199 protein-coding genes, 8 tRNA genes and 5 pseudogenes (1 of these 212 only partly in view) are annotated in these 230,686 nt (G+C 50.7%); 84 read left to right on the forward strand and 128 right to left on the reverse strand.

The annotated features are described in order from the left end of the window. The 5 genes from HV346_RS15190 to HV346_RS15210 form a co-directional block, all read left to right on the forward strand. Positions 1 to 305 carry the 3' portion of a CidA/LrgA family protein gene (locus HV346_RS15190; RefSeq protein WP_181620130.1) on the forward strand. It extends 94 nt beyond the left edge of the window, so the window shows 305 of its 399 coding nt (coding positions 95–399); its start codon lies beyond the left edge, outside the window; its stop codon occupies positions 303 to 305. Continuing rightward, positions 302 to 997 (forward strand): CidB/LrgB family autolysis modulator, encoded by a 696-nt coding sequence (locus HV346_RS15195; RefSeq protein ID WP_181620131.1) that lies wholly within the window; start codon positions 302 to 304, stop codon positions 995 to 997. The genes HV346_RS15190 and HV346_RS15195 overlap by 4 nt, the downstream gene beginning before the upstream one ends. A gap of 128 nt (positions 998 to 1,125) precedes the next feature. Then, entirely contained in the window at positions 1,126 to 2,010 is an 885-nt protein-coding gene (gene cdd, locus HV346_RS15200) for a cytidine deaminase (protein WP_181620132.1), read from the forward strand. A 128-nt stretch (positions 2,011 to 2,138) separates the two neighbouring features. Then, a complete protein-coding gene (gene sanA / locus HV346_RS15205; protein ID WP_181620133.1) occupies positions 2,139 to 2,858 on the forward strand; it encodes an outer membrane permeability protein SanA in 720 nt (239 codons plus the stop codon). Positions 2,859 to 2,979: 121 nt separating this feature from the next. Next, positions 2,980 to 4,386, forward strand: coding sequence for a glutamine synthetase family protein (locus HV346_RS15210; RefSeq protein WP_181620134.1), 1,407 nt, complete (start codon positions 2,980 to 2,982; stop codon positions 4,384 to 4,386). A gap of 48 nt (positions 4,387 to 4,434) precedes the next feature. Here HV346_RS15210 and mglC read toward each other — a convergent pair whose 3' ends face one another. The 7 genes from mglC to HV346_RS15245 form a co-directional block, all read right to left on the reverse strand. Continuing rightward, a complete protein-coding gene (gene mglC, locus HV346_RS15215; RefSeq protein WP_181620135.1) occupies positions 4,435 to 5,445 on the reverse strand; it encodes a galactose/methyl galactoside ABC transporter permease MglC in 1,011 nt (336 codons plus the stop codon). Between the two features lie 15 nt (positions 5,446 to 5,460). Beyond that, positions 5,461 to 6,981, reverse strand: coding sequence for a galactose/methyl galactoside ABC transporter ATP-binding protein MglA (gene mglA / locus HV346_RS15220; protein WP_181620136.1), 1,521 nt, complete (start codon positions 6,979 to 6,981; stop codon positions 5,461 to 5,463). A gap of 79 nt (positions 6,982 to 7,060) precedes the next feature. Then, the gene (gene mglB, locus HV346_RS15225) at positions 7,061 to 8,059 is read right to left on the reverse strand and encodes a galactose/glucose ABC transporter substrate-binding protein MglB (RefSeq protein ID WP_181620137.1); all 999 of its coding nucleotides are present in this window, start codon (positions 8,057 to 8,059) and stop codon (positions 7,061 to 7,063) included. A gap of 294 nt (positions 8,060 to 8,353) precedes the next feature. Continuing rightward, positions 8,354 to 9,376: an HTH-type transcriptional regulator GalS gene (gene galS / locus HV346_RS15230; protein WP_181620138.1), complete on the reverse strand. Its 1,023-nt coding sequence runs from the start codon at positions 9,374 to 9,376 to the stop codon at positions 8,354 to 8,356. 155 nt (positions 9,377 to 9,531) lie between these two features. Further along, positions 9,532 to 10,689: a DUF418 domain-containing protein YeiB gene (yeiB, locus tag HV346_RS15235; protein ID WP_181620139.1), complete on the reverse strand. Its 1,158-nt coding sequence runs from the start codon at positions 10,687 to 10,689 to the stop codon at positions 9,532 to 9,534. Positions 10,690 to 10,706: 17 nt separating this feature from the next. Continuing rightward, entirely contained in the window at positions 10,707 to 11,375 is a 669-nt protein-coding gene (folE, locus tag HV346_RS15240; RefSeq protein WP_181620140.1) for a GTP cyclohydrolase I FolE, read from the reverse strand. Positions 11,376 to 11,493: 118 nt separating this feature from the next. After that, positions 11,494 to 12,627: a YbfB/YjiJ family MFS transporter gene (locus HV346_RS15245; RefSeq protein ID WP_181620141.1), complete on the reverse strand. Its 1,134-nt coding sequence runs from the start codon at positions 12,625 to 12,627 to the stop codon at positions 11,494 to 11,496. A 137-nt stretch (positions 12,628 to 12,764) separates the two neighbouring features. Between HV346_RS15245 and fghA the strand changes: the two genes are divergently transcribed. Next, complete coding sequence (fghA, locus tag HV346_RS15250) at positions 12,765 to 13,601, forward strand: S-formylglutathione hydrolase (protein WP_181620142.1); 837 nt, start codon at positions 12,765 to 12,767, stop codon at positions 13,599 to 13,601. A gap of 49 nt (positions 13,602 to 13,650) precedes the next feature. Here fghA and cirA read toward each other — a convergent pair whose 3' ends face one another. The 3 genes from cirA to yieE form a co-directional block, all read right to left on the reverse strand. Next, positions 13,651 to 15,621, reverse strand: a complete 1,971-nt coding sequence (gene cirA, locus HV346_RS15255) for a catecholate siderophore receptor CirA (protein WP_181620143.1) — start codon at positions 15,619 to 15,621, stop codon at positions 13,651 to 13,653. Positions 15,622 to 15,914: 293 nt separating this feature from the next. Beyond that, on the reverse strand, positions 15,915 to 17,384 hold the full coding sequence (locus HV346_RS15260; protein ID WP_181620144.1) for an amino acid permease: 1,470 nt from the start codon (positions 17,382 to 17,384) through the stop codon (positions 15,915 to 15,917). A 171-nt stretch (positions 17,385 to 17,555) separates the two neighbouring features. Then, complete coding sequence (gene yieE, locus HV346_RS15265) at positions 17,556 to 18,422, reverse strand: DNA-binding transcriptional regulator YeiE (RefSeq protein WP_181620145.1); 867 nt, start codon at positions 18,420 to 18,422, stop codon at positions 17,556 to 17,558. A 98-nt stretch (positions 18,423 to 18,520) separates the two neighbouring features. On the opposite strand from yieE, the gene HV346_RS15270 reads away from it, so the two are divergent. The 3 genes from HV346_RS15270 (at position 18,521) to HV346_RS15280 (ending at position 21,586) form a co-directional block, all read left to right on the forward strand. Beyond that, positions 18,521 to 19,567 carry a YeiH family protein gene (locus HV346_RS15270; protein ID WP_181620146.1) on the forward strand — a complete coding sequence of 349 codons (1,047 nt, stop codon included), beginning with the start codon at positions 18,521 to 18,523 and terminating at the stop codon, positions 19,565 to 19,567. 64 nt (positions 19,568 to 19,631) lie between these two features. After that, a complete protein-coding gene (nfo, locus tag HV346_RS15275) occupies positions 19,632 to 20,489 on the forward strand; it encodes a deoxyribonuclease IV (RefSeq protein ID WP_181620147.1) in 858 nt (285 codons plus the stop codon). Between the two features lie 2 nt (positions 20,490 to 20,491). After that, positions 20,492 to 21,586, forward strand: a complete 1,095-nt coding sequence (locus tag HV346_RS15280) for a sugar kinase (protein WP_181620148.1) — start codon at positions 20,492 to 20,494, stop codon at positions 21,584 to 21,586. Positions 21,587 to 21,629: 43 nt separating this feature from the next. Here HV346_RS15280 and HV346_RS15285 read toward each other — a convergent pair whose 3' ends face one another. The 6 genes from HV346_RS15285 to fruB all read right to left on the reverse strand — a co-directional run bounded on the left by HV346_RS15285 (position 21,630) and on the right by fruB (position 28,901). Beyond that, positions 21,630 to 22,883 carry a NupC/NupG family nucleoside CNT transporter gene (locus HV346_RS15285; protein ID WP_181620149.1) on the reverse strand — a complete coding sequence of 418 codons (1,254 nt, stop codon included), beginning with the start codon at positions 22,881 to 22,883 and terminating at the stop codon, positions 21,630 to 21,632. Between the two features lie 96 nt (positions 22,884 to 22,979). Next, complete coding sequence (locus tag HV346_RS15290) at positions 22,980 to 23,915, reverse strand: pseudouridine-5'-phosphate glycosidase (RefSeq protein WP_181620150.1); 936 nt, start codon at positions 23,913 to 23,915, stop codon at positions 22,980 to 22,982. Further along, the gene (locus HV346_RS15295; protein ID WP_181620151.1) at positions 23,903 to 24,844 is read right to left on the reverse strand and encodes a pseudouridine kinase; all 942 of its coding nucleotides are present in this window, start codon (positions 24,842 to 24,844) and stop codon (positions 23,903 to 23,905) included. The genes HV346_RS15290 and HV346_RS15295 overlap by 13 nt, the downstream gene beginning before the upstream one ends. Before the next feature lie 286 nt (positions 24,845 to 25,130). Further along, positions 25,131 to 26,816 carry a PTS fructose transporter subunit IIBC gene (fruA, locus tag HV346_RS15300; protein ID WP_181620152.1) on the reverse strand — a complete coding sequence of 562 codons (1,686 nt, stop codon included), beginning with the start codon at positions 26,814 to 26,816 and terminating at the stop codon, positions 25,131 to 25,133. Between the two features lie 16 nt (positions 26,817 to 26,832). Further along, a complete protein-coding gene (fruK, locus tag HV346_RS15305; protein WP_119937029.1) occupies positions 26,833 to 27,771 on the reverse strand; it encodes a 1-phosphofructokinase in 939 nt (312 codons plus the stop codon). After that, positions 27,771 to 28,901 (reverse strand): fused PTS fructose transporter subunit IIA/HPr protein, encoded by a 1,131-nt coding sequence (gene fruB / locus HV346_RS15310; protein WP_181620153.1) that lies wholly within the window; start codon positions 28,899 to 28,901, stop codon positions 27,771 to 27,773. Before fruB ends, fruK begins: the two co-directional genes overlap by 1 nt. Before the next feature lie 359 nt (positions 28,902 to 29,260). Between fruB and setB the strand changes: the two genes are divergently transcribed. Then, on the forward strand, positions 29,261 to 30,442 hold the full coding sequence (gene setB, locus HV346_RS15315; RefSeq protein WP_181620154.1) for a sugar efflux transporter SetB: 1,182 nt from the start codon (positions 29,261 to 29,263) through the stop codon (positions 30,440 to 30,442). Here setB and HV346_RS15320 read toward each other — a convergent pair. Beyond that, entirely contained in the window at positions 30,439 to 30,693 is a 255-nt protein-coding gene (locus HV346_RS15320) for a YkgJ family cysteine cluster protein (protein ID WP_181620155.1), read from the reverse strand. The two genes, setB and HV346_RS15320, sit on opposite strands and share 4 nt — an antisense overlap. Positions 30,694 to 30,858: 165 nt before the next feature. On the opposite strand from HV346_RS15320, the gene yeiP reads away from it, so the two are divergent. Further along, entirely contained in the window at positions 30,859 to 31,431 is a 573-nt protein-coding gene (yeiP, locus tag HV346_RS15325) for an elongation factor P-like protein YeiP (RefSeq protein WP_006176435.1), read from the forward strand. Between the two features lie 48 nt (positions 31,432 to 31,479). Here the strand turns inward: yeiP and uxuA are convergent, their stop codons facing one another. Next, the gene (gene uxuA, locus HV346_RS15330) at positions 31,480 to 32,670 is read right to left on the reverse strand and encodes a mannonate dehydratase (protein WP_181620156.1); all 1,191 of its coding nucleotides are present in this window, start codon (positions 32,668 to 32,670) and stop codon (positions 31,480 to 31,482) included. A 204-nt stretch (positions 32,671 to 32,874) separates the two neighbouring features. Between uxuA and HV346_RS15335 the strand changes: the two genes are divergently transcribed. The 9 genes from HV346_RS15335 to yejF all read left to right on the forward strand — a co-directional run bounded on the left by HV346_RS15335 (position 32,875) and on the right by yejF (position 44,559). Beyond that, a complete protein-coding gene (locus tag HV346_RS15335) occupies positions 32,875 to 34,341 on the forward strand; it encodes a fructuronate reductase (RefSeq protein WP_181620157.1) in 1,467 nt (488 codons plus the stop codon). Positions 34,342 to 34,464: 123 nt separating this feature from the next. Beyond that, positions 34,465 to 35,451 (forward strand): GTP-binding protein, encoded by a 987-nt coding sequence (locus HV346_RS15340; RefSeq protein ID WP_181620158.1) that lies wholly within the window; start codon positions 34,465 to 34,467, stop codon positions 35,449 to 35,451. A 34-nt stretch (positions 35,452 to 35,485) separates the two neighbouring features. Beyond that, complete coding sequence (locus tag HV346_RS15345) at positions 35,486 to 36,199, forward strand: phosphatase PAP2 family protein (protein WP_181623806.1); 714 nt, start codon at positions 35,486 to 35,488, stop codon at positions 36,197 to 36,199. Between the two features lie 413 nt (positions 36,200 to 36,612). After that, the gene (mepS, locus tag HV346_RS15350; RefSeq protein WP_181620159.1) at positions 36,613 to 37,182 is read left to right on the forward strand and encodes a bifunctional murein DD-endopeptidase/murein LD-carboxypeptidase; all 570 of its coding nucleotides are present in this window, start codon (positions 36,613 to 36,615) and stop codon (positions 37,180 to 37,182) included. Between the two features lie 205 nt (positions 37,183 to 37,387). Next, a complete protein-coding gene (locus tag HV346_RS15355; protein WP_181620160.1) occupies positions 37,388 to 38,944 on the forward strand; it encodes a cyclic di-GMP phosphodiesterase in 1,557 nt (518 codons plus the stop codon). Between the two features lie 89 nt (positions 38,945 to 39,033). Beyond that, the gene (locus HV346_RS15360) at positions 39,034 to 40,839 is read left to right on the forward strand and encodes an extracellular solute-binding protein (RefSeq protein ID WP_181620161.1); all 1,806 of its coding nucleotides are present in this window, start codon (positions 39,034 to 39,036) and stop codon (positions 40,837 to 40,839) included. 9 nt (positions 40,840 to 40,848) lie between these two features. Next, positions 40,849 to 41,943, forward strand: coding sequence for a microcin C ABC transporter permease YejB (locus tag HV346_RS15365; protein WP_181620162.1), 1,095 nt, complete (start codon positions 40,849 to 40,851; stop codon positions 41,941 to 41,943). Beyond that, a complete protein-coding gene (locus HV346_RS15370) occupies positions 41,943 to 42,968 on the forward strand; it encodes an ABC transporter permease (protein WP_181620163.1) in 1,026 nt (341 codons plus the stop codon). The genes HV346_RS15365 and HV346_RS15370 overlap by 1 nt, the downstream gene beginning before the upstream one ends. Before the next feature lies 1 nt (position 42,969). Continuing rightward, on the forward strand, positions 42,970 to 44,559 hold the full coding sequence (gene yejF, locus HV346_RS15375) for a microcin C ABC transporter ATP-binding protein YejF (RefSeq protein WP_181620164.1): 1,590 nt from the start codon (positions 42,970 to 42,972) through the stop codon (positions 44,557 to 44,559). 3 nt (positions 44,560 to 44,562) lie between these two features. On the opposite strand, the gene HV346_RS15380 is transcribed toward yejF, so the two are convergent. From HV346_RS15380 to rsuA, 3 genes are all read right to left on the reverse strand, one after another. Further along, the gene (locus tag HV346_RS15380; RefSeq protein ID WP_181620165.1) at positions 44,563 to 44,907 is read right to left on the reverse strand and encodes a YejG family protein; all 345 of its coding nucleotides are present in this window, start codon (positions 44,905 to 44,907) and stop codon (positions 44,563 to 44,565) included. 335 nt (positions 44,908 to 45,242) lie between these two features. Next, the gene (locus tag HV346_RS15385) at positions 45,243 to 46,439 is read right to left on the reverse strand and encodes a Bcr/CflA family multidrug efflux MFS transporter (protein WP_181620166.1); all 1,197 of its coding nucleotides are present in this window, start codon (positions 46,437 to 46,439) and stop codon (positions 45,243 to 45,245) included. 15 nt (positions 46,440 to 46,454) lie between these two features. After that, the gene (gene rsuA / locus HV346_RS15390) at positions 46,455 to 47,162 is read right to left on the reverse strand and encodes a 16S rRNA pseudouridine(516) synthase RsuA (protein WP_181620167.1); all 708 of its coding nucleotides are present in this window, start codon (positions 47,160 to 47,162) and stop codon (positions 46,455 to 46,457) included. Between the two features lie 265 nt (positions 47,163 to 47,427). On the opposite strand from rsuA, the gene HV346_RS15395 reads away from it, so the two are divergent. After that, on the forward strand, positions 47,428 to 49,188 hold the full coding sequence (locus HV346_RS15395; protein ID WP_181620168.1) for a DEAD/DEAH box helicase: 1,761 nt from the start codon (positions 47,428 to 47,430) through the stop codon (positions 49,186 to 49,188). 124 nt (positions 49,189 to 49,312) lie between these two features. Continuing rightward, on the forward strand, positions 49,313 to 49,597 hold the full coding sequence (gene rplY, locus HV346_RS15400; RefSeq protein ID WP_181620169.1) for a 50S ribosomal protein L25: 285 nt from the start codon (positions 49,313 to 49,315) through the stop codon (positions 49,595 to 49,597). Between the two features lie 50 nt (positions 49,598 to 49,647). Here the strand turns inward: rplY and yejK are convergent, their stop codons facing one another. Further along, entirely contained in the window at positions 49,648 to 50,655 is a 1,008-nt protein-coding gene (gene yejK / locus HV346_RS15405) for a nucleoid-associated protein YejK (protein WP_181620170.1), read from the reverse strand. Positions 50,656 to 50,790: 135 nt separating this feature from the next. Here yejK and HV346_RS15410 point away from each other — a divergent pair, with 135 nt between their 5' ends. The 4 genes from HV346_RS15410 (at position 50,791) to HV346_RS15425 (ending at position 53,735) form a co-directional block, all read left to right on the forward strand. Continuing rightward, positions 50,791 to 51,018, forward strand: coding sequence for a YejL family protein (locus HV346_RS15410; protein WP_001135586.1), 228 nt, complete (start codon positions 50,791 to 50,793; stop codon positions 51,016 to 51,018). A 19-nt stretch (positions 51,019 to 51,037) separates the two neighbouring features. Further along, on the forward strand, positions 51,038 to 52,798 hold the full coding sequence (yejM, locus tag HV346_RS15415; RefSeq protein ID WP_181620171.1) for an LPS biosynthesis-modulating metalloenzyme YejM: 1,761 nt from the start codon (positions 51,038 to 51,040) through the stop codon (positions 52,796 to 52,798). Between the two features lie 72 nt (positions 52,799 to 52,870). Beyond that, a tRNA-Pro gene (locus tag HV346_RS15420) sits at positions 52,871 to 52,947 on the forward strand. Positions 52,948 to 53,153: 206 nt separating this feature from the next. After that, the gene (locus HV346_RS15425; RefSeq protein WP_181620172.1) at positions 53,154 to 53,735 is read left to right on the forward strand and encodes an integrase arm-type DNA-binding domain-containing protein; all 582 of its coding nucleotides are present in this window, start codon (positions 53,154 to 53,156) and stop codon (positions 53,733 to 53,735) included. Positions 53,736 to 53,746: 11 nt separating this feature from the next. Here HV346_RS15425 and HV346_RS15430 read toward each other — a convergent pair. After that, positions 53,747 to 54,858, reverse strand: a protein-coding gene (locus HV346_RS15430) for an IS3 family transposase (RefSeq protein ID WP_181619794.1) whose coding sequence is annotated in 2 segments (ribosomal slippage) — positions 53,747 to 54,597 and positions 54,597 to 54,858 — 1,113 coding nt in all. Because the reading frame shifts where the segments join, the coding sequence is not laid out codon by codon here. Positions 54,859 to 54,935: 77 nt separating this feature from the next. On the opposite strand from HV346_RS15430, the pseudogene HV346_RS15435 reads away from it, so the two are divergent. Then, positions 54,936 to 55,361: pseudogene (locus HV346_RS15435) on the forward strand (tyrosine-type recombinase/integrase); the annotation flags it as partial. A 167-nt stretch (positions 55,362 to 55,528) separates the two neighbouring features. Here the strand turns inward: HV346_RS15435 and HV346_RS15440 are convergent. Genes HV346_RS15440 through hxsD form a run of 5 tightly spaced genes read right to left on the reverse strand, consistent with a single transcriptional unit; the run spans position 55,529 to position 62,228 of the window. Next, a complete protein-coding gene (locus tag HV346_RS15440; RefSeq protein WP_080346909.1) occupies positions 55,529 to 58,786 on the reverse strand; it encodes an ATP-binding protein in 3,258 nt (1,085 codons plus the stop codon). A gap of 44 nt (positions 58,787 to 58,830) precedes the next feature. Further along, complete coding sequence (gene hxsA / locus HV346_RS15445) at positions 58,831 to 59,466, reverse strand: His-Xaa-Ser repeat protein HxsA (RefSeq protein ID WP_071845382.1); 636 nt, start codon at positions 59,464 to 59,466, stop codon at positions 58,831 to 58,833. Further along, a complete protein-coding gene (gene hxsC / locus HV346_RS15450; RefSeq protein ID WP_181620173.1) occupies positions 59,463 to 60,575 on the reverse strand; it encodes a His-Xaa-Ser system radical SAM maturase HxsC in 1,113 nt (370 codons plus the stop codon). The genes hxsA and hxsC overlap by 4 nt, the downstream gene beginning before the upstream one ends. After that, positions 60,568 to 61,956: a His-Xaa-Ser system radical SAM maturase HxsB gene (gene hxsB, locus HV346_RS15455; RefSeq protein ID WP_181620174.1), complete on the reverse strand. Its 1,389-nt coding sequence runs from the start codon at positions 61,954 to 61,956 to the stop codon at positions 60,568 to 60,570. Before hxsB ends, hxsC begins: the two co-directional genes overlap by 8 nt. Next, positions 61,956 to 62,228 carry a His-Xaa-Ser system protein HxsD gene (hxsD, locus tag HV346_RS15460; RefSeq protein WP_001610846.1) on the reverse strand — a complete coding sequence of 91 codons (273 nt, stop codon included), beginning with the start codon at positions 62,226 to 62,228 and terminating at the stop codon, positions 61,956 to 61,958. The genes hxsB and hxsD overlap by 1 nt, the downstream gene beginning before the upstream one ends. A 264-nt stretch (positions 62,229 to 62,492) precedes the next feature. On the opposite strand from hxsD, the gene HV346_RS15465 reads away from it, so the two are divergent. From HV346_RS15465 to HV346_RS15485, 5 genes and pseudogenes are all read left to right on the forward strand, one after another. Next, positions 62,493 to 63,230 (forward strand): hypothetical protein, encoded by a 738-nt coding sequence (locus tag HV346_RS15465; RefSeq protein ID WP_064181995.1) that lies wholly within the window; start codon positions 62,493 to 62,495, stop codon positions 63,228 to 63,230. 478 nt (positions 63,231 to 63,708) lie between these two features. Then, positions 63,709 to 64,146, forward strand: a complete 438-nt coding sequence (locus HV346_RS15470) for a hypothetical protein (protein ID WP_181620175.1) — start codon at positions 63,709 to 63,711, stop codon at positions 64,144 to 64,146. After that, positions 64,115 to 65,386: a relaxase/mobilization nuclease domain-containing protein gene (locus tag HV346_RS15475; RefSeq protein WP_181620176.1), complete on the forward strand. Its 1,272-nt coding sequence runs from the start codon at positions 64,115 to 64,117 to the stop codon at positions 65,384 to 65,386. Before HV346_RS15470 ends, HV346_RS15475 begins: the two co-directional genes overlap by 32 nt. Positions 65,387 to 65,695: 309 nt before the next feature. Beyond that, a pseudogene (locus HV346_RS15480) lies at positions 65,696 to 66,088 on the forward strand (hypothetical protein); the annotation flags it as partial. A gap of 80 nt (positions 66,089 to 66,168) precedes the next feature. Then, a protein-coding gene (locus HV346_RS15485; protein ID WP_181619794.1) for an IS3 family transposase occupies positions 66,169 to 67,280 on the forward strand; the annotation gives its coding sequence in 2 pieces (ribosomal slippage) (positions 66,169 to 66,430 and positions 66,430 to 67,280; 1,113 coding nt in all). Positions 67,281 to 67,291: 11 nt separating this feature from the next. Here HV346_RS15485 and HV346_RS15490 read toward each other — a convergent pair. The 6 genes and pseudogenes from HV346_RS15490 to HV346_RS15525 all read right to left on the reverse strand — a co-directional run bounded on the left by HV346_RS15490 (position 67,292) and on the right by HV346_RS15525 (position 73,716). Continuing rightward, positions 67,292 to 68,278 (reverse strand): site-specific integrase, encoded by a 987-nt coding sequence (locus HV346_RS15490; protein WP_249415104.1) that lies wholly within the window; start codon positions 68,276 to 68,278, stop codon positions 67,292 to 67,294. A gap of 1 nt (position 68,279) precedes the next feature. Beyond that, a pseudogene (locus HV346_RS15495) lies at positions 68,280 to 69,484 on the reverse strand (site-specific integrase). Positions 69,485 to 69,810: 326 nt separating this feature from the next. Next, on the reverse strand, positions 69,811 to 70,017 hold the full coding sequence (locus tag HV346_RS15500; protein WP_181620177.1) for an AlpA family transcriptional regulator: 207 nt from the start codon (positions 70,015 to 70,017) through the stop codon (positions 69,811 to 69,813). Positions 70,018 to 70,117: 100 nt separating this feature from the next. Continuing rightward, positions 70,118 to 70,969, reverse strand: a complete 852-nt coding sequence (locus HV346_RS15505; RefSeq protein WP_181620178.1) for a DUF6387 family protein — start codon at positions 70,967 to 70,969, stop codon at positions 70,118 to 70,120. Positions 70,970 to 71,175: 206 nt separating this feature from the next. Then, a complete protein-coding gene (locus HV346_RS15510) occupies positions 71,176 to 72,084 on the reverse strand; it encodes a DUF4760 domain-containing protein (protein WP_071845378.1) in 909 nt (302 codons plus the stop codon). 1,371 nt (positions 72,085 to 73,455) lie between these two features. Next, positions 73,456 to 73,716, reverse strand: coding sequence for a DUF2534 family protein (locus tag HV346_RS15525; protein ID WP_181620180.1), 261 nt, complete (start codon positions 73,714 to 73,716; stop codon positions 73,456 to 73,458). Between the two features lie 202 nt (positions 73,717 to 73,918). Here HV346_RS15525 and eco point away from each other — a divergent pair, with 202 nt between their 5' ends. After that, a complete protein-coding gene (gene eco, locus HV346_RS15530) occupies positions 73,919 to 74,428 on the forward strand; it encodes a serine protease inhibitor ecotin (protein WP_181620181.1) in 510 nt (169 codons plus the stop codon). Between the two features lie 41 nt (positions 74,429 to 74,469). Here the strand turns inward: eco and mqo are convergent, their stop codons facing one another. Further along, on the reverse strand, positions 74,470 to 76,119 hold the full coding sequence (gene mqo / locus HV346_RS15535) for a malate dehydrogenase (quinone) (protein WP_181620182.1): 1,650 nt from the start codon (positions 76,117 to 76,119) through the stop codon (positions 74,470 to 74,472). A gap of 187 nt (positions 76,120 to 76,306) precedes the next feature. Between mqo and HV346_RS15540 the strand changes: the two genes are divergently transcribed. Further along, on the forward strand, positions 76,307 to 77,608 hold the full coding sequence (locus HV346_RS15540) for a SulP family inorganic anion transporter (RefSeq protein WP_181623808.1): 1,302 nt from the start codon (positions 76,307 to 76,309) through the stop codon (positions 77,606 to 77,608). Here the strand turns inward: HV346_RS15540 and mgtE are convergent. From mgtE to HV346_RS15570, 6 genes are all read right to left on the reverse strand, one after another. Next, on the reverse strand, positions 77,571 to 79,007 hold the full coding sequence (gene mgtE / locus HV346_RS15545) for a magnesium transporter (protein ID WP_181620183.1): 1,437 nt from the start codon (positions 79,005 to 79,007) through the stop codon (positions 77,571 to 77,573). The genes HV346_RS15540 and mgtE overlap by 38 nt on opposite strands. A gap of 146 nt (positions 79,008 to 79,153) precedes the next feature. Then, entirely contained in the window at positions 79,154 to 80,797 is a 1,644-nt protein-coding gene (locus HV346_RS15550) for a multidrug ABC transporter permease/ATP-binding protein (protein ID WP_181620184.1), read from the reverse strand. Between the two features lie 75 nt (positions 80,798 to 80,872). Then, complete coding sequence (gene alkB, locus HV346_RS15555) at positions 80,873 to 81,523, reverse strand: DNA oxidative demethylase AlkB (RefSeq protein WP_181620185.1); 651 nt, start codon at positions 81,521 to 81,523, stop codon at positions 80,873 to 80,875. After that, a complete protein-coding gene (ada, locus tag HV346_RS15560) occupies positions 81,523 to 82,587 on the reverse strand; it encodes a bifunctional DNA-binding transcriptional regulator/O6-methylguanine-DNA methyltransferase Ada (protein WP_181623809.1) in 1,065 nt (354 codons plus the stop codon). The genes alkB and ada overlap by 1 nt, the downstream gene beginning before the upstream one ends. Positions 82,588 to 82,665: 78 nt before the next feature. Next, entirely contained in the window at positions 82,666 to 83,715 is a 1,050-nt protein-coding gene (gene apbE / locus HV346_RS15565) for an FAD:protein FMN transferase ApbE (protein WP_181620186.1), read from the reverse strand. Between the two features lie 116 nt (positions 83,716 to 83,831). Then, on the reverse strand, positions 83,832 to 84,953 hold the full coding sequence (locus tag HV346_RS15570) for a porin OmpC (protein WP_181620187.1): 1,122 nt from the start codon (positions 84,951 to 84,953) through the stop codon (positions 83,832 to 83,834). Positions 84,954 to 85,697: 744 nt separating this feature from the next. Here HV346_RS15570 and rcsD point away from each other — a divergent pair. Next, a complete protein-coding gene (gene rcsD / locus HV346_RS15575; RefSeq protein WP_181620188.1) occupies positions 85,698 to 88,367 on the forward strand; it encodes a phosphotransferase RcsD in 2,670 nt (889 codons plus the stop codon). 16 nt (positions 88,368 to 88,383) lie between these two features. Next, entirely contained in the window at positions 88,384 to 89,034 is a 651-nt protein-coding gene (gene rcsB / locus HV346_RS15580; protein ID WP_003859405.1) for a response regulator transcription factor RcsB, read from the forward strand. A gap of 47 nt (positions 89,035 to 89,081) precedes the next feature. On the opposite strand, the gene rcsC is transcribed toward rcsB, so the two are convergent. Then, entirely contained in the window at positions 89,082 to 91,928 is a 2,847-nt protein-coding gene (gene rcsC, locus HV346_RS15585) for a two-component system sensor histidine kinase RcsC (protein ID WP_181620189.1), read from the reverse strand. Positions 91,929 to 92,095: 167 nt separating this feature from the next. On the opposite strand from rcsC, the gene atoS reads away from it, so the two are divergent. The 6 genes from atoS to HV346_RS15615 all read left to right on the forward strand — a co-directional run bounded on the left by atoS (position 92,096) and on the right by HV346_RS15615 (position 99,350). Further along, positions 92,096 to 93,922: a two-component system sensor histidine kinase AtoS gene (atoS, locus tag HV346_RS15590; RefSeq protein WP_181620190.1), complete on the forward strand. Its 1,827-nt coding sequence runs from the start codon at positions 92,096 to 92,098 to the stop codon at positions 93,920 to 93,922. Next, positions 93,919 to 95,304, forward strand: coding sequence for an acetoacetate metabolism transcriptional regulator AtoC (atoC, locus tag HV346_RS15595; protein WP_181620191.1), 1,386 nt, complete (start codon positions 93,919 to 93,921; stop codon positions 95,302 to 95,304). The genes atoS and atoC overlap by 4 nt, the downstream gene beginning before the upstream one ends. A gap of 198 nt (positions 95,305 to 95,502) precedes the next feature. After that, the gene (gene atoD, locus HV346_RS15600) at positions 95,503 to 96,162 is read left to right on the forward strand and encodes an acetate CoA-transferase subunit alpha (protein WP_181620192.1); all 660 of its coding nucleotides are present in this window, start codon (positions 95,503 to 95,505) and stop codon (positions 96,160 to 96,162) included. Between the two features lie 2 nt (positions 96,163 to 96,164). Further along, positions 96,165 to 96,815 carry a 3-oxoacid CoA-transferase subunit B gene (locus tag HV346_RS15605; RefSeq protein WP_181620193.1) on the forward strand — a complete coding sequence of 217 codons (651 nt, stop codon included), beginning with the start codon at positions 96,165 to 96,167 and terminating at the stop codon, positions 96,813 to 96,815. Beyond that, the gene (locus tag HV346_RS15610; protein ID WP_181620194.1) at positions 96,812 to 98,134 is read left to right on the forward strand and encodes a TIGR00366 family protein; all 1,323 of its coding nucleotides are present in this window, start codon (positions 96,812 to 96,814) and stop codon (positions 98,132 to 98,134) included. Before HV346_RS15605 ends, HV346_RS15610 begins: the two co-directional genes overlap by 4 nt. Positions 98,135 to 98,165: 31 nt before the next feature. Further along, complete coding sequence (locus HV346_RS15615) at positions 98,166 to 99,350, forward strand: acetyl-CoA C-acetyltransferase (protein ID WP_181620195.1); 1,185 nt, start codon at positions 98,166 to 98,168, stop codon at positions 99,348 to 99,350. A 42-nt stretch (positions 99,351 to 99,392) separates the two neighbouring features. On the opposite strand, the gene gyrA is transcribed toward HV346_RS15615, so the two are convergent. Further along, positions 99,393 to 102,029, reverse strand: coding sequence for a DNA topoisomerase (ATP-hydrolyzing) subunit A (gene gyrA, locus HV346_RS15620; RefSeq protein ID WP_181620196.1), 2,637 nt, complete (start codon positions 102,027 to 102,029; stop codon positions 99,393 to 99,395). A gap of 146 nt (positions 102,030 to 102,175) precedes the next feature. On the opposite strand from gyrA, the gene ubiG reads away from it, so the two are divergent. The 4 genes from ubiG (at position 102,176) to yfaE (ending at position 106,977) form a co-directional block, all read left to right on the forward strand. Further along, a complete protein-coding gene (gene ubiG / locus HV346_RS15625; RefSeq protein WP_181620197.1) occupies positions 102,176 to 102,904 on the forward strand; it encodes a bifunctional 2-polyprenyl-6-hydroxyphenol methylase/3-demethylubiquinol 3-O-methyltransferase UbiG in 729 nt (242 codons plus the stop codon). A 350-nt stretch (positions 102,905 to 103,254) separates the two neighbouring features. Next, positions 103,255 to 105,540, forward strand: a complete 2,286-nt coding sequence (nrdA, locus tag HV346_RS15630; protein WP_181620198.1) for a class 1a ribonucleoside-diphosphate reductase subunit alpha — start codon at positions 103,255 to 103,257, stop codon at positions 105,538 to 105,540. A gap of 52 nt (positions 105,541 to 105,592) precedes the next feature. Beyond that, positions 105,593 to 106,723, forward strand: coding sequence for a class Ia ribonucleoside-diphosphate reductase subunit beta (gene nrdB, locus HV346_RS15635; RefSeq protein WP_181620199.1), 1,131 nt, complete (start codon positions 105,593 to 105,595; stop codon positions 106,721 to 106,723). Continuing rightward, positions 106,723 to 106,977 (forward strand): class I ribonucleotide reductase maintenance protein YfaE, encoded by a 255-nt coding sequence (gene yfaE, locus HV346_RS15640; protein WP_014071081.1) that lies wholly within the window; start codon positions 106,723 to 106,725, stop codon positions 106,975 to 106,977. The genes nrdB and yfaE overlap by 1 nt, the downstream gene beginning before the upstream one ends. A 78-nt stretch (positions 106,978 to 107,055) precedes the next feature. Here yfaE and glpQ read toward each other — a convergent pair whose 3' ends face one another. After that, on the reverse strand, positions 107,056 to 108,117 hold the full coding sequence (gene glpQ / locus HV346_RS15645; protein WP_181620200.1) for a glycerophosphodiester phosphodiesterase: 1,062 nt from the start codon (positions 108,115 to 108,117) through the stop codon (positions 107,056 to 107,058). A 10-nt stretch (positions 108,118 to 108,127) separates the two neighbouring features. Next, a complete protein-coding gene (glpT, locus tag HV346_RS15650) occupies positions 108,128 to 109,480 on the reverse strand; it encodes a glycerol-3-phosphate transporter (RefSeq protein WP_181620201.1) in 1,353 nt (450 codons plus the stop codon). A 256-nt stretch (positions 109,481 to 109,736) separates the two neighbouring features. Between glpT and glpA the strand changes: the two genes are divergently transcribed. Genes glpA through glpC form a run of 3 tightly spaced genes read left to right on the forward strand, consistent with a single transcriptional unit; the run spans position 109,737 to position 113,801 of the window. Next, positions 109,737 to 111,365 carry an anaerobic glycerol-3-phosphate dehydrogenase subunit A gene (gene glpA / locus HV346_RS15655; RefSeq protein ID WP_181620202.1) on the forward strand — a complete coding sequence of 543 codons (1,629 nt, stop codon included), beginning with the start codon at positions 109,737 to 109,739 and terminating at the stop codon, positions 111,363 to 111,365. Next, positions 111,355 to 112,614 (forward strand): glycerol-3-phosphate dehydrogenase subunit GlpB, encoded by a 1,260-nt coding sequence (gene glpB, locus HV346_RS15660; RefSeq protein WP_181620203.1) that lies wholly within the window; start codon positions 111,355 to 111,357, stop codon positions 112,612 to 112,614. Before glpA ends, glpB begins: the two co-directional genes overlap by 11 nt. Next, entirely contained in the window at positions 112,611 to 113,801 is a 1,191-nt protein-coding gene (glpC, locus tag HV346_RS15665; RefSeq protein ID WP_181620204.1) for an anaerobic glycerol-3-phosphate dehydrogenase subunit GlpC, read from the forward strand. The genes glpB and glpC overlap by 4 nt, the downstream gene beginning before the upstream one ends. A 37-nt stretch (positions 113,802 to 113,838) precedes the next feature. Here the strand turns inward: glpC and HV346_RS15670 are convergent, their stop codons facing one another. The 10 genes from HV346_RS15670 to HV346_RS15715 form a co-directional block, all read right to left on the reverse strand. Beyond that, positions 113,839 to 115,038 (reverse strand): nicotinamide mononucleotide deamidase-related protein YfaY, encoded by a 1,200-nt coding sequence (locus HV346_RS15670; protein ID WP_181620205.1) that lies wholly within the window; start codon positions 115,036 to 115,038, stop codon positions 113,839 to 113,841. A 94-nt stretch (positions 115,039 to 115,132) separates the two neighbouring features. Next, positions 115,133 to 115,675: a YfaZ family outer membrane protein gene (locus HV346_RS15675; RefSeq protein ID WP_181620206.1), complete on the reverse strand. Its 543-nt coding sequence runs from the start codon at positions 115,673 to 115,675 to the stop codon at positions 115,133 to 115,135. A 133-nt stretch (positions 115,676 to 115,808) separates the two neighbouring features. Further along, a complete protein-coding gene (gene menE / locus HV346_RS15680; RefSeq protein WP_181620207.1) occupies positions 115,809 to 117,170 on the reverse strand; it encodes an o-succinylbenzoate--CoA ligase in 1,362 nt (453 codons plus the stop codon). Next, entirely contained in the window at positions 117,167 to 118,132 is a 966-nt protein-coding gene (gene menC, locus HV346_RS15685; RefSeq protein ID WP_181620208.1) for an o-succinylbenzoate synthase, read from the reverse strand. Before menC ends, menE begins: the two co-directional genes overlap by 4 nt. Then, positions 118,132 to 118,989 (reverse strand): 1,4-dihydroxy-2-naphthoyl-CoA synthase, encoded by an 858-nt coding sequence (gene menB / locus HV346_RS15690; protein WP_181620209.1) that lies wholly within the window; start codon positions 118,987 to 118,989, stop codon positions 118,132 to 118,134. Before menB ends, menC begins: the two co-directional genes overlap by 1 nt. After that, the gene (menH, locus tag HV346_RS15695; protein ID WP_181620210.1) at positions 118,986 to 119,762 is read right to left on the reverse strand and encodes a 2-succinyl-6-hydroxy-2,4-cyclohexadiene-1-carboxylate synthase; all 777 of its coding nucleotides are present in this window, start codon (positions 119,760 to 119,762) and stop codon (positions 118,986 to 118,988) included. Before menH ends, menB begins: the two co-directional genes overlap by 4 nt. Next, complete coding sequence (gene menD, locus HV346_RS15700; RefSeq protein ID WP_181620211.1) at positions 119,759 to 121,429, reverse strand: 2-succinyl-5-enolpyruvyl-6-hydroxy-3-cyclohexene-1-carboxylic-acid synthase; 1,671 nt, start codon at positions 121,427 to 121,429, stop codon at positions 119,759 to 119,761. Before menD ends, menH begins: the two co-directional genes overlap by 4 nt. Positions 121,430 to 121,517: 88 nt before the next feature. Beyond that, positions 121,518 to 122,813, reverse strand: a complete 1,296-nt coding sequence (menF, locus tag HV346_RS15705; protein ID WP_181620212.1) for an isochorismate synthase MenF — start codon at positions 122,811 to 122,813, stop codon at positions 121,518 to 121,520. A gap of 96 nt (positions 122,814 to 122,909) precedes the next feature. Continuing rightward, positions 122,910 to 123,215 carry a stress response protein ElaB gene (gene elaB, locus HV346_RS15710; protein WP_181620213.1) on the reverse strand — a complete coding sequence of 102 codons (306 nt, stop codon included), beginning with the start codon at positions 123,213 to 123,215 and terminating at the stop codon, positions 122,910 to 122,912. 53 nt (positions 123,216 to 123,268) lie between these two features. Continuing rightward, positions 123,269 to 123,730 (reverse strand): GNAT family N-acetyltransferase, encoded by a 462-nt coding sequence (locus HV346_RS15715; RefSeq protein WP_181620214.1) that lies wholly within the window; start codon positions 123,728 to 123,730, stop codon positions 123,269 to 123,271. Positions 123,731 to 123,802: 72 nt separating this feature from the next. On the opposite strand from HV346_RS15715, the gene rnz reads away from it, so the two are divergent. Together rnz and HV346_RS15725 are read left to right on the forward strand one after the other, a co-directional pair. Next, positions 123,803 to 124,720, forward strand: a complete 918-nt coding sequence (gene rnz, locus HV346_RS15720) for a ribonuclease Z (protein WP_181620215.1) — start codon at positions 123,803 to 123,805, stop codon at positions 124,718 to 124,720. Positions 124,721 to 124,784: 64 nt separating this feature from the next. Continuing rightward, a complete protein-coding gene (locus HV346_RS15725) occupies positions 124,785 to 125,789 on the forward strand; it encodes a chemotaxis protein (protein ID WP_181620216.1) in 1,005 nt (334 codons plus the stop codon). A 99-nt stretch (positions 125,790 to 125,888) separates the two neighbouring features. On the opposite strand, the gene nuoN is transcribed toward HV346_RS15725, so the two are convergent. The 14 genes from nuoN to lrhA all read right to left on the reverse strand — a co-directional run bounded on the left by nuoN (position 125,889) and on the right by lrhA (position 142,404). After that, a complete protein-coding gene (gene nuoN, locus HV346_RS15730) occupies positions 125,889 to 127,346 on the reverse strand; it encodes an NADH-quinone oxidoreductase subunit NuoN (protein WP_181620217.1) in 1,458 nt (485 codons plus the stop codon). A gap of 6 nt (positions 127,347 to 127,352) precedes the next feature. Then, positions 127,353 to 128,882, reverse strand: a complete 1,530-nt coding sequence (nuoM, locus tag HV346_RS15735) for an NADH-quinone oxidoreductase subunit M (protein ID WP_181620218.1) — start codon at positions 128,880 to 128,882, stop codon at positions 127,353 to 127,355. A gap of 76 nt (positions 128,883 to 128,958) precedes the next feature. Beyond that, positions 128,959 to 130,800, reverse strand: a complete 1,842-nt coding sequence (nuoL, locus tag HV346_RS15740) for an NADH-quinone oxidoreductase subunit L (RefSeq protein ID WP_181620219.1) — start codon at positions 130,798 to 130,800, stop codon at positions 128,959 to 128,961. After that, positions 130,797 to 131,099 (reverse strand): NADH-quinone oxidoreductase subunit NuoK, encoded by a 303-nt coding sequence (nuoK, locus tag HV346_RS15745; RefSeq protein WP_003861496.1) that lies wholly within the window; start codon positions 131,097 to 131,099, stop codon positions 130,797 to 130,799. Before nuoK ends, nuoL begins: the two co-directional genes overlap by 4 nt. Next, positions 131,096 to 131,650, reverse strand: coding sequence for an NADH-quinone oxidoreductase subunit J (nuoJ, locus tag HV346_RS15750; protein ID WP_181620220.1), 555 nt, complete (start codon positions 131,648 to 131,650; stop codon positions 131,096 to 131,098). Before nuoJ ends, nuoK begins: the two co-directional genes overlap by 4 nt. A gap of 10 nt (positions 131,651 to 131,660) precedes the next feature. After that, complete coding sequence (nuoI, locus tag HV346_RS15755) at positions 131,661 to 132,203, reverse strand: NADH-quinone oxidoreductase subunit NuoI (RefSeq protein ID WP_181620221.1); 543 nt, start codon at positions 132,201 to 132,203, stop codon at positions 131,661 to 131,663. Between the two features lie 13 nt (positions 132,204 to 132,216). Beyond that, the gene (nuoH, locus tag HV346_RS15760; RefSeq protein ID WP_181620222.1) at positions 132,217 to 133,194 is read right to left on the reverse strand and encodes an NADH-quinone oxidoreductase subunit NuoH; all 978 of its coding nucleotides are present in this window, start codon (positions 133,192 to 133,194) and stop codon (positions 132,217 to 132,219) included. Continuing rightward, on the reverse strand, positions 133,191 to 135,917 hold the full coding sequence (gene nuoG / locus HV346_RS15765; protein WP_181620223.1) for an NADH-quinone oxidoreductase subunit NuoG: 2,727 nt from the start codon (positions 135,915 to 135,917) through the stop codon (positions 133,191 to 133,193). Before nuoG ends, nuoH begins: the two co-directional genes overlap by 4 nt. A gap of 55 nt (positions 135,918 to 135,972) precedes the next feature. Next, complete coding sequence (gene nuoF / locus HV346_RS15770; protein WP_181620224.1) at positions 135,973 to 137,310, reverse strand: NADH-quinone oxidoreductase subunit NuoF; 1,338 nt, start codon at positions 137,308 to 137,310, stop codon at positions 135,973 to 135,975. Then, the gene (gene nuoE / locus HV346_RS15775) at positions 137,307 to 137,807 is read right to left on the reverse strand and encodes an NADH-quinone oxidoreductase subunit NuoE (RefSeq protein WP_181620225.1); all 501 of its coding nucleotides are present in this window, start codon (positions 137,805 to 137,807) and stop codon (positions 137,307 to 137,309) included. Before nuoE ends, nuoF begins: the two co-directional genes overlap by 4 nt. Positions 137,808 to 137,809: 2 nt before the next feature. Continuing rightward, a complete protein-coding gene (gene nuoC, locus HV346_RS15780; RefSeq protein ID WP_181620226.1) occupies positions 137,810 to 139,612 on the reverse strand; it encodes an NADH-quinone oxidoreductase subunit C/D in 1,803 nt (600 codons plus the stop codon). Between the two features lie 90 nt (positions 139,613 to 139,702). After that, positions 139,703 to 140,377 (reverse strand): NADH-quinone oxidoreductase subunit NuoB, encoded by a 675-nt coding sequence (nuoB, locus tag HV346_RS15785; RefSeq protein ID WP_003861482.1) that lies wholly within the window; start codon positions 140,375 to 140,377, stop codon positions 139,703 to 139,705. Between the two features lie 15 nt (positions 140,378 to 140,392). Beyond that, positions 140,393 to 140,833 (reverse strand): NADH-quinone oxidoreductase subunit NuoA, encoded by a 441-nt coding sequence (nuoA, locus tag HV346_RS15790; RefSeq protein ID WP_014071109.1) that lies wholly within the window; start codon positions 140,831 to 140,833, stop codon positions 140,393 to 140,395. Between the two features lie 632 nt (positions 140,834 to 141,465). Next, positions 141,466 to 142,404: a transcriptional regulator LrhA gene (lrhA, locus tag HV346_RS15795; protein ID WP_181620227.1), complete on the reverse strand. Its 939-nt coding sequence runs from the start codon at positions 142,402 to 142,404 to the stop codon at positions 141,466 to 141,468. A gap of 949 nt (positions 142,405 to 143,353) precedes the next feature. On the opposite strand from lrhA, the gene alaA reads away from it, so the two are divergent. Together alaA and yfbR are read left to right on the forward strand one after the other, a co-directional pair. Next, positions 143,354 to 144,568, forward strand: a complete 1,215-nt coding sequence (alaA, locus tag HV346_RS15800; protein ID WP_181620228.1) for an alanine transaminase AlaA — start codon at positions 143,354 to 143,356, stop codon at positions 144,566 to 144,568. A 93-nt stretch (positions 144,569 to 144,661) separates the two neighbouring features. Further along, the gene (yfbR, locus tag HV346_RS15805; RefSeq protein WP_181620229.1) at positions 144,662 to 145,261 is read left to right on the forward strand and encodes a 5'-deoxynucleotidase; all 600 of its coding nucleotides are present in this window, start codon (positions 144,662 to 144,664) and stop codon (positions 145,259 to 145,261) included. Between the two features lie 83 nt (positions 145,262 to 145,344). On the opposite strand, the gene HV346_RS15810 is transcribed toward yfbR, so the two are convergent. The 4 genes from HV346_RS15810 to yfbV all read right to left on the reverse strand — a co-directional run bounded on the left by HV346_RS15810 (position 145,345) and on the right by yfbV (position 148,967). After that, positions 145,345 to 147,177 carry an SLC13 family permease gene (locus HV346_RS15810; protein WP_181620230.1) on the reverse strand — a complete coding sequence of 611 codons (1,833 nt, stop codon included), beginning with the start codon at positions 147,175 to 147,177 and terminating at the stop codon, positions 145,345 to 145,347. A gap of 76 nt (positions 147,178 to 147,253) precedes the next feature. After that, positions 147,254 to 147,913, reverse strand: coding sequence for a sugar phosphatase (locus tag HV346_RS15815; protein ID WP_181620231.1), 660 nt, complete (start codon positions 147,911 to 147,913; stop codon positions 147,254 to 147,256). An 11-nt stretch (positions 147,914 to 147,924) separates the two neighbouring features. Next, positions 147,925 to 148,419 carry a YfbU family protein gene (locus HV346_RS15820; RefSeq protein WP_181620232.1) on the reverse strand — a complete coding sequence of 165 codons (495 nt, stop codon included), beginning with the start codon at positions 148,417 to 148,419 and terminating at the stop codon, positions 147,925 to 147,927. Positions 148,420 to 148,511: 92 nt separating this feature from the next. Next, positions 148,512 to 148,967: a terminus macrodomain insulation protein YfbV gene (yfbV, locus tag HV346_RS15825; protein ID WP_181620233.1), complete on the reverse strand. Its 456-nt coding sequence runs from the start codon at positions 148,965 to 148,967 to the stop codon at positions 148,512 to 148,514. A 336-nt stretch (positions 148,968 to 149,303) separates the two neighbouring features. Here yfbV and ackA point away from each other — a divergent pair, with 336 nt between their 5' ends. The 3 genes from ackA to HV346_RS15840 all read left to right on the forward strand — a co-directional run bounded on the left by ackA (position 149,304) and on the right by HV346_RS15840 (position 154,004). After that, positions 149,304 to 150,506, forward strand: a complete 1,203-nt coding sequence (gene ackA / locus HV346_RS15830) for an acetate kinase (protein ID WP_181620234.1) — start codon at positions 149,304 to 149,306, stop codon at positions 150,504 to 150,506. A 78-nt stretch (positions 150,507 to 150,584) separates the two neighbouring features. Further along, positions 150,585 to 152,726, forward strand: coding sequence for a phosphate acetyltransferase (gene pta, locus HV346_RS15835; RefSeq protein ID WP_181620235.1), 2,142 nt, complete (start codon positions 150,585 to 150,587; stop codon positions 152,724 to 152,726). Positions 152,727 to 152,843: 117 nt separating this feature from the next. Beyond that, positions 152,844 to 154,004: an IS4 family transposase gene (locus HV346_RS15840; protein ID WP_181620236.1), complete on the forward strand. Its 1,161-nt coding sequence runs from the start codon at positions 152,844 to 152,846 to the stop codon at positions 154,002 to 154,004. A gap of 31 nt (positions 154,005 to 154,035) precedes the next feature. Here the strand turns inward: HV346_RS15840 and HV346_RS15845 are convergent, their stop codons facing one another. From HV346_RS15845 to HV346_RS15865, 5 genes are all read right to left on the reverse strand, one after another. Continuing rightward, positions 154,036 to 154,989, reverse strand: a complete 954-nt coding sequence (locus HV346_RS15845; protein WP_181620237.1) for a transketolase family protein — start codon at positions 154,987 to 154,989, stop codon at positions 154,036 to 154,038. After that, on the reverse strand, positions 154,982 to 155,812 hold the full coding sequence (locus tag HV346_RS15850; protein ID WP_181620238.1) for a transketolase: 831 nt from the start codon (positions 155,810 to 155,812) through the stop codon (positions 154,982 to 154,984). The genes HV346_RS15845 and HV346_RS15850 overlap by 8 nt, the downstream gene beginning before the upstream one ends. Beyond that, a complete protein-coding gene (locus tag HV346_RS15855; protein WP_181620239.1) occupies positions 155,809 to 157,200 on the reverse strand; it encodes a PTS ascorbate transporter subunit IIC in 1,392 nt (463 codons plus the stop codon). The genes HV346_RS15850 and HV346_RS15855 overlap by 4 nt, the downstream gene beginning before the upstream one ends. Positions 157,201 to 157,222: 22 nt before the next feature. Next, positions 157,223 to 157,495: a PTS sugar transporter subunit IIB gene (locus HV346_RS15860; protein ID WP_181620240.1), complete on the reverse strand. Its 273-nt coding sequence runs from the start codon at positions 157,493 to 157,495 to the stop codon at positions 157,223 to 157,225. Positions 157,496 to 157,575: 80 nt separating this feature from the next. Beyond that, positions 157,576 to 158,019 (reverse strand): PTS sugar transporter subunit IIA, encoded by a 444-nt coding sequence (locus tag HV346_RS15865; protein WP_181623810.1) that lies wholly within the window; start codon positions 158,017 to 158,019, stop codon positions 157,576 to 157,578. Positions 158,020 to 158,257: 238 nt separating this feature from the next. On the opposite strand from HV346_RS15865, the gene HV346_RS15870 reads away from it, so the two are divergent. Further along, on the forward strand, positions 158,258 to 159,277 hold the full coding sequence (locus HV346_RS15870) for a LacI family DNA-binding transcriptional regulator (RefSeq protein WP_181620241.1): 1,020 nt from the start codon (positions 158,258 to 158,260) through the stop codon (positions 159,275 to 159,277). Positions 159,278 to 159,280: 3 nt separating this feature from the next. Here HV346_RS15870 and yfcD read toward each other — a convergent pair whose 3' ends face one another. From yfcD to yfcF, 3 genes are read right to left on the reverse strand one after another with little or no spacing between them, the layout of a single operon-like run. Continuing rightward, entirely contained in the window at positions 159,281 to 159,835 is a 555-nt protein-coding gene (yfcD, locus tag HV346_RS15875; RefSeq protein WP_181620242.1) for an NUDIX hydrolase YfcD, read from the reverse strand. Positions 159,836 to 159,891: 56 nt separating this feature from the next. Next, entirely contained in the window at positions 159,892 to 160,443 is a 552-nt protein-coding gene (gene yfcE / locus HV346_RS15880; protein ID WP_181620243.1) for a phosphodiesterase, read from the reverse strand. Positions 160,444 to 160,498: 55 nt separating this feature from the next. Further along, positions 160,499 to 161,143, reverse strand: a complete 645-nt coding sequence (gene yfcF, locus HV346_RS15885) for a glutathione transferase (RefSeq protein ID WP_181620244.1) — start codon at positions 161,141 to 161,143, stop codon at positions 160,499 to 160,501. Between the two features lie 138 nt (positions 161,144 to 161,281). Between yfcF and yfcG the strand changes: the two genes are divergently transcribed. From yfcG to HV346_RS15905, 4 genes are all read left to right on the forward strand, one after another. Next, positions 161,282 to 161,911 carry a GSH-dependent disulfide bond oxidoreductase gene (yfcG, locus tag HV346_RS15890; protein ID WP_181620245.1) on the forward strand — a complete coding sequence of 210 codons (630 nt, stop codon included), beginning with the start codon at positions 161,282 to 161,284 and terminating at the stop codon, positions 161,909 to 161,911. A 73-nt stretch (positions 161,912 to 161,984) separates the two neighbouring features. Next, positions 161,985 to 162,353, forward strand: coding sequence for a dihydroneopterin triphosphate 2'-epimerase (gene folX / locus HV346_RS15895; protein WP_181620246.1), 369 nt, complete (start codon positions 161,985 to 161,987; stop codon positions 162,351 to 162,353). A 13-nt stretch (positions 162,354 to 162,366) separates the two neighbouring features. Next, entirely contained in the window at positions 162,367 to 163,266 is a 900-nt protein-coding gene (locus HV346_RS15900; RefSeq protein WP_181620247.1) for a TIGR01777 family oxidoreductase, read from the forward strand. Between the two features lie 52 nt (positions 163,267 to 163,318). Further along, positions 163,319 to 163,828 carry a GNAT family N-acetyltransferase gene (locus HV346_RS15905; RefSeq protein WP_181620248.1) on the forward strand — a complete coding sequence of 170 codons (510 nt, stop codon included), beginning with the start codon at positions 163,319 to 163,321 and terminating at the stop codon, positions 163,826 to 163,828. A gap of 47 nt (positions 163,829 to 163,875) precedes the next feature. On the opposite strand, the gene hisP is transcribed toward HV346_RS15905, so the two are convergent. From hisP to pdxB, 15 genes are all read right to left on the reverse strand, one after another. Continuing rightward, positions 163,876 to 164,649 carry a histidine ABC transporter ATP-binding protein HisP gene (hisP, locus tag HV346_RS15910; RefSeq protein ID WP_181620249.1) on the reverse strand — a complete coding sequence of 258 codons (774 nt, stop codon included), beginning with the start codon at positions 164,647 to 164,649 and terminating at the stop codon, positions 163,876 to 163,878. An 8-nt stretch (positions 164,650 to 164,657) separates the two neighbouring features. Next, entirely contained in the window at positions 164,658 to 165,374 is a 717-nt protein-coding gene (locus HV346_RS15915) for an ABC transporter permease (protein ID WP_181620250.1), read from the reverse strand. After that, positions 165,371 to 166,057 (reverse strand): histidine ABC transporter permease HisQ, encoded by a 687-nt coding sequence (locus HV346_RS15920; RefSeq protein WP_181620251.1) that lies wholly within the window; start codon positions 166,055 to 166,057, stop codon positions 165,371 to 165,373. The genes HV346_RS15915 and HV346_RS15920 overlap by 4 nt, the downstream gene beginning before the upstream one ends. A gap of 88 nt (positions 166,058 to 166,145) precedes the next feature. Continuing rightward, positions 166,146 to 166,928 carry a histidine ABC transporter substrate-binding protein HisJ gene (gene hisJ / locus HV346_RS15925; protein ID WP_181620252.1) on the reverse strand — a complete coding sequence of 261 codons (783 nt, stop codon included), beginning with the start codon at positions 166,926 to 166,928 and terminating at the stop codon, positions 166,146 to 166,148. Positions 166,929 to 167,170: 242 nt separating this feature from the next. Beyond that, positions 167,171 to 167,953 carry a lysine/arginine/ornithine ABC transporter substrate-binding protein ArgT gene (argT, locus tag HV346_RS15930; RefSeq protein ID WP_181620253.1) on the reverse strand — a complete coding sequence of 261 codons (783 nt, stop codon included), beginning with the start codon at positions 167,951 to 167,953 and terminating at the stop codon, positions 167,171 to 167,173. 285 nt (positions 167,954 to 168,238) lie between these two features. Next, on the reverse strand, positions 168,239 to 168,808 hold the full coding sequence (locus HV346_RS15935) for a UbiX family flavin prenyltransferase (protein ID WP_181620254.1): 570 nt from the start codon (positions 168,806 to 168,808) through the stop codon (positions 168,239 to 168,241). Between the two features lie 89 nt (positions 168,809 to 168,897). Further along, a complete protein-coding gene (gene purF / locus HV346_RS15940) occupies positions 168,898 to 170,415 on the reverse strand; it encodes an amidophosphoribosyltransferase (RefSeq protein WP_181620255.1) in 1,518 nt (505 codons plus the stop codon). A 33-nt stretch (positions 170,416 to 170,448) separates the two neighbouring features. After that, the gene (gene cvpA, locus HV346_RS15945) at positions 170,449 to 170,937 is read right to left on the reverse strand and encodes a colicin V production protein (RefSeq protein ID WP_032612840.1); all 489 of its coding nucleotides are present in this window, start codon (positions 170,935 to 170,937) and stop codon (positions 170,449 to 170,451) included. Between the two features lie 220 nt (positions 170,938 to 171,157). After that, entirely contained in the window at positions 171,158 to 171,862 is a 705-nt protein-coding gene (dedD, locus tag HV346_RS15950; RefSeq protein WP_181620256.1) for a cell division protein DedD, read from the reverse strand. Beyond that, complete coding sequence (gene folC, locus HV346_RS15955; protein ID WP_181620257.1) at positions 171,852 to 173,120, reverse strand: bifunctional tetrahydrofolate synthase/dihydrofolate synthase; 1,269 nt, start codon at positions 173,118 to 173,120, stop codon at positions 171,852 to 171,854. Before folC ends, dedD begins: the two co-directional genes overlap by 11 nt. A 69-nt stretch (positions 173,121 to 173,189) precedes the next feature. Continuing rightward, positions 173,190 to 174,095 (reverse strand): acetyl-CoA carboxylase, carboxyltransferase subunit beta, encoded by a 906-nt coding sequence (gene accD, locus HV346_RS15960; protein WP_181620258.1) that lies wholly within the window; start codon positions 174,093 to 174,095, stop codon positions 173,190 to 173,192. A gap of 154 nt (positions 174,096 to 174,249) precedes the next feature. After that, entirely contained in the window at positions 174,250 to 174,909 is a 660-nt protein-coding gene (locus HV346_RS15965) for a DedA family protein (RefSeq protein WP_181620259.1), read from the reverse strand. Positions 174,910 to 174,937: 28 nt separating this feature from the next. Next, positions 174,938 to 175,750 (reverse strand): tRNA pseudouridine(38-40) synthase TruA, encoded by an 813-nt coding sequence (gene truA / locus HV346_RS15970; protein WP_181620260.1) that lies wholly within the window; start codon positions 175,748 to 175,750, stop codon positions 174,938 to 174,940. Beyond that, positions 175,750 to 176,763: an aspartate-semialdehyde dehydrogenase gene (locus HV346_RS15975; RefSeq protein ID WP_181620261.1), complete on the reverse strand. Its 1,014-nt coding sequence runs from the start codon at positions 176,761 to 176,763 to the stop codon at positions 175,750 to 175,752. The genes truA and HV346_RS15975 overlap by 1 nt, the downstream gene beginning before the upstream one ends. A 67-nt stretch (positions 176,764 to 176,830) precedes the next feature. After that, on the reverse strand, positions 176,831 to 177,967 hold the full coding sequence (gene pdxB, locus HV346_RS15980; RefSeq protein WP_181620262.1) for a 4-phosphoerythronate dehydrogenase PdxB: 1,137 nt from the start codon (positions 177,965 to 177,967) through the stop codon (positions 176,831 to 176,833). 113 nt (positions 177,968 to 178,080) lie between these two features. On the opposite strand from pdxB, the gene flk reads away from it, so the two are divergent. Beyond that, positions 178,081 to 179,085 carry a flagella biosynthesis regulator Flk gene (gene flk / locus HV346_RS15985; RefSeq protein ID WP_181620263.1) on the forward strand — a complete coding sequence of 335 codons (1,005 nt, stop codon included), beginning with the start codon at positions 178,081 to 178,083 and terminating at the stop codon, positions 179,083 to 179,085. 38 nt (positions 179,086 to 179,123) lie between these two features. On the opposite strand, the gene HV346_RS15990 is transcribed toward flk, so the two are convergent. After that, positions 179,124 to 180,302, reverse strand: a complete 1,179-nt coding sequence (locus tag HV346_RS15990; RefSeq protein WP_181620264.1) for an MFS transporter — start codon at positions 180,300 to 180,302, stop codon at positions 179,124 to 179,126. Positions 180,303 to 180,509: 207 nt separating this feature from the next. Beyond that, a complete protein-coding gene (gene fabB / locus HV346_RS15995) occupies positions 180,510 to 181,727 on the reverse strand; it encodes a beta-ketoacyl-ACP synthase I (RefSeq protein ID WP_181620265.1) in 1,218 nt (405 codons plus the stop codon). A gap of 157 nt (positions 181,728 to 181,884) precedes the next feature. Between fabB and mnmC the strand changes: the two genes are divergently transcribed. Further along, positions 181,885 to 183,885, forward strand: a complete 2,001-nt coding sequence (gene mnmC / locus HV346_RS16000) for a bifunctional tRNA (5-methylaminomethyl-2-thiouridine)(34)-methyltransferase MnmD/FAD-dependent 5-carboxymethylaminomethyl-2-thiouridine(34) oxidoreductase MnmC (protein WP_181620266.1) — start codon at positions 181,885 to 181,887, stop codon at positions 183,883 to 183,885. A gap of 55 nt (positions 183,886 to 183,940) precedes the next feature. Here the strand turns inward: mnmC and HV346_RS16005 are convergent, their stop codons facing one another. The 6 genes from HV346_RS16005 to prmB form a co-directional block, all read right to left on the reverse strand. Continuing rightward, positions 183,941 to 184,219: a YfcL family protein gene (locus tag HV346_RS16005; RefSeq protein WP_181620267.1), complete on the reverse strand. Its 279-nt coding sequence runs from the start codon at positions 184,217 to 184,219 to the stop codon at positions 183,941 to 183,943. Between the two features lie 13 nt (positions 184,220 to 184,232). Further along, positions 184,233 to 184,778 carry an elongation factor P hydroxylase gene (locus tag HV346_RS16010; protein WP_181620268.1) on the reverse strand — a complete coding sequence of 182 codons (546 nt, stop codon included), beginning with the start codon at positions 184,776 to 184,778 and terminating at the stop codon, positions 184,233 to 184,235. Next, a complete protein-coding gene (locus HV346_RS16015) occupies positions 184,778 to 185,587 on the reverse strand; it encodes a sulfite exporter TauE/SafE family protein (protein WP_181620269.1) in 810 nt (269 codons plus the stop codon). The genes HV346_RS16010 and HV346_RS16015 overlap by 1 nt, the downstream gene beginning before the upstream one ends. Continuing rightward, positions 185,587 to 186,411 (reverse strand): penicillin-insensitive murein endopeptidase, encoded by an 825-nt coding sequence (gene mepA / locus HV346_RS16020; protein WP_181620270.1) that lies wholly within the window; start codon positions 186,409 to 186,411, stop codon positions 185,587 to 185,589. The genes HV346_RS16015 and mepA overlap by 1 nt, the downstream gene beginning before the upstream one ends. A 2-nt stretch (positions 186,412 to 186,413) precedes the next feature. Continuing rightward, positions 186,414 to 187,499, reverse strand: coding sequence for a chorismate synthase (gene aroC / locus HV346_RS16025; protein ID WP_181620271.1), 1,086 nt, complete (start codon positions 187,497 to 187,499; stop codon positions 186,414 to 186,416). A 61-nt stretch (positions 187,500 to 187,560) separates the two neighbouring features. Then, a complete protein-coding gene (gene prmB, locus HV346_RS16030) occupies positions 187,561 to 188,493 on the reverse strand; it encodes a 50S ribosomal protein L3 N(5)-glutamine methyltransferase (RefSeq protein ID WP_181620272.1) in 933 nt (310 codons plus the stop codon). Positions 188,494 to 188,638: 145 nt separating this feature from the next. On the opposite strand from prmB, the gene smrB reads away from it, so the two are divergent. Beyond that, positions 188,639 to 189,190 (forward strand): endonuclease SmrB, encoded by a 552-nt coding sequence (gene smrB / locus HV346_RS16035; RefSeq protein WP_181620273.1) that lies wholly within the window; start codon positions 188,639 to 188,641, stop codon positions 189,188 to 189,190. 45 nt (positions 189,191 to 189,235) lie between these two features. On the opposite strand, the gene sixA is transcribed toward smrB, so the two are convergent. The 4 genes from sixA to HV346_RS16055 all read right to left on the reverse strand — a co-directional run bounded on the left by sixA (position 189,236) and on the right by HV346_RS16055 (position 193,836). After that, on the reverse strand, positions 189,236 to 189,721 hold the full coding sequence (gene sixA, locus HV346_RS16040) for a phosphohistidine phosphatase SixA (protein WP_181620274.1): 486 nt from the start codon (positions 189,719 to 189,721) through the stop codon (positions 189,236 to 189,238). A 209-nt stretch (positions 189,722 to 189,930) separates the two neighbouring features. Next, complete coding sequence (fadJ, locus tag HV346_RS16045; RefSeq protein WP_181620275.1) at positions 189,931 to 192,078, reverse strand: fatty acid oxidation complex subunit alpha FadJ; 2,148 nt, start codon at positions 192,076 to 192,078, stop codon at positions 189,931 to 189,933. Next, positions 192,078 to 193,388 carry an acetyl-CoA C-acyltransferase FadI gene (gene fadI, locus HV346_RS16050; protein WP_181620276.1) on the reverse strand — a complete coding sequence of 437 codons (1,311 nt, stop codon included), beginning with the start codon at positions 193,386 to 193,388 and terminating at the stop codon, positions 192,078 to 192,080. The genes fadJ and fadI overlap by 1 nt, the downstream gene beginning before the upstream one ends. A 163-nt stretch (positions 193,389 to 193,551) precedes the next feature. Further along, positions 193,552 to 193,836, reverse strand: a complete 285-nt coding sequence (locus HV346_RS16055) for a YfcZ/YiiS family protein (protein ID WP_181620277.1) — start codon at positions 193,834 to 193,836, stop codon at positions 193,552 to 193,554. Between the two features lie 372 nt (positions 193,837 to 194,208). On the opposite strand from HV346_RS16055, the gene fadL reads away from it, so the two are divergent. Together fadL and HV346_RS16065 are read left to right on the forward strand one after the other, a co-directional pair. Then, positions 194,209 to 195,555, forward strand: a complete 1,347-nt coding sequence (gene fadL, locus HV346_RS16060) for a long-chain fatty acid transporter FadL (RefSeq protein ID WP_181620278.1) — start codon at positions 194,209 to 194,211, stop codon at positions 195,553 to 195,555. Positions 195,556 to 195,674: 119 nt separating this feature from the next. Then, a pseudogene (locus HV346_RS16065) lies at positions 195,675 to 196,599 on the forward strand (transposase domain-containing protein). A 49-nt stretch (positions 196,600 to 196,648) separates the two neighbouring features. On the opposite strand, the gene mlaA reads toward HV346_RS16065, so the two are convergent. Then, positions 196,649 to 197,401, reverse strand: coding sequence for a phospholipid-binding lipoprotein MlaA (mlaA, locus tag HV346_RS16070; RefSeq protein WP_181620279.1), 753 nt, complete (start codon positions 197,399 to 197,401; stop codon positions 196,649 to 196,651). 315 nt (positions 197,402 to 197,716) lie between these two features. Between mlaA and HV346_RS16075 the strand changes: the two genes are divergently transcribed. Beyond that, entirely contained in the window at positions 197,717 to 198,646 is a 930-nt protein-coding gene (locus HV346_RS16075) for a formate/nitrite transporter family protein (protein WP_181620280.1), read from the forward strand. A 75-nt stretch (positions 198,647 to 198,721) separates the two neighbouring features. Then, a tRNA-Arg gene (locus tag HV346_RS16080) sits at positions 198,722 to 198,793 on the forward strand. 205 nt (positions 198,794 to 198,998) lie between these two features. Here the strand turns inward: HV346_RS16080 and HV346_RS16085 are convergent. The 8 genes from HV346_RS16085 to HV346_RS16120 form a co-directional block, all read right to left on the reverse strand. Then, entirely contained in the window at positions 198,999 to 199,811 is an 813-nt protein-coding gene (locus HV346_RS16085; RefSeq protein ID WP_181620281.1) for a shikimate 5-dehydrogenase, read from the reverse strand. Between the two features lies 1 nt (position 199,812). Further along, positions 199,813 to 201,033, reverse strand: coding sequence for an L-sorbose 1-phosphate reductase (gene sorE, locus HV346_RS16090; RefSeq protein WP_181620282.1), 1,221 nt, complete (start codon positions 201,031 to 201,033; stop codon positions 199,813 to 199,815). 50 nt (positions 201,034 to 201,083) lie between these two features. Next, entirely contained in the window at positions 201,084 to 201,908 is an 825-nt protein-coding gene (locus HV346_RS16095) for a PTS system mannose/fructose/sorbose family transporter subunit IID (protein WP_181620283.1), read from the reverse strand. A gap of 11 nt (positions 201,909 to 201,919) precedes the next feature. Next, entirely contained in the window at positions 201,920 to 202,717 is a 798-nt protein-coding gene (locus HV346_RS16100) for a PTS mannose/fructose/sorbose transporter subunit IIC (protein ID WP_181620284.1), read from the reverse strand. A 181-nt stretch (positions 202,718 to 202,898) separates the two neighbouring features. Beyond that, positions 202,899 to 203,393 (reverse strand): mannose/fructose/sorbose PTS transporter subunit IIB, encoded by a 495-nt coding sequence (locus tag HV346_RS16105; RefSeq protein WP_181620285.1) that lies wholly within the window; start codon positions 203,391 to 203,393, stop codon positions 202,899 to 202,901. After that, a complete protein-coding gene (locus HV346_RS16110) occupies positions 203,393 to 203,800 on the reverse strand; it encodes a mannose/fructose/sorbose PTS transporter subunit IIA (protein ID WP_181620286.1) in 408 nt (135 codons plus the stop codon). The genes HV346_RS16105 and HV346_RS16110 overlap by 1 nt, the downstream gene beginning before the upstream one ends. A 9-nt stretch (positions 203,801 to 203,809) precedes the next feature. Continuing rightward, entirely contained in the window at positions 203,810 to 204,616 is an 807-nt protein-coding gene (locus HV346_RS16115) for an SDR family oxidoreductase (RefSeq protein WP_181620287.1), read from the reverse strand. A gap of 72 nt (positions 204,617 to 204,688) precedes the next feature. Further along, positions 204,689 to 205,639 carry a sugar-binding transcriptional regulator gene (locus HV346_RS16120; RefSeq protein ID WP_181620288.1) on the reverse strand — a complete coding sequence of 317 codons (951 nt, stop codon included), beginning with the start codon at positions 205,637 to 205,639 and terminating at the stop codon, positions 204,689 to 204,691. Between the two features lie 396 nt (positions 205,640 to 206,035). Between HV346_RS16120 and HV346_RS16125 the strand changes: the two genes are divergently transcribed. The 4 genes from HV346_RS16125 to ypdK all read left to right on the forward strand — a co-directional run bounded on the left by HV346_RS16125 (position 206,036) and on the right by ypdK (position 208,840). Beyond that, positions 206,036 to 206,575 carry a DUF2058 domain-containing protein gene (locus HV346_RS16125; RefSeq protein WP_181620289.1) on the forward strand — a complete coding sequence of 180 codons (540 nt, stop codon included), beginning with the start codon at positions 206,036 to 206,038 and terminating at the stop codon, positions 206,573 to 206,575. Between the two features lie 85 nt (positions 206,576 to 206,660). Next, a complete protein-coding gene (locus HV346_RS16130) occupies positions 206,661 to 207,137 on the forward strand; it encodes a WbuC family cupin fold metalloprotein (protein ID WP_181620290.1) in 477 nt (158 codons plus the stop codon). Between the two features lie 377 nt (positions 207,138 to 207,514). Then, positions 207,515 to 208,432 (forward strand): kdo(2)-lipid IV(A) palmitoleoyltransferase, encoded by a 918-nt coding sequence (lpxP, locus tag HV346_RS16135; RefSeq protein ID WP_181620291.1) that lies wholly within the window; start codon positions 207,515 to 207,517, stop codon positions 208,430 to 208,432. A 336-nt stretch (positions 208,433 to 208,768) separates the two neighbouring features. Next, positions 208,769 to 208,840: a membrane protein YpdK gene (gene ypdK, locus HV346_RS16140; protein ID WP_099458937.1), complete on the forward strand. Its 72-nt coding sequence runs from the start codon at positions 208,769 to 208,771 to the stop codon at positions 208,838 to 208,840. 68 nt (positions 208,841 to 208,908) lie between these two features. Here the strand turns inward: ypdK and alaC are convergent, their stop codons facing one another. After that, entirely contained in the window at positions 208,909 to 210,141 is a 1,233-nt protein-coding gene (gene alaC, locus HV346_RS16145; protein ID WP_181620292.1) for an alanine transaminase, read from the reverse strand. Positions 210,142 to 210,526: 385 nt separating this feature from the next. Between alaC and HV346_RS16150 the strand changes: the two genes are divergently transcribed. Both HV346_RS16150 and HV346_RS16155 read left to right on the forward strand, forming a co-directional pair. Then, positions 210,527 to 212,224 carry a sensor histidine kinase gene (locus HV346_RS16150; RefSeq protein ID WP_181620293.1) on the forward strand — a complete coding sequence of 566 codons (1,698 nt, stop codon included), beginning with the start codon at positions 210,527 to 210,529 and terminating at the stop codon, positions 212,222 to 212,224. A 13-nt stretch (positions 212,225 to 212,237) separates the two neighbouring features. Further along, positions 212,238 to 212,975: a LytTR family DNA-binding domain-containing protein gene (locus tag HV346_RS16155; RefSeq protein ID WP_181620294.1), complete on the forward strand. Its 738-nt coding sequence runs from the start codon at positions 212,238 to 212,240 to the stop codon at positions 212,973 to 212,975. A 37-nt stretch (positions 212,976 to 213,012) separates the two neighbouring features. Here HV346_RS16155 and glk read toward each other — a convergent pair whose 3' ends face one another. After that, positions 213,013 to 213,978, reverse strand: a complete 966-nt coding sequence (gene glk / locus HV346_RS16160; RefSeq protein ID WP_181620295.1) for a glucokinase — start codon at positions 213,976 to 213,978, stop codon at positions 213,013 to 213,015. Positions 213,979 to 214,183: 205 nt separating this feature from the next. Here glk and HV346_RS16165 point away from each other — a divergent pair, with 205 nt between their 5' ends. Continuing rightward, complete coding sequence (locus tag HV346_RS16165) at positions 214,184 to 215,422, forward strand: ion channel protein (RefSeq protein ID WP_181620296.1); 1,239 nt, start codon at positions 214,184 to 214,186, stop codon at positions 215,420 to 215,422. On the opposite strand, the gene ipdC is transcribed toward HV346_RS16165, so the two are convergent. Then, positions 215,423 to 217,081, reverse strand: a complete 1,659-nt coding sequence (ipdC, locus tag HV346_RS16170) for an indolepyruvate decarboxylase (RefSeq protein ID WP_181620297.1) — start codon at positions 217,079 to 217,081, stop codon at positions 215,423 to 215,425. It abuts the gene before it with no gap. A gap of 184 nt (positions 217,082 to 217,265) precedes the next feature. On the opposite strand from ipdC, the gene mgrA reads away from it, so the two are divergent. Then, positions 217,266 to 218,264, forward strand: a complete 999-nt coding sequence (gene mgrA, locus HV346_RS16175; RefSeq protein WP_181620298.1) for an L-glyceraldehyde 3-phosphate reductase — start codon at positions 217,266 to 217,268, stop codon at positions 218,262 to 218,264. A gap of 126 nt (positions 218,265 to 218,390) precedes the next feature. Then, entirely contained in the window at positions 218,391 to 218,729 is a 339-nt protein-coding gene (gene ypeC, locus HV346_RS16180; protein ID WP_181620299.1) for a DUF2502 domain-containing protein YpeC, read from the forward strand. A gap of 47 nt (positions 218,730 to 218,776) precedes the next feature. On the opposite strand, the gene HV346_RS16185 is transcribed toward ypeC, so the two are convergent. After that, positions 218,777 to 219,952, reverse strand: coding sequence for an IS4 family transposase (locus tag HV346_RS16185; protein WP_181620300.1), 1,176 nt, complete (start codon positions 219,950 to 219,952; stop codon positions 218,777 to 218,779). Between the two features lie 99 nt (positions 219,953 to 220,051). Further along, positions 220,052 to 221,290 carry an Nramp family divalent metal transporter gene (locus HV346_RS16190; protein ID WP_181620301.1) on the reverse strand — a complete coding sequence of 413 codons (1,239 nt, stop codon included), beginning with the start codon at positions 221,288 to 221,290 and terminating at the stop codon, positions 220,052 to 220,054. 349 nt (positions 221,291 to 221,639) lie between these two features. Here HV346_RS16190 and nupC point away from each other — a divergent pair, with 349 nt between their 5' ends. After that, the gene (nupC, locus tag HV346_RS16195; protein WP_181620302.1) at positions 221,640 to 222,827 is read left to right on the forward strand and encodes a nucleoside permease NupC; all 1,188 of its coding nucleotides are present in this window, start codon (positions 221,640 to 221,642) and stop codon (positions 222,825 to 222,827) included. A 45-nt stretch (positions 222,828 to 222,872) separates the two neighbouring features. Here nupC and HV346_RS16200 read toward each other — a convergent pair. The 4 genes and pseudogenes from HV346_RS16200 to HV346_RS16215 all read right to left on the reverse strand — a co-directional run bounded on the left by HV346_RS16200 (position 222,873) and on the right by HV346_RS16215 (position 226,656). Further along, positions 222,873 to 223,961 (reverse strand): annotated as a pseudogene (locus HV346_RS16200) (IS4 family transposase). A gap of 102 nt (positions 223,962 to 224,063) precedes the next feature. After that, positions 224,064 to 226,253 carry an EAL domain-containing protein gene (locus HV346_RS16205; protein WP_181623811.1) on the reverse strand — a complete coding sequence of 730 codons (2,190 nt, stop codon included), beginning with the start codon at positions 226,251 to 226,253 and terminating at the stop codon, positions 224,064 to 224,066. 211 nt (positions 226,254 to 226,464) lie between these two features. Further along, positions 226,465 to 226,540: transfer RNA gene (locus HV346_RS16210), tRNA-Ala, on the reverse strand. A gap of 40 nt (positions 226,541 to 226,580) precedes the next feature. Further along, positions 226,581 to 226,656: transfer RNA gene (locus HV346_RS16215), tRNA-Ala, on the reverse strand. Between the two features lie 217 nt (positions 226,657 to 226,873). On the opposite strand from HV346_RS16215, the gene HV346_RS16220 reads away from it, so the two are divergent. Both HV346_RS16220 and HV346_RS16225 read left to right on the forward strand, forming a co-directional pair. Then, positions 226,874 to 227,236, forward strand: coding sequence for a YfeC-like transcriptional regulator (locus HV346_RS16220; RefSeq protein WP_181620303.1), 363 nt, complete (start codon positions 226,874 to 226,876; stop codon positions 227,234 to 227,236). A gap of 1 nt (position 227,237) precedes the next feature. After that, a complete protein-coding gene (locus HV346_RS16225; protein WP_203451515.1) occupies positions 227,238 to 227,636 on the forward strand; it encodes a YfeC-like transcriptional regulator in 399 nt (132 codons plus the stop codon). Positions 227,637 to 227,671: 35 nt separating this feature from the next. Here HV346_RS16225 and gltX read toward each other — a convergent pair whose 3' ends face one another. After that, the gene (gltX, locus tag HV346_RS16230) at positions 227,672 to 229,090 is read right to left on the reverse strand and encodes a glutamate--tRNA ligase (RefSeq protein ID WP_181620304.1); all 1,419 of its coding nucleotides are present in this window, start codon (positions 229,088 to 229,090) and stop codon (positions 227,672 to 227,674) included. A 258-nt stretch (positions 229,091 to 229,348) separates the two neighbouring features. Here gltX and HV346_RS16235 point away from each other — a divergent pair. The 4 genes from HV346_RS16235 (at position 229,349) to HV346_RS16250 (ending at position 229,726) form a co-directional block, all read left to right on the forward strand. Beyond that, a tRNA-Val gene (locus HV346_RS16235) sits at positions 229,349 to 229,424 on the forward strand. A gap of 41 nt (positions 229,425 to 229,465) precedes the next feature. Continuing rightward, positions 229,466 to 229,541: transfer RNA gene (locus HV346_RS16240), tRNA-Val, on the forward strand. Between the two features lie 29 nt (positions 229,542 to 229,570). Continuing rightward, a tRNA-Val gene (locus HV346_RS16245) sits at positions 229,571 to 229,646 on the forward strand. Positions 229,647 to 229,650: 4 nt separating this feature from the next. Continuing rightward, positions 229,651 to 229,726 (forward strand) — tRNA-Lys (locus tag HV346_RS16250). 50 nt (positions 229,727 to 229,776) lie between these two features. On the opposite strand, the gene HV346_RS16255 is transcribed toward HV346_RS16250, so the two are convergent. After that, positions 229,777 to 230,664: a LysR family transcriptional regulator gene (locus HV346_RS16255; protein ID WP_181623813.1), complete on the reverse strand. Its 888-nt coding sequence runs from the start codon at positions 230,662 to 230,664 to the stop codon at positions 229,777 to 229,779. Between the last annotated feature and the right edge of the window lie 22 nt (positions 230,665 to 230,686).

Raw genomic sequence — 230,686 nt, forward strand, 5'->3', positions numbered from 1 at the left:
TGCCCATCACCATCCCGGGTAGCATTATCGGGATGTTGATTCTGTTTGTTCTGCTGGCACTGCAAATTCTGCCGGCAAAATGGGTCAACCCTGGTTGCTTCGTGCTCATTCGCTATATGGCGCTACTGTTCGTCCCCATCGGCGTTGGAGTGATGCAATATTATGATTTGCTCAAAGCGCAGTTCGGACCCATTGTGGTCTCCTGTACCGTGAGTACGCTGGTCGTCCTCCTGGTGGTGAGCTGGAGTTCGCATCTGGTGCATGGCGAACGTAAAGTGGTCGGGCAGAAAGGGGCAAAACAATGATGGCTAATATCTGGTGGTCGCTACCGTTAACTCTGGTGGTATTCTTCGCCGCGCGTAAACTTGCCGCACGCTTTAAAATGCCATTACTGAATCCCCTGCTGGTGGCAATGGTAGTGATTATTCCTTTTTTGCTGCTCACCGGGATCCCTTATGAACGCTACTTTGCTGGCAGTAAAATTTTAAACGACCTGCTGCAACCCGCCGTCGTTGCGCTCGCTTTTCCTTTATATGAGCAGCTACACCAGATCCGCGCCCGCTGGAAATCAATCATTACCATCTGCTTCTTCGGCAGCCTGGTCGCGATGATCACCGGGACATCGGTAGCTTTGCTGATGGGGGCCTCGCCACAGATTGCCGCCTCAATCTTACCGAAATCCGTAACGACCCCTATCGCCATGGCAGTTGGCGGCAGCATCGGCGGCATTCCGGCTATTAGCGCCGTGTGCGTAATATTCGTCGGTATTCTTGGCGCTGTTTTCGGACATACATTATTGAATGCGATGCGGATTCACACCAAAGCTGCCCGTGGTCTGGCGATGGGAACCGCATCACATGCCCTGGGCACTGCACGATGCGCTGAGATGGATTACCAGGAAGGCGCATTTAGCTCCCTGGCTCTGGTCATTTGTGGGATCATGACCTCACTGATTGCCCCATTCCTGTTCCCGGTTATTCTGGCGGTTGTGGGCTAAAATTTGCGATGCGTCGCGCAAATTTCATTTTGTTTTCATAAGTTGCATACATAATGAGAAGTGGATCACATATAAAGCCCCACCGGCTCCGTACACTACCGATCCATTAACCTTTATGAGGCAACGCCATGCACCCACGTTTTCAAGCTGCTTTCGCCCAGCTGGCAGAGAATTTGCAATCAGCCCTGGCCCCGGTTCTGGCGGATGAGCATTTCCCCGCCCTGCTAACGGCTGAGCAGGTCACGACGCTTAAACAAGCAACGGGACTGGACGAAGACGCGCTGGCTTTTGCACTGCTGCCGCTGGCTGCTGCCTGCGCACGCGCCGATCTCTCCCACTTCAACGTTGGCGCTATTGCGCGTGGTGTGAGTGGGACGTGGTACTTCGGTGGGAACATGGAGTTCCTTGGTGCAACCATGCAACAGACCGTTCATGCAGAGCAGAGCGCTATCAGCCACGCCTGGCTTCGCGGCGAAAAAGCCCTGAGCGCCATCACCGTAAACTACACCCCTTGTGGTCACTGCCGTCAGTTTATGAACGAGCTGAACAGTGGTCTGCAGTTGCGGATTAATCTGCCAGGCCGTGCGCCGCATACGCTGGGCGATTACCTGCCCGACGCCTTTGGTCCGAAAGATCTCGACATTAAAACACTGCTGATGGACGAGCAGGATCATGGCTACGCCCTCTCCGGTGATGCGCTGAGCAAAGCGGCTATTACAGCCGCCAATAAAAGCCATACCCCGTACAGCAAATCACCGAGCGGCGTTGCGCTGCAGTGCCGTGATGGTCGAATCTTCAGTGGCAGTTACGCGGAAAATGCCGCGTTTAACCCAACGTTACCCCCACTTCAGGGCGCGCTGAACCTGCTGAGCCTGAACGGTTACGACTACCCTGATATTCAGCGTGCCATTCTGGCCGAAAAAGCGGACGCACCACTGATTCAGTGGGATGCCACCGCCGCTACGCTGAAAGCGCTGGGCTGCTCAACAACCGACCGCATCCTGCTTGCATAATCCTCCTGTGCGGGCAGCAATGCCCGCGCATCTGGCGAAAATCCCCCCAATTAAACCGCTGTTTCTTGCGCTAACCAGGCGGGTAAAGTAGCCTGAGTGAAATTTCAGCCACGGAAAGAGTCATTTTCATGTTAAAGCGTGTGTTTTACAGCCTGTCTGTCCTGGTCGGCATACTGCTGTTGACTGCGCTTGGCCTTGACCGCTGGATGAGCTGGAAAACCGCCCCTTATATCTTCGATGATCTGCAAGATTTACCGTATCGCCAGGTGGGCGTCGTCCTCGGCACAGCCAAATACTACCGCACTGGCGTTATCAATCAGTATTACCGCTACCGAATTCAGGGTGCACTCAATGCGTACAACAGTGGCAAAGTGAATTACCTGCTGTTGAGCGGCGATAACGCACTGCAAAGCTATAACGAACCGGTGACGATGCGTAAAGATCTGATTGCGGGGGGCGTTGACCCGGCGGACATCGTGCTCGATTACGCGGGCTTCCGTACGCTGGATTCCATCGTACGTACCCGTAAAGTGTTTGATACCAACGACTTCATCATCATTACCCAGCGCTTTCATTGCGAACGTGCATTGTTTATTGCGTTGCATATGGGTATTCAGGCGCAGTGTTACGCCGTACCGTCACCAAAAGATATGCTCAGCGTTCGTGTGCGGGAATTTGGTGCGCGCTTTGGCGCACTGGCCGACCTCTATCTTTTTAAACGCGAGCCGCGCTTTTTAGGGCCACTGGTCCCTATCCCGGCGATGCACGAAGTCCCTGAAGATGCACAAGGTTATCCGGCTGTAACACCAGAGCAACTGCTGGATGTGCAAAAGAAAATGAAAAAATAATCCCGCATTTAGACTTTCTTTACGCTTGCGGGTTCTCTTTTTACCTCCTCTTTATCCCCCCCCTTTTAAGCTGAGTTCATCGCCATAACGGCCTCATTGAAAAAAGAATATGAACTCCATTATGAATGCTTTTTTCCTGAAAAATATCCGCCCATACTTTAACTTTCCGGGGCCATCTGTGCCCACTGCGCTAAATTCAGGCCTCTACCTTGATGAAAAAATCGACGTATTAACTCCCCCTCTTCAATCAGATGTAAAGGACTATCTCAGTCGCTATCCGCAGACGAAACATGTGGACGTTTATCTCAACGATATCAATGGCACAATGCGCGGGAAACGCCTGGCCGTTGAAAACCTGCTCACTCTTGAAAAGGGTTGCTACTTTCCGCTCTCCGTCTATTCCATGGATCAAAAAGGGAAAATTGCCCCACAGTCGGCCTGTCTCACGCTTCAGGATGAACCCGACAGACTCTGTTTACCCGTTGCGGGTACGCTTCACCCCTCACCTCTTGACCCTCACCATACCGCGCAAATCATGTTGACCATGCAAGAGAACGAAAATCAGCCCTGTCAGCTTGAGCCACGGGTTATTTTGCAGAATGTACTGGCTCGCTTTCATCAACATGGACTGTATCCGGTTGTCGCCCCTGAAATCGAATTCTACCTGACCAGTCAACATCCTGAAGATGAACGTGGTCAGGGTTGTTTTCATATGGACGCCTCGACAAGCCATGCGGCACTTTTCGACGAACTGGAGCAACTTGCTCAAATACAACGTATTCCGCTCACCGGGATTGTAGCCGAAGCCGAACCGTGCCAGTTTGAACTCAACCTGAAACACAGCCACCGTGTCGTTGAGATTTGCGATAACATACTCGCCCTGCGCCGCCTGACCCGCTTCGTCGCGGAGAAACAGGGTCTCCAGGCAACCTTTATGGCAAAACCTTACAGCCATCAATCCGGCAGCGGCCTGCATTTCCATTTCAGCCTGAACGATCTTCACAGGGAGAACGTCTTTGCCTCGCCAGCGGATGACCTGAACAGCATGGTGCGTCTGTGTCTTGCTGGTCAGTTGGCGCTCATGCCTGCTTCTGTCGCCATTCTTGCCCCCGGTGTTAACGCCTTTCGCCGTCTGCGCAAAAATCTGAATGAGCCGCTATTCAACTCCTGGGGATACAACAACCGCTCAGCGGCACTCCGTATCCCATGTTCTGATGAAGGTAACCGACGCATTGAATATCGCCTCGCGGGTGCGGATGCAAATCCTTATCTGGTGGTAGCGACGGCGCTTACCGGCATGCTGTATGGACTGGAGAACGTTGACGAGCGCGACTTATCTGAACCTCAACAGGCCGAACCCGTTCTGCCTTTGTTTCAGCATCAGGCCATTGAGCAGTTTGCGCAGAGTGAGTATCTCACTGCGAGCCTGGGAGAGGCATTCTCGCAGCAATGGATTGCCTGTAAGTTATCTGAGCTGGCGTGGTTTGAAAGCATTGTCACCGAGCAGGAATCTGCTCTGGTACGTTAAAAATAAAACAGCCCGCTCAATGAGCGGGCCTGATAAGGCAAGCAGAGATTATTTCTTGCGCGCGTATTTCAGAGAATCCAGCGCTACGGCGAAGATGATGATCGCCCCTTTAATGATGTACTGCCAGTAAGGGTTCACACCGATGTAGGTCAGACCGTAGTTGATAACGGTAAAGATGATGACACCTGTTACCACACCGATAACCGTTCCTACGCCACCGCTAAAGGAAACCCCGCCGACCACACACGCTGCAATCGCATCCAGTTCGTACATGAACCCAAGGTTGTTGGTTGCAGAGCCTATACGGCCCGCCTCCAGCATCCCACCGAATGCGTAAAACACGCCAGACAAGGCATAAATCATCAACAGGTTCAGCGCAACGTTAACACCAGAGACTTTCGCCGCTTCCGGGTTGCCACCGATAGCAAAGATGTTTTTACCGAAGCGGGTTTTGTTCCACAGGATCCAGACAAAGCCTACCGCAATCAACGCGTAGAAGGTGATGTAAGACAAGCGGAAGCTGCCCAGCGCGACAAAGCCCTGCGTAAAGGTCGAGAAGCCACTGTCGAAACCTGAAATCGGAGATGCACCCACGAAGTCATAGTAAAGGGAGTTGATACCGTAAACGATAATCATCGTGCCCAGTGTGGTAATAAACGGCGTAACATTCAGGTAAGCGATGATAATACCGTTAATAAGACCAATTACTGCGCCAACAGCACACACGATCAAGACCACCAGGATAATCGGCATGGTAGCCATTTCTGGGAAGACCTTGTTGGCGTTTTCCATCGACTGTAGCAGGGTTGCCGCCACAACAGCCGCCAATCCCACCTGACGTCCTGCTGACAGGTCAGTACCCTGTGTGACGATAAGTCCCGCAACACCTAATGCGATGATAATACGCACGGAGGACTGCGTCAGAATGTTACTTAAGTTCAGTAAACTTAAGAACGTGGGGTCCTGGATAATAATAATGGCCAGCAACACTAAAAGAACAACGTAAATACCGCCGTCTTTCAGATAAGTGAGAAAACTTTTTTTATTTAACGCACTCATAAGGAGCCCCTGATCTTAAAGGTGCAAAGACGCAAGACGCAAAATTTCATTTTGCGTTGTCGTTTTGGTGTCAACAATACCGGCAACGAGACCATTGCTCATAACCAGAATACGGTCTGTGATCCCTAACAATTCCGGCATTTCGGAAGAAATAATAATAATCCCTTTATTCTTTTTAGCCAGTTCAGCGATCAACTGATAAATTTCAAATTTTGCACCAACATCGATACCACGGGTAGGCTCGTCCAGCATGAGAATTTCTGGCTGGGTTAATAACCAACGACCGATAATAACTTTCTGCTGGTTACCACCAGAAAGTGAACCGATTTGAGTACGGTGACCCGGTGTTTTAACCCGCATCGAGTCAATAACCCACTGGGTATCACTCTTCATACGCGAATTATCCAACAGGCCAATTTTACTTTTGTAGTTGCGAATATTAGAAATTAACGAGTTAAAGTTAATATCCAGATAAGCATAAATACCCGTTGAGCGACGCTCTTCGGTCACCAGCGCAAAACCATGATTAATGGCCTCGTTGGCATTATGGTTGTTAATCTGTTTACCGTGCAGCGTGATCGTCCCACCGGATTTCTCACGGATACCAAACAATGTTTCCACGATATCCGTACGTTTTGCCCCAACCAGTCCGGCGATCCCCAGAATTTCGCCTTTATGCAGGTCGAAAGAGATATCGCGAATCGAGGGCTGGCGCAGGGATGTCAGGTTGCGCACCTCAAGGATCACTTCACCGGGTTTGTTTTCTCTGTCCGGGAAACGCTGGTTCAGTGAACGGCCAACCATCATGGCGATGATCTTATCCATATCCAGCCCTTCCAGAGGCTGAGTGGCAATCCACTGACCGTCACGCAAAATCGTGATTTCATCACACAACTGGAAGATCTCTTCCATTTTATGCGAGATATAAACAATACCGCAGCCGCGATCTTTCAATTTACGGATAATAGTGAAAAGGTGGTTAACCTCTTTTTCCGTCAATGATGATGTCGGCTCATCCATGATGACGATTTTGGCATCATAGGAGAAGGCTTTCGCAATTTCGATCATCTGCATTTGGGAAACAGATAATGTTCCTACGCGTGCACGCGGATCAATATCAATATCCAGCTCATCGAAAATGGCTTTGGTGTCGCGATACATTTTATCCTGATCGACAAATACACCTTTGGTTGGATATCGCCCCAACCACATATTGTCCATTACCGAACGTTGCAGTACCAGGTTCAATTCCTGATGAACCATTGAGATACCATTTTCCAGTGCTTCTTTAGCTGAATGGAAATCGATCTCTTTCCCCTGAAAAAGAATACTGCCAGAATCTTTTTGATAGATCCCAAAAAGACATTTTAATAATGTTGATTTACCTGCGCCGTTCTCACCCATTAATGCATGAATGGAATGCGGGCGGACGTTTAAATTCACATTATCGAGTGCCTTAACGCCGGGAAAAGACTTGTTGACACCACTCATTTCTAACAAGAATTCACCGGACGACTGAGTATTTGTGCTGACCATAATTATACCTTGTTGGCCTCGCATATCGCGTTATAAAAGGGCGCAACGAATTGCGCCCAGTGGAGACATTTCAAATCACTTATTTACCGATAAACTCAGCCAGGTTTGACTGGTCTACGCCCACATAAGGTACGCGAACGATTTTATTTTCGATTTTCCAGTTAGTGCCATCAGCCGCACCTTTACCTTCAGCCAGGTTTTTAGCCAGATCGAAGCTTGCTTTTGCCTGGTTGTTGGCATCGTTCAGCACCGTACCGGCCATCGCGCCAGATTTAACCAGTGCCAGTGCTTCTGGTAATGCATCCACACCAAATACCGGAATGGAGGATTTGTTGTGCGCTTTCAGCGCTTCAACCGCACCCATTGCCATCGCATCGTTGTTGGCGATAACCACTTCGATTTTGTTCGCATTCGGGCCAGACAACCATGCATCCATCTTATCTTTTGCCTGAGCGGTATCCCACATTGCGGTATCTAACGCCAGTTGCTGCGTTTTCAAACCTTTATCATTCAGCTCTTTGATCACGTAGGTGGTACGTGCTTCAGCATCCGGATGGCCTGGTTCACCTTTCAGCAGAACAAACTGAATCTGACCATCTTTATTCAGATCCCAGTTCGGGTTAGCGGCCCAGTGTTTGGCAATCAGATCGCCCTGGATAATACCGGATTCTTTGGAATCAGTACCCACATAGAAGGCTTTGTCGTAGCTGTCCAGCGCTTTGCGAGAAGGTTCTTTGTTGAAGAACACAATTGGCACATTCTGCCCACGCGCTTTCTCGATTACCGTACCTGCCGCAGCCGGGTCAACCAGGTTGATAGCCAGTGCTTTCACACCTTTCGCCAGCAAAACGTCGATCTGATCGTTTTGTTTGGACTGGTCGTTCTGGGAGTCGTTCATCAGCAGCTGAACGTCTGGCGCTGCCTTAGCATCTTTCTCGATAGCTTTACGCACAACAGACATGAAGTTGTCGTCGTATTTATAGATAGTCACACCAATACGGGTTTCCGCAGCGTGCGCTGCTGCACCAAAAAGCATGCTTGCCATAACAGCAGACAGAGTCAACACCTTCTTATTCATGGTATCTCCGGTTTTTTTATGCAGGGTAGTTCTTGTGAATAACGGTCGGCGGGCAGATGTTAATAAAACGTTTCTGTCAGCCGAAGTTCACTTATAAAATTTCTATCTTCCGTGTTCGGTAACGCTCCAGAAATGCGTTTTATTGGTTGTTTGTGGCTGCCTGGCTATAGTGAAAGTGATTAATCACCGTTACATAGCGTTTCAGCTCCTAAAACGCTGACATCATAGTCAGCGCATTGTTAAGATACTGTGAATTTACTCACAGATTGAAAACGGTTACATCACCCTATGTAATCAGTTAGTGATCGGAGCCACAATTTGCCGAATAGAAACTGAGTGACGTCGTACTAAAGTCGGCATGAAACAGTGTGTTGCGTTAGGATCCTGCAGCCCTGCTGCGCCCTGTAACGCCAGCTCTGTTGCCAGTTTCGCCATCGAGGCAATGGGGTATCTCACTGTAGTCAGTTGCGGATCGGTGTAACGGGCAATCGGGATATCGTCAAAACCAATCAACGACAGATGCTGTGGCACAGCAATCCCATTGTCTTTCAACGCCGTTAGCGCGCCTGCGGCCATGTTATCGTTATAGGTAAAGACCGCCGAAAGCTGGAGATTTCGACCAAGCAACTCGACCATTGCCGCTTCTCCCCCTTGCATATCCGGCGTCCCCGTGCCAACCCAGCTCTCAAGGGGCACAATGCCGTGCTCTTTCAACGCATTTTGCCACCCTTCACGACGCATATCTTCGTCTTCAATAGAGTGGCTGGAAGCCAGATAACCGATACGCTGATGACCATTATTAATGAGCATGCGTGTTGCCATCATCGCACCACTCACGTTGTCCAACCCAACACAACGATGGGCATAGCCAGGGACGATTCGGTTGATCAATACCATACCTGGGATCTGTTCCATAAACCCGGCCAGCTCTTCATCACTTAACGCTTTTGAGTGAACAATCAGAGCGTTACAGCGTTGACGAATCAGTACTTCAATGGCATGACGCTCTTTTTCAGCCTCATGATAGCTGTTACCGATCAAGACATATTTTTGATGCTGCTGGGCAACAACATCGACAGCCTTCACCAGCGCACCAAAAAAGGCATCCGATACGTCCATTACCACCACGCCAATGGTGTCGCTCACCTGAGTAGCTAATGCCTGCGCATTGGCGTTAGGTCGGTATCCCAGTTGCGTGACGGCTTTCATCACTGTTTCACGGGTTTCAGGGCTAACCAGCGCGCTGTTGTTCAGCACGCGGGAGACAGTAGCAACAGAAACGCCCGCCTGGCGGGCGACGTCACGAATGGTGATCATGTTCACCATCCTTCAAAGGATTGCAGCAACTCACAGACACCCCCTGTGTTTAGCAAGGTGGCTATTTTGGCAGCGAGAGAGAGGGGACTACGTGAAGAAGGTCACACTGATGAAAACGGTTACATCCGTTTTGTTAATGATTGTGATCCAGATCGTTATCTGGATGTATTACTCAATGATACACCTGAAGCATGTATGGTTAATTGTCGCCATACCCACTCCAGTGGCCCCTGGCGGAAATAGCGCAGCCAGATAACGGAAAACGCCACATTGACTGCCCAGACCGGAATAACAAACGCCAGTAGCCCAAGACGGTCGAACTTCATAAACAGGCCAAAACGATAAAACAGTGTCGTGCAAATGAGCGTTTGCAGAATGTAATTGCTTAGCGCCATCCGTCCCACGCACGCCACTGCACTCACGAGTCTGGAGCGACACAGTTGCGGCCAGAAGCCATAAATCAACGCCGCGTAGCCGATAGTCTGAAACGGTGCACCCAGCTCACGCGGAACCTGAAGCAGAAATGCACACCACCGATAGTCCCAGTGAATGTACCATTGCGTCACGATCGCAGGCAGATTGATCAGGACACCGAGTAAAACCAGTCCTGCACCTGTCCAACGGTAATGCCGGAGACTGAATTCGCCCTTCAGCCAACCCGTGCGCATCAACGCAGCCCCCATCAACATCATTCCCGCCAATTGCCAGCCATACTGCGCACCCAACGCGAGGAGGTTATCACCCAGCATATCCGCGCGATTACCGATCGCTTCTGCACCCCCTTTGAACTTCCAGAATTGCTCGTACTGGAGATTAGCCGCATCCGGGATCCACGAACGATTGGTTGCTCCACCTGAAATCATCCCCAGCAGAAGCAAAACGGCAATGCCCATCAAATACAACATCACGCCAGTGTTAAACAGGCTTTTCACATTGTGGGCGTCGCGGATCATTCGCCAGCAGATCAATCCCACCAGCCCATAGGCCAGCAAAATGTCGCCATCCCAGAAAAACAACCCGTGGATAAAACCGAGAATAACCAACAGCGTCAGACGCGACTGGATCCAGCGTTTGCCACGTTTAAGCAGCATTTGCAGACCCGCGCCAAACAAGAGGGCGAAGAGAGTGAGGAATTTAACCTGCGCGAAGAGATCGAGCACAGCCCAGGTCCAGGCATCACGACGGGTAATGTCGCCATACCACGCAGGATTAAGATAGGCAGCCTTCGGCAGGCCAAAGGCGCTGATATTTAGCAGCAGGATACCGAGAATGGCGACGCCGCGAACAAAATCGAGCGTGACGTTTCGCTCCATGTACCCTGCCCTGTGTATTAGTTGTGGTGACGCACGGCGCGCAGGAACTCCTGGCGGGTGTTCTGGCTTGATTTAAACAGACCGCCCAGTGAGGTCGTGGTGGTCGCACTGGTGGCATCACGAACGCCGCGCGCTTTCACACAATAATGAACCGCGTCGATGGACACTGCCACGTTGTTCGTTCCTAACAATGTTTGCAGCGCTGTCAGGATCTGCTGCGTCAGACGCTCCTGCACCTGCGGACGCTGGGCAAAGAACTGGACGATACGGTTAATCTTGGACAAACCAATCACCGTCTCTTTCGGGATGTAGGCGACGGTCGCTTTGCCATCGATGGTGACAAAGTGATGCTCGCAAGTGCTGGTCAGCGTGATATCGCGTACCGTCACCATTTCATCGACCTTCATCTTATTTTCGATAACGGTAATTTTCGGGAAGTTAGCGTAATCAAGACCAGAGAAGATCTCGTCAACATACATTTTGGCGATGCGGTGCGGAGTCTCCATCAAGCTGTCATCGCTCAGATCGAGATTCAGCAGTTGCATGATCTCGGTCATATGCCCGGAAATCAGACGCTTGCGTGTTTCATTGTCAATTTCATTGACTGGCGGACGCAGTGGTGTTTCGAGACCGCGCGCCACCAGGGCTTCATGGACCAGGGCAGCTTCTTTACTGAGTGATGGCATTCTTGTCTCCTGCAGGTGTGACTGTCTTTTGCCCTCGTTGTGGCAAAAGTGTGCGCTCATTGTGCGTGAGGTAGCACACATAATCCAGTATTCACGACGATAATTATTGCAATTGTTGTTACCTTTCGGTTTGTCGGTTCCAGACTAATGCCCCTCCAACAAACAACGCAACGCCCGCAAGCCCCAACGCAGGCTCAAGCCGGTGCGTAAACCAGGTGGATAGGGCTGACGTGACGGGGCCAATGAGCTGCCCGATTGCGTAGCCTGTAGTGAGCAATCCCGCCATATAGCGTGTGTACTCTGGAGCCAGTTCACGGCCATAGAGTAAGGAGAGCTGAACGGCACATAAAAATCCGCCGCCCACCAGCAACCCACCCGCTAACAGACCGCTGAGACCCGGCAACAGCCAGGCAGCCAGTACACCGACACCCTGCAACCACAAGACAATAGCCAGCCGGCGATTGGATGATGAGGTATGCCGAAGCGCAATACTGAGCGCAATCCCCACCACCGCGGCTGCACCAAAAAGCGGCCAGACAAATTGTGCGAACAGACTGCCCGGAAAACGCGCTGCGGCCATTTGTGATAAAAACGTCGCCGGAAGGATATAACCGAACCCGGCCAGACTATAACTCCAGACCAGACGCCGTAAATCGACCGTGAGGATGAGGGGTTCAGGTGCGGTTTCCGGTCGGTGTAGCTGCCCCGTACGCGGAAGGTAACGCGCCACCAGGACAATTAAAACCAGCGCCAGCACCCCATAAATTTGCCAGGCTGCGCCGGCAGAGAGCGCTCGCGACTGGATATAAACCGCCAGAAACCCGCTCAGGGCGATGCCCGCTCCAGGGCCTGCAAATACCGCCGCACTGAGACCAGGTTTGCCCAGTTGTCCAAGCCGTTCATTTGTCCAGGCCGCAATCAGCACCATGGACCAGCCGCTCATGCAGCCAATCACAAAGCGAATCAGACCATGAATAATGGCGTTATCCGCAAGAGCAGAGAGCAGCGTGAGCGCTACCGCGCCGAAAATCCCGACGTACAGCCGGGTTTCAACGAAACGGTGCGCACGCATCGCGTCCCATGCGCCCACCAGATACCCCAAATAGTTCATCGCGGCCACCAACCCGGCGCTGGTTAAAGTGAGTTGTCCGGCCGCAATCATCAGTGGAACCTGAGGTGTAAAGGCAAAACGACCGATCCCCATCACCACGACCAGAACGACAAACCCGCTGAGCGCAATACGCAGCGCCATGGCCACTCCAATTGTTAAAAATAAGTAAATTTATGATGCCGTATAGTGCCACAGAGCGAAAGTGAAAGTTGCTCACAGGTAAATGAAAACGCTGTATTATGGCTTTAATGAAGATCAATTCGTACAAGGAGCCTTGCATGGAACTGCTCGAAGAGCACCGTTGTTTTGAAGGTCGACAGCAGCGCTGGCGGCACGACTCCACCGTGCTGAACTGCGCCATGACGTTCAGCATTTTTCTGCCACCAACAGATGAAGGCGTGAAACCTCCCGTTCTGTTCTGGCTTTCCGGTTTAACCTGTAATGACGAAAATTTCACGACCAAAGCAGGCGCGCAGCGAGTTGCCACAGAGTTGGGAATTGCCCTGGTCATGCCGGATACCAGCCCGCGCGGCGACGGGGTGGCAGACGATGCCGGATACGACCTGGGTAAAGGTGCTGGTTTCTATGTGAATGCCACCGAGCAACCCTGGGCAAGCCACTACCGGATGTACGATTACATCCGCGATGAATTACCTGCGCTGATTCAGCGTGAGTTTGACGTGAGCGAACGTTGTGCGATAAGCGGTCACTCAATGGGGGGACATGGGGCGTTGATCCTGGCGCTGAAAAACCCTGGAAAATTCACCAGCGTGTCAGCGTTTGCGCCAATAGTGAACCCGGCTCACGTGCCGTGGGGGCAAAAAGCGTTCACGAATTATCTGGGTGATGATGCGGAAAAATGGCAGGAATGGGACAGTTGTGCATTAATGCTGGCAAGCCCGTCGGAAAATGCCCTTCCTGTGCTTATCGATCAAGGCGATGCCGATCAGTTCCTCGCGGGACAGTTACAACCTGCCGTGCTTGCAGAAGCAGCACGCCAGAAAGACTGGCCGCTCACGTTACGCATTCAGCCAGGCTACGATCACAGCTATTATTTCATCGCATCGTTTATTGAAGATCATCTCCGCTTCCATGCGGAGCATCTGTTGAAGTAAATAAGCGCACCGCTGCCCGGTCGCACAGTGCTGACCGGGCATCTTTACATCAGAACTGGTAATCCACCGCCATAAAGTAACGACGGCCATCTTCCGTATAGCTGTAGTCGTCACGGCTGAGATCTTTATCCAGCAGGTTCTGGACACCCGCGCGAAGCTTAACGTTTTTCGTTGCCTGCCACGCGCCACCAGTATTCCACACAACATACCCTCCCGGTGTCGCCGCGCCATCAGTGATGGCACGTTTTTCACCGGTGTAGTTACCCTGCACGTAGAATGACCAGTCTTGCGTCGCCTGCCAGTCAACCGTGCCATTCGCGGTATGGAACGGAAGCTCAGACAGTGGCTTGTTATCACCATTACTGATATCACGCCCATCGTTGTAGGTGTAATTCAGCGTCATTTTCCAGTCTTCAGCCAGCGGGAATTTCAGTTCCGTCTCGACACCACGAATACGGGCCTTGTTGACGTTGTAATAACGGAAAATAGGCTCCCCGTCGGCGTTAAGCCCCACATAGTTCGGGTAGCTTTTTGCCTGCTTCACATTTGCCGTGCGGCTGATGCTAATACGGTCATCCACATCATTCTGGAAGGTGGTGATACTGGCCTGAACGCCTTCTAACCAGCCCTCTTCCCCGGCATAGTAAAGACCCAGTTCGAAGCTTTCACTGGTTTCAGGTTTCAGATCCGGGCTACCGACAATTTCACATGCACCACGGCAGGAACCGGTTGTCCAGTCAGGGCTTAACTGCAACAGCGATGGCGCTTTAAAGGCCGTCGCCCAGCCGCCCTTCACCGTCACGGTGTCGGTGGCGTTATAGACCAGATACGCACGCGGACTCCAGTGGTCGCCATACGTTTCGTGATCGTCCATTCGCACGCCAGTGGTCAACGCCAGCGGCTCAAAAATACGCCATTCATCTTCAATGAAGAGAGCGTACTGGCTTGCAGAGGTTTTGCTGCTGGAGCCACCCGTCAGGTTAACCGGATCGCTGAGCTTGTCGTGACGCCATTCACCACCGAAGGTAAACATCTGGTTAATCGGGCTCAGCGGCAGCACGAATTTTCCGTCTATGGCATTGCTTTCAGAGGTGATCGCACTGCTGTTGCCCGGGTTCTTATTATCCACTTTCTCGCCGTAGAATTTCAGCTCGCTGTTACCCACATCCCAACGGCCATTATGGCTCAGGGAGTAGTTCTGGCGCTCCAGGCGATTTTGGTCGAGAGAGTCTGAATCGCGATCCTGGCGGTCAAAGCCGTAACCTGCTGTGAAATCATGGTTTTCACTCGGCGTCCAGGCGAACTCAACGTTGGCATCACGGCTGGTAAAGCCTTCGATACGTGGCGTTTCGCCGGTTGCGGAAGTTGCAGATTTCTGTTGTTCGTCTTTTTCACGTTTAGACAGGCTACCAAAAGCTTTCAGCCCCAGTACGCCATCGACCAGCGGACCGCTGGTATAAAACTGGCCGTTGTAGGTATCACCGCGATCGCGATGTTCCTGAATAGTCGTGTCTGCCGTCAGCGTACCGGTCCATTTTTGACCAATTTTCTTGGTAATAATGTTAACCACGCCGCCCAGTGCATCTGAGCCATACAGTGAGGACATTGGCCCGCGAACCACTTCGATGCGTTCAATTGCATCCACCGGGACCCAGTTAAGATCGAAGTCGTTATGACGGAAAACAGCATTGCGGGAGTTAACGCGTTTGCCATCCACCAGGATCAGCGTATAGCTGCTGTCGAGGCCACGGATGCTAACGCCTTTACGGTTGTCACCTTCGTTCGTGAGCTGCACGCCTGGAACGTCCTGTAACACATCTTTGAGATTCTGAACGGGTTTGCGTTGCAAATCTTCCTGGGTGATCACGCTGATACTGGCCGGTGCGTCTTTCAGGTTTTGCTCGGTCGCCGATGCCGTCACGACCATCGTGTCGCCGGATTCTGCTGCGATGACAGGCAGTGCCAGGGACATTGCGGACGCACAAAGTCCTCCCCTGACGAAGGGATTCAACCTAAACATTCCATATCTCCATGAGGTAAAAACAACTAAATCAAATAATTATTGCTCACAGTGCCGTATATACCGCCTGCATCTTTGGCAGGTCGATCATCTCTTTATTTGCAGGTGTGGCAGCAATATCACTGCCCTGATAAAGGGGGTGATACCGAGTCCTTCATCCTTTTTGATTACGGCGTAACGATAAAGCAAACGATAACCATTATCAATTTAATTGTTAGGAATCATGTCAAATTTACATAATATGGAGATAAAAAAACCCGCTCAAATGAGCGGGTTAAGAGAGAGGAAGTGCATTATTTTTTAAATCGTTCCGGAAATTCCATTTCACTGTAGCGAACGAATTGGGTTCCTTTTGTCAGTTTGTAGCCAAACCAGATAATCAGGAACAGCGGAATACCAATGTAGGTTGCCGTGACAGCGCCCCAGTCAATAGTGTCCGCAAGGAAAGCTTCATAGTTCTGTCCCAGGGTAATAATCAGGCACAGCACGAAGGCGAAAATCGGCCCCAGCGGGAAGAACCCGGAGCGGTACGGCAGATTGTTCAGATCATGGCCCTGCATAACGTAGCCACGACGGAAGCGATAATGGCTAATGGCAATACCCAGCCAGGCAATAAAGCCCGTCATACCCGAGGTATTAAGCAGCCACAGATAAACCGTCTGGTTACCGAACATTGACGTCAGGAAGCACAGACCGGCAATCACCGTCGTGGCATACAGTGCATTACGCGGTACACCGCCACGAGACAGTTTGGCGAAAATACGCGGGGCTTTCCCATCGCACGCCAGGGTGTAGAGCATACGGGTCGACGCGTACATACCGGAGTTACCCGCAGACAGTACGGCCGTCAGGATCACCGCATTCATCACCGCAGCGGCGGAAAGCAGGCCTGCGTGCTGGAACACCAGCGTGAACGGGCTAACGCTGATGTCTTTCACATCGTTACGCAGCAGGCTAGGATCCGTGTAGGGAATGATCAGGCTGATAATCAGAATGGCAAACACATAGAACAGCAAAATTCGCCAAAACACCTGGCGTACTGCGCGGGGGATATTCTTCTCAGGATCTTCAGATTCACCCGCCGCGATACCAATCAGTTCCGTCCCCTGGAAGGAGAAACCGACAATCATCGCCACACCAATCATGGCCGAGAAGCCACCGGCAAACGGCGCATCGCCAATACCCCAGTTGCTCCAGCCAGCAGGTTCCGCACCTTTGAAGATGCCAACGATCATCGCCACGCCCACCACAATAAAGATGATGACGGTAGCCACTTTGATCAGTGAGAACCAGTATTCTGCCTCACCAAAGCCGCGCACAGAGATGTAGTTGAGCAAGAAGATCACACAGAGGAAGATTGCACTCCAGATCCAGCCTGGCGTATCCGGGAACCACCAGGTCATCACCAGCTGCGATGCCACGAGGTCAACGGCGATGGTCACAGCCCAGTTGTACCAGTAGTTCCAGCCGAGCGCGAAGCCGAAGCCTTCTTCGACATACTTCTGGCCATACGTTGAGAAAGAACCGGAAACAGGCATATAGGCTGCCAGTTCACCGAGACTGGTCATCAGGAAGTACACCATCAGGCCAATCAGAATATAAGAAAAGAGTGCCCCACCCGGGCCCGCAGCAGAAATTGTCGCCCCAGAGGCAACAAAAAGACCTGTGCCGATGGATCCGCCAATCGCGATCATCGTCAGGTGACGCGCCTTGAGTTCACGACGTAGCGTGGGCGCTTCTGTGGTTTTAATTTCTGAAACCATGTGAAAATGCTGTCCATTCAAAAAACGAGGCGAGATTGTAGCAGACGATACGCATTCCTTCTGGCAGAAATGCGCTGTTATAAGAGAGCTTCATGACTGGCCTGGAATTATAAGCAAAGCATGAATCTGGTCGCCGCGCCTTCCCCGCAGAGAAGCGCGCAACGGAATCATTTAGATCTCGCAGTAACGCAGGAAACGTTGCAGGGAGTTGGAAAGATGCTTTTGTCGATGATGGATACACCACAGCGTACGGACCAGTTTTGGTAGCGGAACCGGAATTTCGACCAGCGTACCGGACGCTAATTGCTCGGCAATGACCCGCCGGGACAGACAGCTGATCCCGAGGCCATGACGCACGGCATGCTTGATTGCTTCAGAATTACCCAGTTCCATTCCCAACTGGAATTGCGGCAAATGCGACAGCAGCAGGTAATCGACAATTTCTCGCGTACCGGAACCATGTTCACGCAAAATCCACTGCGCCTGCGCCAGCCTTTCCAGCGTGACTTCCCCCTGTCGAAGAGAAGATGCCGGAGAGGCAAAGACCACCAGTTCATCTTCAAGCCAGGGTTCAGCAATAATATCGACGTTATGGCATGGGCCTTCAATGAGACCAATATCAACCCGAAAATCGATAACGGCAGTAATAACATCCTGACTGTTACCTACGCTCATCTCCAGCGGCAAGGTCGGGAAATCCCGGCGATAACGAGCAATCACCTCCGGCAGGATGTAGTTGCCAATCGTACTGCTGGCATAGACACGGATCGCGCCGTTATCTTCGCGGAACAGTTGTTCTATTTCTGTCGCCTGCTCCAGTAGCGCCAGCGCGCGCGGATACAACAGGCGGCCATGCTCATTAACGACCAGTCGCTTCCCTACCCTGTCAAAAAGCTGAACTCCCAGTTGGCCTTCGAGATCGGTCAACGCGGCGCTAACCGCTGACTGAGACAGAGCCAGCATCTGTGAGGCCTGCGTTGTTGAACCGCTTTTCAGCACTTCAGCAAAGACTTCAAGCTGACGCAATGTAATGTGCATGGTTGCTTACCACTTATAAAGATTAATTATAAATATATAATCAATTTTATTTTTAAGCCAGAGCACCGTAACCTTTTATCCAGAGAAAGGAGAAGGTTATGACAGAACTCACCCTACAGAATCATCGTACATTGTGGCACTTCGTGCCGGGTCTTGCGCTCAGTGCCGTTGTCACTGGCGTAGCATTATGGGGCGGCAGCATTCCTGCCGTAGCGGGCGCAGGTTTCAGTGCCCTGACGCTGGCTATTTTGCTCGGCATGGTTGTCGGGAATACGGTTTACCCGCATATATGGAAATCCTGCGACGGCGGCGTGATATTCGCCAAGCAACACCTGCTGCGGCTGGGCATCATTCTTTACGGCTTTCGCCTTACCTTCGCCCAGATAGCCGATGTTGGCGTCAGCGGAATTGCCATTGATGTCCTGACACTGACCAGTACCTTTTTACTGGCCTGTTTTATCGGTCAGAAAGTATTCGGGCTGGATAAACAAACCAGCTGGTTAATTGGCGCGGGGAGCAGTATTTGCGGTGCAGCGGCAGTACTGGCAACCGAGCCCGTGGTCAAAGCAGAATCCAGCAAAGTGACTGTTGCGGTCGCGACGGTAGTGATTTTCGGCACGCTGGCCATTTTCCTTTACCCGGCGATGTATCCGCTGGTTGCTCACTGGTTTAGCCCGGAAACTTACGGCATCTATATTGGCTCGACGATGCATGAAGTCGCGCAGGTGGTTGCTGCCGGCCACGCCATTAACCCTGATGCTGAAAATGCCGCCGTGATTGCCAAAATGCTGCGCGTCATGATGCTTGCACCGTTCCTGATTATTCTGGCGGCTCGTGTTAAGCAACTCGCCCCAGTGGGCAGTAACCAGAAGAGTAAAATCACCATTCCGTGGTTTGCCATTCTGTTCATTGTGGTGGCGATATTTAACTCCTTCCACCTGTTGCCAAAATATGTAGTGGATATGCTGGTGACACTGGATACCATCCTTCTGGCAATGGCGATGGCGGCTCTTGGAGTCACGACCCATGTCAGTGCACTAAAAAAAGCAGGTGCGAAACCACTGCTGATGGCGCTGGTGCTTTTCATCTGGCTCATCGTAGGCGGGGGGGCAATCAACCTGGCCGTTCATAGCCTGATGGCATAAACCACTACATCCTTCTCCTGTTAACCCGCTATCATAAGCATTTCGGGTTAACAGGAGTCCCTTTATGAAATATGTTGGAGCGCACGTGAGTGCTGCTGGTGGCCTTGCGAATGCCGCCATTCGCGCCGCCGAAATCGAGGCGACCGCTTTCGCCCTGTTTACCAAAAACCAGCGCCAGTGGCGTGCCGCCCCCCTCACCACTGAAACCATCGACGATTTCAAAGCGGCCTGCGAGAAATACCATTTTGGGCCTGGTCAGATCCTCCCCCATGACAGCTATCTGATTAACCTCGGTCATCCGGTTGAAGACGCTCTGGAAAAATCACGCGAAGCTTTTCTTGATGAACTGCAGCGCTGTGAACAACTGGGGCTGACGCTGCTGAACTTCCATCCGGGAAGTCATCTGATGCAGATTGACGAAGACGCCTGTCTGGCGCGTATTGCGGAGTCGCTCAATATCGCCCTTGCCCAAACCAAAGGCGTGACGGCAGTCATTGAAAACACGGCCGGACAAGGCAGCAATCTTGGGTTCAAATTCGAACACCTGGCCGCCATTATTGACGGTGTTGAAGATAAATCTCGCGTCGGCGTCTGTATTGACACTTGTCATGCCTTTGCCGCCGGGTACGACCTGCGCACGCTCGACGAGTGCAAAAAAACCTTTGCCGAATTTGATCGCATTGTCGGTTTCAACTACCTGCGTGGAATGCACTTAAACGATGCCAAAAGTGCCTTTGGTAGCCGGGTTGACCGCCACCACAGCCTGGGCGAAGGCAATATCGGCCACGATGCTTTCCGCTTTATCATGCAGGACGACCGTTTTGACGGCATTCCGATGGTGCTCGAAACCGTGAATCCGGATATCTGGGCAGAAGAAATTGCCTGGCTAAAGGCGCAACAGATTGAAAAGGCGGTTGCGTAATAATGAACGACAGAGAGAAGCAGATACTCAAGATCCTGCGTCGTAATCCACTTATTCAGCAACATGAAATCGCCGATATTTTGCAGATCAGCCGTTCTCGTGTTGCCGCGCATATCATGGATTTGATGCGCAAAGGGATGATCAAAGGTAAGGGCTATATCCTTACTGAGCAGGAATACTGTGTGGTGGTCGGAGCTATCAACATGGATATTCGCGGTGTCGCAGATATTCACTATCCGCAGGCCGCCTCTAACCCAGGCAGCATCCACTGTTCAGCCGGTGGCGTGGGACGAAATATCGCACACAACCTGGCGCTGCTGGGGCGTGATGTGCATTTAATCTCAGCCGTTGGCAGCGATTTTTACGGTGAAACGCTGCTGGAGCAGACACGCCAGGCTGGCGTGAACATATCCAGTTGCATTCGTCTGCACGGGCACAATACGTCGACCTATCTCTCTATCGCCAATCAACAGGAAGAAACGGTACTCGCGATCAACGATACGCACATCCTGCAAAAGCTAACGCCGCAGTTGCTGGACAGCTCCCGGGATTTGATTCGTCACGCGGGTATCGTGCTGGCAGACTGTAACCTCACACCCGAAGCCATTGAGTGGGTCTTTACCATTGCGGATGATATCCCGGTCTTTATCGATACCGTGTCTGAATTCAAAGCCGCGAAAATGAAAACCTGGTATTCCCGAATCCACACGCTTAAACCGACACAAAAAGAGCTGGAGATCCTCTGGGGACAGCCTATTCACACCGATGCAGAGATGACAGAAGCCGTTAACGCGCTGCACCAGCAAGGCGTCGAGCACATTTTTGTGTGCCTGAAAGATGAATCGGTCTTTTGCAGCCGGAAGAATGGTGAACAGTTCCTGCTCTCACCTCCGCCCCATACGGTCGTTGACAGCTTCGGAGCCGATGACGGTTTTATGGCGGGATTGATCTACAGTTTCCTGGAAGGGAGCGATTTTCGAGACAGTGCGAACTTCGCGATGGCCTGCGCTGCGTTATCCCGTGCCAGCGTCAGTATTAACAACCCAACCCTTTCTGCTGATAACGCGCTGTATCTGTTACAAACGACACAAGCCTGAACAAAGTACCGGATGACCCGCCCATGGGATCATCCGGTCACATTTATTGTGACAAACCGATAAAGAACCCGGCAATGGTGGCGCTCATCAGGTTAGAGAGCGTTGCTGCTGCCAGCGCCCGCATGCCCAGTTGAGCGATTTCCGGCGCACGCTTCGGTGCAATGGCAGAAAACGCGCCAACCACGACCCCAATGGAGCCAAAGTTTGCGAAACCGCAGAGAGCAAAAGAGATAATGGCGATCGTTTTACCATCCAGCATTCCGGCCGTTTGCAGATACGGTGAAAAACTGAGATAGGCTACGAACTCGTTAATTGCCAGTTTTTGCCCAATCAGGCTTCCGGCAAGCGTCGCATCACTCCAGTCCACCCCCATGATCCAGGCGAGGGGAGCCAGTACATAGCCGAAGATCCCTTCCAGCGTCGCATGACCAAAACCGAACCAACCACCAACGCCGCCAATAATCCCGTTGATCAGTGCAATGATGGCGACAAAAGCCATGACGACCGTGGCCACACCCGCGGCGATTTTCAGTCCGGTCATCGCCCCTGTCGCTGCCGCTTCAATGATGCTTTTGGGTGGGGTGTCGGTGAATGACAGGTTTTCAAAGGTGACTTTTGACTCTTCCGTTGCCGGGCTTAACAAACGCGCAAACAGAATACCGCCCGGAATGGCCATCAGTGATGCTGCCAGTAAGTAATCAATTGGGACACCCATTCCGGCATAACCGATCATCATTGACCCTGCAATGGAAGCCATCCCACTGCAAATTGCGGTGAACAGTTCATTGCGGTTAAGACGCTCAATAAACGGCTTCACAATTGCCGGGATCTCATTTTGACCGAGAAAAATCGTCGTTACGGCAACAAATGACTCGATTTTACTGATGTTGAGCGCTTTCTGAAAAATGCCGCCAAGAATGCGGATAAGCAGGCCCATCACGCCAATGTAATAGAGCAAACTGATCAACGCAGTAACAAAGATGATGGCAGGCAATACACGGAAAGCGAAGATGAATCCCGCGCCATCAAACAGCACATCCATCTTTGGCCCAACCAACGAGCCAAAGATAAATGCACTCCCCGCATCACTGTAGGACATCACCTTATGAACCCCCAGTGCAGCCTGTTCAACCAGCCATTTCCCAGGCGGGAAATAGAGCATAATTCCGCCAATGGCTATTTGTAATATCAGTGCTGCCCCCACAGTCCGAAGACTGATCCGTTTTTTATTGACTGACAGCAGGTAAGCGATTGCCAGTAATACCGCCATACCCACCACACTTCTCATCATGTCCATAATGGTTTTCCCTTCATGCCAGGAAACCCGGCGCAAACGCCAGGTTTTAGTATGTTTGATATTCGTGGGCGACCGCTTTCTGCCCGAAAAGTGCTGTCAGGAGAGGCGTTGATATTCCTTCGCAATCTCGCAGGCCAGTATCGCGTTGTTGAACACCAGTTGGATATTGGACTTCAGGCTATCGCCGCCAGTGAGCTCAGCGACACGAGCCAGCAGGAACGGCGTACTTTCTTTGCCCACCACCCCCTGTTCTTCCGCTTCCTTCACCGCCTGATCGATAGCTGCATTGATTTTCCCTTCCGCCATCGCAAACTGTTCCGGAATAGGGTTGGCGACCACCAGACCACCGTTGAGACCGGTTTGCCATTTCACCGCCATTGCGCGAGCGATCTCTTCTGGGGTATCCAGGCGAATACTCACCTCAAACGGACTGGTACGGCAGAAAAATGCCGGGAGCGCTTTTGTCTGATAACCAATTAATGGCACGCCGAAGGTTTCTAAATATTCTGTGGTTAATCCCAGGTCGAGAATAGATTTCGCCCCCGCACAAACGACGGTGACATTGGTATGTGCCAGTTCCTGAAGGTCGGCTGAAATATCAAATGTCTGTTCTGCTCCACGATGAACACCACCAATACCGCCGGTTGCAAAAACATGAATCCCCGCAAGAGCGGCAATAATCATGGTTGAAGCCACGGTGGTTGCGCCATTTTTCTTTGCCGCCACAACGAATGGTAAATCCCGGCGACTGACTTTCGTTACACTGTGGCCTTCACGTCCAAGTAATTCAATTTCCTCTTTACTCAGGCCGACTTTCATTACGCCGCCAATAATAGCGATCGTCGCTGGGACCGCACCATGATTACGAATGGTTTGCTCAACCTCAATCGCCGTCTGCGCATTTTGCGGAAAAGGCATTCCGTGAGAAATAATCGTGGATTCCAGCGCAACAATCGGCTTATTGTGTTTTAGTGCTTCCTGTACTTCTGGTGAAACCTGTAATAACTCAGAACTCAGATTTAATTCAGACATTCGGTTTTCTCCACTAACGAGGTCACATTCGTAACAGATAAATCAGGATTATTGGTATATTCACAGGCAAGCGCCATTGATGAACAACCTTGTGCAAATCGAACAGAATCGATAAAAGACACGCCGTCAACCCAGCAGGAAACAAGCCCGGCCATCATGGCGTCCCCGGCTCCGGTCACATTAATCACGCGGGTTTGAATCGGTAATGACCAGCCGCTCTCGCCATCGATGTTGCTGTAATAGACGCCATCGCCTCCCATACTCAACACCAGACGGGTTAGCCCATTTTCATGGAACCAGGCGGCAACTTTCCCGACATCCTCCCGGCTGGAAAGTGCGATACCACTGAGTGTTTCAGCTTCCAGACGATTAGGTTTCAGGGTATGGATTTTGCTAAGCTGTTCACGAATTTTGATGCACTTCCAGGCGGAAACGGGGTCAACAAATACGGGAGCACGTCCTGCATTTTCAAGTATCCAGGTCAGTGCATCTTCACTGATATTGCAGTCTGCGACAATGGCGGCTGCCCCACGAATAAACTCAGCATGCCGGGATAAAAACGCCACTGAAATATGTTCTGAGATAGTCATATCATTAATCGCTACCAGCATCTCACCGGTATTATCGAGTAACGATAAATAACAGGATGTGTTCTCTCCAGAGACCAGTAAGCTCTTATCCACATGCACACCGGATTGGCGAGTTTGCGCCAACAATGATTGACCATATGAATCATTGCCGACTGCCGTCAGTAGCCAGGAGTTTTTACCCAGAAGCGCCAGATTATGTGAAATATTCCGTCCAACACCCCCTGGAGTAAATTTTATCTTGCCTGGGTTTGAATCCGCATAATTGAGTGAGGCATGCGAATACCCGGCAACATCCATATTGGCCGAGCCTATCGTTACTATGTATTCATTTTCATGCATAGCACATCCCCCGGTAATAAATCGCCATAACGATACGTTATTCAATAATGCTCAATGCAAAACAAAAACATATTATGAGCACGTGTTCATATGCAAACATGTGCTCATAATATGCGTACTTTTGACAAAGTAAATCGATCATGCGGATCTATAGCAAATAGATATGAACAGAATCACATTTTTTTATAGAGACACTTTGAGAGGAAAAGGAAAGTTGAGAGGTGGGGCACACATTAGAAACAAAAAAAGGGCAGAGAAAACTCTGCCCTTGAAGATGTGAGTGAAATCAGGCTGCTTTTGCGACCGCTTCCACTTCCGGACGTTTCAGTACAGCGTAGGAGAGACCTGCGACCAGCGTACCAGCAATGATTGCCAGCAGATAACCCACTACTGGGGTGATTGCGCCAGGGATCAGCAGAACAAACAGACCGCCGTGTGGAGCCATCAGTTTCGCACCAATTGCCATGGAGATAGCACCGGTCACCGCGCCACCAACGATACAGCAAGGCAGAACACGCATTGGGTCACGAGCAGCAAATGGAATCGCACCTTCGGTAATAAAGCACAGACCCAGTACCAGTGCCGCTTTACCGCCTTCCTGCTGCGCTTTATCAAATTTACGACGCGCAATGATCGTCGCCAGACCCAGTGCAAGTGGCGGAACCATGCCGGCAGCCATGATAGCAGCCATCGGCGCATAGGTTTGGGTACTCAGCAAGCCGACACCAAAGGCGTATGCCGCTTTGTTAACCGGACCACCCATATCGGTACACATCATGCCGCCCAGAATTGCACCCAGCAGAACAGCATTCGCTGTACCCATGGTTTGCAGCCAGTGAGTCAGACCCGCCAGGATACCCGCAACCGGTTTACCGATGAGGTAAATCATCGCCAGGCCTACCACCAGGCTGGAAATCAGCGGGATGATCAGGATGGGTTTCAGCGCTTCCATACTCTGCGGCAGTTTCAGTTTTGAGCTAATCAGCTTCGCAACATAACCCGCCAGGAAACCAGCAATGATACCGCCGATAAAGCCAGAACCTGTACTCACAGCCAGCATACCGCCGATGAGACCTGGAGTCAGACCTGGGCGGTCAGCAATTGAGAACGCAATAAAGCCAGCCAGAACGGGAACCATCAGCGCAAACGCTGAACCCCCACCAATCTGCATTAATGCTGCAGCCAGCGTACCTTCTTCTTTAAACGCCGTAATACCAAACGCAAAGGAGAGTGCAATACACAGCCCGCCTGCCACCACCATCGGCAGCATATAAGACACCCCCGTCAACAGGTGACGGTACGCGCCAGCAGACTCTTTCTTACCTTCGGTCGCAGACTGAGTGCTCCCAGTTGCCTGGTATGGTTTCGCCTCCGCCAGCGCTTTATCAAACTCCTGTGACGTCTTTTTCAGCGCCAGGCCAGTAGAAGTGCGGTACATCGGCTTACCGGCAAATTTCGCCAGATCCACTTCGATATCCGCCGCGACAATCACCAGATCGGCTTCAGCCACTTCTTCAGGAGTGATTGCATTGCCCGCGCCTACGGAACCACGCGTTTCAACTTTTACCCACCAGCCACGTTTTTTGGCTTCCGTTTCAATAGCTTCAGCCGCCATGAACGTATGTGCCACACCGGTAGGACATGCAGTGATAGCAACAACACGTTTCGGGCCTGCTGCCGCAACCGGAGTCGCAGCAACAGGTGCGCTGTACACCGTTGCGTGGCCTTTGGCTTCGCTCAGGAACAGCTCCGGATGCGCCACTGCGCGGTTGATATCGCCCAGCCACACTTTTTTGCCATTCAGCGCGCTATCCGCCGGGATTTTGTCTCCCAGCACGATAGCCAGTTCGGCCTCGCCTGGGTTGTCAATAATGTCCAGATTTGCTTTATTTGCCGCCGCTCCCAGCAAGGTCTTCGCCATATAGGCGCGAGCCTGTCCAAGACCGGAATCAATGATCAGCAGCGTTTTCATTATGCCTCTCCTGCTGTTAGTTAAAGGGTTTTAAGTCAACGCGCGCCATCATCGCGGCCAACTGGGTACGATCGGTAATACCGACATTGCTCTGGCTCACGGCCAGGGCAGCAACGGCGGTAGCAAGACGTAAAGTATGTTCACTGGATTCGCGCATCAGCAGACCGTAAATCAGACCGCCAACCATCGAATCCCCTGCGCCAACGGTACTCACCACTTCAACCGACGGCGGTTTGGCGATCCATTCGCCAGATGCGTTAACCCACAACGCACCTTCTGCTCCAAGCGAAATCACAACATGAGCAATCCCCTGCTCACGCAGCGCATGCGCAGCTTCAATCACATCTTTTAATTCTGGCAGCTTACGGCCCGCCCAGATCTCCAGCTCGCGGCGATTTGGTTTGACCAGCCACGGTGCAGCTTTCAGACCAGCGACCAACGCATCACGGCTACTGTCGAAAATAATGCATGGGCACTGGCTGCGCAGACGCGTCATCCAGTCGGTGAACGCTTCCGGGCTAACGCCAGACGGCAGGCTGCCGCTCACGCACACCATGTCGAACTGTCCCAGCCAGGTCAGAGAATCGTTAACAAAACGCTCCCAGTCGGAAGGGGTCACTTCGAAACCCGAGAAGTTCAGGTCGGTGACTTCTCCGTCTTTTTCCGTCAGCTTAACGTTGATGCGGGTACGGCCTTGCACCACCTGAAAACGGTTAGCAATACCCAGCTCGCTGAACAGTTGCTGGAAACCGTCCTGATTATCTTTACCGAGGAAACCGCCAACAGTGACATCAATACCAAGGTCTTTAAGGACCTTCGCGACGTTGATCCCTTTACCCGCAGCATGCAGGCCTGTGGTACGTACGAGGTTAACTTCACCACGCTCAATTTCAGGGCAGAAACCCACCAGGTCGTAAGCCGGATTCAGCGTAATAGTCGCAACACGTCTGCTCATTATGCGCCCTCCCCCAGACCCGCCGCGATGGCATCGCCAATTGCTTTCAGCGCCTGTTCAGCATCTGCGCCTTGTGCGGTGAACCGCAGACGGTGGCCTTTTTTCACGCCCAGAGCGACAACTTTCATCAGGCTACGGCCATTGGCCGGCTTGCCCGAACCATCCAGGTTCGTTACGGTGATCTCACTTTCGAACTGTTTGATGGTGTTAACCAACATTGTGCCTGGACGGGCATGCAGGCCGTGTTCGTTGCGCACCACAAACTCCGCGTTCAGGACATCGTCAGTCAATGCATCATCGCTGGTTAACAGCGCCAGCACAGTGGCTGCATCAGCATTCAGCAATTTTTCAGCTTTATTATTTAGCAGCAGATCACCCAGACGCTTCAGCACAGACACCGGCTGCTCATCAGCCATCGCCACGGTGACGAGCATCGCTGCACGTTCACCTTCGACATCAAATGCAGAAGCTGCACGGCTGACGGCGATTGCGCTACGCAGATTACCTTCAGCACTGTCGTTCAGCCAAATACCCTGACCCAGATTCAACGGCTTATCATTAATAGCATGGGTCACAAATGCCGTATCTGCCGCACCAACCTCTTTAAGGCGGCCGGCATTCAGCGCCTGCAGCGTCACCAGATCGGTAGCGGCAACATCAAGCGTCAGCGTTTCGTTATCCAGTTTCAGCGCTTCGCTCTGTTTTTCGCCCATCAGCAATGCACGCAGTTCTTCAGCCGTCGTGGCAGATTGCAGTTGTTCCGCTACGGAGTCATCACTCAGCACGTGCGTCAGCTGACGCAGCAGGCCTAAGTGTTCGTCGCTACTGGCAGCAATGCCGATAGCCACATAAGCCACCTGCCCGTCACCCCACAGTACGCCTTGCGGGAACTGATAAACCTGAACACCGGTTTTCAGCACCTGATCGCGGGTGTCGGTTGTGCCATGCGGAATAGCGATGCCATTGCCGAGGAAGGTTGAGGTTTGCTGCTCACGCGCAAGCATACCGTTAACGTAGCCATCAGCAACGTTGCCCGCCTGTACAAGCGCAGCGGCGACCTGACGAATGGCCTCTTCTTTATTCCCGGCCTGTGCGCCCGGGTGGATATCCTGAACAGATAACTGGAACATGGTTCTCCTCTCCTGCTGAACTTGAATCGTTTCAGCTACAATGAGAAAAAATGCGCTAACCTGTTCAGTCAGTTAAAACAAGGTAGCGCTGAAACGTTTCAAGAAGTCTTGCTCTTTCTATAAGGTCTTGCAAGGAAAGTTACATTTCTCATTTCAGAAGTTAGATGTGCAGCACATTTCTTCTCCGTTCAACTCATTTTTGCTGACGTTCAGCAACCCTCCTTCAGCAGACATCAGCAAGAAGATGTAACTTGAAATGCCATTTTGATTTTTTGTGGCGAATTTGACCGCAGCATCTGTTTATTTTCTGACAAGCGGCGTACACTCCGCGTCTCTCGATAAATCGCTGATATAGAAACATGCACAACACCCCCGCTGCCGCCTCACCAAAGCCTTTTGATTTGACGTCAACGGCGTTTTTGATTGTTGCCTTCCTCACCGGGATCGCCGGTGCGTTACAAACTCCAACGCTCAGTCTGTTTCTGACCAACGAAGTCCACGCTCGTCCGGCAATGGTTGGCTTCTTTTTTACCGGAAGCGCCATTATCGGCATCCTGGTCAGCCAGTTTTTAGCCGGTCGCTCAGATCGAAAAGGTGACCGTAAAAGTCTTATCGTTTTTTGCTGCCTGCTGGGCGTTTTCGCCTGCCTTTTGTTTGCATGGAATCGTAACTATTTTGTACTGTTGTTTATCGGAGTTTTCCTGAGCAGCTTCGGTTCGACTGCTAACCCACAAATGTTTGCCCTTGCCCGTGAACACGCCGACCATACCGGCCGTGAAGCTGTGATGTTCAGTTCGATCCTGCGTGCCCAGGTATCGCTGGCATGGGTGATTGGCCCTCCGCTGGCCTACGCGCTGGCAATGGGTTTTGGCTTTACGGTGATGTACCTGAGCGCGGCTGTCGCTTTTGTGGTATGCGGCCTTATGGTGTGGTTCTTTTTACCGACCATGCGTAAAGAGCCAAAACCCGTGACTGGCTCACTGGAAGCGCCTCGCCGCAACCGACGTGATGCATTACTCTTATTTATAACCTGCACGCTGATGTGGGGCACAAACAGCCTGTACATCATCAATATGCCGCTGTTTATTATTGATGAACTGCATCTGCCGGAAAAACTGGCAGGGATCATGATGGGTACTGCCGCCGGGCTGGAAATCCCAACCATGCTGATTGCTGGCTATTACGCTAAGCGCTTCGGAAAGCGTTTTTTAATGCGCATTGCCGCCGCTGCCGGTTTGTTGTTCTATATCGGCATGTTAACAGTACACACCCCGGTACTGCTGCTGGGTTTACAGTTGCTGAACGCTATCTATATTGGGATTCTGGCCGGGATCGGCATGCTTTACTTCCAGGATCTGATGCCAGGCCAGGCAGGTTCAGCCACCACGCTGTATACCAATACCACCCGCGTGGGCTGGATCATTGCGGGTTCAATGGCGGGTGTTGTGGCTGAGATCTGGAGTTATCACACCGTCTTCTGGATTGCGCTGGTGATGTGCATCCTGACAATTGGCTGCCTGACACGGATTAAAGACGTTTAGGGCGCAGTGAGCGATTCCAGCTCAAGAAGATACGTCATTGCCTGTGTACGTGTGTTACCGCACATTTCTCCCGAAGGCTGAAGCCCCGCGCAAACCGCCGGGCGCAACGGTGAGGCAAAGATGAGACAGAGATTGCTTTCCGACAACTGAACACAACGCGTATTTGCAGGCTTGCCATGCGGCATCCCCGGTATAGGGCTTGAAATGGACGGTGCAATACAGCACGCGCCACAGTCTGGACGGCAATCCATAAATGCTCTCTGTCAGTGACGAAGACCCGTACAGCCGGGCATGGCGCGCACAGTAACACCTTTTTCGTATTGATAGCAAAAGCCACGAATTCCTCTTGCCTGAAAGGCTGCGCACGAGTAATTTGGCGCGATATTTTTGACCTCCCCGTGAACAGGATTACTGCAATGCCAAGAGCGAACGAAATTAAGAAAGGTATGGTACTGAATTACAACGGCAAACTGCTGATTGTGAAAGACATTGATATTCAGGCCCCGAGCGCCCGTGGTGCAGCAACGCTGTACAAAATGCGTTTTGCCGATGTCCGTACTGGCCTGAAGGTTGAAGAACGTTTTAAAGGTGATGATATCGTTGATACCGTAACCCTGACCCGTCGCTATGTTGATTTCTCTTACATTGACGGCAATGAATACGTTTTCATGGATAAAGAAGATTACACCCCGTACATCTTCACCAAAGATCAGATTGAAGAAGAGCTGCTGTTTATTCCTGAAGGCGGAATGCCGGATATGCAAGTTCTGACCTGGGATGGTGTGCTGCTGGCGCTGGAGCTGCCTCAGACTGTGGATCTGGAAATCGTTGATACAGCACCGGGTATCAAAGGCGCGTCTGCAAGTGCGCGTAACAAACCCGCCACGCTGACTACAGGTCTGGTGGTTCAGGTTCCTGAATACCTCTCTGCTGGCGAAAAAATTCGCATCCATATCGAAGAAAAGCGCTATATGGGTCGTGCAGACTAAAACGAAAAACCCGGCGAAAGCCGGGTTTTCTTTTTCCTGAAACGGCCTTTACAGCAACTCAGGATACTTCGTCATCTTCAGTGCCAGTTCCACACCGCGCACTTCAGCCATCCCTTTCAGACGACCAATCGCCGAATAGCCTGGGTTGGTTTTCTTACGCAGATCGTCCAGCATCTGATGTCCGTGATCTGGACGGAATGGGATAGGACGCACATCCCCTGCCTGTTTACGGCGTAACTCTTCAGCCAGAATAGCGTCAACCACCGCAACCATGTTCACATCGCCGCCCAGGTGTGCCGCTTCATGGAAAGTTTTTGGGTTCTCTTCACGACAGGTCGCGCGCAGGTGGGTGAAGTGAATACGATCACCAAACGTTTCAATCATCTGAACCAGGTCGTTATCGGCGCGCACACCATAAGAGCCTGTGCACATCGTAAACCCGTTATAGATGCTGTCAGCAGTCTCTTTCAGCCACTGCATATCGTCAATGGTTGAAACGATGCGTGGCAAACCGAGAATGGGACGCGGAGGATCATCCGGGTGAATCGCCAGACGAACGCCAGCCTCTTCCGCCACCGGCACAATAGCACGCAAGAAATACGCCATATTCTCGCGCAGCTGATTTTTATCGATATCACCGTATTCCGCCAGTCGTGCGCGGAACTGATCCAGGGTGTAGCCCTCTTCCGCCCCTGGCAGGCCCGCAATGATGTTACGGGTCAGTTTTTCAATATCGGCTTCACTTGCTGCAGTAAACCATGCCTGCGCCTGCTGCTGCTCTTGCGCGGTGTAGTCCGCTTCAGCACCTGGACGCTTAAGGATATGCAACTCGAATGCAGCGAACGCAATCTGATCGAAACGTAACGCTTTTGAGCCATCTGCCATCTGATACTCAAGGTCGGTACGCGTCCAGTCCAGAATGGGCATAAAGTTATAGCAGACAGTGTCAATGCCACAGGCGGCCAGGTTACGGATGCTCTGCTGATAGTGAGCAATCCAGGTCTCAAACTCACCGGAATGCGTTTTGATATCTTCATGAACAGGAATGCTTTCGACGACAGACCAGGTTAGGCCTTTTTCTGCCAGCAGCGCCTGACGCTGCTTGATTTCCTCGACCGGCCAGACCTGGCCGTTAGGAATATGATGCAGCGCCGTCACGACACCCGTAGCGCCTGCCTGACGCACATCATCAAGAGAAACCGGATCGTTCGGCCCGTACCAACGCCAGGTTTGTTCCATTGCCCACCCCTTCAAGTTGTTATACCAATATGTGTTACCGTGATGACGACTACCATACATGTTTGGCCAAAAGGGTCAATCCTGGCCAACAGATTGATTGATCAAACTCACAGAACAGGGATATTTACGGCTCACCAATTTAATTTGTTGTCATATAACTTTACACTGGCATTGTTAATTAATGGTTAATCAGGTGTGTATTTCATGAAGACTATTGCCTCCACTCAGCTCCCAGCCCACGTTCAGCAGCCTGGCTACGATCGCCAGCAGTTACGCTCCCGCATTGTTCACTTTGGGTTTGGTGCATTTCATCGTGCACATCAGGCGTTGTTAACAAATCGTGTGCTGAACGCGAAGGGAGGCGATTGGGGTATTTGTGAGATCAGCCTCTTCAGTGGCGATGTGCTGATGAGCCAGTTGCGTGCGCAAAACCATCTGTTCACTGTGCTGGAGAAAGGCGCTGAGGGGAATCAGCCCATCATTGTCGGTGCTGTTCACGAATGCCTGAATGCAAAGCTGGACTCCCTGGCGGCTATTATTGAAAAATTCTGTGAGCCCCAGGTGGCCATTGTCTCACTGACCATTACCGAAAAAGGCTACTGCATCGATCCGGCGACCGGCAAACTGGATATGCAAAACGCCCGCATTCTCCATGACCTGGAAAACCCTTCAGAGCCCCATTCCGCACCGGGTATTCTGGTGGAAGCGCTCCATCGACGTCGGGAGCGTGGCCTGCCTGCTTTTACGGTGCTCTCCTGCGACAATATTCCTGACAATGGCCATGTGGTAAAAAATGCGGTTCTCGGGATGGCTCACAAACGGTCGGCAGCCCTTGCAGAGTGGATAAGCCAGCATGTCAGTTTTCCTGGAACCATGGTCGACCGAATTGTTCCCGCCGCTACAGAGGCTTCTCTGGCAGAAATTACCCAGGAAATGGGCGTTGAAGACCCCTGCGCCATCAGTTGTGAACCCTTTATCCAGTGGGTGATTGAAGACAACTTTGTGGCTGGCCGTCCTGAATGGGAAGTGGCTGGCGTACAGCTGGTGAACGATGTTTTGCCGTGGGAACAGATGAAATTACGGATGCTGAACGGCAGTCACTCTTTCCTCGCTTATCTGGGCTATCTTGCAGGTTTCGCCCATATCAATGAATGTATGCAGGAACCCTGTTTCCGCGAGGCAGCCCACCGCTTAATGCTCGATGAACAAGCCCCCACGCTGCGTATCACAGATGTCGATTTGACAGCCTATGCCAACAGCTTGATCGAGCGTTTTGCCAACCCGGCGTTACAACACCGAACCTGGCAGATTGCGATGGATGGTAGCCAGAAATTACCACAGCGCATGCTGGAGGGGATCCGGGTGCATTTAGAACGCAAAAGCACCTGGCCACTGTTGGCTCTCGGTGTGGCAGGCTGGATGCGCTACGTCAGCGGCATAGATGATAACGGTAACGAGATTGATGTTCGTGATCCGCTCAGCGACAAAATTCGCGCACGCGTTAAAGACAGCCGCGAAGAGGATCGTGTCGACGCTCTGCTGGCTCTCAGCGAAGTCTTTGGTCAGGACCTTCCATCCGACCCGTATTTTGTCCATTCTGTGAAGCAAGCCTACCAGCTCATTACTCGCCACGGCGCACGCCAGGCTGTTATTGAAACGTTAAAAATTTAGCCATTTTTGCGATTAAGACGAACGGAGCGGCCCTCCGTTCGCCCTCCCCCTTCTCATCGCGTTCCTTTTTCGTCAGGATGGCGGATAATTGTTATAGCATCACAATTATCTTCTGGAGCGCACGTGACTAAAACCAACCTTATTACCGGCTTTCTCGGCAGCGGTAAAACCACCTCGATTCTGCATTTACTGGCCAATAAAGATCCGGCCGAAAAATGGGCCGTACTGGTAAATGAATTTGGTGAAGTCGGCATTGATGGTGCGCTGCTGTCAAACAGCGGTGCGATGATCAAAGAAATCCCCGGTGGATGTATGTGCTGCGTGAATGGGTTACCCATGCAGGTGGGTCTGAACACACTGCTGCGCCAGGGTAAACCCGATCGCCTGCTGATTGAACCAACCGGTCTGGGCCACCCAAAACAAATTCTCGATTTACTCACCGCGCCCGTATACGAACCCTGGATCGATCTGCGTGCCACGCTGTGCCTGCTTGATCCGCGCCAACTTCTTGATGAGAAAGCTCTGAGCAATGAGAACTTCCGCGATCAACTCGCCTCTGCGGATATCATCGTCGCCAATAAAGCCGATCGTGCAACGACAGAGAGTCGTGAGGCATTCGACGCCTGGTGGCAACACTTTGGTGGCGGGCGTCAGCGTATTCAGACGACTCAGGGCCATATCGAAAACGCGCTACTCGATCTTCCTCGTCTGAACCAGGCGGAACTGCCAGCCAGCGCCGCACACACCCACAGCCATAGTGTGAAGCAAGGTCTGGCCGCATTGAGCCTGCCTGAACATCAGCGCTGGCGTCGCAGCCTCAACAATGGCCAGGGCTATGAGGCCTGCGGATGGATTTTTGACGCTGATACGTGCTTTGACACAATTGGCATACTGGAGTGGGCCCGCCTCGCCCCAGTCGATCGTGTTAAGGGGATCATGAGGACACCGGATGGACTGGTACGCATAAATCGCCAGGGCGCAGATTTCTTCATTGAGACGCAAAATATTGCACCGCCTGATAGCCGAATAGAGTTAATTAGTGCGGTTAATGCAGACTGGAATGCCCTTCAGTCCAGCCTGTTGAAGCTTCGTTTAACTTCCGGAGGCTAACGTTGCCCCTGAATTAACTGCTTGCTGAATGATGATGACAACTCGATTTCCCTTGATAATTTTACTGAATGTCGCCGGTCTGGCGCTTTTCCTCTCCTGGTATTTGCCGGTGAATCATGGTTTCTGGTTCCCTCTGGATTCCGCCATTTTTCATTTCTTTAACCAGGAGTTGGTCAAAAGTGAAGCGTTCTTGTGGCTGGTCGCTGTCACTAACAACCGAGCCTTTGATGGCTGCTCGCTTCTGGCAATGGGTAGCCTGATGCTCACTTTCTGGCTGAAAGAAGATAAGGCCGGACGTCGACGTATTCTGATTATTGGACTGGTCATGTTACTGACTGCCGTGGTGCTCAACCAACTGGCACAGGCACTTATTCCGGTTAAACGCGCCAGCCCAACCCTCTTTTTTAGCAATATTAACCGCGTGAGTGAATTACTGCATATTCCGACGAAAGATGCGTCTAAAGACAGCTTCCCTGGCGATCACGGCATGATGCTGCTTATTTTTTCCGCAATTATGCTGCGTTATTTTGGTAAAAAAGCGTTCGCTGTAGCCCTGATTATTTTTGTAGTTTTTGCCTTCCCACGCGTAATGATTGGCGCGCACTGGTTTACTGATATTGCAGTAGGCTCACTTTCTGTTGCTTTGATTGGCCTGCCGTGGTGGTTAATGACCCCACTGAGCGATCGGATTATTGCCGTTTTTGAACGCTATCTTCCCGGCAAAACGCAACAAATTAAAAACAAATAACTAACCTAAATTAACCTCATCCATCAGGGATCATTTTTGATCCCTGACGCACTTTTCCCCGTCAGCTTCATTTTCGTCATCTTCTCGTAATATTATTCGTGATACAAATGAACATGTTGCACGTTTCTTAACCTAAATTGACGGCATTTTGCGCAATCCCGATTATTCACTTTCTGTATCACAATTTCTTATACAAAAACGGATATTTTTACTCGCAATGGTGTAAGCAATCGGTTAATCTCGAACTCGTTTTGCCCCATAGAGATAATTTTGCAGGGTAAAGAAATTTGTGCGTCATGCCACAAATCTGACCATAAAGAATTGTCTCGATGTGCACAGATAATTAGTCTCGTCACGTTTGGCATTTTTATAACGATATTTATCGTTAAGGACTTCAAGGGATAATAAACAAAATGGTCAAATCTCAACCGATTTTGAGATATATCTTGCGGGGGATCCCGGCGATAGCAGTAGCGGTTCTGCTGTCCGCATGTAGTACATCGAATACCGCTAAGAATATGCATCCTGAGACGCGTGTTGTGGGAATGGAAGATTCCTCTTCACTGCAAGCCTCTCAGGATGAATTTGAGAATATGGTACGTAACCTGGACGTGAAGTCCCGTATTATGGACCAATATGCTGACTGGAAAGGCGTGCGCTATCGTCTTGGTGGCAGCACCAAAAAAGGTATCGATTGTTCCGGTTTTGTACAACGTACTTTCCGTGAGCAATTCGGGTTAGACCTTCCGCGTTCGACTTATGAGCAGCAGGAAATGGGTAAATCGATCTCGCGTACCAAACTGCGTACCGGCGATTTAGTTCTGTTCCGGGCTGGTTCTACAGGCCGACACGTAGGAATATACATTGGCAACGACCAGTTTGTTCATGCTTCCACCAGCAGTGGTGTGACGATATCCAGCATGAACGAGCCATACTGGAAGAAGCGCTACAACGAAGCGCGCCGCGTTCTGAGTCGCAGCTAATGACTCTATCGTATCGTTGGTTATCCCTTGGCTGACGATTCGATAAAAAAAAGCACTGCTTCGGCAGTGTTTTTTTTTGTCTGTCCATCATCAGGTCGCGAACAACATTGCCTGACTGAATAGAATAAACCAGGCTATAGTCTTGTAAAACCGTCAGTTTAGCCGCATTGGTGCTACAAACGATACATCAGGAACAACGACGTTTATGTTCAGCCGCTACTTTTCAACCAGCCGAAAAATGCTGACCGGCAGTATCATTGCGGGGCTTCTTGTTGCCCTGCTCTGCGGCGCGTTGCAGTTCTTCACCAGCTACCACCAGCGACAAGAAAAACTCGACACGTTGATGTTAGATCTTCGTGTCTACATGAATAACTACTTCGGTGAGTTAAAAAAGACGATCGATACGCTTCAACCACTGACGTTAAGTCATTGCCGCGATGTGAGCAGTGAGCTAACGTCTCGCGCGGCGTTTAGCATTAATGTACGTGCGTTTCTACTGGTAAGAGATGGCATCGTATTTTGCTCCTCCGCAACAGGGGAAATGAACGCACCGCTAACGGATTTGATGCCAGAACTTGATCTCGAAAAAAACGTTGATATGGCGCTGTTACCCGGTACGCCAATGTTGCCCAAAAAACCGGCCATTGTTATCTGGTATCGTAACCCCCTGGTAAATAATGGCGGTGTTTTTACGTCGATAAATATCAATCTGACACCTTATCTTCTCTATACCTCACGACAAGATGATTTTGCGGGTATCGCGCTGGTCGTGGGAAATAATGCGCTCTCCACGGGATCCGATCATCTGCTTAAGGCAAGCGAGTTAACCGAGCATCCCGCGCGCACCACAAAACTCGATAATATTCCCCTGACCATTAATTTGTACGCCGAATCGTGGAAAGCAGAGAGCCTTCTGTTTGCGCTTCTTTTTGGCATGATCTCCGGGATCGCAGCCGGAACGCTGAGCTATTACATCCTGACCGTGCGCCTGAACCCAGGCAGAGAGATCTTAACCGCTATCAAACGAGACCAGTTTTACGTGGTTTACCAGCCCGTGGTGGATGCCAAAGAGTTAAAAATGCGGGGTGTCGAAGTCCTGATGCGCTGGCGTCACCCAAGCGCCGGTGAAATCCCGCCTGATGCCTTTATCAATTTTGCAGAAGCCCAAAAACTGATTGTGCCGCTGACGCTTCATCTTTTTGATCTCATCATTCGCGATGCCGCCGTTTTAAAAACCTTGCTACCACCCGGAGCAAAGCTGGGAATTAATATCGCTCCAGGCCACCTGCATGCTGAAAGCTTCAAAGATGATATGCGCAAGTTTGCCGCATCATTACCGCCTGATCATTTCCAGGTCGTTCTGGAAATAACCGAACGGGATATGCTTAATCAGCGTGAAGCAAATAAACTCTTCGACTGGCTACACCTTGAAGGTTTCGAAGTCGCTATTGATGATTTTGGTACGGGCCACAGCGCACTCATCTACCTTGAGCGTTTCACCATGGACTATCTCAAAATCGATCGCGGATTTGTGAACGCAATCGGTACTGAAACAGTGACGTCTCCCGTACTGGATGCTGTGCTAACGCTCGCAAGGCGTCTTAATATGTCAACCGTGGCGGAAGGTGTTGAAACGCCGGAGCAAGCCGCCTGGCTGCGTGAACATGGCGTTAATTTCTTGCAGGGCTACTGGATTAGCCGTCCAATGCCGCTCGCGCAGTTCATCAAATGGCAACCAGACACGCCGCCTGCAGGTGAATAATTTCACAACGGTGGCTACGTCACTTATTATTCAGCTTATCTGAATACTTCTCCGCACGTGAGTCAGAATCAAGAGGGATCCGCCGGGAGATGTTTATGCGCATTGTTGTGCTGCTATTAGCATTAGTGAGTCTGTCCAGTCAGGCCCAGGCGATTAAAGAGAGCTACGCGTTCGCCGTCCTGGGCGAACCTAAGTACGCGGTCAATTTTAATCATTTCGATTACGTTAATCCTGCTGCGCCAAAGGGGGGAAACGTGACGCTCTCCGCTATCGGCACATTTGATAACTTCAACCGTTTTGCACTGCGCGGGGTTGCCGCGGCACGTACCGAATCACTCTATGACACACTTTTTGTTACCTCAGATGATGAGCCTGGTAGCTACTATCCTCTGGTAGCTGAAAACGTTCGTTACGCTGAAGATTTCTCCTGGGCCGAAATATCACTTAATCCACGGGCACGTTTTCATGATGGTTCCCCCGTAAAAGCCAGCGATGTCGCGTTCACATTTCAGAAATTTATGACTGAGGGTGTCCCCCAGTTTCGCCTGGTCTATAAAGGCACAACCATAAAAGCCATTGCGCCGCTCACGGTACGTATTGAACTCGCCGAGCCGAATAAAGAGAACATGCTCAGCCTGTTCTCATTGCCCGTCATGCCGGCATCATTCTGGAAAAGTCATAAGCTCAGCGATCCCTTATCAACACCTCCCCTTGCAGGCGGCCCTTATCGCATCACCGACTGGCGTATGGGGCAGTATGTGGTCTATTCCCGCGTCAAAGACTACTGGGCGGCAAATTTACCCGTCAACCGTGGCCGCTGGAATTTTGACAGCCTGCGGTACGACTATTACCTCGACGATAACGTTGCCTTTGAGGCATTCAAAGCAGGTGCTTACGATTTGCGTCAGGAAAGTAGCGCTAAAAACTGGGCCACCCGCTACAAAGGTAAAAACTTTTCAAACGGCTACATTGTCAAAGACGAACATAAAAACGAGTCAGCGCAAGATACGCGCTGGCTGGCGTTTAATATCCAACGCCCTATGTTTGCTGACCGTCGGGTTCGCCAGGCAATCACCCTGGCGTTTGATTTTGAATGGATGAACAAGGCCCTGTTTTACGGTGCATACAGCCGTGCTAACAGCTATTTCCAGAATACGGAGTACGCCGCCCGTCAATACCCGGATGCTGATGAACTCACCCTGCTTGCACCGTTGAAATCAGAACTTCCACCTGAAGTCTTCACACGTGTATTTCAGCCTCCGGTCTCAAAAGGCGATGGGTTTGATCGTGACAACCTGCTTAAAGCCAGCAAGTTGCTGGATGAGGCGGGATGGGCGTTAATAAATCAGCAACGCGTCAATGTGCAAACCGGAAAGCCACTCAGCTTTGAACTCCTGTTGTCCTCTGGCGGCAACGATCAGTGGGTTCTGCCTTTCCAGCATAGCCTTGCGCGGCTTGGCATTACGATGACGATACGTCAGGTGGATAACGCACAGCTTACCAACCGAATGCGGAGTCGCGATTACGATATGATGCAGCGACGCTGGCCTGCTCAACCCTGGCCGAGTGGTGACTTACAGATCTCCTGGGCATCAAGCTATATCGACTCATCGTATAACGCGCCAGGTGTTCAAAGCCCGGCGATTGATACATTGATCGCTAAAATCGTCGCGGCTCAGGGAGATAAGAACAAGCTTCTCCCTCTGGGACGTGCGCTTGATCGCGTATTAACCTGGAATTATTACATGCTGCCAATGTGGTTCATGGGCGAGGATCGCGTCGCTCGTTGGGACAAATTCTCGATGCCATCCGTTCGCCCAATCTACTCTCTGGGATTTGACAACTGGTGGTATGACGTCAATAAGGCAGCCAAACTTCCCGCAGAGCGGCGCTAAGGAATCAAGATGGGTGCTTACCTGATCCGCCGTTTATTGCTGGTTATTCCAACCCTGTGGGCCATCATCACGATTAACTTTTTTATCGTGCAAATTGCCCCTGGCGGCCCGGTCGACCAGGCAATCGCGGCTATTGAATTTGGTAATAGTAGCGGTGTACCTGGTGGTGGTGGAGAAAGCCTGAGTGCCAGCCACGCAAGAACCGGTACAGGCAATATCAGCGAGAGTCACTACCGGGGCGGGCGTGGTCTGGACCCAGAGGTGATCGCCGAGATCACCCATCGTTATGGTTTTGATAAACCCATCCATGAGCGATATTTTAAAATGCTCTGGGATTACCTGCGATTTGACTTTGGCGACAGCCTGTTTCGTAGCGCGTCAGTATTGCAACTGATTAAAGAAAGCCTTCCTGTATCCATTACTCTGGGGCTATGGGGAACGCTCATTATTTATCTGGTGTCGATTCCACTCGGCATCCGAAAAGCCGTTTACAATGGCAGTCGTTTCGATATCTGGAGCAGCACATTTATCATCATTGGCTACGCCATTCCGGCATTCCTGTTCGCGGTTATGTTGATTGTCTTTTTTGCTGGCGGCAGCTATTTCGATATTTTCCCGCTACGTGGGCTGGTATCAGCCGATTTCAGCACCTTACCCTGGTATAAAAAAATTACCGACTATTTATGGCATATCACCCTGCCCGTTCTTGCCACGGTGATTGGGGGATTTGCAGCCCTGACCATGCTCACTAAAAATGCCTTTCTCGATGAGATCCGCAAACAGTACGTGGTAACTGCCCGTGCAAAAGGCGTCAGTGAACAGCAGATCATGTGGAAACATGTTTTCCGCAACGCCATGCTGCTGGTGATTGCCAGTTTTCCTGCCACGTTCATCAGTATGTTTTTTACCGGCTCGCTGCTGATAGAGGTCATGTTCTCGCTGAACGGCCTGGGTCTGCTTGGCTATGAAGCCACTGTGTCACGCGACTATCCGGTGATGTTTGGCACACTCTACATTTTCACGCTGATTGGCCTGCTGCTGAATATCCTCAGTGATATCTGCTATACGCTGGTTGATCCCCGAATTGATTTTGAGGGCCGCTGATGCCACGTTTAAGCCCCGTCAATCAGGCCCGATGGGCCCGTTTCCGGCATAACCGCCGCGGTTACTGGTCGCTATGGATTTTTACCGTACTGTTCGTGCTAAGCATGTGTTCTGAGTTGATTGCTAACGATAAACCCCTGTTGGTGCATTTCAACGACCGCTGGTATCTCCCTGTGCTCACTCAGTACAGCGAAAGTGACTTTGGTGGACCTTTTGCCACCGTGGCTGATTACCAGGACCCCTGGCTTCGCAATCAGATTGAAAAACAGGGCTGGGCACTCTGGGCCCCAGTCCGGTTTGGTGCAAACACCATTAATTTTTCAACATCAACGCCCTTCCCCTCACCACCGTCAACACAGAACTGGCTCGGGACGGACGCCAACGGCGGTGATGTCCTGGCTCGCATTCTCTATGGCACGCGGATATCCATTTTATTTGGTTTGATGCTGACGCTATTTTCCAGCGTAATGGGTGTGATTGCTGGTGCAGTCCAGGGCTATTACGGCGGAAAAATTGATCTTTGGGGGCAGCGGTTCATTGAAGTCTGGTCTGGAATGCCAACGCTATTTCTGATTATTTTGCTCTCAAGCGTTGTACAACCTGACTTCTGGTGGCTACTTGGCATCACCGTGCTGTTTGGCTGGATGACGCTGGTTGGTGTCGTTCGCGCCGAATTTTTACGCACACGAAATTTTGATTACATCCGCGCTGCACAAGCGCTTGGGGTGAGCGACAGTGGTATCATTTTCCGCCATATGCTGCCCAATGCGGTCGTCGCCACACTGACCTTCCTGCCGTTTATTTTATGCAGTTCAATCACCACGCTGACGTCGCTAGACTTTCTCGGCTTTGGGCTCCCGCTTGGCTCACCGTCTCTTGGTGAACTGTTGCTGCAAGGCAAAAATAACCTTCAGGCTCCCTGGCTGGGTATTACCGCCTTTCTTTCCGTGGCGGTATTGCTCTCATTACTGATTTTTATTGGCGAAGCGGTACGCGATGCCTTTGATCCCAATAAGGCGGTATAAGATGACCCAGCCACTTCTGAGTATCGAAAATTTGTCGATTGCGTTTTCTCAGCAAGGGGAAATGCAGACCGTAGTCAGCGATTTATCACTGCGTATTCAGCCGGGAGAAACACTGGCACTGGTCGGTGAGTCTGGCTCAGGGAAAAGCGTTTCGGCGCTCTCCGTGTTACGTCTTCTTCCCTCTCCGCCGGTTAGTTATCCCCATGGGGATATCCTGTTTCACGGTCAATCACTGTTACGGGCTGACGAACAAACCTTACGCGGCATCCGTGGTAATAAAATTGCCATGATTTTCCAGGAGCCCATGGTGTCACTCAATCCGTTGCATACTCTGGAAAAGCAGCTGTATGAAGTGCTGTCACTCCACCGTGGCATGCGAAAAGAGGCAGCACGCGGCGAGATTCTGGATTGCCTTGAACGCACCGGTATCCGCCATGCGGCAAAAAGGCTGACGGATTTTCCGCATCAACTTTCCGGGGGAGAACGTCAGCGCGTAATGATTGCGATGGCCTTGTTGACGCGTCCTGAATTACTGATTGCCGATGAACCGACTACCGCACTGGATGTCACCGTACAGGCACAAATCTTACAGCTATTGCGGGAGCTGCGTGACGAGCTGAACATGAGCCTGTTGTTCATTACTCATAACCTCAGCATCGTGAGAAAACTCGCAGACAACGTTGCGGTAATGCAAAACGGGCGTTGTGTAGAACAAAATGCAGCAAAGGTTCTGCTTAGCGCGCCTCAGCACCCCTATACACAACGTTTGCTCGATAGCGAACCTTCCGGTGACCCTGTGCCACTCAGAGCCAGCAGCGCGCCCCTGCTGCACGTTGAGAATCTGTCCGTCTCTTTCCCTGTCCGTAAAGGCATTCTGCGACGCATTGTCGATCAGAATCTGGTGCTGAAAGACATCAGCTTTTCCCTGCGGCCAGGCGAAACGCTGGGGCTGGTGGGCGAATCGGGTTCAGGCAAAAGTACCACCGGCCTCGCACTTCTGCGCTTAATTGCCTCTCAAGGCCATATTCTGTTTGATGGGATGCCATTACACAGTTTGAACCGCCGCCAGATGCTTCCTGTTCGCCCACGTATGCAGGTCGTTTTTCAGGATCCTAATTCGTCGCTTAATCCTCGCCTGAACGTACTACAGATCGTCGAAGAGGGTTTGCGCGTACATCGTCCGGAACTCTCGGAGCAACAACGCGAAGAGGAGGTGATTCGGGTTATGGAGGAGGTTGGATTAGATCCGCATACGCGACACCGCTACCCTGCAGCGTTTTCTGGCGGACAGCGTCAGCGTATTGCTATTGCCCGCGCGCTGATCCTCAAACCGGAGTTGATCATTCTTGATGAACCCACGTCATCGCTGGACAAAACCGTGCAGGCGCAGATTCTGGCATTACTCAAGGGATTACAGGAAAAACATCAACTGGCCTATATCTTTATCAGCCATGATTTACACGTCGTTCGCGCGTTGTGCCACCAGGTGATCGTTTTGCGGCAGGGGGAAGTGGTTGAGCAGGGTGAATGCCAGCACGTATTTTCTGCGCCAACGCAGACTTACACGCGCCAGCTGTTATCGTTAGGCTAGCGCTTAGAAAGGGTATTGACCGGAAAAGGGTTCGGCAATCGCAACACCAAAGTTTTTCAGGCGGCACGTCGCGGCGAATTCATCCTGACTTTTAACAAACAGGCATGGCTCACCTTCGCACTCCAGTACCGAGCTATCCACTTCGATATCCGTCAGCGCCTGACTGAGACGTTCCATCACGGGCCATGCGTTTTCATCATCCGGGCTCAGTAATTTGAGCGCGACCAGACAATTCTCGCAGCCTGATCCGTTTTGCGGAATCGGTTCAACTTTCGAACCTGCAAAACCCGCAGACCAGCGATAGCTCTGGGGCAAGCGATGGACAATGGAGAGTTGTAATGTATTCACGTTCGTTCCCCGGAAGCAAAAATTACTTCACAATTTATTTACATTTATAGTAACACATCATCGCTAACCTGCTCTGTTTTTGATGAGAAAACGCTTACAGCCGCATCTTGTGGGCATTAGCGTCTCATTTATCAGGGCTTTTTTTGGTGAGTTTCAGGTTCGCTTCGGCGCTATATGTACCCGTTTCTGCGATCTAACTCAACCTTTTTAACTACAATGATGTGACTTTTTACATAAATAGATTTTACATAAAAGAAACAAACACCGGGTAAACGAACACACCTTTGGTTGATATGTATCAAAAAAAAGGCCCTCAGTGAGCCTTTTTATCAACGTCAGCGTGCGAGCTTTCGTGGCCGACTGGCGTAGAGATAGAACAGAATGGAACTGGTGGCGCAAAATGCAATGGCCCACAGCATCGGCCAGGCGGTATTAAACGTAGCCATTGAAAGCAGTGCGCCCACAATCGCACCAATCCCGAAACGGAACGTGCCTGCCAGAGAGGATGCCGTGCCCGCCATGTGTGGAAATTCATCCAGTATCACGGCCATTGCGTTGGACGAGACCATAGAAACACATCCCACAAATGCTGCAACCCCAATCACCAGCGCCCAAAAGCCCACGCCAAGAAACGCACTCAACACCAGCCATACAGCCATCACAAACTGGATCCACAGACCAGCGCGGAACATATTCAGAGCCCCGACACGTCTGACAAAACGGCTGTTAATCATGGTCATGATAAACAGGAACACAATATTCAGCGCAAAGTAGTAACCGAAATGCTGTGGGGAAACGTGGTTAAGTTCGATGTAAACAAAGGGCCCGGCGCTCAGGAAAGAGAACATCCCCGCAAAGCTGAACCCACTTGCCAGCATATAGCTCAACACGCGTTTATGGCGAAACAGCGAAGCAAAATTCCCGAGCGTGGTACGAATGTGAAATTTCTGCCGCCGCTCAACGGGGAGCGTCTCATCAATAAAGAAGAAGATCATCGCTGAAGCCAGCAATGCCGCAATCGCCAGGATCCAGAAAATCGCATGCCAACTAAACCAGACCAGCACTGCGCCCCCGACCATTGGCGCAATGAGTGGTGCAATAGTTGTGACCAGCATGACAAACGACATCATGCGCGAGAACTCTTCTTTCGGATACACATCGCGCATCAGGGCGTTAATGACCACGCTTGCCGCTGCGGCGGCCAGACCATGGAAAAAACGCATGATAATCAGATGATCAATGGTCTGCGCGAGAGCACAGGCAACGGCCGCCCCCGCAAAAACCAGCGTACCGCCCAGGATAACCGGTTTACGCCCCAGGCTGTCAGCCATCGGGCCATAGAGCAATTGCCCAAAAGCAAAACCGAGGATGTAGGTACTGAGCGTCATCTGCGCGCTGCCCGCCGGAACACCGAACTGCGCGGAAATCACAGGAAGCGCAGGTAAATACATATCGATGGACAGGGGCATCAGCATGGCCAACAGGCCAAGAATAAACACAATCCTGAAAGATGAGTGTGGCCTGGTGGTCACAGAGTTCTCCTGAAATTAACGTGAAGACAGACTAACGCTTGTGATTTCTTCTTCTGTCAGCGGCCGATATTCACCGGGTTCAAGCTCTGGATCGAGTGCTATCGCGCCAATACGTTCACGATGCAAACCCACAACACGATTCCCCACTGCGGCAAACATACGTTTCACCTGGTGATAGCGCCCTTCGCTGATGGTCAAACGAACGTCGGTCGGCGTAATCACTTCAAGCACCGCCGGTTTCGTCAGATCTTTTTCATTATGCAACTGAACGCCTCTGGCGAATTGCTCCGCTGTGTCATCGGCAACCGGAGATTCCAGAGTCACCCGATAGGTTTTTTCACAGTGATGACGCGGAGAGGTAATACGGTGTGACCATTGACCATCGTCGGTCATCAGTACCAGGCCTGTCGTATCAATATCAAGACGTCCCGCCGCATGCAGTTTATGCGCAACGGGTTCATCCAGAAAATAGAGCACCGTCGGATGATCAGGATCGTCAGTGGAGCAAACATAGCCTTCCGGTTTGTTGAGCATGAAGTAGCGCGGGCCATTCTGCTGAGTAAGCGAATTGCCGTCATATTCAACCTGATGTTCAGGCTGGAGTTTGAAAGCGCTGTCTTTCACAATGTCGCCATCCACGGTAACGCGGCTGGCGCGAATTTCACGTCCGGCAATAGCGCGGCTTACGCCGAGTTGCTGAGCGATAAACTTATCAAGTCGCATGAAGTCTTTTTAGCCTTAAAAAATGCTGGAAGTCGGATTACGCGTCCGAAAAAGAAGCAGTCAGAAACAGTTCAGTATAATGGTCTGGTTGTGCCACTCAAGGGAAAAAGTTTCGTGGCATACTGTAGATACACAAAATCATTCAAGCTGCGTCAAAGCGGTATGCCTGAGCATCCCTGGGAGCTTACTCAAGTCAGTGACGGGGTGAGCAGTCGCAGCCTGAAGGATGTCGTGTATATGTGCGAAATAACTAAACCGAGACTTCATGACATTTACACTTCGCCCCTATCAGCAGGAAGCCGTTGACGCTACCCTCACCTGGTTTCGCCAGCACCAGGAACCTGCCGCTATTGTGCTCCCAACAGGTGCAGGCAAAAGCCTGGTGATCGCCGAACTGGCACGCCTGGCCCGTGGTCGGGTTCTGGTGCTGGCCCACGTCAAAGAACTGGTGGCGCAAAACCATGCCAAGTATTGCGCCCTCGGGCTTGAGGCGGATATTTTTGCCGCCGGACTCAAACGCAAAGAGAGCCATGGAAAAGTGGTGTTCGGTAGCGTGCAGTCGGTAGCCCGCAATCTGCAGCATTTCCGCAGCGAGTTCTCCTTGCTGATTGTCGACGAGTGCCACCGCATCAGCGATGACGACGACAGCCAATATCAGCAAATCCTCGCTCATCTGAAAGAGGTGAATCCTCACATACGTCTGCTCGGCCTGACGGCCACCCCCTTCCGTCTGGGCAAGGGCTGGATTTATCGCTTTCATTACCACGGCATGGTACGCGGAGATGAAAAAGCGCTTTTTAGCGACTGTATCTATGAACTCCCGCTGCGTTACATGATTAAACATGGCTACCTGACGCCACCTGAACGCCTGGATATGCCTGTAGTTCAGTACGACTTCAGCCGATTGCAGGCGCAAAGTAATGGCTTGTTCAGCGAAGCCGATCTCAATCACGAACTTAAAAAGCAGCAACGCATAACCCCCCATATCATCAGCCAGATTGAGGAATTTGCTCAAACACGCAAAGGGGTAATGATCTTCGCGGCTACCGTAGAACATGCCAGGGAAATCACCGGTTTACTGCCTGCTGACGATGCTGCGCTCATTACCGGCGAAACACCGGGTTCCGAGCGGGACACACTCATTGAATCCTTCAAAGCACAACAGTTTCGCTATCTCGTCAACGTATCGGTTTTAACCACCGGATTTGACGCGCCACATGTCGACCTGATAGCCATTCTGCGTCCAACCGAATCCGTCAGCCTTTACCAACAAATTGTCGGACGAGGTCTTCGGCTTGCTCCGGGAAAAACCGACTGCCTGATACTGGATTATGCCGGCAACCCGCATGACCTGTATTCGCCGGAAGTGGGCGCACCCAAAGGAAAAAGTGATAACGTGCCGGTGCAGGTCTTTTGCCCTGCATGTGGATTTGCGAACACCTTCTGGGGGAAAACCACATCAGACGGGACACTCATTGAACACTTTGGTCGCCGCTGTCAGGGCTGGTTCGAAGATGAGGAAGGGCATCGCGAACAGTGTGATTTTCGTTTTCGCTTTAAAAACTGCCCACAATGCAATGCGGAGAACGATATTGCTGCTCGCCGCTGCCGTGAGTGCGACACGGTGCTGGTCGATCCTGATGACATGCTTAAAGCGGCACTAAAGCTTAAGGATGCGCTGGTTCTGCGCTGTTCCGGCATGTCCCTCCAGCCAGGGGCTGATGACAAAGGCGAATGGCTAAAAATTACCTATTACGATGAAGATGGCGCGGATGTTAGCGAGCGCTTTCGCCTTCATACACCAGCGCAACGAACTGCCTTTGAACAGCTGTTTATCCGCCCACACACCCGCACGCCGGGCGTACCACTCCGCTGGATAACCGTTGCCGACATCGTGCATCAGCAGGCGCTGTTACGCCATCCTGATTTCGTTGTCGCCCGTAAAAAAGGACAGTTCTGGCAGGTGCGAGAGAAAGTTTTTGACTACGAAGGGCGCTATCGCCGGGCAAATGAATTACGGGGATAGCGGGACTTTTCATTGATGTGAAATGCGTTTGAGTATAAAATGCCGCCCGCTTCACATCCGTGAGGCAGAACACTCACCTGCTGCTGGGTCGCCTGTAGCAGGACTTATTTACAGAGAGAAATCAATGTTTACTATCGAAGCAGAAGTACGTAGCGTACAGGGTAAGGGTGCGAGCCGCCGCCTGCGTAACGCCAACAAGTTCCCAGCTATCGTTTACGGTGGCGAAGCTGCTCCAGTTTCTATCGAACTGGACCAGGACAAAGTGTGGAACCTGCAGACTAAAGCTGAGTTTTACAGCGAAGTTCTGACCATCGTTGTTGGCGGTAAAGAAGAAAAAGTGAAAGTTCAGGCTGTTCAGCGTCACCCGTTCAAGCCAAAACTGTCTCACATCGACTTCGTTCGCGCTTAATCGCTGACAAGTTGAGAAAAACCCCGCAATGCGGGGTTTTTTTATGGCGGCTATTTACCGCCAGACGTACGACGTTGTAGCTGATCGCGCAAATTCGGCGGCGTCCCTTTAATAGTCAGGGTATCGGTCGCCGGATCCCAGAAGATCCGCTCACCCAGTAGCATCGCGTCAAAATTGATGGTTAACCCGCCACCGCTTCCGGTATATTTGGTTAACTGGCGCAACGTGCTGCGATCCGCGGGGAAGCTCTCTTCAAGTTCATAGCCTTTCTCCGCCGTGAACGCCTGGAAACTGACCTCGCTGACACCCGCCAGCTCTTTCGACAGCGATTCCAGTTCAATTTCTTCACCCGCCTGCAGTTGCTCATTACAATAGCTATACACCTGCTGACGCACATTCTGACGCTCAGATTTATCAAGCTGAGCGTCAGCCGTAAAGTCATCCACGGCCTGCAGCAAACCTTTATTTTGCGCTTTGGCGTTCAACCCTTCGCTGGCGCCCAGGAAATCCATAAAGAAATCCGCCACTTTGCGCCCAACACGTCCTTTCAGGAAGGTGAGATAACGAGTCGATTCCGGGTTGGTTTCCCATTCTGTCAGATCGATTCGTGCCACAATATCTGCATGGTTGATATCCAGATAGTGTGTGGAACTAATGTCCAGCTGCTCGTTGACACGCATGCTGCTTAAGTTATTCAGCACCGCAACCAGCAGATACTCCACCGCCAGGTATCGGTAATGGCAAAACAGCACAATGCCGCCATCAGCGAAAGGATATTTCGCCAGCTCATCTCGCAAACGTCCGGTTGCCGCACGGGTGAAAGCCAGGAAATCCTCTTCGCCCTGGCGCTGCAAGCGCAGGCTGTCCGCCAACTCACTCTCTTCACTGAACAAGCCATAGGCTTTATTTTTAGCACTGTAAACACGGTGTAACTCTGCCATCATCTCGACAACAGTAGGCGTTGGTTCAAGCAACGATTCGCGCAGCACCACTTCAAGGGTTTGCTCATCACGCTTGATAAGCTGGTGCAGGGCAATCTGGTTGACATCCAGACTCATGATAAACTCTCCTTTTAGGCCGGGCAGTATTCAACCACCACCCACGCATGTGTGCAACACTAGATAAAAAAGGGGAAAAAAAGCTGTTGCTACGGTAATATGTTGCCCTTTCATCAACAAACTGATTTTTGATTTATGCCACAACATTCCCGCTATAGTGACGAACACGTTGAACAACTGCTCAGTGAGCTGGTCAACGTACTGGAAAAACATAAAACGCCGACCGATCTCTCTCTCATGGTTTTGGGAAATATGGTCACCAACCTTATCAATACCAGCGTTGCACCGGCACAACGTCAGGCGATCGCCAAATCTTTCGCCCAGGCTTTGCAGTCATCGGTTAGCGACGATCAGGCCCATTAAGGGAAAAGAACGACAGTTTATGGTGACGAATCGTCAGCGCTACCGCGAAAAAGTCTCCCAGATGGTTAGCTGGGGGCACTGGTTTGCCTTGTTCAACATTTTGTTGGCGATGGTGCTTGGCTGCCGTTATCTGTTTGTGGCGGACTGGCCAACAACACTGACCGGGCGTATTTACTCCTGGATGAGCGTCGTTGGTCATTTTAGTTTTTTGGTTTTCGCCACTTACCTGCTGATTCTGTTTCCCCTGACGTTTATCGTCATGTCGCAGCGCCTGATGCGTTTCCTGTCCGCCATCCTTGCGACGGTGGGCATGACGCTGCTGCTTATCGACAGCGAAGTCTTTACCCGTTTTCACTTACATCTCAATCCCATCGTCTGGGAACTGGTGATTAACCCCGACCAGAACGAAACTGCGCGAGACTGGCAGCTGATGTTTATTAGCGTGCCCATCATTCTTCTGATTGAGATGCTGTTTGCAACCTGGAGCTGGCAAAAACTCCGCAGCCTGACTCGCCGTCGGCATTATGCGAAGCCTGTTGCAGCCCTCTTTTTCGCCTCTTTTGTTAGCTCGCACATCATGTACATCTGGGCCGATGCAAACTTCTATCGCCCAATTACGATGCAGCGCGCAAACCTGCCGCTTTCTTATCCGATGACGGCCCGCCGGTTCCTCGAAAAACATGGCCTGCTGGACGCGCAGGAGTATCAGCGTCGTCTGATCGAACAAGGCAACCCCGAAGCGGTAACGGTTCAGTATCCATTGAGCGATCTGCGCTATCGGGACATGGGTCGCGGTCAGAATGTCTTGCTCATTACCGTTGATGGCCTGAACTATTCGCGCTACGAAAAACAGATGCCCGCCCTGGCAGAGTTTGCAGATAAGAACATCACGTTCACACAGCATATGAGCTCTGGTAACGCGGCGGATACAGGTATTTTTGGTCTGTTCTACGGGATTTCCGCAGCCTACATGGACGGGGTGCTTTCTGCTCGAGTTCCTGCGGCGCTGATTACCGGACTTAATCAGCAAGGATACCAGCTTGGGTTATTCTCCTCAGATGGTTTCAGTAGCGCGTTGTATCGTCAGGCACTGTTGTCTGATTTCTCGCTGCCGGCTGCACAGAGCCAGTCTGATGAACAGACAGCCAGCCAATGGGTTAGCTGGCTTCAACGCTATGCCCAGGAAGATAACCGTTGGTTCTCCTGGGTTGCTTTTAACGGTACAACGTTGGGTGACAGTAACCAGAAAGGTTTTGAACGCCGTTACGGCCGCGCAGCTGGCGATGTCGACGTACAAATCGAACGCGTACTCAATGCATTACGCGAATCCGGCAAACTGGATAACACGGTAGTGATTATCACTGCGGGTCACGGCGTTCCGCTCGGTAATGATGCGAAGAATATGGGCTGGTCACGCCCGAGCTTGCAGGTTCCTCTGGTGATTCACTGGCCGGGAACACCGGCACAGCGCATCAATATGTTGACCGACCATAAAGATGTCATGACCACGCTGATGCAACGTCTGCTGCATGTCAGCACACCCGCAAATGAGTACTCACAAGGGCAGGATCTGTTCAGCGCCACACGCCGGCATAACTGGGTCACCGCCGCAGGCAACAATACGCTCGCCGTGACAACGCCAGAGCTGACGCTGGTGCTGAATAGCAATGGCAACTATCAGACGTACAACTTGCAGGGTCAGAAACTGCATGACCAAAAACCGCAGTTAAGCCTGCTACTGCAAGTTCTGACGGATGAGAAGCGGTTTATTGCTAACTGATTAATTATAAACCAGTTAACTGTTGCGACTCTTGCATTCAACAACGAAACGAGTAGTATTATTTTTATGCGTCGGCACGTAGCGCAGCCTGGTAGCGCACCGTCATGGGGTGTCGGGGGTCGGAGGTTCAAATCCTCTCGTGCCGACCAAATTATCCCCAACGTTTTGTCTACTGAAGTCCAGACAAGACTATAAAAAACAGAATTAACAGTGGGTTGTGTAGACCCGGTGTTTTTCTGTTGTCTAGTAAAGTCCACGCTGATACAGTGAAATCCAACATTTTTAGGCATATCTTTAGGCATACAATCCATCGTGTCGTCTGAGCCATATGCCTAACCAGTGATTGGAGAATAATATGGCGCGTCAGACAAAGCCCCTTAACAACACCGAAGTCAAAAATGCCAAAGCGACTGAACGTGCCACTATCCTGTATGACGGGGATGGCTTAGAACTACTGGTGAAGCCCGGAGGCTCAAAACTCTGGCGATTCCGCTATTACAAACCTTTCACTCGCAAACGCGCAATGATTAGCTTTGGTGCTTACCCTGCTGTATCTCTCTCTGAGGCTCGTCAACTTCGTGAAGATGCCCGTCTTCTATTAAGCAAAGATATTGATCCGCAGGAACATAAAAGAACTGAACAGTTGCGGCAAAAAAGTGCCACAGAAAGCACCTTTGAAAAGGTTGCAGGAGACTGGTTTAAAACCAAAGAATCAGCGGGGCTGGCAACTCATACGTTAAACGATATCTGGCGTTCTATGAGTAAATATGTATTCCCACATATTGGCTCTATGCCCATTGCTAACATCACGGCTCAGCAGTTCATCGGAGCGTTAGAGCCAACACACGCTGCCGGAAGACTCGAAACGGTTAAACGTCTAAGCCAGCGTATCAATGAAGTGATGGATTACGCCCTCAATTCTGGGCTGGTATTGTAAGCACACCTGTTTTAGTTCCACACACTTTTTGAGATTTCCGGTTTTTCAGCCATCAGCCGGTACTCTTCCGGCGTCAGATTATTCAGGGATTCATGAGGCCGCTCGTTGTTATATTCCATCAGCCAGCGCTCGGTAATTTCCCGCGCTTCATTCAGTGTTCTGAACAGGTAAAAATCCAGGATTTCTGTCCGGTATGTTCGGTTGAACCGTTCGATAAAAGCATTTTGTGTAGGCTTACCCGGCTTGATAAATTCGAGCTGTACGCCATTTTCTTCGGCCCATTGTGCCAGCGCCAGCGAGACCAGTTCTGGCCCGTTGTCCATCCGCATTTTCAGCGGGTAGCCGCGGTTTGCCACGATCCTGTCCAGCACCCGGATGACTCGCTGAGCCGGGATATTCAGGTCGATTTCTATCGCCAGTGCCTCACGGTTAAAATCATCCACCACATTGAAGGTCCGGAAGCGCCTGCCGCAGACCAGCGCGTCGTGCATAAAATCGATGGACCAGCTCTGATTTAGCGCTTGCGGCGTCGCCAGTGGTGCTGGATTACGCACTGGCAGCCGCTGTTTTCCCTTGCGACGAAAATTCAGTTTCAGCAGGCAATAAATCCGGTGAACACGTTTATGGTTCCAGGTATTGCCCTGCCTGCGTAGCAGTTGGAAAAGCTTCTTAAAACCGTAGCGCGGATAGCGTTCTGCCAGCTCAGTCAGCGCATGGATCACCGGTTCATCACGCCGGGTATCAGGCTGATAAAAATACACCGTCCTGCTCAGCGATAACGTCCTGCAGGCCTGGCGTAAACTCATGGCAAATTGTGCCGTCAGATAGCTGACAAGTTCACGCTTTATCGCTGGTTTTAAAGCTTTTTTTCGATGACGTCTTTAAGTGCCCGGCACTCAAGGCTGAGATCAGCAAACATCTGTTTAAGCCTCCGATTCTCGTCTTCCAGATCTTTTATTTTTTTAATATCGGCCGCTTCCATCCCGCCATATTTTGCCTTCCAGTTGTAATAGCTGGCTTCCGAAATAGCGGCCTCACGGCACACATCCTTAACGGTACGTCCGGCTTCGACGGACTTCAATACAGCGATGATCTGGTGTTCAGTGAATCGGATCTTACGCATAGCGATCTCCTCAGGGGGCATTATCAGTATGTCGGAAGATCTCTAAAAGTGAATGGGCCGTTTTGCCGGGATACTTACATATCGTTCCACTTTCTGAGCAAGCTTTGGCTATTCTGGAAGTGATGAAGCCCATCAGTAAGCACAGAGATTATGTTTTCCCCGGCTACCGGAATCCACTTGAACCTATGAATAGTCAGACAGCAAACATGGCGCTTAAACGGATGGGCTTCAAAGATCTGTTGGTGGCTCATGGAATGAGAGCGATTGCCTCAACAGTGCTTAACGAGAAAGGTTTTCCACCAGACGTGATTGAAGCTGCTTTAGCTCATATCGATACTAACGAAGTCAGGAGAGCCTATAACAGATCACAGTATCTGGAACAGCGTAGAGAGATGATGATCTGGTGGGGTGAGTATGTAGAAGCAGCTTCTTATGGTGGAACAAGTATGGGATCGATACCGGCCATAACACGCCTTACCCCCATGATGAAGAAGTGTTTATAAAATAATTATAATTAATTCATGCACTTACTTAAAAAAATAAATAATTTTGAATCTACTTTTAGAATACATTTCAAACGACATGCTAATGGTATTAGTTTAGAACTTAACGACTCGATTCAAACATTAAATTTCCGACTGAATCGAGTCGTGGGAATTCTTAGGCTGTTTTAGGATGCAGGTCTTTCAAATAATGGTTTCCACGGTTCTTTCCCCGCTTTGCTCTGGAAAAGAATTGGTAAACTGTTATTTGGGCAAGTTTCAGGTAATACCAATAGCAATCCTTGCTCATTGAAGCCCAGAGGTTTCTTGTAAATTTTAGTCCCAAGCTTTAAAGCTAACGCTTTAGCTCGGTGCATTTCATCTAAATCCTCCCAAAATCCAAACCCTTCTTTAGGAAAAGCGATACTTGTATTTTCGAGCATTTCCGAAACATGAATTTTATTAATTACAGAATGTTGTTTAAGAATGTTATTAACTTTTTCTTCACCCTCTTCAGTGCCAATGAGAGCGATAACTAACAAGGGAATCTTTAAATCTTTAAGATGACTTCCAATAGAATTTAATAAACCCTCTATTCCTTTTGAAAGAGTTTCACCGCTTCCAACAACATCATCCACCAACACTATAGCTTTGGGTGCCGGATTTTCTAAGTCAATAGATGTTATTTTTTTGATAAGCGAGTTTAAATCCACAATACAACTAGTCGAAATGGAATTAGTTTTAGCATACATTCGAGCATATTGCGTTCCACTTTTCCCTATACCATCACAAGAAGTTATGAGAATATCTGTTCTGCGATCGCTTCTTTTTATCATCGTAGTAATGCCAATTGTATCTCGAACAATTTTTGAATGTGCATCTTTTAAGAATGAATCTATCTCAAGAGGAGCAATAAATCTCAAATTATTTAATAGCTTGAACATTAATCTTTGTGAGAGAATATCTGGAACCTGTTCCAGCCAGGCTCTAATTCTTTCTCCATCAACTCTTTGCGAACGATATAATGGCCACTTCTCAACTAATTTTTGAATTTCAACAGAGGTAACATGAGCCTCATCTTCCGCTCTTTTTATCCCCTCTTCTAACTCATCGCCTAAAGTACTAGTAATGAGTTTATTCACACCAAATTCTTTAAGCCAATTTTCAAAGAGAGGGATGGTAAAATAAAACTCTTTGTTTTTTTCGTATATAATCTCTCTTCTTTGGAAATCAGATAGATGAGGAGCTATTTCTTGATTGAGTAGTTGAGAGCCATTAATGTTTTTTTCAATATCCTCAAGAGTTCGACTATTCTCTCGGATACATCTTCCAATAGAAACCAAAAGCCTGAGACGTTTTAATTCAATAACTTCAGTCTTTTCTCTCTCAAAATTAATCCCATCCTTCCATAGATGAGCAAAAGCATTGGTGTCTAATTCAGACAATAGAAAAACCATATCTTTCGAAACATCTGAAACAATGATCTCAGTATCTCTTTCTTTTATTGATGCATTAACTATTTTGGAACATAAGAGTTTGGTATAATAAGGGTGCCCATGAGTTAGATTGAATATGGCATTTATTGCCGCATCATCCCAGTTAATTTTTCCATCAACTGGTTTTTTAATGAGATCGATGTACTCATCCCATTCAGAGCTTCGAGAAAAATAATCAAGACTTTCCCGTGAAAATTTATTTAATTGATCACCTTGCGCTCCTATTATAAATGGCATTTTTTCGCCACCTACCAATATAAACGCCAAATTCTTCCTGGCTGCCAAGGTTCTAAGATTAGCGAAGAAAGTTTCTGCTAATGGACCAGATCGGTACATTTCTGGATGAATTTCATCAAATTCATCTAATATAATAATAAAGCGTTTTTGGGGAGATTTAGACTCTAAACTTCTCGCCATCATATTTAGATCAGCCAAGGATTCAGAGAAATCTGGGGTTTGCTGATAGGTTCCAGGAAAAAAATCGTGCAAAAAATTAAAGATATTTACGCCAAGTGACTGTAAAGTTTTCTGTGGTGAAGTTGAGCAATATTCTCCATACTCAAGATACAAACTATGAAAATCATTGTTTTCTATTTCTAAATTATTTGCAACAGCTTTTGCTAATGAAGTTTTACCTATTCTCTTCTGACCTGTAACATATGTTGAGGTCATTGGTGTTTTTAATAATTTATTAACTATATTACTTACCTTAGCTTTACGCCCAACAAACATATCTCCTTCAGCAACCTCAAGACTGTATGGTTCTAATTTCTCAAGCTCGTTCCAATCAACTTTTTCATTCTGCCCCTCAATACACATATCGTATATCTGGCTGTTTTCACTTCCAAATATTTCCTTCCAATTAATAGCCAATGTTAACTCAAGCTTCTTTGCAGGCTCGATAATATGTGCTTCTAAACAAACAGCAAACTCCCCAGGCCTGACATCTCCACACTTAATTTTCTCATTAGCAATTATGATATTTTCATCACCCCCGCAATCTATTTCTATATCAACATCGAGAGCAGTACTTGGACCTTTATTTATGAATGGAATGATTATTTTTAATTCTTTATCTTTCTGGTGAAGGGGATATCTTTTTTCTGCTGAGTTAGGTGGCTGCCTTTTTAGCTCAATAACGGCACCGCTCATTTCTGAGGAATTTTCTCTTATGCTATCCACTTCATTTTTAATTTTTGTGAGCAATGGGGTGGCATATTTTTTTGTAAAAAAAGACTTCGATTCATCGAGTAAAAAAGACAACTCAGAGACAATTCGTTCTAATTCCTCCAGACTAGTTTTATAGTCTGCGCCCTCGCTAGAAAGATGTGATTCAACAGCTTCAATTAGGGCCTCAATTTTTGAACGAATGGGTATAAAATTATAAACTTCTAAATAAGATTGATAAACCTTATGTTTTAAACATTTTAAAATCGTTTCTTTTTGTGTTAAGAACTCCTTTAAGTTATTTGGAACTTGAGCTAGAGGATTGTAATTAACACAAATTGCAGAGTGGATCTTTTTTATAAGATTGATTTTTTCATGATTTTGTTGCCTGTCAACTTTAAAAATCTTTAATATAGCTGGGGTGTAGTTTTCGCAAAGAGTTATTAGCTTTCTAATCATAATATTTTGCGTTTCATCAATCGGTATTAATCCATCAACTGATAAACAACGGATAAATATTATAGCTACCTCACTATGCCCTTGGGTCGCGAGTTCAACCTTGCCAAGAACCCGCTCAAAATTCGCTCCTGTGTATGATCCACTTATTGCACAAATGTTTTTCACGACCTCAACTAGAGCATTTCTAGCAGGCTCACATGCTGCTGAAGAATTTTCCCCTTCTGCCAGAAGTTCTATTTCACTTTCCAATTTTGCAATAAGAAAAGCCCTTTCCCCGGCCCCTAAATCACTGTTTTTTTCATCTACAAATTCATCATTAATCATTTTTAACCTTGCTTAAAGAAAGTTATAAGTTTAACAAGAAAAAATTATCTCGCCAAAATACTTAAGGAATTCAATAATTGAGCATCCAGCGTTTCAGTTGCAGGAATAGGTAATCCGTTCGCAATGCGGTAATTTTTCACAGACTGCCTCGTAGATGGTCCCATTATGCCGTCAATATTCCCATTGTAAAATCCCTTGTCCAGCAATGCGAACTGAACACGCATGATTAAGCGCTTACGCTTCTCTGTACCAGAAGTAAGCCCATTACTTGCACGGTTAGCTTCTGTAGTTCCAACTGAATTCGTAGTAGTAGAGTTAATATTGTCGTTAGAACGAAGCGAACGCACAGAGGAAGAGGACGATGAGGAACTTGTTCCTGAACTTGAAGACCCGGATGAACTTGGTGAGCTGTATGTTTTTGGATAATAAGGAGTGCTGCCACCATAGTACCCGCCGCCTGATGATGATCGGTGAGAACTATGGCTCCGATGGGAGCTATGACTGCGATGCCCTGCAATGTAGAATGGAACTTCGGTGTTAAGTGGTGCTATCACTAAATCATGTTCATTAAGAGTCATACCAGGCAAATCACTTGCTCCGGTAGATGAATCACTTGCCCATACAGAATTATTAAGTGCCAAAAATCCCGGAAGTAGAGCAGCAAAATTAAATTTTTTCATAAAATTGGTCTCGGTGGTTGATGAAAACGGCCTGTTGAGGAACTGAAATAACCAGCACAGGAAGACTTCTGAGTGCATTCATCACATTCTTTCGGATAGTAATTTTTCCAATCAGAGATCGACTGAGCAGCAAGCTCCCAAGCTCTTTCAGGAAGATGACACAAAGGATAATTAAAAATTGTTAGAGGTATGCCTGACCTGTGTGCAGTGTCTATGGCGGAGGTTATTTTCTCACTATAACTGCTGTGCTCAATGAAGATTGTTGACCAGTTCTTTCGTGCCCAACCGATAGATTCCAGCCCCATAAGGGAAATCTGATTAATGTTGGAGAACACTCGGCCAACGAACTCTACAATATCATCCAATTCTGTATAGTTAGCCAGTGTCGGAATAACTCTAAGTTCGATATTAATCCCTGAGTTTCCTGCATTGATTAACCCCTTAACCGTTTCATTAAATGCGCCATCACTCCCTACCAGATGATCATGCACAAGTGGTCTTGATGAGTAGAGCGGGATACCAAAGGTGATTTTGATCTTTTTGCTTCGCTTTGCCATTTCCTGAGTAAAGTTGATATCAGCAAATTTGCGTCCGTTTGTTAAAACATGCAAAGCAGTATCTGGTGAATTCTCGATGATAAAATCAATGAAGTGAAGGAAATCATCTCCATACAGCAAAGGTTCTCCACCGCTGACCCCAACAACTCCATCCAAACCAAATGAAGCTATAGCAAGAGCTGATTGGGTAAGTAGCCAGTCATCATTTGATTTCTTTGGTGGCTGCGAACAAAACAGACACAAGTTATTGCAGCGTTCCGTTACTAAGACAGTATTATGATTGGCTCTGCGGGACAGAATTACGCGTATCATATTGCCATTGTTGATTATCCCAATATCTCCATCTTCAATTGACTCATATAATTCAGTGCTAATAACAGAGAAATCAAAGCATGGTTGAATGGTATCATTATTGCCTTCAGCAACTACCAGTAAATTGGGCAAAAAGAATAAAGGGTTCATTGGTTTTTGTTTGCATAACCGATAGAACCCCGTAGGCACATTCTTTTTTGAAGCAAAATGAAAGATATCGTGCCTAATAACCTCAGACATATGCCCATCCTTTTAGCATCTCAGCCTTCGGACCACCTTCTGAGATGCAGTTCATCAGATACCTGAACATCCCCTTGTGATACTGACAAAACGTTGAACGACTCCTATCACCAACAGGCTCACCCTGTACACTTATGTTCTGGCATGGATCTGCACCGCAAAATGGTTGATATGCACATGTATCACAACCTGGCAGAGCAAAATTGAACGATGAACTCAACACTGCGTTATAGTAAGGACTCTTAGAAAATGATAGCGTTTTAACCTCACCCGCACTGAACTCCGTTTCAGGGTTCACCTTCTGTAACATACGGCTCTCATCGCTACCATATACTCGACCGTCATAATTGAAAAGAATACTGTTAAGCACGACCCCGCTTGGCGACTTTAAATCCGCATAACCACTAAAGCCGGGATTGAAGATCCTTTTCAGATGAATGGAGGCCGAATGTTCCACAACCCTTATTCCTTCATTATTCATCTTAAGGATTTCATCTATCAACGAAGCATAGAAACTGAAGTATTCCTCCATAGAAAATGTGAACGATGCTTTTTGTGCAAACCCATAGGGACTAACAGGTCGGATAAACATGTCCTTGAGGCCAAGAGACAAGTGAGCCTGGACAATTGATTCAGGATGCCTGATAAGATCTTTAGTAACTGTAGTAACCGTTGCAACGCGACCAGCGCCTAAAGACCGTTTGATAGCCTCTACCCCTGACACTGTTCTACTGTACGCAAGCCCATGACCAAGAATTCGATTACTGTTGTGAACAACTTCCTCACCATCAAGCGAAACAGAGAACGTTATGTTCCTGTCTCTCGACCATTCAAGCATATCCTCATTCAAGACAGACAGGCTTGAAGCTACCACCATCTCAAAATCGGTGCTTCCCAGCGTTTCAGCACATTGCTCATAGATAGACTGAATTAAATCGAACCGCAAGAGTGGCTCTCCACCCTGTATCTCTATCTTGTAAGGTGGAGTTGATAGTTTTTTGATAGTAGAAATGATATCAGGGATGAGAGCGGCATCTAGATCATAACCAGAGGCGTTCACTGAAGCTCTACTAACCTGACAATACTTGCAGGTATGGTCGCAACGTAATGTGGGCACAATCATGAAAATTGGCCCGATCGCCAGTTCATTCATCAATCGTTTTGCAAAAGCAGAACTTAAAGCATAGGGAGCAATAGCTGATGAGCTTTCGTTGGTTATGAACAGCTTGCTTTCAAGTGCGTTTGATTGTTCCGCACTGATTTGCTCATCAGAAAGATCAAGCAGCTCTTGCTCATCAATGAAGTGATGAAAACCAGCGAGGTTGCTTATAAACACCTGTCCATTAGGCAATCTGTCAAAATTGAATGGCATCAATTCCATCACGAAAGCCTTTCATCGACACTGCGAAGCACTTTATGGACAATAGAATCTCTCAACGCCCCTGTTTTATGCTGTAGTTTTTCTCGCAAAGTGTAATCATTCAGCAGCCTCTCGAATTCATAGAGGCATTCGGGACTGTCGTTTTCAAAAGAGATTGTCCAGGAGGATATATCTTCACAAAGCTTCCACTGAGTAAGCGAAGTCATCCAGTACAGGCTATTGCGTATAACCCATTCAGAATAAACATCTTTTTTTAACATCCTTTCGCACATTGCCATTGCCTCACAAAGCTAATAATCACAATCAGCAACCGCTTTAAAGCGGATTTTTCCTATAGAAATGAGGATACACCATTTAATTAATATGTTACAAGATGTTAGCATCTGAATGGCGATTCCGAAAAATGATGCTGGTTATAATGATCCTGATAACCTATTTTCCGCTGGTGTGGTTTCGCTGGGATTAAAGTAGCTTTGTACAGTTTAAATGAAGAATAATTCTTTCAATTATCAGCGCGATATTAAAAGGGGTAAAAAATGGTCGAAACGTCTCCAAATAAAGACAGTGTAAAAGAAAAAGCTTATGATTTTTTAAGTAGTAAAAAAATCACAGTTCAACTAGATAGTTATTCTGAAAAGACTGAAAATATTGTTGGCATAGATTATAGAGTTATTTCATTCTGTCAAAATACAAAAACAATTGATGTGGTGATTGATCATGATGAAGACTCAAGTTTAATACTTAAAACGGAGTTTATAAAAACAAAAACATTAAAACACTTTTTAACTGTGATCATTTCATTATTTTATATAATTACCATTATAATTTTCTTTATTCTCCCATCTTCATGGGTAGGTAAAATATTATTATTTTCCACACCAATTGCCTTTGGTTATTTTTTATATTATATGGCTTATAAGACTGCAAAAATCTATCTTAAGAAACTTACTGATACTATAACTTTTAGCAGTGCAGCTATTGCAGCAGCTACAGCACTTTGTGGATTAAACCTGCCACAATACTTGTATGACCACGAAGCAAATGGAATTATACAAATCATTTTATTTTTAATATTACAAACATTTTCTATTTTTGCCACCACGAAATGTTTAATTTCATGGGGTGAAACAATAGAAGAAAGCAGAAGATACTACAAAAAAAATGAAATCATAAAAAAGAAAGCGGGCATTTTAAAAAATACAAAGCTGCTTATTATCTCAGCTTTGTTATATTCAAAGATCAGGTTTCACAAAAACAATAAAAATAATAAATAAAGAAAAACAATCAACTTAAAATATATATAGTAAAGATGGGGAATGTTGTTATTGACATCCCCATATATATTGCAGATATTAATTCCAACCAGCCGGGGATAATTCCCCATTGAAATGAAAGAAAAATAAAGAATATAGATAGCAGGATGCAAAATATATGCAAGACTATCATGGGTATATTTTTATTTTCTTCGGACAATATTTTAATTATATTTATCATAACTCCCCCTATTTTTTATTTTAATATTTAACACTTATTTTTACCGTGTCAAGCAAATCAACTAATATTATATTTAGCAAGGGCTAACCCATCGAAGCGCTACGCTGCTTCTTCGAGTTCCCCTTGTTTTTCCGCCCTTCGGTTGAAAAAAATTAAAAGCAAAATCAAGACACTACATTGACATTATTCGCATCTATCATATAAATAAATTAAGCATAAGGAATATGCTTTTATTTAATTATATGAAAAGGAGTTCATATGGTCGAAAGTAATACTTTTAATAAAATTTTTGTAAGTAAGCATTCCCGTAATGGAAGCGTTAACGAAGCGAAGCTCTCACACAACCAGCTTCGTTCTCATTGCATCAGTGTCAGATTAAATGATGAAGAGCTAACGCTTCTCAATGAGAAACGAGGCCGTCATCGTAAAGGCGAGTGGCTTCGCTTATCTTTACTTAATAAACTTCCTGCTGTCGTTCCAGCCATCAATTTTGAAGCCTGGAAAACCCTTGGTGAGATTTCGCAGAAGCTAAACAAGCTTGTGGCTCATCTTGATAGCAAGAGCTATGAAAGCTCTCTGACGCAAACTGAACTCTTCGCCGTAAAGCGTCAGGTCTCAGAGCTTCGCTTGCATTTAATTACCGCTGACCTGTGGAGAGCTTCCCATGAAGGGAATGCAAAAAATCCGCAGGGGTAAGAGCTTCGCAGGGGTCGTGCTTTACGCATTAAAACCAGCTTCTCATCATAAAAAAGATCCGATAGTAATTGGCGGGAACATGGATGGAAGCGATGTCGGAGAGTTGATTGCAGAATTCAATGCGACTAAAACGCTTCGTCCAGAAGTCGCTAAAGCGGTATGGCACAATTCGCTTCGTTTGCCTAAAAACGAGGCATTGACTGATGCTCAGTGGTCTGAAATAGCAGATGATTACATGTCTCGCATGGGCTTCTCTGAAACGCATCTCAGATGCTACGTCCTTCATGATGATGCGGCCGGCCAGCACATCCATATCATCGCCAGTCGCATCGAACTCAGTTCGGGGAAGCTCTACTTAGGTAAAAATGAGAACCTTATCAGCACACGTATCATTGAAGAGCTGGAGCAAGACTACCAGTTAACCAGAACCAAAGGACCGAAAGCATCTCCAGCAGCGCCCTCACCTAAACCGAAGCTCAAAAAATCCCGTAATGAGATGATGATAGAAAAGAGAACTGGTGAGCTATGCCCAAAAGCGATCATCCAAAACGCCCTAAATGAACTGCTTGGCAGCAGGCAATCTATTATCGGCTTCGTGCAACAGCTTCTTGCTCAAAGGATCAAAGCCATCCCAAATATTGCTTCAACAGGGAAAATGAACGGCTTCTCATTCGAATACAGCGGAATTTCTTTCAAGGCATCTCAGCTTGGCAAAGCATATTCTTGGCCAGCTTTACAGGGCAAACTCGATTACCAGCCGGAACGCGATAATGGTTTCCTATTTGCATTGAAAATGCCCTCAGTCAGTAAGGCATCGGTTAGTGAAGCGCCTTGTATGTTCATGACTACAGATGCTCCTGAAATCACAACAACAGAAGCTAACGGCCCCATAGCAGCGCTTATCCATGATAACCGTGCTGGTCAGGACGAATACGCTAACGCTTTAGCCAAACAGCTTCACTTAGAACCAAGTGCTGGTGCTCAAGAAGAATTTGCTACCGAAGCGGTAAAAGAAGCCTCCAAGCGAAGCTATAGGGCTTCAACGTTCAGATGGTTAGAAACCATCCCCTATCTCAATACCATCATTACCATCTTCAAAAACCTCAAAATCCCAACCCTTAAACGCCCTCGAAAACACAAAACCATCACTGGCGTGACAGTGGTAGAGATTATGCCTCTCCCCCAAAAAAATCTCATCGAATCAGCACCTCAATCCAGAAGAGCTTCGCTTTCGATGTAAGGCTGGCAAGCCTTTTTTGATAGATACAGCCCAATATATTGATCGTTTAAACCGATCGATAATCCAGCCCTGATAGCCAACAACTATCATTAATCAGTAATCGATCGGTACAAGTGATTTGCGTTTCTTACGAACTAAGTCAAAATGTCAATTTACATGCAATCATATAACAATATGATTTAACTAGTTTATTTACTTATCATTAGCTCAAACGCAGGGTTTGAAATGGCAATTACCATCTCAACTGTTAGCCAGGACGGTTTCATACATCAGCGAATATGACTTCATCTCAAAAACTAAGGAACTTGTATGAACATCTCCGCTACGAAAAGCAGGAAGAAAGAAGCTGAAGCTGGTCTTTCTAATGATCCTCTGCAAACGGAAATCACAACACCCAATTTTGTGCTGTTTGGTGGAACTTTCACATTTATTGAGACCTTCTCTGCCACTGTCATCGACTCCGATCTAGGCAATGGTCATATCTGGGTAAAAACCAACACAGGGGATGAGAAGCAGATTTCTGACTATGGTATCCCTTTCAGAAGTTCACACACTATCCATAGATACGAACTTCGCCAATATAGTGAGGATGGTTCGTATGATGCATATAAAGATGCGCTTATCGTTAATAAGAAAACGGGTGAACACGAGGTAAACTTAAAAAGGAAAACCATTATTATTCCCGCTTTTCTGACAATGCTATTGTAAGTATCCCGGCAAAACGGCCCATTCACTTTTAGAGATCTTCCGACATACTGATAATGTCCCCTGAGGAGATCGCTATGCGTAAGATCCGATTCACTGAACACCAGATCATCGCTGTATTGAAGTCCGTCGAAGCCGGACGTACCGTTAAGGATGTGTGCCGTGAGGCCGCTATTTCGGAAGCCAGCTATTACAACTGGAAGGCAAAATATGGCGGGATGGAAGCGGCCGATATTAAAAAAATAAAAGATCTGGAAGACGAGAATCGGAGGCTTAAACAGATGTTTGCTGATCTCAGCCTTGAGTGCCGGGCACTTAAAGACGTCATCGAAAAAAAGCTTTAAAACCAGCGATAAAGCGTGAACTTGTCAGCTATCTGACGGCACAATTTGCCATGAGTTTACGCCAGGCCTGCAGGACGTTATCGCTGAGCAGGACGGTGTATTTTTATCAGCCTGATACCCGGCGTGATGAACCGGTGATCCATGCGCTGACTGAGCTGGCAGAACGCTATCCGCGCTACGGTTTTAAGAAGCTTTTCCAACTGCTACGCAGGCAGGGCAATACCTGGAACCATAAACGTGTTCACCGGATTTATTGCCTGCTGAAACTGAATTTTCGTCGCAAGGGAAAACAGCGGCTGCCAGTGCGTAATCCAGCACCACTGGCGACGCCGCAAGCGCTAAATCAGAGCTGGTCCATCGATTTTATGCACGACGCGCTGGTCTGCGGCAGGCGCTTCCGGACCTTCAATGTGGTGGATGATTTTAACCGTGAGGCACTGGCGATAGAAATCGACCTGAATATCCCGGCTCAGCGAGTCATCCGGGTGCTGGACAGGATCGTGGCAAACCGCGGCTACCCGCTGAAAATGCGGATGGACAACGGGCCAGAACTGGTCTCGCTGGCGCTGGCACAATGGGCCGAAGAAAATGGCGTACAGCTCGAATTTATCAAGCCGGGTAAGCCTACACAAAATGCTTTTATCGAACGGTTCAACCGAACATACCGGACAGAAATCCTGGATTTTTACCTGTTCAGAACACTGAATGAAGCGCGGGAAATTACCGAGCGCTGGCTGATGGAATATAACAACGAGCGGCCTCATGAATCCCTGAATAACCTGACGCCGGAAGAGTACCGGCTGATGGCTGAAAAACCGGAAATCTCAAAAAGTGTGTGGAACTAAAACAGGTGTGCTTACAGTATATGATCGTTATTACTTGATAACCTAATATTGAATTTAGTAGTCAAATTACTTAGTTTGTTTGAGATAAAATAAGTATTCATATGTAAAAAATCAGTTGTCATGATGGTATCTAAACTTTCATCAGAATGAATCAATAAAGATTTTTTAGTGTTCATGAATATGGGTAATTCATTTTTTATATGGTCCATACTCTGACTAACGCTATCTTCAATATGTTTTTGATTCATATTAACCAAGGTTGTTAGTTTCTCATAAAGGGAGTCATCGATACTTACCAAGCTGAACTCACTTCTAAAGTTCTTCCTTTGTTTTACTTTCGGTATTTTTAGAAAGCAATTTTCTCCCGTTCTGATGAGATCTTTCGCTTTTAACGAAGTTAACTGTAATGGCCTCCTTCCCGTTGTTGCTAATAGAATAATGTAGCAATAAATAAACAGAGGGATTTTATCTTCTTTCAACAAGTTGCTGATACTTTCAAGTATGATTTTCATCTCTTCTTCCGTTAATGGTCCACTATTCGGATCTCTTCGTCTAACGGCCTCCCCCGTTAAATTAGGTTTAATGCTTATTTTTTCCAGCATTCTTAGAGCTGAGTTATCAACTCCTTCATAACCGAGTTTTTTCCATTTACTAAGAAAATTCTTTATTGAATTTAGCTTGTAGTTTTTCTCAGGGCCTAAGCTAACATTAAATTGATAAACCGCTGTGGAATTAATCATTTCAAGATCCATCAATCTTAGCCATTGGATAAAGATGTGGTTTATATTCTTTATGTAACCTGAACTATATTCAGACGAAAAATATGCCAAGGTATTGAGATAACCAACACGCATCGACTCTGGCATTTTATCGGCAACCTTATATGGGTAAACACAAATATTTATATCTAATTGCCATTTAATATCAGAAATCCTGAAGCTATACCCTTTCATCATTGCAAAAACTACATTCTCTTTTTTTAAAGTGCTTGTTTTCATTTCATTCCCCTTTAGTTATTTTTCTCAAAGAGTCATAAACTCTTCCAATAACTTCCTTTTCTTTTATTGATATGTGTTTGAAGTTATAATTTCTGACATCTTTGAGTCTTTTGACCACCCCATGAGATAGCACCTCAAACCTGATTTTCGGCTGATATCTAAATTCGAATCATCAATTTCACTTGAATAGAAATAGTTCCAAGAATGTCTCAATTTATGACCTGATAAATTCTTTAATTCCGGGCTTGATTTTTTAATGGTCGAAATTATCTTTTCATATGCTGAAACAGATAAAGGTTCTCCAACTGTTTTACATGAACTGTGTGTAACAAACAGGAAGTCATGCTTCTTCTTTTTGGTGTATTTATTTCTATAGTTATTTATGTAATCCAAAATCTCCAATGCTAACTCGTCCGACAATGGAATTTCCCTTTCACCAGTTTTGACTAAAGGTTGATTCAGCCTTCGATCTTCAATGCAATCATGTCTTCTGAAAATACTTAGTGTGTAATCCCTAGGATTTAAATCATTAACTTTTAGATTTAATAGCTCTCCTGCTCTTAAACCACAATTCAATAGTAAGGTAAAAATGAGTCTGTTTCTCACTTGAACATCCTTCTGGAAAGGATTTTGGCTTCCTTCAATTTCTAATAACTCAAACAGTTTTTTTATCTCTTCTTTGCTCAGTGATTTATCTTTTCTGTCATTCATGCTAAGAGATTTATTTCGCGGGAGATGTGCTTTAATACTTTCTATGAAACTCTCGACTTCATACTTAGCATGAATTCCATTAATAGAATGAATCAACCCGCATAGCCAGTTAAGATAGTTCGAAAAAACATAAATCCTATAACCGAAAGTTCTTCTTGCAATCTGATACCCTTTTATTAATCTTACATTTGTAATCTTTTGCTTATCAAATCTCTGCCTTGCATAGCGTATCAGGTCATCCACTTCTGCTACACTTAGGAACTCCTTAATTCCAATTCTATCAATGATATTTATTTTCCTGCTTTTTAGGAATTTGCTTAGTATTAGTAAGTTTGTTGCAACTATCTCCATCGTTGATGCGGTCGCACTTCTATTCCTGACATTGGTTGTAAGATAGAGATTTTGATAATAAACAGGCAACTGCGTTTCTTTATCGAGAACCAAACATCCTCGTTCGCCATTGCTCATCACAAATTTTTTTATTTGATATGGCATTATAATAACCCTCCAAAAACTTTACATTTAGTAATCACTACGGCTTATCTTTATTTTATCAATTTAAATTTTGCAAATTTTTTGTTATATAAGACTTTATTTGTAATGAATTTAAATATTTAAAAAAATTTCTTTCACGTGAAAGAAACAGGTACGGCTAGATAATGGTATCCATACCCGATATTAAGAAACCACCTTTAAATGCCTATGGCGTAAGCCCTGCATGAAAAAACGTAAAGAATTACGTTAAATATAGGTTTTGTTAAGATATAAACTTTACAAATATGAGAATTAATCTTCATAAATATGAAGGCTGTAATTTTATTTCAGGCGACATGCTTTCTTGAATTTTCGATAGTTAATTGAATCCACTCTTCCACTTCACTTTCAATGAAAGCAACTGCACGAGATCCAATTTTCACTGGTGATGGGAAACATCCTTTGCTGATTAGATGATAGATCCAGGCTTTACCATAACCGGTTCGATTGAGAACTTCAGGGAGGCGAATAAGACGGCTGTTGTGCTGATTCATAGTCGTTTCCTCTTCTTTCGTTTTGATGGAAACGACTATACGAATGAATCAGCGGGAAAGAGACAGAAGCTGGGAACGCCAGAGCTAATGGAGGTTGGCCTTAGTCAGAATCAGCGATTTTCATCACGTCTGAAACTCTGAGGTTTTTGAGATGGCTGTTTTTGTTGATGAACAGATGAAACTGTCGGATGAAAGGTATACTGGCTGCTTTTATCGCCAGTGGTCTGTCTGTGTCCCGAATTTGGTGATTAAGTCGGGTCTGTTCTTCATCATCATCGTCGGTGTAAAGGAGGCGTGAAAGTCGATCTTCTGATATGCGAACCTTATGCAAGGTTGACCATACAAGGATGTCGATCATGGGTATCAATCTGTAGTTGATGAGTTTCTTAATCGTTCCATAACCGAAGCGGATAGCGTCCGTTGTATCTGCCTCGATACCTCTGACTTTACGCCATTGAGGTAGCGCTGCTTTGAGTGATTCAGCTATTTCCTCATCAGTTCCATTCGCAAGGTCAATTTCGACCATGACCGTATCCCTGAACAACTTGGGGAGAGCTTCTGATACAGGGCTATCGAGGAATTCACGGTTAACCGAATACTCATCACTCCCATCCCAAAAGAACAGTGAATTTCGCAGACCGTTGATGCTCAACTGTGCCAGTCGTTCGGTGGTTGTGAGAAAGAAGTGCGGTGGCTGGTAAAGGGTATCCTCTCTTGTGAGATAGCCGAGATGCTTTTCTGTGATGAGAAACGGTTTTCCAGTGAAGATCCTGTCGATGTATAGCCTGACCGCTTCTGCTTCAAATTCCTCATGATACGGCTTAAAGAACAGTGTTCTTGCCAGTAGCTCATGGTAAAGCTGTATGAGCGGAAGCTCTTCAAACTTGCGATAGCTATCAACATCCAGCCACTTCTTCACATCTCTCGTATGCTCAACTGACCAGTTTTTCATAAACCCCATTACGTTAACCTTTTAACTAATATTTAATCAATTTATGTGGGCGGAATGATTACTAAATTCACTTTATACTTGATAAAATATTATGTTTATAAATTTATATGGCACCTTATTAGGATTTTGTTTTTTGATTTGACTCTTTTTATTAGCTTGAAAGCCAACACTCATGTCAAATCTTGTCAATTCAACATGAGGTTTATTTATTTTAAAAACTCCGTTGGTTTTTTGGATATAGTAAAGATATCTATAAAACTACTATCATTACAAATTGTATCATCCGTTTTGTCCTTATATTTAATTACTAAGGATTCATTCCCCCACTTCGTCATCAGCTTTATAAAATTCTCATATGCATTTGGGTCCCTGGCAATAGAATATCTGATTAAAAAGAATGCTCTTTTTTCTATACGGCAAACTGCGCCGCTGAAACATTCTTTCATCATTTTATCGTCAAGATCTCCTTTTAATATTCCAACTGCTGCAAATTCATAAAAATTAAGGAGATATGACAACCCCTTAATACCCTCGACATAAGAGAAATATTCTGATGCATATAACGGATTTTGAAATGACGGCTTTGGTTGATCCTTAATTTTAAACACCCTATCTGACCAATCTGGATGTACTGTAATATTCATTCCAAAGGCTTTAACTAGATCGTCGTTCTTTCTCATATATAAATCACTAAATCTCTGATTCATAATCAAATTTAGTGTATGACTTTTACGTTGCGATGATCTATTTATAGTTGATTGGGTCCACCAACCAGCACAAATAAATAATGAACTCACCAATAGTGAAAGCGTTGTCTGATACTCCATAGATATCTTTGACATTAAATAGTAATATATGGAAAGTGTTAAAAACATCGCTGTAGATATCACAACTAAAGATTTTTTTATCTCTTCATACTTTATGGATAACACTAAATAAAAACTAAAACTGAATAATAATATCAGCGATATATACAACCAATCTCTGCGGTTGAGTGATCTAATATTAAATGGTTTTGTTTGACAGAAAAATAGCACTCCGATTAAAAAAATAATGCTAAAGATAACTAATATATATATTACGTTTTGCAATGAAAATTTATTATCATTTTTCATTAGGTAGCCTTAAAAAAAAGAGCAGTTTAAACTGCTCTTTAATTAAAAAATACTCTTTTATTCAAAATAAGCGTTTTCTGTGATATTTTTTAATAGATTATGTAGCATAAATCCTCCTTTGTATTGATCAACTAATGAAGTATCTACTTACTTATTTTATACGATCTTTTAATAAAAAGCAATATAGATATTTATTATCTTTATTTTCTCCTCCAATCATTATATCTTCTTCACAAAGCTAATATAATGAGCCTAATGTTAAATGATAAATTTGGTTTCTGCTGAAAACCCTAAATATGTTGAGGCTTATGGCTTTCACTTTAAACACTCCTGATTTGGCTTGAATCCTTGCCATCAGATCATCGTAGAGCGGTATGAGAGTCAGCTCTTCCCGCGATACGTATCAATATCCAGCCATGTCTTAACATTCTTCGTATGCTCAACTGACCAATTTTTCATCATCCAGCCCGCCCCTTGAATCCATGTGGTGGCTTTAGCTTACTGCAACCCTTAAGTCAGGTGAAATTTTAGAGTAGCAGTGTTTTTCCTCCATCTAAGATGACTTTACCTTTTAGGCATACACTGATACAATTCAATAAAAAAAATCAATTATAATCAATATATTATATTGCTTTATTTAATCCTCTCGTGCCGACCAATCTTACTCGTTAAATAAAGGGCTTGCCTGATCGGGTTAGCCCTTTTTCTATGTGGTAATTTGTGTATACACAGTACCTTTGCGTTTCCTTCCCTGATGCAAAACCCCTTGCGTTGTTAATCCGCACCTTACGAAGCTAATCGCAAGAATAATACTCACGCGAAAACTTTGATTGAAATTGACGAAGTTGTTCTTCCGCCGGGACCGATCGGCTAACAGTCTGAGTAAAAGTGAATACCTGAGATTTCAGCCCGCTAACGGTGGTTTATTTCCCCTTTTGCCCATCCAGTACATTCAAACGCTCAACCAGTCAGGAGGCGCACCCACGCTGAGTCAGCGTTGCCATTGTTTGCGCATTTGTTCCACATCTGGTCTCGCTGGCCACAGAGTTTGAGCCAGGGCCACAAGTGCATTCCCGTACTGAATTGCCCAGTTGGGCGGTAATGTCGCCACCCGCCCCCCTTGCGAAAAGACGTCCTTTAGCCAGACTGGGGGCAGGTTTAACGCCGCCAGCCTGATTAAGCACCTGTATTTGAGCATTGCTCAGCGTTTGCGACAAAAGGGGAATTGAAGCAGCTAGCGTTCGGGAGGCATTATCCACTCACAGCACAGACCATCAACACCGAACCAACCCCAGCAAGAAATACCGGCCAACGCAGGCGATTGGTTTTAATGCCATCATTTTGGGCAGTAACAAAATGGCGAGTCTGTACTTACTGTTTTTCACGCCCACCCAGGAAAAAAATCCCCAGCGGAATGGCAAGAAGAACGGTGAACACCAGGCTATAAACGAAGATCATCGCCGATTGCAGGACGTACATGCTTGTCGTCCATGCTGAAAGCGGGATGTTGTACTGTTCGATAACACCGACAATGGTGGCCCGGCCGACGCCTGCTGCCGCAATCAAAAATACAACAAGCAGAGCCAGTAAGAATTTGCGGCCTTCAGGTGTTTTCAGTTTTGCGCGAACCATCTCTCTCTTCCTTTACAGATAAATAACATGATTTAACGCTCACACTAACACGATCTCCCACACGACTCCAATTCAGCATTAAAATCCAGATATAACACAAAAAACCAGCTCATTACTCTGCTATAAATGAAAGAATAGGTAAACAAAACTACTTATTCAGCAAGGTTATGCTAATCTGAACGGGATCGTTTGACATAAAGGAATGACTGTGAAAAACGCACCAAAATTTGCAATTGCCCTGATCGCCGCAGCCTGTGTTAGCGCGAGCGCTTTCGCCACTGATGCTAAAAATGTGCAACCGCTGGAAAAAGTTGCTCCTTATCCGCAAGCGGAGAAAGGAATGAAGCGTCAGGTGATTCAGTTACCGGTTCAGGAAGACGAAACGAATTACAAAGTTGAGCTGTTAATCGGCCAGACGCTGGAAGTGGACTGTAATCGACATCGTCTTGGCGGCCAACTGGAAAGCAAGACTCTGGAGGGATGGGGCTACGATTACTACGTTTTCGACAAAGTGACCTCGCCGGTATCCACTATGATGGCGTGCCCGGATGGCAAGAAAGAGAACAAATTTGTAACCGCATATCTGGGCGATAACAGCCTGCTGCGCTACAACAGCAAGTTACCTATCGTGGTATATACGCCAGAGAATATTGATGTGAAATATCGAGTGTGGAAGGCAGAAGAAGAGACGAGAAACGCTGTCGTTCGTTAATAAAAAGCCGGGTAAGCGCTATCGCTACCCGGCTTTTTACATTACAGCGCGATATCCGCTACCGGTTTGTTTTCAGGTTGAGACTTAAGCTCTGCCTTCGGTGCCGTATCCGCTACCTGCGGTTTGACATACTGCAACTGCAGAACACGGCTGGTGTATTCCAGTTCCTGTTCTGTTGCCGCCACGTTGCCATTAAGCTTCGTGCCGTAAGACGGAATAATCGTTTTGAGTTTTGCCTGCCACGCCGGGCTGGAAACTTTATCTTTGAACACTTTTTCCATCAGGTGCAGCATAATTGGCGCTGCGGTTGACGCACCAGGCGATGCCCCCAGCAGTGCAGCGATTGTACCGTCTTTATCACTCACAACTTCAGTGCCAAGGCGCAACACACCGCCCTCTTTCGGATCGCGCTTGATAATCTGTACACGCTGACCCGCCTGCCACAAGCGCCAGTCTTCTTTCTTCGCCTGTGGATAATACTCTTTCAGTGCCGCAAAGCGATCGTCATCGGAGAGCATCACCTGACCAATCAGGTATTTGACGAGATCGAAGTTATCCAGGCCCACATCCACCATTGGCATAAAGTTGGATGTCGTCGTGGAGCTCAGCAGATCCCACAGAGAACCGTTCTTCAGGAATTTGGTGGAGAAGGTTGCGAATGGCCCAAACAGCACCACACGTTTACCATCCAGAATACGGGTGTCGATATGGGGAACAGACATCGGCGGCGCACCGACAGAAGCCTGACCATACACTTTCGCCAGATGGCGATTCACCACTTCCGGGTTATCAGATACAAGGAACTGACCGCCTACCGGGAAACCAGCATAATCATCCGCCTCAGGAATACCGGTTTCCTGGAGCAGTTTCAACGCCGCACCACCCGCACCAATAAAGACAAACTTCGCTTTAATGACGTGTTCCGCATCCTTGTTTTTCAGATCGGCAACCGTCACGCTCCAGCTGTTATCCGCATTGCGCTTGAAGCCACGGACTTCGGTGCTGAGCTGCAGGTTAAAGTTCTCTTTTTTCTGCAGGGAACCGACCAGTTGACGGGTGATCTCACCGTAGTTAACGTCCGTACCGATTTCGGTACGGGTCGCTGCAACTTTCTGATTTGGGTCACGCCCCTCCATCACCAGCGGAGCCCACTCTTTAATCTGAGCGTGATCTTCTGAATATTTCATGCCACGGAACAGGCTGCTTTGTTGCAGAGCGGCGTAACGCGCGCGCAGGAAGTTCACATTTTGGTCACCCCACACGAAACTCATGTGTGGAACGGTATTGATGAAGGCATGTGGATCATGCATCACACCACTGTTCACCTGGTGTGACCAGAACTGGCGAGACACCTGGAACGCTTCGTTAATTTCTACTGCTTTCTCGATACTAATGGAGCCGTCCTTTTTCTGCGGCGTATAGTTCAGCTCCATAAGTGCCGAGTGTCCTGTGCCGGCATTGTTCCAGCCGTTAGAACTCTCTTTTGCCACGCCATCAAGGCGCTCGACCATGGTCATTGACCAGTCTGGCTGTAATTCTTGCAGATAGGTTCCCAGCGTGGCGCTCATGATACCGCCACCAATTAAAAGGACGTCCGTTTCCTGCTCTTTCGGCGTGTCGGCTTTCGCAGTCATTGAGACAGCGTTCAGCCCCATCGCCAGGGTCATGAGCATGGCAGTCATTTTTTTCATAATTTATGCCTTCGTTGTAGTAGTGCTTTATGCGTGGAAATTGCAGGTGAAAAAACTGCGGGGAACGGTAACAACTTTTAAATATTGTTTAAAGGTTACGAAATTATTGTAATTGTGAAATTTAATGATGGATTGTTTGTATGGGATTGAGGGATGCGGCTGGCAAAACAGCCGTTTTCTGGCTACTATGCTGCACTTTGTGATCGCGCGCACGGAAGCCTGCCCTAACCTGCGAATTGTTATGTCATTACCACACTCTTCTACTCCAGCCTCCAACGAAGGCCGCGTTGCCATCGTGCTGCGCTCTCCCACACTCATGATGCGTGAAACGCTGGCCGGGGTGATTACCGCCCTGGCACTGATTCCTGAAGTGATCTCATTTTCCGTGGTGGCGGGCGTTGACCCTAAAGTAAGCCTGATTGCCTCGGTGGTACTTTGCCTGGTGCTTTCTGTGCTTGGTGGCCGTCCGGCAATGGTGACTGCAGCTGCGGGTTCTGTCGCGCTGGTGATAGGTCCTATGGTTCATCAGCATGGTGTGCAGTACATTTTGCCTGCCGTGTTACTGGCTGGAGCTATCCAAATCCTGTTCGGCATACTGGGTATGGCGCGGTTAATGCGATTTATTCCTCAGTCGGTAATGACTGGCTTTGTTAACGCACTGGGCATATTGATTTTCATTGCACAGGTTCCCCATTTCTGGAGTAACAGCCCGCTGATTGTGGGCCTGTTCATGCTGACACTGCTGATTGTGCTGTGGATCCCGCGTTATATAAAAAACATCCCTTCCCCTCTGATCGCTATTGTTGCACTCACGCTATTTACCGTGTTAAGCGGCCAAACGCTGCCAACCGTGGGCGATGAAGGTTCAATGAGCGGTGGTCTGCCAGGTCTGACCCCGTTGCTTGTACCACTGAATCTGGAGACGCTCGGTATTATCTGGCCCTGCGCTCTCAGTATTGCCTTTGTCGGTTTACTGGAGTCTTTGCTGACAGCAAAACTGGTGGATGAGCTGACGGCCACACCATCAGGCAAACGCCGCGAAAGTACCGGGCTGGGTGTCGGGAATATTCTGTCTGGTTTTTACGGTGGAATTGCGGGTTGTGCAATGATTGGACAAACCATTGTCAACGTTGAGATGGGGAAAGGCCGGAGTCGTATTTCAACGATTGCCGCAGGCATCGTCCTGCTGATACTGGTGACATCACTCAGTGATGTGATGGCAAAAATTCCGATGGCCGTTCTGGCCGGAATCATGGCCATTGTGGCTTTCAAAACCTTCAACTGGCATAGCCTTCAACCTGCCAAAATGAAAGGTGCGCCCGTGGCCGAAACGCTCGTCATGCTGGTCACTGTTGCAGCAACCGTTTCTACCGGAAATCTGGCCATTGGCGTGCTGGGTGGGATTATTGTCATGGTTATCCTTCCCGCACGCCTTAAGCGTAACGTCCTGGCTATAAAAGAAAAATCGTTGCCAGACCAAGGAAAATAAAGAACCCACCGGTATCGGTAATCGCGGTAATCATCACGCTCGACCCCACTGCGGGGTCGCGCCCCAGTTTGGTCATCGTCAGGGGAATAATCACCCCCATCATGGCAGCCACCAGCAGGTTCAGCACCATCGCCAGCATCATCACCCCGCCTAACGCCATATCGTCGTAAAGCCACCAGGTAATGCCGCCCATAATACCGCCCCACACCAGACCATTAATCAGCGCAACGCCCATCTCTCTGAAGATCAGGAAGGTAAAGTTACCGGGCTGGATATTTTCCAGAGCCAGTGCACGGACGATCATGGTGATGGTCTGATTACCGGTATTCCCACCAATCCCCGCAACAATAGGCATCAGAGACGCCAGCGCCACCAGTTGTGAAATGGTGTGTTCAAATCCGTCAATGACGCGCGATGCAATAAATGCCGTACACAGATTAATGGCAAGCCATGCCCAGCGCGTTTTCACAGCTTTACCGACAGAAGCATGTACGTCATCTTCTGCGCTTAACCCGCCCAGGGCACGCAAATCGTTATCGGTTTCCTCGTAAACTACATCAACGATCTCATCGATGGTCAAACGCCCCATCAGCTTTCCTACGGAATCAACCACCGCCGCACTCACCAGGTCGTCACGTTCGAAGGTTCGGGCTGCCTTTTCCGCATCATCTTCCGGGGAGAAAACCATGGGCTCTGTTTCCATCACCTCACTCACCAGCCGCTGGGTACTGTTCAGCAGGATGGTTTTCAGTTCCAGCTCGCCGAGCAGGGTTTTATCCCGCGAGGTGACAAACAGCTTATCGGTGTTATCCGGCATGCTACCCAGACGACGCAGGTAGCGCTGCACCGTACCAAGCGTCACATCCGGGCGAACCATGATGACGCCAAACTCCATGATCGCGCCGACACTGTTTTTCTCATAGTTCATCACCTGGCGCACGCGCGCACGTTCATCTGCGGGAAGCGATGCGAGCAAGCGTCCCGTCAGATTTCGCGGTAAATGCTGAACAAGGTAGATCTGCTCATCAATATCCAGCGTTTGTAGTGCATCGAGAATGTCGCGGTCGCTCATCTCATCAATGAGATCGTCCCAGACGTTTTCTGAGGCTTCCAGCAGGACCTGGCCCCGTTCATGATCCTGCACCAGGCGCCACAGGGCGTGACGCTCTTCTGAAGGGAGTGCTTCGAGCGTATCGGCTAAATCAGGAGGGGGTAAATGGGCAACCAGCGCACCAACCTCAGCAATATCGTCGGACAGCGTCCCGACATCATATTGCTCAGCCAGGGTCAATTTGCCCAACAACGCGGAGGTAACCGCTTTATCGGTCGTGAGCAGCCAGATAAGTCGGGCACGCTCCTGATCGCGCAACCTTGCGCTGTTTTTGTTTATTACCGACATCAATCATATATCCATGAAATGAGATGGAACTAAGCATAGCGCGGGGATATGTAAATAAGAATAAACATGCCAAAGGAATGGGCAAAAAAAAGGCGAATAGCGAGATATAGCACCCTCTCCCTGTAGGAGAGGGTCGGAGAGAATCATCAGGCCGTTCGCGCCACCGCATCACGCGACGCAGCATCGCGCTCTTCACCCGTCAGCTCGCTGAGCTGCCCATTACGCATTTCGAGCAGGCGATCGGCATGAATGAAGTAGTGGTCGTCATGGCTGATAGCAAAAACAGTTTTGCCCATCTCCTGCATCAACGGCAGCAATACCTGATAAAACTCACGACGGAAATGCGGGTCCTGATCGGCAGCCCACTCATCCAGCAAGATAATGTCACGCTCTTCGGCAAGCGCCAGAAGCAATGCCACGCGCTTTTTCTGCCCTTTAGAGAGTTTGAGATTCAGGATCTTGCCATCGTGTAACTCAAGCTTATGGGCCATTTGCAGATGCGCCAGCCATTTCTCGACCAGGGCAGCATTGGCCTGGTGTCCTTCAGGTCCCAGTAGTTGATCAAACAGCCAGACGTCAGTGAATACCGCTGAGAAGAGCTTGCGATAATCTTCCGGTTTCTCCACGCTAACGGCTTGACCATCGAGCAGAATTTCACCCGATTGCGGCTGATATAACCCAGTCAACAACATAGCCAGCGTTGACTTCCCACTACCGTTGCCCCCAATCAGGAACAACAACTCACCACGGTTAATCGTCAGGTTAACCGGTCCGACCGAGAACGCATTATCCTGGTAGTGGAACATCACATTGCGCAGCTCCAGTGTTTGCCAGTCCGGGAACGCCTGTGGACGAGGGAATTCTGCTTTAAACGGTGCAAGGTCGAATTTTTTGAGTTTATTGAAAGCCACCTGTGCACTCAGCAAGGTCGGCAACGCGCCCACGGCAGATAACAGCGGGGTGCGTAAAAACAGCAGCGTCAGCGAATACGTCGCCGCCACGTTCGTATCTGCCCAGCCCAGGCTGTTAGCCATCCAGAACACCAGACCAATCGCGCCCAGCATCATAATATTGGACCAGTTCACCGCACTCAGGTGGAACGTATCGGCACGAATAATGTGGTGACGGTATTCCCGCGCATCCGGGATATAAAGATGGTTAAAGATATGTTCAGCACGTTCGCGGTTCAGCGTTAGCTCTTTACGGCCTTCCAGCACCGTCTGATAATCGTTGTAGAGTTTATCTTCGGTTTCACGCAGCACCGCCATATGTTTGTACACCCGTGCCACCAGCATATAACCGCCCCAGATGGTGATCACAATCCACAGCGCCGTCACCGCCAACATTTTGGTGGAGAGCCAGGCCAGGTACGCCGCCGACCCAAAGGTTAAAATGATCCCCTGGACCAGCTCGGGCAAACGCACGAAGGCAATGGTTATCGCCCTAACATCGCTGGTTAACCCTGCCAGCAGAGAAGCACTCCCAAGCTGCTCAACACGCTCTACCTGTGTATCCAGAATACGTTTGATAAACTCGCTACGCAGGCGATAGACGAAATGGTGTCCGAGCACAGTTAATGCCAGCTGTGATCCCAGCGTCACGGCCATTAACAGCAGCAGCAGCCCCAGAAACTCTGGCAAGACGGACAAAGAGGTATCAACCATCTCAATCAGGCGCACATTGATAAAGGCGATAAGACCAATACCCAACGCGGCACTGGCAAGGCTGAGCGCCATAACGGCAATAAAGGGCCAGCGGTACTGACGCCAGACAAGGAGAAGTAGTTGCATACTGAGCAATCCGGGCAATAAAAACAGCCAGCAGTGTAAACTGCCTTACGCTCACATCAAGAATAATTCTTATTTTTATTCGCTATACGTAGCCTGTCTGAAGGTCAGATTAAAGCGAAATGCCCCCGACTGCGAGTGAAAGCCGGGTTTGAGGGGTTGAATACCGTGGTAAAACAGCCGTGATTCTCCGCCCCACACCACGACATCTCCGTGTTCAAGCATCAGGCGTTTAAGCGGATCGCTGCGCCGTGCTCCCCCAAACTGAAAGATGGCAGGCAGCCCAAGCGAGACAGAAACAATCGGTGCACGCAGGTCTGGTTCATCTTTGTCCTGATGCAGGGAGAGTTTTGCGCCTACAGCATAGCGATTAATGAGGCAAGCATCAGGATGAAAACCCGAATAACCCGCCGCAGCGGCAGCATCGTGACATAGCCTCTCAAATACCGAAGGCATCGGCGGCCAGGGTTTTCCGGTCACAGGGTCGTAGCGTGAATACAGATACCCGTGTTCATCAGTGCTCCATCCAAGTGTTCCACAATTGGTCATCGCAACCGACATGGTGTAGCCACCAGGGGTGATCATATGGCGAAACGGTGAAACCGCCTCTATCGCGTTGATGCCGTCGAAAAGCACCGCCGCACGCGACAAGGCGAAGCGGCGCAGGATTACGGCCCCTGGGGCGAGCGGTTCCTGCCAGGGTTCCGCATCGGCAAAAAGATCGAGCATTATCCCTCCGGGTTTTTCGCCTCGCGTTTCAGCAGCAGCGCCTTACGCGCCGTCCCCCAACGATAGCCTGACAGTGCACCGTCGCTTCGCACAACGCGGTGACATGGGATCACAATGGCCAGTTTATTGGCAGCACAAGCACCTGCAACGGCCCGGACAGCACCGGGGTTGCCGATCGCTTGCGCCACCTGAAGATAACTTGCCGTTTCACCACTGGGAATACTGCGTAGCGCCTGCCAGACCCGCTGCTGAAAAGCTGTACCACGAATATCGAGCGGTAAGGTCAGCGGCGTCGCATTATCGTCGAGGCTGGTCATCACCTGCCGGACGCGTCGGGCAAATGCACCGTCCAGAGGTTCGCGCTCTGCCTGCGGGAACAAGGATAACAGTTCGTCTGATAACAGCGAGTCATCGTCCCCTAGCAATATTGCGCAGATGCCTCGCTCGCTCTCCGCCACCAAACATCGACCCAGGTTGCAATCGCTGATGGCATAACGAACTGGCACATCGCGCCCTCCTTTACGATACTGCTTCGCCGTCATGCCCAGAGCCCCATCTGCCTGACGGTAATAACTGCTGCTATCTGGAAACCCTGCGGCCAAAACGGCATCCGTGACTTTCTCGCCCTGAGCCAGCGCCGCGCGCAGACGTTGCTCCCGAGCCGCCTGCTGCCAGGCCTTTGGGGTCATTCCCGTTACGGATTTAAACAGACGATGGAAATGAAACGGGCTCATGGCGACCTGCCGGGCTAATGCCTCCAGCGTCAGCGTCTTTTCCTGCTCCAGTAGATGGCATGCTTTTGCCACTATCGCCAGTTTGCGTTCTTGCGGGTCAATCTTGTCAGGCACACAGCGTTTACAGGGGCGAAATCCAGCCTGTACGGCTTGCCGGGCATCAGAATAAAAGCAGACATTTTTACGCAGGGCATGGCGAGCACGACAAGATGGACGGCAAAAAATACCGGTCGTCTTCACGGCAAAAACAAACTGACCGTCTGCACTCGGATCGCGGGTCTGAACTGCCTGCCAGCGATCCTCATCGGAATTAAAGGTTGGGTTCTTCATCATCAGCTCCTTTTACAAGCATACTCACACCTTGCCTGAATGCCACTGAACAAAAACCCGCAACCTTGCTTTTTAATTTTATTCGCTCACCAGGAAGCTTTTAAACTGCGGCGAAGCCCAGGTTTTAAAGCTGTCTCCCTCTTTGGTGATCATGTAGACCGCCAGCCCTTCCTGACGAACCACTTCTTTTGCCTTGTCCGGACCAAGCACCATCAACCCGGTATCCCAGGCATCCGCTTCCAGAGCTGTCGGGGCGATCACCGTCACCGAGACCAGATTATGCGTAATAGGGCGGCCCGTTTTCGGATCGATTACATGGGAAATGCGCTTGCCATCGAGCTCGTAATAGTTACGGTAGCTCCCGGATGTGCTGATTCCGTGGCCATTAATATCCACAATCGCCTGAACCGTATTTTGCTGGTCAGTCGGCTTTTGAATCGCCACTCTCCACGGCTTATCACTCGCATTCAGACCCCGGCTTACGAGTGCGCCCCCCACGGACACCAGATAACGCGAAATGCCTTCCTGGGCCATCAATGCAGCAAGATGATCAGCCGCATACCCCTCTCCTACGGTTGAGAGATCGACGAACAAATCAGGGATGTCTTTTTGGAGATATTGTTGCCCATATTGATTCATCACCGTCAGGTGCTGTAACCCGATCACTGCGCGGGCGTCATCAATTTGCGCCTGTGTAGGTGTCTTGATGGGCTGTTTGTTGGGACCAAATCCCCACAAATTGACCAGCGGCCCAACGGTAACATCCATCGCACCATTGGTTTTATAGCCCACGCGCATCGCTTCGGTCACGATATCGGCCATCGCTTCACTCACCGGCCAGAGGGAGGTGCTTTTGGACAGGTTAAAGCGCATCAGCGCAGAATCGTTTTTATAGGTTGAAAGCAGTTGATCGTCGGCATCCAGCTGTGACTGAATTTTGCCACGCAACTCATTTGCCCGATCATCGCTAAGATTAATGGCGCTGACACGCCAAAACGTCCCCATTGTCTTGCCTTCCAGAACTGTCGCCGCTGGCGCGTCCGTTTTTGCGGGAGGCGTAGAAGAGTCGCATGCTGTCAGAAAAAAAAGGGTAGCCAGAAAGCTGGCGCGTAAAAAAATCATGTCCATTCGTTATTATCCTCATGCCAGGGCGGCAAGAGTACACCAAAACGGGCCAATTGTAAGACCCTATAAAATGCAAGAAAAAAGGGGCCTAATGGCCCCTCTGTAATACTGAAACGGGATTAGAACTGGTAAACCAGACCCAGTGCTACGATGTCATCAGTACCGATACCAGCCTGTTTGGTGAAGGTGTTGTCATCCAGCAGGTTGATTTTGTAGTCCACGTAGGTAGACATGTTTTTGTTGAAGTAGTAAGTCGCACCTACATCAACATATTTCAGCAGATCCTGATCGCCGTAACCTTCGATGTCTTTGCCTTTAGACTGCAGGTACGCCACGGATGGACGCAGGCCAAAGTCGAACTGGTACTGAGCAACCACTTCAAAGTTCTGCGCTTTATTAGCAAAACCGTAGATCGCATCACTGCGGCTTGTCTGGGAATCGCCAAAACGGGTTGCGTTATAGGTCTGAGAGTATTGTGCAGCCAGATAGACGTTGTTTGCGTCATATTTCAGGCCACCGGTGTACACTTCAGCGTGATCGCCATCGCCTTTCAGAGCCAGGTTAGTGGTGTCGTTCTGATCAGCAGTACGTTTAGAAGAGGACATTGCGCCACCCAGGCTGAAGCCAGCGCCCAGGTTATAGGTTACAGACGCGCCGTAACCGTCGCCGTTCTGTTTCAGGGTGCTACGACCCGTATCGTTTTCACCGCTTACGCTGCCGTTTTTACCCTGATACTGCAGGGCAAAATCCAGACCATCCACCAGACCAAAGAAGTCCTGGTTACGGTAAGTTGCTACGCCATTAGCACGGGATTGCAGGAAGTTATCTGCACCATAGGTGTCACCGCCGAATTCCGGCAGAACATCGGTCCATGAGGTTACGTCGTAGATCACGCCGTAGTTACGACCGTAATCAAAGGAACCGGCTTCCGCAAATTTCAGGCCCGCAAACGCAACACGCGTCCAGGACTGGTTATCTGATTCAGTGGTGTTGCCCTGAACCTGATATTCCCACTGGCCGTAACCGGTCAGTTGGTCGTTGACCTGAGTTTCACCCTTGAAGCCAAGACGCATGTAAGTCTGGTCGCCGTCGTTACCTTTGTCATCGGAGAAATAGTGCAGACCATCTACTTTGCCGTAGAGATCTAATTTGTTGCCGTCTTTGTTGTAAATTTCAGCCGCATTTGCTGCGCCTGCTACCAGCAGTGCTGGTACCAGGAGGGACAGTACTTTAACTTTCATTATTTTAACCCTCTGTTGTTATATGCCTTATTATTGCCACTGCTTACTGATTAACCCTCTTAACCAGTCGGCAACTTCATTTTCCTCAAAATTACAGAATAATCCAACGGGAATATGATACGAAAACTTTGAAGATGTTTCATTTTCCGATCAAGATGTTTCATTTTGTAAAATAACGGGAACTTTTACAAAGCACAAAGAGCTTAAAAATATAGCACTTATAATCAAACGAAAATATCACCCATTATAAATCAATAAGTTACATTAAAAATCGTTACAGCACTGAATGACAAAACAAAACCCGTCGTTATCACTAAAATAACCCACGCTATCATCATTAACTTTATTTATTACCGTCATTCAGTTTTGAATGTCTGTTTATCCCTAATTCAACCGAATGCCATGCATTCGGTTTTTTTTTACTATTCTTTACGTAACTATTATTTAATTGTGCTACCGAGAAGAAATCATAACAACTATTAACTAAATCATCCCGCAACTATCTCCACATAATCGATATTGTCACAAAACTTAATTTCTTGTTAATTCGTGCTATTTTTTGACAATCATCGCAGCTTATTTGTACACATACCTTCTTTTTGTACATGTTTTTCCTTTGTCTTTGTTTGATAATCCGAACAGAAAAAGTCCCCTGTTCTCAGATTGCGACGCTGGAAATTCAGTTATTACCCTTTATACTGCCGTATCCCCTTAAAGCATGGCCATCACGGGTTAAACATATCAATGAGTCAGTCTGAAACTACCGTTTCGAGTAAATTCTCGCTTCTGCCTGGGAGCATCACTCGTTTCTTTCTTCTTTTGATCATTGTGTTGTTAGTAACGATGGGAGTGATGGTCCAGAGTGCGGTCAATGCCTGGCTGAAAGACAAAAGTTATCAGATAGTGGATATCAGCCATGCTGTGCATAAGCGTATTGATACCTGGCGCTACGCAACCTGGCAGATTTACGACAACATTGCCGCAGCACCAGCCACTTCATCCGGGGAAGGATTACAGGAGACGCGCCTGAAACAGGACGTCTATTACCTTGAAAAACCGCAGCGTAAAACAGAAGCGCTTATTTTTGGTTCGCACGACAGCGCGACCTTAGAGATGACACAGCGGATCTCATCCTACCTCGACACCCTTTGGGGCGCTGAAACGGTTCCCTGGTCGATGTATTATCTGAATGGCCAGGACAATAGCATGATCCTGATTTCGACCTTGCCGCTTAAAGACCTCTCTTCCGGCTTTAAGGAAACGACAGTCGGAAGCATTGTCGATTCCCGCAGGGCAGAAATGTTGCAGCAGGCAAATGCACTGGATGAGCGAGAAAGCTTCTCTTCATTGCGTCAACTCGCCTGGCAAAATGGCCATTACTTTACGCTGCGCACCACATTTAACCAGCCAGGGCATCTTGCAACCGTGGTGGCCTTTGATTTACCTATCAATGACCTGATTCCACCCGATATGCCGCTGGACAGTTTCCGTATGGATCCCGACAACAGCGCGCAAAACATGCGTACTCCTCCAGATAAGGAAGGCCCGGAGAGTGTCTCAATCTCTTTTAATGGCTCGAAGATAGAGATTTCTTCATCGCTAAACTCGACCGGTATGCGACTGGTGTGGCAAGTTCCTTTTGGCACATTGCTGCTGGATACCTTGCAAAATATCCTTCTGCCACTGCTGCTGAATATCGGCCTGCTGGCGCTCGCGCTGTTTGGTTATAGCACCTTCCGCTTTCAGCCGGGGCGTCAGAATGAAACACCTTCAGCACCTGGAGTCAGCAATGAATTACGCATTCTGCGCGCTCTAAATGAAGAAATTGTCTCTGTTCTGCCGCTTGGTGTACTGGTTCACGATCAGGAAGCCAATCGCACGGTGATGAGTAACAAGATTGCCGATCATCTCTTACCCCATCTGAACTTGCAAAACATCACGACCATGGCGGACCAACACCAGGGTGTTATTCAGGCCACCATTAATAATGAACTGTACGAGATCCGACAGTTCCGCAGTCAGGTCGCTTCTCGCACGCAAATTTTTATTATTCGCGACCAGGACCGCGAAGTTCTGGTGAATAAGAAGCTGAAACAAGCCCAAAGACTCTACGAGAAAAACCAACAGGGTCGTGCGGCATTTATGCAGAATATTGGCGATGCGTTCAAAGAACCATTAAAGGCGCTTGCCAGCCATGCAGCCAGCCTCGATACGCCAGAAAGCCTGTCATTAGCCAGCCAGGCAGACTCACTGGTTCGTTTAGTCGATGACATTCAGCTTGCCAATATGCTGGAAAATGACAGCTGGAAAAGCAGCTCTACGCTCTTTTCGATCCAGGATTTGATCGACGAAGTCGTTCCTGAAGTCCTTCCTGTCATCAAGCGTAAAGGATTACAACTGCTGATCAACAATCCGCTTTCTGCTAATGACAAACGCCACGGCGATCGTGATGCACTGCGCCGAATCTTGCTAATGCTGATCCAGTATTCCGTCACCACTACGCAGATCGGCAAGATCACCCTCGACGTCAGTACTGACGAGTCTGCTGACGATCGCCTGACATTCCGCATTCTGGATACTGGTGAAGGCGTAACGCCAAGCGAAGTTGATAATCTGCACTTTCCGTTCCTGAATGACACACAGAGCGATCATTATGGCAAAGCCAATGCACTAACATTTTGGCTCTGCGATCAGCTGGCACGAAAAATTGGCGGCCATCTGAATATCAAGGCGCGTGAGTCACTTGGAACCCGTTATTCTTTGCACGTTAAAATGGCGGCCAATCCGCAAGAGCAAAACGAAGAGCGCTTACTGGATGAAGTGGTCGTGATGGTAGATGTGACCTCAAATGAAATCCGAAACATCGTGGTTCGCCAGCTAGAAAACTGGGGGGCAACCTGCATCACCCCGGATGAAAGGCTAACGAGTCAAGAATTTGATCTGTTTTTAACGGATAATCCGTCTAATCTTACTGCCTCCGGCTTGCTTTTAAGCGATGATGAGTCAGGCGTGCGGAAAATCGGCCCTGGCCAGATGCGCGTCAACTTTAATATGAGCAATGCGATGCAGGAAGCTGTACTACAACTAATAGAAGAACAGCTGGCGCAGGAAGAGATCCTGGAGTCCCCACTGGGAGGCGATGAAAACGCCGCACTCCATGCCAGCGGCTACTATTCACTCTTTGTTGATACAGTACCAGATGATGTTAAGCGGTTGTATACTGAGTCCGCCGCGAGCGATTTTGCGGCGCTGGCACAGACAGCACACCGGCTTAAAGGGGTGTTTGCCATGCTTAATCTGGTTCCCGGCAAGCAGTTATGTGAAACGCTGGAACATCTAATTCGAGAGAAAGATGCCTCTGGCATTGAAAAATACATCAGCGACATTGACACCTATGTCAAAAGCTTGCTGTAGCAAGGTAGCCTAATACATGAACAATATGAACGTAATTATTGCCGATGACCACCCGATTGTACTGTTCGGTATTCGCAAATCACTTGAACAGATCGAGTGGGTGAATGTAGTCGGTGAATTTGAAGACTCTACAGCACTGATCAATAACCTGCCGAAACTTGATGCACATGTGCTTATCACCGATCTCTCCATGCCTGGCGACAAATACGGTGATGGGATCACGCTGATCAAATACATCAAACGCCATTTCCCGGACATCTCGATCATTGTTCTTACCATGAATAACAATCCAGCGATCTTAAGTGCCGTGCTTGATCTGGATATCGAAGGGATCGTCCTGAAACAGGGTGCACCAACGGACCTGCCAAAAGCGCTGGCAGCACTGCAAAAAGGTAAGAAATTTACCCCAGAGAGTGTTTCCCGTCTGCTGGAGAAAATCAGTGCTGGCGGCTATGGCGACAAACGCTTATCACCAAAAGAGAGCGAAGTTCTTCGCCTGTTCGCCGAAGGTTTCCTGGTGACTGAAATCGCCAAGAAACTGAATCGTAGCATTAAGACTATCAGCAGCCAGAAAAAATCAGCCATGATGAAACTGGGTGTGGACAACGATATTGCCCTGCTGAACTACCTCTCTTCCGTAACGCTGAGTGCAACGGATAAAGATTAAGTCTTACAGATAAAAAAGCCCGGTGGCGTTATGCGACCGGGCTTTTTTTATGTCCTTGTTTTCCTCACTCGTTCTGCGTAGAGCGACAAGGTTTGTTCCAGTACATCCAGCGTGACCGGTTTTGAAAGGCAACTGTCCATGCCTGACTCCAGACAGCGCTGCTTCTCTTCAGCCAGCGCATTAGCGGTCACACCAATGACCGGCAACGTCAGACCCAGTTCACGGATGCGCTGCGTTAAACGGTAACCATCCATATTCGGCATGTTCACATCACTGAGCACAATATCAATAGGGTTTTTACTCAGCACATTAAGGGCATCAATACCGTCATTTGCCGTCTTGCACTGGTATCCCAGCGACCCGAGCTGATCAGCCAGCAGGCGACGGTTAATAGGGTGATCATCCACCACCAGAATCATCATATCGTCGTTAACCGGGACCAGAGAATCCGGTGAAGGTAGGGCTATCGCGCCCTCGCTGTCATCCGGTTGCACACGATAAATGCGCACCAACAACCCAACTAATTCATGCGGTGTCGCCACACTATGTACCCATTCACCCGGCACGCGTTCAAGCGGAATACCAATATGACGACGACAGAAGGTCACTACTCCTTTTCCTGGCCACGGCTGTTCCAGCGTATCATCGGTGATCAGCATATCTTCAGCATCGGGCATTTGTCCGTCATAACGAGCAACCTGCATGCCGATGCGAGTCAGCAGAGATGTCAGGAAATCCTGCAACGAGGCATTATGAACCGCCAGCCAGCAGCGTTTTCCGCTTAACCCCTCTACCGTTGATTTTGCCGGATATTGTGCTGAATAGAGCGGAATACGAATGGTGAACTGGCTTCCCATGCCGGGCTCAGTATCTACAGAGATGTCACCGTCCATCATGCTAATCAGCTTTTCACAGATCGCCAGCCCCAGCCCTGTCCCCTGGAAATTACGCTGCACACCCGTTCCCACCTGGAAGAAGGGATCAAACAGACGCACAACTTCCTTCGCCGGGATACCTACGCCGGTATCACGCACGCGAATGCTCAGATAATCTCCTGCCCGGCAGACATGCAAAACAATGCAGCCAATATCGGTAAATTTAATGGCATTGCTGAGCAGGTTGGAGATGACCTGCTGCAAACGCATCGGATCTCCCTGCAAGGTCAACGGCACGTCAGGTTCGATAAAACAGTAAAGCCCGAGCTGCTTACGCACCACCAGCGGCAAATAGTTGGCGCTGATGTGGTTCATCACTTCGCGTGGCGAGAACTCACGTGGTTCAATTTTTAGCTGTTCAGACTCAATTTTGGAAAAATCGAGAATGTCACTGATGATTTTCAGCAGCAGGCTGGACGAGTTGTTCATCGCTGTGACCAGACGCTCGACACCTTTCGGCAGTTCTTTTGTTTGCAGTAAATCGAGGTTGCCGATAATGCCGTACAGTGGCGTTCGCAGTTCGTGACTGACGGTTGCGAGGAACATCGATTTCGACTGGCTGGCTTGTTCCGCCGCCTGCGCCATCTCCTGTAGTGACTCTTCCATTTTCACACGGGCCGAGACATCGACAAGAACGCAAATCGCCACATTTTCATTACGATAGCGCGAGTGCACAAAACTGATTTGCAGGTTGGTATGCGTGCTGGTCAACACATCGACAAAATTCACCTGCTGACCGCAGATAATTTGCGTTAATCGCTGTCGGTCTTCATGCGTCAGCATGTTCAGGTAGTTATGCGCCAACTCGTTGCTCAGGATATTCGTGCCATCCTGCGTCCGTAAAATACAGATCCCGACAGGCGCAGAAGCGACAATTTTGCGGTTAAACTGTTCGTGCTCTTCCAGTCTCTGCGCATCGCTTTCTGCCGGAATAAAGATCTTACGCTCATACATACGCGCCAGCGTAAACAGCGCCACACCCACCAGAACGTTCAGCAATATTGCATTCAGAATAAGAATTCGAATCCGCTCAAGCACCATATCTACCGGGACAGAGTAGACGATGCTGAGCGAAGATGGCGGTAAATTCTTCTTCAGTACCAGCTCATGAAAACCGGAGGTATAGCCAAACCAGGAGCGCTCCTGCATCCAGCGAGGATCGACTTTTAACCGGTTTTCCGGCCCGGTGAGCGAAATCAGCGTGTGGCCATTTTCATCAAGGATAGTCACGCCCATTGGTAAACTTCCCGGCGTGAAGAAATTCTCCATACGGATAGTCTGTTCAATTCCCAAGAGTGCTTGCAGGCGATTAGCCAGATAAACGGGTGTCAATGCGTAGAAATACCCAACCCCCATACGTGGCCCCTGGCTTATCCAGAAGAGATTGTTCCCGCGCTCGTCTTGTGGGGCATCCCGGTATTTTACGATACGTTCATGCAGACTTTTCAGTGCATCGTCTCGCTCGACAGGAATATCGCGCAGGCCAAAATCAGCCATACACAGGTTATCGCTCCCAATCAGGAAAACCCGGTTGAGATCGTAGGCTGCGGAGAAATTATCGCGCCAGTAGCGCATAAACCATGCCAGAGACTCCAGAGATCCTCGCCAGGTACTCCCCATTGCCGAACAATCAGAATCCGGGAACAATGGCTGAAAATCAGGAACCTCTGTTTTTTCATTGCGCCCTCGCAGCGCCAGCACTCCGTTTTCTGCCGTCAGTCGATTTTCAGCAATGTACTTCAACTCCTTCATGACATCGGACGTGCGCTGAATATAACGCTGAGCCTGATCGGAGCTTAAGTTAAACTCCTGACGAATCTCCGATTCTTTTTGATGCAACGCGTTAACGATGTAAAACACCGAAAACAGCACCACCAGAAGCCAAAGCAATAGCGCCAGCGCCCGAAACAGATAGCGAGAAACTTTGAGCGTGGTACGAAAGGAGACGAGGTATTTCAAGGGGGCGAGGCTCCGCCATTGGGGTAAAAAAGAATGTGGTTAAGGTAGCGGTAAATGGCCGCCGTCGCAATGCTCTCTCTTTGCAGGAATATGATACACCACGAAGACATGCTTGCCCTTAGTGTTGATAATCGGCGCTGGTCTGCAAACATAACATGGACGTTAGTATGGGTTTTCTTACCGGCTTTTATCCCCGGCGCTTACGCAATCAAATGATCCTGATGGCCATCATGCTGGTGAGCGTGCCGACAATCTCTATTGGTTATATCGTAGAAACCGAAGGACGTTCAGCAGTCTTATCCGAAAAAGAGAAAAAACTGTCGGCGGTGGTAAACCTGCTTAACGACGCACTGGGCGATGCCTTTAGCCACGGTAGCCAGTTGCCACGTGACGCACGCATTCGTGCGCTGAATGCCGAGTTAAGCCCCATTACTGAACGTATTACCCAGGCCTTTCCCGGCGCTGGCGCAGGTTATTACCATAAAGCGCTGGATGCTATTGTCACCTACGCCCCCTCCGCGCTTTACCAAAGTAATGTTGGGGTCACTATTGCCCCCGATCACCCCGGACGCGATGTGATGCGCAACAATACGCCTCTCGTCTTTTCGGGTCGCCAGGTACGCGGTGATATTCTTAACTCGATGATTCCTGTTGAACGCCATGGGGAAGTGGTCGGTTATATCTGGGCTAACGAGTTGACCGACGATATTCGCCAACAGGCCTGGAAGATGGATGTTCGCATAATGACAGTACTGGCGGCTGGGTTGCTCAGCAGTCTGCTGCTGATTATCCTCTTTTCCCGCCGCCTTGGTGTCAACATCGATATTATCACTAACGGCCTATCAACCCTGGCACATAAAACCCACGCCATGCTGCCTGACCTGCCCGGCGAACTTGGGCAAATCAGCCGCAGCGTCAATGCGCTAGCACAAACGCTACGGGAAACCAAAACCCTGAACGACCTGATCATTGAAAACGCAGCAGACGGCGTGATTGCGATAGACAGACAGGGCGACGTCACCACCATGAACCCAGCGGCGGAACAGATAACGGGATATAAGCGGCATGAACTGGTTGGACAATCCTATGCCACACTGTTCGCCAACACCCGTTTCAGCAGCCCGGTACTTGATACCCTGGAACACGGTACTGAGCATCTGGCCCAGGAGATCAGTTTTCCAGGACGGGAACGTATGATTGAGATCAGCGCCACCACCAGTCGAATCCATAACACCCACGGCGAAATGATCGGCGCCCTTGTGATCTTCTCAGATCTTACTGCCCGAAAAGAGGCACAGCGACGGTTGGCGCAAACAGAACGGCTGGCCACGCTGGGCGAGCTGATGGCTGGCGTGGCACATGAGGTGCGTAATCCACTGACCGCCATCCGCGGGTATGTGCAGATTATCCGCCAGCAAACAACGCGGACGGAACATCAGGAATATTTGTCGGTGGTGCTCAATGAAATTGACTCCATCAACAAAGTCATTCAACAACTGCTGGATTTTTCACGTCCGCGGCAAAGCCAGTGGCAGCGGGTACAGCTTGATACGCTGATTAAAGAAACGCTGATCCTCGTGCAAACCGCCGGTATTCAGGCACGGATAGCCTTTAGCGTTGAATCCAAGTGTACTCTGCCAGAGATCGTTGCCGATCGTGAACTCCTCAAGCAGGTGATACTCAATATTTTAATTAATGCTGTCCAGGCGATAGGCGCAAGAGGGGAAATACGGATCCGGACCTGGACGTACTCCCCGTTCCAGCAGGCTGTTACTATTCAAGACAATGGCTGCGGCATTGATATCGCTTTACAAAAAAAGATCTTTGACCCCTTTTTCACCACGAAAGCCTCGGGTACAGGTCTGGGGCTTGCGCTGAGCCAGCGTATTATTAACGCGCATCAGGGAGATATTCAGGTGACAAGCCAGCCGGGCTGCGGCACGACTTTCACTCTGATTTTACCGAACAACCCCCAGGGAAAACTGCCAGAATGAAAACCCCCTACCGTATTCTTATCGTGGACGATGAAGATAATGTTCGCCGTATGCTGGCTACTGCATTTTCCCTGCTGGGGCACGAAACCCACTGCGCCAGCAACGGCCAGGCCGCACTGAACCTGTTTTCCGACACCCGGCCAGATGTCGTCGTGATGGATATTCGTATGCCGGAATTAAACGGTATCGATGCCTTAAAAGTGATGCGAACGCAACAGCCCCGGGTTCCGGTGATCCTGATGACGGCCTATGCCGAAGTAGAAACCGCAGTTGAAGCCTTACGATGTGGTGCGTTTGATTATGTAATTAAACCTTTTGATCTCGATGAGCTTAATCTGGTGATCCAGCGCGCGTTACAATTGCAAGCGATGAAGCAGGAGATCCGCAATCTGCATCAAGCTCTGAACACCAGTTGGCAATGGGGGCATATTCTGACCAACAGCCCGGCGATGCTGGATATCTGCAAAGATACGGCAAAAATCGCCCTTTCACAGGCTAATGTACTGATCAGCGGTGAAAGTGGTACAGGAAAGGAGTTGATCGCCCGTGCCATTCACTACAACAGCCGACGGGCCAGCGGCCCGTTTATCAAGATTAACTGCGCCGCTCTGCCAGAATCCTTACTGGAAAGTGAACTCTTCGGTCATGAAAAAGGGGCATTTACTGGTGCGCAGACGCTGCGCCAGGGCTTGTTTGAACGTGCCCATCAGGGAACTCTGTTACTGGATGAAGTTGCCGAAATGCCCTTTTCCCTGCAGGCAAAGTTACTGCGTATCCTGCAGGAGAGAGAGTTCGAACGCATCGGTGGGCATCAGACCATTCGCGTTAATATTCGCATTGTCGCTGCCACAAACCGCGATCTTCAGGCGATGGTGAAGGCCGGAACATTTCGCGAAGATCTGTTTTACCGGCTGAATGTGATTCATCTGATATTGCCTCCATTACGCGAGCGTCAGGAGGATATCGGCCTGCTCGCTAACCATTTCCTGCAGAAATTCAGTTCAGAAAATCAACGCGATATTATCGAGTTTGACTCTACAGCCCTGGCATTGCTCACCCGATGGTCGTGGCCGGGTAATATCCGCGAACTGTCTAACGTGGTCGAACGGGCTGTCGTAATGAGTACCGGTGCAGTTATTTTTGCCGAGGATCTCCCTGCCCCATTCCACCATCCAGTCAGCACCAAAACCGCATTCAGACAGGTGCAGTCTGGGGAACGAAATTTGAAAGAAGAGATCAAGCGTGAGGAGAAACGGATCATTGTTGAAGTACTCGAACAGCAACAAGGCAACCGCACCCACAGCGCATTGATGCTGGGGATCAGTAGACGCGCCCTAATGTATAAGCTACAGGAATACGGGATCGACCCCGCAGATGGCTGATAGCCAAAATTGCTATGCAGAATTTTTCACAGTGCGCAAAATTCTGCATAGTCTCCCCCAAGAAACCCGTCACAACATAATAAAAATAAATCATTTATTTCAATTAGTTAATATAAAAATACTATCTTAATCAATCCTGGCATATCGCTTGCTATTCCCCAAACGTACCCAACATGGAGTATGCAAAAGGGAAACATAATGAAAACCAAACTGATTAACTTACAAGATGCCACCACTTTCTTTCGTGATGGCATGACTATTATGGTCGGAGGCTTTATGGGCGTAGGAACCCCGCCACGCCTCGTTGATGCCTTACTACAATCTGGCGTTCGCGATCTGACGTTGATTGCCAATGATACCGCCTTTATCGATACCGGTATCGGCCCACTAATCGTCAATGGCCGGGTAAGCAAAGTCATCGCCTCGCACATTGGCACCAACCCTGAAACAGGCCGTCGCATGATTGCGGGTGAGATGGAGGTCCGTCTGGTTCCGCAGGGCACGCTCATTGAGCAAATTCGCTGCGGTGGTTCAGGCCTTGGTGGTTTTCTGACCCCGACAGGCGTTGGCACCGTGGTGGCCGATGGCAAGCAAACCCTGCAACTTGAGGGGAAAACCTGGCTGCTCGAGCGCCCGTTACGTGCAGATCTGGCACTGATCCGTGCGCACCGCAGTGACCGTTCAGGCAACCTTACCTATCAACTCAGCGCCCGCAATTTTAACCCGCTAATCGCCCTCGCTGCTGACATCACTTTAGCTGAACCTGATGAGCTGGTGGAAACAGGCGCACTTCAGCCTGACCACATTATCACCCCAGGCGCCGTTATCGACCATATCGTCATTCCACAGGAGAGCTAATCATGGATGCTAAACAACGTATTGCGCGCCGCGTAGCCCTCGAGCTTCGTGATGGCGATGTGGTCAATCTGGGGATTGGGCTGCCGACGATGGTCGCCAATTACTTACCGGAAGATATTCACATTATGCTGCAGTCCGAGAACGGTTTTTTGGGGCTAGGGCCGGTCACAACCACGCATCCCGATCTGGTGAATGCCGGTGGACAACCGTGCGGTATTTTACCCGGTGCAGCTATATTCGACAGCGCCATGTCCTTCGCGCTGATCCGTGGTGGCCACATTGATGCCTGTGTGCTCGGTGGCTTGCAGGTGGATGAGCAAGCTAACCTCGCCAACTGGGTTGTTCCAGGGAAAATGGTTCCTGGCATGGGAGGCGCGATGGATCTGGTGACCGGTGCCCGTAAAGTGATTATTGCCATGGAGCATTGCGCCAAAGACGGTTCGGCAAAAATCCTTCGTCACTGCACCATGCCGCTCACAGCGCAGCACGCAGTCCACCTGCTGGTCACTGAACTGGCCGTATTCCGCTTTATCGACGGAAAAATGTGGCTGACAGAAATCGTGGAAAACTGCGACATTGCCAGCCTACGCGAAAAAACCGAAGCCCAATTTGACATCGCGGCTAATCTAATCATCCAGCGGGGTGACCTATGATTGGCCGTATCTCGCGCTTTATGACGCGCTTCGTAAGCCGCTGGCTACCTGATCCGCTGATCTTCGCCATGCTATTGACGCTGATAACTTTTGGCGTTGCTCTCTGGCTAACCCCGCAAACGCCAGTCCGCATGGTGAGATTCTGGGGCGATGGTTTCTGGAATCTGCTGGCATTCGGGATGCAAATGGCACTAATCATCGTGACGGGGCATGCGTTGGCCAGTTCCGGTCCGGTGAAAAGTCTACTGCGTACCGCCGCCTCTGTCGCCAAAACACCGGCACAGGGCGTAATGCTGGTGACCTTCTTTGGTTCGGTAGCCTGTGTCATCAACTGGGGTTTTGGTCTGGTAGTTGGGGCCATGTTTGCCCGCGAAGTGGCACGACGGATCCCTGGTTCTGACTATCCACTGCTGATTGCCTGTGCCTATATCGGTTTCCTCACCTGGGGCGGCGGCTTCTCTGGTTCGATGCCGTTGTTGGCGGCGACACCAGGCAACCCGGTGGAACATATCGCAGGACTAATTCCTGTCGGCGATACCCTGTTTACCGGCTTCAATATCTTTATCACTCTGGCACTGATTGCGGTTATGCCGTTTATCACACGCCTGATGACGCCAAAACCCGCCGATGTGGTCAGCATTGACCCTAAATTGTTACTTGAAGAGGCCGATTTTCAGAAGCAACTTCCTGCTGACGCACCACCGTCTGAACGCCTTGAAGAGAGCAGGATCCTGACGCTCATCATTGGCGCTCTGGGCATTGCTTACCTGGGCATCTACTTCGCGGAGAAAGGCTTCAATATCACCATCAATACCGTCAACCTGATGTTTATGATTGCCGGTCTTCTGCTACACAAAACACCCATGGCTTACATGCGCGCCATCAGCGCCGCAGCTCGAAGTACCTCTGGGATCCTGGTGCAATTCCCTTTCTACGCAGGGATCCAGTTGATGATGGAGCATTCCGGTCTTGGCGGACTCATCACTGAATTCTTCATTAATGTTGCCAACAAAGACACCTTCCCGTTGATGACCTTTTTTAGTTCCGCGCTGATCAACTTTGCCGTGCCGTCAGGCGGTGGTCATTGGGTGATTCAGGGGCCGTTCGTTCTGCCTGCCGCGCAGGCGCTCGGTGCCGACATTGGTAAATCCGTGATGGCTATCGCCTATGGCGAACAGTGGATGAACATGGCACAACCGTTCTGGGCGCTGCCTGCGCTGGCCATTGCCGGGCTTGGGGTACGTGACATCATGGGTTACTGCATCACCGCTTTGCTCTTCTCCGGCGTCATTTTTGTCATTGGATTGACCTTGTTCTGACAGCAATCACTTATTTTAAGGAACAGAAAAAATGAAAAACTGTGTCATTGTCAGCGCGACCCGCACCGCCATCGGCAACTTTAATGGCTCCCTGGCGTCTGTTAGTGCCGTCGATCTCGGCGCGACAGTCATCAGCGCCGCCCTGGAACGGGCGTGCCTCGATCCGAACCTGGTGGATGAAGTCATTATGGGTAACGTATTGCAGGCTGGGCTCGGGCAAAATCCGGCTCGCCAGGCTCTGTTAAAAAGCGGCATTGCCGAGACGGTCAGCGCCTTTACCGTCAACAAGGTTTGCGGCTCCGGTCTTAAAAGCGTGGCCCTGGCTGCGCAGGCCATCCAGGCAGGCGTGGCACAAGCCATCGTGGCTGGGGGCATGGAAAACATGAGCCAGGCACCGTATTTACTAGACGCCAAAGCCCGCTGGGGGTATCGCCTTGGAGATTCGCAACTCTCCGATGTTATCCTGCGCGATGGCCTGATCTGCGCCACCCACGGCTATCATATGGGGATCACGGCCGAAAACGTCGCCCGCGAATATGGTATAAGCCGGGAGATGCAGGACGAACTGGCCCTGCAGTCTCAACACAAAGCAGCAGCAGCCATCGCCTCAGGGGCCTTCCAGGCGGAAATTACCCCGGTTAACGTTACCACTCGCAAAAAGACTGTCCTCTTTGACCGTGATGAGTTTCCTAAAGTGGATTCAACTGCACAGGCTCTGGCAACACTGCGTCCGGCTTTTGACAAAGCCGGCACGGTCACCGCCGGAAATGCCTCCGGCATTAACGATGGGGCTGCGGCCCTTGTGGTTATGCTGGAGTCTGCAGCGCTGGCTGCCGGTTTACAGCCTCTCGCGCGGATCAAAGCTTATGCCAGCAGTGGTGTAGCCCCCTCACTGATGGGCATAGGACCAGTCCCTGCGACGCAAAAAGCCCTGCAGATGAGCGGGTTGCAACTGTCTGATATCGATCTGATCGAAGCCAACGAGGCTTTTGCCGCACAGTTTCTGGCTGTAGGCAAAAAGCTCGGTTTTGAGCCGCATAAGGTGAACGTCAACGGCGGGGCTATTGCGCTCGGGCATCCCGTAGGTGCCAGTGGAGCCCGTATCCTGGTAACGCTTCTGCATGCATTACAGGCACAGGACAAAACCCTGGGGCTGGCAACGTTATGCATTGGCGGCGGCCAGGGGATCGCCATGGTGGTAGAGAGAATGCGCTAAAAGAAAAGGGCCGGAAACCGGCCCTTTTTATGTCAGGAGACATTACTCGTCGGCATCATCTGCCGCATCATCGTCAGTATCGGCTTCCGGCACGATCTCATCATCGCCTTCCGCTACGCTACCATCGATGGAATCGAGCTCTTCGTCATCCACAGGTTCCGCAACACGCTGCAGACCCACCACGTTTTCATCTTCCGCTGTGCGGATGAGGATCACGCCCTGGGTGTTACGCCCTACCACGCTGATTTCAGAGACACGAGTACGCACCAGCGTACCGGCATCGGTAATCATCATGATCTGGTCACAATCATCTACCTGTACCGCGCCAACAACGGAACCGTTGCGCTCGGTCACTTTGATAGAGATAACGCCCTGCGTGCCACGAGACTTGGTTGGGTATTCGCCTTCAGCAGTACGTTTACCATAACCATTCTGCGTCACGGTCAGGATTGCACCTTCGCCACGCGGAATAATCAGGGAAACGACCTTGTCTTCACCCGCCAGTTTGATGCCACGTACACCTGTTGCAGTACGGCCCATCGCACGAACAGCGTTCTCTTTGAAGCGCACCACTTTACCGGCCGCAGAGAACAACATGACTTCATCCGTACCGGATGTCAGATCCACGCCAATCAGCTCATCACCGTCGTTCAGGTTGACGGCAATAATACCGGCTGAACGTGGACGGCTGAATTCGGTCAGTGCAGTTTTCTTCACTGTACCGCTGGCTGTCGCCATAAAGACGTTCACGCCTTCTTCGTACTCACGTACCGGCAGGATCGCGGTGATACGTTCGTTTGGTTCAAGCGGCAACAGGTTGACGATTGGACGGCCACGTGCGCCACGACTTGCTTCAGGAAGCTGATAAACCTTCATCCAGTACAGACGACCACGGCTGGAGAAGCAGAGGATCGTGTCATGGGTGTTTGCCACCAACAGGCGGTCAATAAAGTCTTCTTCTTTAATACGTGCTGCTGATTTGCCTTTACCACCACGACGTTGAGCTTCGTAGTCGGTCAGTGGCTGATACTTCACATAGCCCTGATGAGACAGGGTAACCACCACGTCTTCGCGGTTGATCAGATCTTCAATGTTGATATCAGAGCTATTCGCAGTGATTTCAGTGCGACGTTCATCACCAAACTGATCGCGGACCAGCTCCAGCTCTTCACGGATCACTTCCATCAGACGATCGGCACTGCCGAGGATATGCAGCAGTTCAGCAATCTGTTCCAGCAGCTCTTTGTACTCGTCGAGCAGTTTTTCATGCTCAAGGCCGGTCAGTTTCTGCAGACGCAGATCCAGAATGGCCTGGGCCTGCTGTTCAGTCAGGTAGTACTGACCATCACGCACGCCAAACTCTGGCTCCAGCCATTCCGGACGCGCCGCATCGTCGCCCGCACGTTCCAGCATCGCCGCAACGTTACCCAGTTCCCAAGGACGCGCAACGAGTCCAGCTTTCGCTTCTGCTGGCGTCGGTGCACGACGGATCAGCTCGATGATTGGGTCGATGTTTGCCAGTGCGACAGCCAGTGCTTCAAGGATATGAGCACGGTCACGCGCTTTGCGCAGCTCGAAAATAGTACGGCGAGTCACGACTTCGCGGCGGTGACGCACGAATGCACTCAGGATCTCTTTCAGGTTCATGATCTTCGGCTGACCATGGTGCAGTGCAACCATGTTGATACCGAAGGAGACCTGAAGTTGAGTCTGGGAGTACAGGTTGTTCAGTACAACCTCACCCACCGCGTCGCGTTTGATTTCGATGACGACACGCATCCCGTCTTTATCGGACTCATCACGCAGCGCGCTGATACCTTCAACACGTTTCTCTTTGACCAGCTCGGCGATTTTTTCAATCAGACGCGCTTTGTTCACCTGATAAGGGATTTCGTGAACAATGATGGTTTCACGGCCCGTTTTTGCATCGGCTTCCACTTCAGCGCGGGCGCGGATGTAAATTTTGCCGCGACCAGTACGGTAAGCTTCTTCGATGCCACGGCGACCATTAATGATAGCTGCCGTTGGGAAGTCCGGACCCGGAATGTGTTCCATCAGCCCTTCAATGCTGATGTCTTCATCGTCGATATAGGCCAGACAACCGTTGATCACTTCCGTGATGTTATGCGGTGGAATGTTGGTTGCCATACCTACGGCGATACCGGATGAACCGTTCACCAGAAGGTTAGGGATTTTCGTTGGCATAACGTCAGGAATTTTTTCCGTGCCGTCGTAGTTATCAACGAAATCAACCGTCTCTTTTTCCAGATCGGCCATCAGCTCGTGGGCGATTTTCGACATACGGATTTCCGTATAACGCATCGCCGCAGCGGAGTCGCCGTCGACAGAACCAAAGTTACCCTGACCATCTACCAGCATGTAACGCAGCGAGAAAGGCTGCGCCATACGCACGATCGTGTCATAAACGGCGGTATCACCGTGTGGGTGATATTTACCGATTACGTCACCAACGACACGGGCAGATTTTTTATAGGCTTTATTCCAGTCATTGCCCAATACGTTCATGGCGTATAGTACGCGACGGTGTACCGGCTTCAGGCCATCGCGGACGTCCGGCAGCGCACGGCCAACAATGACCGACATCGCATAGTCCAGATAGGAGCTCTTCAGCTCTTCCTCGATGTTAACCGGTGTAATTTCTCTCGCAAGGTCGCTCATCTAACCGCTATCCCTCTACTGTATCCCGGATTCAAAGGTCGCAAATTATAACACAACCGCTCTCAGACAGGTAAACCTGTATGCTTTATTCATGGGGATAGCCTGATATACTCCGAAGTCTTGCTAAATAAGGAGTAAAAGCACCCATGAATGCCGAAAAATCCCCGGTGACTCACAACGTTGATCATGAAGAGATCGCCAAATTTGAGGCGGTAGCGTCCCGTTGGTGGGATCTCGACGGTGAGTTTAAACCTCTGCACCGCATTAACCCACTGCGTCTTGGCTATATTGCGGAACGCTCTGGCGGTCTTTTCGGTAAAAAGATCCTCGACGTAGGCTGCGGTGGTGGCATTCTTGCAGAAAGCATGGCACGTGAAGGGGCGAGCGTTACCGGTCTGGACATGGGATTTGAACCGCTACAGGTGGCAAAACTCCACGCGCTGGAAAGCGGTATTCAGGTTGATTACGTACAAGAAACTGTCGAAGCGCATGCAGCAAAACACGCGCACCAGTATGACGTCGTCACCTGTATGGAAATGCTTGAACACGTACCTGATCCCCAGTCTGTCGTGCGTGCTTGCGCGAAGCTCGTTAAACCGGGTGGACAGGTGTTCTTCTCCACCATTAATCGTAACGGTAAAGCCTGGCTGATGGCCGTAGTCGGTGCAGAATACGTCCTGCGCATGGTCCCCAAAGGAACGCATGACGTGAAAAAATTCATCAAACCTGCTGAATTATTAAGCTGGGTCGACCAAACGTGGCTCAAAGAGCAGCACATCACAGGTCTGCATTACAATCCGTTAACCGATAAATTTAAGCTCGCACCCGGCGTGGATGTTAATTATATGTTGCACACAACTGCAAAAAACGACTAACGTCATCAACTATTCTTATAAAGATTGCGCGACATCATGTTGCGCAATTTTGACCTCTCGTTGAAGAAATCAGCACTCGATCAAATTTTCATTTTTTTTTATCGAATATTGACAATCCGTCCAGGCCTTACGGTACGTGGACTTAGCGTTTATTACGCTTCTGCAACCTCAATTTAACCTCAAAATCAACCCTTGTGCTGAAAAGATTCGATACTAGAATACTCACCATATAGCGTTTTTCTTATCGCAAACCCCCTACATGTAGTATTTATCCACAGAGTTAGTCACAAGACAGACCTGTGGATAAACGGGGGGATATTTTTTTATTTCACGGACAGGTAAAAACCCACATGAATCAGAGTCTGCTGGTGACAAAGCGCGACGGTACAACCGAGCGTATCAATCTGGACAAAATCCATCGAGTTCTCGACTGGGCAGCAGAAGGACTGAACAACGTATCTATTTCCCAGGTTGAACTGCGCTCCCATATCCAGTTTTACGACGGTATCAAAACGTCCGACATCCACGAAACCATCATCAAAGCAGCCGCAGATCTGATTTCTCGCGAAGCGCCAGATTATCAGTATCTCGCTGCGCGTCTGGCGATTTTCCACCTGCGTAAAAAAGCGTACGGTCAGTTCGAACCGCCAGCACTGTACGATCACGTGGTGAAAATGGTTGAGTTGGGCAAATACGACACGCATCTGCTGGAAGACTACACGGAAGAAGAGTTCGAGCAGATGAACGGGTTTATCGATCACTGGCGCGATATGAACTTCTCCTACGCCGCCGTGAAGCAACTCGAAGGCAAATACCTGGTTCAGAACCGTGTGACCGGCGAAATCTACGAGAGCGCACAGTTCCTGTATATTCTGGTTGCCGCCTGCCTGTTCTCTAATTATCCGCGTGAAACACGTCTGGAATACGTAAAACGTTTCTACGACGCAGTCTCTACGTTCAAGATTTCTCTGCCTACGCCGATTATGTCTGGCGTGCGCACACCAACCCGTCAGTTCAGCTCTTGCGTATTGATCGAGTGTGGTGACAGCCTGGATTCCATCAACGCCACCTCCAGCGCCATTGTGAAATATGTCTCTCAGCGTGCCGGTATCGGTATTAACGCGGGCCGTATTCGTGCTCTGGGTAGCCCAATTCGCGGTGGTGAAGCTTTCCACACCGGCTGTATCCCGTTCTACAAGCACTTCCAGACTGCGGTAAAATCCTGCTCTCAGGGCGGCGTGCGTGGTGGTGCTGCTACTCTGTTCTACCCGATGTGGCATCTGGAAGTCGAAAGCCTGCTGGTTCTGAAAAACAACCGTGGCGTTGAAGGTAACCGCGTGCGTCACATGGACTACGGTGTGCAGATCAACAAGCTGATGTACACCCGTCTGCTGAAAGGTGAAGAGATCACCCTGTTCAGCCCATCTGACGTCCCTGGCCTCTACGATGCGTTCTTCGCTGACCAGGATGAATTCGAACGTCTGTACACCAAATATGAGAAAGACAACAGCATCCGCAAGCAGCGCGTGAAAGCGGTAGACCTGTTCTCCCTGATGATGCAGGAACGTGCCTCTACCGGCCGTATCTACATTCAGAACGTTGACCACTGCAACACCCACAGCCCATTTGACCCGGTGGTTGCGCCAGTGCGTCAGTCTAATCTGTGCCTGGAAATCGCCCTGCCAACCAAACCGCTGAACGACGTTAACGACGAAAGCGGTGAAATCGCCCTGTGTACGCTGTCAGCGTTCAACCTGGGAGCGATCAAAAGCCTGGACGAGCTTGAAGAGCTGGCTGTGCTGGCAGTACGTGCACTGGATGCCCTGCTGGACTACCAGGATTACCCAATCCCGGCCGCAAAACGTGGCGCAATGGGCCGTCGTACCCTGGGTATTGGCGTGATCAACTTTGCCTACTGGCTGGCGAAAAACGGCAAGCGTTATTCTGATGGCAGTGCGAACAACCTGACGCACCAGACGTTTGAAGCAATTCAGTACTACCTGATGAAAGCCTCTAATGAGCTGGCAAAAGAGCAAGGCGCGTGTCCGTGGTTCAACGAAACCACCTATGCGAAAGGCATTCTGCCGATCGACACCTACAAAAAAGACCTGGACGCGATTGTCAGCGAACCGCTGCACCTCGACTGGGAAGGTCTGCGTGAGTCCATTAAAACTCACGGCCTGCGTAACTCTACGCTCTCTGCCCTGATGCCGTCCGAGACCTCTTCGCAGATCTCTAACGCCACCAACGGTATCGAGCCACCGCGCGGCCACGTCAGCATTAAAGCGTCAAAAGACGGCGTGTTGCGTCAGGTTGTTCCAGATTACGAAACGCTGGGTAACAACTACGAGTTGCTGTGGGAAATGCCAAACAACGACGGCTACCTGCAACTGGTGGGTATCATGCAGAAGTTTATCGATCAGTCGATCTCTGCTAACACCAACTACGACCCGACACGTTTCCCGTCCGGAAAAGTGCCAATGCAGCAATTGCTGAAAGACTTGCTCACTGCCTATAAATTTGGCGTTAAAACCCTGTACTATCACAACACCCGTGATGGTGCAGAAGATGCGCAAGACGACCTTGCTCCTTCTATCCAGGACGATGGCTGCGAAAGCGGCGCATGTAAGATCTAATGAAAGGCGGGGATATCCCCGCCTTTATTTCGTAAGACAGGACTCCCAACTCATGGCATACACCACCTTTTCACAGACGAAAAACGACCAGCTCAAAGAGCCGATGTTCTTCGGCCAGCCAGTCAACGTGGCACGCTACGATCAGCAAAAATATGACATCTTCGAAAAGCTGATTGAAAAGCAACTCTCCTTCTTCTGGCGTCCGGAAGAAGTGGATGTTTCCCGCGATCGTATTGATTTTCAGGCGTTGCCGGATCATGAAAAACATATTTTCATCAGTAATCTGAAGTATCAGACGCTGCTGGATTCCATTCAGGGTCGTAGCCCGAACGTGGCGCTGCTGCCGCTGATCTCCATCCCAGAGCTGGAAACCTGGGTTGAAACCTGGGCCTTCTCCGAGACGATCCATTCCCGCTCTTACACCCATATCATCCGCAACATCGTTAACGATCCGGCTGTGGTGTTTGACGATATCGTTACCAACGAGCAGATCCAAAAACGTGCCGAAGGGATTGCCCACTACTACGATGAGCTCATCGAGATGACCAGCTACTGGCATCTGCTGGGCGAAGGTACACACAATGTGAACGGCAAAACCGTTACCGTGAATCTGCGTGCGCTGAAAAAACAGCTGTACCTGTGCCTGATGAGCGTGAACGCGCTGGAAGCCATTCGCTTCTACGTGAGCTTCGCCTGCTCCTTCGCCTTTGCTGAACGCAAGCTGATGGAAGGGAATGCCAAAATCATTCGCCTCATCGCCCGCGATGAAGCCCTGCACCTGACTGGCACGCAGCACATGCTGAACCTGCTGCGCAGCGGAACGGATGATCCAGAGATGGCGGAAATCGCAGAAGAGTGCAAACAGGACTGTTATGACCTGTTCGTGCTGGCGGCTCAGCAGGAGAAAGAGTGGGCAGATTACCTGTTCCGCGACGGCTCCATGATTGGCCTGAATAAAGACATTCTGTGCCAGTATGTTGAGTACATTACCAACATCCGCATGCAGGCTGTCGGTCTTGATCTGCCGTTCCAGACGCGCTCCAACCCGATTCCATGGATCAACACCTGGCTGGTGTCCGATAACGTGCAGGTTGCGCCGCAGGAAGTGGAAGTGAGTTCTTATCTTGTGGGTCAGATCGACGCGGAAGTTGATACTGACGACCTGAGCAACTTCCAGCTCTGATGACGCGCGTAACCCTTCGCCTTTCTGGCACAGAAGTGCTGTGTCAGGAAGAGCACCCTTCTCTGCTGGTGGCGCTTGAAGCGCATCAGGTTGAGGTAGAGTACCAGTGTCGTGCCGGGTATTGCGGCTCCTGCCGCTGCCGCCTGGTCGCAGGCCAGGTCGACTGGCTGACCGAACCGCTGGCCTTTATCAACGAAGGGGAAATTTTGCCCTGCTGCTGCCGGGCAAAAGGCGATATTGAGATCGAGATGTGATTGCCCTGGTTCCCTCTCCCCGTGGGAGAGGGTTAGCAGTTCGTAGGCCGGGTAAGGCGCAGCCGCCACCCGGCAATTTCAGCGTTTATCCTTCAAAAAACCTACCGCTTTATCCGGGAAATCCGTAAACAATCCGTCCACGCCCGCCTGGTTATACAACACGTCGTACAGTTGGTTCACGTCCGTCGCATACTCCGGTAGCTGGTCTGCACGCACCGTGTAAGGATGCACCTGCATCTTACTGGCATGTGCTTCTTTCACCATATCCGTCAGCTTCACGTGACCCGCCGTTGAGCCTTGTGCCACCAACATATGGTAATCCGGCCCAATACCGTCAGCGTACTGCGCAATCTGCTTCATCGCGCCCGGCGTAAACATCCAGTCGTAGTTGTAGTTCGCCCACTTCCCGTCAGGCTGTTTCTCCTGGGTTTCATTCCAGTCGGTATAGGCAATCAGCTGCACCAGGTTGAGGTTCATCCCCATCTTTGGTTCCAGCTCGGTTTTAATGCGCTTCAGTTCAGCGGCATCAAAACATTGCAGATAGACCTTGTCCTTCTTGCTGGTGTAGCCGTACTGTTTCAGCACTTCCAGCGTTTTCACCGCAATATCTTTCCCTTCCTGATGGTGGAACCACGGCGCTTTAATTTCCGGGTAAATACCGATATTTTTGCCCGTCGAGTGGTTCAGCCCCTGAACAAACTCAATCTCCTCTTCAAAGGTATGAATACGGAAATCAGATTTGCCCATCGGGAAACGCCCCGGATAGACCTGTACCGTCTTGCCGTTCTCAATCCCGAAGCCTTCGGTAAATTTCAGCGAACGGATCTCATCGAGCGTGAAATCAATGGCGTAGTAGCGGCCATCTTTACGGGCGCGGTCCGGGAAACGTTCTGCCACGTCCGTAACACGGTCAAGATAGTGGTCATGCAGGACAACCAGATGGTCGTCCTTCGTCATCACCAGATCCTGCTCCAGGTAATCGGCCCCTTGTGCATAAGCCATCGCTTTGGCCGGGAGCGTATGCTCTGGCAGATAGCCGCTCGCGCCACGATGGGCGATAACAATCTTTTCGGCGGCCAGTGCAGAACCCGTCATTAACCCCACCAGCAGCAGGCTCGTGGCGAATTGAGTTAATTTCATCACACACTCCTTATTGACGACGCGCGAGCATTTCGGCGTGGTGACGTTTCTCACCAAACATCACGATAATTAACAGCAGAACAGCCAGCACGCTGCCGCCAATCATCACCATAAAGCCACCATCCCAGCCGAAGAAGTCCACGGTATAACCCACGATGGCACTCGCCGCGACGGAACCACCGAGGTAGCCGAACAAGCCGGTAAAGCCTGCCGCCGTCCCAGCTGCTTTTTTCGGTGCAAGCTCCAGCGCATGCAGACCAATCAGCATGACCGGACCATAAATCAGGAAGCCGATCACAATCATACAAATCATATCAACGCCAGGGTTACCCGGCGGGTTGAGCCAGTAAACCACCGTCGCAATGGTCACCAGCGTCATAAAGAAGACACCCGTTGCACCACGATTGCCTTTAAACACCTTATCTGACATCCAGCCGCAAAGCAGCGTGCCAGGGATCCCTGCATATTCATACAGGAAGTAAGCCCAGGAGGATTTATCCAGCGCAAAATGCTTCACCTCTTTGAGATAGGTCGGTGACCAGTCGAGGATGCCGTAACGCAGCAGGTAGACAAAGACGTTCGCTATCGCGATATACCACAGCAATTTATTGGGCAGAACGTACTTCATGAAGATCTGCTTCGCCGTCAACTCTTCTTCATGTTGTTCGCTGTAATCGTCCGGGTAATCATTCTTGTACTCTTCAATAGGGGGCAATCCGCAGGACTGTGGCGTATCGCGCATCAGTGCAAAAGCAATAATCGCCACCAGAACCGCGCCAAAGGCAGGCATGTAAAGCGCGGCTTTCCAGTCGTTAAACCACGCCATTCCCAGCAGGAAAAGCAGTGGCGGGATACCGCCGCCCACGTTATGCGCGCAGTTCCACACCGAGACAATGCCACCACGCTCTTTCTGCGACCACCAGTGCACCATCGTACGCCCACACGGCGGCCACCCCATCCCCTGGAACCAGCCACATAAGAACAGCAGAACAAACATGATGGCAATGCTGGAGGTTGCCCACGGCACAAACCCCATAAACAACATGACCGCAGCCGCAAGAATCAACCCTGCCGGTAAAAATACACGCGGGTTCGAGCGGTCTGACACCGACCCCATAATGAATTTGGAAAAGCCATAAGCAATCGAGATCCCGGACAGCGCAAACCCCAGATCGCCGCGCGAAAAGCCCTGCTCAATCAGATAGGGCATAGCCAGGGTAAAGTTTTTGCGTACCAGATAGTAAGCCGCATATCCGAAGAAAATGCCCAGGAAGATTTGCCAGCGCAGGCGACGGTATAGCGGATCAATCTCTGCCTCTGGCAGACGCGCCCGATGCGGCGCAGGTTTGAAGATACTCAGCATGACAGCCTCCGTGGCCATAGATTGAATTTTCGGGGGTTTAACTGCCCCACGACTCCAGAGAGGCGGCGATGTTAAAAAATCACGGTGATTGTTACTGTGAATCAACGCACATATTGTTACAGAAATATGACAAAGTGCGCAAAAAGGCGCACGAAATCACGTTTCACTTTCGTATAACGCTCGATTATGTTCGAAATCAAACAAACCGTGCTATCCATGTGGCTAAATGGTAAAAAAACGAACACGAGGGAAGACAATGACAACTCACGATCCCCGCTATAGCGATGTGATTATCATTGGCGGTGGCGCTACCGGTGCAGGCATTGCACGAGATTGCGCGCTACGAGGCTTAAGCGTTACGCTTCTGGAACGTCACGACATTGCGACTGGCGCAACCGGACGCAATCATGGCCTGCTTCACAGCGGCGCACGATACGCGGTAACGGACAGCGAATCTGCCCGCGAGTGTATTGCTGAAAACCAGATCCTCAAACGCATTGCTCGTCATTGCATCGAACCAACCAACGGTCTGTTCATCACACTCCCGGAAGATAGCCTGGCCTTCCAGCACACGTTTATTACGGCCTGTCTCGCTGCCGGTATTGATGCCGAAGCTATCGATCCCGCTCTCGCCCGCCGCATTGAGCCCGCCGTCAACCCGGCACTCACAGGGGCAGTCAAAGTCCCCGACGGCACAGTTGATCCTTTTCGCCTGACTGCTGCCAATATGCTGGATGCCCGCGAACATGGCGCACGTATTCTCACAGGGCATGAGGTGACCGGGCTTATTCGCCAGGGTGATACTGTGTGTGGCGTTCGGGTCTTTGATCCGCAATACAAGGAACACAGCGAACTGTATGCCAGCGTGGTAGTGAATGCGGCGGGGATTTGGGGGCAACGTATTGCGGAATATGCGGATTTGTCGATCCGAATGTTCCCGGCCAAAGGGTCGCTGCTGATCCTCGACCACCGCATTAATAACCACGTGATCAACCGCTGCCGCAAGCCGTCTGATGCCGATATCCTGGTACCTGGCGATACGATTTCCTTGATTGGGACCACCTCAACCCACGTTGACTACAGCGAGATCGACGTTAACCGGGTCACCGCCGAAGAGGTTGATATTTTGCTACGAGAAGGGGAAAAATTGGCCCCAATAATGGCGCAAACCCGCATTCTCCGTGCCTACGCCGGTGTACGCCCACTGGTGGCCAGCGATAACGATCCCAGCGGGCGTAACGTCAGCCGGGGGATTGTGTTGTTAGACCACGCTGAGCGCGACGGGATGGAAGGCTTTATAACTATTACCGGCGGCAAACTGATGACCTACCGGCTGATGGCACAGTGGGCTACGGATGCCGTGTGCCGTAAGCTTGGCAATACTCAGCCGTGTATCACGGCGACGCAATCCCTTCCCGGCTCACAGCAATCCACAGAAAAAACGCTGCATAAAATCATCTCGCTTCCGGCGCCTTTGCGCGGCTCAGCCATCTACCGCCATGGCGACAGAACGCCGTCGTGGCTCGGTGAAGGGCGTCTCAGCCGCAGCCTGGTATGCGAGTGTGAAGCGGTTACCGCAGGCGAGGTGCAATACGCCGTAGAAAATCTGACGGTGAATAACCTGCTTGATTTGCGCCGCCGTACACGCGTGGGCATGGGGACCTGCCAGGGTGAACTGTGCGCATGTCGCGCTGCCGGGTTATTGCAGCGTTTTCATGTCTCCACCTCAACCCAGTCGCTGGATCAGCTCAGCGACTTTTTGAATGAACGCTGGAAAGGCGTGCAGCCCGTCGCCTGGGGAGATGCCCTGCGCGAAAGCGAGTTTACCCGCTGGGTATATCAGGGGCTGTGTGGTCTGGAAAAGGGGCAACACGATGAAATTTGATACTGTAATCATTGGCGGTGGACTGGCAGGTGTACTCTGCGGGCTGAAACTGACACAACACGGCCTGCGCTGCGCCATTATCAGCCGCGGTCAGAGCGCACTGCATTTTTCGTCTGGATCGCTGGATTTGCTGGGAGCCTTACCCGATGGCACGCCGGTAAACGCCCCACTGGCGACCCTGAGTCAGCCCGATATTCTGCCATCAGAACATCCTTATAGCCTGATAGGCTCGCAACCTATCGCCCGTCTCGTCCATGAGGCAGAAGCGCTACTGGCAACCTGCGGGGCGCGGTTGCAAGGTAATGCTCACCATAATCATCAGCGCGTTACGCCACTTGGGACTCTGCGTTCAGCCTGGCTAAGCCCTGAGGAAGTCCCTGTTGCCCCTCTCACCGCTCAACGCATACTGGTTGTCGGCATCAGTGGTTTTCTGGATTTCCAGCCTCATCTGGCCACGGCTTCTCTTCGCCATCAGGGGATCAACGCAGATACAGCAGAAATAGAACTTCCTGAGCTTGACGTCCTGCGTGATAACGCCAGTGAGTTTCGGGCAGTGAATATTGCCCGGTTCCTGGATAACGAAGACAAATGGCCACTGCTCTTTGAGGCACTAAAACCGCTCAGCAATACCTGCGACAGCCTGTTTATGCCTGCCTGCTTTGGCTTAACCGATAACCGGCTCTGGCGCTGGCTTTCAGACCGTCTCCCCTGCAACGTGGGGTTACTGCCTACACTGCCGCCGTCTGTGCCCGGTATCCGCCTGCATAACCAGCTCCAGCGCCAGTTTATCGCCCAGGGTGGCATCTGGATGGCAGGTGACGAGGTAAAAAAAATCACCCTTACTGGCGGAGGCGTCAGCGAGGTCTGGACCCGAAATCATGACGATATCCCCTTGCGAACACGCTTTGCGGTGCTGGCGAGCGGCAGTTTCTTTAGCAACGGATTATTGAGCAACCGCGACGGCATCCGGGAGGCCATTCTCGGGCTGGATGTGAGACAAAGCGCATCGCGCGCAGACTGGTATCAGAGTGACTTTTTCACCCCACAACCCTGGCAACAGTTTGGTGTGATCGTCGATAACAACCTGCACCCACAGTTATCTGGAGTATCGGTCGACAATCTCTACGCCATCGGATCGATTTTGGGTGGCTTTGATCCCATCGCTCAGGGCTGCGGCGGTGGTGTTTGTGCCATGTCGGCGCTGTATGTTGCAGAACAGATTTGCCATCGCGCAGAGGCAGAAAAATGAACGATACCCGCTTCGAAAGCTGCATTAAATGCACGGTTTGTACCACTGCTTGCCCGGTGAGCAGCGTGAATCCGCGTTATCCTGGCCCAAAACAGGCTGGCCCCGACGGCGAGCGTCTGCGCCTGAAAGACGGAGCGTTGTACGATGAAGCGCTAAAATACTGCATCAACTGTAAACGTTGTGAAGTGGCCTGCCCTTCGGATGTCAAAATTGGCGACATCATCCAGCGTGCACGCGCACGTTACAGCACGCAAAAACCCACGCTGCGCGATGCCATTCTCAGCCATACCGATCTGATGGGAAGCGTCTCAACGCCCTTTGCACCGCTGGTCAATGCCGCCACGTCGCTCAAACCTGTGCGCCAGTTGCTCGATGTGGCGCTCAAAATCGATCACCATCGTAGTCTACCGAAATATTCCCTCGGTACATTCCGTCGCTGGTACAAATCAGTGGCGGCAGAACAGGCACAATATGCCGATCAGATCGCGTTTTTCCATGGTTGCTACGTGAATTACAACCACCCGCAGTTAGGGAAAGATCTGCTTAAGGTACTGAACGCCATGGGTACGGGCGTACAGTTGCTCAATAAAGAGAAGTGCTGTGGCGTACCGCTGATTGCGAACGGCTTTACAGCAAAAGCACGTAAACAGGCTCAACATAATGTCACATCACTTCGTGAGGCGATCGACGGGAAAGGCCTTCCGGTACTGGCCACATCATCCACCTGCACTTTTACACTGCGCGATGAGTATCCTCATCTGCTTGACGTGGATAACAGCGGCCTGCGCGAACATATCGAACTGGCGACACGCTATCTCTGGCGCAGACTGGATGCAGGAGAGACGCTCCCGCTGGGCCAGTTGCCGCTGAAAGTGGTTTATCACACACCCTGTCACATGGAAAAAATGGGATGGTCGCTGTATACCCTCGAACTACTGAGATTAATTCCTGGACTGGAGCTGACGATACTGGATTCACGCTGCTGTGGCATTGCGGGAACCTACGGCTTCAAAAGTGAAAACTACGCCACATCGCAAGCCATCGGTGCGCCGTTGTTCCGGCAAATTGAGGAGAGTGGCGCTGACCTGGTGGTCACCGATTGTGAAACCTGCAAATGGCAAATTGAGATGTCTACCAGCAAGCGCTGCGAACATCCAATCACGCTGCTGGCTAAGGCGCTGGGCTAATAGCTATTGCCGGGGTGATGCGACCCCGGCAAAGGTGTCATTCGATGAACAGCGACTCGACCACATTGATCCAGCCGTGTTCGCTGGCGACCTCTTTCCCGTTCAGCCAGCGACGCAGCATGTTCAGCGCCATCATGGCACACACTTCCTGACGTACAGCCAAACTGTGGCGGGTAATGCTCATTTTAACCCGCAAGGCATAGGTTCCTTCAGGCGTCGCCAGCGCAAAGTTAAGATGTTCATCATCAAGCCCACCCACAGCCAGCGCCAGGCCAGCAAAATGGTTGACTCTTCGCTCGGCCGCCCAGCGTGCAGTTTGCATCAGCGTCTCTTGCTGGAACGGCACAACTTCACTGGCCAGCAGTGGGGCTACAGCCCGTGAAAGCTGCAACGCCAGCAACCCTCCCGTAAACTGCTCGCTTAAGGTCAGACTCAACTGACGCGCCTGCAAGTGGCGCGAGATCTGCGCAGGCAAACCTTCTGTTCCTTCAAAGATCAGGCTTTCTCCCGCTACGCGTTGTACTTCTGGCCACAGGGCCAGCATAGCGTCTTTTTCGGTTGCCGGGCCTGTCAGTTTCAGCTCGATGATGGGCATTGAAGAGCGATACCCCATCGACACACCAGGCGGCAGCGGCAGAGGGTCAAGGCTTTGCGCCAGGTCGCTTTCGGAACGGCCAAATGTGGTGAGTCGTAAACAAAGAGGTGGTTCAGGCAAAGTAAACCGCTCGCGCAGACGCGGCAGGATCTGCTGCTCAACCATGACTTTAAATTCGGACGGCACGCCGGGGGTGAAAAACATCACACAGCGGTTCAGCGTGACGGCGAATCCGCAGGCCGTACCAACCGGATTATCGATGAACTCAGCACTGGCAGGAATTTCTGCCTGCTTGCGGTTGCTCGGGGCCATCACCCGGCCACGCTCAGCAAAGAACCGTTCCATCTGGGCCAGCCAGGCTTCGTGCAGAACCAGCCCTTCACCTTTCGCCGTCGCCGCAGCCAATGCGCTTAAATCATCACTGGTGGGGCCAAGTCCGCCATTTACGATCAGGACATCAGCATGTTCACTACGCTCACGCAAAATATTGACCAGCGACTCCAGGTTGTCACCCACGGTATTGCGGCGCGTTAACGGTAATCCCTGTTCAAAGAAAAAATCGGCTAACCAGGCGGCATTGGTATCGGTAATTTGTCCATGCAGCACTTCGTCGCCGGTGGATAACATCTCCACGTTAATCATTGTGTTCTCCCGCTTATATGGTCAAAACACTATAGCGCAATTGAATGTGGGGAGAAGAGAGAAACTGGCGCGACAGAACGCCGCGCCGAAGAGATCAGAAACCTGCGCTTACACCAACATACGGACCATCAGCCAGTGCGTTGTCACGATTACCATCTTTACCGGCGAGGTTCAGATAACGGTAACCCGCTTCAACAGTGATAGGACGCATAATCGTCCAGCGTGCTCCTGCGTTAGCTTCTTCATAGCTGTCGATACCGCTGGAGAGCGAATCAGGAGAGTAGTAGTACTCACCGAACAGGCCGAAGCTGTCGCCGATTTTCCATTGCAGACCGCCGCCAACAGCCGCCGCGTAGCCTTCATCACCGTTATTCGGATTGGTATAAATGCCTTTGCCACCAACCGTTGCCAGGAATGGCCCCAGTGGAATATTCAGACCCAGGCCGAGGCTAGCCGCATCACCGTCGTCATCGTTATGCGTCCAGTTACCTGTCATCGCCAGACCGGAGGTTTCCGTCCCCAGTCCAAAACCGAGGTTGGTGTAGTCCTTGCCTGCCTGACCGCTAAAAGAAATGGCGTTAGCCGCCGCTGAAACAAACATCAGGCCACCAAGACCCAGTAATGCCACTTTTTTCATTGTCGTGATCCCACACAATTTAATTAGAGATGCTCCAAAACCGCGAGATTTTAACCCGAGGCTCTCCGGGATCAAGCGCTCTGCGTGCGCCAGACAATAAGTTTGTAACGATTTGATACCACGGAAGATGTTGCTAGCCCTTCAGCGATGCATTCACCCACTGCTGCAATGCACGACGCGAAATCTTAATTCCCCCGTTTTTGAGTTCAGCAGGAAGGATCAGCCAGTGAACAGGCTGCTGAAAACGCGCCAGCCTGTCATTTACCCAGACCGGGAATTGCGTAATGTCCGCACCGGGTTCGCACTCCACCACAGCAACGGGACGCTGCCCAAACTCAGCATCGTCCAGCGGGACAATAAACACCTGGCTTATCTGCGGATGCGTGGCAATAACACGCTCCAGTGTTTCTGGCTGGATCCCTTCTCCACCGCTGAAAAAGAGATTATCCATACGACCGAGGATCGTCAGCCGTCCGTCGTGAATTTCACCGCGATCGCGGGTGGCAAACCAGCCCTGCGCATTCACCAGTGGGAGCAGGACGCCATTTCGCCAGTAGCCTGCCGCCATGCTCTGTGCCCTTAGCCAGACTTCCCCTTCGACGACCCGCACATCCCTGCCTGGTAACGCGCAGCCCACATCTGGCTCGCCATCCGCCTCTTTTGCACACACCGTCGAGGCAAACTCAGTCAGACCATAGCCACACCAGGTGCGAATGCCCTGCTCTCGCGCCTTGAGCGTCAGTTCTACCGGGATCGCTGCGCCACCCAACAGCACGGCCTTTAGCACGATGGGGTGCGGCGTATTGAGCAACCGCCAAAGCTGCGTTGGAACCAGCGACGCGTGAGTACAACCCTGCAAAGCCTGCTCCAGCGGCTGCTTTTCGCGCACGGTCAGACGCGCACCGGCCTGCAGCCAGCGCCATAAAATACCCTGACCTGAAACGTGAAAGAGCGGCAGTGACAACAACCAGTCGTCCTCACCGCGATAGGACATCAGCGCCAGAACGCCTTTCGCACTGGCAAGATGGGCTGCACACGTGTGTACAGCGGCTTTTGGCAACCCGGTAGAGCCGGAAGTCAGCGTCATCGAGGCCAGGCGTTCCGGCTGCCATGCCACGCTGTAATGCCCCGGTTCTTCACGCATAACCAGCGCAGGCAGGCCGGCAAACGCCCCGTTCAGTACCAGCGAAAAACGCAATGTCATCTGAGGCAACAACACATCCAGGAGTGGATGCGGCAACTGCGGATTAACCGGTAAAACGCGCGCGCCACATTGCAGCAGAGCAAGCCACGCCAGTAGCGTTTGTGGATGGTTGTGGGCAAGCAGCATCACACCGTCACCCTCATTCACACCCTGCGAATGAAAACCGGTGGCAAGACGATCTACACGCTCACACAACTGCTGCCAGTTAAGCGACTCATCATCCAGGCGCAGCGCTGGCTGAGAGGCAAAATGCGCGCACCAGTGCCGCCACGGCCAGTCGGGAAAACTCATCGCAATGGCTCCAGCGCCTCAATACCCAGACATGGAAGCGAACTCCCCGGCCATTGACGAATGAGCTGCGCCTGCATCAGATTCAGCGTATCCAGCCCTGGTGTGGTATTTGGCGTTAACCAGGCGGCAATGCGCGCCAGCTGCGTCAGGCCAAGACTGGATTCAATGGATGAACTGATGACGGCCGTCAGACCGCAAGCGCGCGCAGAAAGGACCTGTTCGCGGATCTTTTCCAGGCTCCCCGTCAACGTTGGTTTGATGACCACCGCACTGACGCCCGGCTCAGCATCAAACCGGAAATCCGCTTCACGCAGGCTCTCGTCCCAGGCGATAGCAATTCCGGTTTCCTGGGCGAAAGCACGCGAATCATCACGGGTTTTACAGGGTTCTTCCAGAAACGCAATGCGGTTGCGCCAGGCCGGATTGACGTATTTCGCAAATTGCTGTGCTTTCAGCGGGGTCCATGCGCGGTTGGCATCCAGACGCAGGTGAAGATCAGGAATCGCTTCCAGCAGCAGGTTTACCACCATCCCGTCACGAACGGCCTCATACAACCCGACTTTGATCTTCGCCACTTTCTCACCTGGCATGGCGGAAAGCAGTGCGAAGAGTTCATCCGGATCACCGGTACACAATGGCGCAGCATGATAATTCGCCTCAGCAGGCAAACTGCCGCTCAGTTCTGCCAGAGCGCAGCTGATCCCGAACGCTGCCGACGGGATATCGGGCAACGAAGGGTTGGCCCCATCTCGCCAGGCATCCACCCATGACATCAATGCCGTCTGAGCATCATCCATCGACTCCTGGCTGAACCCCGGAAGTGGCGAAATCTCGCCCCATCCATTCCGTTCACCTTGCTGCAAATGAACGAAAAGCCCCTCACGGGTTTTTAACCGCCGTTCACGCAGCACCACGCCCGCGTCCATCGGTATCTGCCAACGGTAAACCTGCGCGCCACGCATTATGGGTTCCGTTTGTATTTGCTGAAGTCTGGCTGGCGTTTTTCGTTAAACGCGTTGCGCCCTTCCTGACCTTCTTCGGTCATGTAGAACAGCATTGTGGCGTTACCGGCCAGCTCTTGCAGACCCGCCTGACCATCGCAGTCGGCATTCAGTGCAGCTTTCAGGCAGCGCAGTGCCATCGGGCTGTTTTGCAGCATTTCGCGACACCAGCGGACGGTCTCTTTTTCGAGGTCGGCAATAGGCACAACGGTGTTGACCAGGCCCATATCCAGCGCTTCTTTGGCATTGTACTGACGGCACAGGAACCAGATTTCGCGCGCTTTTTTCTGGCCGACAATACGCGCCATGTAGGATGCCCCCCAGCCGCCATCGAAGGAGCCGACTTTCGGGCCCGTCTGGCCAAAAATGGCGTTCTCAGCTGCGATAGTCAGGTCACACATCATATGGAGCACATGACCGCCACCGATGGAGAAACCTGCGACCATTGCGACAACCGGTTTCGGACAGGTGCGGATCTGGCGCTGGAAATCGAGCACGTTCAGGTGATGTGTACCCGCATCATCCTGGTATCCGCCGTAGTCGCCGCGGACTTTCTGATCGCCACCGGCGCAGAACGCTTTTTCACCTTCACCAGTCAGCACGATCACACCGATATTGTCGTCATAGCGCGCATCTGCCAGCGCCTGGATCATCTCTTTCACGGTCAGTGGACGGAAAGCGTTACGCACCTGCGGACGGTTGATGGTGATTTTAGCAATGCCGTCAGCGGATTTATGGTAGCGAATGTCGGTGTAACCTTCGGAGCAGTCTTGCCATTCAACCGGTGCATAGAGCATGTGTTCATCAGGATAGATCATTGAGAGTCCTTTATTCGAAGACGCAGTATCTGAGCCAGACTCGCGGCAACCGCGTCCGGGTTTTCCCGGTGGGCGTTGTGTCCGGCATTAGGGATCACATGGCATTCGGTGTTCAGTTCCGCCGCAATGGCTGCGAACTTTTCATCACGTTCACCATATAAATAGTAAAAAGGAAAATTGCGCGCGCTGAGCGGCATACGAAGATCGGGCTGGACAGCAAGCGAAGTGGCCAGGAGCATATCCGCCAGATGCATGCCGTGGTTCTGGCTACGCAGGGCGACCAGACCTGTGCGTTGGGCATCCGTCAGGGAGGCAAAAACGGGCTGGTGATACCAGTCGGTAAAAACCTTATCCAGCGGCTCGGAGCGAAAACGTGTCGCCCAGGCCATATCGGACCGGTATCTCGCCTCACGTTCATCAGGGTTCTGTAGACCAGGATGCCCGCCTTCAACGATCAGTCCGCGCAGCCCTGCTGGTTGCTGGCAGGCATGAAACATCGCAATGCGCCCGCCGAGAGAGTACCCCACCAGCCAGTAATTAAGTATGTTGTAACTAAGAAGGGTTCTGGTCAGCAAATCGTTGACCCCATCGAACCCGTTGACGGAAATACCCGCCGAACCGCCGTGTCCCGGCAGATCAAGATATAAACAGCGGTTATCGCTGAGCGTCTCTCCGATAGTCTGCCATTCGCGACAATCACCGGAAAAACCGTGCAAAAAAACAAGCCAGGGAACGCCTGGTTTTCCGGCCTGTTTCACACCTGCAAGGATCACAGTTGGCTTACCTGTGCCAGCAGATTTTGCAAACGCTGAGCGCCATCAGCGTCGTCCACCACCAGCTCGATAAGCGTTGCGCCCGGCTGTCTCCAGGCCTTGTTCAGCGCCGCGTCCAGTTCATCCCAGTTTTCAGGCCGCTGATACTTAAGGCTGAACATGGCCGCCGCATGCTCAAACTGCACGTTTTGCGGCATCAGATAGAAACGCTCACGTTCGCTTTGTGGCGTTGGCAGTAAGGAGAAGATCTGTCCACCATTGTTATTAACCACAATCAATACAAAAGGCGCGGATACCTGCCGCAATAACGCCAGCGCGTTGAGGTCGTACAGGGCAGATAAATCCCCCACGATCGCCAGCGTGGATTTAGCACTGGCACGTTGTACGCCCGCAGCCGTTGAGATCAATCCATCAATGCCACTTGCCCCCCGGTTACTGTAAACCGGGTATCCCGCAGGCAGCTTCGAGAACGCATCAATCAAACGTACGACCAGGCTGTTACCCACAAACAGCTGGCCCTGCTCAGGCAGATACTGATAAATCCGGTGCGCCAGTTCCGCTTCACCAAATCCTTCACACTGCTGTTGAGTGAGTTCCCATGCCCGGCCTGAAAGCGCGGGGATCGCCGTAGCCCAGGGTTTGCGTTTTTCTGCCGGATGCAATTCCAGCCAGGTTTCAATCTCGCTGACCAGACGACGCCCACGATGATGAGCCGGGTCAAGCCGGCCTTCCAGCGGGTCCACCAGCCAGTACTCTTCGGGTGTGCATGTCGCCTGCCACTGAAGAACCCGTTTCCCCGTCAGACTGGAGCCAATCTGTACCACAATTTGCGCCTGCGCGAGTTCAGTCACGGCTTTTGCATTCCCCAGCCAGAGGTCGGCACAGGGGAGCGGTTGTCCGGTTTGCGAGAGTACATCACCGATCAGCGGCCAGCCGAGCATTTGCGCCCATTCAGCCACGCGTTTACCTTCTGAGGCACTCATTCTCCCGGCAACGACGACACCGCGCTTTTGTCGCCAGAAGAACCAGTCGCGCTGCTTTGCACTTTCCAGATGGGTTTGCGCGCGTAGCCACGGCGTTTCACTGTGCCACCAGTCACCAAGCGACTGCTGCCACTCAAGCCCGGTATCGTCCAGTTCACCGTATAACGGCTCGGCAAACGGGCAATTAATATGTAATGCCCCGCTGCGTTGCGAGGCCATTGCCTGATCGAGAGTCGACACCAGCCAGCTTGCCGGAATATCCTGCGTCGGACGAGGTAAAGAGAGGGTCTGCGACGGATGAGAAGCAAATATTCCCGGCTGGCGAATAGCCTGATTTGCCCCACAGTCGATCAGTTCTGGCGGGCGATCGGCGGTCAACAGAACCAGTTTTTCACCGGTCAACCCGGCTTCAATCAGCGCCGGATAGAGATTCGCCACCGCCGTACCCGACGTAACAATCACTGCGACGGGCGCTTGGCTGACTTTCGCCAGCCCCAGGGCCAGATGGCCTAATCCACGCTCATCAAAATGGGTGTGATGAATAAATGCCCGGTTTTCAGCCGCCGCAAGCGTAAGCGGAGTTGAACGGGAGCCCGGTGCAATACACACGTGCCTGACGCCATGGCGAGTCAGGGCTTCAAGGATCACCGCCGCCCAGCGTCGGTTAAAAGAACTTACTGACATGATATTGTCCGGTATCAATAATGCGACACAGTATAAATAATAGGAAAAGATAGAATTTTGATATGAATCGGGAATGTGCGACTCAGTCTTAATCCCTAAGGAGCAGAGTGCGCAACCCTGCGGCTTTATTTTCTATCTCCAGCCACTCCTGTTCAGGGTCAGAGCCACTGACAATCCCGGCGCCTGCATACAGCCGTAATGAAGCGTCGTTGATACGGGCCGAGCGTAGCGCCACGCAAAACTCACTCTGCTCCAGCGATAAATATCCGGCAGATCCGGCATACCACTCTCTGTCGAACGGTTCATTGTTTTGAATAAAATCGCGGGCGGCCTGTCGCGGCAAACCGGCAACCGCAGCAGTCGGTTGCAACACATGCAGGTATTGAGCATCATCCGCTTGTTTTAGTGCTGTCCAGATACAACGGCGCAAATGCTGCACTTTGCGCAGACGAACAATTTGCGCGGGCAGCACTTCCAGCGTCTGTGTATGGTGCTGCAGGCGCTGACAGATATCCTCGACCACCAGCATATTCTCCCGTTGATTCTTATCATCATTCATCAACCATGAGCCTAACTGCTGCGCCTGTTTATCATCAGTGTGGCTGGCTACCGTACCTGCCAACGCCTCTGTTCGTAAAAGCGTACCGCGCCGACGCCACAGGCGCTCAGGCGTGGAACCGAGAAAGGCATTGTTGGCATCAAATACCATGCAGAAATGATAGCAATGTAGATTCAGTGCCCGGCTGGCCGCCATCAATGAAACGGCATTAACCGATTGATTAAATTGCAGATCAGTCGCTCTGGCAAGAACAACTTTTTCAAATGCGCCACGGGAGATGGTCGCCGTTGCGTGGCGGACAAGACGCAGCCATTCTGGCCTTGCAGGCAGTTGCGTCTCGCTGAGTACCTGGGCTGCAAGCGCGTCAATTGGCCTGGCGTCAGACAATGTTTGCAAAAAGTCCTGTGCACGCCGGGCATCATCCTGGAGTGACTGCTCACTCCATAACTGCAGACGTAGCGTGGCGATCCCGGCATGGCGCAGCCATAGCAAACGCGGTAAAAATAAACTGCCCTGCTCTGGATTAAACGCATTCAGTCCGCAAATACGGGTGTCGTCACTCGTACCAGAGATGTGCAAAAACTGCCAGGCAGACGCCAGAGAAGAAAAGTGCATGACAGCACCCAGCGCCGCGAGCTCTTCATCGCCACTACGCTGTTGCCAGTAGAATTGAGGGTAGCAAACCTGAGCACCCAGCCAGGCCAGCGGATCGAAAGCATCGTTTAACGGGAAAGAGACGTCGAAATGGCGTAAACCGGGTGTAGCCGGAATATCTTGCGCAAGCTGGTTACGCAGACGTTCCAGCGCAATGGAAATCGAATGCACGCGAACCTCTCCCTGTTAAAACCTCGCATTATACGGGGTACTGACGATAAATAGCAGTACCCACGTATAGGGAGTGGTTAACCGTTTAAAGCAGTGTTAACGACGGGCTAGCAGCAACCCCAGCACCAACCCTACGGCAGCACCCGCGCCAATGCCTTGCCAGGGTTTTTCGTGCACATAGTCATCGGCACGGTAAACCGCTCTTTTTGCACGGTAGTAAGTGGTATCAGAAGCCTGACTGACGCGATTTTTGACTTCATGCAACGCCTTCTCTGCACGTGCTTTCAGTTCAATGTATTTTTGATCGGCGGGATCGCCTGAAGAACGTAACACCTCTTCCAGCGTTTCGCTCAGCAGAGCCAGATCGTCATCAATACGGGTATCCCAGGATTGAAAAGACATATTTTTCTCCATGTTAGTACACCAGTTCGCTAACTATAGACAACGACACCCCATCACGCCTGCTTCACTTCACGCGCCATCCCGATATGTGGAATGCCATCTTCATCGTACACATCGGTTACGGGAGCAAACCCAAAGTGGGCATAGAAGGACTGAAGATGAGCCTGGGCCCCCAGGTATAATGCCTTGTCTGGCCACTGTTTTTCACATGATGCCAGCGTTTGCTCCATCAGCCGATAACCGAGTTTTTCACCACGGACCTGGCCGCTGACAATGACACGCCCAATCACGACCGGCTCAAAATCATCGTCACTTTTCAGAATCCTCGCATACGCCACCAGCTCATCATCCTTCCAGCCGAGGATATGCCTGTTCTCCCCCACCAGATCATCACCATCGATGTCCTGATACGGGCAGGTTTGTTCAACCACAAACACTTCACAGCGTAATTTCAGTAAGGCGTACAGCGAATGAATATTCAGCTCACTATGGTGTAAATCTTGCCACTGGATCATGTCAGACTCCTTATTAGGGTTCATCACGTTATACTAAACACTTTCTCATTCGGCAAAGAGCCAGACTGCGTTATGGAACTGATTTTTCTGGGTACGTCCGCCGGCGTGCCAACACGATCACGAAATGTGACCGCCATTCTGCTGGATTTGCAGCACCCGACCCGTAGTGGGCTGTGGTTGTTTGATTGTGGCGAAGGCACGCAGCACCAGTTGCTCCGTACCGCCTATCATCCCGGCAAACTGGATAAAATTTTTATTACGCATTTGCACGGTGATCATCTGTTTGGCTTGCCCGGCCTGCTGTGCAGTCGTTCGATGGCGGGCATTGCTAACCCTGTCACAATCTACGGCCCGGCGGGTATACGCGAGTTTGTCGAAACCACTCTGCGTTTGAGCGGTTCCTGGACCGATTATCCCCTGGAAGTGGTTGAAATTAACGAAGGGCTGGTGTGTGAAGATGCGCTTTATACCGTCACAGCACAGCAGCTTAACCATCCTGTTGAGTGCTATGGTTATCGCATTGAAGAACAGGATAAGCCAGGCACACTGGATGCTGCTGCATTGATTGCCGATGGCGTGAAACCAGGGCCGCTATTCCAGCGCCTGAAGCAAGGTGAAACCATAACGCTGGAGGATGGCCGTCGCATCAGCGGTCTGGATTATCTGTCTGCCCCTCAGCCAGGCAAAAAACTGGCTATTTTTGGCGACACAGCACCTTGTCCTTCAGCCCTGACGCTGGCACAAGGCGTGGATCTGATGGTACATGAAGCCACGCTCGAAGCCGCGATGGAAGAAAAAGCGAATAGTCGTGGCCACAGCTCTACACGCCAGGCAGCCAGCCTTGCCCGCGAAGCTAACGTCAGGAAACTGATGATCACGCATGTCAGCTCACGCTACGATGCCCAGGGCTGTGCAGGCCTGCTGGCCGAGTGCCGTGAGGTGTTTTCCCAATCAGAGCTCGCCGAAGATTTCACTCAGGTCAGCGTTTAACCCTTCACTTTTCCCTCAGGATGCCGATAACGATTAAAAGGCCAGCATTTCACTTGAGGGTAAAATGGATAATTTCCAGAAAGATATTGATGACAGGGCGAATCTGACCCTGTCGAATCGTTTTGAGCTGTTACTGTTCCGTCTCGGCACGTCACTCAATGAAAACAAATCCGAGCTGTTCGGCATTAACGTTTTTAAGCTGCGCGAAATTGTACCTATGCCAGAGTTCACCAAACCTGCTGGCATGAAGTCGCCGTTGATGGGAATGGTGAATATTCGCGATCAGGTGATCCCGGTCATTGACCTGGCGGCAGTAGCGGGCTGTAAACCAACGACCGGGCTGAACATTCTGTTGATCACTGAATACGCCCGTAGCGTACAGGCATTTGCCGTAGAGTCTGTTGAAAACATCATGCGTCTGGACTGGAAACAGGTTCACGCAGCGGAAACCGCCGTCAGCGGCCGCTACATCACCAGCATTGCCTGCCTTGATGAAAAGACCGATACCAACGATCTGGCGATGGTGCTGGATGTTGAACAAATCCTGTATGACATCACCCCGGCGAACCACGATCTGCACGCCACCAACCTGAAAACGACCAAATTCAATATCAAGTCCGGTGCGGTCGCCATTGTTGCGGAAGACTCTAAAGTCGCCCGCTCGATGCTGGAAAAAGGGTTACAGGCAATGGAAATCCCCGCGCAACTGCATATCACAGGCAAAGAAGCATGGGAAAAAATTGGTGTTCTGGCTGCCCAGGCACAGGCGGAAGGTGTACCAATCACTGACAAGATTGCGCTGGTGTTAACTGACCTGGAAATGCCGGAGATGGATGGTTTTACGCTGACGCGCAAAATCAAGACCGATCCGTTCCTCAAGGATATTCCTGTGGTGATCCACTCCTCACTTTCTGGCAATGCCAACGAAGATCACATTCGTAAGGTAAAAGCAGATGGGTATGTGGCGAAATTCGAGCTGAACGAGCTGTCATCCGTCATTGAGGAAGTGCTGGAGCGTTCGGTGAAGAAAATAGAGGGACCGTTGATTAGCAGGAAGCAGTTGGCTTAGGTTCGGCGTAGGCGGGTGTCATCACCCCCTCTCCTCTCAGGGGAGAGGACGCAAACCATAAAAAAACCCGCCGAGGCGGGTTTTTTGTTTTTAGCTTGCTTACATCAGCGGCATCGCATGCTGCACGATGGTGATAAGCGGCTGTGGGTAAATGCCGAAGATCAGCACCAGCAGCGCGGAAATCAGTACCACAATACCACCCGCACTGTATTGCCAGTTGGTTGGTGCATCACGGTTGAGTTGCTGAGGTGCACTCAGGTACAGACTCACCGCCACACGCAGGTAGTAGTACAAACCAATCGCGGAGCCAATAACCACGCCCGCAGTCAACCACCACAGACCCGCATTCACACCAACGGCCAGCACGTAGAATTTACCGATAAAGCCCAGCGTCATCGGAATACCGGCCAAAGACAGCATCATCACCGTCATCACCGCAGACAGAATCGGACGATGCCAGAACAGGCCACGGTAGGAGAACAGAGAGTCCGCATCCGGACCACGGTAAGGGCTGGACATCAGACTTACCACACCGAACGCACCAAGGCTGCTGAACAGATAACCGGCCAGATAAACGCCCACCGCTTCCATTGACATCTCACCGCTTTGCAGCGCAATCAGTGCCACCAGCAGGTAGCCCAGATGAGAGATAGAGGAGTAGCCCAGCAGACGTTTGATGTTGGTCTGGCTCAGCGCCATCAGGTTACCGAAGATGATGGAAACGAACGCGATAATGCCAAGCACAACACGAACCGCTTCGCTATCGCCCACTGGCGCGTACAGGAACAGACGCATTACCACACCGAAGATAGCAATTTTGCTTGCTGTCGCCAGGAAGGTAGAGACCGGAGCCGGAGCCCCCTGGTATACGTCTGGCGTCCACAGGTGGAACGGAACCAGAGAGAGTTTAAAGCCGAGGCCAACAATCATCATGCCCAGACCAGCCAACAGCAGCGGCTCATGCAGCATACCGTCGCCGAGGCTCTTGCCAAGCGCCACGAAAGAGAGGTTACCGGACTGAGCGTAAATCAGCGCAATACCAAACAGCAGGAACGATGAGGCCGCCGCTGACAGGATGGTGTATTTGATGCTTGCTTCCAGAGAACGCTTCTGACGGAAGGCGTAACCAATCAGGCCGAACAGCGGCAGAGAGATTAGCTCAATACCGAGGAACAGGGCCGCCAGGTGGTTCGCGTTTGCCAACAGAATGCCACCCAGAGCAGCAATCAGAACCAGCAGGTAAAACTCTTCTTTATTGTCGTTGTAACCTTCAAGCCACGGATACGCAAAGGTACAGGTTGCCAGGCTCGCCAGCAAAACCAGACCGGTATAAAGCATGGCATAGCCGTCAACACGCATCAGAGGCGTGACATCCATCGCGCCCGCCTGGCCAACAAACCAGAGGGAAACTAGCGCGGCGTTCAAACCCAGAACCGACAGCGTCGCATTCAGGAAGTGATTGCGTCGCCACGCAATGGAGAGCATCACAACCACCACCGTCAATCCGACGATCAGCAGCGGTAGCAGCGCGATCAGTTGTTGTGGAGTTATTGTCATGGCGAATTACGGCCTTGTAGTAGAAACGGAATTAACAAACCACTGCTGGATATTCCCCATCGCGGAGTGCGAGGTATCCAGAATCGGCTGCGGGAAGAAGCCCAACAGCACCAGCAGTACGACCAGCAGCAAGATGATGAACAGCTCACGCAGCGACATCCCCGGCAGTTCTTGTGCAGCAATTTCGCTCTTCGCTTTACCGAAGTAGGCACGGTGCAGCATCGCCAGCGAGTACACTGACGCGAACACCAGACCAAAGGTGGAAATCACGGTAATCACCGGAACCACTTTGAAGCTGCCGAACAGAATCATAAATTCGCCGACGAAGTTACCGGTTCCCGGCATACCTAAAGTCGCCACTGCGAAGAACATGGACAGCGCAGGCAACCATTTCATTTTGCCCCACAGTCCACCCATCATACGCATATCACGGGTGTGCAGACGTTCGTACAGCTGACCACACAGAATAAAGAGACCTGCTGCGGACAGACCGTGCGCAATCATCTGAATCACCGCGCCCTGGTACGCCAGTTGGCTGCCGGTGTAGATCGCAATCAGCACGAAGCCCATATGGGAAACGGAGGTGTACGCAATCAAACGTTTGATGTCGTACTGGGTGAAGGCCATCCATGCACCGTAGAAGATACCGATCACACCGAGCCACATGGCAATCGGCGCAAACTCAGCGGAGGCGTTCGGGAACAACGGCAGTGCGAAGCGCAGCAGACCGTAGGCAGCGGTTTTGAGCAAAATCCCTGCGAGGTCAACAGAACCTGCGGTTGGCGCCTGGGAGTGCGCATCCGGCAGCCAGCCATGCAGCGGAACCACGGGCATTTTCACCGCAAAAGCAATGAAGAAACCCAGCATCAGCAGATATTCAACACCGTGAGACATCGGCGTTTTCAGCAGTTGTTCGTAGTTGAATGTCCAGACACCGGTCGCATTGTAGTGCACGAACACCAGCGCCAGGATAGCAATCAACATCACCAGACCACTCGCCTGGGTATAGATGAAGAACTTGGTCGCCGCCGTGATACGCGTTTTACCGTCGGATGCTTTATGGCCCCACAGCGCGATCAGGAAGTACATCGGAACCAGCATCATCTCCCAGAAGAAGAAGAACAGGAACATGTCGATGGCCAGGAACACGCCGATGACGCCACCCAGGATCCACATCAGGTTCAGGTGGAAGAAGCCCTGGTATTTTTCGATTTCTCGCCAGGAACACAACACCGCCAGAACGCCGAGAAGACCGGTCAGCACGACCATCAGCAGCGACAGACCATCAATCGCCAGATGGATCGTAATACCAAAGCGTGGGATCCACGGCAGGATAAATTCAGACTGCCACTGAGGGATACCCGCAGATTGGGTCAGAGAATAACCTCCCTGCATCCACAGTTGCAGGCCAAGCGCGAGCGTCAATCCCATAGTAATCAGCGCAATCCAGCGCGGCATCTTCACGCCAAAGCGTTCAGTCTGCCAGCACAGGAAGCCGCCGATGAAGGGAATTAATATTAGCCAGGGTAGTAACATGGCGATTTACATTCCTTTTTAAGGCCCCCAGCAGGGGCCTGATTTTCAACGAATTCGAATAAAATTCACTTTACGATCAACGCAAGACCATCAGCAGCGCCAGCACGACAACCGCACCGATGCTCATGGAGGCCACATACCAGCGCAGATACCCATTCTCACTCAGCAACAGGCCTTTACCTGCAAAGCGAGAAAGGATGGCCGGGATGTTCATCATCGCGTTCATCGGATCGCGTTTCAGCAGCCACGCAATGCCCAGGAACGGTTTAACGAAGACTTTGTCGTACAGCCAGTCGAAGCCCCACGCGTTGTACCACCATGTGCCCAGCAAGCGGCCTGGCGCACTGTTGGCAACCGCGGTGACCAGAGTACGTTTGCCCAGCCACAGCCATGCTGCAATCAGAATGCCCGCGATAGCGACCACACCAGAGGTGATTTCAAGCGTCAGAACGCGACCGTGCTCAAGCTCGGTTGTTGCCGGCAGTACGCCCTGCAACGGTGGCACAATCATCGCGCCAACGAAGGTAGACAGTACCAGCAGCACAATCAGCGGCAGATGGTGAGTAATCCCCTTCCCTGCATGAGCGTGAATTTGTTCTTTACCGTGGAATACAATGAAAATCATACGGAAGGTATACAGAGAGGTCATGAATGCACCGACCAGACCTGCAACCATCAGATTGATATGACCATTCGCCATGGCCCCTGCAAGGATTTCGTCCTTACTGAAGAAGCCTGCCGTGATCAGCGGCAGTGCCGCCAGCGCTGCGCCCCCCACCAGGAAGCAGAGATAAACCAGCGGAATGGACTTACGCAGACCGCCCATTTTGAAGATATTCTGCTCGTGGTGACAGGCCAGAATCACGGAACCCGATGACAGGAACAGCAGCGCTTTAAAGAACGCATGCGTCATCAGGTGGAAAATCGCCGCATCCCATGCCTGAACACCCAGCGCCAGGAACATATAACCAATCTGGCTCATGGTGGAGTAAGCGAGAACACGTTTGATGTCGGTCTGAACCAGCGCAGCGAAGCCCGCCAACACCAGCGTGACCGCACCCACGATGCCGACCAGATGCAGAATTTCCGGGGTCATCAGGAACAGACCATGGGTACGGGCAATCAGATAGACACCCGCAGTAACCATGGTGGCTGCGTGGATCAGCGCCGAGACAGGTGTTGGACCAGCCATTGCATCAGCAAGCCATGTCTGCAATGGCAGTTGCGCGGATTTACCGACAGCACCACCCAGCAGCATCAGCGTTGCCCACATGAGCATATTATTGCCTGCTTCGAAGTGCGCCGGAGCCAGTTCCACCATTTCGCGGAAGTTCAGCGTACCCAGTTCGTTGTAGAGAATGAACAGTGCGAAGGCGAGGAAGACGTCACCCACGCGGGTCACGACGAACGCTTTCATCGCCGCTGCGCCATTCTTCGGATCGGTGTAGTAGAAACCGATCAGCAGGTAAGAGCAGAGACCCACGCCTTCCCAGCCGAGATACATCAGCAGCAGGTTATCAGCCAGCACCAGAACAACCATGCTGGCGATAAACAGGTTGGTATAAGCGAAGAAGCGGGAGTACCCCTCTTCACCGCGCATATACCAGGACGCGAACATGTGGATCAGGAAGCCAACACCGGTAACCACGGAGAGCATGGTCAGAGACAGACCATCCAGCACCAGGTTGAAACCGATGTTGAAATCGCCGACCGACATCCAGGTCCACAGCGGCACGCTGAACGCCTGCCTGCCGTTGTTAAAGAAGTCGATACCCGCGTACGCTGTCACCAGCGCCGCCAAACCGATAGAGCCAATGCCAACAGTTGCGGACAGATTCTCAGACCAACGGCCACGAGAAAATGCCAACAGCACGAAGCCAATCAGCGGAAAAATAATGGTTAAGGCAAGCATGTTCATCCACGCAACTCACTTACTGAATCGATGTTCAGGTTCTGGCGGCGACGATGGAGCTGTAGCAACAGCGCCAGGCCAATACTCGCTTCCGCAGCCGCAAGGCTGATGGCGAGGATATACATCACCTGACCATCGGTCTGGCCCCAGTAGCTACCCGCGACCACAAAGGCCAGCGCGGAGGCGTTGATCATGATTTCCAGCCCAATCAGCATAAACAGCAGGTTGCGACGGATAACCAGACCGGTCAGACCCAGAACGAATAAAATCGCAGCGAGGATCAGTCCATGTGTTAAGGGGATCATGCGCGCTCCTCCGTTTTTCTTTTCGCGCGGTCATCTGTGCGGTTGCTCAGCACTTCGCCCACACGCTCTTCACGGCCCACGTGGAAGGCAACAACCAGGCCTGCCAGCAGCAGCATCGAGGCCAGCTCAACCGCCAGGACGTATGGACCAAACAGTGAGATACCCACTTCTTTGGCGCTGATTGGTGTGCCATCGATACCCTGGTCGTTTACCCCCAAAATGGCGTAAACAATCACGGCCAGCATGATTGCCGACAGAATCGCCGGTCCAATCCAGACTTGCGGCTTCAGCCACTGACGTTCCTGCTCAATTTCGGAGCCGCCCAGATTCAGCATCATGACCACGAAGACGAACAGAACCATAATGGCGCCAGCGTAGACGATAATTTCCAGTGCACCCGCGAAGTGTGCGCCCAGCGCAAAGAACACCCCGGAAATGGCCAGCAGCGAAATGATTAAGTAAAGCAACGCGTGCACCGGATTGGTGTGCGTAATCACTCGCAACGTAGCCAGGATGGCGATAAGGCCACAGATATAAAAAGCGAATTCCATTGCCCTCTCCTTACGGTAACAGGCTCTTGACGTCGATAGGCTTAGCTTCGTTCTCTGCTTCGCCTTTATCTTTGCCGTCGATTGCCATACCCGCCATCCGGTAGAAGTTATATTCCGGGTATTTGCCCGGACCGGAAATCAGCAGATCCTCTTTTTCGTACACCAGATCCTGACGCTTATACTCACCCAGTTCGAAGTCTGGAGTCAGCTGAATCGCCGTGGTTGGGCACGCTTCTTCACACAGGCCGCAGAAAATGCAGCGCGAGAAGTTGATGCGGAAGAATTCCGGATACCAGCGGCCATCTACCGTCTCTGCTTTTTGCAGAGAGATACAGCCTACCGGGCACGCTACCGCACACAGGTTACAGGCAACGCAGCGCTCCGCACCGTCCGGATCGCGCGTCAGCACAATACGGCCACGGTAGCGCGGCGGAAGATATACCGGTTCTTCCGGGTACATCTGGGTTTCGCGTTTGGCAAACGCGTGTAGGCCGATCATCCAGATACTGCGGATCTGGGTCCCAGCGCCTACCAATAGTTCTTTTAAGGTCATGGTCTATAGCCCCTTATGGCTGCTGCCAGAGAATGACAGCCGCCGTTACCAGCAAGTTGACGAGCGTTAACGGCAGGCAAACTTTCCAGCCGAAGGACATTACCTGGTCATAACGTGGACGGGGTAATGACGCGCGAATCAAAATAAACATCATCATGAAGAACGCGGTTTTCAGCGCGAACCAGATGAACGGCGGTAAGAACGGGCCATGCCAGCCACCAAAGAACAGCGTTACCATCAACGCGGAAATGGTGACAATACCAATGTACTCGCCCACGAAGAACAGACCGAATTTCATCCCGGAGTATTCAATGTGGTAACCGTCGGCCAGTTCCTGTTCGGCTTCTGGCTGGTCAAACGGGTGACGGTGACACACTGCCACCCCCGCAATTGCAAAGGTTACAAAACCAAAGAACTGCGGGATAACGTTCCAGATGTCGGCCTGGTTGTTGACGATGTCGGTCATGTTAAATGAACCGGCCTGCGCCACTACGCCCATCAGGGAAAGACCCAGGAACACTTCGTAGCTGAGCGTCTGCGCGGAAGCACGCATCGCACCCAGCAGGGAGTATTTGTTGTTACTGGACCAACCGGCAAACAGTACCGCGTAGACCGCGAGGCCTGCCATCATCAGGAAGAACAGAATGCCGATGTTCAGGTCAGCCACAACCCAGGTCGGGCTGACAGGAACGATAGCAAACGCCAGCAGCAGCGAGGTGAAGGCGATCATTGGAGCAAGCGTAAAGATGACGCGATCCGAGAAACGTGGGATCCAGTCCTCTTTAAAGAACATCTTGATCATGTCCGCAACCAGCTGGAGTGAACCACCCCAGCCCACGCGGTTAGGTCCGTAACGGTTCTGGAACAGACCGAGCAGACGACGTTCGCCAAAGCTCATGAACGCGCCACAGGTGACAACCACCAGCAGAATGACCACCGCCTTGAGAATGCTAATCAGAATGTCGATGAGATCCGGCGTTAACCAACTCATGCTTGTGCCTCCTGCAGATTATCCAGACGTGCGCCCGCCAGCACCGGAGCGATGCCCGGCATACCCATCGGCAGACCCACCTGACCCGCACTCAGAGCATCAGAAATGATCAGCGGCAAGCTGATTGTCTGACCTTCAACACTAAAGGAGATGTTCGATCCCGCATTCACGCCAAGCTTCGCGGCATCTGCCGCATTAAGCTTGATATAAGGCTTCGGCATACGCTGCTGGAAGACTGGAGAACGCTGGGACATCTCGTCACTACCAAACAGATGGTAGTACGGCGCGATACGCCAGTTGCCTTCCTGCGCTTCGAAGCTCGCCGGAACAGCAGTGAAATACTCCAACCCGGCGTCGGTCGCTTCGATCAGGCGGACACCCGGATCGCCATGACGTAAGGAGCCACCTACCTCAGCCTGGAATTTGTTCCATGCCTGCGGGGAGTTCCAGCCCGGAGCCCATGCAAATGGAACCTGTGAGCGAGGTGCTGACGGCTGGTTGTTCCCTTCCATCGAGAAGGCGAACATCGTGTCTTTATCCTGCGGCTGACGAGGTTCATGCACGCTGATGTTCGCACGCATTGCGGTACGACCACTGTAACGATGCGGTTCACGCGCCAGTTTCTGACCGCGAATGCGGAAGCTTGCGTCAGGCGCAGCATCTTTAATGCCAGCCAGTTGAGGCAGTTTCTCAACCACCGCGTCGATAACGTGGTCGAGTTGTGTCCAGTCCACCTCACGGCTCTGCACAGTGCTGTGCAGGGAGTGAAGCCAGCGCCAGCTTTCAAGCATCACGGTGTTGCTGTCGTAGTACGCTGGGTCATAAACCTGGAAGAAACGCTGGGCGCGGCCTTCGTTGTTGATAACCGTACCGTCGCTTTCTGCAAAACTTGCCGCAGAGAGCACCAGATGCGCTTTATCCATGATGGCCGTACGCTGATGGTCGATAACCATCACCAATGGTGCTTTAGAGAGCGCGGCGTCAACGCGTGCTGCAGAAGCATGACGATGCAGGTCGTTTTCCAGCACCACAACGGCGTCAGCAGAACCGGATTCCAGTTCACTTAACGCAGCTTCCAGAGAACCACCGCCAATCATACCCAGACCGATGCTGTTCACCGCGCGGGCAATCATGGTTACGCCAACATCCGCACCGCGACCTTTCAGGGCTTTAGCAACGTTTGCTGCCGCCTGAACGATCTCAGTGCTTCCTGCGTTTGTACCGGAAACGATCAGAGGTTTCTTCGCACCCGCCAGAGCCTGCACGATCACGTCGATCTTATTTTGCAAGTCACGATCCAGTCCTTCAACGGCTGGCGCGCTGTTATCCAGCGCATGTGCTATCGCAAAACCAAGGCGCGCCTGATCTTCAACCGGTGCGCAGTAAGTCCACGCAGCGATATCGTCCAGACGGGTGTTGTCGACGTTGGTCACAAACAGGGGATGCTTCGCGCGCTGGCCGATATTGAGGATCGCCGCAATCTGCCAGTCAGCTACTTTCTGTGCTGCTGCCATTTCACGGGCTTTCCCTTTCACTGCCTGACGAACTGCCAGAGCCGCGCGAGCGCCGGTCTGAGTCAGATCTTCACCCAGCACCAGGACCGCATCATAAGATTCAATTTCGCGCAGTGCTGGGGTATGAATACCGCCTTCACGCAGCACTTTCAGTACCAGTTGCAGACGTTCCTGCTCGCCCTGAGCGATACCGGTATAGAAGTTTTCTGCCCCAACCAGTTCACGCAGCGCGAAGTTGCTTTCGATGCTGGCGCGCGGGGAGCCAATACCGATCACCTTCTTAGACTGGCGCAGAATGTCTGCCGCGCCTTGCATCGCCTGTTCAGCGTTCAGGGTGATCAGGTCATCGCCACGGCGTTGAACCGGCTGACGCGGACGGTCTTTCAGGTTCACATAGCCATAGCCGAAACGGCCGCGGTCACACAGGAAGTAGTGGTTAACCGTACCGTTATACCGGTTTTCAATACGACGCAGTTCGCCGTAACGCTCACCGGGACTGGTGTTACAGCCAAGGGAACACTGCTGGCAGATGCTTGGTGCAAACTGCATGTCCCATTTACGGTTGTAACGCTCGGAGTGCGTTTTATCGGTGAATACGCCGGTCGGGCAGATTTCTACCAGGTTACCGGAGAATTCGCTTTCAAGCACTCCGTCTTCCGGACGACCGAAGTAGACGTTGTCATGTGCGCCATACACGCCCAGATCCTGACCGTCTGCATAATCTTTGTAGTAACGCACGCAGCGGTAGCAGGCGATGCAGCGGTTCATTTCGTGAGAGATGAACGGCCCCAGATCCTGGTTACGGTGAGTACGCTTGGTAAAGCGATAGCGACGGAAGCTGTGACCTGTCATCACGGTCATATCCTGAAGATGGCAGTTACCGCCCTCTTCACAGACCGGACAATCGTGTGGGTGGTTAGTCATTAACCATTCCACAACGCTTTCACGGAACTGTTTTGCTTCTTCGTCATCAATAGAGATAAACGTGCCTTCGGTGGCTGGTGTCATACAGGACATGACCAGGCGACCACGCGTGTCTTCCGCGTTTTGATATTGCTTCACCGCACACTGGCGGCAAGCACCGACGCTGCCCAGCGCCGGATGCCAGCAAAAATACGGAATATCGAGGCCAAGAGACAGACAAGCTTCTAGCAGGTTGTCCGCCCCGTTGACTTCGTATTCTTTGCCGTCTACATGAATCGTAGCCATTAGCATGCTTCCAGTTGGCTCAGATTAGCTCTGAGCGTTAATCAAAATTCTGTCTTTACCAGCGCGCTTTCAGCAGGTTCGGCTGAATACCATTGATAGAATGGGTATTGCTGAACGGCTGCTTGATGCCTGCTTCGAATTCGTCGCGGAAATATTTAATCGCGCTTTGCAGCGGCTCAACTGCACCGGGTGCGTGGGCACAGAAGGTTTTGCCTGGACCTAAAAATCGACACAGTTGCTCAAGTGTCTCGATATCGCCAGGCTGACCTTCGCCACGTTCGATAGCACGCAGGATCTTCACGCTCCACGGCAGACCATCACGGCACGGTGTACACCAGCCGCAGGACTCACGGGCGAAGAACTCTTCCAGGTTACGCACCAGCGATACCATGCCAATCTCGTGGTCGACGGCCATCGCCAGCGCCGTACCCAAACGGCTCCCTGCTTTACCAATGCTTTCGAATTCCATTGGCAGATCAAGGTGGGCTTCGGTCAGGAAGTCAGTTCCCGCCCCACCCGGTTGCCAGGCTTTGAATTTCAGCCCATCACGCATGCCCCCAGCATAATCTTCAAGAATCTCACGTGCGGTTGTACCGAACGGCAGTTCCCAGACGCCAGGGTTCTTCACACGACCGGAGAAGCCCATCAGTTTGGTTCCGGCATCTTTGCTTGAAGAGATGCCCTGATACCACTCCACGCCATTTGCGAGAATGGCCGGAACGTTACACAGGGTTTCGACGTTGTTTACACAGGTCGGTTTACCCCATACGCCGGAACTTGCCGGGAACGGTGGCTTGGAACGTGGGTTCGCACGGCGACCTTCGAGGGAGTTAATCAGCGCGGTTTCTTCACCGCAGATGTAACGCCCAGCCCCGGTGTGCACAAACAGTTCAAAGTCAAAACCCGTACCCAGAATATTTTTACCTAACAGACCGGCTTCGGTGGCTTCGGCAATGGCACGACGCAGATTTTCTGCGGCTTCGATATACTCACCGCGCAGGAAAATGTAGCCACGATACGCTTTCAACGCGAACGCAGAGATCAGCATGCCTTCAACCAACAGGTGTGGCAGTTGCTCCATTAACAGACGGTCTTTATAGGTTCCCGGCTCCATTTCATCGGCGTTACACAGCAGGTAACGGATGTTCATGGATTCGTCTTTCGGCATCAGGCTCCACTTCAAACCGGTGGAGAAGCCCGCACCGCCTCGCCCTTTCAGGCCAGCGTCTTTAACGACGTTAACGATCTCATCAGGCGCCATCCCGGAGAGAGCTTTACGCGCACCGGCATAACCATTTTTGCTCTGATATTCATCAAGCCATACTGGCTGCTTGTCATCACGCAGACGCCAGGTCAGCGGATGAGTCTCAGCAGTACGAATTACCGTTTTCATTTGTACTGCTCCAGCAGGTCAGGAATGGCTTCCGGCGTCAGATGGCTGTGAGTGTCCTCATCAATCATCATGGTCGGCCCCTTGTCGCAGTTACCCAGGCAGCAGGTTGGCAGCAGAGTAAAACGACCGTCAAACGTGGTTTGGCCAGGTTTGATATCGAGTTTCTTCTCAATCGCAGCCTGAATGCCCTGATAACCGGTGATGTGGCAAACAACGCTGTCACAATAGCGGATCACATGGCGACCAACCGGTTGGCGGAAAATTTGGCTGTAGAACGTGGCGACACCTTCCACATCGCTTGCCGGGATACCCAGCACGCTGGCAATCTCATAGATTGCGCCATCCGGAACCCAACCACGCTGTTTCTGAACGATTTTCAGCGCCTCAATGGACGCTGCACGCGGGTCTTCGTAGTGATGCATTTCGTGCTCAATGGCTGCACGTTCTGCCGCACTCAGCTCAAAAGCCTCGGTTTGTGGTTGTTGATTTTCGTGCATAATTAGCGGTCCACATCTGACATAACAAAATCGATACTACCCAGATACACAATCAGGTCGGAGACCAGACTGCCGCGGATAGCGGCCGGGATCTGCTGCAGGTGCGCATAGCTCGGAGTACGGATACGCGTACGGTAGCTCATGGTGCTGCCATCACTGGTCAGGTAGTAACTGTTAATACCCTTCGTCGCTTCAATCATCTGGAAGGATTCGTTGGCCGGCATAACCGGACCCCATGAAACCTGCAGGAAGTGTGTGATCAGGGTTTCGATATGTTGCAGCGTGCGCTCTTTCGGTGGCGGCGTCGTCAGCGGATGATCGGCTTTGAACGGGCCTTCCGGCATGTTGTTGAGGCACTGCTCAAGGATGCGCAGACTCTGGCGCAACTCTTCCACTTTCAGCATCACGCGGGTATAGCAGTCGGAAACACCGCCGCCAACCGGGACTTCAAAGTCGAAGTTTTCGTAGCCAGAGTAAGGACGGGCTTTACGCACGTCGAAATCAATACCCGTCGCACGCAGGCCAGCACCCGTTGTCCCCCACTCCAGCGCCTCTTTCGCGCCGTAAGCGGCAACCCCCTGAGAACGGCCTTTCAGAATGGTGTTACGCAGTGCTGCTTTTTCGTAAGAGGCCAGACGTTTTGGCATCCAGTCAAGGAATTCACGCAGCAGACGATCCCAGCCGCGTGGCAGGTCATGCGCAACACCACCGATACGGAACCAGGCCGGGTGCATACGGAAACCGGTAATTGCTTCAACCAGATCGTAGATTTTCTGACGATCGGTAAAAGCGAAGAAGACCGGGGTCATTGCACCAACGTCCTGAATGAACGTGGAGATGTAGAGAAGGTGACTGTTGATACGGAACAGTTCAGACAGCATCACGCGAATCACGTTAACGCGATCCGGTGTCACGATACCGGCCAGTTTCTCGACGGCCAGCACGTATGGCATTTCGTTTACGCAACCGCCCAGGTACTCAATACGGTCGGTGTACGGAATGTAACTGTGCCAGGATTGACGCTCACCCATCTTCTCAGCACCACGGTGGTGGTAACCAATATCAGGCACGCAGTCGACAATCTCTTCACCATCAAGCTGGAGAATAATACGGAATGCACCGTGTGCAGATGGGTGGTTCGGGCCGAGGTTAAGGAACATGAAGTCCTCGTTTTCGGTCCCACGTTTCATGCCCCAGTCTTCCGGCTTAAAGGTCAGCGCTTCCATCTCCAGATCCTGTTTGGCTTTAGTCAGCTCAAACGGATCGAATTCGGTAGCGCGCGCCGGGTAATCTTTGCGCAGCGGGTGGCCGGTCCAGGTCTGCGGCATCATGATGCGCGTCAGATGTGGGTGGCCGTCGAAGGTCATACCGAACATTTCCCAGGTTTCACGCTCATACCAGTTAGCGTTCGGGAAAAGTTTGGTGATCGTCGGCAGATGCATGTCGTTTTCAGACAATGCCACCTTGAGCATGATATCCGTATTACGGTCTATTGAGATCAGGTGGTAGAAAACGGAAAAGTCCGCAGCAGGGAGACCCTGGCGGTGCGTACGCAGACGTTCATCCATGCCGTGTAAGTCAAACAGCATGACGTAAGGTTTTGGCAATTTCTTTAAGAAATCGACCACTTCCAGTAATTGCTCACGCTTCACCCAAACAACGGGTACACCGGTGCGGGTGGCCTGAACAGTAAAGGCATCCGGCCCAAAACGGTTGCGCAGTTCGCCAATGACGGGGTCATCAAGATGGTCCCGGGTCTGCCATGCGGCTTCTTGCGCGGTTAAGTCGGTCATATTGTTCACCATTGCAAATGGTCTGTGGTGACTGTCGGGCGTAGCTTCGCGCTATTTGAATAGTGATATGCGAAGGTTATCTCCACCGCCCACAGGCGCACATTAAATTTCGTCAGGCGTACGCAGGTTGGTTACTGCTATACGTTCGCCGCGTTTACGCTCACGCTCGGACTGCATGTTGGCGCGATATACACCCTGATCACCAACCACCCAGGAGAGTGGACGACGTTCTTTACCGATCGACTCCTGCAGCAGCATCAGCGCCTGCATGTAAGCCTCCGGACGCGGCGGGCAGCCTGGGATATAAACGTCCACCGGGATGAATTTATCGACGCCCTGCACGACAGAGTAAATGTCGTACATGCCACCGGAGTTTGCACAAGCGCCCATGGAGATAACCCATTTCGGCTCAAGCATCTGGTCGTAAAGACGTTGAATAACGGGCGCCATTTTGGTGAAACATGTTCCAGCTACCACCATCAGGTCTGCCTGACGCGGTGAAGCACGCAGCACTTCTGCCCCAAAACGCGCAACGTCATGCACCGCAGTGAATGACGTCACCATTTCAACGTAGCAGCAAGAAAGGCCAAAGTTGTAAGGCCAGATGGAGTTCTTACGACCCCAGTTGACCATATCGTGCATGGCGTGTTCGAGCTTACCCATGTACACGCTTTTGTTGACTTCTTGCTCCAGGGGGTCGGTTACGATCTCCTGTTTTTGCAGGGGGTAACGGTCATTCTCACCGTTAGGATCTATGCGGGTGAGCGTATAATCCATCTTATTGCCTCGCTGTTACTGCTGACGATTAGAGATACTGTTTTCCGGGTTGATGTGTTCACGGCGTGAACGCACAGGTGTCCAGTCCAGCGCGCCGATACGCACCAGATAAACCAGACCGGCCAGTAGCACTAAAATGAAAATTGCGGCCTCGACAAAGCCTACCCAACCACTTTCGCGGATGGAGGTTGACCATGCGAAAAGGTAAAGCGCTTCCACGTCAAAGATGACGAAGAACATGGCCACCAGATAGAACTTGGCAGACAGGCGTAAGCGAGCAGACCCCACTGAATCAATACCTGATTCAAAAGGTGTATTTTTGTGCCTTGCGCGGGCACGACCGCCCAGGAACCAGCCGCCGACGAGCATCAGGCAGCACAGACCAATGGCTACAATAAGAAAGATTGCGAATGCCCAGTGATGAGCGATGACTTCTGTGGATGTTGACATACTCATTGCTTACTCATCAAAAGTGATATCTACAACACTGCTCTTGCTGGCAGATGGACATCACATCGATTCATGGGGAGGAACAAAATAACCTTACACTAACTGTCAGAAATGAGACATAGACAGCAAAATGATGTGGTTTTTTACTCCTTTCTATAACCTTTTGTCAACTTTAACAAAGGTTTCTTCACATTAAATTACATCAATCGATTCTCATTAACATTTCATGCCCTTTAACCCTGGTGGGTTGATGACTTTACGTCAACTGCATGCTGTTGAATCGTGTCCGTTTTGAAGTAAAAGTAATATTACCCTCCTATTTTGACAGGATTTGCCGCTGATTCCTCCCCCCAAATGGGAGTATTTTCTTGATCTGAGACACGCTTTTGTTAATTCAATCAAAAAAACGGCAACATATTTGCTGGTTTTTTAACATGACCGAATCAGTATGAAGATTGAATGTTAAAATGATTATTTTTTAAACAAACAGCCATATTGCATTGATAATTAAAAGATATTCAAATCACCTTCAGGATAAGAGTTACTTTTTTTGTCAAAAAAAAACCACTCCGCAGTAAAATTGCGCGAGTGGTTCTTTTTTACACTTACATTTTGTTACGAGAATTTTAGGTGGTTGATCACTCAAAGTCCCCTTCAACCACCAGCGAATCCCCCCCCTCTTCAGGAGTAACATTCTCGTATTGCCACGGATTATGGTAGTTCTCCATTGCCTCAAACACGACCTTCGCCAGTTCATTGTTACTGGAGGCATTGTGGCAAAGCAGATACTCCGTATCCGGAAGCGCTGGCAGACCGTCTGTTTTACCCAGGACACGGAGATCCGGGCTCATCATCTCTACTGGCCTCGCGGTTACACCAAGACCCGCTTTCACCGCCGCGCGTACGGCAGGCAACGTCGACGCAACGTAAGCCAGACGCCACGGTATATTGGCCTCATTCAGTGCAGCAAGCACCATATCGCGGAACGGGCTTGGATCATCCAGCAAGACCAAAGGAATCGGCTCACCTTTTTGCAACACATATTCGGCTGCGCAATACCAATGCGTTGGCGATGTCCGCAGCGTCAGACAATTAAATTGTCCAGGACGATGCGTTGTTACCACCAAATCAACTTCATTCTCTTTCAGCATATCAACCATAAAGGCATTACGTTTTACACTGACATCCAGAGCAAGCTTCGGATAAACCGAACTAATTCGATTGAGAAGGAACGGTAATATTGTATCGGCTGATTCATCAGATGCCCCTAACGTTAACACTCCCTGAAGATTGCTAAACATTAAGGACATACATGCTTCGTCATTAAAACGAAGTATTTTTCTGGCATAACCCAGAAGCTGAATACCATGTTCCGTTAAGAGTTTATTACGCCCATGGCGTGCAAAAAGCTCTTTGCCAACCAGTTGCTCCAGCCTCTGCATTTGTTGGCTGACGGCGGACTGGGTACGGCAAACGGCAGCAGCAGCTGCTGCAAAAGTGTTGAGATCGGCGACCGCAACAAACGTTCTCAGCAGATCGAGGTCGAGATTCATTATCGGACGATTTGCATTTATCATATCTATTCACTTACAGGTTGCTCGTGCGGAGCTGCCCGGGTTGAAGCTGTGTGTAACAGTTTAGCAATTCCTTCTGAAGGATTTCCCTCGCATCCCGGCCCGGCAGACTGCCTGACAGATAGTTATTGTCCCGCTGTATATCAACAGTCAGAAAGCACGTTTCATGACGTTATTTTTATTATCTTAAAGATTCAGGATATTTAGATGTTTGCAGGCTAATGTAAATTCCATTAAAGAAAAGAACATCCTTCCTGCCATCTTTATCGCAGCGCTGTCAATGTAGCAAGATGTTGCTTCTACACACCAGCCAGAGATAACTCTAACAATAACAATCAACTAATCAAAAAAAGCAGATTAAGATATACAAAAAACAGGTATCTCTCATCTCCCTTCCCGAAAGACATCTTAACCCAAATCCATTTTATTTATAAGTATTATTGCAATATTCAGGATTTAAATGTGTTGATAACTGGATAAACTCACTTTATTAAAATTAACGAAATTTGTGATTTCATCGTTAATAATAAATAAAGTTTAATTTAGATTAAGATTATTCATTAATAATGCTTAACATTATTTTTACATGCGCAACGTTTAGCTCAGGTTATCTATTACAGAGACCGGTTAAACAGAATTCAGATTTTACGAAAAGTCACTGGCAGCAACTGTCGCATTTCAGACCATCACTACAATATCGATTTATTTTTACCAGAGCATAGTTTCTTAAAAATAGAAATATACAGCATAAAATATTAACATTATAAAATTTAGTGAAATTTTAAAAAAGCAAATTCGCCTGCAAATAGCAAAATAGATCCCAAAGATTTTCGCGCATTGGACAAAATCTTCTACTGCACACCCTTCAAAATGTGCCGAGGTGGGAGTACATTGTTCCGTGCTGACTTCCACGGCAGGGAGTGGCAATAATAGCGAAAAAGGTTAAAGGTTCATGTCCCCTATCGAAAAATCCAGCAAACTAGATAACGTCTGTTATGACATCCGCGGCCCGGTTCTTAAAGAGGCCAAGCGCCTGGAAGAAGAAGGCAACAAGGTTCTAAAACTCAATATTGGTAACCCCGCGCCGTTTGGTTTTGAAGCGCCGGATGAGATCCTGGTTGACGTGATCCGCAACCTCCCTACCGCGCAGGGGTACTGCGATTCCAAAGGACTCTATTCCGCACGCAAAGCTATTATGCAGCATTATCAGGCTCGTGGAATGCGTGATGTCACCGTCGAAGATATCTATATTGGCAACGGTGTTTCCGAACTTATCGTGCAGGCCATGCAGGCGCTGCTCAACAGCGGCGACGAAATGTTAGTTCCTGCGCCCGACTATCCACTGTGGACCGCTGCCGTGTCGCTTTCCAGCGGGAAAGCCGTGCACTATCTGTGTGACGAGTCATCCGACTGGTTCCCGGATCTCGATGATATTCGAGCAAAAATCACACCGCGCACACGCGGTATCGTGATTATCAACCCGAACAACCCAACCGGCGCGGTTTATTCTAAAGAATTGCTGATGGAGATCGTGGAGATCGCCCGCCAGCACAACCTGATCATCTTTGCCGATGAAATCTACGACAAGATCCTGTATGACGCGGCTCAGCACCACTCTATTGCCGCGCTAGCACCTGATTTGCTGACCATAACCTTCAACGGCCTGTCAAAAACCTATCGTGTTGCTGGTTTCCGTCAGGGATGGATGGTACTAAACGGGCCAAAAAAACATGCCAAAGGGTATATCGAAGGCCTGGAAATGCTCGCCTCTATGCGTCTTTGCGCAAACGTCCCGGCGCAGCATGCTATTCAGACCGCGCTGGGTGGGTATCAGAGCATCAGCGAATTTATCATCCCCGGTGGTCGTTTGTATGAGCAACGTAACCGTGCATGGGAATTGATTAATGATATTCCTGGTGTCTCCTGCGTGAAGCCAAACGGTGCGCTATATATGTTCCCGAAAATTGACGCGAAACGCTTCAATATTCATGATGATCAGAAAATGGTCCTCGATTTCCTGCTTCAGGAAAAAGTGCTGCTGGTTCAGGGAACCGCATTTAACTGGCCGTGGCCAGATCACGTACGCATTGTCACCCTACCACGGGAAGATGATCTGGAAATGGCGATTAATCGTTTTGGTCGCTTCCTCTCTGGATATCATCAGTAATCTTAATATCAGGCTACTTCGGTAGCCTGATTTGCATCTTGCCTCCCCTCCCCGCACAATGAAGTCTGTCGCAGTGAAGACAAAAGGTAACCTATGAGTCAGAGCCATTTCTTTGCCCATCTATCCCGTCTTAAACTCATCAACCGCTGGCCGCTAATGCGTAACGTGCGTACAGAAAACGTGTCGGAGCACAGTCTTCAGGTGGCTATGGTGGCCCATGCACTGGCCACAATCAAAAACCGTAAATTTAACGGACAGGTCAACGCAGAACGCATTGCCCTGCTGGCGATGTATCATGATGCTTCTGAAGTACTGACCGGTGATTTACCTACTCCGGTGAAATATTTCAACTCGCAAATTGCCCAGGAATATAAAGCGATTGAAAAAATCGCGCAGCAGAAACTCATCGACATGGTTCCTGAAGAATTACGCGATATTTTTGAACCGCTTATTGATGAACACAGCTATACGGAAGATGAAAAATCACTGGTCAAGCAAGCAGATGCTCTGTGTGCCTACCTGAAATGTCTGGAAGAGCTCTCGGCCGGGAATAACGAATTTTTGCTGGCCAAAAGCCGACTGGAAAAGACTCTGGAAGCACGTCGCAGTGATGAGATGGATTATTTTATGCAGGTCTTTGTGCCAAGCTTTCATTTATCGCTGGATGAGATCAGCCAGGATTCTCCACTTTAGCTTTTCGCCCAGCAGCGCTGCGCTTGCTGGGCCTACAAAACTGAATCGCGGGCCGGGTCAGACGCCGCCGCCCGGGCACATTCTCAGAACGGGAATAGCACCGGAATCAGCACCACGCACACCAGCATGACCAGTATCGTAAAAGGCACGCCTATCTTCACAAAGTCGCTGAATTTATAGTTTCCCGGCCCCAGCACGAGTGTGTTAACCGGTGACGAAACGGGCGTCATAAAGGCCGCCGATGCCGCCATCGCAACCATCATCGCAAACGGATAAGGCGAGACCTCCATCGATTTTGCCATTGCCAGCGCTATCGGGGCCATTAATACGGCAGTCGCGGTATTCGAGATAAATAGCCCAATCGACGCACACATGACAAACAAACACACCATCATCATATATGGTCCATAGCCGCCACCGACATCCATCAATCCTTTGACAACCAGATCAACGCCGCCCGTCTTTTGCAATGCCAGTGCAAAAGGCATCATCCCAACGATGAGAATAATACTCGGCCAGTGAATCGCTTTATAGGCGCTCTCCGCGTCAATACAGCGGAATTTTCCCATCAGCAGGCACGCTATAATTGCCGCTACAGGGTTGGGGATCTCATCAGTTAGCATCAGAGCAACCATCAGCACCAGGCAAAAAATAGCATGAGGAGCCTGACTGTGTGCGGGTGAGGCATCACTCTCTTCAACCGGCATATTGAGCACCACGAAGTCGCGCCCTTTTTGCCCAAGCTGGCTGATCAGCTTCCAGTTTCCTACCACCAGGAAAATATCCCCCAGCAGGAGAGGCTCATCCACTACCGCGCCTTCCATTGCCACGCCATCGCGCTTCAGGCCAACAACATTAAGACCATAACGAGTGCGGAATCCCATTTCACGAACCGTTTTGCCCAGTAGCTCCGATTCCGGAATGAGCGAAACTTCAGCCATCCCTACATCCAGCGCCTGGTCAGAGAAATATTCACCGCGCAGCACCATCGGCTCAAGCAGTTGTTCACTGCAAAACTCGCGCAGGTCAACATCTGCTGTCGACATATCAATCAGAAGGACATCACGCGCCCGAAATTCAGAAACGCCGTTAACATTCACGATCACCCGACGAAACCGACGCCACCGTTCAACGCCAATCACGTTCGCACCGTAACGCTCGCGTAATTTCAGGTCATCCAGCCGCTGGCCTACCATCGGTGAACCCGGTCGAATCGCTAAACGACGTGCCCGCCCCGTCAGGCGGTACTCTTTGATCAGATCGCGGAATGTGCGTCGTTTCCAGCCATCTTTGGACTTGTCCTGCTTTTCCCCCTTCAGGGCAAAGCGGGTCAACAACATATAAAGGACACCCAGAACCAGAATCACCAGCCCAAGCGGCGTTACGCTGAAAAAGCTGAACCCCTGCAAACCTTCTCGCAGGAGTTCACTGTTTACAACGAGGTTTGGCGGTGTTGCCACCAGCGTCATCATGCCGCTGATGAGACCGGCAAAACTCAACGGCATCATCAGGCGTGAAGGCGATGTCTGCATACGCATCGAGACGCTGAGCACCACCGGAATGAAGATGGCAACGACGCCCGTGGAACTCATAAATGCGCCGAGGCCAGCCACGGTCACCATCAGGTAGACCAGCATTTTGGTTTCGCTATTACCCGCAACTTTAACCAGCCAGGCCCCCATAATCGTTGCCACACCAGTGCGCACCAGGCCGTCGCCGATAATAAACAGGGCGGCAATCAGAATGACGTTGGGATCGCTAAAACCAGAAAACGCCTCAGAAAGTGAGAGTGTGCCGCTCAGAACAAACGCGACAATAACAAACAAGGCAACGGCATCCATGCGTACCTTGCCAGTAGCAAAGAGAATGATGGCGATTAACAGCAGGCTTAAGACCCAAATCAGTTCACCGTTCACAACATATCCTTGTCAGAGAGAGGAGAAAGGATTCTGCCATAAAAAGGCCCCATCAGTGTGGGGCTATATCATAGGATTATTTATTCAGCGAGACAGTGACACACCCATCTGCTGACTTAGAAACGGAAAGAACCGTCAATGTGTCGAGCACGAAATCCGCTTCATCCAGACGTGGGGAATCCGCAGGTACGTTCACAGCGATGACATGACTCCCGGCGTTTAACCCTGCCAGAACCCCTGCCGCCGCATCTTCAACTACGACACAGTCCGCGGGTGCAAGCCCCAGCAGTTCTGCTCCCAGTAAAAAGGCATCTGGCTCAGGTTTGCCCCGCGTGACACGCTCCGCAGTGATAAACACTTCTGGCTTCGGTAAGCCCGCCGCTTTATGACGCGCGTGCGCGACAGGAACAGAACCGGAAGTGACGATCGCCCACGGGATCTGCGCTTCATTTAAATGCTCAAGGAGCTCAAGAGCACCCGGCAACGCCGTGATCCCATCAGTGTCCGTGGCTTCAATCTGCTCCAGGTATTTGAACTCAGCCTGAATCTCTTCCTCGGTTTTTCCCGCTAAGAAATGCCGTAAAGACGTAATGGCCTGTTTGCCATGGATAAAATTCAGTACTTCCTGATGGTCGATGCCATGCCTGTCGGCCCAATGACACCACGAACGCTCAACAACCGGCAGCGAATCCACCAGCGTACCGTCCAGATCAAACAGAAAACCTTTACACTTCACACGCACCTCCCTCAGGCATTAATAATTTGTTGAATTTCGTTGCTGCTCAAATGGTACTGGCGTGGGCAGGAGTGCCATACACTTAACATTCGCTGATATTTCTCCCACATCGGCGTTTGGGCATTAAACCCGTGCGTACCGGCATCAAAGTGGGTATAGCGCCCTTCGGTATTGACCATGAAACGCACATAACTCAGGTAGCGTGCCTCCGTCGCGGCATCAAAGCCGAGGAAAGTCACACGACGCTCATCAATGGTCTGTGCATCTTTAAGATTGGTCCATGACACATGTAGCGCGTGGTACATCTCCATGATGTCGATAACCGTACGGCAGGTTTCTTCTTTCAGTTCACCAAACTCACGGTCCAGCTCGCGCATTTGCAAACCGAAACCGCGTTCGACGATCGTCTGCAAGCGGCTGTAGCGCTCAGCGTTATCGGGATCAAGCATAGTCATCATTTTGTACTGGTTTGACAAAATCAGACGTTGAGCATGGGTCATTTCCATCTTGCGACTCCTGTAGCGCATTGCACTTGAAAAAAAAGACACGGTAACGGTTTGTTACTGTGCCTTCTTTTATTCATCGTTTCGATGATCAATCACAAATCATCGAGGAATGTTTTATCAAGTTGTTTAAATGCTCGCTTGAGGGTATCGGCTAATGCCTGGTAATCCGGCTTACCTTCTACCGGAGCCAATGCCTGCCCTGCCTCCTCAAGTTTTCCACGCACTTCGTAAAACCAGTGTAAAATAGTAGGCGGTAGCGGCGTCACTGAACGTTTGCCTAACCACCATAGTCCCTGCATGGGCAAACTGAGCGCAAACAACGCGGTGGCCACAGTGGGACCAAGTTGGCCGCCTAACGCAATTTGCCAGCACAGCGTAAAGACGGCGACCGGTGGCATAAAGCGTATCGCATACCGCGTGGCGCGAATGACGCGGTTTTCAACAAACATAGGCGCAAGGCGCTTTTCCATGGGCCACGTCTTTGCGTAATGCTGGCCCCGACGAAACAGGCTAAAGAAGCTCACGGAGGGGATCTCAGGTGTCGACATGGCTGTACCTCAACTTCACATATAAAAATTAAAATTTTCGTGCAAAACCACAACAAGCTATGACAACGTTCAAAATATTTTGTCATCGCTACCCAGTATCGGGTATTCTGTGCCAGCCTCATAGGCCTTAGACGAGAATCGTAAACTCGTCAAATTATCGCATATTATGCCATTGTCTGAAAATTGTTCAAAATGGCATAAAATCATATGGATTTCTTCCATCATGCCAGAATGTTCTTCTGACATGATGTTAATCATAAATGTCTGAGTCATCTTGCGTTACGCTTCACGACTCACTGACGTTTTTTTAGCCACGTATCAATAATAGGTACTTCCATGTCGAGTAAGTTAGTACTGGTTCTGAACTGCGGTAGCTCCTCACTGAAATTCGCCATCATCGATGCGCTTAACGGTGACGAGTACCTCTCTGGTTTGGCCGAATGTTTCCATCTCCCAGAAGCACGTATCAAGTGGAAAATTGACGGCAGCAAACAAGAAGCGGCTTTAGGTGCAGGCGCCGCTCACAGTGAAGCGCTGAACTTTATCGTTAACACTATTCTGGCACAAAAACCAGAACTGTCTGCTCAGCTGACTGCGATTGGTCACCGTATCGTCCATGGCGGCGAAAAATACACCAGTTCCGTGGTGATCGACGAATCTGTTATTCAGGGCATCAAAGATTCTGCCTCTTTCGCACCGCTGCATAACCCAGCACACCTGATCGGTATCGCTGAAGCGCTGAAATCCTTCCCACAGCTGAAAGACAAAAACGTGGCCGTGTTCGATACCGCGTTCCATCAGACTATGCCGGAAGAATCCTACCTCTACGCCCTGCCGTACAGCCTGTACAAAGAGCATGGCGTACGTCGTTATGGCGCACACGGTACGAGCCACTTCTATGTGACTCAGGAAGCGGCAAAAGTACTGAACAAACCGGTTGAAGAACTGAACATCATTACTTGCCACCTGGGCAACGGTGGTTCTGTTTCTGCTATTCGTAACGGTAAATGTGTTGATACCTCCATGGGTCTGACCCCACTGGAAGGTCTGGTAATGGGTACGCGCTCTGGTGATATCGACCCGGCGATTATCTTCCACCTGCACGACACCCTGGGCATGAGCGTTGATCAAATCAACAAAATGCTGACCAAAGAGTCTGGCCTTCTGGGTCTGACCGAAGTCACCAGCGACTGCCGTTATGTTGAAGACAACTACACCGACAAAGCTGACGCTAAACGTGCAATGGACGTTTACTGCCACCGTCTGGCGAAATACATCGGTTCTTACACTGCACTGATGGAAGGTCGTCTGGATGCAGTAATCTTTACTGGTGGTATCGGTGAGAACGCCGCAATGGTCCGTGAACTGTCCCTGGGTAAACTGGGTGTTCTGGGCTTCGAAGTGGATCACGAACGTAACCTGGCTGCCCGTTTCGGTAAGTCTGGCTTCATCAATAAAGAAGGCACTCGCCCGGCTCTGGTTATTCCAACCAACGAAGAGCTGGTCATCGCGCAAGACGCGAACCGCCTGACTGCCTGATTCCACACCGCCAGCAATGCTGGCGGTGCTGTTTTGTATCCCGCCCAAATCTGGCGGTAACGAAAAAGAGGATAACCCGTGTCCCGTATTATTATGCTGATCCCTACCGGAACCAGCGTCGGTCTGACCAGCGTCAGCCTTGGCGTGATCCGTGCTATGGAACGCAAAGGCGTTCGTCTGAGCGTCTTTAAACCTATCGCCCAGCCTCGTGCCGGTGGCGATGCACCAGACCAGACTACCGCCATTGTACGTGCCAACTCCAATCTGCCAGCGGCTGAACCGTTGAAGATGAGCCACGTTGAGTCTCTGCTGTCCAGCAACCAGAAAGACGTGTTGATGGAAGAGATCATTGCCAACTATCACGCGAATACCCAGGACGCGGAAGTGGTGCTGGTTGAAGGTCTGGTTCCGACGCGCAAACACCAGTTTGCTCAGTCTCTGAACTTCGAAATCGCCAAAACACTGAATGCGGAAATCGTCTTCGTGATGTCCCAGGGTACTGATACTCCGGAACAACTGAAAGAACGTATCGAACTGACCCGCAGCAGCTTTGGTGGCGCGAAAAACAGCAACATCACTGGCGTTATCGTTAACAAACTGAACGCCCCTGTTGATGAACAAGGCCGTACTCGCCCTGATCTGTCTGAAATCTTCGATGACTCGTCTAAAGCGAAAGTGGTCAAAGTGGATCCGGCTAAACTGCAGGACTCCAGCCCACTGCCAGTACTGGGCGCTGTGCCATGGAGCTTCGACCTGATTGCTACCCGTGCAATCGACATGGCGCGTCACCTGAATGCGACCGTCGTTAACGAAGGCGACATCAACACCCGTCGCGTGAAGTCTGTTACCTTCTGTGCACGTAGCATTCCGCACATGCTGGAACACTTCCGCGCAGGCTCCCTGCTGGTGACCTCTGCTGACCGCCCTGACGTGCTGGTTGCAGCGTGCCTGGCCGCAATGAATGGCGTTGAAATTGGCGCGATCCTGCTGACCGGTGCATACGAGATGGACCCACGCGTGAGCAAGCTGTGTGAACGTGCATTCGCGACTGGCCTGCCGGTATTCATGGTGAACACCAACACCTGGCAGACCTCCCTGAGCCTGCAGAGCTTCAACCTGGAAGTTCCGGTTGATGACCATGAGCGTATCGAGAAAGTTCAGGAATACGTTGCAAGCTACATTAATGCTGACTGGGTTGAATCCCTGACTGCGACCTCCGAGCGTAGCCGTCGCCTGTCTCCGCCAGCCTTCCGTTATCAGCTGACTGAACTGGCGCGCAAAGCGGGCAAACGCGTTGTTCTGCCAGAAGGCGACGAACCACGTACCGTTAAAGCGGCAGCTATCTGTGCAGAGCGTGGCATCGCCACCTGTGTGCTGCTGGGTAATCCAGATGAAATCACCCGTGTTGCTGCATCTCAGGGCGTTGAACTGGGTGCGGGTATCGAGATCGTTGATCCAGAAGTCGTTCGCGAAAGCTATGTTGCGCGTCTGGTTGAGTTGCGTAAGAGCAAGGGCATGACCGAAGCCGTTGCCCGCGAACAGCTGGAAGACAATGTGGTACTGGGTACGCTGATGCTGGAACAGGACGAAGTTGATGGTCTGGTTTCTGGTGCTGTTCACACCACCGCAAACACCATTCGTCCACCGTTGCAGCTGATCAAAACTGCACCGGGTAGCTCTCTCGTTTCTTCCGTGTTCTTCATGCTGTTGCCTGAACAGGTTTACGTTTACGGCGACTGTGCGATTAACCCGGATCCAACAGCAGAGCAGCTGGCCGAAATCGCCATCCAGTCAGCAGATTCCGCGATTGCCTTCGGCATCGAACCGCGCGTGGCAATGCTCTCCTACTCTACCGGCACATCAGGTGCGGGTAGCGATGTAGAGAAAGTCCGCGAAGCGACGCGTCTGGCACAGGAAAAACGTCCTGACCTGATGATCGACGGTCCGTTGCAGTACGACGCCGCGGTTATGGCTGATGTAGCGAAATCTAAAGCGCCGAACTCTCCGGTTGCAGGTCGCGCTACCGTGTTCATCTTCCCGGATCTGAACACTGGTAACACCACCTATAAAGCCGTACAGCGTTCTGCTGACCTGATCTCCATCGGGCCAATGCTGCAAGGTATGCGCAAACCTGTGAACGACCTGTCTCGTGGCGCGCTGGTAGACGATATCGTCTACACCATCGCACTGACTGCGATCCAGTCCTCACAGCAGCAGTAATTTTTGACTGTACGAAAAAGGCGACCTGATGGTTAATGCCGATCAGTTAAGGATCGATTGACCGATCCGGTGGCTGGTGTAAAAAGGGTTCCATATTCATTATGGAGCCCTTTTTAAATGGAACTTTATCAGGCACCTGGCATTATCAACGCCACCACTCCAGAGCGTGCCCGTAGTCTCGCCGACCTCATTCCCCCGGCGCTTATTCAGCAGGCACTCACGCTGACCGATACCGTCACTTTGCGTAAACGCAAACTCCCTCTCGGGTCGATGATTTGGCTTGTCGTAGGGATGTCCATTTTCTGCGACCGTCCAATGACAGAAATCGTAAATCTGATGGATATCACTGACCGTACTGGCCCCCCTTTTACCGCCCGGAGTGCTGTCATTCAGCGCCGTAAAACTCTGGGAGAGAACGCTGTGCGGGAGCTTTTTGATATCACCCGGCAGTACTGGAATCAACAGGCAGTGCATCCACAATGGCACGGACTGAACCTCTTTGCTGTCGATGGCGTGGTCCGGCGTACCGCAGATACACCGGAAAACAGAGCCGCCTTCAGTAAACACACCAGTCAGTATGGCGAAGGGGGTTATCCTCAGGTACGTATGGTTTGTCTGATGGCGCTGAGCAGCCATCTGATCACAGCCTGTGCTTTCGACAGTGAAAATATCAGCGAAATGAGGCTGGCTGAGCAACTGACAGAGAAAGCGCCGGATAACAGTATTACCCTGTTCGATAAGGGATTTTACCCGATGGGCCTGCTCCATCACTGGCAGACATCAGGAGAAAACCGGCACTGGTTGTTGCCGTTGAAAAAGAATACACAATATCGGGTGGTTCGCCGTCTGGGCCGGGGAGATGAACTGGTGTGCCTGAAAACCAGCCCGCGAGCCCGGAAGCACTGGCCAGGGGGCCCGGAAGAAATAGTGGGAAGACTGCTGACCCGCAGGGTGGACGGAAAAGAGAGGCAGGAGCTGTGGGGGGGTCTGCTGGCGTATAAGCTGGTGCAATATCAGATGGTGCAGATGGTGTTCCATCTGAAGGGAGATGATTTGCCTAACCAGCTTAGCTTCAGTGGAGCGATAAGCGAAATAATCCGGCTACTGATAACCCAGCCGTGGGCCTCACCGGGAAAAATGCCGGGCGAAATGAGAACGCTGTATGAACAAGCGAAATGGCTGATATTACCGGGGAGAAGGGAGCGAAGTTACCCGCGGGAACTCAGGGTAAAGACCAGAAAATATCCGGATAAAAAGGTTGCTGGTCACCTTAAGTGACCAGCATTAACCTGATGGTCGCCTTTTTTATTTACAGCAGCTCTCGCGCCGCCGAAACAATATCATGCGCCGTCAGGCCGTACTCCTTCTGCAGGAAATCCTGAGTCCCCACCTGGCCGTAACGCTCTTTAACACCCACTCGACGCATCGGTACAGGACAGGTTTCTACCAGCACTTCCGCAACGGCTGAACCCAGCCCATTATGAATACTGTGGTTTTCACAGGTCACGATGCGCCCGGTTTTCTCGGCATAATTTTTCACCAGCATCCGGTCGATGGGTTTCAGGGTAAACATGTCGATCACTGCCGCACTGACCCCTTCCTGCTCCAGTTGACGTGCTGCTTCCAGCGCTTCCGCCACCATGATGCCATTGGCAATAAGGGTAATATCATTCCCTTCACGCAAAACGTTTCCTTTGCCGATGGTAAAGGTTGAGCCAGGGGCATAGACACTTGGCGCCTGTTTACGGATGGTGCGAACCCAATAGAAGCCTTCGAGGTCGATAAGCTGGCGCAGCACATCCTCAAACATCACCGCATCGGTCACTTCCAGCACCACCGAATTCGCCAGACCGCGCACAATGCCCATATCCTCAAAGGACATATGCGTTCCGCCGTTGTGACAGGCCGTAACGCCAGCATCCGAGGCAATCACCTTCACGTTGTTGCGCTGGTAATCGAGCGACATAAATAGCTGGTCGAAACAACGACGGCTGGCAAAGGCGGTAAAGGTGTGGACGAATGGCTTGCGCCCGGTGAGCGACAGCCCTGCCGCTGTGCCGATAACATTGGCCTCCATGATGCCGCAGTTAATCACATGCTGCGGGTAATCGCGCGCCACACCGTCCATCGCCATAGAGCTCATCAGATCCGCTTCGAGGGCAATAATCTCGCTCCCGGCTTCAATCTGTTTCGCCACAAAGCCCGCGTAGACTTTACGCATCTCAACGGTATCTTTCTGTCCTGCAGGTGCGACCTTAATCATGTGAAGCCTCCAGTTGGCGAATCGTCTCGTTAAGTGCGGCTTTACTCTCATCGGTCAGGCGCAAATGGTGCGAGTTGCTTAACTGCTCCAGATAAGGAACGCCCTGCCCTTTGATGCTATCGAGAATAACGATCAGTGGGCGGGCATCGGCTGCCGGAATCCGTGAAGTGACTTCCAGCAACATTGGGATATCGTCCCCTTTGACCGTCACCACCTCATAACCAAAGGCACGGAATTTCCCTTCCAGGTCGAACGCGCAAATAATGTCGTCCAGCTCACCGTCAAGCTGCTGTTTATTCCAGTCCACAAATACCGTCAGATTGTTTAAACGGTGATGAGCAATAAACTGGAACGCTTCCCAGCACTGGCCTTCGTTCAGCTCACCATCACCCACAATGCAAAATACCCGGTTGGGCCGCCCCGCCAGCTTATGCGACAGTGCCATTCCTCCTGCGATGGAGATCCCCTGCCCCAGAGAACCTGTGGTGGCATCCACGCCGCGGGTTTTCAGACGGTCCGGATGGCTTGGCAGACGCGTTCCATTCTGGTTCAGCGTGCTCAGCTCTTCTACCGGGAAGTAGCCCTTAATGGCGAGAGTGCTGTACAGCGCCGGGCCGGCGTGGCCTTTCGACAACACAAAATAGTCGCGCTCTGGCCAGTCAGGATCGGCCGGGTCAATCTTCATCACTGCGCCGTAGAGTACAGCCAGAGTTTCGACCACCGACATACTGCCACCGTAGTGACCAAAACCCAGTTGCGTCAGCGATTTCAGTGTCTCCAGGCGAATCTCACGCGCAAGATGGGTTATCTCATTCACATTCATGATTTAGCTCCGGTGTTTTCCTGCGCGTTACTGCCCGCAGATTTATTTTTAGCGAACACGTTGTACGCCACCAGCACTGCGAACAACGCAACAACCAGTCCCGTAATAGCAAGCGGCGACAGGAAGCGCGCGAGGTTACCCAGTACAATCCCGACAGCACCGAAATCAGCATCCGAGAAGGTAGTATTGGCAAAACCAATCGCGCCAAGTACAGGTAGCAGCAAGACCGGCAGGAAGGTGATCAGTAAGCCGTTGGCGAACGCGCCTATCATCGCCCCACGACGTCCGCCAGTGGCGTTACCGAACACACCCGCCGTCGCACCGGTAAAGAAGTGTGGAACAACGCCAGGCAGGATCAGCACCCAACTAAACTGACCGCAGATAAACAGTCCGACCAGACCACCGAGGAAGCTGAACAGGAAGCCAATCAGTACCGCATTAGGCGCATAGGGATAGACGACCGGGCAGTCCAGCGCAGGACGTGCATTTGGAACCAGTTTTTCCGAAAAACCGGTAAAGGCAGGGACAATTTCCGCCAGAATCAGGCGTACACCTTGCAGGATAATGAACACGCCCGCAGCGAAGGTAATGGCCATGATGATGGCGTAAACCAGGTAGTTCTGACCGCCACTGAAGGTCGCCTCAACGTATTCACGCCCGGCGCTTACGGCCATGATCAGGTAGATAATCATCATTGTCAGCGAGATGGAGATAGAACTGTCACGCAGGAAGCTCAGGTTCTTCGGCAGGTTCATCTCTTCAGTAGAACGCGAACCTTTGCCGAATTTACTGCCAATCCAGCCGGAAAGCACATAACCCAGCGTACCGAAGTGACCAAAGGCGATATCATCATTACCCGTAATGCGTTTCATGTAACGCTGAGCCAGTGCCGGGAAGAACGCCATCACCAGACCTAAGATCAGCGAGCCGGTAAACACCAGGCCGACACCTTCAAAGCCTGCAACGGTCAGGATCACACCAATCATACACGCCATATAGAAGGTGTGATGCCCGGTCAGGAAGATGTACTTCAGACGGGTAAAGCGCGCGACAATAATATTCGCGACCATCCCGAAAGCCATAATTAATGCCGTAGAAGCACCGTATTTTTCCAGCGCGATAGAAACAATCGCTTCATTATTGGGAATAATGCCCTGAATAGTAAAGGCATGCTCAAACATCCCGCCTAAAGGATTTAATGATCCGACCAGTACAGTTGCGCCACCGCCCAGAACAATAAAGCCCAGAATGGTTTTAATTGTGCCTTTTACCACATCAGAAAATGCCTTCTTCTGTGCTACCAGTCCAATTAAGGCAATTAACCCCACCAGCACTGACGGGACTTTTAATATATCAACAACGAAATTCAGCGTTTCAAGGATAAACATATCCGCCTCGCTATAATCAGGGTTATTGTCTTGAGAACCAGGCGCGTAACTGCGCTTCGAGTTCATTAATATCGATGATGTTGTTGATCACCACCAGTTGGCTTTCTGGCACACTGGCACTGGCTGCAATATCTTTCGCCATCACAAAAAGATCCGCTGCGCCTGGGGTAGCAGAAGAGAGATCTGAATGTTCAACCTCTGCCTCAATGTCCAGTTTCTTCAACACCTTTTTAATATTCATTTCGACCATGAAACTACTGCCAAGGCCCGAACCACAAATTGCCATGATTTTCATTATTATCCCCTTTTTTGAGTACAGTTCGTCCCCATCATGCTGACGCATAATGTTGTGACTTATCGGTGTGAGTAATTAAATCAGAAGCGGTCGATAATTTTTTTAATGTCCTCCAGGGTATTAGCCTGATGTAATTCAGCCATATCATCATCGCTGGAAAATAACTCTGCCAGAGCAGAAATCATTTCAATATGACTGTGTTTATCTGGCGCAGCCAGCATCACAATCACATCGACGGGATCAAACTCTCCAGCACCAAATGAAACTCCCTGTTTAAGTTTTAATAATGACAGGCCGAGTCCTTTTGCCCCTTCTTCAGGCCGCGCATGCGGCATGGCTAGCCCTGGTGCCAGCACATAATACGGTCCTAATTTATGGTGTTGCTCAACAATCGCGGTGACATATTCCGGCAATATCACCTGCATATCCAGTAGCGGTTTAGCACAAATCTCCAGCGCCTGTGGCCAGCTCTCCACGCTCTCCTGAAGTGTGATGGTTGTATCATATATCCAATTTTTGAGCATTTTGCACTCCTGGCATGACGCAAAAGATGAGCAAACTTTATTCAACAGTTGAATCATTGGCTGCGATCAAGATCACAAAGATAGCGCTACCAATCTTTAACATTCAGAATTGTGATAGCGCTATCAAATTACAATCATCGCGTGAAATCACAGCAAATAAAGGGATTTAAGGCGTATACTGCCTTCCACGTGAAGCGAAGGATGATAATAAAAACGCGTCCTGTCAGCAGGAAGGTGTATGTCTCTAACCCGAAAACGGCGAAGTACCGGTAAAGTGACAATTGCCGATGTCGCGCAACTTGCCGGAGTGGGCACGATGACCGTGTCCCGTGCGTTACGCACGCCTGAACAGGTTTCCGATAAACTGCGTGAAAAAATTGAAGCTGCTGTGCAGGCGCTGGGGTATATGCCGAACCTGGCAGCCAGTGCGCTGGCGTCGGCCTCATCATGGACGATTGCCATGGTCGTCCCAAATCTTTCCGAGGCGGGTTGCTCGGAGATGTTTGCCGGATTGCAACAGGTGCTGCAGCCTGCCGGATACCAAATCATGCTGGCGGAATCTCAGCACCGTCTAGAACAAGAAGAAAAGTTGCTGGAAACACTGCTTGCATCGAATATTGCAGCAGCCATTTTGCTCAGTGTCGAACACACCGACACGGTACGCCATTGGCTGAAAAATGCTTCGATACCGGTGATGGAAATGGGCGCCATGCGTGCCGATCCCATTGATATGAATATCGGTATTGATAACGTGGCAGCGATGTATGAATTAACAGAAATGTTGATTCAACGCGGTTATCAGAACATCGGCCTGCTGTGTGCAAACCAGGAGCAATGGATTTTCCAGCAACATTTGCAGGGCTGGTACAAAGCCATGCTGCGCCATCACATGTCACCAAACAGGGTGATTAATGCCGCCATGCCACCTAACTTCTCCACGGGTGCAGCTCAACTGCCTGAATTTTTGTTGGCGTGGCCAGAGCTTGACGCCCTCGTGTGCGTGTCCGATGAACTGGCGTGCGGCGCATTGTACGAATGCCAGCGCAGACGAATCAAAGTGCCGGACGATCTGGCCGTTGTAGGGTTTGGAGATAGCGATGTCAGCCGCGTCTGTCAACCGCCATTAACAACCATGGCCGTACCACACCGTAAGATTGGTATCGAAGCAGGACGCGCGTTGCTGGAGCGCTTGAACGACGGAGACTGGCGCGATCAGAAAACCATCGCATCCAGCCTGTGTTTACGGGAAAGCTGTTAAGGCTTATTCAGCCTCTTCTTGTTTCTCGGTTTTTGCGGATTCGTTATTAGCATTACGGCTCATCCACAATGCCAGCGCTTTTAACGAGTCCGGCGTGAATTCGTCACAACGCGCAGTGATCTCTTCTGGCGTCATCCAGCTCACTTCACTGACTTCTTCTTCCTGAAGTGCAAACGGCCCGTGGGAGACACAGCTGAACAGTCCTCCCCAGACACGGCAGTTTGGATCTTCAAAATAGAACTGCCCGTGCTCGGCAAATGGAACCCCTGCAATACCTAACTCTTCTTCGGCTTCGCGACGGGCTGAATCCAGTAAAACTTCATCGGCCTGAACCACGCCTCCTGCAGTAGCATCCAGCATACCTGGGAGAAAATCCTTCGTTTCCGTACGTCGCTGCACCAGGATTTTGCCCATACCATCATGGACAACAATATATGTTGCGCGGTGGCGCAAGCGTTCGGCCCGCATCTGTTCGCGACTTGCCTGTGCTATCACTTCATTGTCTTCACTGACAATGTCAACCCACTCTGTACTTGCCAAATGACTCTGCTCCACCATCGGGGAAACCTTCTCGTCTAAGCGCTCTTTCGGCGCGTTTGCAGTTGGGGTGTAACTTACGGATTAATCGCTACCTGCGCAATAACTTGCTGATCATTAAGTGCGATAACGCTGAGCATATTCTCGTCCAGCATGCCGTAGCTCGCCGGGTATCCCCCTTTGGGAATGCTAACTGAGCCGGGATTAAAGTAATAAATATCCCCGCGTTTTTCAGCGACCGGAATATGAGTATGGCCGTAAACCAGAACATCGCCAGCGACCAGCGCAGGCAGGTTATCAGGGTTAAAAAGATGACCGTGGGTCAAAAACAGACGTGTTTTTTCCAGCAAAACCTGCTGCCAGGGAGCGGTAATCGGGAATTGCAGCAGCATCTGATCGACTTCGCTGTCGCAATTTCCGCGAACGGCGATAATGCGCCCCGCAACCGTATTAAGCGCCTCAGCCACCTGCGCAGGGGCATACCCTTCCGGCAGCGCATTACGCGGCCCATGGTTTAACACATCGCCCAGAATAACCAGCCACTGCGCTCCGCTTTGTGCAAACAGAGAGAGAACACGCTCTGCAGCGGGCAGCGATCCGTGGATATCCGATGCAAACATCAGTTTCATCAGTCACTCCTTCGAAAAACAGACTGCCCTATCATACCGCAACAACCCGGGCTTATCAGCCAACACGCTTAGCGGAGAGTGCCACATAGCGCTGCACTGACGCACGTTGCCACTGGAAGTTTGCATAATCAACCAACACCTGGGGAACCTCGTCTCCATTGAGCACCAGTCGATTCAGCATCAGAGCCAAATCCACATCGGCAATACACCATTCGCCAAACAGATTGGGGTTGCCATGTGAAAGCAGTGCTGTTGCTGTTTCCAATAATTTATTGGCACTTTCCTGACCCGCTTCACTTAATGCGGCTTTTTTCGCACCAGCAAACACCACATCCGTAGAACGTTCAGCACGAATTGGCAGCAAATCGCTGCGCAGCCACGCCTGAATCTGACGTGCGCGCGCACGTTTTTGTAGGTCATGAGGATAAATACGTTCCCATTCTGGCGGAGCAAAACGGTCTTCCAGATACTCGGCGATGGCAGAGGATTCACTCAGTTCAAATCCCTCAATCTCCAGCACGGGCACTCGTCGGGTCAGTGAGTAGCCCCGCCACTCAGGTTTGAGATGGTCGCCGCAGTCAAGATCAACGGTTTTCAGCGTGAACGACAGCCCTTTTTCGGCCAGTGCCACATAGGCACTCATGACATAAGGGGAATAGAAATTCGCATCGGACCACAAAGTGATGGCGGGTTGGTTCATAACGTCCTCATAAGCTGATCGGTTTTCAACCAACATATAATCTCTTTGTCCCGCTGTCACTTGATGAAAACTCACGATTTACAACAAGCACCTATACTCGTTTTATCACCTCTTTTTTTGCTATGACAGGAGTTGAGAATGATAGACCTCTATTATGCCCCTACCCCTAACGGTCATAAGATCACCCTCTTTCTGGAAGAAGCAAATCTGGATTACCGGATCATTCGAATTGATATCAGTAAAGGGGATCAGTTCAGGCCGGATTTCCTCGCCATCTCACCCAATAACAAGATCCCCGCCATTATTGATACCGAGCCGGATGATGGCGGCACACCGTTGAACCTGTTTGAGTCAGGCGAAATTTTGCTCTATCTGGCAGAAAAAAGCGGAAAACTGCTGAGCGGAGAACTACGCGAACGCCACCACACGCTGCAATGGCTTTTCTGGCAAACCAGCGGGCTGGGGCCCATGCTCGGACAGAACCACCACTTTAATGCTTTCGCCCCGCAACCTATCCCTTACGCTATAGAGCGTTACCAGGTTGAGACGCAACGGCTTTACGGGGTAATGAACCGGCGTCTTGAGAAATCCCCCTGGCTTGGCGGCGATCATTACAGCATTGCCGATATCGCCTGTTGGCCATGGATCAACGCCCATGAGCGTCAGCGTATTGATCTAGCAACCTACCCTGCGGTGAATAACTGGTTCGAGCGGATAAGAACCCGCCCGGCCACCGAGCGAGCCATGCAAAAAGCGCAGCAGATTTAAACATGTGTCCGGTTGGGCGCGTGTGATGTCATCATGTATTATGGAGAAAATAACAACACGGAGTAGACCTGCAATGTCGCAGCATGACGCTATTATTCGCATTAAAAACTTACGCTTACGCGCGTTCATCGGTATCAAAGACGAAGAGATCGCGAACCGTCAGGATATCGTTATCAATGTCATCATCCACTACCCGGCAGACAAGGCGCGGGCCAGCGAAGACATCAATGATGCGCTGAATTATCGCACTATTACTAAAAGCATCATTCATTACGTTGAAAACAACCGCTTCTCTTTACTGGAAAAATTAACTCAGGATGTGCTCGATATCGCACGCGAACATCATTGGGTCACATATGCTGAAGTAGAGATCGATAAACTTCACGCGCTGCGTTATGCCGACTCCGTCTCCATGACGTTAAGCTGGCAGCGCCAGGCATAAACCTGGAGGTTGTATGAAGATTCTGCTGACCGGCGGCACAGGTCTGATTGGACGCCACCTCATTCCGCGTCTGCATGCGCTAAAACACGACATTACCGTGGTCACCCGCAGTCCGGAAAAAGCACGTCAGGTGCTGGGGGCGGGCATCGACATCTGGAAAGGACTGACTGAGCAACAGGATCTGGACGGCTTTGATGCCGTCATTAATCTTGCAGGCGAACCCATCGCCGACAAACGCTGGACGGAAGAGCAAAAGCAACGCTTGTGTAGCAGTCGCTGGAATATCACGGAAAAACTGGTTGAGCTTATCCGTAACAGCCACACTCCGCCGTCGGTATTTATTTCTGGCTCGGCTGCGGGATATTACGGCGATCTCGGCGAAGTAGTGGTGACGGAAGAAGAGCCTCCGCACAACGAATTCACCCACAAGCTCTGCGCCCAGTGGGAGCGCATTGCCAGTGCAGCACAGAGCGATAACACCCGCGTCTGCCTTCTGCGAACCGGTGTCGTCCTCGCCCCTAAAGGTGGCATTCTGGCCAAAATGCTTCCCCCCTTTAAGTTAGGGCTGGGGGGGCCAATCGGAAATGGCCGCCAGTATCTGGCCTGGATCCATATTGATGACATGGTAAATGGCATTCTTTGGTTGCTTGATAACGATCTTCGCGGCCCGTTCAATATGGTCTCCCCGTATCCTGTTCGTAATGAACAGTTTGCTCACGCGCTCGGGCATGCGCTGCATCGCCCGGCGATATTGCGCGTGCCTGCTACAGTCATTCGGCTGTTAATGGGAGAATCGTCTGTGCTGGTGCTGGGTGGTCAGCGTGCGTTGCCAAAGCGGCTGGAAGCCGCCGGATTTGCCTTTCGCTGGTATGACTTAGAAGAAGCGCTGGGGGATATGGTGGGTAAAACCTGACAACAGGTTATGGTAAAGTGATACGCCAACCCCTTCGTATGACGGCGTAATCATGGCTACCATCACCACACCCAGGCTTCACCTCACCCCTTTCGAACCCTCTGACTGGGCATTCTTCCGCACGCTGCGAGAAGACCATGCCATCATGCGCTATATGGCCGCCATCGCCCCGGAAAAAGAGACCCGACGCTTGTTCGCTGCGCGTCTTGCCGCGCCGCATATTTTTGTTATTCGTCTTCATGATGATGCCACACCGCTGGGCGATATCGGCCTGCAAATCAGCCCTGAGAATCGTGAAGAGGCGGATATCGGTTATACCGTCGTGCCTGCTGCTCAGGGAAAAGGGATTGCCAGCGAGGCGTTACGTGCGGTGTGTGAGTATGCATTTAACCAGACGGGCGTGAAGGCGATTAACGCCTATGTGCTGGCGGATAACGTCGGTTCTGTGCGGGTGTTAGAGAAGGCCGGGTTTGTACGTACTCAGGTGCTGGAAAAAGCGTATGAGATTGACGGGGTTCGGTATGACGACTGGGTTTACCGGCTGGAGTGTGGTGCGATCTGATCCCCTCACCCCGGCCCTCTCCCACCGGGAGAGGGGGAAAGCAAAAACTACTTCAACGATCCTTTCAGGAACTGCTGCAAGCGTGGGCTTTTCGGGTTTGCCAGCACCTCATCCGGATGCCCCTGCTCTTCAATTTTACCCTGATGCAGGAAAATAACGTGGTTCGAGACGTTACGGGCGAAGCCCATTTCGTGTGTCACCACCACCATCGTTTTCCCCTCTTCGGCCAGTTTCTGCATAATACGCAGAACTTCACCAACCAGTTCAGGATCGAGTGCTGAGGTAGGTTCATCAAACAACAATACTTCTGGCTCCATCGCCAGCGCACGAGCGATAGAAACGCGCTGCTGCTGACCACCGGACAAATGCACCGGATATTTCATCTGCTGGCGTTCGTCGATCCCCACTTTCGCGAGATATTTCACCGCCCGTTCACGCGCTTCAGTTTTACTTAACCCCAGCACCTGGATTGGCGCTTCCATCACGTTCTCCAGCACCGTCATGTGGCTCCAGAGGTTAAAGTGCTGGAACACCATCGTCAGGCGCGTACGCAGCAGGCGTAGCTGATGTTTATCCGCGACCTTGAGTTGACCGTCTTTATCACGCACCAGGTTGATGTTCTGCCCACTCACCACAATTGAACCTTCACTCGGTTTTTCGAGGAAGTTAATGCAGCGCAGGAAGGTACTTTTCCCTGAACCTGATGAACCGATAATACTGATCACATCGCCTGCATTAGCCTGTAGCGACACCCCTTTCAGCACTTCATGTTCGCCGTAGCGTTTGTGCAAATCGATAACGTTTAATTTGTTCTCAGCCATCATAATTCTCAGTGCGTCGAAGACGGTTTTACATGCTGCAACCAGCGTTTTTCAGCCTTACGGAACAGGCTAATCAGGACATACGAAATAATCAAATACAGGACTGCCGCGATGCCGAATGCGGTGAACGGCTGATAGGTTGCCGAGTTAATATCACGGGCAATTTTCAGCAAATCCGGCACGGTGGCTGTAAATGCCAGGGCGGTAGAGTGCAGCATCAAAATCACTTCGTTGCTGTAGGCAGGCAAAGCGATACGCAGCGCGGACGGCAAAATGATGCAACGATAAAGTTTCACCGAAGAGAAACCGTATGCGCGTGCCGCCTCAATTTCACCGTAAGGCACAGAGCGAATCGCCCCGGCAAAAATTTCGGTGGTATATGCACAAGTATTCAGCGTTAACGCCAGCACCGTACAGTTCAGGCCACTGCGGAAGAAAGCATTGAGCATTTCCGTGCCTTTCACAATCTCCAGCGTGTACATGCCCGAATAGAACACCAGCAACTGCACATACAGTGGTGTACCGCGGAAAATGTAGGTAAACAGCCAAATCGGGAAGCGAATAAATTTATTGTTCGACACGCGACCGATGGCCATAAATATCGCCAGCACACCGCCCATCGCCACAGAAGAAATTAGCAGCCACAGCGTAATCGCCACGCCCGTGAAGCGATAACCATCTGTCCACAACAGTGATTTCCAGTATTCCTGAATAATTTCAATCACAGGTCAGCCCTCTTCACACCCACGGAGTAGCGACGTTCGAGCAGAAGCAGCACACCATTGGAAACGGTCGTAAAGACCAGATAAATCACACCACACACCACCGCAAAGTAGAACGGCTCCCAGGTACTCTTACCCGCCAGTTGCGTGGCTTTCACCACGTCTTCGAGACCAAGCAGCGAAACCAGCGCCGTCGCCTTAAGAATGACTTGCCAGTTGTTACCAATACCCGGTAAGGCATAGCGCATCATGGCTGGAAACATAATGCGGCGGAATGTTTGCGAGGAGGTAAACCCGAAAGCAGTTGCCGCCTCGATGTGTCCTTTCGGAACGGCCATATATGCGCCACGAAAGGTTTCAGTGAAGTAAGCCCCGTAGATAAAACCAAGGGTAATAATGCCCGCGACCATGGGATCAATATCCCACTGCGCGAAGCCCAATGCATCCGTTACGCTGTTAAGCACAATTTGCAGGCCGTAAAAAATTAACAGCATCAGCACCAGGTCAGGAACACCACGAATCAGGGTGGTATAGGCTTCAAAAATCAAAGCCATCACCCGATTGGCAGAGAGTTTCGCCCCCGCGCCCGCCAGGCCTATCAGCACAGCCAGCACCACGGAACTGAGAGCCAGTTCGAGGGTGACAAGCGCGCCTTGTAAAATAACGCCAGAAAATCCGTACAGCATACCGCGTGCCCTGTCGTGTCGTGAGTAGTGAAACCGTGTCTTTTCCCCTCCCAACACGGGAGGGGTCGCACGTTATATGACGGGGTGATTAGCCACCGTACACATTAAAATCAAAGTATTTTTTCGCAAGCTTGTCGTACGTGCCATCTGCACGCATTTCAGCAAAGGCTTTGTTCAGCGCTTCACGCAGTTCGTTGTCTTCTTTGCGCAGGCCCATACCCGTCCCAACGCCAAAGAGTTTCTCGTCCTTAATGGACGGACCGCCGAACTTGTAATCTTTACCAACAGGCTGCTTCAGGAAGCCTTCGCTTGCGGCAACTTCATCCTGGAACGCGGCATCAATACGGCCCGCCGTCAGGTCAGCATAAATATTTTCCTGGCCCTGATAAGAGACGATTTCGATTCCTTTAGGCGCCCAGTGTTCATTACCGTAGGTTTCCTGAGTTGTGCCTTGCAGGACGCCGACACGCTTACCTTTCAGGGACTCCAGCGTTGGCTGAATATCTGAGGATTTTGCGACAACCAGACGAGAATCTGCCGCGTAGAGTTTGTCGGTAAAGGCAATCTCTTGCTGGCGTTTTTCAGTAATCGAGAGGGAAGACATAATCACGTCGATTTTTTTCGCTTTCAGCGACGGGATCAGCGCATCCAGTGGGTTTTCGACATAGGTACATTGCGTTTTGATACGCTTGCACAGTTCATTTGCCAAATCGATATCAAAACCAATCAATTCACCTTTGGCATTCTTCGATTCGAATGGGGCATAAGTAGGATCCGTACCAATACGGATTTTTTGCGGAATAGCTGCGAATGCCGCGGTCGTGCTGGAAACGGCCAACACCAGAGAAAGTGACAATATCAGTTTTTTCATATCTATCCTCAACAGACTGGATTCTTACGGGATTTTTACTACGACGGGGTATTGTTAATGTGCCACTAATCCCCTCCGCAAGGCAAAAGATAATGCCCTGCGGATGGGATTTTTTGCATCTGGAATGCTTAAGTATGCACTTATGAACCAATAACCCCCAGGTTTGCACCATATTGGCTCACCAATACCCACAACGCACCACAATAGCTCACCATTGTGGTGCATCACCCCGCAAGCAACGATTAATCACCGTATACGTTGAAGTCGAAATATTTCTTCGCCAGTTTGTCGTAGGTTCCGTCTTTACGCAGTTCTGCAAACGCTTTATCGAACGCAGCTTTCAGCTCGGTATCGTCTTTACGCAGACCAATTCCCGTACCGTCGCCAAAGTATTTTTTGTCTTTCACAGAAGGGCCAGCAAAGGCATAGTCTTTGCCTGCCGGTTGTTTCAGGAAGCCTTCGCTTGCAGCGACTTCATCCTGGAATGCTGCATCCAGGCGTCCTGCAGCCAGGTCAGAGTAAATTAAATCCTGGTTCTGATAGGCAACAACATCAACACCCTTTTCGCGCCAGGTTGCATTAGCGTAGCCTTCCTGGGTTGAGCCCTGAAGCACACCAACATGTTTGCCTTTCAGCGAGTCAATCGTCGGCTGAATGGGAGAGCCTTTAGCCGCGATCAGACGAGAGTCCGCAGCATAGAGCTTGTCAGAGAAGGCAATCTCTTGCTGACGTTTTTCGGTGATGGAGAGAGAGGAGATAATGGCATCAATTTTCTTGGCTTTCAGCGACGGGATTAATGCATCGAAATCGCTGCCTACCCATGTGCATTTCACCGCAATGCGCTTGCACATCTCATTTCCCAGATCGATATCAAACCCAACAAAATCGCCTTTCGCATCCTTGGAAGAGAATGGCGCGTAGGTTGCGTCAGTACCGATACGCACTGTCTGCGGCAGGGCCGCATAGCTGCTCGCTGCTGCACTTAATCCCACCAGCAAAGACAGAGCCAGAACCGTCTTCTTCATACATTTACCCTCAAGTACCGTGATTTTATTATGTATTGTGTTGTGTGTTGCAGGCTTATCTTGCAGGTCTTATGCCACATTGCCGTCTGCTTAAAAATTCGACGTTAAATATGTTAATAAAACGTTGCAATATTGCCTTAATGGTGAAAGATAGCAGGTCTGCCGAACGAACCGGAAAGGGAAAAAAGGAAAAAACGAATTAAATGTCGAGGATATGATCGCGGTTGCAGTTTTGCCCTGTAACAGGGCAACGTGCCTTTTCATGCACTCAGGTTGTGCACAAATTTATGCCCCTTGCCAGCGAGCGAAGAGATCGCCAGGCAGGTCAATATCAAACTGATCCAGCACACGGTTAACCGTCTGATTAATCACATCATCAAGCGTCTGTGGACGATGATAAAAAGCCGGGACCGGAGGCATGATCACAGCTCCCAGTTCTGCCGCCTGCGTCATCAACCGCAGATGCCCCAGATGCAGCGGCGTCTCTCGCACGCACAACACCAGCGGACGGCGTTCTTTCAGCACCACGTCCGCTGCACGCGTCACCAGGGTATCGGTATAGCTGTTGACGATGCCAGAGAGTGTTTTAATTGAGCAAGGCAGGATAACCATTCCAGCTGTTTTATACGAACCGGAAGAGATGCTGGCCGCAATATCGCGGGAATCATGTACAACGTCTGCCAGGGACTGCACATCCCGCAGGGCAACGTCGGTTTCAAGGGAAAGCGTCTGACGCGCCGCCTGGCTCATCACCAGATGGGTTTCCACGTCTGCTACGTCGCGTAGCACTTGCAACAGTCGAACGCCGTAAATCGCGCCGCTCGCACCGCTGATCCCTACAATGAGTCGTTTCATGATTATTGCCCTTGCTGATTTCAGGGCTGACTGTGCAGGATTTTAGAGGGAGTTGCAAGTGAGGGAATATTCCCTCACTTGCAGAAGCATCAGCCTTCGTTGTGCATCTCTAAGCTTTCAAGATCGTTTTGCATCTGGACGGCTTTCGCATCGTCGTTACGCAGCGAGTCAAGGTAGTCGAGATACTGCTGATCCACATCTTTGGTCACGTACACGCCGTTGAACACGGAGCATTCAAACTGCTGGATGTCCGGGTTTTCAGCACGTACCGCATCAATGAGATCGTTCAGATCCTGGAAAATCAGACCGTCAGCGCCAATGATCTGGCGAATCTCATCCACTTCACGACCGTGGGCAATCAGCTCATTTGCGGTTGGCATATCAATGCCATAGACGTTAGGGAAGCGGATCTCTGGGGCTGCGGAAGCCAGGTATACTTTTTTCGCACCCGCTTCACGCGCCATCTCGATGATCTGTTCAGATGTCGTGCCACGCACGATGGAGTCATCGACCAGCAGGACATTCTTGTCACGGAACTCTGCGCGGTTGGCGTTCAGCTTACGGCGTACTGATTTACGGCGCAGTTGCTGGCCCGGCATGATAAAGGTGCGGCCGACGTAGCGGTTTTTTACAAACCCCTGGCGGTACGGTTTATCCAGGATACGGGCAATTTCCAGGGCGATATCACAGGACGTTTCCGGAATAGGGATAACGACATCAATGTCCAGATCGTCCCATTCGCGCGCAATCTTCTCACCCAGCTTGGTTCCCATGTTCACGCGAGCGCTGTACACGGAGATCTTGTCGATGAACGAGTCCGGGCGAGCAAAGTAGACGTATTCGAACAGACACGGGTTGCTGACCGGGTTATCGGCACACTGGCGGGTAAACAGTTGTCCCTTCTCAGTGATGTAGACCGCTTCACCTGGCGCAACATCGCGCAGAAATTCAAAGCCCAGCGTATCCAGTGCCACGCTTTCAGAAGCAACCATATACTCTGTACGACCATCACCCATGTCACGCTTACCCAGTACCAGCGGACGGATGCCGTTAGGATCGCGGAAAGCGACCATTCCGTGGCCGATAATCATCGCCACACAGGCATATGCCCCACGGATCTGGCGGTTTGTCGCGGCAACGGCGGCAAAAATATTGTCAGCTTCCAGAGGATAATGACGGAAGTTATCCAGCTCGCTGGCAAAAATATTGAGCAGGATTTCAGAATCAGAAGTGGTATTAATGTGGCGACGCTTCTCTTCAAACAGCTTTTTACGCAGCTCATGGGCGTTGGTCAGGTTGCCATTGTGGGCAAGCGTGATGCCATACGGAGAGTTAACGTAGAAAGGCTGAGCTTCAGAGGCGCTGGAACTGCCAGCAGTAGGATAACGAACGTGACCAATACCCATGTTACCTTGCAGGCGCTGCATATGACGGGCTTCAAACACATCGTTTACCAGGCCATTCGCCTTACGTAAACGGAAGCAGTTGTTTGCATCAATGGTGATGATACCCGCAGCATCCTGCCCACGGTGCTGAAGCACCGATAACGCGTCATAAATAGACTGGTTTACCGGCATGAAACCGGCGATCCCGACAATACCGCACATTCGTCTTTTCCTCGTTAAGCCACATCTCAGGGTTTATGCCCTGGGCAAGAAACTCGACGAGCTTTGCAGATAGTCAAAGAACCATCTGATGATAAAGCTGAACTGTGGAATCAACTGCGATTTCTGCCAGTCTTCACTTTTTGAGAACCCGGTAAAGGTATCAAGGAAGAACAGTATCGCAGCTACAATCAGCACGCCTCGCAATGCACCGAAACAGATCCCGAGCACCCTGTCCGTTCCTGACAGACCGGTTTTCTCGACCAACTGACCTATCACGTAATTCACGATAGCGCCGACAATCAGCGTCGCAATAAACAATACCGCGATGGCGATTCCATTTCGGACCAGTTCATCTTCAAAGCCCGTGAACCAGACTGACAGGTAAGTGTAGTAATGACTGGCAACAAAGAAAGCACAACCCCATGTCACCAGCGATAACGCTTCACGAACAAAGCCACGGATCAGGCTAACCAAACAGGAAAAGCCAATCACCGCAATGATGGCGTAATCAATCCAGACCATATGTGTCCCACGATTAAACGCCCTGTCATCCAGTTCGGGGCGAATTCTAACAGAAAAAGAAAACGTTTGCGTAGGGATTTCCTTCCCGCGCGTAAATAAAAAAGGCGCTGAAAAAATGTTCAACGCCGCAGGCTTTTTACGTCTCTTGGGACGTCTGCCGTCCTCCTCTCACCCGCCCTTCCCCCTCAAGAGAGAAGGTCAGAATGAGGGGTAAGATCTCTCAGTTCGCGCTGTAGTTCATCACCACACCACTCAAACCGGAGATTTGCTTCAGTTCGCCAAGCGATCCTTTCAGCTTATCTTTAGAGGCTTCCGGCCCAACGAGAATACGGGTAATTTTACCCTGTACAGGTGTGGAAGGTGAAGTGTAAACGCGATAACCCGCTCCGCGTAGTTTCCCTACCACCTCGTTAACTTTATCGGCATTTTTCAGCGCACCAAGTTGCACCACATAGGCCTTGCCGGTTGGAACCGCTTTATCATCCTGCGCGGGTTTTGCGGGAGGTGGTGTCTCTGCGGCCGCAGCCAGCTGTTCGCTGGTTTTATCTCTCTGCGGTTTCGGCTGCGGTTTCTCTACTGGCTTCGGTTTTTCGACAGGTTTAGGTTGCTCCACCTGCACCGGTACGGGATCAATATCGCTATTGTTATTGGCTGCAAGACGAGAAGGGTCAAGCGACGGGGCAGCCGCATCCCCTGCACGAACCTCTTCCGCAGCACCTTCAGGAGGCTGAACAGGCAAAGCCTGTGTTGCCGCCGGAAGCATGTCAGGCTCATCACGGTCACCCGGTTTCGGTACGAGCGGGATGGCCGCAAATTCATCCTGATAATGTTTTTTCTGGCCGTCGAGCAGACCTGGAAGAATGATCACTCCCAGCGCCACCAGCACAATCGTTCCTGTTAAACGGTTCTGAAACTTACTCGCCACCGGTTCTCCCCGCGTCCATCACTTCCATGACATGTGCCACCGTGTGGAACGAGCCACACACCAGCACGGTATCTTCTGGTTTAGCATCAGCCATCGCGGCATGCCAGGCCTGCGCCACGCTTTTGTAGATTTCACCCTTGCCGAGATGTTCCATCAACTGCTCAGCGGTAGCCCCACGCGGCCCTTCCAGAGGAGCACAATACCAGCAATCGACCACACTCTCCATGCAGGCCAGCGTACCACCAATATCTTTATCATGAAGCATACCGATTACCGCCAGAACACGCCCGGTTTTTGGTAACGATTTGAGACGACTCGCGAGGTACGCCGCGGCATGTGGGTTGTGAGCCACATCCAGAATCAGGCGCGGAGATTCCCGAACAATCTGAAAACGTCCGGGCAAAATTGCGCGTTGAATGCCGTCCCGAATTGCCTGCTCGCTCACCTTCAACCCACTTGCACGTAGCGCGGCCAGTGCGGTGGCGGCATTGGGTTGCGGAACCTGCGGCAAAGGTAAATTATCCAGCACGCCCTGATCGTCGCTAAAGCGCCAGCCCTGAGGCTCAACATCGTAGCGCCAGTCCACATCACGACGCAGAAGATGTGCGCCTTTTTCCTGTGCAACATCGGCAATCGTCTGCGGCATATCTGGCTCACCTACCACCGCTGGACGACCTGCACGGAAAATCCCGGCCTTCTCTCGCCCAATACTTTCACGGTCCGGCCCCAGCCAGTCAGTATGATCCAGCGCGATACTGGTCACGACGGAGACATCTGCATCCACCATATTTGTGGCATCCAGGCGCCCACCAAGACCGACTTCAAGGATCACGACATCCAGTTGCGCCTGCTTAAATAGCCACAGTGCAGAGAGCGTACCGTATTCGAAGTAGGTTAGAGAGATCTCTGCACGCGCGGCCTCAATTTCAGCAAACGATGCCGTATGTGCCGACTCCGGCAACTCGGTATTTTGAATTCGCACGCGCTCGGTGTAACGCACCAGATGCGGAGAACTGTAGACGCCCACTTTATAACCGGCGGCCATTAATACTGATTCCAGCGTGCGGCAGGTTGTACCTTTACCGTTCGTACCCGCAACGGTAAATACGAAAGGAGCTGGTTTCAAAACATCAAGGCGAGCAGCCACCAGGCTTACGCGCTCAAGCCCCATATCGATGGTTTTGCTGTGCAGGTTTTCCAGATAAGAAAGCCACGCGACCAGGGGTGACGTGGCTTGGGGAATGCTGTGATTTTCCATGATACGCACTTTTCAGTTACGGTTTGAAAGCAAAAGGGCAGCGCCATCTGGCCCTGCCCTTTTCAGTTATCAGGCTTCGGGTTCCTGATTCGGTACGACCACACCTTCATGCGGCTCATCTGGTTTAGGCGATGGCAGATTCATCATCTTCGCCAGAACACTTGCCAGTTTCAGGCGCAATTCCGGGCGACGAACGATCATGTCGATAGCGCCTTTCTCGATGAGGAATTCACTGCGCTGGAAACCCGGCGGCAGTTTTTCTCGAACCGTTTGTTCAATAACGCGAGGACCGGCAAAACCAATCAGCGCTTTTGGCTCAGCGATGTTCAGATCACCAAGCATCGCGAAGCTCGCAGACACGCCACCCATGGTTGGGTCGGTCAGAACGGAAATATACGGCAGACCGCGTTCCTGCATTTTTGCCAACGCCGCAGAGGTTTTGGCCATCTGCATCAGCGACATCAGCGCTTCCTGCATACGTGCACCACCTGACGCGGAGAAGCAGATCAGCGGGCAGTTGTCTTCGAGCGCTTGCTCAACGGCACGAACAAAACGCGCACCGACAACAGAGCCCATTGATCCTCCCATAAAAGAGAACTCAAATGCGGCAGCAACAACCGGCATCTCGTGCAATGTGCCTTTCATGACAACCAGAGCATCTTTCTCACCAGTCTCTTTCTGAGCAGACGCCAGGCGGTCTTTGTATTTTTTGGAATCACGGAACTTCAGCACATCTTTTGGCTCAAGCTCACTACCCAATTCTACCAGAGAACCTTCGTCCAGCACGCTATGCAGGCGGTTACGCGCCGACATACGCATGTGGTGGTCACACTTCGGACACACCTCAAGATTGCGTTCCAGCTCAGCGCGGTACAGAACCTGGCCGCAGCTGTCACACTTCGTCCACACCCCTTCAGGAATACTCGCTTTACGCGTAGGGGCTATGTTGCTTTTAATTCGTTCAATCCAGCTCATTGATAACCTTTCTGCCTGAACCTGGTCGTATGCCAGTTTTGCTATAAGAGGCGAATAATGCCATTTTTGCCTCCAACAGACCATGAATGTTGCACATTAAAACATAACAGCCCGAAACTTTGGATAAAAAAGTGGTCGAACCGCCAATGCACATTTACTTAGATTGCTTTGCAGCAGCACGTCTATGGCGAATAATTTCGATAACGCCGGGTAAGATTGACAGCACAATAATGGCTACAATCAGCAGCTTAAGATTCTCCTGAACCACGGGGAGATCGCCGAACAGATAACCCGCATAGGTAAAGAGCAGAACCCACAGCAAAGCCCCCACAACGTTATAGGCCGCAAAATGACGATAGGACATATGACCCATTCCCGCCACAAACGGCGCGAAAGTGCGAACAATGGGCACAAAACGGGCGAGGATAATCGTTTTGCCGCCGTGACGTGCATAAAACGCATGGGTTTTGTCTAAATAGCTACGACGGAAAATCTTCGAGTTTGGATTACTGAATAATCTCTCGCCAAAAACGCGCCCAATCGTGTAGTTAACCGCATCACCGATAATCGCGGCGATGATCATCAACACCACCATCAAATGAACATTCAGATCGTTAGTCGGCAATGCTGATAGCGCACCGGCAACAAACAACAGTGAATCGCCCGGCAGGAACGGAGTCACAACAAGCCCGGTTTCACAGAACAAAATCAGAAACAGAATGGCATACACCCAGACGCCGTACTGCGCGACTAACTCCGCCAGATGAACATCAATATGCAGGATGAAATCAATTAGAAAACGTATTAAGTCCATATTGTCTAAACCTTAATTGCACCTTTGTTTAGTCCGCTAAAAATAGCGGGCCCATTGGCGGTTTAGGAAGGTCGAACCGATCCGGATAATCCACGGAGACCAGATACAAACCTTCTGCTTTCGCCGTTGCTGCCGCAAGCGTTCTGTCCTTCGCTGCCAGCAGTTCTGCAATCCAGCTCTCCGGCTGGTGTTCGGCCCCTACTTCCATCAGGCTGCCCACAATATTCCTAACCATATGATGTACAAAGGCATTGGCTTTGATATCTACCACCACATATGCGCCAAAACGACTGACGTTAATGTGCATAACATTTCGCCATGGCGTACGGGACTGACACTGCACCGCACGAAACGACGTAAAGTCATTTTCGCCAATCAGACATTGAGCTGCGCGGTGCATACGTTCTGCATCCAGAGGTTCATAAAAATGCGTCACGCCCTGGCTTAATACTGCAGGACGAAGACGTTGGTTGTAGATGATGTAGCGGTAACGCCGCGCCGTCGCGCTGAAGCGGGCATGAAAATCATCCGGCACATTTTTGACCCAACGCACGGCAATATCTCCAGGCAAATTTGCATTCACCCCCAGCGTCCACGCGGCATCCTTGCGCACGGCAGTCGTTTCAAAATGCACCACCTGCCCGGTTCCGTGAACACCGGCATCGGTGCGCCCCGCGCAGAACACACCGATAGGCTCATTCGCAACCTGAGAGAGCGCTTTCTCCAGTTTTTCCTGGACACTACGCACTTCATTTTGACGCTGCCAGCCATAATATTTACTGCCATCGTACTCAATACCGAGGGCAATTTTATGGACTGGCTTTTGTTCCACTTCCGACATCAGTACAGGTACTCCTGCACCAGTTTCTCAGCAATTTTCACCGCTATTAGCGCACCGCCAAAACGGACGTTATCGGCAACCGACCAGAACTGTACCTGCTCCGGCATGCCGTAGTCATTACGCACGCAACCGATAGAAAGGTGCGCACTGCCAGTCGCATCACCGACCTGAGTCGGGAAGTCGGTTTCTTCGGAAAGCACGATATCTTCACCACGGGCAAACGCATCACGCGCCTCTTCGGCTGCCAGCGGACGCAGAGCCTCAAAACTCACCATCTGCGCATGGCCATAAAAGACCGGAGACTGCACGCAGTTGGCCGAGATCATCAGCCCTTCATCCTGCAAAATTTTGCGTGCTTCATCGACAATACGGCGCTCTTCACGCACGGAGCCTTCACGATCGGGCAGCAGCGGCAACATATTGAACGCCAGTTGACGACCAAAGAAATCATCTTCATCAATGGGAATACCGTTCAGCAGTTTTGCACTCTGCCCCGCAAGGGCATCGACGGCTTTTTTTCCATGCCCGGAAGCGGACAGCAGGCTGGTCACAGCGATACGTGACAGACCACCATCGTCGATCAATGGTTTCAGTGCGGTAAGTAACTGGCTGGTAAGGCTATTCGGGACGGCAATAATGTTGCGGTTACGGTAGTCCGCCAGCACAAACGGGTTCACATCCGGGACCACCAGCGGAACATCCGGTTCCAGTGCAAACAGGCCGCTTAAATCAATCACCAGACAGCCAGAATTGGTTGCTTCTTCAATGTAAGACGCCGTGGCTTCGACACCAGCTGCAAAAAATGCCAGCTGCGCCTGGGTCCAGTCAAATTCGGCCGCATCCTGAACCATGACGGATTTACCGCTAAAACGCAGATGCTCGCCCGCGCTATCAGTGCGGGCAAGCGCATAGATGTCCCCCACCGGGAACTGACGTTCAGCAAGTGTTTCGAGCAGGGCTTCGCCCACGGCGCCCGTAGCGCCCAGTACGGCAATATTCCAGCCTTCAGACATGGTGGTTTACTCCAGAAATAAAAAAGCGTCCCTGCCGGATTATCCAACAGGGAGCATTAAGAAGACATTAACGTGCCGGGTGGTGAACGGCATTGAATCCCAGTTTATGCAACAGCACCGCCGCATCAGCGTCGTCACAGATCACATACAGGGAAGACCATTCACGGCGTTCAAGATAATTCTTGCGCAACTTGTCAAATTCACCCGGAATACCCGCTACTTTACGCAGCAGCGCGTCATCGCGGCGCACATCATACACCAAATGCACCAGCCTTTTCAGCGTTGCCTCATCGAGCGGGCCGTGCAAAGTGATGCGTCCAAATTCCGGGGCAGGCAGCAAGGTATCAAGCGCCACCTGTTGTGGCTTACCGATGAACACACTATAGGCTTCAAAGACTTGTGTGGTTCCACGCGCTTTACCCTCCAGCGTGTAGCCGGCGATATGTGCCGTTGCCACATCCACTTTTTCCAGCAACGCCACATTCAGATCCGGCTCTGGCTCCCAGACATCCAGTACCACGCTGAGCGCTTGTCCTTCCTGAAGACATTTCAACAGTGCTGAGTTGTCTACCACCGGGCCACGACAGGCATTTATCAGAATAGCGCCAGCCTTCAGACTGCGGATCAGTGTTTCATCTGCCAGATGCCACGACTTATAAGGACCTTCTTTGAACAAGGGCGTATGGAAGGTGATCACATCGCACTGCTCAATCAACTCATCAAGAGAGCGAAAATCGCCCTCATCGCCCTTATCCGCACGCGGCGGATCGCATAAAAGCGTACGAATGCCCAGCGCTTCGAAGCGTTTTTGCAAACGCCCACCCACGTTGCCCACCCCTACTATGCCGACAGTACGGTCTTTTAGGGAAAAACCGTCGCGCTCTGCCAGCATCAACAAAGAAGAAAAAACATACTCCACTACGGCAATGGCATTGCAGCCAGGTGCGGCGGAAAACCCGATCCCCGCCTGCGTGAGCCACTTGTCATCCACATGATCGGTCCCAGCCGTCGCTGTCCCGACAAATTTAACCGCTTTGCCAGACAGCAACGTCTCATTTACTTTGGTCACCGAGCGCACCATCAGGGCGTCGGCATCATCCAGTTCGTTCAGGGGAATAGGACGACCAGGGACAGCCTTTACATCACCCAGGCGGCTAAATAGCTCGCGGGCGTAAGGCATATTTTCATCGACGAGGATTTTCACGTCTGAGTACCTGTTTGAGAGGAAGTTAACCGCGCAAGTGTGCCATAATCTCGCCGCCAGGCATACTCGTAAACCTGGTTTACGCTGAGTTTTGACTTTAAGGATTTTTGACGATGCAGCCCATTTCAGGTACGCCGCCGCGCCCTCCGGGTGAAGGCCCCGTAACGCCCAACGTCACAGGCGAACAACCGCTTTCCACACAACAGCGTACTGTGCTGGAGCGTTTGATCACGCGTCTGATCGCCCTGACTTCTCAGCAAAATGCGGAAGTGTGGGCCGGGGTAAAACACGATTTAGGGGTAAGAAACGATGCCCCTTTGCAATCGCGCCACTTCCCTGCCGCTGAGCAAAACCTGAATCAGCGTCTGAATACTGCGCAGCTTAACCACACCACTCGCCAGATTGTTTCGCAGTTAACCGAGCTTCTGGGCCAGGGAAATAACCGCCAGGCCGTGAGCGATTTTATTCGCCATCAGTATGGCCAGACAGCGCTCAGCCAGCTCACCCCTGATCAGCTAAAGACTGTTCTGACGTTACTGCAAAATAATGAGTTATCGATTCCACAGCCGCAACAACGCCCGGCCACGGAACGTCCGCTGTTGCCTGCTGAGCACAACACGCTCAAACAGATGGTGACGAAACTGGCAGCAGCAACTGGGGAGCCAACAAAGCTCATCTGGCAATCTATGCTGGAACTGTCAGGGGTGAAAGCGGGAGAATTAATCCCGGCCAAACAGTTTACGCATCTGGTGACCTGGCTACAGGCGCGCCAGACTCTAAGTACCCAGAACGCACCCACACTGCATACGCTGCAGGCGGCGCTCAAACAGCCGCTTGAGCCACGCGAGTTTGAAGCCATTCGGGATTATACGCAGCAAACCTGGCAAGCGACGCCACAGACGGTATTAACCTCTGCGCAGGTCCAGGATGTATTGAACCAGATCTTTATTCGGCGTGCTGAACGAGAAGGTGGTGTGCCGGAAGCACGCAATCTCCAGCCGATTTATAGCCCGCTCTTCGCGCCCGTCGTTGAAACCTTCAGAACGCTGTCTGCACGGCCGGGGCTGATGTTTATTGCCCTGATGATCGCGCTGGCAATTTTCTGGCTGCTCGCCTGATGTCATGCCCTCTTCGCTCAGAAGAGGGCAAACATTGATTATGCCTTACGAAAAGCAATCAACGTCACCACAATGCCGGTAACCGCTGAAACAGCCCCCGCAAGAAAGACCGACGGATAGCCAAAAGAGGTCGCCAGCAGACCCGCCAGAGGCCCGGTCACGCCGTATGAGATATCCTGAAATGCCGCATAACCGCCAAGCGCCGTCCCTCGTACTTGTGGTGCTACCCGTTTAACCACCTCGACGCCCAGCGCCGGGAAGATTAACGAGCACCCACAGCCTGTCAGGGCTGCGCCGAGCAAAGCAATGGATGCCACAGGGGCCTGCCACAGCAGAATTAGGCCTGTCGTTTCAATTATGAGGGAAATCACGGCGACGTTCACACCACCGAAGCGATCCGGCATCCAGCCAAACAGGATACGCATCAGGACAAATGCGCCACCGAATGCCGTGAGCGTAAAGCCTGCCATCGCCCAGCCACGACTCATGAAGTAAAGTGAGACAAACGTCCCTATAACCGCAAAGCCGACACCCTGCAACGCAAGCCCCATTCCCGGTTTCCAGATCTGTCCGACAACACTCCACAGGGATGGCCTTTCGCCTTTATGTGCAGGGACTTTACGAACTGAACCATTGAACGCCCAGGCCAGCAATGGCAGCACTATAGTTGTCCCGGCGAGCGCGGCAAAACCAAAGTGGCTGTGGATCAGCAATCCCAGAGGCGCACCTGCGGCTAAAGCACCGTAGATCGCCATCCCATTCCATGACATCACCTTGCCGGAGCGAGTGGGGCCAACCAGCCCCATCCCCCAGGTTAACGTCCCGGTCAAAAGCTGACTCTCACCAAAGCCCAGGATCAATCGGCCAACAATCAGTAAGGCAAATTTGTAAATCGCATCCACCGGCAATAATGCCGCAAGAAGCCATGCGCCCCCCGCAAGCCCGCAAGCGAACATCCCCTGTAGCGCAGAACGCTTTGCGCCATGCTGATCGGCCAGCCTTCCTGCATAGCCGCGCGTCAGGACCGTTGCCAGAAACTGAATACCAACCGCCACACCAACCAGCGTATTGCCGTAGCCCAGCTCCTGGTGCACAAACAAGGGAATGACGGGAAGTGGAAGACCAACGGTCATATAGGTAAGGAATACCGCGAAGGCGATACGAAACAGCGAAACATTCGCTGAAGAGGTTTTTTCTGTTTGAGTGACTGCTGTCATGCTTTACTCCGAAATGAAGAGTAAGGCGGGGAAATACCACGCCCCCTCTGCCTGAATATCAGGATTAAGGTGCGTTGGTTGACGTTAAACGCTTACGCATTATCAAGAGGATAATGTTGAGGGGTGGAGTTTGCCTGTGAGCACAACCGCTTGTCAATGCATAAAAAAGGGAGCCAGATGGCTCCCTTTTCAACTAAAACGCAGAATTTATGCCTTCAGCTTACGCATCACCAGCGTGGCGTTTGTGCCGCCAAAGCCAAAGCTGTTGGACATGACGGTAGTCAGTGCCGCTTCAGTCGGTTTGGTTACGATGTTCAGACCCTGAGCCTGCTCATCCAGCTCTTCCACGTTGATGCTTGGGGCGATGAAGCCGTGCTCGAGCATCAGCAGAGAGTAAATAGCTTCCTGTACACCAGCAGCACCCAGAGAGTGACCGGTCATCGCTTTGGTTGCAGAGATCGCCGGGCTGTTGTTGCCAAATACTTCACGAATTGCTCCCAGCTCTTTCACGTCACCTACCGGAGTAGATGTACCGTGTGAGTTCAGGTAATCGATTGGGGTATCAACACCGTCCATCGCCAGCTTCATGCAGCGTACTGCGCCTTCGCCAGATGGCGCGACCATGTCTGCACCATCGGAGGTTGCACCGTAGCCAACAACTTCAGCATAGATATGCGCGCCACGTGCCAGCGCGTGTTCCAGCTCTTCAACCACAACCATACCGCCGCCGCCAGCAATGATGAAACCATCACGGTGTGCATCATAGGTACGGGACGCTTTTTCTGGCGTTTCGTTATATTTGGTAGACAGTGCGCCCATCGCATCAAACTCACAGGCCATTTCCCAGCACAGCTCTTCGCCGCCACCCGCAAACACGATATCCTGTTTGCCGAGCTGAATTTGCTCAACTGCGCTACCGATGCAGTGTGCAGAGGTCGCACAAGCGGAGCTGATGGAGTAGTTCACACCATGAATTTTGAACGGAGTTGCGAGGCATGCAGAAACAGCAGACGCCATCGCTTTGGTCACGACGTAAGGACCAACTGCTTTCAGGCCACGCGGGCTACGCATTGCGTCCGCACCGAATACCTGAGATTTAGAGGAGCCGCCGGAACCTGCAATCAGACCCACGCGCGGGTTATTTTGATAAACCTCTTCTTTCAACCCAGCATCTGCCACAGCCTGCTGCATTGAGAGGTAAGCGTAGATAGAGGCATCGTTCATGAAACGGACCACTTTGCGGTCGATAAGACCCGTGGTGTCCAGTTTGACGTTACCCCATACATGGCTACGCATACCAGAATCTTTGAATTCTTGAGAGAAAGTGATCCCCGAGCGTCCTTCACGCAGAGATTCCAGGACTTCCTGCTGGTTGTTACCGATGCTGGAAACGATGCCCAGGCCAGTAATCACTGCACGTTTCATTCAATACCTCTGTAAGTCATACTAGTAAAGTTTCGAGTCGCACAATAGCGTACACTTGTACGCTGAACAAGTCCGATCAGCCAATTTCTGCGGAAATTTGCGCCAACGGCCCTGCATCGTTAAGATCGCGCCACTGCCTGTCAGACGAGTAACTTACGTGAAACAAAATGCTATACAACCCGCCAACCTCGAATTCAACGCTGAGGGTACACCTGTTTCCCGAGATTTCGACGACGTCTATTTCTCGAATGATAACGGACTGGAAGAAACCCGGTATGTCTTCCTTGACGGAAACCACCTTAGTGAGCGTTTCCCTGCGCATCCTCGCGCTCAGTTTGTGGTCGCGGAAAGCGGTTTTGGTACAGGGTTAAACTTCCTCACACTCTGGCAGGCTTTCGACCAGTTCTGTGCTGCCCACCCTCAGGCTACACTCCAAAGATTACATTTCATCAGTTTCGAAAAATTCCCCCTGACGGCGCATGATCTGACGCTGGCACACCAGCACTGGCCGGAACTGGCCTCCTGGGCATCTCAGTTGCAGGCCCAGTGGCCGCAGGCGTTTGGGGGATGTCACCGTCTGCAACTGGACGGAGGTCGCGTCACGCTGGATTTGTGGCTGGGCGATATTAACGAACTAACCGACAAGCTTGACGACTCTCTGAATCAGAAAGTTGATGCCTGGTTCCTCGACGGCTTTGCGCCCGCCAAGAACCCGGATATGTGGAGCGAACACCTCTTTGCCGCGATGGCAAGGCTGGCACGTCCTGGCGCAACGCTTGCGACCTTCACCTCGGCAGGTTTCGTGCGTCGTGGCCTACAGGACGCAGGCTTCACCATGCAAAAATGCAAAGGATTTGGCCGTAAACGCGAAATGCTGACGGGCGTAATGGCACAGGAACGCAAGCTTCCTGTCCATGCGCCCTGGTTTCACCGCAGCGGCAGCGTATCTCGCGAGGTCGCCATTATTGGCGGCGGTATCGCCAGCGCCCTGCTCTCGCTGGCGCTCATTCATCGGGGCTGGGACGTTACGCTTTATTGTGCCGATGATGTTCCCGCCTGCGGCGCATCAGGCAATCGACAAGGTGCACTTTATCCCCTGCTGAGCGCACACGACGCCGCACTGAGCCAATTTTTCCCGGCGGCATTCACCTTCGCACGACGTCTTTACGACACCCTTCCCGTCACTTTCGCCCACGACTGGTGCGGTGTCACGCAACTCGCCTGGGATGAGAAAAGCCAGCAGAAAATTACGCAGATGCTAACTCTCGGTTTACCCGAAGAAATGGCCACTGCGATTAATGCGCAACAGGTTTCCACCAATGCTGGCATCGACACCGGATGTGGCGGCGTACACTATCCGCTCGGTGGCTGGTTATGTCCGGCAGAACTGACCGCTGCCGCCCTTACACTTGCCCAATCGCGTGGACTGAAAGTGCGCTATTCCCGTCCCGTCACGTCGCTGGAGCGCTGTGGAGAGCGATGGTCAATACACTTCGCCAACGACAGCAACGCGCAACATGCCTGCGTCGTGCTGGCGAACGGCCATAACATCAGCCAGTTTGAACAAACGGAAAAGTTACCGCTTTACCCGGTAGGCGGTCAGGTAAGCCATATTCCCGTCACGCCGCAACTGAGCAAACTTCGCCAGGTACTTTGCTACGATGGTTACCTGACACCGCAAAACCCGGCGAATGGTCACCACTGTATTGGCGCAAGCTATCACCGCGGAAAGACCGACACTCACTACAGCCAGGAAGACCAGGAACACAACCGGCAACGTTTGATCGACTGCTTCCCTCTGGCTGAGTGGGCGAAAGAGGTTGATATCAGTGCGGGAGAAGCACGTTGTGGCGTACGGTGTGCCACCCGCGACCATCTGCCAATGGTCGGGAATGTCCCGAACTATAACGAAACGCTTGAGGTCTACCGGGATCTTGCAGAACAGAAAACCTCAGCGGTTAATGCGCCGGTGTACCCGGATCTGTTCATGCTGGGCGCGCTGGGATCGCGCGGATTATGCTCCGCACCTCTGGCAGCGGAAGTGCTGGCCTCGCAAATGAGCGATGAGCCACTACCGCTGGATGGCGAAACACTGGCTGCACTGAATCCGAATCGTCTGTGGGTGAGAAAGTTACTGAAAGGGAAGCACGTTAAATAGGATGCTGTCTGACGCCCTCTCCCGACAAGAGAGGGCAAAAACTGCGAGGTTTCCGTTAGTTCAGATTCGCCTGCTGGAACAAGTTGTCCCACATTCCCAACACTAAAGACTGGTCACGCGGAGAGAGTTCACCAGCCTGAATCGCTTTCTCAAGGCTACGGGTCACTTCAATATGCACAGCCTGTGCAGAGTGATCGTCTCCAGCTTCCAGTTCAGCAACGGCAAGCGTCAGGTGACCACGCAGATAACCGCTGGCGAACAGCTCATCATCACTGGCGTGTTCCACCATGTCATCAATTAACGCCAGAATGCGTGATTCAAATTCTGCGATCATCTTCTTTCCTCTGTTAAAGATCTTCCGGCCACGGGAAGCATTCCGCCGTCATCTCCGGCGTGTGGTAATAATTCTGTAATGCCTTGATAAAACGTGCCGGGCGTTCCGGTATGCCTTTCTCAAGATATTCCATCACCTGCGCATGAACGCGGCGCTGGAACACAATACGGTCTGGTTCGAAGTCACCCTCAAGGTTGTCGCAGCTTACGTTGAACGGAAAACCCGCCGCCACGCAAAACAGCCAGTCGAAAGCCTGTGGTTTTACTTCTACATCTTCAAACTGCCCTTGCGTCGCCGCATCACGCCCGTCCGGGCAATACCAGTAACCAAAGTCCACCAGCTCGCGACGTGCTTTTCCTGCAATACACCAGTGCGAAATCTCATGTAATCCGCTGGCATAAAAACCGTGGGCGAACACGATGCGGTTATAAGGTACATCTGCATCAGCAGGAAGATAGATCGGTTCGTCGTCACCTTTAATCAGACGGGTATTAAAATCACCAGCAAAACAGCCGTCAAAAATCTCAATCAGCTGTTCGTAATTATGTGTACTGTTCATTAGTTCATCCCCAACCAGTGGAGGATCTCCTGTCCGTGGCTGTCATAAAGAAGCTTGGCGCTCATCACCGCTGACACCACCACAATCATGGGGCGGATCAGCTGTTGCCCTTTGCTTAATACCAGACGCGATCCGGCTCGCGCCCCGATAAATTGTCCTGCCATCATCACAAAACCGGTCGCCCAGATAACCTTACCGCCAATAATAAACAGCAGCAGGCCGCCCACATTCGACGTCGCGTTGAGCACTTTGGCATGTGCGGTTGATTTAGCGAGGTTAAAACCAGCCAGCGTGACAAACGCCAGGGCGTAAAAAGAGCCTGCACCGGGACCAAAGAAACCGTCATAGAACCCTACGCAGCCGCCCGCAATCAGCGCAAACGGTAAACCATGCAGACGACGCTGTCTGTCCTCTTCACCGAGCTTAGGCATCAGTAAAAAATAGAGGCCAATACAGATAACCAGAACAGGCAGAATTTGGCGCAGAACATCAGACGTCACGTGCTGAACCAGCAATGCGCCTGCAGTTGAGCCAATAAAGGTCATCAGGATATTCAGTTTCTGATCGGCAAGATTCACCACCTTGCGACGAACAAAATAGAGCGAGGCGGATAACGAACCACCACAGGCTTGCAGTTTATTGGTTGCCAGTGCCTGAGCAGGACTCATTCCTGCCGCTAACAGAGCGGGAACAGTGAGTAATCCCCCGCCCCCCGCCAGCGCATCAATAAACCCGGCCAACATGGCAACAAAAAAGAGCACCACCAGCAATACTGGCGACACCATAAACAGATCGACGAAATTATCCATTAGAGTACATGCTCATCCAGTAGCGCCTGGCAGGAAGGCGGCAACGGAGGCGGTGTCTTCTTCTCAGGCTTAGAGGTTCCAGGTTTGGCCGGTTCAAACCAGCTTTGCAGTTCTGCACCACAGCCGTCACCCGGTGGAGGCAGCGGTTGGTCTTCACATTCCAGGCTATTTGCCGGACAGCGCAAACGGACGTGCATATGCGCACGATGCTGGAACCATGGGCGTACTTTACGCAACCAGTCGCGATCGGTTCCGGCATCAAGGCACAACTGTTGTTTAATCGCCGGATTCACAAAAATACGGGTGACATCGTCATCTTTTGCCGCCAGTTTTATCAAGCTTGAGACATCCTGCGACCAGAGCGAAGGCACAACATTTTTTCCGTCACGGGCGACCAGATCGAGCGCCTGCGGCTTAAGCAGTTGCGCCGAACTCCAGCGCGCTTTCGGTAGTTGCAGGAAGATATCAACATCCAGCCCCGTCTGGTGGCTGGCATGACCACCATTAAACCGTCCGCCAGCCGGCATGCCCATATCACCTATCAACAGAGTTCCCAGCCCCCGGTTATGCACCTGGCTCCCCAGTCTCTGGATGAAGGTGATTAAATCAGGATGACCAAAATAGCGTCGCTGATCGGTACGCATCACCTGATAAGTACCGGACTGCAGCGGTAATTCTTGTGCCCCAACGATACAGCCGTTTGAAAATGCACCAATAGATTGTGCACTGCCCGCCACAGGATGGGTGATTTTTTGCCAGGGAGTGGCTGCCAGACTGGCCCCGCTGGCAAGCAGGGCCAGCAGAGCAATTGCGGTTTTTTTCATGTTTACCAGCGTGGAATGGAGGTCGTCACATCGGCATTTTGCGCGCGCTGGCGCAGGAAGTGATCCATCAGCACGATCGCCAGCATCGCTTCTGCGATCGGCACTGCGCGGATCCCCACACAAGGATCGTGACGTCCCTTGGTGATCATCTCAACTTCGTCACCAGAGCGGTTAATCGTGCGGCCCGGTACAGTAATACTCGACGTCGGTTTCAGCGCAATGTTCGCCACAATCTGCTGGCCGCTGCTGATACCACCGAGAATGCCACCCGCATGGTTGCTCTGGAATCCGTCTTTGGTAATTTCATCGCGATTCTGGCTGCCACGCAGCGCCACCACGTCAAAACCATCACCAATCTCCACGCCTTTCACCGCATTAATGCTCATCATTGCATGAGCAATATCAGCATCCAGACGATCAAAGACCGGCTCGCCCCAGCCTGCCGGCACACCGTCAGCAACCACGGTCACTTTAGCCCCAATGGAGTCGCCCTCTTTTTTCAGGCCACGCATCAGTTCGTCCAGTGCGTCCAGCTTATCGGCATCAGCGCAGAAGAAGGGGTTTTGCTCAACCTGATCCCAGTCTTTAATCGCCAGTGGAATATCGCCCATCTGGGTTAAACACCCGCGGATCACGATGCCAAATTTCTGCGCCAGGTATTTCTTGGCAATTGCTCCTGCAGCTACGCGCATCGCCGTTTCACGGGCGGAAGAACGTCCGCCGCCGCGATAGTCGCGAAAGCCGTATTTTTGTTCATAGGTATAATCCGCATGACCCGGACGGAACACGTCTTTGATCGTGCCGTAATCTTGCGAACGCTGATCGGTATTTTCAATCAGCAAACCAATACTGGTCCCTGTCGTGCGACCTTCGAAAACACCGGAGAGAATTTTGACCTGATCCGGCTCGCGACGCTGCGTGGTGTAGCGAGAGGTTCCCGGACGGCGGCGGTCAAGATCGTGCTGTAAATCAGCTTCGGTCAGTTCAATGCCTGGCGGTACGCCGTCAACAATGCAACCTAATGCCAGCCCATGTGACTCACCAAAGGTGGTCACCCGGAATAATTGTCCAATACTGTTTCCTGCCATCACGGCTCCGTTGTCGTTGTTCTGTGTTTGAGCGTTGTGAAACGGGCCGAAGCCCGCTGGATTAGTCTTTGTAGATGCTGAAGTATTCGCGCGCATCAAGGAGCTGCGCTTTCGTCAACATAAAGACGCCGTCACCACCATTATCGAACTCAAGCCAGGTGAACGGCACATCCGGGTATTGCTCCATCAGATGTACCATGCTGTTACCGACTTCACAAATCAGAATGCCGTTGTCAGTCAGATAATCCGGCGCGCAGGCCAGAATACGACGAGTCAGTTTCAAACCATCGGACCCCGATGCCAGACCCAGTTCAGGCTCGTGGCGATATTCATTCGGCAGGTCAGACATATCTTCTGCATCAACGTACGGCGGGTTGGTGACAATCAGATCGTACTGGAGCGCGGGAAGATCACGGAACAGATCGGAACGGATTGGCGTGACATGGTTAATCAGCCCATGCTCTTCAATGTTGTGTTCGGTTACCGCCAGCGCGTCGGTAGAGATATCCACCGCATCTACTTCCGCTTCCGGGAAGGCGTAGGCGCAGGCAATAGCAATACAGCCGCTACCGGTACACATATCCAGGATGTGCTGTGGATGATGATCGATAAGACCGGCAAAATGGTTGTTGATCAGCTCACCAATCGGAGAGCGTGGAACCAATACACGCTCATCAACGTAGAATTCGTGGCCACAGAACCAGGCCTTGTTGGTCAGGTAGGCGACAGGAATGCGCTCATTAACACGGCGGATCACACGCTCAACAATGCGGTGTTTTTCACTGGACGTCAGGCGCGCAGTGCGCATGTCCTCAGGAATATCCAGCGGCAGGTAGAGAGAAGGCAACACCAGTTGAACCGCCTCATCCCATGGATTATCCGTGCCATGGCCGTACCAGATGTTGGCGGCGCTGAAGCGGCTAACCGACCAACGCAACATGTCCTGTATGGTATGCAGCTCGTTTACTGCTTCATCGACAAATATTTTATCCACTCTTTCCTCCAGGGCATGCTCGCTTAATTTTCGGCGGCTAGTTTGCCATGAAGACGGCGATAAATCAGCAATGACGCTTACTGCTTGAGGTTAAAAAATGCGTTTAGTCAGGTACACTACCTGAAATAAGAGATGAGACAGGCCAATGAAAAAGAAAAAGTCGCTCAGCGAGGAGGATCAGTCGCTCTTTCGCCAGCTAATGACAGGGACACGCCAAATCAAGCAGGACACCATTGTCCATCGCCCGATACGCAAAAAAGTCACTGAAGTGCCGGTAAAACGTTTACTGCAGGAGCAGGCGGACAACAGCCACTATTTTTCGGACGAATTCCAGCCGCTGCTGAATACACAGGGTGCAGTCAAATATGTACGCGAAGACGTTAGCCATTTTGAGCTGAAAAAATTACGTCGAGGGGATTACTCACCAGAGCTCTTTCTTGACCTTCATGGTCTGACGCAGATGCAGGCAAAACAGGAACTGGGGGCGTTGATCGCCGCTTGTCGTCGTGAACATGTCTTTTGCACCTGCGTTATGCATGGCCACGGTAAACATATTCTTAAGCAGCAGACACCGCTGTGGTTGGCTCAGCATCCACACGTCATGGCGTTTCACCAGGCCCCAAAAGAATACGGGGGAGATGCGGCGCTATTGGTACTGATTGAGATTGAGGAGTGGCAGCCACCAGAGCTGCCCTGACAGGCTGGCGGGTGGCAAATGCTACCCGCCGAATCGCACGTCACATCAGATCGCTTTCGCCATCTTCAGGTTGCACGGACTCATTTGCCAGTTGAATACCCCTTTGCCGGTTTCGTCGAGAGTGACATTGGCAATAGCGGAGGTCGTGAACATTGGTGGCGTTTCACCTGGGCACAATTCAGACACCAGATAACCCACGAGTGGCAAATGGGAAATGACCAGCGCAGAAGCAACACCTTCATTGCAAAGTGCCTGAAGATACGCGCTGACAAGGCCGACATCGCCGCACGGAGTAAGCTCAGGAAGAACATCTACGCTTTCCGGCAGGTGAATACACTCTCCTACCACATCCAGCGTCTGTTCTGCACGCAGGAACGGACTCACCAGAACACGTTCAATGTCCACTTTTTGACCTTTAAACCAGATTGCCATTTGACGGGATTCGTCGCAGCCACAGGTTGTCAAAGGACGTACTGAGTCACTGGCGGCATCGAGTGCCGCGTCACCATGACGCATGATAAAAACTTGCATATTGCACCGCTTTTGTTAACCAGAATCACCGGCGTTGACTGCCTGCAATAACATCAAGGAGGCAGAAAACCCGATGGCCGGGCATTGTGCCTGATCCATTCGGTGAATGAAACGCTGTTTTTTACCTTAATGGCGTAAGTATAGTCAATCTTTGTTTACAAATTCGCCAAAACAAGTTCATTCAACGTTGGATTTACCCTTCTTTGACCTCAACTTACGAGGGCAGTTTCCCTTGAAGGCCAAAAAGTTTGGCCGCGTTCTGCCATCTGCAATAATTCATCACACGGTGTAAACCGGGGACCATATTGAGTGGCAAGACGTTGCAGGATTGCAACCACTTCACCCGCACCGAGTGTATCCATGTAACGGAACGGGCCGCCGAGGAATGGCGGGAAACCAATACCAAAAACACCACCGATATCGCCATCACGTGCGCTTTTGATGATCTGCTCACTAAAGCAACGAGCCGCCTCATTAAGCATCATCATGACACAGCGTTCAGCACACTGATGCGCCGTCAGTTTTCCCTGTCCGGTTATCGGAATGAGCCCATAAACCGAAGGGTCGATCTGTTTCTTGCTTTTACGCCCTTTCGCAGCGTAAAGATAGAAACCACGTCCATTTTTTCTGCCTTTGCGATCGTCATTCAAAATCGCAGAAACAAAGTTTGCAGGCGGGCTAAAACGATCGCCATAAGCCGCTTCCAGTACTGGTATAATTTTAGTGCCGGTATCTATTCCTACCTCATCCAAAAGTTGGATTGGCCCCACCGGGAAACCAAACTTTACCAATGCTTCATCAATATGTTCGATCTTCTCGCCTTCCGTCAGAAGCCGCATGGCTTCATTTATATAAGGCGCAAGAATACGGTTAACATAAAAGCCAGCTTTATCCGCCACCACGACTGGCGTCTTACCCTGCATTTTGGCAAGTTTAACCACGGTAGCCACCGTTTGCGGGCTTGTTCGCGCGTGAGGGATAACTTCCACCAGCGGCATTTTTTCAACCGGGCTAAAGAAATGCAGGCCAATAACCAGCTCAGGACGTGCTGAATTTGCAGCAATATCACCGATCGGCAATGACGAGGTGTTCGATGCAAAAATAGTGTGCTGTGCACAATGCTCTTCAACATCGGCCACCATTTTTTGTTTAAGCGCCAGGTCTTCGAAGACAGCTTCAATGACGACATCACGGTGAGCAAAACCACTGTAGTCGGTTGTACCCGAGATTAATGCCAGCGCCTTATCTCTCTCACTTGCCTTGATATGGCGACGCTTCACCTTTTGATCAAGGATCTGCCAACTGTACTGCAGCGCGTGATTGATCCCCTTTGGGTTAATGTCTTTGATACGCACAGGCAATTTGCCTTTGCTGGCGGAAACAAACGCAATACCGCCGCCCATCAGTCCCCCACCCAGCACACCAAGCGAACGTAGTGGAGCAGGTTCAGCCTCACTTCCAGGATCTTTTTTAACATCGGTGCTGGCAAAAAAGATGCTGCGCAAGGCCTGTGATTGCGGCGTCATCGCCAGTTCACCAAACGCTTTTGCCTCAGCCGCGTACCCGCTGCTGCTCCCTTGCGCCAGTCCGGTTTCAATGACGTCCAGAATTCGTTTCGTTGCCGGGTAGTTGCCCCTGGTTTTTTGTTCGGTTTTCTTACCCACCATGCTGAAAAGCAGCGTACGCCCGAGGGGTCCTGCAAGAATGCGCTCACGCACGGGCAGGTGACGCTTTGCCTGACGTCCTTTCAGCGCCAGTTCCACGGCGGATTCAAGCAAAATAGATGGCGAAACCACCTCATCAACCAGTCCCACCTTCAATGCCTGACGCGCACGCAATTGTTTACCCGTTAAAATCATCTCCAGTGCCGTACTGACTCCCACCAGGCGTGGCAAACGCTGTGTTCCGCCGGAGCCTGGCAATAGCCCTAATTGCACTTCCGGCAAGCCCAGAACGGTTTTCGCATCGTCAGTACAAATGCGGCGATGACAAGCCAGAGCCAACTCAAGCCCCCCGCCCAGGCAAGCCCCGTGGATAGCCGCGATCACCGGGATCGACAGCGCATGGATTTCGGCCATCACCTGCTGCCCCTGGCGCGCAAGCTCTTCAGCTTCCTGCGCATTTTTCGCACGAGCGATCATGTTGATATCCGCCCCTGCAATGAAGTTATCCGCCTTGGCTGAGATAAACACCAGACCGCGAATATCTTTGTTTTCGCGGATCTGCTTTAACATCGCGCGCACCTGAACGCCAAATTCGGCCTTCAGGGTATTCATCTTTTCGCCGGGTACATCAATGGTCACAATGGCTACATTATCGGGGCGAATATCCAGCGTAAATGCAGATGCTATTTCCATTATTCCGCCTCCAGGACCATTGCCGCACCTAAACCACCCGCCGCGCAGGCGGTAACCAGACCAAAACCGCCACCACGACGGCGCAGTTCATGTAATGTTTGGGTGATCATTCGCGCACCCGTTGCAGCAAATGGATGGCCGTAAGCGATGGAGCCTCCCAGAACGTTAAATTTACTCTCATCAACTTCGCCAGTGGCATGTGCCCGACCGAGTACTTCACGCGCAAAACGATCGCTGGCCAGCAACTGTACGTTCGCCAGTGTCTGCGCAGCGAAGGCCTCATGCATATCAATCAACGTTAAGTCTGCTAGCGTTAAACCTGCACGTTCCAGCGCCAGCGGCGTAGACCAGGCTGGTCCCAATAACATGTCCTGCCAAACGTCAATGGCCGTGAACGCGTAGCTACGCAAGTAACCCAACGGCGTAATGCCTAACTCTTTTGCACGCGATTCGGTCATCAGGATCACTGCAGCAGCACCGTCGGTAAGCGGAGTGCTGTTTGCCGCCGTCACCGTGCCATGTGTGCGATCAAATGCAGGACGTAACTTTGCATAATCCGCCAGGGTCGACGTGCCACGGATGTTATTATCTTCAGTAAGTGGTTCACGATAAGGCGGAATATAAGCAGTCATCACTTCATCAGTCAGTTTGCCTTGTGACCAGGCCTGTGCGGCATTTTGGTGAGAACGATGGGCCAGTGCATCCTGCTGCTCACGCGTTATTCCGTACGTTTTCGCCATTTGCTCAGCCGTATCCCCCATGCGCAGACCGGTCGAATACTCGGCAACAGCAGGCGGTACAGGCATTAAATCGCGCAGACGCAGGCGTGAGAAAAGCTTGAGTTTCTGCCCTGTCGTTCGGGCCTTGTTAACATCCACCAGCATACGTGCCAGTTTTTTACTCACGCCAATCGGCAGCACAGAAGAAGAGTCTGCACCACCCGCAATGCCAGCCCGGATTGTGCCCACCATCAGACTTTCAGCCACATTGGCGACGGCCTGAAAACTGGTGGCACATGCGCGGCTAACGCTATACGCATCAGTATGCACATTCATCCCGGTTCCCAGAACAATCTCGCGGGCAATGTTGGGTGCTTCAGGCATCTGGACAACCTGGCCGAAAACCAGTTGTTCAATAACATCAGGAGATATTTCGCTGCGAGCCAGCATCTCCCCCACCACCATTTTCCCCAGATCGACGGCTGGAATTCCGTGAAATGCGGTCGCCTGACGCGCAAACGGAGTACGCAATCCACTGACAATGGCAATGCGATCGCCTTGTCGGGTGATAAGCGGTAATGCCTGACTCATAACACGCCCCTGTAAATAACATAAATGCAAAGTGGTCTGACCTGATAACAGTCTTAACCATTTTTTTACATTCAGCCAATCAGAGAGATGAAAAAGTGGGAGCTAAAACACAGAGAATAAAAAGAAAATACCCCTGCAAGGCAGGGGTATCAGGAAGAAAGGATTAACGCAGGCCGAGCTGGAAGATCAGTGTTTCCGCTTCACAGGCGAAGACAAAGTCAATATCCAGACGCACACCACCTTCAACTTCGGTGAACGAGGATTTGATTTCACAAGGCTCAGACTCAACGTCGCGAGCACGTTTGCTCAGCGCCGCCAGGGTTTCATCAGCCTCGGCACGATTGGTGAAGACACGGCTGTAAGACGCGGTGCAATCGGTGTTGTCCATGATAGTACCAACATCCATACAGCAGCAAACCGGGGTTTCATCAGCACTGCATTTACTCATAGCTCAATTTCCTCTGTATTCGCGCAGGGCGCGAGATAAACACGATGCTGATATTTTACGCCCCAGCGGTGGCTCTCTCCAGCCGTTAATGACGCAAAATGAGATAAGTGACCAATATCACACTAAAAAATGATCTAAAACAAAAACCACCCTTTTGAATGAGTCGAGATGGTCACATTTTTGCCAGCCAGATCTCGTTTCGTGAAACATATTTGAAAAACTTAATAAACAAACTTGCAACATCCCATCTGGTCCGACCTATACTCTCGCCACTGGTCTGATTTCTAAGTGTTACCGCAGACCCTACACTTCGCGCTCCTGTTACGGTATGTAACAATTATTGAATAAAAATAACTCAATGAGGTTATGGTCATGAGCCAGAAAACCCTGTTCAAAAAGACTGCGCTGGCAGTCGCAGTGGCAATCGTCTCAACGTCCGCCTGGTCCGCGGGCTTCCAGTTAAACGAATTTTCTTCCTCTGGCCTTGGCCGTGCGTATTCCGGGGAAGGTGCAATCGCAGATGATGCTGGTAACGCAAGCCGTAACCCTGCGCTTATCACCATGTTTGATCGTCCAACCTTCTCTGCCGGTGCGGTTTATATCGACCCGGATGTCAATGTTAACGGCAAATCCAATTTAACAGGACAAAGTGCTAACCAGGACAACATTGCGCCAAGCGCATGGGTTCCTAACATGCACTTTGTTATGCCAATCAACGATCAGTTCGGTTGGGGTGCATCTGTCACCTCCAATTATGGCCTGGCAACAGAATTTGGCGAAAACTATGCAGCCGGTATTTATGGCGGCAAAACCGATCTGCAAACCGTTAACCTTAACCTGAGCGGTGCTTATCGTCTTGATAGCAACTGGAGCTTCGGTTTAGGCTTCGATGCCGTTTACGCGAAAGCAAAAATTGAGCGCTATGCAGGTTCACTCGGCCCTGTACTGGCAAACCAACTTTCTGGGCGCGTTCCTCCATCCTATCTGGATGGAATCAGTTCTGCTGATGACCAAATTGCTCACCTGAAGGGTGACGAATGGGGATTTGGCTGGAACGCCGGTATCTTGTATGAACTGGATAAAAACAACCGCTGGGGCCTGACCTATCGTTCAGAAGTGAAAATCGACTTTGACGGCGATTATAAGAGTTCCATCAATCCGAGACTGAGCACGATCCTCGGAAATATGGGTCTGAGTGGACTTCCGGAAGGGACCGGCGGCAGAACCGAAAATGGTTCTCTGTCACTGCATCTGCCTGAGATGTGGGAACTGTCCGGTTATAACCGCGTTGCACCGCAGTGGGCTATCCACTACAGCCTGACCTACACCAGCTGGAGTCAGTTCCAGGAGCTGAAAGCCACTGGCGACAATGGTCAGACACTGTTCTATAAAGATGAAAGCTTCAAAGACGCTTATCGTATCGCATTGGGTACAACCTACTACTACGATAAAAACTGGACCTTCCGTACCGGGATTGCCTTTGATGACAGCCCTGTTCCTGCAGACAAACGTTCCATTTCCATCCCGGATCAGGACCGTCTGTGGCTGAGCGCAGGTTTGACCTATGCGTTTAATGAAGACGCGTCTGTCGATGTGGGCGCATCTTATATGCATGGTCAAAACGTTAACTTCACCGAAGGTGAAGGCCCAGCGGCTTACACCTTCCATTCTGAAGGTAAAGCCTGGCTGTTTGGTACGAACTTCAACTACGCGTTCTAACCACTCAGGGATCAAAAAAGGTGAGCATATTGCTCTAATGCCGATCAGTTAAGGATCGGTTGACCGATCCAGTGGCTGTGTAAGAATCCGGAAATGCTCACCCGTTTCCGGATTTTTTTATGCACACTGGACAGGCTCTTGATCTGGTATCCCGTTACGATTCTCTTCGTAACCCTATGACTTCTCTGGGCGAATATCTGGACCCGGAACTGATTTCCCGCTGTCCTGAAGAATCCGGAACCGTCACTCTGCGCAAGCGCCGCCTGCCGCTGGAAATGATGGTCTGGTGCATTGTCGGTATGGCGCTTGAACGTAAGGAACCTCTTCATCAGATCGTGAACCGGCTGGATATCATGCTGCCTGGCAGCGTCTGAGAAGTGAGGCCGTATGCCGCGTGTTCAGGCACTCTGGCATATCCGCACTGGTGTGGCCTGACCCTGCTGGCCGTCGATGGTGTGTTCTGGCGCACACCGGACACGGCAGAAAACGATATAGCCTTCCCTCGTCAGACGCATGCCGGGACGCCGGCACTCTCCCCGCAGGTCAAAATGGTCTGTCAGATGGAACTGACCCGTCATCTGCTGACGGCAGCGGCCTTCGGTACGATGAAAAACAGCGAAAGCAACTTATAGACCAGACAGGGGATAACACCCTGACGTTAATGGATAAAGGTTATTACTCACTGTGGCTGTTAAATGCCTGGAGCCAGGCAGGAGAGCACAGGCACGAAAAAAATGGCCGGAGCTGGGAGAAGAAATGACGGCCCGACTGCTGACGTTCACCCGCAAAGGAAAAATCGGCTATCTCCTGGCATCAATGACGGATGCCATGCGCTTCCCGGAGTCGTGCGGAATGGTCATGAGGATGTTAATGACGCTACAGGGGGCTTCACCGGGTCGTATCCCGGAACTGATGCGGGATATAGAGAGCATGGCGCAGATGGTAAAGCTACCGACAAGAAGGGAAAGAGCCTTCCCGAGAGGGGTAAAGGAAAGGCCCAGGAAGTATCCAAAAGCGAGTAAAAAGAGCCAGTCAGTTGCTTAACTGACTGGCATTAGAGCATATTGCTCACCTTTTTTATTTCTGACGTTATTTACTGCGAATCGATATCTTTTAATTCATTTTCGATCGCTTTCGCATTTGGATTCTCTTCCGGCTTCAGCTTGCCACCGCTGGCAATAAAATCATGATTCTGGAAGTAGGCTTCACGCACCATAATGTACGGGTCGGAAGACTGACGCAGCAAGCCGTCGGAATCGAGCAATTGCGCACGCGTTTCAATACCTTCAACAGTCCATTTACCCACCGACAGCGGCCATGTGAGCCATGACAACACCGGATAAAGGGTATCGACCATATCACCGCCATCATCACGCAGGGTAAAGCTGCCATAGAATGGCAACTGCACATACGGACCATAGCCCACGTCATAATGTCCCAACGTACTACCAAAGCGGTGCGGTTGCTCACGCTGCAGTTTCGGGTTTGCCATTCCAGCAACATCAATAAACCCGCCCATCCCTAGCAGGGTGTTAAGGAAGAAGCGGGTGAAATGCACCATCCCCTGATACGGATTACCTTGCAGGAAATAGTTCGCCATCACCGCTGGCTCTTCCAGGTTACTGGTGAAGTTACTCAGTCCATTACGTGCAGGCTGTGGAACGTAATCACGCCATGCAACAGCCACAGGACGAACCACATACGGATCCAGCACGTTGTAGTTGAAGTTGTACATGGTGCGGTTAAATCCTTCGAGAGGATCGGAGCGCCCCGTTTGCTCGCCGGAGCTGGCGCAGCCCACGAGCATAGTGATACCCAGCGCAAGCGCCGACAGCCGAAGTTTCATAAATATCTCCCTGTTCAGTATGGCTATCGTTGATTGCCATCCGTAACGGAGCGTCTGGCGCTCCGTCTGTAAACGTGCAAGTGATTGTAACAGCACGTTTAGCGATGTCTACGCACACCATTACGGGCAGTAACCACCGTCACTCTGATCTCAGCATAGCCTGCTTTTTGATTTCGTTTCGCCAGCAATTTTATATTGGCTTTGAAAGAGATGTATCACGATTGTTGCCATTCCCGGGAATTTAAGAGCATCCCCACGGGTTATCCGTAAAAAATCGCTACCCTTAATAGCAAGACCACCTTGCCCGGAGCTGTGATGAAGGAAATTCGTGAAGCGAAAATCGGCGAACAGAGTGAAGACCGTGAAGTCGAGAGCGAAGAGAAAAATCGAGGGGAGAAAATAGAAGTCGATGAAGACCGCCTGCCCTCCCGCGCCATGGCGATTCATGAACATATTCGACAAGAGGGTGAAAAAGAGCTGGAGCGTGATGCCATGGCATTGCTGTGGTCAGCGATTGCAGCGGGGCTCTCTATGGGGGCATCGCTGCTTGCAAAAGGGATATTTCATGTGCAACTGGACGGTGTGCCTGGCGGTTTTTTACTGGAAAACCTCGGGTACACGTTCGGCTTTATTATTGTCATCATGGCACGCCAGCAACTGTTTACCGAAAACACCGTCACTGCCGTATTGCCAATAATGCACAACCCTACCGCCGGGAATATCACCTTGCTGATGCGCCTGTGGAGCGTGGTATTACTGGGAAACCTGATTGGTACTGGCATTGCCGCCTGGGCCTTTGGGTATATGCCAATTTTTGATGAAGCCACCAGGGATGCCTTTGTGAAAATCGGCATGGATGTGATGAAAAACACCCCCTCCGAAATGTTTGCTAACGCGATTATCTCAGGCTGGATTATCGCCACGATGGTCTGGATGTTCCCATCCGCGGGCAGCGCGAAAATTGTGGTGATTATTTTAATGACCTGGCTTATTGCCCTGGCCGACACGACACATATCGTCGTGGGGACAGTTGAAGTGCTCTATCTGGTCTTCACGGGTACTGTCCACTGGTTCGATTTTTTCTGGCCTTTCGCACTTCCTACACTGGCAGGCAATATTTGCGGCGGAACCTTTATTTTTGCGCTGTTAAGCCACGCACAGATCCGCAATGACATGTCAAACAAGCGCAAAGCCGAGCGTAAAGCGCAGGAAGCTGATGTTAAATCGGCAAAAAAATCGCCCTGAGTGGCGACACTTTAAGCAGTCGGGCGGTGATGAGCTTAACGCTAAGTCTAAATAACGCTATACTCGTGCCGCTTCGTCCCCTTAGTTAAATGGATATAACGAGCCCCTCCTAAGGGCTAGTTGCAGGTTCGATTCCTGCAGGGGACACTTTAATCTTCTCCACCCCCCTCTAATACACACCATACGGGTGTTGGGCCAACAAACCTCACCAACGAATGATCCCTGGCTTCCCTCTAAATATGTCCATGTAACGTTCGTTATCATCACCAGATGTTCAGGTGAGTATATGACCGTAATCAATACCGAATTCAACAGTAAAGAGCGCCTGTCTTGGCGCTCTTTCAACGTTGACTTATCCTGCCCGCGCAAAGGCGGCAGCTTCCGTAATTAATGCATCATCCGGACGAACACCGGTATACATTTCGAACTGTTCAACGGCCTGCAACGCAATGACCTCCGCCCCGCTAATGGTCTTTTTACCCATCCGCTGGGCCAGCATAATCACGGGTGTTTCTGGCGGCAGGGCGACAACATCAAAGATCACGCTGGCCGTTTCAACCATCGACTCACTGTAGGCTAAATCATTGCTCTGCTTGCTGCCAGCCATGCCGACAGGGGTGACATTGACCAAAATATCGCAGGCAATGCCTTCTGGTAACGGCTGCCACTGAAAACCATACTGCTTAGCCAACGCCAGGCCACTTTCCCGGTTACGGGCGGCAATGATGACATCACGAAAGCCCGCATCGCGAAATGCGGCAATCACGGCCTTCCCCATCCCGCCGCTGCCGCGAATCATGACACGTGCGGAGGTATCAAGCTGGTGGTCCTCAATCAGGCTTTTTACGGCAATATAGTCGGTATTGAATCCAGTCAACCTGCCGTTGTCATTTACGATAGTGTTCACGGAATCAATAACGTTCGCCGACGGATCGATAGCATCAAGAAACGGCATGCAACTCTCTTTGAATGGCATGGAGACGGCACAACCCCGGATCCCCAGCGCACGCACACCTTTTACTGCCGCCTCGATGTCCTGGGTAGTAAAGGCCTTATAGATAAAGTTCAGCCCCAGCTTTTGGTACAAATAGTTATGAAAGCGCGTGCCAAAATTACCGGGCAGGCCAGCAAGCGACATACACAACTGAGTATCACGGTTAATCATCTTAAATCTCCCTGGCAGAGGACAATAAATACTGTTCAGCTTCCTTAGACCAGACCCCTTGATGGCGCGCCAGAATGGCACTCAGTTCAGGATCCTCAATCTGGGTTAATGCGGTGAGCGGTAATGATTTACCGGTATAGACTAATTTTTTCCCACCACCGACTTCAGGCAGCACCAGCGTGGTTTCTCCTGCGGCATTCAGCCCCAGAATATGGGTAACCACTTTTGCAGCCTGCACTTTCTTCTCTTCTATCAGCTTAACCGCTGCGCGCATATCATCGGTGTTGCCGCCAGAAGTACCGACATAGTGGGTAAAGGCATAATGGACGTCGTAAAAGTTAATTGCCGCGCTGAAGTTTTTATCCTGCGGACCCGCAAAAAAGTTCAGGCAACCATCAGCAGCAAGGAGGGAAGAGGCCAGCGTGACCAGTTGTTCGTTAGGCACGAACACAAAAATATCGTCAAAGCCATGCCCACCACTGAGGGCCATCAGCGTGTCATGTGCAGCATCCTGCGCATGAAGGTAGTGGATCAGCGTCTGCGGTTCAGAAGGATAATGTTTTCTGGCATAGCTCAGCTTAGCGTTATTGGTATCGGTCACAATCAGTAACGATGGATTAACCGGGCCATGCAGCGCGTAGTCGATAGCCAGCAGCCCCATAGGTCCTGTGCCTCCCAGGATGAGAGTCCGCCCCTGAGGACGAATGCCCATTTTGTGATTGTAAGATCCCTCCTCCAGATGATAGTTGGCGTTGAATGCGCCAATCACACAGGAGAGCGGCTCAACCAGCGACCCTTCGAAGTAGGTTTCCCCTTCGTACGCCAGCAAGCAATCCTGCTCCATCACGTCATCGGGAATCAACACATGGGTCGCCTCTCCTCCCACCCACGGGAAAGAGTAGCCGGGGCAATCAGGGCGATCCGGCAGTTGAAGATTCGCCTGAATGACATAGCGTTGACCCGGCTGGAACTTATGCTGCCACTTTTTCCCAACCGCTATAATGTCGCCGCAGAATTCATGGCCGATGATGATCGGGTTCGTGGCGATATCATCCGGCACTTTTTTATGATTCTCGCCCTGATTCGCCTCTTTCCAGGACGAGAGGCACAGGCTGTCTGTAACCACCGTAGCCAAAATCTCATCGTCCTGCATTTCAGGAAGTTCGAACGTTTCCAGACGAAGATCGCGTTTGCCATAAAGGCGTAAAGCTGTTGTTTGCATTGTACCACCTCAGTTTTACAGGAGCTCCGGCTTAACACCGGGGCAGATAATCAGGACAAGAAGCCCAGCGCATTACCGATAATCCCCAGACCAAACAGGGCAAAAATCAGCCATACCGGGTTAATTTTTTTGTTAAGCAGGCGCACCATCAACAGCGTCAGCCCCAAAGCCAGCAGCCCAGGGCAGAGCTGATCGAGAATGTTCTGCACCGTCATGGTGACGGTGGTATCACCCGCGCCGGGCGTTTGTGACACCACAAGCGGTACATTGATGCGGGTCCATTTGGTCACCAGCACACCCATCACAAACAGACCGAGAATCGATGCGCCTTCAGTCAGTTTTTGCAGCAGATTGCCGCCCATATCGCTGACAATATTGACCCCTTTGCTGAAGCCTATTTGCAGGCCATACCACTTCATTGCCAGACGCACTGCATTGAAAATAAAGAAAAACAACAGCGGGCCGAGAATATTTCCAGACAGCGCTAACGACGCACCAAGCGCGGCAGTTATTGGCCGCAATGTACCCCAGACAAGCGGATCACCAACGCCTGCCAGCGGCCCCATCAGGCCCACCTTGATACCGTTGATCGCACCATCATCAATCTCCGCACCGTTCGCGCGCGCCTCTTCCATCGCAGCCGTGACACCAATCACCGGCCCGCAAACGGCTGGTGTGGTATTGAAGAAAACGAGATGGCGTTTGAGGGCTGCCACCTGATCCTCTTTCAGGGGGTACAGTCGCTTGATGGCAGGGATCATGTCGTAGCAAAAGCCCAGCCCGTGAATGCGCTCAAAATTGAACGACGCCTGCTGCAGATTGGAGCGGACAAACATGCTAAACAGGTCAGATTTGGTCAGTTTTTTCTGTTCCATGATGGACTCCGTTAATCGTCAAGCTGGTCAAGGGCGGTGGCTGAAGTGGCCTGTACTTGCGGCCCGGCTTTACGCCACTGGGGATTCAACTGTATGTAGACCAGCGCAATAATCACGCCGATGCCGCCGAAGGCCAGCAGACTGAAGTCGAGATATCCCCCCGCGATAAAACCGAGGAAGAAGAAGGGCATCAGGTATTTCACGCCCATCATGCGCAGTACCATGGCGTAGCCCACAACGACAATAAAACCACCGGAAATCTGTAAACCGCGCGTAACGAATTCCGGGATGGCGTTCAGCATATTGCTGACCATGTCGGCACTGACAAATAACGAGACAATCAAGGCGGGTATGGCGACGCGTAGTGCCTGAACACCCAGAGCAGAAACGTGAAGGATATCAATGGTGTTAAAGCGCGCCTCTTCAGCGGCTTTATCCGCCGCATGCTGGAATACCACAGTGATGGTTCGCGCGAAAACGGTCAGCACCTGGCCTGCCGCCGCGACCGGAAGGGCAATAGCAATACCAGTCGCAATACTCTGCTGTCCGACGATAACCAGAATAGCGGAGATAATACTGGCCAGCGCTGAATCCGGTGACTGTGCAGCGCCGACATTCATCCAGCCGAGTGCGATCAGTTCCAGCGTACCGCCCAACATAATCCCGGTTTTTAAATCTCCGAGAATCAAGCCAATAACAGTACAGGCGATAAGTGGGCGATGAGTCTGAAACTCATCCAGCACACTGCCCATTCCGGCAATACAGGAAAATATAAAAATAGCGATAATTTGTAGGGTACTGATTTCCATAATATAGAACCTTTTAAGTGTGTTCATCCCTGCCTGTTACGGCATTGACATGTTGTCTTTGAGGCTGCATCCCGGCAGGTTTAATTTCCTCATCCCGACATTGCTATGCTTCCGGGATTCGTTAATGTTCCCTCGCGACATATCCAGAATGGCGACATATCATAAATACAGGCACTTTTATTTATTCAGCGAATGACTGTTCTTTTATTTTTTCGAGAATATTAACCGAAGGGTCAGAGGCAACAACGCGTAAATCCAGCTTCACACCAAGCCTATCCAGTTCACGAAATGCATTAACATCGTTACCATCCAAAGAAACAGCCTTCGTTAATTGTTTTTTCCCAGGCCGCCAGGCCATACCACCTATATTTAGCGTCGTAATTTCTACGCCCAGCCTCACCATAGATAACGCATCCTGTGGGTTGGTAAATAAATAAAAGACAGTATCATTTTTATATTGAGGGTTATGATAGACCGCCACTGCCTTTTCAATATTCACCACATTGACTTTCATTCCTGGTGGTGCGGCCTGCCGTAATAATGTCCGGCGCACCTCATCGTTATAAACCTCGTCATTACAGATAATAATCCGTTGCGCATTCGCCACTTTCGACCAGACAGTCGTGACCTGACCGTGGATCAGGCGGTCATCAATACGAGCCAGGGTAATATTCATCAGAAATCCTCTTCGGTCGTTTCCAGATGCTGCCAGACGACGCAGGTTTGTTGAGCTATCGTCGTCAGGTGTTGACAAAGTTCATCCACATTCATCGTGCGTTGGTTGTCCACCAGTTCCAGCGCAAGTGGCAGAGAGAGCCCGCTGATAACCCTGATTGCCGGATGACGCATCGCCAGGGTCGCGGCGGCGTTCCAGGGGCTACCACACTGCAGATCAACGGCAATAAGCCATTCATCACTGATGCGGGTATTCACTAACGTGCTCAGCTTTTCCACGATATCTCCAGCGTTCTCACCGGGAACAAACTCCACCGCCAGGACATGGACATCGCCGTAGACCATCTGCACAGACTCCAGCATGGCGCTAGCCAGTTTGCCGTGGGCGCAAAAGATTGCATTTACCATAAGCCCTCCTTAGCCGCGCGTTTTACCGCCTGCAATGTTCGTGGTCACCCCAGTAATGTAACTGGCACGTTCAGACAGTAGATAACAGACAAAATCAGCAACTTCCGTCAGACGCCCTGAACGGCCAATTGGAATTGCATTTTTGCTGTAACCTTCACGCAACTGCTCAACGGTAATGTTTCGGGTCCAGGCTAGCGCTTCCTCATACTCAGGCGTGCGCAACCCTGTTTTTTCCAGGATTCCGGGCGCAATGCCGACCACACGAATACCATGTTTACCCAGCTCTTTTGACCATGAACGGGTGAAACTATTCAGGGCGGCTTTAGTCGCGGCATAGCAACTCTGACCTTCAGAGCCTTCCAGCCCACTTTCCGAAGAGACGTTCACAATTACGCCGTTATGTTGTCTGACCATCTGACGAGCCACGGCTTGCGACATCAAAAACACGCCTTTCTGGTTGATATTGACCATTTTTTCAAACGCGTCTTCATTGAGCTCATATTTTCCGGCTGGCGATTTTTCATCAACCAGCAAACGTGGGAAATTCACCCCAGCGTTATTAACCAGACCGTCAATCCGACCAAAGCGCTGAATAATTTCTTCGACAGTCTGGGTGACCTCTTTCGCACTGGAAATATCTGTCGGCCAGAATTGATACCCTCCCCGCCCCTCATTTTTCCCTACTCCACCGTGAATATCCGCCATCTGCACATTTGCGCCCTGAGCCAATAACTCTTCGACGATAGCCAATCCAATACCTGAGGCTCCGCCTGTAACAATAATGACTTTATCTTTTAAATTTAACCACGTTTGCATAATTAACTCCCACTTTCAGATAAGGGGATCCCTCATAAATTTAATTATGTCAGGATCAATTTAATTTTTTGATTACAATAACAATTCGGCAGTGGATTTATTCGTCACTAAACAGTTAATATAATTCCCGCGTAAAGCGCCAAGAATACCACTCAACTTTTCTTCACTCATCGCGATACCAATAGAATAACGCGCCTTTTTTAATTTATTGATTTCAATAGAGAGCGTTTTTTCACTCATATTGGTGTCTACCGTTACACCATTGATATCGTAAAAGCGTGAACAGATATCTCCGGCAACCTGTCGGGCATGCAGATCATCACTTTCTTCGCTGCCATAAAATGCGTGCCAGTTTGCGCCATCACGAATGGCGGGAGAACCAATCCCTACCAGTGCAATATCCAGATTATCCCAGTAAGCAGCGATCGTCTCAAAATGCCGGGACTGCATAATGCCGTTGCGAATCAGCGGATTTTCCAGAAGCGCTGGAAAATCCGCCAGATGAGATTCCCCTTTCAGCTTTGCAGCAGCGCTGTAGGTCAACGTATTGACATGAAAACGGCTTTCAAGCTTGCCTGAAGGGCCACCGATAATGGGTACACAGATGAGCTGACGTGACTGGCCCGCTGGCGATAGCCCCTCCACCAGCGCACTCACCGCTCGTCCCCAGGAAAAACCGATAATGTCGCCGGGTTCCAGTAAGCGTTCGAGCAATTGAGCGCCATGCTCACCCATCATCGCGAGATGATCATCCTCCCGTTCACTGTCACAGGAGATCACCACTGCCTCTTTCAGACCAAATTTCTGCTTTAACTGCTGCTCAAGCCAAAGGTTTTCGTTGTAATCGTAATTAATGGCGATCGTCACAATTCCCTGTTCGCGGCCCCGCTTCAGCAGGCGACTAATGGTCGTGCGATAAATTCCCAACTCACGCGCTATCTGCGCTTGCGTCATATCCTGCTCGTAATACAACTGCGCTATTTTCACGATCAGGCGAATGTCATCGCTGTTTTCCGTCGCCATTTTTACACTCCTGCACATTTGTGCAAATCACGAAATTGTCGTCCTGATCTGATATAACCCCATCAATGCTGGAGTTCAAAGCAATTTTCTCTTATTTGAACGCCAAGAACTGACGTTTTATCTTGCACATTTGATGTGTCGATAGATCGTTTACGGCACATCTGTGCTCGCCTTTCTAATCCATTGATTCTGCTCACCTTCATCAATCAAAGTTGCTAACAGCAAAAACAGTCACTTTTGTGTTGAAAGGTGTGGCAGATCACAAAGCGCATACAGGTTATTGAATCCCCTTCAACCACAGGTCAATACCTCCACGCTCTGATGCCATCATCTGGTACTGCATCGACGATTACAGGTATAATCCGAAGTACTATTTGAATGGTTTTAGAAACGAACATGACAAAACTTACTCTCCAGGAACAGATGCTGAAAGCGGGATTAGTCAGCAGTAAAAAGCTCGCGAAAGTGCAAAAAACGGCTAAGAAATCGCGCGTGCAGGCCCGTGAAGCCAGAGAAGCTGTTGAAATGAATAAAAAGGCGCAACTTGAGCGTGATAAACAGCTGAGCGAACAACAAAAGCAGGCGGCATTATCAAAAGAGTACAAAGCGCAGATCAAACAGCTCATTGAGATGAACAGGATTGTTTGCCCAAAAGGTGAGATTGGATATAACTTCACCGATAACAATCTCATCAAGAAAGTCTATGTGGATAAACTTATTCAGTCTCAATTGATGAGTGGCCGTCTCGCCATTGCTCGTCTGAGTGCGGATAATGGCCCAGAGAGTGAATACGCGATTATCCCCACCATCGTGGCTAATAAAATTATGCAGCGCGATGAGAGTTATATCGTTTTAAGCAGTGTGGTTACCCCAGAAGCTCAGGATGAAGAAGATCCTTATGCTGACTTTATCGTGCCTGATGATTTGATGTGGTAGGAAAGAAGATTTCTTAATCCTCTCCTCGGGCATATCACTTACCTGTTCCAGCAGATGACAGCTGGCTCCCTCTCAGGCGATTTAGATGAAGCAAATAACATTTAGCGATCTCAGGCAACAGAGCGAAGCTGCTGCAAATTCACCCCGCTTGCGCGCCCATCGTAATTTTCATCCCGAATTGAGCGATCCTGTACAACGTTTAGCGGTTGCTATGGAGCCAGGCACTTACGTTCGGCCACACCGCCATCCGCATACATTCGAACTGTTGCTTCCCCTCAGTGGCCGCTTTGTTGTCTTAAATTTTGATGAGAATGGCGTCGTTACCCATCGCGTTGTGTTAGGGGAAGAGTGCATGGCGCTGGAAACAGATGCCGGTGTCTGGCATGCCGTTTTGTCGCTGGATCAGGGCGGGGTTATTTTTGAAGTCAAACACGGCGGCTATCAACCCGTTGCAGAACAGGATTTCGCTGCATGGGGACCAGCTGAAGGTGATGCCGGAACAGCCGAACTGATGGCATGGTATGCGCACGCGCAACCCGGTGATGCGTTTTTTAAACGGTAAATGACAGCTTTTTAGATACACAAACAGATACCGTTTGGTGTCTGTTTCTCTAAAAACCCAACGTATTGCCACAGAAAAAGACATTTCGTACATATTGAGATCATCTGTCACAAAAAATTATTTTGATAAAATTACCCCCACCATAATGATGAGAATCAAGCACCTTAAATGTTGTCGCTTTTTTAGGCAAAAACCATGTGTGGCAGATGCCGTACAACGGTGCTACATTACGCCGCCCAGCTTGCATCGGCAGTGGACAGGTAACGCCGTAAAGATCGGTAAAGCCTGAAACCATCACCTTAAATTGTGGTCATAATTAGCACGGTGTAACGCGATGTTTGCGCTACCTTCACAGGCTTTACATAGGTTTCACTACTTTGTCTCAATCCAAATTCAAACGCACCTATTTACATCCGCGTTACTGGTTTACCTGGTTTGGTCTTGGCGTATTGTGGCTACTGGTTCAGCTACCCTACCCGGCAATTCGTCTGCTGGGCTCTAAACTGGGCAGCGCTTCACGTCACTTCCTTAAACGTCGAGAATCGATCGCCCGTAAAAATATCGAGCTTTGCTTCCCTCAATACAACGCTGAACAGCGCGAAAAACTCATCTCGGAAAACTTCAAATCTATCGGCATGGCTTTGCTTGAAACGGGCATGGCGTGGTTCTGGCCTGATGAACGAGTCCGCAAATGGTTCGATGTTGAAGGTCTCGACAATCTGAAGCGTGCGCAGGCACAAAACCGCGGCGTGATGGTTGTCGGTGTGCATTTTATGTCGCTGGAGTTAGGTGGCCGCGTAATGGGGCTTTGCCAGCCAATGATGGCAACCTATCGTCCGCACAACAACCCTCTGATGGAGTGGGTGCAAACACGTGGTCGTATGCGTTCCAATAAAGCAATGATCAGCCGTAATAACTTACGCGGCATGGTTGGTGCATTGAAAAAAGGCGAGGCCGTCTGGTTTGCGCCCGATCAGGATTATGGACGGAAAGGCAGTAGCTTTGCGCCTTTCTTCGCCGTTAAAGACGTGGCAACAACAAACGGTACATTCGTGATTTCACGCCTGTCCGGGGCTGCAATGCTGACCGTCACCATGGTCAGAAAAGCAGACAACTCTGGCTACCGTCTGCATATTTCACCTGAAATGATGAACTACCCAGATAAAGAGTGCGACGCTGCGGCATTTATCAATAAGGTTATCGAGAAAGAAATCATGCGCGCGCCGGAACAATATCTGTGGGTGCATCGCCGCTTTAAAACTCGCCCTATTGGCGAATCTTCTCTCTATATCTGACACCTTGCCTAAGGTTAGTTTCGCTAAGAAACTAACCTTTTCAATCACCTGCTATTCCCTCTCGTTTCGTTCTCTTTCCGTCGTCGCTCAATCCGAATTTATTGCGCATCGAAATCAAACTGTCGCCGTTCCACGACACTCGTAAGTGTAGGAAATTATTTAAAAAAATGCCTCTTGTCACCCCTCTGATTTAGGCGTACATTAGCGCCGTCTGGCAATAGGAAAGCACAGAATTCTGAGCTGGAGTCAGCGGCGTTTAAGCCCGATTTCAGCACTCTATACTCAGGTGGACTCTGTTTTTAAATGCGTATCACACGGTACGCGGAGCGATGAAACGTGAAATATTTCTTTATGGGCATTTCGGTGATTGTATTAGTCTGGGCCGGAACCTTTGCCCTGATGATCTGAGCGAAGAAAATGCATTAAAAAAGACAGGAGCCAAAGGCTCCTGTCTTTTTATCATTCTTCGACCCGTGTTATTCCGTTGTACTTTTTGAACCTGATGATGAGAGCAACCCATCCGCACGGAACATACTTTTAATACCTCTGACCGCCTGGCGGATACGATCGCTGTTTTCGATGAGGGCAAATCGCACGTGAGTGTCGCCATAATCACCGAAACCGATGCCTGGAGAGACACACACCTTCGCGTCATGCAGCATCTTCTTCGCAAACTCCAGTGACCCCATCGCCGCATAAGGCTCGGGGATCTTCGCCCAGACATACATCGACGCTTTCGGCATTTCTACCATCCAGCCAGCCTCGTGTAAGCCTTTAACCAACACATCACGACGGCGTTTATACTGCGCGGCAATGTCATGCACACATTGCTGATCGCCCTCCAGCGCCGCGATAGCGGCCACCTGAAGCGGTGTAAACGTCCCGTAGTCGTGATAACTCTTGATGCGCGCCAGCGCATTCACCAGCGTCTTGTTGCCGACCATGAAACCAATGCGCCAGCCCGCCATATTGTAGCTTTTGGAAAGTGTGAAAAACTCGACAGCCACATCACGCGCACCTGGAACCTGCATGATTGAGGGAGCCTTCCAGCCGTCATAAACGATATCGGCATAGGCTAAATCATGGACAACCAGAACATCGTAACGTTTTGCCAGCGCCACGACTTTTTCAAAGAAATCCAGTTCAACACACTGCGCGGTTGGGTTTGACGGAAAACCGAGAATCATCATCTTTGGTTTTGGGTAACTTTCACGTATCGCACGTTCCAGTTCACCAAAAAAATCTACCCCTTCCACCAGCGGCACAGAACGAACCTGAGCACCGGCAATGACCGCGCCATAGATATGAATCGGGTAGCTAGGATTGGGCACAAGTACCGTATCACCGTGATCAAGCGTTGCCAACATCAGGTGCGCCAGCCCTTCTTTCGAGCCGATAGTCACAATCGCTTCGCTTTCAGGATCGATATCCACCTGGTAACGATCCTGATACCAGCGAGAGATCGCCCGACGTAAACGAGGAATACCGCGCGATGTAGAGTAACCATGCGTATCAGGGCGTTGAGCCACAGTGCATAATTTCTCAACAATATGCGGGGGAGTTGGACCGTCGGGGTTACCCATGCTGAAATCAATAATGTCTTCGCCGCGCCGACGCGCAGCCATTTTCAGTTCAGCAGTGATATTAAAAACATAAGGAGGGAGACGATCAATACGCGTAAAACGGCGTTCGGGACTGAATTCAGCCATAGATTCCTCAGATTCACGTTAGCGCCCGGACCGTCCGAGCGACGCTGCCACGTATGTGGCGTGTTTAGAAAATAACCTGAAAAAAAACCTGCTGTCGAGAGGGAAATGAAAAAAAAGTCATCGTGTTAAAACCGGAATCGTGCTGAGTATAAAAGCGGAAGCCTTCTGAGGCAGACCTTATTTTTATACTATTTACTTAACACAATGATATCAAAAACGTTACTCATCATTAGCACTGTGATAGAAAATCAGGTTTATTCAACAAGACACAAATAATCCCCTTTGTAAATTATGGTTTTTCCTCATTTGATAAAGCAGACGGATAGCTGGTCATTACGCGCCAGGTTTTTTATCATGGTTTTTTCCCGATATCCCAGGTCTACTCGTGCACGAAATATTCGATATGCTGCTGGCGGTTTACGACCGCGCGGCGTTAATGCTCATCTGCCTGTTCTTCTTAATTCGCATCCGCCTGTTTCGCGAGCTTTTGCATAAATCCGCCCACTCGCCAAAAGAGCTGCTGGCCGTTACGGCAATCTTCTCGATGTTTGCCCTGTTCAGCACCTGGTCTGGTGTTCCCGTCGAGGGTTCGCTGGTCAACGTGCGTATTATCGCCGTGATGTCGGGAGGGATTTTATTTGGCCCATGGGTGGGGATCATCACCGGGATTATTGCCGGAACACATCGCTACTTAATTGATATTGGCGGCGTGACGGCAATCCCCTGCTTTATCACCAGTATCATTGCCGGGATCCTTTCCGGGTGGATTAACCGCAAAATTCCGAAAAAGCAGCACTGGCGGGCAGGGATTGTCGCCGGCATGGTGTGCGAAACGCTGACGATGATCCTGGTCGTCGTCTGGGCTCCAACAACTGCACTAGGGCTGGATATCGTGTCTAAAATCGGTATTCCCATGATTTTAGGCAGCGTCTGTATCGGGTTTATCGTGTTGTTGGTACAAAGTGTGGAGGGCGAAAAGGAAGCCAGTGCAGCTCGCCAGGCCAAGCTGGCGCTGGATATCGCGAACAAAACGCTGCCGCTGTTTCGCCACGTTAACGCCGAATCACTCCGTCAGGTGTGTGAGATTATCCGCCGCGATATTCACGCCGATGCCGTCGCCATTACCAACATCGATCATGTGCTGGCCTATGTCGGCGTAGGTGAACACAACTACCGTGACAATGATGACACCGTCAGCCCCACCACCCGCCAGGCCATTAACTACGGTAAAATCATTATTAAAAACAATGATGAGGCATACCGGACGCCTGAAATTCACTCCATGCTGGTGATCCCACTTTGGGAAAAGGGAGTGGTAACGGGCACATTGAAGATTTATTACTGCCATGCACATCAGATCACCTCCTCATTACAGGAGATGGCAATCGGCCTGTCGCAGATTATTTCCACCCAACTGGAAGTCTCGCGCGCAGAGCAGTTACGTGAAATGGCAAATAAGGCAGAGCTCCGCGCGCTGCAAAGCAAAATCAATCCTCATTTCTTGTTTAACGCCCTGAACGCCATCTCCTCCTCCATTCGCCTTAATCCGGACACCGCTCGCCAGCTGATTTTCAATCTCTCGCGCTATCTTCGCTACAACATTGAACTGAAAGATGACGAGCAAATTGATATTAAAAAAGAGCTCTACCAGATTAAAGACTATATCGCGATCGAGCAGGCTCGCTTTGGCGATAAACTCACAGTCATTTACGATATTGATGAAGAGGTTAACTGTGTGATCCCTAGCCTGCTCATTCAGCCGCTGGTTGAAAATGCAATTGTTCACGGCATCCAGCCCTGCAAAGGTAAAGGCGTCGTGACCATCAGTGTGACCGAAAGCGGTAATCGCGTGCGCATTTCGGTACGTGATACGGGTCATGGTATCGATCCGAAAGTCATTGAACGCGTTGAAGCAAATGAAATGCCGGGAAATAAAATTGGCCTGCTGAATGTACATCATCGCGTCAAACTGCTGTATGGGGACGGGTTACATATTCGACGCCTTGAGCCAGGCACTGAAATCGCCTTTTACGTCCCGAATGAACGGACCCCCGTTCACGTACCGATATCACTGTTGCCTTAGGCCGGAGTAATACATGAAAGTCATCATCGTGGAAGATGAATTTCTGGCTCAACAGGAACTGAGCTGGCTGATCAAAACCCATAGTCAAATGGAGATCGTTGGTACATTTGAGGACGGTCTGGATGTGCTGAAATTTTTGCAGCATAACCGTGTTGATGCCATTTTTCTGGATATCAATATTCCTTCGCTGGATGGGGTTCTGCTGGCGCAGAACATCAACCAGTTTGCTCACAAGCCGTTCATTGTGTTTGTCACTGCATGGAAAGAGCATGCCGTTGAGGCATTCGAACTGGAAGCATTTGACTACATTCTTAAGCCTTACCAGGAATCACGCATCGTCAGCATGTTGCAAAAGCTGGAGATGGCCTGGCAGCAACAGGCTGGTACAGCAACCGTCAACGCTAACCCAGCCGCTCGGGAGAATGACACCATTAATCTGGTCAAAGATGAGCGAATTATCGTTACGCCGATTGATGATATTTATTATGCCGAAGCGCATGAGAAAATGACTTTCGTCTACACGCGACGCGAGTCGTATGTGATGGCGATGAACATTACCGAGTTTTGTAACAAGCTGCCTGCGGCGCACTTTTTCCGCTGCCACCGCTCGTTCTGCGTCAATCTGAATAAGATCCGAGAGATCGAACCCTGGTTTAACAATACCTACATTTTGCGCCTGAAAGATCTCGATTTTCAGGTTCCGGTAAGCCGAAGCAAAGTGAAAGAGTTTCGCCAGTTGATGCACTTATGATGATTTCACCCTCTCCCTGAAGAGAGGGTGACGAAGACTAGAGAACCTGACCAAGAACCTGACGCAGGTGTGCACCAGAGCCCAGTAATCCTGGGTTATCGTGAACAATCAGATAGACCGGAATATCCTGTACATAGGGTTTAAAACGTCCTTTATCTTCAAACCCACCGCGAAAACCGGATGACTTAAAAAATTCCAGGAATCGCGGCACAATCCCGCCAGCGATAAACACACCACCAAAGGTGCTAAGATTCAGAGCCAGGTTGCCGCCAAAACGCCCCATGATGACACAGAACAACGACAGTGCGCGGCGACAGTCGGTGCAGCTGTCCGCCAGAGCACGCTCGGTCACGTCTTTCGGCTGCAGATTTTCCGGCAAACGACCGTCAGATTTGACGATGGCGCGGTAAAGATTCACCAGCCCAGGACCTGAGAGCACTCGTTCGGCTGAAACATGACCAATTTCCGCACGCAACTCCTCAAGGATAATGCCTTCTTCTTCGCTGTTTGGTGCAAAATCAACATGTCCCCCCTCCCCTGGCAGGCTTACCCAGCGCTTATCCACATGCACCAGATGCGCCACCCCTAAGCCGGTTCCTGCGCCATAGACGGCAATCGGCTTACCTTCAACCGGTGCAGTACCGCCAAACTGGATGAGATGTTCAGGCTTCAGCATCGGGATCGCCATGGATACCGCCGTGAAGTCGTTGATGATTTCAAGATGCGAGAATCCCAGATTTTTTTTCATCTCAGCAATAGAAAACGCCCATGTATGGTTTGTCATGGCCACCCAGTCACCGGTAATAGGGCATGCAATGGCGATACAACCATCCTCAACGCTAATCTGATGTTCATCCAGATAGACACGCACAACGGCCTCCAGGCTTGGGTAATCCAGTCCTGAATAGGTTTTCGCCTGAGAGATTTCCCCCGTATTCACATCGCACAGGGCAAGGCGCGCATTCGTGCCCCCAACATCACCTACCAAAGCATACTTTGTCATTCTTCTACGGCTCCGCTAAAGTCAGAATAAATCTTTGGGACACTGTAAATTCAAGGCTGGATAACAACAATGTTCTAAAGGGAGTCGCCCCAGGATTGTCGATCCACGTCACAGAATCACTTTACCGTTTCAGCACCTTTTGCACTATTGCGACCAAACTGATTGTGCAAAGTAACGTCATACCGTTTTGTACAAGGAAATCATCATGCTCCACCCGCGAGCCAGAACTATGCTGCTGCTGGCGCCACCCGCGCTGATTATCGGTATTGTGTCCAGCCTGATTTTAATTGTCGTCATGAAAGTGGCATCGGTACTGCAAACGATGCTGTGGGCATCGCTACCGACCACATTTGGTTTCGCGCCTGATTCTTCAGTGTGGACTCTGCTGATGCTGACACTGACAGGTATTGCGGTAGGCCTGGTGATTCGATTTAGCCCTGGGCATGCAGGTCCTGATCCCGCCCAGGAGCCACTGATTGGCGCCCCCGTCACGCCTTCAGCACTGCCAGGATTAATCCTGGCGCTGATTATTGGTCTTGCGGGAGGTGTGAGCCTGGGTCCAGAGCATCCAATTATGGCAGTCAATATTGCACTGGCAGTTTATCTCGGCTCACGTATTTTTCCGCGAGTAGGCGCACTGGACTGGACTATTCTCGCCTCTGCCGGGACTATCGGTGCACTGTTTGGTACACCCGTTGCCGCGGCACTGATTTTCTCCCAGACGCTGAGCGGGAATAACAACGATATTCCTCTCTGGGACAGGCTTTTTGCCCCCTTAATGGCGGCTGCGGCAGGTGCACTAACCACCAGCCTGTTTTTCCATCCCCACTTTTCGCTCCCGATCCCTCATTACGGGCAAATGCAAATCGCCGATATCTTCAGTGGTGCGATTGTAGCGGCTATCGCTATCGCACTGGGTATGGTTGCCGTATGGTGTCTACCACGCCTGCACCGCTTGATGCATAAACTCAGGCATCCGGTCCTGATTCTGGGTGTCGGGGGATTCCTTCTTGGAATTCTGGGGGTCATTGGAGGACATATCACCTTATTCAAAGGGCTGGATGAGATGCAGCAGATGGCATTTAGTCAGGTCTTTAGCACATCAGACTATATGCTGTTCGCCCTCGTCAAACTGGCGGCCGTTGTGGTTGCAGCAGCCTGCGGCTTCCGTGGCGGGCGCATCTTCCCCGCGGTATTTATTGGCGTCGCATTGGGCCTGATGTTACATGAGCATGTGGATGCTGTACCGCTGGCCATTACCGTCTCCTGCTCCATTCTGGGCCTGGTCCTGGTTGTCACCCGCGATGCATGGCTGAGCCTGTTTATGGCAGCAGTGGTGGTTCCTGATACCAACCTGCTGCCCTTGCTCTGTATCGTGATGTTACCCGCCTGGCTTCTGCTGGCGGGTAAACCGATGATGATGGCCTGGAGGCAAGATAAGTAATCAGGCGCTATTACGCGCCTCAAGCGCTTTTGTTATCGCCCCCAGTAGCGGCGGAATGTCTGTTTTTGGCAGCATGACCTCAATGAGAGACAACCTCTCGTGGTGTGCGACTTTATCCAGCACATCTGCCAGCACCTCAGTTTCACTGACACGCCAACACTCAGCCTGAGATTCCAGGCTGAGTGCCTGCGGTATCTGCGTCCAGTTCCAGAGTGCAATATCGTTGTATCGCTGCTCTGGCCCGTGGATCGCCCTTTCAACCGTGTACCCTTCGTTGTTAAGCACCAGAATAACAGGATGCTGATGATCGCGTAGCATTGACCCCAACTCCTGGATAGTGAGTTGCGCCGCACCATCGCCCGTAATCACAACAACTCTACGCTGTGGGCACGCCGTTTGCGCACCAAACGCGGCTGCCAGCGTGTAACCAATCGAACCCCAGAGAGGCTGAACGATAAAATTCACATCAGCAGGTAAGCGAAGGGCAAATGCCCCAAATGCAGATGTCCCCTGGTCAGCAAGGATAATGTCACCAGGACGAATAAAGGTTTGTAGCGTGCCCCAGAAGTTTTCCTGCGTGAGCATTCCTTCGGATGACGCGTGCGGAAACACCCGCGGAGGAGTCGCAGCAATGGGCTTCGCCACGTACTGCCTGCAAAGTTCAGATAAGACATCGATCGCTTGCTGCATGGGAATACCGGTAAACCAGACATCCCCGACGCGCGAAGCATGAGGCTGGACTTCAATGGTTTGCGCTGCCGTAAGTTGATGTGTAAAACCGGCAGTCAGCGTATCCGTAAAACGAGTCCCGATGCACAATACGGTATCAGCACCCTCAATAGCCTCTCTGACAGCATCCGTACTTGCCGAACCACTGTATGTGCCATAAAACCCCGCCTGACGCTCATCAAAAATCCCTTTTCCCATCAGCATCGTGGCGTGCGCCATAGGGACGTCGTTCACCCATTTCTGTAGCGCAGGTTTTAAGCCATGGCGAAGAACCAGGAAATCCGCCAGCAGCGCGGTACGGTTACTGACTTCCAGACGGAACTGCGCGGCATCGCGAAATGCTTTCAGGCAGGCATGATCGGCAAGTATGGGCTTCACAGTGAGAGCGCTTACAGGGGGCGTGGCGGCTTTTTTTGCCACATCGGCAGGTAGCATTAAATAGCCGGGCCGACGTTCACGCATCATGATGGAGAGGACACGGTCAATTTCATAGCAGGCATTTTGCTCGGTGAGTACCGCCTGAGCGACCGTGATCGGCTCGCTCATCTGATAGAAATGGCGAAAGTTTCCATCACCCAGAGTGTGATGCAAAAGCTCACCTTTTTGCTGTACCGCCATACCCGGAGCCCCCACAATATGCAATACCGGCACATATTCAGCGAAGCTGCCAGCAATACCGTTCATGGCACTTAATTCCCCAACACCAAATGTTGTCAGCAGTGCGGCAAAGCCCTTACACCGGGCATAACCATCTGCGGCATAAGATGCATTCAGTTCGTTAGCGCAGCCCACCCAGCAGATATCGGGGCTGTCGATCACATGGTCGAGAAACTGCAGGTTATAATCACCGGGCACACCAAACAGATGATCAGCACCGCAATCTGTAAGCCGGTCCAGCAGATAATCAGCGACGCAATACGGGGTTCGCATAACAGGTGTCCTTCTGACGTTGACCTCACTTTGAGTATTAAAGAAGCGTGATGGCTGTCCAGAAATGGCAGAAAGAAGCGTATGGAAAGAATGCTTTACAAAAAAGGGTGCGTTATTCTCCTTTTCTTCACGTTAGTGTAAACGCATACACTGGCTTTTCTTTTCTGCGCCTGAGGTTACGAGTATGGTTTTTCAGCCTGACAAAAATCGTTATCAGACAATGCAATATCGCCGTTGCGGACAGAGCGGTCTCAAATTACCCGCCATTTCTCTCGGGCTTTGGCACAACTTTGGCGATGCCACGCTAATTGAGAATAGCCGCCAGCTTTTACAACGCGCCTTCGACCTGGGGATAACCCATTTTGATCTCGCCAATAACTATGGCCCACCTCCTGGCTCAGCAGAATGTAACTTCGGACGTATTTTCCAGGAGGATTTTCAACCCTGGCGCGATGAGTTGATTATCTCAACCAAAGCGGGTTACACCATGTGGGATGGCCCTTACGGTGACTGGGGTTCACGTAAATACCTCATCTCCAGCCTGGATCAGAGCCTGAAGCGTTTAGGGCTGGAGTATGTCGATATCTTCTATCACCATCGCCCTGATCCGGAAACGCCGCTGCAAGAGACAATGAAAGCGCTAGACCATGTGGTACGCCAGGGGAAAGCGCTCTATGTCGGACTCTCTAATTACCCTGCGGAACTGACACGCCAGGCGATAGAGATACTTGACGATCTTGGAACGCCCTGCCTTATCCATCAGCCCAAATATTCCATGTTTGAACGTGCCCCCGAAAAAGGATTACTCGGCGTCCTGCAGGATAAGGGCGTGGGGTGTATCCCCTTCTCTCCACTGGCGGGAGGCCAACTGACCAACCGTTATCTGAACGGCATTCCGGCGGATTCACGTGCGGCCAGCGGCAGCAAATTTCTTAATCCTGACCAAATTACGGAAGAAAAACTGGCAAAAGTTCGCCGACTCAATGAACTGGCCGAACATCGTGGTCAAAAATTATCGCAAATGGCGCTGGCATGGATTTTACGCCACGATACCGTGACCTCTGTGCTGATTGGGGCTAGTAAGACTGCGCAAATTGATGATGCGGTTGGCATGCTCGAAAATCGTCACCTTTCTGAAGAAGAACTCGCTGCCATTGAAACGATTTTGACCTGTACAGAATAAGAGCTCTTTTAGCAAAACGTGCTCCCTTTTGTGAATTCGGAGTTGAGGCGATGAAACGGGGCTTTACCGCCCCGTAATATTGCGTTAACAGGCCGCATAAAGGCCCCGATCGTGAAGGAGAAGAGTATGTTCAGGTCACTGATTCTGGCTGCAGTATTACTGGCTGCAGCGCCGCTGGTTGCTAATGCAGGCGAGATCACCCTGTTGCCATCCGTAAAATTACAAATTGGCGATCGTGATAATTACGGTAACTACTGGGACGGTGGCGGTTGGCGCGACCGTGATTACTGGCATCGTAATTATGAATGGCGTAAAAACCGCTGGTGGAGGCATGATAATGGCCGTCATCGCGGCTGGGACGATCGCAGAGCCTATGAGCGAGGTTATCGTGAAGGCTGGAGCGATCGCGATGACCGTCGTGGTGATTGGGGTCGCGGGCGTGGTCATGGTCACGGCCACCACTGATGATTAAAAAAGGAGCCTTACGGCCTGAGGGATCCCCAGAAACATCATCAATACACCATGATGATGTTTCGATAGGCCCTTGCCATATCTGCATATACCCTGTCGGGGTTCATCCCCGACAGGAGCCCCGGTGACTGCCGGATGACATTTTCACTCAATGTCAGATACGACAGCACCCTGCGTGATTTCTCACTATTCGCCTGGAACCATCGATTTATTCCCTTACTTTCAAGGTAATATCCCGTCAGCCATAGGATGATGCTGTAGAGAACTGCAACCAGGCAAAGCACGGATAGTCTTTTTTCTCCCCGACTTTTACTTGCCCGCAGTCCCAGCCCATAGCGCTCGCTTTTTTCATCTCTGAAGTTCTGTTCTATCTGCATACGGCGACTATAAAGTTTAACTATCTCGCGTGGCTTATATTCCATCAGGCTGGTAAAAAGCAGCCACGGTTCACGCGCGTTTTTACGGTACATCCTGTCTGTTTTGGGGTAATGCTGACTGCTTTTCCTGCCCGTCGCCCGCTTATGCACGGTGTAGAAATGTCCCGGGCAGGCACGACTGGCGTTGCGTGCCAGTCGCCCGAATCCCGGATAACGCGCCGTTGTTGATGACGCAACATCCCGCGCCATCAGCCACTCTTCATCCCCGATGACCTGAAAACAGAGGCTGTCCCTGACTCGTCCAACAAAATCCCAGCCCAGAGAGCGGATGTGATGAAACCAGCTACTGCGAAACCCGGCATCCGTCACAATGATGACCTGTTTATCTTTACCGACAGCCGTTGCCATCTGGTCAAGAAACGCGTTCTGGATGGCAGAGTTGTTCTGGTAGCGGGAGGAAATGACCTTACTCATCAGTGGGATAGCCCTGCCATCACACAATAAGCTTGCCCGCAAAACACTGAGTTCTGATGAAGGATAGCCACTCCAGTCCACGGCAATGACACAAACTGAAAGGCTGTGCGTGAGGCGGGATACAGGCTGCTGGTAGACGGAGGGAATATCACTGAACATCAGGTCGCTGTTGAGGTGCCGATCAACACGCTTAATCTTGTGCTTAACACGTGCGGGGCCTGGCAGGTATCTGCCGATGCTGGTAAGAGAAAGCGAAGCACCACGTGTCAGGGCCACGGTCATATCGAGCAGGGCGTTTTTACGGTACTGATGAATGGAGTTCAGGGACTGGCTGAAAAATTTATGGCAAACTTGTGAAGCAGGCATAGAGGAGTGACCTTACTTTTTGGTGGAACACTAAGTAGATCACAACCTTCTATGCCTGTCTTTATTTATGGGGAGCCGTCAGGCCTTGCGGCTCCTTTTTTATAACCCTAATGCAGTCCCCACCAGCAACCACAGATTCAACGCCACCACCACTACCACGATAGCCCACCCTGCCCGTTTCACAAGAGTGGTATTAACCAGATCGCCCATCAGCGATTTATTGCTGGTAAAGATAAGCAGAGGAACCAGCGCAAGGGCAATACCAAAACTCAGTAATACCTGGCTCATTACCAAGATACGCGTCGGATCCAGCCCCATCAAAATCACAATAAACGATGGCAGCATGGTGACCGCACGACGAACCCACAGGGGAATATGAAAGCGAACAAACCCCTGCATAACGACCTGACCAGCCAGGGTCCCCACCACCGTTGATGAAAGGCCTGCCGCAACCAGGCTCAGACCAAAAATAGTTGCTGCGGCATGGCTGAGTAATGGTTCGAGCGTCAGATATGCCTGATCGAGATCGGCAATACCTGTATGCCCGTTGAAATGAAATGCCGCAGCAGCTGTTGCCATCATCGCCAGATTGACAAAACCGGCGATGGTCATGGCAATCGCCACATCCCATTTCGTCGCAGAATAGCGCTGCTGCCGTGTGCCACCATGCAAGTGCTGCGTTAACGAAGAGTGCAGATAAATCACATGTGGCATGATCGTGGCCCCAAGCACACCAGCTGCGAGAAACACCGCCTCTGAGGTCGGTAAATCAGGAATTATCATCCCTTTACTTAACTGCGCCAGGTCAGGTTGCGAGAAAATCAGCTCGACAATATATGCGGCCGCAACAAACAGCAGCAGGCCACCGATCACTTTCTCAAGCGGTTTTTGCCCGCGGCGCTGCAACATAAGAATAAGGAAGGTCGCTATCCCGGTCAGCACAGCGCCCTGCAACAGAGAAACGCCAAGAATCAGCTTGAAACCAATTGCTGCGCCGATAAATTCAGCAAGGTCAGTCGCCATGGCAATAATTTCGGCCTGAACCCAGTAAAGCCAGACAGCAGGACGAGGATAATGATCGCGAATTTGTTCCGCCAGGTTTTTACCTGTTGCGATACCTAGCTTCGCGGAGAGCATCTGAATCAGCATGGCCATCAGGTTTGCCCAGACAACCACCCACAGCAGTTTATAGCCGTAACTGGCCCCGGCCTGAATGTTGGTCGCAAAATTACCCGGATCGATGTAGCCAATGGCGGCAATGAATGCCGGTCCCATTAATGCAAAGCGCAACTTGCGTGCCGCTCTGCCACTGCTACTCTCAACGCGACTGTTTGTCATCTCTGCCTCAGAAATATAGCCTTTGCTATGTTTCATGCTATCAAAATGAGAATGATTATCAAGTTCATTTATAATGTTTAACGTGATATCTCTGATAGCTAAAAACGATAGAAGGGCTGAAAGATGTGAAGGGTTGTCACAGGCGATGCAATCGCACAGTCAATTTAAAGCGTAACACACAAACGTAACTTTTCACTCATTTACTCAACATAACAGAAATGTATAGTTGATCACTATTTTTGAGACTCGTCACAGGATGTAACTATAGTGTGCCCTTGATCTCGTTTTCTTTGTGCTTGTTACATAGAATGTGCACGGAAATTAAACCTGCCTCATATTTGGAGCAAATATGGACCGCGTCCTTCATTTTGTCCTGGCACTTGTTGTCGTTACTGCACTTGCATTGCTGGTCAGCCATGACCGCAAAAAAATTCGTATTCGCTATGTTGTTCAACTGCTGGTTATTGAAGTTTTACTTGCGTGGTTCTTCCTGAACTCCAACGTAGGCCTGGGCTTCGTGAAAGGCTTCTCCGAAATGTTCGAAAAACTGCTCGGATTCGCTAACGAAGGAACCAACTTCGTCTTCGGCAGCATGAATGATCAAGGCCTGGCATTCTTCTTCCTGAAAGTGCTTTGCCCTATCGTCTTCATCTCCGCACTCATCGGTATCCTGCAGCACATCCGTGTTCTGCCTGTTGTTATCCGTGCGATCGGTTTCCTGCTATCCAAAGTGAACGGCATGGGTAAACTGGAATCTTTCAACGCCGTAAGTTCCCTGATCCTCGGTCAGTCTGAGAACTTCATCGCGTATAAAGATATCCTGGGCAAGATGTCCCGTAACCGCATGTACACCATGGCGGCAACCGCAATGTCCACCGTTTCCATGTCTATCGTGGGCGCGTATATGACAATGCTGGAGCCAAAGTACGTTGTTGCAGCGCTGGTTCTGAACATGTTCAGCACCTTTATCGTGCTGTCGCTGATCAACCCATACCGTGTTGATGCCAGCGAAGAAAACATCCAGATGTCTAACCTGCATGAAGGCCAGAGCTTCTTCGAAATGCTCGGCGAATACATTCTGGCAGGTTTCAAAGTTGCGATTATCGTTGCCGCAATGCTGATTGGTTTTATCGCACTAATCTCTGCACTGAACGCCCTGTTCGCCGCCGTACTGGGCATCTCCTTCCAGGGAATTCTTGGCTACATCTTCTACCCAATTGCATGGGTAATGGGTGTCCCGGCTCACGAAGCACTGCAGGTCGGCAGTATTATGGCGACTAAACTGGTTTCCAACGAATTCGTAGCCATGATGGATCTGCAGAAAATCGCCAGCACGCTCTCCCCGCGCGCAGAAGGCATTCTCTCCGTGTTCCTGGTCTCCTTCGCTAACTTCTCTTCCATCGGGATCATCGCCGGTGCGATTAAGGGCCTGAACGAAGAACAAGGTAACGTGGTTTCTCGCTTCGGTCTGAAACTGGTATACGGTTCTACGCTGGTGAGCGTACTGTCTGCATCCATCGCAGCACTGGTACTCTAATCCAGACAATAAAAAACCGGGAGCCAGGCTCCTAATGCCAGTCAGTTAAACAACTGACTGGCCCTTTTTCGGGGCTGTGGTATACCTCCAGAGCCTCTCCTTTACCCCTCTCGGGAAGGCTCTTTCCCTCCGGGGCGGTAACGTTGCCAATTGCCCCATACTTTCAAGATCACGCCTCAGCTCCGGGATTCTCCTCGGTGAAGCGCCCTGCAGGGTCATCAGCATTCCGCATGATTCTGAGAAGCTCAACTGATTCGGCCAGCATCCTTTCAGGTGCATCGCCATCTTAATCATCTGATATCTCACCAGATTATAAACCAGCAAGACGCCCCACAGCCCCTGCTCCACAAGCTCCGGCTTTTTACTTCTCAGCGTCAGTCTGCTCAGCTGCATCGTCTGTTTTATCTCCCCGTATCCCCGTTCAATCTCCCAGCGATGACTGTACAGGTCTGCCATTTCTCCACCAGGGCAACGCATGGCATCCGTCATTGATGTCAGCAGATGACAGACTTTCCCTTTGCGCGTCACGGTCAGCAGGCGGGCTGTCATTTCGTTCCCCAGACCCGGCTACTTTTTTCGTGCCTGTGGACTGGTTTTCAGCGTTACCAGATGGTCGCCTTTACCCAGTTTTCTGATCTCTTCATACTGTGCCCCTTTTCTGAGCAGGGTCATCCAGTGCCGGTGTTCTCCCGCCGGGTTCCAGGCATTCAATAACTCCAGTGAGTAATAACCTTTATCCATTAACGTCAGGGTGTTACCGCAGGTTTGCTCTATAAGTTGCTCTGCAAGCTCATTTTCGCTGTTTTTCATTGTGCCGAAGGCCGCTGCCGTCAGCAAATGGCTGGTCAGTTCTATCTGACAGACCATTTTGGCCTGCGGATAGAGTGCAGGGTTCCAGCCATGCGTCTGGCGGGCGAAGGCTGCATCGTTCTCTGGTGTGTCCGGTGTGCCCCAGAACACACCATCAATGGCCAGCAGGGTCAGCACGCACCAGTTCGGGTGCGGCGTGGCGATACCGGATTCCTCAAGACAGCGGGAAATCAGTTCCGGGTCCAGATATTCGCCCAGAGAAGTCAGAGGGTTATGCAGGGAATCGTAACGGGATACCAGATCAAGAGCCTGTCCAATGTGCATAAAAAATCCGGAAACGGGTGAGCATTTCCGGATTCTTACACAGCCACTGGATCGGTCAACCGACCTTAACTGATCGGCATTAGGAGTCTGGCTCCCGGTTTTTTATGCCTGCAATTCAGCCAGTGGTGTCGGCTTGCCTACCAAATAACCTTGCAGATAATCCACGCCGAAACGGAGTAGCATTTCGCGTTGTTCTGCAGTTTCCACAAACTCGGCAACCACACTAAGCGACTTCGTTTTAGCCAGATTACAAATCGACTGGACAATCATCGCATCCATACTGTCAGTGGCGATATCTTTTACAAAGCAACCATCAATCTTGATGATATCCGCCTGCAAACGCTTAAGCCGCTCATAATTCGCATACCCTGTCCCAAAGTCATCAATCGCGATACGGAAACCGTATTCCCGTAGCTGATGGATGTTTTTAATACTGGTTTCGGAATTGGAGAATGCCTGCTCTTCGGTTACCTCAATCACGACTGCGTGCGGTGCAACCGAATAGCGTTCGAACAGGGAGATAATCTCGGAAGCAACCTCTTTCTGCATCAACGTGAGTGGCATCAAATTTACTGAAAAACGGGTTCCGGCATGAGGCGCTGGATTATCACGTAACCATTTCAGTAAATGCTCAACCACACTCAAGTCGAACCGGTGGCTCAGGTTGAATTGGGCAATCAGCGGGATAAAGCGATCGGGCGTGATAATCTCACCCTCGCTTTCCAGTCGCGTCAGAATCTCGTAGTACCTTTCACCTTTGGCGTTCTGAATCGGCTGGGCATACAAGAGAAGCCCTCTGGCGTCGAGTGCACGCTTGATTCGTCCTAACATCAGAACTCTTTCCGTCGTTTGTCCTGAGACCGTGTCAAGGCTATTGGTTAATGCAAGCACATTATGTGCAGCACATGATTGCTCAGACAACCAGCTTAATTGCCCAAGCATATGGTGCAAATGTTCGCCGCCATCGACCTCGCCCCAGGATGCTCCAAATTCAATATCCAGTCCGGTATTGTTCCAGAAAATTTTACGACTGTTCAGTTGATCAACCATATGCTGTAAGCGCTCGGCCGTTTCAGGGCCTAACAGTACCAGCACCAGTTCACTACCTGGCAACTGGAAGAGCTTTTCATCTTTTTGCAGCAGAGGTTGAAGAGATGCGGTAATCACCCGCTTGCAATGCACACGCATGAGGATGCCATAATGACGGCTTAAAAATTCCAGATTATCCATCCTCAGACAACAGACCTTTGCATCGGAATGAATGGACAGAAAGTCTTCCAGCGCACGAATGTTGGGCAACCCTGTTAACGGATCGGTTAAAGCCCTCTCCTGCCAACCTTGCTTCAACCACTCGCTTCGTCGGTAGATCCTGGACATATAAAGCAAGCAGATGGCGAACGAGATCAGCACAGACAAGATAAAGGACAGCGAATACCCCGTCTCAACACCATTGAGAAAGTTATAGTTGTACGTTAGCAACAAGAATGCGGAGGCAGCCCACAGTAACGAAATTAGCGCATAGCTAAGCCGACTGATACCGAGGGTAAAGAGAATAAAAATCCCCGGCATCAGGTAACCCGCAATGATGGGTGATTCCAGAGGCGTACACAAAAGTGCAATGATGGACACCAAAAATATCAGCCAGACTAATATAAATAGCGGTTTTTTATTATAAAAAATAGGTTTCAGACTTCGTCGCCAAAACGTTCTGGCGTAGCAGGGATTAATTATCATTCTTAATGGATAATAGAACATCATTGTAAATATAAGGGCTGCACAAATCAGACTCTGAATATCAACAACGTTATAAATGGCAGTACCATCACCAAAGAATGTAGAGAGAGAAACAGGAAAATCAAAAAAATACCCAGCGAGATACATCGATACCTTGATACCTATAGGCACGATAAAACCAAGCCAGAAAATGCGAATTCCAATGTATTTATTTGGGAGACTATGACGCCATCGACGCCCCAGGATGGCTCGCATGATACCAGCGGTAGCAAAAACAGAAAATGTCTGACAAAACAACAACACAGCATGCTGAAGAACGGTTAATTGCAAATTATAGACATTCGTGGCAAAAAGGCTCAACAGAACAGGAATGATGGCACGGCGACCAAACAATAAAATAACCGCCAGCATTACACTTAACGGTAACCATGCCAGATAAACATCATAACCATTCACAATTGCACGCGGAGAAATATAACGAGAAAATGGAATTGTGAGCAGGCATAACAGCAGGGCAAGCATAAATATTTTTACATTATTGATGAGTTTACTTTTCATTAAGATAAATAAAAAATTTTCCATACAATTCATTGACCGAATGGATAATATGTTTATTAATTGCGCGAATCAAGTTCAAGTCAATAAAGAGACCGCTTTATTGATTTAGATTTAGGTGAGGTGTAGAAAAAAACCTTTCTCGTAACAAAATATACCGATGAGTGTTACATAGATATAAAAAAACCCCGTCTTTCGACGAGGTTTAGAATTTTGGTGGAGCTAAGCGGGATCGAACCGCTGACCTCTTGCATGCCATGCAAGCGCTCTCCCAGCTGAGCTATAGCCCCACAATCACTTTACATACCACTCTCTGTTGGGTTCAGAGTTTGGTGGAGCTAAGCGGGATCGAACCGCTGACCTCTTGCATGCCATGCAAGCGCTCTCCCAGCTGAGCTATAGCCCCATCGTAAAGCTGTCATGTTGACGGGCGGCATAATATGAATTCCACCGCTACGTGTCAACGGCAAATTCGAACACTCTCTTTCAATTGCCGAAAAATCAGGCAAATAAAACACTTTGCGAGGCTGCTCGCAGCCAGGAGTTAAGCCTGTCACGTTTTCACGTAAAACGGTGCTATAAAATGAACCACTAATTAACCCTACGGATATTCAGGTAATTGAATGATCAAGGAACGAATGACGCCAGAAGAGCTCTCTCTGCTCACTGGCTATAGCCGCCAGACCATCAATAAATGGGTACGCAAAGAGGGTTGGGTAACATCGCCAAAACCTGGAGTACAGGGAGGCAAAGCACGCCTGGTTCATGTGAATGAAAAAGTCAGAGAATTTATTCACAGCGCTCGCAAGGTATCAGATGCACCAGACATACCAGAAAGCACCTGCCATGGCAGCTCACTTCATACTTTACTCCAGACGCTGGCGAATGAAATGACGCCGGATGAGCAAAAACAGCTGGCATCTCTGATAGTGCGGGAAGGGATAACCGGATTGTTGCAACGTTTAGGGATTCGCGACCAGAATTGATATGAATAGATTACGCAGCAAAATGACCACGGAAGAACTGGCTGATTGCCTGGGTGTTGTCAAACAAACCGTTAATCGATGGATACGGCAAAAAGGATGGAAAACAGAAGGTATTAATGGTGTCAAAGGTGGACGAGCACGATTAATCCACATTGATGCGCGTGTTCGTGAGCATATAATTAATCTACCGGCCATTCGCAGTCGTCAGGCTGTCTATCATCAGATTGCAGAAACGCCAAATCGGTATGGAGATGCCAAACCTGTAAACGTACTACGTCAGATTACCGACGCTCTGGAGAACATGACCCCGGTAGAGCAAGAACGGCTTGCCATTTTACTGGCACGAGAGGGGATCCAGGGATTTTTATCCCGTTTAGGGATTGCTGAAACTACAGTATAAAAAACGGCAGGTTACCCTGCCGTTTTTTTATCAGCTTATTGCTGTTGGCTTTCGCGCTCAGCAATAAAGTTCAGTGCTTTATTAATACGCTCAATGCTGCGGGATTTTCCAATAGCATGCACGGTGACATCAAGGGCTGGTGATTGACCAGCGCCTGTCACCGCGACGCGCAGAGGCATACCAACCTTGCCCATCCCAACTTCCAGTTCATCTGCTGTTGCCTGAATTGCCTGGTGAACATTTTCAGCAGTCCAGTCTGCCACTCCCGCAATTTTGTCGCGCACCACTTCCAGCGGTTGACGTGCGACTGGACGCAGATGTTTCTTCGCCGCGTCGGCATCAAATTCATCAAACTCTTCATAGAAATAGCGACAGCTTTCTGCAATCTCTTTCAGCGTTTTGCAACGTTCACCAAGCAGTTTCACCAGATCAGCCAGTTGCGGACCATTGCGGGTATCGATATTTGCCTGTTCAATATGCCATTGCAGGTACGTCGCAACATACTCTGGGGGCATGGTGTTAATGTAATGGTGGTTCAACCACAGGAGTTTATCGGTATTAAACGCGCTGGCTGATTTGCTGACAGCATTCAGGGAGAACAGTTTGATCATCTCTTCACGACTGAAGATCTCTTGATCACCGCTGGACCAGCCCAGACGCACCAGATAGTTCAACAGCGCTTCTGGCAGATAGCCATCGTCGCGGTACTGCATTACGCTGACAGCACCATGACGCTTGGACAGTTTTTTGCCATCATCACCGTTGATCATAGAAACGTGTGCATAGACCGGAACTGGAGCATTCAGTGCTTTCAGGATGTTGATCTGACGTGGAGTGTTATTGATATGGTCTTCACCACGAATTACGTGAGTGATTTCCATATCCCAGTCGTCAACAACCACACAGAAGTTATAGGTTGGGGAACCGTCGGTACGGCGGATGATCAGATCGTCCAGCTCCTGGTTGCTGAACTCGATCGGGCCACGGATCTGGTCATCAAAGATAACAGAGCCGTCTTGCGGGTTAGCAAAACGTACAACGCAAGGCTCATCGGCAGCATGCTCGCTGTGATCATGGCGGCAACGTCCGTCATAACGCGGTTTTTCACCGGTCGCCATCTGCTCTTCACGCAGCGCATCCAGACGTTCTTTCGAGCAATAGCATTTATATGCCGTACCCGCATCCAGCATTTCATCGATTACTGCGTTGTAACGGTCAAAACGTTTCGTCTGGAAGTACGGACCTTCATCCCACTCCAGATTCAGCCAGTTCATCCCATCCATGATGGCTTCGATTGCTTCTGGCGTTGAGCGCTCAAGATCGGTGTCTTCAATACGCAGCACAAACTCACCGCCGTGATTACGTGCAAAAAGCCAGGAGTAGAGAGCAGTGCGCGCACCACCGACGTGCAGATAGCCTGTCGGGCTGGGTGCGAAGCGAGTTTTGATTTTCATGAAATGGCCTTACGTTATAAAGATGCCGATAACCGGCAAATCCTGGGGGAAAAACAATGGGCAATATTCTATCACTGTGAGGCAATTCCTCAATGTTGTTCCCTTTATCGGAGTGTCGTTTGCTATTTTTGTTTAGAAATCATGCGCCACAGTCCATTTCACGATCGTTTTGTTTAATTTTACGACGAACGATTAAAAACTTTAGAAAAGGCGTTGACTCATTTTCAACTCTCCCTATAATGCGACTCCACACAGCGGGGGTGATTAGCTCAGTTGGTAGAGCATCTCCTTTACACGGAGGGGGTCGGCGGTTCGAGCCCGTCATCACCCACCATCTACTTCGGTAGACTCGCAGTGTGGATAAGAATTGAGATTGGGCGATTAGCTCAGTTGGTAGAGCATCTCCTTTACACGGAGGGGGTCGGCGGTTCGAGCCCGTCATCGCCCACCATTCTCACCTTATCATAGCAGTTCCGAAATGGGCGATTAGCTCAGTTGGTAGAGCATCTCCTTTACACGGAGGGGGTCGGCGGTTCGAGCCCGTCATCGCCCACCATTTCGGGTCGTTAGCTCAGTTGGTAGAGCAGTTGACTTTTAATCAATTGGTCGCAGGTTCGAATCCTGCACGACCCACCAATGTAAAAAAGCGCCCTAAAGGCGCTTTTTTGCTATCAAGGCTTTTCTGATTACTTCTGCGTTAATACCTCAATAAGACACTTCACTGCAGGTGTTGCCTGCTGGCTGTCATATACCACATACAGATCAGCCGGAATTCTCTCCACCAACGGACGAAAGACAACACCAGGCCATTGCATCTGCGCGTAACTATCCGCGATCAGTGTAATACCGATTCCCATACTGATCATCGCTAACACCGTCTGCGGTTCAACAGCCTCGCGGACAATTAATGGAGAAAAACCTGCCTGCTGGCACACACGTTGTAAAAAAGCCCAGTCCGAATGTGCCGAAGGCAACGTTACAAAATACTCATTTTGCAGTGCACGGAGTGAAATAGCCTTTTCATGAACCAGATGGTGGTCTTCTGGTAAAGCCACCAAAAATGAAGCCTCGTGCAGGCGAATACTGGTGAACCCTACGCTCGGTTCGATGGCCATTCGCCAAATCCCCGCGTCCAGTTCACGCCGCTCAAGTAATGCCATTTGCATAACCGGCGATTTTTCCCGAAACGTGACATCAACGTTCGGGTGTTCCTTCAGAAAACGATATAACATGGGCCGCATACGCCCCCACATTGCCGTACCAACAACCCCCAGTTCAATCTTACCTGCTTCTCCCCTGCCAATTTGCTCAACTCTGGCCAGAGCCTGATTTGTGCTTTCCAGCAACCGCCGGGACTCTTCCATCAAAATTTTCCCCGCATAGGTAAGTACAACACTGCGGGAATGACGGACAAAAAGAAGCGTACCAAGCTGATTTTCCAGCTCTTTAATATGAATGCTTAGAGGGGGTTGAGACATATTCAGACGAGCTGCAGCTCGTCCAAAATGGAGCTCTTCTGCTACGGCAAGAAAATAACGTAGTAGTTTAAGATCGGTCCGGTAAACTCGTTCCATAAATAAGAGCCCTGTTGATTTT

Source organism: Enterobacter sp. RHBSTW-00994 (assembly GCF_013782625.1).
In the GTDB taxonomy this organism is placed as follows: domain Bacteria; phylum Pseudomonadota; class Gammaproteobacteria; order Enterobacterales; family Enterobacteriaceae; genus Enterobacter.

Coding starts and splice junctions, on each gene's coding strand:
- HV346_RS15195 (WP_181620131.1), top strand. CDS start 302: ATGATGGCTAATATCTGGTGGTCGCTACCGTTAACTCTGGTGGTATTC.
- cdd (WP_181620132.1), top strand. CDS start 1,126: ATGCACCCACGTTTTCAAGCTGCTTTCGCCCAGCTGGCAGAGAATTTG.
- sanA (WP_181620133.1), top strand. CDS start 2,139: ATGTTAAAGCGTGTGTTTTACAGCCTGTCTGTCCTGGTCGGCATACTG.
- HV346_RS15210 (WP_181620134.1), top strand. CDS start 2,980: ATGAATGCTTTTTTCCTGAAAAATATCCGCCCATACTTTAACTTTCCG.
- mglC (WP_181620135.1), bottom strand. CDS start 5,445: ATGAGTGCGTTAAATAAAAAAAGTTTTCTCACTTATCTGAAAGACGGC.
- mglA (WP_181620136.1), bottom strand. CDS start 6,981: ATGGTCAGCACAAATACTCAGTCGTCCGGTGAATTCTTGTTAGAAATG.
- mglB (WP_181620137.1), bottom strand. CDS start 8,059: ATGAATAAGAAGGTGTTGACTCTGTCTGCTGTTATGGCAAGCATGCTT.
- galS (WP_181620138.1), bottom strand. CDS start 9,376: ATGATCACCATTCGTGACGTCGCCCGCCAGGCGGGCGTTTCTGTTGCT.
- yeiB (WP_181620139.1), bottom strand. CDS start 10,689: ATGGAGCGAAACGTCACGCTCGATTTTGTTCGCGGCGTCGCCATTCTC.
- folE (WP_181620140.1), bottom strand. CDS start 11,375: ATGCCATCACTCAGTAAAGAAGCTGCCCTGGTCCATGAAGCCCTGGTG.
- HV346_RS15245 (WP_181620141.1), bottom strand. CDS start 12,627: ATGGCGCTGCGTATTGCGCTCAGCGGGTTTGTCGTTCTGGTCGTGGTG.
- fghA (WP_181620142.1), top strand. CDS start 12,765: ATGGAACTGCTCGAAGAGCACCGTTGTTTTGAAGGTCGACAGCAGCGC.
- cirA (WP_181620143.1), bottom strand. CDS start 15,621: ATGTTTAGGTTGAATCCCTTCGTCAGGGGAGGACTTTGTGCGTCCGCA.
- HV346_RS15260 (WP_181620144.1), bottom strand. CDS start 17,384: ATGGTTTCAGAAATTAAAACCACAGAAGCGCCCACGCTACGTCGTGAA.
- yieE (WP_181620145.1), bottom strand. CDS start 18,422: ATGCACATTACATTGCGTCAGCTTGAAGTCTTTGCTGAAGTGCTGAAA.
- HV346_RS15270 (WP_181620146.1), top strand. CDS start 18,521: ATGACAGAACTCACCCTACAGAATCATCGTACATTGTGGCACTTCGTG.
- nfo (WP_181620147.1), top strand. CDS start 19,632: ATGAAATATGTTGGAGCGCACGTGAGTGCTGCTGGTGGCCTTGCGAAT.
- HV346_RS15280 (WP_181620148.1), top strand. CDS start 20,492: ATGAACGACAGAGAGAAGCAGATACTCAAGATCCTGCGTCGTAATCCA.
- HV346_RS15285 (WP_181620149.1), bottom strand. CDS start 22,883: ATGGACATGATGAGAAGTGTGGTGGGTATGGCGGTATTACTGGCAATC.
- HV346_RS15290 (WP_181620150.1), bottom strand. CDS start 23,915: ATGTCTGAATTAAATCTGAGTTCTGAGTTATTACAGGTTTCACCAGAA.
- HV346_RS15295 (WP_181620151.1), bottom strand. CDS start 24,844: ATGCATGAAAATGAATACATAGTAACGATAGGCTCGGCCAATATGGAT.
- fruA (WP_181620152.1), bottom strand. CDS start 26,816: ATGAAAACGCTGCTGATCATTGATTCCGGTCTTGGACAGGCTCGCGCC.
- fruK (WP_119937029.1), bottom strand. CDS start 27,771: ATGAGCAGACGTGTTGCGACTATTACGCTGAATCCGGCTTACGACCTG.
- fruB (WP_181620153.1), bottom strand. CDS start 28,901: ATGTTCCAGTTATCTGTTCAGGATATCCACCCGGGCGCACAGGCCGGG.
- setB (WP_181620154.1), top strand. CDS start 29,261: ATGCACAACACCCCCGCTGCCGCCTCACCAAAGCCTTTTGATTTGACG.
- HV346_RS15320 (WP_181620155.1), bottom strand. CDS start 30,693: ATGGATTGCCGTCCAGACTGTGGCGCGTGCTGTATTGCACCGTCCATT.
- yeiP (WP_006176435.1), top strand. CDS start 30,859: ATGCCAAGAGCGAACGAAATTAAGAAAGGTATGGTACTGAATTACAAC.
- uxuA (WP_181620156.1), bottom strand. CDS start 32,670: ATGGAACAAACCTGGCGTTGGTACGGGCCGAACGATCCGGTTTCTCTT.
- HV346_RS15335 (WP_181620157.1), top strand. CDS start 32,875: ATGAAGACTATTGCCTCCACTCAGCTCCCAGCCCACGTTCAGCAGCCT.
- HV346_RS15345 (WP_181623806.1), top strand. CDS start 35,486: ATGACAACTCGATTTCCCTTGATAATTTTACTGAATGTCGCCGGTCTG.
- mepS (WP_181620159.1), top strand. CDS start 36,613: ATGGTCAAATCTCAACCGATTTTGAGATATATCTTGCGGGGGATCCCG.
- HV346_RS15355 (WP_181620160.1), top strand. CDS start 37,388: ATGTTCAGCCGCTACTTTTCAACCAGCCGAAAAATGCTGACCGGCAGT.
- HV346_RS15360 (WP_181620161.1), top strand. CDS start 39,034: ATGTTTATGCGCATTGTTGTGCTGCTATTAGCATTAGTGAGTCTGTCC.
- HV346_RS15365 (WP_181620162.1), top strand. CDS start 40,849: ATGGGTGCTTACCTGATCCGCCGTTTATTGCTGGTTATTCCAACCCTG.
- HV346_RS15370 (WP_181620163.1), top strand. CDS start 41,943: ATGCCACGTTTAAGCCCCGTCAATCAGGCCCGATGGGCCCGTTTCCGG.
- yejF (WP_181620164.1), top strand. CDS start 42,970: ATGACCCAGCCACTTCTGAGTATCGAAAATTTGTCGATTGCGTTTTCT.
- rsuA (WP_181620167.1), bottom strand. CDS start 47,162: ATGCGACTTGATAAGTTTATCGCTCAGCAACTCGGCGTAAGCCGCGCT.
- HV346_RS15395 (WP_181620168.1), top strand. CDS start 47,428: ATGACATTTACACTTCGCCCCTATCAGCAGGAAGCCGTTGACGCTACC.
- rplY (WP_181620169.1), top strand. CDS start 49,313: ATGTTTACTATCGAAGCAGAAGTACGTAGCGTACAGGGTAAGGGTGCG.
- yejK (WP_181620170.1), bottom strand. CDS start 50,655: ATGAGTCTGGATGTCAACCAGATTGCCCTGCACCAGCTTATCAAGCGT.
- HV346_RS15410 (WP_001135586.1), top strand. CDS start 50,791: ATGCCACAACATTCCCGCTATAGTGACGAACACGTTGAACAACTGCTC.
- yejM (WP_181620171.1), top strand. CDS start 51,038: ATGGTGACGAATCGTCAGCGCTACCGCGAAAAAGTCTCCCAGATGGTT.
- HV346_RS15425 (WP_181620172.1), top strand. CDS start 53,154: ATGGCGCGTCAGACAAAGCCCCTTAACAACACCGAAGTCAAAAATGCC.
- HV346_RS15440 (WP_080346909.1), bottom strand. CDS start 58,786: ATGATTAATGATGAATTTGTAGATGAAAAAAACAGTGATTTAGGGGCC.
- hxsA (WP_071845382.1), bottom strand. CDS start 59,466: ATGAAAAAATTTAATTTTGCTGCTCTACTTCCGGGATTTTTGGCACTT.
- hxsC (WP_181620173.1), bottom strand. CDS start 60,575: ATGTCTGAGGTTATTAGGCACGATATCTTTCATTTTGCTTCAAAAAAG.
- hxsB (WP_181620174.1), bottom strand. CDS start 61,956: ATGGAATTGATGCCATTCAATTTTGACAGATTGCCTAATGGACAGGTG.
- hxsD (WP_001610846.1), bottom strand. CDS start 62,228: ATGTGCGAAAGGATGTTAAAAAAAGATGTTTATTCTGAATGGGTTATA.
- HV346_RS15465 (WP_064181995.1), top strand. CDS start 62,493: ATGGTCGAAACGTCTCCAAATAAAGACAGTGTAAAAGAAAAAGCTTAT.
- HV346_RS15470 (WP_181620175.1), top strand. CDS start 63,709: ATGGTCGAAAGTAATACTTTTAATAAAATTTTTGTAAGTAAGCATTCC.
- HV346_RS15475 (WP_181620176.1), top strand. CDS start 64,115: ATGAAGGGAATGCAAAAAATCCGCAGGGGTAAGAGCTTCGCAGGGGTC.
- HV346_RS15490 (WP_249415104.1), bottom strand. CDS start 68,278: ATGAAAACAAGCACTTTAAAAAAAGAGAATGTAGTTTTTGCAATGATG.
- HV346_RS15500 (WP_181620177.1), bottom strand. CDS start 70,017: ATGAATCAGCACAACAGCCGTCTTATTCGCCTCCCTGAAGTTCTCAAT.
- HV346_RS15505 (WP_181620178.1), bottom strand. CDS start 70,969: ATGAAAAACTGGTCAGTTGAGCATACGAGAGATGTGAAGAAGTGGCTG.
- HV346_RS15510 (WP_071845378.1), bottom strand. CDS start 72,084: ATGAAAAATGATAATAAATTTTCATTGCAAAACGTAATATATATATTA.
- HV346_RS15525 (WP_181620180.1), bottom strand. CDS start 73,716: ATGGTTCGCGCAAAACTGAAAACACCTGAAGGCCGCAAATTCTTACTG.
- eco (WP_181620181.1), top strand. CDS start 73,919: ATGACTGTGAAAAACGCACCAAAATTTGCAATTGCCCTGATCGCCGCA.
- mqo (WP_181620182.1), bottom strand. CDS start 76,119: ATGAAAAAAATGACTGCCATGCTCATGACCCTGGCGATGGGGCTGAAC.
- HV346_RS15540 (WP_181623808.1), top strand. CDS start 76,307: ATGCTGCACTTTGTGATCGCGCGCACGGAAGCCTGCCCTAACCTGCGA.
- mgtE (WP_181620183.1), bottom strand. CDS start 79,007: ATGTCGGTAATAAACAAAAACAGCGCAAGGTTGCGCGATCAGGAGCGT.
- HV346_RS15550 (WP_181620184.1), bottom strand. CDS start 80,797: ATGCAACTACTTCTCCTTGTCTGGCGTCAGTACCGCTGGCCCTTTATT.
- alkB (WP_181620185.1), bottom strand. CDS start 81,523: ATGCTCGATCTTTTTGCCGATGCGGAACCCTGGCAGGAACCGCTCGCC.
- ada (WP_181623809.1), bottom strand. CDS start 82,587: ATGAAGAACCCAACCTTTAATTCCGATGAGGATCGCTGGCAGGCAGTT.
- apbE (WP_181620186.1), bottom strand. CDS start 83,715: ATGGACATGATTTTTTTACGCGCCAGCTTTCTGGCTACCCTTTTTTTT.
- HV346_RS15570 (WP_181620187.1), bottom strand. CDS start 84,953: ATGAAAGTTAAAGTACTGTCCCTCCTGGTACCAGCACTGCTGGTAGCA.
- rcsD (WP_181620188.1), top strand. CDS start 85,698: ATGAGTCAGTCTGAAACTACCGTTTCGAGTAAATTCTCGCTTCTGCCT.
- rcsB (WP_003859405.1), top strand. CDS start 88,384: ATGAACAATATGAACGTAATTATTGCCGATGACCACCCGATTGTACTG.
- atoS (WP_181620190.1), top strand. CDS start 92,096: ATGGGTTTTCTTACCGGCTTTTATCCCCGGCGCTTACGCAATCAAATG.
- atoC (WP_181620191.1), top strand. CDS start 93,919: ATGAAAACCCCCTACCGTATTCTTATCGTGGACGATGAAGATAATGTT.
- atoD (WP_181620192.1), top strand. CDS start 95,503: ATGAAAACCAAACTGATTAACTTACAAGATGCCACCACTTTCTTTCGT.
- HV346_RS15605 (WP_181620193.1), top strand. CDS start 96,165: ATGGATGCTAAACAACGTATTGCGCGCCGCGTAGCCCTCGAGCTTCGT.
- HV346_RS15610 (WP_181620194.1), top strand. CDS start 96,812: ATGATTGGCCGTATCTCGCGCTTTATGACGCGCTTCGTAAGCCGCTGG.
- HV346_RS15615 (WP_181620195.1), top strand. CDS start 98,166: ATGAAAAACTGTGTCATTGTCAGCGCGACCCGCACCGCCATCGGCAAC.
- gyrA (WP_181620196.1), bottom strand. CDS start 102,029: ATGAGCGACCTTGCGAGAGAAATTACACCGGTTAACATCGAGGAAGAG.
- ubiG (WP_181620197.1), top strand. CDS start 102,176: ATGAATGCCGAAAAATCCCCGGTGACTCACAACGTTGATCATGAAGAG.
- nrdA (WP_181620198.1), top strand. CDS start 103,255: ATGAATCAGAGTCTGCTGGTGACAAAGCGCGACGGTACAACCGAGCGT.
- nrdB (WP_181620199.1), top strand. CDS start 105,593: ATGGCATACACCACCTTTTCACAGACGAAAAACGACCAGCTCAAAGAG.
- yfaE (WP_014071081.1), top strand. CDS start 106,723: ATGACGCGCGTAACCCTTCGCCTTTCTGGCACAGAAGTGCTGTGTCAG.
- glpQ (WP_181620200.1), bottom strand. CDS start 108,117: ATGAAATTAACTCAATTCGCCACGAGCCTGCTGCTGGTGGGGTTAATG.
- glpT (WP_181620201.1), bottom strand. CDS start 109,480: ATGCTGAGTATCTTCAAACCTGCGCCGCATCGGGCGCGTCTGCCAGAG.
- glpA (WP_181620202.1), top strand. CDS start 109,737: ATGACAACTCACGATCCCCGCTATAGCGATGTGATTATCATTGGCGGT.
- glpB (WP_181620203.1), top strand. CDS start 111,355: ATGAAATTTGATACTGTAATCATTGGCGGTGGACTGGCAGGTGTACTC.
- glpC (WP_181620204.1), top strand. CDS start 112,611: ATGAACGATACCCGCTTCGAAAGCTGCATTAAATGCACGGTTTGTACC.
- HV346_RS15670 (WP_181620205.1), bottom strand. CDS start 115,038: ATGATTAACGTGGAGATGTTATCCACCGGCGACGAAGTGCTGCATGGA.
- HV346_RS15675 (WP_181620206.1), bottom strand. CDS start 115,675: ATGAAAAAAGTGGCATTACTGGGTCTTGGTGGCCTGATGTTTGTTTCA.
- menE (WP_181620207.1), bottom strand. CDS start 117,170: ATGAGTTTTCCCGACTGGCCGTGGCGGCACTGGTGCGCGCATTTTGCC.
- menC (WP_181620208.1), bottom strand. CDS start 118,132: ATGCGTGGCGCGCAGGTTTACCGTTGGCAGATACCGATGGACGCGGGC.
- menB (WP_181620209.1), bottom strand. CDS start 118,989: ATGATCTATCCTGATGAACACATGCTCTATGCACCGGTTGAATGGCAA.
- menD (WP_181620211.1), bottom strand. CDS start 121,429: ATGTCAGTAAGTTCTTTTAACCGACGCTGGGCGGCGGTGATCCTTGAA.
- elaB (WP_181620213.1), bottom strand. CDS start 123,215: ATGTCTTTTCAATCCTGGGATACCCGTATTGATGACGATCTGGCTCTG.
- HV346_RS15715 (WP_181620214.1), bottom strand. CDS start 123,730: ATGATCCAGTGGCAAGATTTACACCATAGTGAGCTGAATATTCATTCG.
- rnz (WP_181620215.1), top strand. CDS start 123,803: ATGGAACTGATTTTTCTGGGTACGTCCGCCGGCGTGCCAACACGATCA.
- HV346_RS15725 (WP_181620216.1), top strand. CDS start 124,785: ATGGATAATTTCCAGAAAGATATTGATGACAGGGCGAATCTGACCCTG.
- nuoN (WP_181620217.1), bottom strand. CDS start 127,346: ATGACAATAACTCCACAACAACTGATCGCGCTGCTACCGCTGCTGATC.
- nuoM (WP_181620218.1), bottom strand. CDS start 128,882: ATGTTACTACCCTGGCTAATATTAATTCCCTTCATCGGCGGCTTCCTG.
- nuoL (WP_181620219.1), bottom strand. CDS start 130,800: ATGAACATGCTTGCCTTAACCATTATTTTTCCGCTGATTGGCTTCGTG.
- nuoK (WP_003861496.1), bottom strand. CDS start 131,099: ATGATCCCCTTAACACATGGACTGATCCTCGCTGCGATTTTATTCGTT.
- nuoJ (WP_181620220.1), bottom strand. CDS start 131,650: ATGGAATTCGCTTTTTATATCTGTGGCCTTATCGCCATCCTGGCTACG.
- nuoI (WP_181620221.1), bottom strand. CDS start 132,203: ATGACCTTAAAAGAACTATTGGTAGGCGCTGGGACCCAGATCCGCAGT.
- nuoH (WP_181620222.1), bottom strand. CDS start 133,194: ATGAGTTGGTTAACGCCGGATCTCATCGACATTCTGATTAGCATTCTC.
- nuoG (WP_181620223.1), bottom strand. CDS start 135,917: ATGGCTACGATTCATGTAGACGGCAAAGAATACGAAGTCAACGGGGCG.
- nuoF (WP_181620224.1), bottom strand. CDS start 137,310: ATGAAAACGGTAATTCGTACTGCTGAGACTCATCCGCTGACCTGGCGT.
- nuoE (WP_181620225.1), bottom strand. CDS start 137,807: ATGCACGAAAATCAACAACCACAAACCGAGGCTTTTGAGCTGAGTGCG.
- nuoC (WP_181620226.1), bottom strand. CDS start 139,612: ATGGTGAACAATATGACCGACTTAACCGCGCAAGAAGCCGCATGGCAG.
- nuoB (WP_003861482.1), bottom strand. CDS start 140,377: ATGGATTATACGCTCACCCGCATAGATCCTAACGGTGAGAATGACCGT.
- nuoA (WP_014071109.1), bottom strand. CDS start 140,833: ATGAGTATGTCAACATCCACAGAAGTCATCGCTCATCACTGGGCATTC.
- lrhA (WP_181620227.1), bottom strand. CDS start 142,404: ATGATAAATGCAAATCGTCCGATAATGAATCTCGACCTCGATCTGCTG.
- alaA (WP_181620228.1), top strand. CDS start 143,354: ATGTCCCCTATCGAAAAATCCAGCAAACTAGATAACGTCTGTTATGAC.
- yfbR (WP_181620229.1), top strand. CDS start 144,662: ATGAGTCAGAGCCATTTCTTTGCCCATCTATCCCGTCTTAAACTCATC.
- HV346_RS15820 (WP_181620232.1), bottom strand. CDS start 148,419: ATGGAAATGACCCATGCTCAACGTCTGATTTTGTCAAACCAGTACAAA.
- yfbV (WP_181620233.1), bottom strand. CDS start 148,967: ATGTCGACACCTGAGATCCCCTCCGTGAGCTTCTTTAGCCTGTTTCGT.
- ackA (WP_181620234.1), top strand. CDS start 149,304: ATGTCGAGTAAGTTAGTACTGGTTCTGAACTGCGGTAGCTCCTCACTG.
- HV346_RS15840 (WP_181620236.1), top strand. CDS start 152,844: ATGGAACTTTATCAGGCACCTGGCATTATCAACGCCACCACTCCAGAG.
- HV346_RS15845 (WP_181620237.1), bottom strand. CDS start 154,989: ATGATTAAGGTCGCACCTGCAGGACAGAAAGATACCGTTGAGATGCGT.
- HV346_RS15850 (WP_181620238.1), bottom strand. CDS start 155,812: ATGAATGTGAATGAGATAACCCATCTTGCGCGTGAGATTCGCCTGGAG.
- HV346_RS15855 (WP_181620239.1), bottom strand. CDS start 157,200: ATGTTTATCCTTGAAACGCTGAATTTCGTTGTTGATATATTAAAAGTC.
- HV346_RS15860 (WP_181620240.1), bottom strand. CDS start 157,495: ATGAAAATCATGGCAATTTGTGGTTCGGGCCTTGGCAGTAGTTTCATG.
- HV346_RS15865 (WP_181623810.1), bottom strand. CDS start 158,019: ATGCTCAAAAATTGGATATATGATACAACCATCACACTTCAGGAGAGC.
- HV346_RS15870 (WP_181620241.1), top strand. CDS start 158,258: ATGTCTCTAACCCGAAAACGGCGAAGTACCGGTAAAGTGACAATTGCC.
- yfcD (WP_181620242.1), bottom strand. CDS start 159,835: ATGGTGGAGCAGAGTCATTTGGCAAGTACAGAGTGGGTTGACATTGTC.
- yfcE (WP_181620243.1), bottom strand. CDS start 160,443: ATGAAACTGATGTTTGCATCGGATATCCACGGATCGCTGCCCGCTGCA.
- yfcF (WP_181620244.1), bottom strand. CDS start 161,143: ATGAACCAACCCGCCATCACTTTGTGGTCCGATGCGAATTTCTATTCC.
- yfcG (WP_181620245.1), top strand. CDS start 161,282: ATGATAGACCTCTATTATGCCCCTACCCCTAACGGTCATAAGATCACC.
- folX (WP_181620246.1), top strand. CDS start 161,985: ATGTCGCAGCATGACGCTATTATTCGCATTAAAAACTTACGCTTACGC.
- HV346_RS15900 (WP_181620247.1), top strand. CDS start 162,367: ATGAAGATTCTGCTGACCGGCGGCACAGGTCTGATTGGACGCCACCTC.
- HV346_RS15905 (WP_181620248.1), top strand. CDS start 163,319: ATGGCTACCATCACCACACCCAGGCTTCACCTCACCCCTTTCGAACCC.
- hisP (WP_181620249.1), bottom strand. CDS start 164,649: ATGGCTGAGAACAAATTAAACGTTATCGATTTGCACAAACGCTACGGC.
- HV346_RS15920 (WP_181620251.1), bottom strand. CDS start 166,057: ATGCTGTACGGATTTTCTGGCGTTATTTTACAAGGCGCGCTTGTCACC.
- hisJ (WP_181620252.1), bottom strand. CDS start 166,928: ATGAAAAAACTGATATTGTCACTTTCTCTGGTGTTGGCCGTTTCCAGC.
- argT (WP_181620253.1), bottom strand. CDS start 167,953: ATGAAGAAGACGGTTCTGGCTCTGTCTTTGCTGGTGGGATTAAGTGCA.
- HV346_RS15935 (WP_181620254.1), bottom strand. CDS start 168,808: ATGAAACGACTCATTGTAGGGATCAGCGGTGCGAGCGGCGCGATTTAC.
- purF (WP_181620255.1), bottom strand. CDS start 170,415: ATGTGCGGTATTGTCGGGATCGCCGGTTTCATGCCGGTAAACCAGTCT.
- cvpA (WP_032612840.1), bottom strand. CDS start 170,937: ATGGTCTGGATTGATTACGCCATCATTGCGGTGATTGGCTTTTCCTGT.
- folC (WP_181620257.1), bottom strand. CDS start 173,120: ATGGAAAATCACAGCATTCCCCAAGCCACGTCACCCCTGGTCGCGTGG.
- accD (WP_181620258.1), bottom strand. CDS start 174,095: ATGAGCTGGATTGAACGAATTAAAAGCAACATAGCCCCTACGCGTAAA.
- HV346_RS15965 (WP_181620259.1), bottom strand. CDS start 174,909: ATGGACTTAATACGTTTTCTAATTGATTTCATCCTGCATATTGATGTT.
- truA (WP_181620260.1), bottom strand. CDS start 175,750: ATGTCGGAAGTGGAACAAAAGCCAGTCCATAAAATTGCCCTCGGTATT.
- HV346_RS15975 (WP_181620261.1), bottom strand. CDS start 176,763: ATGTCTGAAGGCTGGAATATTGCCGTACTGGGCGCTACGGGCGCCGTG.
- flk (WP_181620263.1), top strand. CDS start 178,081: ATGCAGCCCATTTCAGGTACGCCGCCGCGCCCTCCGGGTGAAGGCCCC.
- HV346_RS15990 (WP_181620264.1), bottom strand. CDS start 180,302: ATGACAGCAGTCACTCAAACAGAAAAAACCTCTTCAGCGAATGTTTCG.
- fabB (WP_181620265.1), bottom strand. CDS start 181,727: ATGAAACGTGCAGTGATTACTGGCCTGGGCATCGTTTCCAGCATCGGT.
- HV346_RS16005 (WP_181620267.1), bottom strand. CDS start 184,219: ATGATCGCAGAATTTGAATCACGCATTCTGGCGTTAATTGATGACATG.
- HV346_RS16010 (WP_181620268.1), bottom strand. CDS start 184,778: ATGAACAGTACACATAATTACGAACAGCTGATTGAGATTTTTGACGGC.
- HV346_RS16015 (WP_181620269.1), bottom strand. CDS start 185,587: ATGGATAATTTCGTCGATCTGTTTATGGTGTCGCCAGTATTGCTGGTG.
- mepA (WP_181620270.1), bottom strand. CDS start 186,411: ATGAAAAAAACCGCAATTGCTCTGCTGGCCCTGCTTGCCAGCGGGGCC.
- aroC (WP_181620271.1), bottom strand. CDS start 187,499: ATGGCAGGAAACAGTATTGGACAATTATTCCGGGTGACCACCTTTGGT.
- smrB (WP_181620273.1), top strand. CDS start 188,639: ATGAAAAAGAAAAAGTCGCTCAGCGAGGAGGATCAGTCGCTCTTTCGC.
- sixA (WP_181620274.1), bottom strand. CDS start 189,721: ATGCAAGTTTTTATCATGCGTCATGGTGACGCGGCACTCGATGCCGCC.
- fadJ (WP_181620275.1), bottom strand. CDS start 192,078: ATGGAAATAGCATCTGCATTTACGCTGGATATTCGCCCCGATAATGTA.
- fadI (WP_181620276.1), bottom strand. CDS start 193,388: ATGAGTCAGGCATTACCGCTTATCACCCGACAAGGCGATCGCATTGCC.
- HV346_RS16055 (WP_181620277.1), bottom strand. CDS start 193,836: ATGAGTAAATGCAGTGCTGATGAAACCCCGGTTTGCTGCTGTATGGAT.
- fadL (WP_181620278.1), top strand. CDS start 194,209: ATGAGCCAGAAAACCCTGTTCAAAAAGACTGCGCTGGCAGTCGCAGTG.
- mlaA (WP_181620279.1), bottom strand. CDS start 197,401: ATGAAACTTCGGCTGTCGGCGCTTGCGCTGGGTATCACTATGCTCGTG.
- HV346_RS16075 (WP_181620280.1), top strand. CDS start 197,717: ATGAAGGAAATTCGTGAAGCGAAAATCGGCGAACAGAGTGAAGACCGT.
- HV346_RS16085 (WP_181620281.1), bottom strand. CDS start 199,811: ATGATTAACCGTGATACTCAGTTGTGTATGTCGCTTGCTGGCCTGCCC.
- sorE (WP_181620282.1), bottom strand. CDS start 201,033: ATGCAAACAACAGCTTTACGCCTTTATGGCAAACGCGATCTTCGTCTG.
- HV346_RS16095 (WP_181620283.1), bottom strand. CDS start 201,908: ATGGAACAGAAAAAACTGACCAAATCTGACCTGTTTAGCATGTTTGTC.
- HV346_RS16100 (WP_181620284.1), bottom strand. CDS start 202,717: ATGGAAATCAGTACCCTACAAATTATCGCTATTTTTATATTTTCCTGT.
- HV346_RS16105 (WP_181620285.1), bottom strand. CDS start 203,393: ATGAATATTACCCTGGCTCGTATTGATGACCGCCTGATCCACGGTCAG.
- HV346_RS16110 (WP_181620286.1), bottom strand. CDS start 203,800: ATGGTAAATGCAATCTTTTGCGCCCACGGCAAACTGGCTAGCGCCATG.
- HV346_RS16115 (WP_181620287.1), bottom strand. CDS start 204,616: ATGCAAACGTGGTTAAATTTAAAAGATAAAGTCATTATTGTTACAGGC.
- HV346_RS16120 (WP_181620288.1), bottom strand. CDS start 205,639: ATGGCGACGGAAAACAGCGATGACATTCGCCTGATCGTGAAAATAGCG.
- HV346_RS16125 (WP_181620289.1), top strand. CDS start 206,036: ATGACAAAACTTACTCTCCAGGAACAGATGCTGAAAGCGGGATTAGTC.
- HV346_RS16130 (WP_181620290.1), top strand. CDS start 206,661: ATGAAGCAAATAACATTTAGCGATCTCAGGCAACAGAGCGAAGCTGCT.
- alaC (WP_181620292.1), bottom strand. CDS start 210,141: ATGGCTGAATTCAGTCCCGAACGCCGTTTTACGCGTATTGATCGTCTC.
- HV346_RS16155 (WP_181620294.1), top strand. CDS start 212,238: ATGAAAGTCATCATCGTGGAAGATGAATTTCTGGCTCAACAGGAACTG.
- glk (WP_181620295.1), bottom strand. CDS start 213,978: ATGACAAAGTATGCTTTGGTAGGTGATGTTGGGGGCACGAATGCGCGC.
- HV346_RS16165 (WP_181620296.1), top strand. CDS start 214,184: ATGCTCCACCCGCGAGCCAGAACTATGCTGCTGCTGGCGCCACCCGCG.
- ipdC (WP_181620297.1), bottom strand. CDS start 217,081: ATGCGAACCCCGTATTGCGTCGCTGATTATCTGCTGGACCGGCTTACA.
- mgrA (WP_181620298.1), top strand. CDS start 217,266: ATGGTTTTTCAGCCTGACAAAAATCGTTATCAGACAATGCAATATCGC.
- ypeC (WP_181620299.1), top strand. CDS start 218,391: ATGTTCAGGTCACTGATTCTGGCTGCAGTATTACTGGCTGCAGCGCCG.
- HV346_RS16185 (WP_181620300.1), bottom strand. CDS start 219,952: ATGCCTGCTTCACAAGTTTGCCATAAATTTTTCAGCCAGTCCCTGAAC.
- HV346_RS16190 (WP_181620301.1), bottom strand. CDS start 221,290: ATGACAAACAGTCGCGTTGAGAGTAGCAGTGGCAGAGCGGCACGCAAG.
- nupC (WP_181620302.1), top strand. CDS start 221,640: ATGGACCGCGTCCTTCATTTTGTCCTGGCACTTGTTGTCGTTACTGCA.
- HV346_RS16205 (WP_181623811.1), bottom strand. CDS start 226,253: ATGAAAAGTAAACTCATCAATAATGTAAAAATATTTATGCTTGCCCTG.
- HV346_RS16220 (WP_181620303.1), top strand. CDS start 226,874: ATGATCAAGGAACGAATGACGCCAGAAGAGCTCTCTCTGCTCACTGGC.
- HV346_RS16225 (WP_203451515.1), top strand. CDS start 227,238: ATGAATAGATTACGCAGCAAAATGACCACGGAAGAACTGGCTGATTGC.
- gltX (WP_181620304.1), bottom strand. CDS start 229,090: ATGAAAATCAAAACTCGCTTCGCACCCAGCCCGACAGGCTATCTGCAC.
- HV346_RS16255 (WP_181623813.1), bottom strand. CDS start 230,664: ATGGAACGAGTTTACCGGACCGATCTTAAACTACTACGTTATTTTCTT.